General features: G+C 30.5%; 246 protein-coding genes, 1 tRNA gene, 1 other RNA gene and 2 pseudogenes (2 of these 250 only partly in view). 179 read left to right on the top strand and 71 right to left on the bottom strand.

All coding sequences use genetic code 11. From position 1 onward, the window contains the following. From AC5YGC_RS05535 to ligA, 4 genes are all read left to right on the top strand, one after another. Positions 1-257 carry the 3' portion of a cell division FtsA domain-containing protein gene (locus tag AC5YGC_RS05535; protein WP_496139234.1) on the top strand. 853 nt of this gene lie to the left of the window's left edge, so 257 of the gene's 1,110 nt are visible here — the last part of the coding sequence; its start codon lies off the left edge, out of view; the stop codon is at positions 255-257. A 65-nt stretch (positions 258-322) separates the two neighbouring features. Beyond that, the gene (gene lpxC, locus AC5YGC_RS05530) at positions 323-1,243 is read left to right on the top strand and encodes a UDP-3-O-acyl-N-acetylglucosamine deacetylase (RefSeq protein ID WP_496139233.1); all 921 of its coding nucleotides are present in this window, start codon (positions 323-325) and stop codon (positions 1,241-1,243) included. A 38-nt stretch (positions 1,244-1,281) separates the two neighbouring features. After that, positions 1,282-2,130, top strand: coding sequence for an outer membrane protein assembly factor BamD (locus AC5YGC_RS05525; RefSeq protein ID WP_496139232.1), 849 nt, complete (start codon positions 1,282-1,284; stop codon positions 2,128-2,130). 1 nt (position 2,131) lies between these two features. Further along, positions 2,132-4,162, top strand: coding sequence for an NAD-dependent DNA ligase LigA (gene ligA / locus AC5YGC_RS05520; protein WP_496139231.1), 2,031 nt, complete (start codon positions 2,132-2,134; stop codon positions 4,160-4,162). Here the strand turns inward: ligA and AC5YGC_RS05515 are convergent. Together AC5YGC_RS05515 and AC5YGC_RS05510 are read right to left on the bottom strand one after the other, a co-directional pair. Continuing rightward, complete coding sequence (locus AC5YGC_RS05515; RefSeq protein WP_496139230.1) at positions 4,145-5,839, bottom strand: M24 family metallopeptidase; 1,695 nt, start codon at positions 5,837-5,839, stop codon at positions 4,145-4,147. The two genes, ligA and AC5YGC_RS05515, sit on opposite strands and share 18 nt — an antisense overlap. Beyond that, complete coding sequence (locus AC5YGC_RS05510) at positions 5,836-7,872, bottom strand: UvrD-helicase domain-containing protein (RefSeq protein WP_496139229.1); 2,037 nt, start codon at positions 7,870-7,872, stop codon at positions 5,836-5,838. The genes AC5YGC_RS05515 and AC5YGC_RS05510 overlap by 4 nt, the downstream gene beginning before the upstream one ends. Before the next feature lie 44 nt (positions 7,873-7,916). On the opposite strand from AC5YGC_RS05510, the gene AC5YGC_RS05505 reads away from it, so the two are divergent. Next, the gene (locus AC5YGC_RS05505) at positions 7,917-9,377 is read left to right on the top strand and encodes a hypothetical protein (RefSeq protein ID WP_496139228.1); all 1,461 of its coding nucleotides are present in this window, start codon (positions 7,917-7,919) and stop codon (positions 9,375-9,377) included. Here the strand turns inward: AC5YGC_RS05505 and fumC are convergent. Continuing rightward, on the bottom strand, positions 9,365-10,753 hold the full coding sequence (gene fumC, locus AC5YGC_RS05500) for a class II fumarate hydratase (RefSeq protein WP_496139227.1): 1,389 nt from the start codon (positions 10,751-10,753) through the stop codon (positions 9,365-9,367). The genes AC5YGC_RS05505 and fumC overlap by 13 nt on opposite strands. A 67-nt stretch (positions 10,754-10,820) precedes the next feature. Between fumC and AC5YGC_RS05495 the strand changes: the two genes are divergently transcribed. Next, positions 10,821-11,192: a pyrophosphohydrolase domain-containing protein gene (locus AC5YGC_RS05495; protein ID WP_496139226.1), complete on the top strand. Its 372-nt coding sequence runs from the start codon at positions 10,821-10,823 to the stop codon at positions 11,190-11,192. On the opposite strand, the gene ssrA is transcribed toward AC5YGC_RS05495, so the two are convergent. Further along, positions 11,191-11,491: a transfer-messenger RNA gene (ssrA, locus tag AC5YGC_RS05490) on the bottom strand. The two genes, AC5YGC_RS05495 and ssrA, sit on opposite strands and share 2 nt — an antisense overlap. A 21-nt stretch (positions 11,492-11,512) precedes the next feature. Here ssrA and thyX point away from each other — a divergent pair. Beyond that, entirely contained in the window at positions 11,513-12,460 is a 948-nt protein-coding gene (gene thyX / locus AC5YGC_RS05485) for an FAD-dependent thymidylate synthase (RefSeq protein WP_496139225.1), read from the top strand. On the opposite strand, the gene AC5YGC_RS05480 is transcribed toward thyX, so the two are convergent. Then, positions 12,441-13,265, bottom strand: a complete 825-nt coding sequence (locus tag AC5YGC_RS05480) for a P-loop NTPase (protein ID WP_496139224.1) — start codon at positions 13,263-13,265, stop codon at positions 12,441-12,443. The genes thyX and AC5YGC_RS05480 overlap by 20 nt on opposite strands. 51 nt (positions 13,266-13,316) lie before the next feature. Between AC5YGC_RS05480 and hflK the strand changes: the two genes are divergently transcribed. The 20 genes from hflK to AC5YGC_RS05380 all read left to right on the top strand — a co-directional run bounded on the left by hflK (position 13,317) and on the right by AC5YGC_RS05380 (position 33,735). After that, entirely contained in the window at positions 13,317-14,417 is a 1,101-nt protein-coding gene (hflK, locus tag AC5YGC_RS05475) for an FtsH protease activity modulator HflK (RefSeq protein ID WP_415286042.1), read from the top strand. Beyond that, positions 14,417-15,283: an SPFH domain-containing protein gene (hflC, locus tag AC5YGC_RS05470; RefSeq protein ID WP_496139223.1), complete on the top strand. Its 867-nt coding sequence runs from the start codon at positions 14,417-14,419 to the stop codon at positions 15,281-15,283. The genes hflK and hflC overlap by 1 nt, the downstream gene beginning before the upstream one ends. 9 nt (positions 15,284-15,292) lie before the next feature. Further along, positions 15,293-15,478: a DUF2065 domain-containing protein gene (locus AC5YGC_RS05465; protein WP_415277966.1), complete on the top strand. Its 186-nt coding sequence runs from the start codon at positions 15,293-15,295 to the stop codon at positions 15,476-15,478. Position 15,479: 1 nt separating this feature from the next. Beyond that, entirely contained in the window at positions 15,480-16,895 is a 1,416-nt protein-coding gene (locus tag AC5YGC_RS05460) for a Do family serine endopeptidase (protein WP_496139222.1), read from the top strand. Positions 16,896-16,897: 2 nt separating this feature from the next. Continuing rightward, the gene (gene miaA, locus AC5YGC_RS05455; RefSeq protein ID WP_496139221.1) at positions 16,898-17,839 is read left to right on the top strand and encodes a tRNA (adenosine(37)-N6)-dimethylallyltransferase MiaA; all 942 of its coding nucleotides are present in this window, start codon (positions 16,898-16,900) and stop codon (positions 17,837-17,839) included. 19 nt (positions 17,840-17,858) lie between these two features. Then, on the top strand, positions 17,859-19,625 hold the full coding sequence (locus tag AC5YGC_RS05450; RefSeq protein ID WP_496139220.1) for an acetolactate synthase 3 large subunit: 1,767 nt from the start codon (positions 17,859-17,861) through the stop codon (positions 19,623-19,625). A gap of 1 nt (position 19,626) precedes the next feature. Then, entirely contained in the window at positions 19,627-20,175 is a 549-nt protein-coding gene (gene ilvN, locus AC5YGC_RS05445) for an acetolactate synthase small subunit (RefSeq protein WP_496139219.1), read from the top strand. Positions 20,176-20,192: 17 nt separating this feature from the next. Continuing rightward, positions 20,193-21,212, top strand: a complete 1,020-nt coding sequence (gene ilvC / locus AC5YGC_RS05440) for a ketol-acid reductoisomerase (RefSeq protein ID WP_168607261.1) — start codon at positions 20,193-20,195, stop codon at positions 21,210-21,212. A 105-nt stretch (positions 21,213-21,317) separates the two neighbouring features. Then, on the top strand, positions 21,318-22,880 hold the full coding sequence (locus AC5YGC_RS05435; protein ID WP_496139218.1) for a 2-isopropylmalate synthase: 1,563 nt from the start codon (positions 21,318-21,320) through the stop codon (positions 22,878-22,880). 5 nt (positions 22,881-22,885) lie between these two features. Beyond that, positions 22,886-23,923, top strand: coding sequence for a rod shape-determining protein MreB (locus tag AC5YGC_RS05430; protein ID WP_496139217.1), 1,038 nt, complete (start codon positions 22,886-22,888; stop codon positions 23,921-23,923). A 5-nt stretch (positions 23,924-23,928) separates the two neighbouring features. Further along, positions 23,929-24,780, top strand: a complete 852-nt coding sequence (mreC, locus tag AC5YGC_RS05425; protein ID WP_496139216.1) for a rod shape-determining protein MreC — start codon at positions 23,929-23,931, stop codon at positions 24,778-24,780. Continuing rightward, complete coding sequence (gene mreD / locus AC5YGC_RS05420) at positions 24,777-25,298, top strand: rod shape-determining protein MreD (RefSeq protein ID WP_496139215.1); 522 nt, start codon at positions 24,777-24,779, stop codon at positions 25,296-25,298. The genes mreC and mreD overlap by 4 nt, the downstream gene beginning before the upstream one ends. Then, the gene (gene mrdA, locus AC5YGC_RS05415; RefSeq protein WP_496139214.1) at positions 25,288-27,255 is read left to right on the top strand and encodes a penicillin-binding protein 2; all 1,968 of its coding nucleotides are present in this window, start codon (positions 25,288-25,290) and stop codon (positions 27,253-27,255) included. Before mreD ends, mrdA begins: the two co-directional genes overlap by 11 nt. Continuing rightward, positions 27,256-28,377, top strand: coding sequence for a rod shape-determining protein RodA (gene rodA, locus AC5YGC_RS05410; RefSeq protein ID WP_496139213.1), 1,122 nt, complete (start codon positions 27,256-27,258; stop codon positions 28,375-28,377). A 68-nt stretch (positions 28,378-28,445) separates the two neighbouring features. Then, entirely contained in the window at positions 28,446-29,687 is a 1,242-nt protein-coding gene (locus tag AC5YGC_RS05405; RefSeq protein ID WP_496139212.1) for an FAD-dependent oxidoreductase, read from the top strand. Further along, positions 29,688-30,587, top strand: coding sequence for a DMT family transporter (locus AC5YGC_RS05400; protein ID WP_502314002.1), 900 nt, complete (start codon positions 29,688-29,690; stop codon positions 30,585-30,587). Continuing rightward, complete coding sequence (locus AC5YGC_RS05395; protein WP_496139209.1) at positions 30,580-31,530, top strand: NAD(P)-dependent oxidoreductase; 951 nt, start codon at positions 30,580-30,582, stop codon at positions 31,528-31,530. The genes AC5YGC_RS05400 and AC5YGC_RS05395 overlap by 8 nt, the downstream gene beginning before the upstream one ends. A 4-nt stretch (positions 31,531-31,534) precedes the next feature. Continuing rightward, positions 31,535-31,909 (top strand): peptide-methionine (R)-S-oxide reductase MsrB, encoded by a 375-nt coding sequence (gene msrB, locus AC5YGC_RS05390; protein WP_496139208.1) that lies wholly within the window; start codon positions 31,535-31,537, stop codon positions 31,907-31,909. A gap of 109 nt (positions 31,910-32,018) precedes the next feature. After that, a complete protein-coding gene (locus tag AC5YGC_RS05385) occupies positions 32,019-32,873 on the top strand; it encodes an inverse autotransporter beta domain-containing protein (protein ID WP_496139207.1) in 855 nt (284 codons plus the stop codon). 1 nt (position 32,874) lies between these two features. Continuing rightward, positions 32,875-33,735: a hypothetical protein gene (locus AC5YGC_RS05380; RefSeq protein WP_496139206.1), complete on the top strand. Its 861-nt coding sequence runs from the start codon at positions 32,875-32,877 to the stop codon at positions 33,733-33,735. An 8-nt stretch (positions 33,736-33,743) separates the two neighbouring features. Here the strand turns inward: AC5YGC_RS05380 and grxC are convergent, their stop codons facing one another. Both grxC and AC5YGC_RS05370 read right to left on the bottom strand, forming a co-directional pair. After that, on the bottom strand, positions 33,744-33,998 hold the full coding sequence (gene grxC, locus AC5YGC_RS05375) for a glutaredoxin 3 (protein ID WP_496139205.1): 255 nt from the start codon (positions 33,996-33,998) through the stop codon (positions 33,744-33,746). A 3-nt stretch (positions 33,999-34,001) separates the two neighbouring features. Beyond that, complete coding sequence (locus AC5YGC_RS05370) at positions 34,002-34,298, bottom strand: TIGR03643 family protein (RefSeq protein WP_496139204.1); 297 nt, start codon at positions 34,296-34,298, stop codon at positions 34,002-34,004. A gap of 134 nt (positions 34,299-34,432) precedes the next feature. On the opposite strand from AC5YGC_RS05370, the gene AC5YGC_RS05365 reads away from it, so the two are divergent. The 16 genes from AC5YGC_RS05365 to AC5YGC_RS05290 all read left to right on the top strand — a co-directional run bounded on the left by AC5YGC_RS05365 (position 34,433) and on the right by AC5YGC_RS05290 (position 48,554). Beyond that, positions 34,433-35,047 carry a LysE family translocator gene (locus AC5YGC_RS05365; protein WP_415286017.1) on the top strand — a complete coding sequence of 205 codons (615 nt, stop codon included), beginning with the start codon at positions 34,433-34,435 and terminating at the stop codon, positions 35,045-35,047. Between the two features lie 113 nt (positions 35,048-35,160). Then, entirely contained in the window at positions 35,161-36,402 is a 1,242-nt protein-coding gene (locus AC5YGC_RS05360) for an amino acid ABC transporter substrate-binding protein (RefSeq protein WP_415290115.1), read from the top strand. Between the two features lie 64 nt (positions 36,403-36,466). Further along, a complete protein-coding gene (locus AC5YGC_RS05355; protein WP_415286014.1) occupies positions 36,467-37,360 on the top strand; it encodes a branched-chain amino acid ABC transporter permease in 894 nt (297 codons plus the stop codon). Further along, positions 37,360-38,412 (top strand): branched-chain amino acid ABC transporter permease, encoded by a 1,053-nt coding sequence (locus AC5YGC_RS05350; RefSeq protein ID WP_415277946.1) that lies wholly within the window; start codon positions 37,360-37,362, stop codon positions 38,410-38,412. The genes AC5YGC_RS05355 and AC5YGC_RS05350 overlap by 1 nt, the downstream gene beginning before the upstream one ends. Next, positions 38,412-39,152, top strand: a complete 741-nt coding sequence (locus tag AC5YGC_RS05345; protein WP_496139203.1) for an ATP-binding cassette domain-containing protein — start codon at positions 38,412-38,414, stop codon at positions 39,150-39,152. Before AC5YGC_RS05350 ends, AC5YGC_RS05345 begins: the two co-directional genes overlap by 1 nt. Beyond that, positions 39,152-39,937 carry an ABC transporter ATP-binding protein gene (locus AC5YGC_RS05340; protein WP_415277944.1) on the top strand — a complete coding sequence of 262 codons (786 nt, stop codon included), beginning with the start codon at positions 39,152-39,154 and terminating at the stop codon, positions 39,935-39,937. Before AC5YGC_RS05345 ends, AC5YGC_RS05340 begins: the two co-directional genes overlap by 1 nt. Next, a complete protein-coding gene (locus tag AC5YGC_RS05335; RefSeq protein ID WP_415277943.1) occupies positions 39,937-40,641 on the top strand; it encodes an AzlC family ABC transporter permease in 705 nt (234 codons plus the stop codon). The genes AC5YGC_RS05340 and AC5YGC_RS05335 overlap by 1 nt, the downstream gene beginning before the upstream one ends. Then, positions 40,631-40,954, top strand: a complete 324-nt coding sequence (locus AC5YGC_RS05330) for an AzlD domain-containing protein (RefSeq protein ID WP_415286010.1) — start codon at positions 40,631-40,633, stop codon at positions 40,952-40,954. Before AC5YGC_RS05335 ends, AC5YGC_RS05330 begins: the two co-directional genes overlap by 11 nt. Beyond that, positions 40,954-41,865 (top strand): glutarate dioxygenase GlaH, encoded by a 912-nt coding sequence (gene glaH, locus AC5YGC_RS05325; protein WP_496139202.1) that lies wholly within the window; start codon positions 40,954-40,956, stop codon positions 41,863-41,865. Before AC5YGC_RS05330 ends, glaH begins: the two co-directional genes overlap by 1 nt. A 32-nt stretch (positions 41,866-41,897) precedes the next feature. Next, positions 41,898-42,665 carry a pyrroline-5-carboxylate reductase gene (locus tag AC5YGC_RS05320; RefSeq protein WP_496139201.1) on the top strand — a complete coding sequence of 256 codons (768 nt, stop codon included), beginning with the start codon at positions 41,898-41,900 and terminating at the stop codon, positions 42,663-42,665. Between the two features lie 6 nt (positions 42,666-42,671). Beyond that, positions 42,672-43,466 carry an ABC transporter ATP-binding protein gene (locus tag AC5YGC_RS05315; RefSeq protein ID WP_415277939.1) on the top strand — a complete coding sequence of 265 codons (795 nt, stop codon included), beginning with the start codon at positions 42,672-42,674 and terminating at the stop codon, positions 43,464-43,466. After that, a complete protein-coding gene (locus AC5YGC_RS05310) occupies positions 43,466-44,173 on the top strand; it encodes an ABC transporter ATP-binding protein (protein WP_415286006.1) in 708 nt (235 codons plus the stop codon). The genes AC5YGC_RS05315 and AC5YGC_RS05310 overlap by 1 nt, the downstream gene beginning before the upstream one ends. A 1-nt stretch (position 44,174) precedes the next feature. Further along, a complete protein-coding gene (locus AC5YGC_RS05305) occupies positions 44,175-45,185 on the top strand; it encodes a branched-chain amino acid ABC transporter permease (RefSeq protein ID WP_415286005.1) in 1,011 nt (336 codons plus the stop codon). A gap of 35 nt (positions 45,186-45,220) precedes the next feature. Beyond that, on the top strand, positions 45,221-46,552 hold the full coding sequence (locus AC5YGC_RS05300; RefSeq protein WP_496140314.1) for an ABC transporter permease subunit: 1,332 nt from the start codon (positions 45,221-45,223) through the stop codon (positions 46,550-46,552). A gap of 75 nt (positions 46,553-46,627) precedes the next feature. Beyond that, the gene (locus AC5YGC_RS05295; RefSeq protein ID WP_496139200.1) at positions 46,628-47,791 is read left to right on the top strand and encodes an MFS transporter; all 1,164 of its coding nucleotides are present in this window, start codon (positions 46,628-46,630) and stop codon (positions 47,789-47,791) included. A 1-nt stretch (position 47,792) separates the two neighbouring features. Beyond that, positions 47,793-48,554 (top strand): TSUP family transporter, encoded by a 762-nt coding sequence (locus AC5YGC_RS05290; protein ID WP_496139199.1) that lies wholly within the window; start codon positions 47,793-47,795, stop codon positions 48,552-48,554. A gap of 56 nt (positions 48,555-48,610) precedes the next feature. On the opposite strand, the gene AC5YGC_RS05285 is transcribed toward AC5YGC_RS05290, so the two are convergent. From AC5YGC_RS05285 to AC5YGC_RS05250, 8 genes are all read right to left on the bottom strand, one after another. Next, positions 48,611-49,795 (bottom strand): ABC transporter substrate-binding protein, encoded by a 1,185-nt coding sequence (locus AC5YGC_RS05285; RefSeq protein WP_496139198.1) that lies wholly within the window; start codon positions 49,793-49,795, stop codon positions 48,611-48,613. Between the two features lie 81 nt (positions 49,796-49,876). Further along, a complete protein-coding gene (locus AC5YGC_RS05280) occupies positions 49,877-50,728 on the bottom strand; it encodes an EamA family transporter (protein ID WP_496139197.1) in 852 nt (283 codons plus the stop codon). 4 nt (positions 50,729-50,732) lie between these two features. Next, on the bottom strand, positions 50,733-52,214 hold the full coding sequence (locus tag AC5YGC_RS05275) for an aldehyde dehydrogenase family protein (RefSeq protein ID WP_496139196.1): 1,482 nt from the start codon (positions 52,212-52,214) through the stop codon (positions 50,733-50,735). Continuing rightward, a complete protein-coding gene (locus AC5YGC_RS05270) occupies positions 52,215-52,997 on the bottom strand; it encodes an alpha/beta fold hydrolase (RefSeq protein WP_496139195.1) in 783 nt (260 codons plus the stop codon). It abuts the gene before it with no gap. A 4-nt stretch (positions 52,998-53,001) separates the two neighbouring features. After that, on the bottom strand, positions 53,002-53,589 hold the full coding sequence (locus AC5YGC_RS05265; RefSeq protein ID WP_168607293.1) for an amino acid synthesis family protein: 588 nt from the start codon (positions 53,587-53,589) through the stop codon (positions 53,002-53,004). Further along, positions 53,589-54,755 (bottom strand): LLM class flavin-dependent oxidoreductase, encoded by a 1,167-nt coding sequence (locus AC5YGC_RS05260; protein WP_496139194.1) that lies wholly within the window; start codon positions 54,753-54,755, stop codon positions 53,589-53,591. The genes AC5YGC_RS05265 and AC5YGC_RS05260 overlap by 1 nt, the downstream gene beginning before the upstream one ends. 328 nt (positions 54,756-55,083) lie before the next feature. Next, positions 55,084-55,314, bottom strand: a complete 231-nt coding sequence (locus AC5YGC_RS05255) for a hypothetical protein (RefSeq protein ID WP_496139193.1) — start codon at positions 55,312-55,314, stop codon at positions 55,084-55,086. Between the two features lie 10 nt (positions 55,315-55,324). Further along, entirely contained in the window at positions 55,325-55,879 is a 555-nt protein-coding gene (locus tag AC5YGC_RS05250) for a NifU N-terminal domain-containing protein (protein ID WP_496139192.1), read from the bottom strand. A gap of 522 nt (positions 55,880-56,401) precedes the next feature. Between AC5YGC_RS05250 and AC5YGC_RS05245 the strand changes: the two genes are divergently transcribed. The 3 genes from AC5YGC_RS05245 to AC5YGC_RS05235 all read left to right on the top strand — a co-directional run bounded on the left by AC5YGC_RS05245 (position 56,402) and on the right by AC5YGC_RS05235 (position 57,387). Then, positions 56,402-56,617, top strand: coding sequence for a hypothetical protein (locus AC5YGC_RS05245; protein ID WP_496139191.1), 216 nt, complete (start codon positions 56,402-56,404; stop codon positions 56,615-56,617). Positions 56,618-56,665: 48 nt separating this feature from the next. Further along, positions 56,666-56,818 (top strand): hypothetical protein, encoded by a 153-nt coding sequence (locus tag AC5YGC_RS05240; protein ID WP_496139190.1) that lies wholly within the window; start codon positions 56,666-56,668, stop codon positions 56,816-56,818. Between the two features lie 140 nt (positions 56,819-56,958). Continuing rightward, positions 56,959-57,387 (top strand): CBS domain-containing protein, encoded by a 429-nt coding sequence (locus tag AC5YGC_RS05235; protein WP_496139189.1) that lies wholly within the window; start codon positions 56,959-56,961, stop codon positions 57,385-57,387. A gap of 208 nt (positions 57,388-57,595) precedes the next feature. On the opposite strand, the gene AC5YGC_RS05230 is transcribed toward AC5YGC_RS05235, so the two are convergent. Next, positions 57,596-58,075 carry a hypothetical protein gene (locus AC5YGC_RS05230; protein WP_502314001.1) on the bottom strand — a complete coding sequence of 160 codons (480 nt, stop codon included), beginning with the start codon at positions 58,073-58,075 and terminating at the stop codon, positions 57,596-57,598. Between the two features lie 696 nt (positions 58,076-58,771). Here AC5YGC_RS05230 and AC5YGC_RS05225 point away from each other — a divergent pair. The 9 genes from AC5YGC_RS05225 to AC5YGC_RS05185 all read left to right on the top strand — a co-directional run bounded on the left by AC5YGC_RS05225 (position 58,772) and on the right by AC5YGC_RS05185 (position 69,895). After that, complete coding sequence (locus AC5YGC_RS05225) at positions 58,772-59,434, top strand: redoxin domain-containing protein (protein ID WP_496140313.1); 663 nt, start codon at positions 58,772-58,774, stop codon at positions 59,432-59,434. Between the two features lie 545 nt (positions 59,435-59,979). Continuing rightward, positions 59,980-60,798: an alpha/beta fold hydrolase gene (locus AC5YGC_RS05220; protein ID WP_496139187.1), complete on the top strand. Its 819-nt coding sequence runs from the start codon at positions 59,980-59,982 to the stop codon at positions 60,796-60,798. 308 nt (positions 60,799-61,106) lie between these two features. Continuing rightward, positions 61,107-61,850: an aspartate racemase/maleate isomerase family protein gene (locus AC5YGC_RS05215; RefSeq protein WP_496139186.1), complete on the top strand. Its 744-nt coding sequence runs from the start codon at positions 61,107-61,109 to the stop codon at positions 61,848-61,850. 5 nt (positions 61,851-61,855) lie between these two features. Then, positions 61,856-63,022 (top strand): M24 family metallopeptidase, encoded by a 1,167-nt coding sequence (locus tag AC5YGC_RS05210; protein WP_496139185.1) that lies wholly within the window; start codon positions 61,856-61,858, stop codon positions 63,020-63,022. 59 nt (positions 63,023-63,081) lie between these two features. Next, the gene (locus tag AC5YGC_RS05205; protein WP_415313020.1) at positions 63,082-64,170 is read left to right on the top strand and encodes an ABC transporter ATP-binding protein; all 1,089 of its coding nucleotides are present in this window, start codon (positions 63,082-63,084) and stop codon (positions 64,168-64,170) included. 134 nt (positions 64,171-64,304) lie between these two features. Further along, positions 64,305-65,426, top strand: a complete 1,122-nt coding sequence (locus AC5YGC_RS05200) for an extracellular solute-binding protein (protein WP_496139184.1) — start codon at positions 64,305-64,307, stop codon at positions 65,424-65,426. Positions 65,427-65,510: 84 nt separating this feature from the next. Then, the gene (locus AC5YGC_RS05195; protein WP_496139183.1) at positions 65,511-66,758 is read left to right on the top strand and encodes an ABC transporter permease subunit; all 1,248 of its coding nucleotides are present in this window, start codon (positions 65,511-65,513) and stop codon (positions 66,756-66,758) included. A 3-nt stretch (positions 66,759-66,761) separates the two neighbouring features. Beyond that, a complete protein-coding gene (locus AC5YGC_RS05190; protein ID WP_496139182.1) occupies positions 66,762-67,616 on the top strand; it encodes an ABC transporter permease subunit in 855 nt (284 codons plus the stop codon). A gap of 56 nt (positions 67,617-67,672) precedes the next feature. After that, positions 67,673-69,895 carry a 3-hydroxyacyl-CoA dehydrogenase NAD-binding domain-containing protein gene (locus AC5YGC_RS05185; RefSeq protein ID WP_496139181.1) on the top strand — a complete coding sequence of 741 codons (2,223 nt, stop codon included), beginning with the start codon at positions 67,673-67,675 and terminating at the stop codon, positions 69,893-69,895. Here AC5YGC_RS05185 and AC5YGC_RS05180 read toward each other — a convergent pair. From AC5YGC_RS05180 to AC5YGC_RS05170, 3 genes are all read right to left on the bottom strand, one after another. Beyond that, positions 69,892-71,100, bottom strand: coding sequence for a primosomal protein (locus tag AC5YGC_RS05180; protein WP_496139180.1), 1,209 nt, complete (start codon positions 71,098-71,100; stop codon positions 69,892-69,894). The genes AC5YGC_RS05185 and AC5YGC_RS05180 overlap by 4 nt on opposite strands. 81 nt (positions 71,101-71,181) lie before the next feature. Next, complete coding sequence (locus AC5YGC_RS05175; protein WP_496139179.1) at positions 71,182-71,826, bottom strand: peptidylprolyl isomerase; 645 nt, start codon at positions 71,824-71,826, stop codon at positions 71,182-71,184. Beyond that, positions 71,826-72,563 (bottom strand): putative zinc-binding metallopeptidase, encoded by a 738-nt coding sequence (locus tag AC5YGC_RS05170; protein WP_496139178.1) that lies wholly within the window; start codon positions 72,561-72,563, stop codon positions 71,826-71,828. Before AC5YGC_RS05170 ends, AC5YGC_RS05175 begins: the two co-directional genes overlap by 1 nt. A 57-nt stretch (positions 72,564-72,620) precedes the next feature. Here AC5YGC_RS05170 and speB point away from each other — a divergent pair, with 57 nt between their 5' ends. After that, positions 72,621-73,580, top strand: coding sequence for an agmatinase (gene speB / locus AC5YGC_RS05165; protein WP_415285968.1), 960 nt, complete (start codon positions 72,621-72,623; stop codon positions 73,578-73,580). A 20-nt stretch (positions 73,581-73,600) separates the two neighbouring features. Beyond that, positions 73,601-75,037, top strand: a complete 1,437-nt coding sequence (locus AC5YGC_RS05160) for an aldehyde dehydrogenase family protein (RefSeq protein WP_496139177.1) — start codon at positions 73,601-73,603, stop codon at positions 75,035-75,037. Here the strand turns inward: AC5YGC_RS05160 and argE are convergent. Continuing rightward, a complete protein-coding gene (argE, locus tag AC5YGC_RS05155) occupies positions 75,034-76,224 on the bottom strand; it encodes an acetylornithine deacetylase (protein WP_496139176.1) in 1,191 nt (396 codons plus the stop codon). The two genes, AC5YGC_RS05160 and argE, sit on opposite strands and share 4 nt — an antisense overlap. A 27-nt stretch (positions 76,225-76,251) precedes the next feature. Here argE and AC5YGC_RS05150 point away from each other — a divergent pair, with 27 nt between their 5' ends. Genes AC5YGC_RS05150 through AC5YGC_RS05115 form a run of 8 tightly spaced genes read left to right on the top strand, consistent with a single transcriptional unit; the run spans position 76,252 to position 83,697 of the window. Continuing rightward, complete coding sequence (locus AC5YGC_RS05150) at positions 76,252-76,593, top strand: tRNA-binding protein (RefSeq protein WP_496139175.1); 342 nt, start codon at positions 76,252-76,254, stop codon at positions 76,591-76,593. Between the two features lie 2 nt (positions 76,594-76,595). Beyond that, on the top strand, positions 76,596-77,186 hold the full coding sequence (locus tag AC5YGC_RS05145; protein WP_496139174.1) for a LysE family transporter: 591 nt from the start codon (positions 76,596-76,598) through the stop codon (positions 77,184-77,186). A gap of 1 nt (position 77,187) precedes the next feature. Then, positions 77,188-79,857 (top strand): aconitate hydratase AcnA, encoded by a 2,670-nt coding sequence (acnA, locus tag AC5YGC_RS05140; RefSeq protein ID WP_496139173.1) that lies wholly within the window; start codon positions 77,188-77,190, stop codon positions 79,855-79,857. Between the two features lie 2 nt (positions 79,858-79,859). Then, positions 79,860-80,504 (top strand): hypothetical protein, encoded by a 645-nt coding sequence (locus AC5YGC_RS05135; protein ID WP_496139172.1) that lies wholly within the window; start codon positions 79,860-79,862, stop codon positions 80,502-80,504. Beyond that, complete coding sequence (locus AC5YGC_RS05130; protein ID WP_496139171.1) at positions 80,497-81,795, top strand: outer membrane protein assembly factor BamB family protein; 1,299 nt, start codon at positions 80,497-80,499, stop codon at positions 81,793-81,795. Before AC5YGC_RS05135 ends, AC5YGC_RS05130 begins: the two co-directional genes overlap by 8 nt. Before the next feature lie 2 nt (positions 81,796-81,797). Next, positions 81,798-82,226, top strand: coding sequence for a hypothetical protein (locus AC5YGC_RS05125; protein WP_496139170.1), 429 nt, complete (start codon positions 81,798-81,800; stop codon positions 82,224-82,226). Beyond that, positions 82,223-83,281 (top strand): cell division protein ZapE, encoded by a 1,059-nt coding sequence (zapE, locus tag AC5YGC_RS05120; RefSeq protein ID WP_496139169.1) that lies wholly within the window; start codon positions 82,223-82,225, stop codon positions 83,279-83,281. The genes AC5YGC_RS05125 and zapE overlap by 4 nt, the downstream gene beginning before the upstream one ends. Beyond that, a complete protein-coding gene (locus AC5YGC_RS05115; protein WP_496139168.1) occupies positions 83,278-83,697 on the top strand; it encodes a secondary thiamine-phosphate synthase enzyme YjbQ in 420 nt (139 codons plus the stop codon). Before zapE ends, AC5YGC_RS05115 begins: the two co-directional genes overlap by 4 nt. Here the strand turns inward: AC5YGC_RS05115 and AC5YGC_RS05110 are convergent. The 14 genes from AC5YGC_RS05110 to AC5YGC_RS05045 form a co-directional block, all read right to left on the bottom strand. Next, on the bottom strand, positions 83,694-85,115 hold the full coding sequence (locus AC5YGC_RS05110) for a cryptochrome/photolyase family protein (RefSeq protein ID WP_502313999.1): 1,422 nt from the start codon (positions 85,113-85,115) through the stop codon (positions 83,694-83,696). The two genes, AC5YGC_RS05115 and AC5YGC_RS05110, sit on opposite strands and share 4 nt — an antisense overlap. Before the next feature lie 6 nt (positions 85,116-85,121). Then, the gene (locus AC5YGC_RS05105) at positions 85,122-86,264 is read right to left on the bottom strand and encodes a diaminopropionate ammonia-lyase (protein ID WP_496139165.1); all 1,143 of its coding nucleotides are present in this window, start codon (positions 86,262-86,264) and stop codon (positions 85,122-85,124) included. Positions 86,265-86,269: 5 nt separating this feature from the next. Next, positions 86,270-87,595, bottom strand: coding sequence for a type III glutamate--ammonia ligase (gene glnT, locus AC5YGC_RS05100; RefSeq protein ID WP_496139164.1), 1,326 nt, complete (start codon positions 87,593-87,595; stop codon positions 86,270-86,272). Then, positions 87,595-87,747 carry a hypothetical protein gene (locus AC5YGC_RS05095; protein ID WP_496139163.1) on the bottom strand — a complete coding sequence of 51 codons (153 nt, stop codon included), beginning with the start codon at positions 87,745-87,747 and terminating at the stop codon, positions 87,595-87,597. Before AC5YGC_RS05095 ends, glnT begins: the two co-directional genes overlap by 1 nt. Positions 87,748-87,807: 60 nt before the next feature. Next, positions 87,808-88,032 (bottom strand): hypothetical protein, encoded by a 225-nt coding sequence (locus AC5YGC_RS05090; protein WP_415277903.1) that lies wholly within the window; start codon positions 88,030-88,032, stop codon positions 87,808-87,810. Positions 88,033-88,043: 11 nt separating this feature from the next. Further along, the gene (locus tag AC5YGC_RS05085; protein WP_496139162.1) at positions 88,044-89,444 is read right to left on the bottom strand and encodes an ammonium transporter; all 1,401 of its coding nucleotides are present in this window, start codon (positions 89,442-89,444) and stop codon (positions 88,044-88,046) included. 127 nt (positions 89,445-89,571) lie between these two features. Beyond that, on the bottom strand, positions 89,572-89,973 hold the full coding sequence (locus AC5YGC_RS05080) for a hypothetical protein (protein ID WP_271482723.1): 402 nt from the start codon (positions 89,971-89,973) through the stop codon (positions 89,572-89,574). Between the two features lie 9 nt (positions 89,974-89,982). Beyond that, positions 89,983-91,407, bottom strand: a complete 1,425-nt coding sequence (locus AC5YGC_RS05075; RefSeq protein ID WP_496139161.1) for a glutamate synthase-related protein — start codon at positions 91,405-91,407, stop codon at positions 89,983-89,985. Continuing rightward, a complete protein-coding gene (locus AC5YGC_RS05070; RefSeq protein ID WP_496139160.1) occupies positions 91,407-92,261 on the bottom strand; it encodes a GltB/FmdC/FwdC-like GXGXG domain-containing protein in 855 nt (284 codons plus the stop codon). The genes AC5YGC_RS05075 and AC5YGC_RS05070 overlap by 1 nt, the downstream gene beginning before the upstream one ends. Then, positions 92,249-93,193, bottom strand: coding sequence for a class II glutamine amidotransferase domain-containing protein (locus AC5YGC_RS05065; protein ID WP_415285951.1), 945 nt, complete (start codon positions 93,191-93,193; stop codon positions 92,249-92,251). Before AC5YGC_RS05065 ends, AC5YGC_RS05070 begins: the two co-directional genes overlap by 13 nt. Positions 93,194-93,218: 25 nt before the next feature. After that, positions 93,219-94,688, bottom strand: coding sequence for a glutamine synthetase family protein (locus AC5YGC_RS05060; protein WP_415312996.1), 1,470 nt, complete (start codon positions 94,686-94,688; stop codon positions 93,219-93,221). Between the two features lie 72 nt (positions 94,689-94,760). Continuing rightward, entirely contained in the window at positions 94,761-96,089 is a 1,329-nt protein-coding gene (locus AC5YGC_RS05055; protein WP_496139159.1) for an FAD-dependent oxidoreductase, read from the bottom strand. A gap of 99 nt (positions 96,090-96,188) precedes the next feature. Further along, positions 96,189-96,575: a hypothetical protein gene (locus tag AC5YGC_RS05050; RefSeq protein WP_496139158.1), complete on the bottom strand. Its 387-nt coding sequence runs from the start codon at positions 96,573-96,575 to the stop codon at positions 96,189-96,191. Further along, complete coding sequence (locus AC5YGC_RS05045; protein ID WP_496139157.1) at positions 96,544-98,871, bottom strand: trimethylamine N-oxide demethylase; 2,328 nt, start codon at positions 98,869-98,871, stop codon at positions 96,544-96,546. Before AC5YGC_RS05045 ends, AC5YGC_RS05050 begins: the two co-directional genes overlap by 32 nt. 169 nt (positions 98,872-99,040) lie before the next feature. Here AC5YGC_RS05045 and tmoX point away from each other — a divergent pair, with 169 nt between their 5' ends. The 6 genes from tmoX (at position 99,041) to tmoV (ending at position 104,703) form a co-directional block, all read left to right on the top strand. Beyond that, a complete protein-coding gene (gene tmoX, locus AC5YGC_RS05040) occupies positions 99,041-99,955 on the top strand; it encodes a trimethylamine N-oxide ABC transporter substrate-binding protein TmoX (RefSeq protein ID WP_496140312.1) in 915 nt (304 codons plus the stop codon). A gap of 102 nt (positions 99,956-100,057) precedes the next feature. Beyond that, positions 100,058-100,501, top strand: coding sequence for a hypothetical protein (locus AC5YGC_RS05035; RefSeq protein WP_496139156.1), 444 nt, complete (start codon positions 100,058-100,060; stop codon positions 100,499-100,501). A gap of 8 nt (positions 100,502-100,509) precedes the next feature. Further along, positions 100,510-100,884, top strand: a complete 375-nt coding sequence (locus tag AC5YGC_RS05030; RefSeq protein WP_496139155.1) for an MORN repeat-containing protein — start codon at positions 100,510-100,512, stop codon at positions 100,882-100,884. Positions 100,885-100,886: 2 nt separating this feature from the next. Further along, the gene (locus AC5YGC_RS05025) at positions 100,887-101,441 is read left to right on the top strand and encodes a hypothetical protein (protein ID WP_496139154.1); all 555 of its coding nucleotides are present in this window, start codon (positions 100,887-100,889) and stop codon (positions 101,439-101,441) included. 73 nt (positions 101,442-101,514) lie between these two features. Then, complete coding sequence (gene tmoW, locus AC5YGC_RS05020) at positions 101,515-102,546, top strand: trimethylamine N-oxide ABC transporter ATP-binding protein TmoW (protein WP_496139153.1); 1,032 nt, start codon at positions 101,515-101,517, stop codon at positions 102,544-102,546. 3 nt (positions 102,547-102,549) lie between these two features. After that, positions 102,550-104,703, top strand: coding sequence for a trimethylamine N-oxide ABC transporter permease protein TmoV (gene tmoV / locus AC5YGC_RS05015; protein ID WP_496139152.1), 2,154 nt, complete (start codon positions 102,550-102,552; stop codon positions 104,701-104,703). Between the two features lie 32 nt (positions 104,704-104,735). On the opposite strand, the gene AC5YGC_RS05010 is transcribed toward tmoV, so the two are convergent. Next, a complete protein-coding gene (locus AC5YGC_RS05010; protein ID WP_496139151.1) occupies positions 104,736-106,067 on the bottom strand; it encodes a trimethylamine monooxygenase in 1,332 nt (443 codons plus the stop codon). Positions 106,068-106,147: 80 nt separating this feature from the next. On the opposite strand from AC5YGC_RS05010, the gene AC5YGC_RS05005 reads away from it, so the two are divergent. The 4 genes from AC5YGC_RS05005 to AC5YGC_RS04990 are packed head-to-tail and all read left to right on the top strand — an operon-like array spanning position 106,148 to position 109,330. Then, positions 106,148-107,176, top strand: coding sequence for a 2-dehydropantoate 2-reductase N-terminal domain-containing protein (locus tag AC5YGC_RS05005; RefSeq protein ID WP_496139150.1), 1,029 nt, complete (start codon positions 106,148-106,150; stop codon positions 107,174-107,176). Then, a complete protein-coding gene (locus AC5YGC_RS05000; protein WP_496139149.1) occupies positions 107,170-107,364 on the top strand; it encodes a hypothetical protein in 195 nt (64 codons plus the stop codon). Before AC5YGC_RS05005 ends, AC5YGC_RS05000 begins: the two co-directional genes overlap by 7 nt. A gap of 14 nt (positions 107,365-107,378) precedes the next feature. After that, complete coding sequence (locus AC5YGC_RS04995; protein ID WP_496139148.1) at positions 107,379-108,542, top strand: iron-containing alcohol dehydrogenase; 1,164 nt, start codon at positions 107,379-107,381, stop codon at positions 108,540-108,542. Further along, positions 108,539-109,330 (top strand): glutamine amidotransferase-related protein, encoded by a 792-nt coding sequence (locus AC5YGC_RS04990; RefSeq protein WP_496139147.1) that lies wholly within the window; start codon positions 108,539-108,541, stop codon positions 109,328-109,330. Before AC5YGC_RS04995 ends, AC5YGC_RS04990 begins: the two co-directional genes overlap by 4 nt. Positions 109,331-109,333: 3 nt before the next feature. Here the strand turns inward: AC5YGC_RS04990 and AC5YGC_RS04985 are convergent, their stop codons facing one another. Further along, the gene (locus AC5YGC_RS04985; protein ID WP_496139146.1) at positions 109,334-111,019 is read right to left on the bottom strand and encodes a formate--tetrahydrofolate ligase; all 1,686 of its coding nucleotides are present in this window, start codon (positions 111,017-111,019) and stop codon (positions 109,334-109,336) included. 127 nt (positions 111,020-111,146) lie between these two features. On the opposite strand from AC5YGC_RS04985, the gene AC5YGC_RS04980 reads away from it, so the two are divergent. The 4 genes from AC5YGC_RS04980 to AC5YGC_RS04965 are packed head-to-tail and all read left to right on the top strand — an operon-like array spanning position 111,147 to position 116,252. Beyond that, positions 111,147-112,403 carry a sarcosine oxidase subunit beta family protein gene (locus tag AC5YGC_RS04980; RefSeq protein WP_496139145.1) on the top strand — a complete coding sequence of 419 codons (1,257 nt, stop codon included), beginning with the start codon at positions 111,147-111,149 and terminating at the stop codon, positions 112,401-112,403. Continuing rightward, the gene (locus AC5YGC_RS04975) at positions 112,404-112,670 is read left to right on the top strand and encodes a sarcosine oxidase subunit delta (RefSeq protein ID WP_168607344.1); all 267 of its coding nucleotides are present in this window, start codon (positions 112,404-112,406) and stop codon (positions 112,668-112,670) included. It begins immediately after the preceding gene. A 1-nt stretch (position 112,671) separates the two neighbouring features. Then, positions 112,672-115,668 carry a sarcosine oxidase subunit alpha family protein gene (locus tag AC5YGC_RS04970; RefSeq protein WP_496139144.1) on the top strand — a complete coding sequence of 999 codons (2,997 nt, stop codon included), beginning with the start codon at positions 112,672-112,674 and terminating at the stop codon, positions 115,666-115,668. Further along, on the top strand, positions 115,665-116,252 hold the full coding sequence (locus AC5YGC_RS04965; protein WP_496139143.1) for a sarcosine oxidase: 588 nt from the start codon (positions 115,665-115,667) through the stop codon (positions 116,250-116,252). Before AC5YGC_RS04970 ends, AC5YGC_RS04965 begins: the two co-directional genes overlap by 4 nt. A gap of 3 nt (positions 116,253-116,255) precedes the next feature. Here the strand turns inward: AC5YGC_RS04965 and AC5YGC_RS04960 are convergent, their stop codons facing one another. Further along, positions 116,256-117,107: an EamA family transporter gene (locus AC5YGC_RS04960; RefSeq protein WP_496139142.1), complete on the bottom strand. Its 852-nt coding sequence runs from the start codon at positions 117,105-117,107 to the stop codon at positions 116,256-116,258. A gap of 109 nt (positions 117,108-117,216) precedes the next feature. On the opposite strand from AC5YGC_RS04960, the gene AC5YGC_RS04955 reads away from it, so the two are divergent. Continuing rightward, the gene (locus tag AC5YGC_RS04955) at positions 117,217-117,528 is read left to right on the top strand and encodes a hypothetical protein (RefSeq protein WP_415290002.1); all 312 of its coding nucleotides are present in this window, start codon (positions 117,217-117,219) and stop codon (positions 117,526-117,528) included. Here AC5YGC_RS04955 and AC5YGC_RS04950 read toward each other — a convergent pair. The 3 genes and pseudogenes from AC5YGC_RS04950 to AC5YGC_RS04940 all read right to left on the bottom strand — a co-directional run bounded on the left by AC5YGC_RS04950 (position 117,518) and on the right by AC5YGC_RS04940 (position 119,093). After that, a complete protein-coding gene (locus tag AC5YGC_RS04950) occupies positions 117,518-117,958 on the bottom strand; it encodes a hypothetical protein (protein ID WP_496139141.1) in 441 nt (146 codons plus the stop codon). The genes AC5YGC_RS04955 and AC5YGC_RS04950 overlap by 11 nt on opposite strands. 3 nt (positions 117,959-117,961) lie before the next feature. Further along, positions 117,962-118,644 (bottom strand): annotated as a pseudogene (locus AC5YGC_RS04945) (aspartate/glutamate racemase family protein). A 101-nt stretch (positions 118,645-118,745) separates the two neighbouring features. After that, positions 118,746-119,093, bottom strand: a complete 348-nt coding sequence (locus tag AC5YGC_RS04940; protein WP_496139140.1) for a cupin domain-containing protein — start codon at positions 119,091-119,093, stop codon at positions 118,746-118,748. A 40-nt stretch (positions 119,094-119,133) separates the two neighbouring features. On the opposite strand from AC5YGC_RS04940, the gene AC5YGC_RS04935 reads away from it, so the two are divergent. Continuing rightward, positions 119,134-119,922 (top strand): alpha/beta fold hydrolase, encoded by a 789-nt coding sequence (locus tag AC5YGC_RS04935; protein WP_496139139.1) that lies wholly within the window; start codon positions 119,134-119,136, stop codon positions 119,920-119,922. 50 nt (positions 119,923-119,972) lie between these two features. Here AC5YGC_RS04935 and AC5YGC_RS04930 read toward each other — a convergent pair whose 3' ends face one another. The 4 genes from AC5YGC_RS04930 to purE form a co-directional block, all read right to left on the bottom strand. Further along, positions 119,973-120,179 carry a cold-shock protein gene (locus tag AC5YGC_RS04930; protein WP_006998008.1) on the bottom strand — a complete coding sequence of 69 codons (207 nt, stop codon included), beginning with the start codon at positions 120,177-120,179 and terminating at the stop codon, positions 119,973-119,975. 118 nt (positions 120,180-120,297) lie between these two features. Further along, the gene (locus AC5YGC_RS04925; RefSeq protein ID WP_496139138.1) at positions 120,298-120,765 is read right to left on the bottom strand and encodes a GNAT family N-acetyltransferase; all 468 of its coding nucleotides are present in this window, start codon (positions 120,763-120,765) and stop codon (positions 120,298-120,300) included. A gap of 11 nt (positions 120,766-120,776) precedes the next feature. After that, entirely contained in the window at positions 120,777-121,823 is a 1,047-nt protein-coding gene (locus AC5YGC_RS04920) for a 5-(carboxyamino)imidazole ribonucleotide synthase (protein WP_496139137.1), read from the bottom strand. Between the two features lie 9 nt (positions 121,824-121,832). Then, on the bottom strand, positions 121,833-122,324 hold the full coding sequence (purE, locus tag AC5YGC_RS04915; protein WP_496139136.1) for a 5-(carboxyamino)imidazole ribonucleotide mutase: 492 nt from the start codon (positions 122,322-122,324) through the stop codon (positions 121,833-121,835). A 114-nt stretch (positions 122,325-122,438) separates the two neighbouring features. Between purE and AC5YGC_RS04910 the strand changes: the two genes are divergently transcribed. The 4 genes from AC5YGC_RS04910 to AC5YGC_RS04895 are packed head-to-tail and all read left to right on the top strand — an operon-like array spanning position 122,439 to position 125,839. Further along, complete coding sequence (locus AC5YGC_RS04910; protein ID WP_496139135.1) at positions 122,439-123,410, top strand: membrane dipeptidase; 972 nt, start codon at positions 122,439-122,441, stop codon at positions 123,408-123,410. Further along, positions 123,407-125,059, top strand: coding sequence for a hypothetical protein (locus AC5YGC_RS04905; RefSeq protein ID WP_496139134.1), 1,653 nt, complete (start codon positions 123,407-123,409; stop codon positions 125,057-125,059). Before AC5YGC_RS04910 ends, AC5YGC_RS04905 begins: the two co-directional genes overlap by 4 nt. 5 nt (positions 125,060-125,064) lie before the next feature. Beyond that, entirely contained in the window at positions 125,065-125,676 is a 612-nt protein-coding gene (locus AC5YGC_RS04900) for a DUF3726 domain-containing protein (protein ID WP_496139133.1), read from the top strand. Continuing rightward, positions 125,669-125,839 carry a hypothetical protein gene (locus AC5YGC_RS04895; RefSeq protein ID WP_496139132.1) on the top strand — a complete coding sequence of 57 codons (171 nt, stop codon included), beginning with the start codon at positions 125,669-125,671 and terminating at the stop codon, positions 125,837-125,839. Before AC5YGC_RS04900 ends, AC5YGC_RS04895 begins: the two co-directional genes overlap by 8 nt. Here AC5YGC_RS04895 and AC5YGC_RS04890 read toward each other — a convergent pair. The 3 genes from AC5YGC_RS04890 to AC5YGC_RS04880 form a co-directional block, all read right to left on the bottom strand. Next, positions 125,836-126,381, bottom strand: coding sequence for a hypothetical protein (locus AC5YGC_RS04890; RefSeq protein ID WP_496139131.1), 546 nt, complete (start codon positions 126,379-126,381; stop codon positions 125,836-125,838). The two genes, AC5YGC_RS04895 and AC5YGC_RS04890, sit on opposite strands and share 4 nt — an antisense overlap. A 147-nt stretch (positions 126,382-126,528) precedes the next feature. Continuing rightward, positions 126,529-127,887, bottom strand: coding sequence for a glycine cleavage T C-terminal barrel domain-containing protein (locus tag AC5YGC_RS04885; protein ID WP_496139130.1), 1,359 nt, complete (start codon positions 127,885-127,887; stop codon positions 126,529-126,531). Continuing rightward, positions 127,880-128,608, bottom strand: coding sequence for a methylenetetrahydrofolate reductase (locus tag AC5YGC_RS04880; RefSeq protein ID WP_496139129.1), 729 nt, complete (start codon positions 128,606-128,608; stop codon positions 127,880-127,882). Before AC5YGC_RS04880 ends, AC5YGC_RS04885 begins: the two co-directional genes overlap by 8 nt. A gap of 101 nt (positions 128,609-128,709) precedes the next feature. Between AC5YGC_RS04880 and AC5YGC_RS04875 the strand changes: the two genes are divergently transcribed. From AC5YGC_RS04875 to AC5YGC_RS04850, 6 genes and pseudogenes are all read left to right on the top strand, one after another. Next, entirely contained in the window at positions 128,710-129,903 is a 1,194-nt protein-coding gene (locus AC5YGC_RS04875; protein ID WP_496139128.1) for an SRPBCC family protein, read from the top strand. A 73-nt stretch (positions 129,904-129,976) separates the two neighbouring features. Continuing rightward, positions 129,977-130,351 (top strand): cytidyltransferase, encoded by a 375-nt coding sequence (locus AC5YGC_RS04870; RefSeq protein WP_496139127.1) that lies wholly within the window; start codon positions 129,977-129,979, stop codon positions 130,349-130,351. 79 nt (positions 130,352-130,430) lie between these two features. Then, positions 130,431-131,119 (top strand): annotated as a pseudogene (locus AC5YGC_RS04865) (enoyl-CoA hydratase-related protein); the annotation flags it as partial. Continuing rightward, a complete protein-coding gene (locus tag AC5YGC_RS04860; protein ID WP_496139126.1) occupies positions 131,119-131,556 on the top strand; it encodes a CoA-binding protein in 438 nt (145 codons plus the stop codon). The pseudogene AC5YGC_RS04865 and the gene AC5YGC_RS04860, both read left to right, overlap by 1 nt. After that, positions 131,557-131,976, top strand: a complete 420-nt coding sequence (locus AC5YGC_RS04855) for a YeeE/YedE family protein (protein WP_496139125.1) — start codon at positions 131,557-131,559, stop codon at positions 131,974-131,976. Beyond that, complete coding sequence (locus tag AC5YGC_RS04850) at positions 131,973-132,395, top strand: DUF6691 family protein (protein ID WP_496139124.1); 423 nt, start codon at positions 131,973-131,975, stop codon at positions 132,393-132,395. Before AC5YGC_RS04855 ends, AC5YGC_RS04850 begins: the two co-directional genes overlap by 4 nt. Here AC5YGC_RS04850 and AC5YGC_RS04845 read toward each other — a convergent pair. Beyond that, on the bottom strand, positions 132,353-132,550 hold the full coding sequence (locus AC5YGC_RS04845; RefSeq protein ID WP_496139123.1) for a hypothetical protein: 198 nt from the start codon (positions 132,548-132,550) through the stop codon (positions 132,353-132,355). The two genes, AC5YGC_RS04850 and AC5YGC_RS04845, sit on opposite strands and share 43 nt — an antisense overlap. A gap of 34 nt (positions 132,551-132,584) precedes the next feature. Here AC5YGC_RS04845 and AC5YGC_RS04840 point away from each other — a divergent pair, with 34 nt between their 5' ends. The 6 genes from AC5YGC_RS04840 to AC5YGC_RS04815 are packed head-to-tail and all read left to right on the top strand — an operon-like array spanning position 132,585 to position 139,436. Further along, on the top strand, positions 132,585-133,154 hold the full coding sequence (locus AC5YGC_RS04840; protein ID WP_496139122.1) for an NAD(P)H-dependent oxidoreductase: 570 nt from the start codon (positions 132,585-132,587) through the stop codon (positions 133,152-133,154). Continuing rightward, positions 133,096-133,599: a DUF4864 domain-containing protein gene (locus tag AC5YGC_RS04835; RefSeq protein WP_496139121.1), complete on the top strand. Its 504-nt coding sequence runs from the start codon at positions 133,096-133,098 to the stop codon at positions 133,597-133,599. The genes AC5YGC_RS04840 and AC5YGC_RS04835 overlap by 59 nt, the downstream gene beginning before the upstream one ends. 59 nt (positions 133,600-133,658) lie before the next feature. Continuing rightward, positions 133,659-136,091 (top strand): FAD-dependent oxidoreductase, encoded by a 2,433-nt coding sequence (locus AC5YGC_RS04830; RefSeq protein WP_496139120.1) that lies wholly within the window; start codon positions 133,659-133,661, stop codon positions 136,089-136,091. Then, entirely contained in the window at positions 136,091-136,840 is a 750-nt protein-coding gene (locus tag AC5YGC_RS04825; RefSeq protein ID WP_496139119.1) for an electron transfer flavoprotein subunit beta/FixA family protein, read from the top strand. The genes AC5YGC_RS04830 and AC5YGC_RS04825 overlap by 1 nt, the downstream gene beginning before the upstream one ends. Continuing rightward, positions 136,840-137,793 (top strand): FAD-binding protein, encoded by a 954-nt coding sequence (locus tag AC5YGC_RS04820; RefSeq protein WP_496139118.1) that lies wholly within the window; start codon positions 136,840-136,842, stop codon positions 137,791-137,793. The genes AC5YGC_RS04825 and AC5YGC_RS04820 overlap by 1 nt, the downstream gene beginning before the upstream one ends. Positions 137,794-137,816: 23 nt before the next feature. Then, the gene (locus tag AC5YGC_RS04815; protein WP_496139117.1) at positions 137,817-139,436 is read left to right on the top strand and encodes a 4Fe-4S dicluster domain-containing protein; all 1,620 of its coding nucleotides are present in this window, start codon (positions 137,817-137,819) and stop codon (positions 139,434-139,436) included. 55 nt (positions 139,437-139,491) lie between these two features. On the opposite strand, the gene AC5YGC_RS04810 is transcribed toward AC5YGC_RS04815, so the two are convergent. Then, positions 139,492-139,710, bottom strand: a complete 219-nt coding sequence (locus AC5YGC_RS04810) for a hypothetical protein (protein ID WP_496139116.1) — start codon at positions 139,708-139,710, stop codon at positions 139,492-139,494. Positions 139,711-139,818: 108 nt separating this feature from the next. On the opposite strand from AC5YGC_RS04810, the gene AC5YGC_RS04805 reads away from it, so the two are divergent. After that, positions 139,819-140,796 carry a hypothetical protein gene (locus AC5YGC_RS04805; RefSeq protein WP_496139115.1) on the top strand — a complete coding sequence of 326 codons (978 nt, stop codon included), beginning with the start codon at positions 139,819-139,821 and terminating at the stop codon, positions 140,794-140,796. Positions 140,797-140,799: 3 nt separating this feature from the next. Here AC5YGC_RS04805 and AC5YGC_RS04800 read toward each other — a convergent pair whose 3' ends face one another. From AC5YGC_RS04800 to hisI, 3 genes are all read right to left on the bottom strand, one after another. Continuing rightward, entirely contained in the window at positions 140,800-141,651 is an 852-nt protein-coding gene (locus AC5YGC_RS04800) for a bile acid:sodium symporter (protein WP_496139114.1), read from the bottom strand. Between the two features lie 61 nt (positions 141,652-141,712). Next, on the bottom strand, positions 141,713-142,087 hold the full coding sequence (locus AC5YGC_RS04795) for a DUF2237 family protein (protein ID WP_011282250.1): 375 nt from the start codon (positions 142,085-142,087) through the stop codon (positions 141,713-141,715). Next, entirely contained in the window at positions 142,087-142,554 is a 468-nt protein-coding gene (hisI, locus tag AC5YGC_RS04790) for a phosphoribosyl-AMP cyclohydrolase (RefSeq protein ID WP_415277843.1), read from the bottom strand. The genes AC5YGC_RS04795 and hisI overlap by 1 nt, the downstream gene beginning before the upstream one ends. Before the next feature lie 77 nt (positions 142,555-142,631). Between hisI and folE the strand changes: the two genes are divergently transcribed. Genes folE through AC5YGC_RS04775 form a run of 3 tightly spaced genes read left to right on the top strand, consistent with a single transcriptional unit; the run spans position 142,632 to position 145,154 of the window. Beyond that, positions 142,632-143,240 carry a GTP cyclohydrolase I FolE gene (gene folE / locus AC5YGC_RS04785; protein WP_415304405.1) on the top strand — a complete coding sequence of 203 codons (609 nt, stop codon included), beginning with the start codon at positions 142,632-142,634 and terminating at the stop codon, positions 143,238-143,240. 21 nt (positions 143,241-143,261) lie between these two features. Further along, a complete protein-coding gene (locus AC5YGC_RS04780) occupies positions 143,262-144,263 on the top strand; it encodes an acrylyl-CoA reductase family protein (protein WP_496139113.1) in 1,002 nt (333 codons plus the stop codon). After that, positions 144,264-145,154, top strand: a complete 891-nt coding sequence (locus AC5YGC_RS04775) for a LysR family transcriptional regulator (RefSeq protein WP_415277840.1) — start codon at positions 144,264-144,266, stop codon at positions 145,152-145,154. Here AC5YGC_RS04775 and AC5YGC_RS04770 read toward each other — a convergent pair whose 3' ends face one another. Next, on the bottom strand, positions 145,155-146,588 hold the full coding sequence (locus tag AC5YGC_RS04770) for a helix-turn-helix domain-containing protein (RefSeq protein WP_415277839.1): 1,434 nt from the start codon (positions 146,586-146,588) through the stop codon (positions 145,155-145,157). It lies immediately after the preceding gene. Between the two features lie 111 nt (positions 146,589-146,699). Between AC5YGC_RS04770 and AC5YGC_RS04765 the strand changes: the two genes are divergently transcribed. From AC5YGC_RS04765 to AC5YGC_RS04710, 12 genes are all read left to right on the top strand, one after another. Further along, positions 146,700-146,867, top strand: coding sequence for a hypothetical protein (locus AC5YGC_RS04765; protein ID WP_496139112.1), 168 nt, complete (start codon positions 146,700-146,702; stop codon positions 146,865-146,867). A 65-nt stretch (positions 146,868-146,932) separates the two neighbouring features. After that, positions 146,933-148,210: an isocitrate lyase gene (aceA, locus tag AC5YGC_RS04760; protein ID WP_496139111.1), complete on the top strand. Its 1,278-nt coding sequence runs from the start codon at positions 146,933-146,935 to the stop codon at positions 148,208-148,210. Between the two features lie 40 nt (positions 148,211-148,250). After that, a complete protein-coding gene (locus AC5YGC_RS04755) occupies positions 148,251-148,544 on the top strand; it encodes a hypothetical protein (protein WP_496139110.1) in 294 nt (97 codons plus the stop codon). 101 nt (positions 148,545-148,645) lie between these two features. Then, positions 148,646-149,665, top strand: a complete 1,020-nt coding sequence (locus AC5YGC_RS04750; protein ID WP_496139109.1) for an extracellular solute-binding protein — start codon at positions 148,646-148,648, stop codon at positions 149,663-149,665. A 7-nt stretch (positions 149,666-149,672) separates the two neighbouring features. After that, positions 149,673-149,858 carry a hypothetical protein gene (locus tag AC5YGC_RS04745; protein ID WP_496139108.1) on the top strand — a complete coding sequence of 62 codons (186 nt, stop codon included), beginning with the start codon at positions 149,673-149,675 and terminating at the stop codon, positions 149,856-149,858. A gap of 130 nt (positions 149,859-149,988) precedes the next feature. Then, entirely contained in the window at positions 149,989-150,495 is a 507-nt protein-coding gene (locus tag AC5YGC_RS04740) for a redoxin family protein (RefSeq protein ID WP_496139107.1), read from the top strand. A 141-nt stretch (positions 150,496-150,636) separates the two neighbouring features. Continuing rightward, positions 150,637-152,256, top strand: coding sequence for an ABC transporter permease subunit (locus AC5YGC_RS04735; RefSeq protein WP_496139106.1), 1,620 nt, complete (start codon positions 150,637-150,639; stop codon positions 152,254-152,256). 4 nt (positions 152,257-152,260) lie between these two features. Continuing rightward, on the top strand, positions 152,261-153,319 hold the full coding sequence (locus AC5YGC_RS04730) for an ATP-binding cassette domain-containing protein (protein WP_496139105.1): 1,059 nt from the start codon (positions 152,261-152,263) through the stop codon (positions 153,317-153,319). Between the two features lie 18 nt (positions 153,320-153,337). After that, the gene (locus AC5YGC_RS04725) at positions 153,338-154,036 is read left to right on the top strand and encodes an AzlC family ABC transporter permease (RefSeq protein ID WP_496139104.1); all 699 of its coding nucleotides are present in this window, start codon (positions 153,338-153,340) and stop codon (positions 154,034-154,036) included. Then, complete coding sequence (locus AC5YGC_RS04720; RefSeq protein ID WP_271492942.1) at positions 154,036-154,353, top strand: AzlD domain-containing protein; 318 nt, start codon at positions 154,036-154,038, stop codon at positions 154,351-154,353. Before AC5YGC_RS04725 ends, AC5YGC_RS04720 begins: the two co-directional genes overlap by 1 nt. Positions 154,354-154,376: 23 nt before the next feature. Beyond that, a complete protein-coding gene (locus tag AC5YGC_RS04715) occupies positions 154,377-155,270 on the top strand; it encodes an EamA family transporter (RefSeq protein ID WP_496139103.1) in 894 nt (297 codons plus the stop codon). A 45-nt stretch (positions 155,271-155,315) separates the two neighbouring features. Then, complete coding sequence (locus AC5YGC_RS04710) at positions 155,316-155,681, top strand: TlpA family protein disulfide reductase (protein ID WP_415285873.1); 366 nt, start codon at positions 155,316-155,318, stop codon at positions 155,679-155,681. Between the two features lie 220 nt (positions 155,682-155,901). On the opposite strand, the gene AC5YGC_RS04705 is transcribed toward AC5YGC_RS04710, so the two are convergent. From AC5YGC_RS04705 to AC5YGC_RS04695, 3 genes are read right to left on the bottom strand one after another with little or no spacing between them, the layout of a single operon-like run. After that, entirely contained in the window at positions 155,902-156,921 is a 1,020-nt protein-coding gene (locus AC5YGC_RS04705) for an MBL fold metallo-hydrolase (protein ID WP_496139102.1), read from the bottom strand. 36 nt (positions 156,922-156,957) lie between these two features. After that, positions 156,958-158,277 carry an MATE family efflux transporter gene (locus AC5YGC_RS04700; RefSeq protein WP_496139101.1) on the bottom strand — a complete coding sequence of 440 codons (1,320 nt, stop codon included), beginning with the start codon at positions 158,275-158,277 and terminating at the stop codon, positions 156,958-156,960. Next, on the bottom strand, positions 158,278-159,231 hold the full coding sequence (locus AC5YGC_RS04695) for an ADP-ribosylglycohydrolase family protein (RefSeq protein ID WP_496139100.1): 954 nt from the start codon (positions 159,229-159,231) through the stop codon (positions 158,278-158,280). Positions 159,232-159,282: 51 nt separating this feature from the next. On the opposite strand from AC5YGC_RS04695, the gene AC5YGC_RS04690 reads away from it, so the two are divergent. After that, positions 159,283-159,996 (top strand): class I SAM-dependent methyltransferase, encoded by a 714-nt coding sequence (locus AC5YGC_RS04690; RefSeq protein ID WP_496139099.1) that lies wholly within the window; start codon positions 159,283-159,285, stop codon positions 159,994-159,996. Here the strand turns inward: AC5YGC_RS04690 and AC5YGC_RS04685 are convergent. Then, complete coding sequence (locus tag AC5YGC_RS04685; RefSeq protein WP_496139098.1) at positions 159,993-160,520, bottom strand: cytochrome b/b6 domain-containing protein; 528 nt, start codon at positions 160,518-160,520, stop codon at positions 159,993-159,995. The two genes, AC5YGC_RS04690 and AC5YGC_RS04685, sit on opposite strands and share 4 nt — an antisense overlap. A gap of 18 nt (positions 160,521-160,538) precedes the next feature. Here AC5YGC_RS04685 and AC5YGC_RS04680 point away from each other — a divergent pair, with 18 nt between their 5' ends. Genes AC5YGC_RS04680 through AC5YGC_RS04670 form a run of 3 tightly spaced genes read left to right on the top strand, consistent with a single transcriptional unit; the run spans position 160,539 to position 163,743 of the window. After that, positions 160,539-160,982: a cytochrome c gene (locus tag AC5YGC_RS04680; protein ID WP_496139097.1), complete on the top strand. Its 444-nt coding sequence runs from the start codon at positions 160,539-160,541 to the stop codon at positions 160,980-160,982. 46 nt (positions 160,983-161,028) lie between these two features. Next, positions 161,029-163,473: an FAD-dependent oxidoreductase gene (locus AC5YGC_RS04675; RefSeq protein WP_496139096.1), complete on the top strand. Its 2,445-nt coding sequence runs from the start codon at positions 161,029-161,031 to the stop codon at positions 163,471-163,473. Between the two features lie 42 nt (positions 163,474-163,515). Next, a complete protein-coding gene (locus tag AC5YGC_RS04670) occupies positions 163,516-163,743 on the top strand; it encodes a hypothetical protein (RefSeq protein WP_496139095.1) in 228 nt (75 codons plus the stop codon). Between the two features lie 60 nt (positions 163,744-163,803). On the opposite strand, the gene AC5YGC_RS04665 is transcribed toward AC5YGC_RS04670, so the two are convergent. After that, on the bottom strand, positions 163,804-165,096 hold the full coding sequence (locus tag AC5YGC_RS04665) for a tetratricopeptide repeat protein (protein WP_496139094.1): 1,293 nt from the start codon (positions 165,094-165,096) through the stop codon (positions 163,804-163,806). Positions 165,097-165,280: 184 nt separating this feature from the next. Here AC5YGC_RS04665 and AC5YGC_RS04660 point away from each other — a divergent pair, with 184 nt between their 5' ends. Both AC5YGC_RS04660 and AC5YGC_RS04655 read left to right on the top strand, forming a co-directional pair. Next, entirely contained in the window at positions 165,281-165,535 is a 255-nt protein-coding gene (locus AC5YGC_RS04660) for a hypothetical protein (protein ID WP_496139093.1), read from the top strand. 6 nt (positions 165,536-165,541) lie between these two features. Beyond that, positions 165,542-165,618, top strand: a tRNA-Met gene (locus AC5YGC_RS04655). 395 nt (positions 165,619-166,013) lie between these two features. Here the strand turns inward: AC5YGC_RS04655 and AC5YGC_RS04650 are convergent. Next, the gene (locus AC5YGC_RS04650; RefSeq protein WP_496139092.1) at positions 166,014-168,413 is read right to left on the bottom strand and encodes a spermine/spermidine synthase domain-containing protein; all 2,400 of its coding nucleotides are present in this window, start codon (positions 168,411-168,413) and stop codon (positions 166,014-166,016) included. A gap of 11 nt (positions 168,414-168,424) precedes the next feature. Next, complete coding sequence (locus AC5YGC_RS04645) at positions 168,425-168,952, bottom strand: adenine phosphoribosyltransferase (protein WP_496139091.1); 528 nt, start codon at positions 168,950-168,952, stop codon at positions 168,425-168,427. A gap of 41 nt (positions 168,953-168,993) precedes the next feature. On the opposite strand from AC5YGC_RS04645, the gene AC5YGC_RS04640 reads away from it, so the two are divergent. Genes AC5YGC_RS04640 through AC5YGC_RS04605 form a run of 8 tightly spaced genes read left to right on the top strand, consistent with a single transcriptional unit; the run spans position 168,994 to position 175,731 of the window. Beyond that, the gene (locus AC5YGC_RS04640; protein ID WP_496139090.1) at positions 168,994-169,866 is read left to right on the top strand and encodes an S-methyl-5'-thioadenosine phosphorylase; all 873 of its coding nucleotides are present in this window, start codon (positions 168,994-168,996) and stop codon (positions 169,864-169,866) included. Further along, the gene (gene mtnA / locus AC5YGC_RS04635; RefSeq protein ID WP_496139089.1) at positions 169,863-170,933 is read left to right on the top strand and encodes an S-methyl-5-thioribose-1-phosphate isomerase; all 1,071 of its coding nucleotides are present in this window, start codon (positions 169,863-169,865) and stop codon (positions 170,931-170,933) included. Before AC5YGC_RS04640 ends, mtnA begins: the two co-directional genes overlap by 4 nt. Next, the gene (locus tag AC5YGC_RS04630; protein WP_496139088.1) at positions 170,933-171,565 is read left to right on the top strand and encodes a class II aldolase/adducin family protein; all 633 of its coding nucleotides are present in this window, start codon (positions 170,933-170,935) and stop codon (positions 171,563-171,565) included. Before mtnA ends, AC5YGC_RS04630 begins: the two co-directional genes overlap by 1 nt. A gap of 6 nt (positions 171,566-171,571) precedes the next feature. Next, the gene (gene speD, locus AC5YGC_RS04625; RefSeq protein ID WP_496139087.1) at positions 171,572-172,612 is read left to right on the top strand and encodes an adenosylmethionine decarboxylase; all 1,041 of its coding nucleotides are present in this window, start codon (positions 171,572-171,574) and stop codon (positions 172,610-172,612) included. Between the two features lie 59 nt (positions 172,613-172,671). Next, positions 172,672-173,523: a transporter substrate-binding domain-containing protein gene (locus AC5YGC_RS04620; protein WP_496139086.1), complete on the top strand. Its 852-nt coding sequence runs from the start codon at positions 172,672-172,674 to the stop codon at positions 173,521-173,523. A gap of 45 nt (positions 173,524-173,568) precedes the next feature. Next, positions 173,569-174,261: an ABC transporter permease gene (locus AC5YGC_RS04615; protein WP_271523062.1), complete on the top strand. Its 693-nt coding sequence runs from the start codon at positions 173,569-173,571 to the stop codon at positions 174,259-174,261. Beyond that, complete coding sequence (locus tag AC5YGC_RS04610) at positions 174,261-174,935, top strand: ABC transporter permease (RefSeq protein ID WP_496139085.1); 675 nt, start codon at positions 174,261-174,263, stop codon at positions 174,933-174,935. The genes AC5YGC_RS04615 and AC5YGC_RS04610 overlap by 1 nt, the downstream gene beginning before the upstream one ends. Positions 174,936-174,942: 7 nt before the next feature. Then, a complete protein-coding gene (locus AC5YGC_RS04605; protein WP_496139084.1) occupies positions 174,943-175,731 on the top strand; it encodes a phytanoyl-CoA dioxygenase family protein in 789 nt (262 codons plus the stop codon). On the opposite strand, the gene AC5YGC_RS04600 is transcribed toward AC5YGC_RS04605, so the two are convergent. Beyond that, positions 175,721-176,110 (bottom strand): DUF6165 family protein, encoded by a 390-nt coding sequence (locus AC5YGC_RS04600; protein WP_496139083.1) that lies wholly within the window; start codon positions 176,108-176,110, stop codon positions 175,721-175,723. The two genes, AC5YGC_RS04605 and AC5YGC_RS04600, sit on opposite strands and share 11 nt — an antisense overlap. Positions 176,111-176,142: 32 nt before the next feature. Here AC5YGC_RS04600 and AC5YGC_RS04595 point away from each other — a divergent pair, with 32 nt between their 5' ends. Continuing rightward, a complete protein-coding gene (locus tag AC5YGC_RS04595) occupies positions 176,143-177,075 on the top strand; it encodes a glycosyltransferase family 9 protein (protein ID WP_496139082.1) in 933 nt (310 codons plus the stop codon). On the opposite strand, the gene AC5YGC_RS04590 is transcribed toward AC5YGC_RS04595, so the two are convergent. Continuing rightward, the gene (locus AC5YGC_RS04590; protein WP_496139081.1) at positions 177,067-178,140 is read right to left on the bottom strand and encodes an AbrB family transcriptional regulator; all 1,074 of its coding nucleotides are present in this window, start codon (positions 178,138-178,140) and stop codon (positions 177,067-177,069) included. The genes AC5YGC_RS04595 and AC5YGC_RS04590 overlap by 9 nt on opposite strands. A 1-nt stretch (position 178,141) precedes the next feature. After that, positions 178,142-178,822, bottom strand: a complete 681-nt coding sequence (locus tag AC5YGC_RS04585) for an IclR family transcriptional regulator (RefSeq protein WP_502314040.1) — start codon at positions 178,820-178,822, stop codon at positions 178,142-178,144. 134 nt (positions 178,823-178,956) lie between these two features. Here AC5YGC_RS04585 and AC5YGC_RS04580 point away from each other — a divergent pair, with 134 nt between their 5' ends. The 4 genes from AC5YGC_RS04580 (at position 178,957) to AC5YGC_RS04565 (ending at position 182,860) form a co-directional block, all read left to right on the top strand. Further along, a complete protein-coding gene (locus AC5YGC_RS04580) occupies positions 178,957-179,937 on the top strand; it encodes a tripartite tricarboxylate transporter substrate-binding protein (RefSeq protein ID WP_496139079.1) in 981 nt (326 codons plus the stop codon). A 29-nt stretch (positions 179,938-179,966) separates the two neighbouring features. After that, entirely contained in the window at positions 179,967-180,437 is a 471-nt protein-coding gene (locus AC5YGC_RS04575; RefSeq protein ID WP_496139078.1) for a tripartite tricarboxylate transporter TctB family protein, read from the top strand. Beyond that, positions 180,434-181,936 (top strand): tripartite tricarboxylate transporter permease, encoded by a 1,503-nt coding sequence (locus AC5YGC_RS04570; protein WP_415277807.1) that lies wholly within the window; start codon positions 180,434-180,436, stop codon positions 181,934-181,936. The genes AC5YGC_RS04575 and AC5YGC_RS04570 overlap by 4 nt, the downstream gene beginning before the upstream one ends. Positions 181,937-182,083: 147 nt before the next feature. Beyond that, the gene (locus tag AC5YGC_RS04565) at positions 182,084-182,860 is read left to right on the top strand and encodes a maleate cis-trans isomerase family protein (protein WP_415289888.1); all 777 of its coding nucleotides are present in this window, start codon (positions 182,084-182,086) and stop codon (positions 182,858-182,860) included. 6 nt (positions 182,861-182,866) lie between these two features. Here AC5YGC_RS04565 and AC5YGC_RS04560 read toward each other — a convergent pair whose 3' ends face one another. After that, positions 182,867-183,949: a glycosyltransferase gene (locus AC5YGC_RS04560; protein WP_496139077.1), complete on the bottom strand. Its 1,083-nt coding sequence runs from the start codon at positions 183,947-183,949 to the stop codon at positions 182,867-182,869. Beyond that, positions 183,949-184,503, bottom strand: a complete 555-nt coding sequence (locus tag AC5YGC_RS04555) for a redoxin domain-containing protein (protein ID WP_496139076.1) — start codon at positions 184,501-184,503, stop codon at positions 183,949-183,951. Before AC5YGC_RS04555 ends, AC5YGC_RS04560 begins: the two co-directional genes overlap by 1 nt. Positions 184,504-184,523: 20 nt before the next feature. Here AC5YGC_RS04555 and AC5YGC_RS04550 point away from each other — a divergent pair, with 20 nt between their 5' ends. Next, entirely contained in the window at positions 184,524-185,036 is a 513-nt protein-coding gene (locus AC5YGC_RS04550) for a DapH/DapD/GlmU-related protein (protein ID WP_496139075.1), read from the top strand. Here AC5YGC_RS04550 and AC5YGC_RS04545 read toward each other — a convergent pair. Further along, the gene (locus AC5YGC_RS04545) at positions 185,033-185,632 is read right to left on the bottom strand and encodes a flavin-binding protein (protein ID WP_496139074.1); all 600 of its coding nucleotides are present in this window, start codon (positions 185,630-185,632) and stop codon (positions 185,033-185,035) included. The genes AC5YGC_RS04550 and AC5YGC_RS04545 overlap by 4 nt on opposite strands. A 6-nt stretch (positions 185,633-185,638) precedes the next feature. Further along, the gene (locus AC5YGC_RS04540) at positions 185,639-186,505 is read right to left on the bottom strand and encodes an NAD(P)-binding domain-containing protein (RefSeq protein ID WP_496139073.1); all 867 of its coding nucleotides are present in this window, start codon (positions 186,503-186,505) and stop codon (positions 185,639-185,641) included. 14 nt (positions 186,506-186,519) lie between these two features. On the opposite strand from AC5YGC_RS04540, the gene AC5YGC_RS04535 reads away from it, so the two are divergent. Continuing rightward, positions 186,520-187,728 carry an MFS transporter gene (locus AC5YGC_RS04535; RefSeq protein WP_496139072.1) on the top strand — a complete coding sequence of 403 codons (1,209 nt, stop codon included), beginning with the start codon at positions 186,520-186,522 and terminating at the stop codon, positions 187,726-187,728. 43 nt (positions 187,729-187,771) lie between these two features. Then, positions 187,772-188,383, top strand: a complete 612-nt coding sequence (gene rpoZ / locus AC5YGC_RS04530) for a DNA-directed RNA polymerase subunit omega (RefSeq protein WP_496139071.1) — start codon at positions 187,772-187,774, stop codon at positions 188,381-188,383. On the opposite strand, the gene AC5YGC_RS04525 is transcribed toward rpoZ, so the two are convergent. Further along, the gene (locus AC5YGC_RS04525; protein WP_496139070.1) at positions 188,380-189,525 is read right to left on the bottom strand and encodes a CoA transferase; all 1,146 of its coding nucleotides are present in this window, start codon (positions 189,523-189,525) and stop codon (positions 188,380-188,382) included. The two genes, rpoZ and AC5YGC_RS04525, sit on opposite strands and share 4 nt — an antisense overlap. 91 nt (positions 189,526-189,616) lie before the next feature. On the opposite strand from AC5YGC_RS04525, the gene dctP reads away from it, so the two are divergent. The 10 genes from dctP to AC5YGC_RS04475 all read left to right on the top strand — a co-directional run bounded on the left by dctP (position 189,617) and on the right by AC5YGC_RS04475 (position 199,268). Continuing rightward, a complete protein-coding gene (gene dctP / locus AC5YGC_RS04520; RefSeq protein WP_496139069.1) occupies positions 189,617-190,627 on the top strand; it encodes a TRAP transporter substrate-binding protein DctP in 1,011 nt (336 codons plus the stop codon). Between the two features lie 50 nt (positions 190,628-190,677). Further along, complete coding sequence (locus AC5YGC_RS04515; protein WP_415289873.1) at positions 190,678-191,172, top strand: TRAP transporter small permease subunit; 495 nt, start codon at positions 190,678-190,680, stop codon at positions 191,170-191,172. After that, entirely contained in the window at positions 191,172-192,503 is a 1,332-nt protein-coding gene (locus AC5YGC_RS04510) for a TRAP transporter large permease subunit (RefSeq protein WP_496139068.1), read from the top strand. The genes AC5YGC_RS04515 and AC5YGC_RS04510 overlap by 1 nt, the downstream gene beginning before the upstream one ends. Next, the gene (gene dusA / locus AC5YGC_RS04505; RefSeq protein ID WP_496139067.1) at positions 192,493-193,497 is read left to right on the top strand and encodes a tRNA dihydrouridine(20/20a) synthase DusA; all 1,005 of its coding nucleotides are present in this window, start codon (positions 192,493-192,495) and stop codon (positions 193,495-193,497) included. Before AC5YGC_RS04510 ends, dusA begins: the two co-directional genes overlap by 11 nt. Then, the gene (locus AC5YGC_RS04500) at positions 193,497-194,333 is read left to right on the top strand and encodes a TSUP family transporter (RefSeq protein WP_496139066.1); all 837 of its coding nucleotides are present in this window, start codon (positions 193,497-193,499) and stop codon (positions 194,331-194,333) included. The genes dusA and AC5YGC_RS04500 overlap by 1 nt, the downstream gene beginning before the upstream one ends. A gap of 143 nt (positions 194,334-194,476) precedes the next feature. Further along, positions 194,477-195,451 (top strand): DctP family TRAP transporter solute-binding subunit, encoded by a 975-nt coding sequence (locus AC5YGC_RS04495; protein ID WP_496139065.1) that lies wholly within the window; start codon positions 194,477-194,479, stop codon positions 195,449-195,451. Positions 195,452-195,495: 44 nt separating this feature from the next. After that, positions 195,496-196,005, top strand: a complete 510-nt coding sequence (locus tag AC5YGC_RS04490) for a TRAP transporter small permease subunit (RefSeq protein WP_496139064.1) — start codon at positions 195,496-195,498, stop codon at positions 196,003-196,005. Further along, a complete protein-coding gene (locus AC5YGC_RS04485; RefSeq protein ID WP_496139063.1) occupies positions 196,005-197,288 on the top strand; it encodes a TRAP transporter large permease subunit in 1,284 nt (427 codons plus the stop codon). The genes AC5YGC_RS04490 and AC5YGC_RS04485 overlap by 1 nt, the downstream gene beginning before the upstream one ends. Further along, entirely contained in the window at positions 197,289-198,071 is a 783-nt protein-coding gene (locus AC5YGC_RS04480) for an enoyl-CoA hydratase-related protein (protein WP_496139062.1), read from the top strand. Between the two features lie 3 nt (positions 198,072-198,074). Beyond that, complete coding sequence (locus AC5YGC_RS04475) at positions 198,075-199,268, top strand: CoA transferase (protein WP_496139061.1); 1,194 nt, start codon at positions 198,075-198,077, stop codon at positions 199,266-199,268. Here the strand turns inward: AC5YGC_RS04475 and AC5YGC_RS04470 are convergent. After that, a complete protein-coding gene (locus tag AC5YGC_RS04470; protein WP_496139060.1) occupies positions 199,265-202,168 on the bottom strand; it encodes an FAD-linked oxidase C-terminal domain-containing protein in 2,904 nt (967 codons plus the stop codon). The genes AC5YGC_RS04475 and AC5YGC_RS04470 overlap by 4 nt on opposite strands. A 343-nt stretch (positions 202,169-202,511) precedes the next feature. Between AC5YGC_RS04470 and AC5YGC_RS04465 the strand changes: the two genes are divergently transcribed. After that, on the top strand, positions 202,512-203,684 hold the full coding sequence (locus AC5YGC_RS04465; protein WP_496139059.1) for an aminotransferase class V-fold PLP-dependent enzyme: 1,173 nt from the start codon (positions 202,512-202,514) through the stop codon (positions 203,682-203,684). 132 nt (positions 203,685-203,816) lie between these two features. Then, on the top strand, positions 203,817-205,121 hold the full coding sequence (locus AC5YGC_RS04460) for a malonyl-CoA decarboxylase domain-containing protein (protein ID WP_496139058.1): 1,305 nt from the start codon (positions 203,817-203,819) through the stop codon (positions 205,119-205,121). 16 nt (positions 205,122-205,137) lie between these two features. Here AC5YGC_RS04460 and AC5YGC_RS04455 read toward each other — a convergent pair whose 3' ends face one another. Beyond that, the gene (locus AC5YGC_RS04455; RefSeq protein ID WP_415289854.1) at positions 205,138-205,338 is read right to left on the bottom strand and encodes a DUF2061 domain-containing protein; all 201 of its coding nucleotides are present in this window, start codon (positions 205,336-205,338) and stop codon (positions 205,138-205,140) included. Between the two features lie 59 nt (positions 205,339-205,397). Here AC5YGC_RS04455 and AC5YGC_RS04450 point away from each other — a divergent pair, with 59 nt between their 5' ends. The 7 genes from AC5YGC_RS04450 to AC5YGC_RS04420 all read left to right on the top strand — a co-directional run bounded on the left by AC5YGC_RS04450 (position 205,398) and on the right by AC5YGC_RS04420 (position 211,630). Then, the gene (locus AC5YGC_RS04450; protein ID WP_496139057.1) at positions 205,398-205,802 is read left to right on the top strand and encodes an HIT domain-containing protein; all 405 of its coding nucleotides are present in this window, start codon (positions 205,398-205,400) and stop codon (positions 205,800-205,802) included. Between the two features lie 168 nt (positions 205,803-205,970). Next, positions 205,971-207,581 (top strand): SulP family inorganic anion transporter, encoded by a 1,611-nt coding sequence (locus AC5YGC_RS04445; protein WP_496139056.1) that lies wholly within the window; start codon positions 205,971-205,973, stop codon positions 207,579-207,581. A 1-nt stretch (position 207,582) separates the two neighbouring features. Then, positions 207,583-207,876: a hypothetical protein gene (locus tag AC5YGC_RS04440; RefSeq protein ID WP_496139055.1), complete on the top strand. Its 294-nt coding sequence runs from the start codon at positions 207,583-207,585 to the stop codon at positions 207,874-207,876. Then, positions 207,873-208,361, top strand: coding sequence for a hypothetical protein (locus tag AC5YGC_RS04435; protein ID WP_496139054.1), 489 nt, complete (start codon positions 207,873-207,875; stop codon positions 208,359-208,361). The genes AC5YGC_RS04440 and AC5YGC_RS04435 overlap by 4 nt, the downstream gene beginning before the upstream one ends. Before the next feature lie 49 nt (positions 208,362-208,410). Next, positions 208,411-209,811: a Glu/Leu/Phe/Val dehydrogenase dimerization domain-containing protein gene (locus AC5YGC_RS04430; protein WP_496139053.1), complete on the top strand. Its 1,401-nt coding sequence runs from the start codon at positions 208,411-208,413 to the stop codon at positions 209,809-209,811. Positions 209,812-209,907: 96 nt separating this feature from the next. Further along, complete coding sequence (locus tag AC5YGC_RS04425) at positions 209,908-210,417, top strand: pentapeptide repeat-containing protein (protein WP_496139052.1); 510 nt, start codon at positions 209,908-209,910, stop codon at positions 210,415-210,417. 25 nt (positions 210,418-210,442) lie between these two features. After that, the gene (locus AC5YGC_RS04420) at positions 210,443-211,630 is read left to right on the top strand and encodes an alginate lyase family protein (protein WP_496139051.1); all 1,188 of its coding nucleotides are present in this window, start codon (positions 210,443-210,445) and stop codon (positions 211,628-211,630) included. A 16-nt stretch (positions 211,631-211,646) separates the two neighbouring features. On the opposite strand, the gene AC5YGC_RS04415 is transcribed toward AC5YGC_RS04420, so the two are convergent. Further along, the gene (locus AC5YGC_RS04415; protein WP_496139050.1) at positions 211,647-212,531 is read right to left on the bottom strand and encodes an EamA family transporter; all 885 of its coding nucleotides are present in this window, start codon (positions 212,529-212,531) and stop codon (positions 211,647-211,649) included. Positions 212,532-212,609: 78 nt separating this feature from the next. Here AC5YGC_RS04415 and AC5YGC_RS04410 point away from each other — a divergent pair, with 78 nt between their 5' ends. From AC5YGC_RS04410 to AC5YGC_RS04290, 25 genes are all read left to right on the top strand, one after another. Further along, positions 212,610-213,038 carry a c-type cytochrome gene (locus tag AC5YGC_RS04410; protein ID WP_496139049.1) on the top strand — a complete coding sequence of 143 codons (429 nt, stop codon included), beginning with the start codon at positions 212,610-212,612 and terminating at the stop codon, positions 213,036-213,038. 5 nt (positions 213,039-213,043) lie between these two features. Further along, the gene (locus tag AC5YGC_RS04405; RefSeq protein WP_496139048.1) at positions 213,044-213,481 is read left to right on the top strand and encodes a DUF4396 domain-containing protein; all 438 of its coding nucleotides are present in this window, start codon (positions 213,044-213,046) and stop codon (positions 213,479-213,481) included. Continuing rightward, complete coding sequence (locus tag AC5YGC_RS04400) at positions 213,472-213,672, top strand: hypothetical protein (protein ID WP_496139047.1); 201 nt, start codon at positions 213,472-213,474, stop codon at positions 213,670-213,672. The genes AC5YGC_RS04405 and AC5YGC_RS04400 overlap by 10 nt, the downstream gene beginning before the upstream one ends. A gap of 260 nt (positions 213,673-213,932) precedes the next feature. After that, a complete protein-coding gene (locus AC5YGC_RS04395; protein ID WP_496139046.1) occupies positions 213,933-214,886 on the top strand; it encodes an EamA family transporter in 954 nt (317 codons plus the stop codon). Between the two features lie 60 nt (positions 214,887-214,946). Then, a complete protein-coding gene (locus AC5YGC_RS04390) occupies positions 214,947-215,294 on the top strand; it encodes a hypothetical protein (RefSeq protein WP_496139045.1) in 348 nt (115 codons plus the stop codon). 12 nt (positions 215,295-215,306) lie between these two features. After that, positions 215,307-215,513, top strand: coding sequence for a DUF1737 domain-containing protein (locus AC5YGC_RS04385; RefSeq protein ID WP_496139044.1), 207 nt, complete (start codon positions 215,307-215,309; stop codon positions 215,511-215,513). Between the two features lie 198 nt (positions 215,514-215,711). Then, positions 215,712-215,942, top strand: a complete 231-nt coding sequence (locus AC5YGC_RS04380) for a hypothetical protein (protein WP_496139043.1) — start codon at positions 215,712-215,714, stop codon at positions 215,940-215,942. A gap of 165 nt (positions 215,943-216,107) precedes the next feature. Next, positions 216,108-216,359, top strand: a complete 252-nt coding sequence (locus tag AC5YGC_RS04375; protein WP_415323883.1) for a hypothetical protein — start codon at positions 216,108-216,110, stop codon at positions 216,357-216,359. Positions 216,360-216,468: 109 nt separating this feature from the next. Then, entirely contained in the window at positions 216,469-216,993 is a 525-nt protein-coding gene (locus AC5YGC_RS04370; RefSeq protein WP_496139042.1) for a hypothetical protein, read from the top strand. 276 nt (positions 216,994-217,269) lie between these two features. Continuing rightward, positions 217,270-217,707, top strand: coding sequence for a hypothetical protein (locus tag AC5YGC_RS04365; protein WP_496139041.1), 438 nt, complete (start codon positions 217,270-217,272; stop codon positions 217,705-217,707). Then, positions 217,707-218,345, top strand: coding sequence for a hypothetical protein (locus AC5YGC_RS04360; RefSeq protein WP_415285813.1), 639 nt, complete (start codon positions 217,707-217,709; stop codon positions 218,343-218,345). The genes AC5YGC_RS04365 and AC5YGC_RS04360 overlap by 1 nt, the downstream gene beginning before the upstream one ends. Beyond that, a complete protein-coding gene (locus AC5YGC_RS04355) occupies positions 218,342-218,740 on the top strand; it encodes a hypothetical protein (protein ID WP_415285812.1) in 399 nt (132 codons plus the stop codon). The genes AC5YGC_RS04360 and AC5YGC_RS04355 overlap by 4 nt, the downstream gene beginning before the upstream one ends. 55 nt (positions 218,741-218,795) lie before the next feature. After that, positions 218,796-220,391, top strand: coding sequence for an AAA family ATPase (locus tag AC5YGC_RS04350; RefSeq protein WP_496139040.1), 1,596 nt, complete (start codon positions 218,796-218,798; stop codon positions 220,389-220,391). Between the two features lie 70 nt (positions 220,392-220,461). Next, complete coding sequence (locus AC5YGC_RS04345) at positions 220,462-221,058, top strand: HD domain-containing protein (protein WP_496139039.1); 597 nt, start codon at positions 220,462-220,464, stop codon at positions 221,056-221,058. After that, positions 221,055-221,771: a hypothetical protein gene (locus AC5YGC_RS04340; RefSeq protein WP_502313998.1), complete on the top strand. Its 717-nt coding sequence runs from the start codon at positions 221,055-221,057 to the stop codon at positions 221,769-221,771. The genes AC5YGC_RS04345 and AC5YGC_RS04340 overlap by 4 nt, the downstream gene beginning before the upstream one ends. Positions 221,772-221,836: 65 nt before the next feature. Beyond that, the gene (locus tag AC5YGC_RS04335; protein ID WP_496139036.1) at positions 221,837-222,436 is read left to right on the top strand and encodes a hypothetical protein; all 600 of its coding nucleotides are present in this window, start codon (positions 221,837-221,839) and stop codon (positions 222,434-222,436) included. Between the two features lie 21 nt (positions 222,437-222,457). Then, positions 222,458-223,222 carry a hypothetical protein gene (locus AC5YGC_RS04330; protein ID WP_496139035.1) on the top strand — a complete coding sequence of 255 codons (765 nt, stop codon included), beginning with the start codon at positions 222,458-222,460 and terminating at the stop codon, positions 223,220-223,222. Further along, positions 223,198-224,016 carry a hypothetical protein gene (locus tag AC5YGC_RS04325; protein ID WP_502313997.1) on the top strand — a complete coding sequence of 273 codons (819 nt, stop codon included), beginning with the start codon at positions 223,198-223,200 and terminating at the stop codon, positions 224,014-224,016. The genes AC5YGC_RS04330 and AC5YGC_RS04325 overlap by 25 nt, the downstream gene beginning before the upstream one ends. Continuing rightward, positions 224,013-224,648, top strand: coding sequence for an MORN repeat-containing protein (locus AC5YGC_RS04320; protein WP_496139033.1), 636 nt, complete (start codon positions 224,013-224,015; stop codon positions 224,646-224,648). Before AC5YGC_RS04325 ends, AC5YGC_RS04320 begins: the two co-directional genes overlap by 4 nt. Further along, positions 224,648-225,652: a DUF4116 domain-containing protein gene (locus AC5YGC_RS04315; RefSeq protein WP_496139032.1), complete on the top strand. Its 1,005-nt coding sequence runs from the start codon at positions 224,648-224,650 to the stop codon at positions 225,650-225,652. Before AC5YGC_RS04320 ends, AC5YGC_RS04315 begins: the two co-directional genes overlap by 1 nt. Continuing rightward, positions 225,649-226,377 (top strand): DUF4116 domain-containing protein, encoded by a 729-nt coding sequence (locus AC5YGC_RS04310; protein ID WP_496139031.1) that lies wholly within the window; start codon positions 225,649-225,651, stop codon positions 226,375-226,377. Before AC5YGC_RS04315 ends, AC5YGC_RS04310 begins: the two co-directional genes overlap by 4 nt. A 5-nt stretch (positions 226,378-226,382) precedes the next feature. Continuing rightward, positions 226,383-226,949, top strand: a complete 567-nt coding sequence (locus AC5YGC_RS04305) for a hypothetical protein (protein WP_496139030.1) — start codon at positions 226,383-226,385, stop codon at positions 226,947-226,949. A 22-nt stretch (positions 226,950-226,971) separates the two neighbouring features. Continuing rightward, positions 226,972-227,304, top strand: a complete 333-nt coding sequence (locus tag AC5YGC_RS04300; RefSeq protein ID WP_496139029.1) for a hypothetical protein — start codon at positions 226,972-226,974, stop codon at positions 227,302-227,304. A 9-nt stretch (positions 227,305-227,313) separates the two neighbouring features. Next, entirely contained in the window at positions 227,314-228,621 is a 1,308-nt protein-coding gene (locus AC5YGC_RS04295; protein ID WP_496139028.1) for a DUF2130 domain-containing protein, read from the top strand. Then, positions 228,602-230,686: the 5' portion of a TM0106 family RecB-like putative nuclease gene (locus AC5YGC_RS04290; RefSeq protein WP_496139027.1), read on the top strand. It continues 1,305 nt past the right edge of the window; only the first 2,085 of its 3,390 coding nucleotides appear in the window; the start codon lies at positions 228,602-228,604; its stop codon lies beyond the right edge, outside the window. The genes AC5YGC_RS04295 and AC5YGC_RS04290 overlap by 20 nt, the downstream gene beginning before the upstream one ends.

Below are 230,686 nucleotides of genomic sequence, written 5' to 3'. Positions count from 1 at the left end.
CTCTTGCCTCAAATACCAAGATAAAGACTCAATCTAAGATGATATTGATGGGAGAAGGATCAAAAATTTTAGATAATAAATTTAAAGATAAAATTTCATTTTCTAAGGATATTGATTTTTTAGAGGAAACCCTAGGAGATGTTTGTCAATCTGGTTACAAACTAAGAAAAATATATGACAAACAAGAGGTTGTAGTTGTGCCAAAAAAACAAATAAAACAAGGTTTTTTTGAAAAACTTTTTCATTTTTTCAAATAGACTAGTATTTTCTTGTAACATTTGTTGTTTTTCTAAATTTAAATCAATTATTTATAAGAATAATAATGTCTATTCTTAATCAAAAAACTATCAATAGAGATATTACCTTTAAAGGTGTTGGGCTTCATAGTGGAGCAAATGTAACTATGACGGTAAAGCCAGCAAAACCAAATTCAGGAATTCTTTTTAAAAGAGTTGATTTAAAAGAAAATAATATAATAGTTCCTAATATTTTTAATGTTAGTAGCGCAGTATTTTGTACAACCATAGCAAATGAAAGTGGAGTTAGCATATCAACAATAGAACATTTAATGGGAGCATTATATGGTTTAGGAATTGATAACGCGTTAGTAGAGATTGATAATCAAGAAGTGCCAATTCTTGATGGATCAGCAAAACTTTTTATTGAAGAAATATCAAAAGCTGGAATAAAAAATAGTGAAGCGCCAATAAAAATAATTAAAATTGAAAAAAGAATCGAATTTACAGATGGAAAAAAAACAATCTCTATAGAGCCAAGCAAAGTTAGTTTGGATATAGATTTTGAGCTAAAATATGAAAACGATTTAATTGGAACGCAAAGAAATTTGGTAAGTGTATTTGAGTCAGATTTGACTGATATTTATAATTCAAGAACATTCTGTCTTTTTGAGGATATTAAAAAGCTAAAAGAAATGGGATTAGCTCAAGGAGGTAGCCTTGAGAATGCAATAGTTGTTAAGGACAATGAAATTTTAAATAAAGAAGGCCTTAGAAATAAAAAAGAATTTGTAAACCATAAGATTTTAGATTGTATGGGGGATTTATATCTAACTGGTTATAAGATAATTGGAAAGATTGTTTGTTCTCGAGGAGGACATAAATTAACTAACCAATTATTGAGAAAAGTTTTTCAACAAAACGAAAATTTTTCATTAATAGAGATTACGGAAAAACATTTGCCAAATACCTTCATAAATAAGAGTCACCTAAGATCTATAGCTTAAAAAATAGAGTTTTATTCATAATCTGTTAGAATAAGACAATGCTTTCAAAATTAAAAATTATACTTCTTTTAATCACCTTTATCTTTATTGGGTCTTGTGGAGATAAAACAAAAAAAATATCTGAAATTGTAGAAGTAGATATGGAATTGCAAATGTCTAATGCATACAAAGAGGGCTATTTTGAACTTCAAAGAGGAGATGTTTTATTAGCAGCTAAAAAATTTAATGAAGCTGAGTTGTTATTTCCACAGTCACCCTGGGCAGCAAAATCTGCAATTATGGCAGCTTACGCATATTATACTCAAGATTATTACAGTGATGCAATTTATGAGTTAGAAAGATATCTGGTAACTTATCCAAACCATAAAGATAAAGTTTACGCACATTTTCTTTTGGCTATGAGTTTTTATGAGCAAATAGTTGATGAAAAAAAAGATTTAAAATCAATACTAGATTCTAAGGAGCAATTCGAAACTATAATTAGAGATTACCCTAGTACAGAATTTGCCATGGATGCTAAATTTAAAATAAATTTAATTAATGAAATTTTGGCTGCAAAGGAGATGTACATAGCTAGATATTATTTAAAAAAAACTAAGTGGATCCCAGCATTAAATCGATTTAAGACAGTTGTTAAAGATTACAATACAACCATTTATACAGAAGAAGCCCTTCATAGATTGGTTGAGATTAATTATAGACTTGGGTTGATTGATGAGTCAAAAAAATATGCAAACACTTTAGGATATAATTATCAATCTTCTGATTGGTATAAAAATTCTTACAAAGTGTTTAATAAAGATTATAGAGATAGCGTAAAAGAGTTACAAAAAGATAAAAAGAAAAAGACAGGTCTAATAAAAAGATTTAAGGGATTATTCGAGTAAAATGAATGATAAAGATCTTGAAATTGAATACCTAAAAAAAATTGATTTATTTCAAAGATATAATAAACATTATTATGATAAAGACAAACCCATTGTATCAGATCAGAAATTTGATCTTTTAAAAAAAGATATAATAGATTTAGAGAACAAATATAAATTTTTAAAAAGTGAATATTCTCCAACTAAATCTATAGGATTTAAACCATCAAAAAATTTTCAAAAAGTAAAACATAAAGTTCCAATGTTGTCACTTGGAAATGCTTTTAATGAAGAAGACTTAAAAAATTTTGAAAAAAAAATAGTTAATTTCCTAAGTTTAAAAAATACAAATTCAATTGAATATAGTGCTGAACCAAAAATTGATGGAATATCTGCATCCTTAATTTATATCAAAGGAAAACTAACTAAAGGACTTTCTAGAGGAGATGGTAATGAGGGAGAGGATATTACGCAAAATTTAAAAACAATTAAGGATATACCTTTAGAAATTACCAAGAGCAATTTCCCTAATGAAATAGATATTAGGGGTGAAGTTTTTATAGAAAATAATGATTTTAAAAAAATTAATGACAAGTTTGCAAACCCTAGAAATGCCGCTTCTGGATCACTAAGACAAAAAAATTCATTAATAACAGCAAAAATTCCACTAAAATTTATTGCGTATACATATGGCTATGAAAAAAAAATGAATATTGATAATCAAACAATTTTTTTAGAAAACTTAAAATTATGGGGCTTTAAAACAAACCCATTTAACAAAAAGATTATTGGAGTTAAAAATTTAATATTAAATCATAAAGAATTAGAGGAAAAAAGAAAAGAGTTGGCATTTGATATAGATGGAATTGTTTATAAAGTTAATGATTTTGACTTACAAAAAAGATTGGGTTTTGCAGCTAATGCACCCAGATGGGCGATAGCACATAAGTTTTCAGCCAATAGCTCAATTTCAGAAATTATGAATATTGAAATACAAATTGGTAGAACAGGTGCACTTACCCCAGTTGCAAAAATTAAACCAGTTAATATAGGGGGAGTAATAGTTTCAAATGCAACACTTCATAACGAAGATGAAATTGTTAGAAAAGATATAAGAGTAGGAGACACAGTGACCGTTGAAAGAGCTGGAGATGTAATTCCACATGTAGTTTTAGTGGATTTAAAAAAAAGAAAACAAAACTCAAAAAAATTTATTTTTCCTCTAAAGTGCCCATCTTGTGGAAGCAAAACAATTAAAGATTATAATGAGATAACTAAAAGACAAGATGCTGTAAGAAGGTGTGCTAGTGAGGGGTTTGAATGTGAAAAAATTGCCATAGAAAGAATTAAACACTTTGTTTCTAAGGATGCATTTAATATAGACGGATTTGGGAAGAAAATTGTTGAAAATTTTTGGAACTTAAAATTAGTTAGACTTCCACAGGATATATTTAAGCTTAATTATGATAAAATAGAAGAACTTGAAGGATGGGGAAAATTATCAGTTGCTAATTTAAAATTTTCAATTGAAGAAAAAAAAAATGTTTCTCTAGAGCGATTTATTTATTCATTAGGTATAAGGCATATAGGACAAGAAAATGCGAAGCTTATCGCAAGACACCTCAAAACATCATCTAATTTCTTTCAGTTATCAGAAGAAAATAATATTGAAAATTTATCTAATATTGATGGAATTGGGATTACACAAATTCAGTCAATCAAAAAATTTTTCTTAAATAAAACTAATCTTAAAATGCTATCTGAACTAGAAAAAAATTTATTAATCAAAGATGTAATTTTAATAAATAATAATGGACTATTAAAAAATAAAACTTTTATGTTAACTGGAAAGTTAAATGGAATTAGCAGGGCAGAAGCAAAATCATTGATAGAACAAAATTCAGGAAAAATAATTAGTAACGTTAATAAAAAACTTGATTATTTAATTGCTGGAGAAAAACCAACTCTAAAAAAAATGAATACAGCTAAAGATTGGAATATAAAAGTTATAAATCAAACAGAATGGTTAAAAATGTTAAATAAGAGTAGCTAACCATTTTCTTTCTTTTTTATTAAGCAAACTAGAAAATTCTGAATAAATATTTAAATGATATTTAAATAAATAGTTTTTTTCTATTTTATTTAATAGTTCATAGTTAATTAGGTCTTTTTCTAAAGGAGCAAGTGTAAGGTTTTCAAAATTAAAGTTACTTTTGGTTTCTTTAGCATAAATTAAGTTTTCAATCCTAATACCAAAGTAGTTTTTTTTATAAAAACCAGGTTCATTGCTTAGGATCATTCCATTTTTTATTTTTATAGAATTATGTTTTGAAATTGATTGAGGTCCCTCATGAACATTTAAAAAAAAACCAACTCCATGTCCTGTTCCGTGGGCATAATCTTGACCTTCTTTTTTTAAAAATTTTCTAGCTTTTATGTCTATTTTTTTTCCCGTATTATCATTATTCAAGTTTGTTAAGGCAACGGCAATATGACCTTTTAATACGTTTGTATAAGCATTTTTGATAAATTTGTTTTGTTTTGAGAATGAAATAGTTCTGGTAACATCTGTAGTTCCATAATGATATTGCCCACCAGAATCTACTAATAAAATGTCTCTTTGTTCAATTTTTTTAGTTGTATTTTTATTAGCTCTATAATGAACAATTGCACCATTTGAACCAGCACCAGCAATAGTATCAAAACTTGGAAATAAATAATCTTTATTTAGTTTTCGAAATTTTTCTAATTTATTTTGCGCATATACTTCTGTTATTTTTTTTTTGTTAATATTTTTAATCCAATAAATAAATCTTGTTAATGCTAGGCCATCTTTTTTATGAGCTTCAATCATATGTTTTATTTCACTAGAATTTTTGATTGATTTTAGTTCATAAATTGGATCATCAAATTTAAGTATATTAAATTTTGATTTAATTATTTTTTCATAAAAAATTGAGCAGGTTTTATTATCAATAATAAAATTCTTACCTTTTAAATTATTTAAAAATTGTGGAAGTGACTTGATTGATAAAATTTGTTTCTTTTTAATTTTCTTATCTAAGAGGAGATTTTTTAAATTATTTTCATTTGCTATTAAAAAAAATTCCTTTTTTTTATCTAATATTAATCTAGCATTTGCAATTGGGCTATTTGGATTGTCATATCCACGTATATTTAAAAGCCAAGCTACATTTTCTGGCGCAGAAATAAAACAATAATCTGCTTTGTTGTTTTTAAGAAATCGTGCAACTTTAGAAATTTTAGACCTATAAGCCTCACCTACAATTTTCTTATCCAGAGAATAAAATGGCTTTGTATGTTTTTCTTTAAATCCAAATATTGGGTCAATTAAGTTTTGATCAATAGAAATTAAGTTATTATTTATAAAGTATTTACTAATTAATTTTGATGTAAATAGTTTTGGGTCGTAACCTAAATTAAAATTTCTAATAATTGTATGAGGTAGTTTTTTATGAATTTCAATTATCTTAAAATTTTTAGATGATTGTTGATGTGCTTGAATAGTATATCTTCCATCAACAAATAAATAATTTTGTTTTTTTAAAATTACTGCAAAACCTGCTGAACCTGAAAAGCCTGTAATATTTTTTAACCTGTCATTTTTTGCATATTCAGAAAAATACTCATCATTTTTTGGAATAATGTAACCATCAATGTTATGATGTTTAAATTTGCTTTTTAAGATTTTTATTTTTTTTATAATCATTTAATTCTTTTTTGATATCTTATCCATCCGGGACTTCTTGTTCCTTCTTCGATCTCAAAATCTTGATTAAACTCAAAGTCATCCTCGTTGTCTTTAGAATCATCAAAAAAAGAATTTTTTTCTAAAAATTTTTCTGGTAGCTCTTCAATAAACCTTGAAGCCATACTGTCTATCCAATTTCCCTGATAGAACCTATTCATAGCAAAAGATATAAGTGCTTTTTTTTTTGCTCTCGTTATCCCCACATAAGCCAATCGTCTTTCTTCTTCAAGCCCATTTTGACCCTTTTCTTCAATAGATTTTTGGTGTGGAAAAAGACCCTCTTCCCAGCCTGGTAAGAAAACCACGTCAAATTCAAGTCCTTTAGATCCATGCATTGTCATCATGTTAACTTTTTCACCGTCCCAATCTTGATCCACCGAGGTAGCAAGAGCGACATGTTCTAGAAAATTTTCCAAATTATCAAAATCTTTCATTGCACTCAAAAGCTCTTTAATATTTTCAAGTTTATTTTCATTTTCTAGATCTTTTTTATTTTTTAACATACTTGAATAACCTGATTCATCTAAAACTAATTGTAATAATTTAACATGGTTAATCTTTTTAATATTGATGTCATTTCTCCACTTATCCATGAGAAATAAAATAGAGCTAAGACCAATTTTAGTCTTGGGTTTAATTAAATTTTCTTCAATTAATTTTTTTGAAGCAATTTCTAAACTAACAGAGTTCTCTTTTGAAAATTCATGTATTAATTTTATGGTACTTTCACCAATTGCTCTTTTAGGATTATTCACTATTCGACCAAATGCCAAATCATCTTTTGGCTGGTGAATTAATCTTAAATAGGCAACGCAATCTTTAATTTCTGCTCTTTCATAAAATTTAGTACCACCAAGAATTCTATATGGTAAACCAATTTTTAAAAATCGTTCTTCAAACTCTCTTGTTTGAAAAATAGCCCTAACTAAAATAGCAATATTATTAAAAGAATATTTTTTTTTAAGTTTTTTTTCAATTTCATCAGAAACTCCTATTGCTTCGTCTTTTCCATTTTTAAAACAATTAAGTTTTACAAGATCTCCTTCCTCCATGGTTGTCTTTAAAGTTTTCCCAACTCTGTTTTGATTGTTAGCTATAAGATTTGAAGCAACAGATAATATATTTTGTGAGGAACGATAATTTTCTTCTAATCTTATTACTTTTGAATTTTTATACACTTGATCAAATTCTAAGAAATTTTTTATTTCTGCTCCACGCCAACTATAAATGGATTGATCATCATCTCCAACACAACACAGATTTTTATGTTTTTCTGAGAGTAGATTAAGCCACTTACTTTGAATATAATTAGTATCTTGGTATTCATCCACAAGTATATATTTAAAATTATTTGAATAAATATTTCTTATGTCCTGATTTTTTTCTAAGATTTTAACCACATGTAAAATTAAATCTCCAAAGTCACATGCATTTAAATCTAATAATTTTTGTTGATAAATTTTATAAAGAGGTAGTATAGTTCTCTCAAAAATATCATTTTTATTGATAACGACTTCAGCTGGATAGAACCCTTTATTTTTCCATCTATCAATTATTGAAAGAGTAAACTTTGGGGCTAATTGCTTTATGTCTATATTTTCAGCTTTACATATATTCTTGATTAATCTTACCTGGTCATCTGTATCAATAATTGTAAAATTAGAAGTTAATCCAGCTGCAGTTGCATGTTTTCTGAGAAGCTTTGCACATATAGAGTGAAAGGTCCCAAGCCACGAAAGCCCTATAGCCTCAGAATTTAATATAGAGCTTACTCTGTTTTGCATTTCTTTTGCAGCCTTATTAGTAAAAGTCACTGATAAGATTTGGTTTGGAAAGGCTTTTTTTTCATTGATTATATGAGCAATTCTTGAGGTGAGAACCTTTGTTTTTCCAGATCCGGCTCCTGCAACAATTAGTAATGGTCCATCAAGATATAAAACGGCTTCTTTTTGAGCATTATTTAGATTGTTTAAATATTCAGAGTTTATCATTTTTTAAATTTCATTATAAGATATTTAACATTTCAACAAGATTTATGAAAAAAATTGTTAAAAACTTTAATAACTTTGTTAAAAAGACAATATTCAAAGTTGAGAATAAAACAAATGATAAGTTTCATGTCAGCAACTTTAGTAAATATATAATAGCTATTATTACTGTATTATTTATTTACATTTTTTATTTATCAATACCTCTTTTATATGACAAAAATTGGGTACAAAATAAAATTGTAACCAAATTAAGTAATGAATTTAATATAAATATAAGCAATTCATTTGATATTTCGTATCGTATTTTACCAAAGCCTCATTATTTAATTAAAGACAGTAAAACTCCTTTAGCAGAAATTAAAATATTAAATGTTTTTATTAGTCAAAATAATTTTTTTAATAAAGATAGCACTAGAATAAACGAAGTAGTTATTGAAAAAGCAAATTTTTCTTTATTAAAAGATAATTTTAAAATGCTTTATAAAAAAAGTGAAAATAAATTTTCTAAAAAAAAAATTAAAATTAATAATAGCAATATTTTTTTCAAGAACAATTTAAATGAAGTAATTTCAATTATTAAAATCTCAAATGCATTTTTATTTTTTGATGAGAAAAATTTACTTAATCTATTTAATTTAAAAGGTGAGGTCTTCAATATACCTTTTAAATTAGAATATAAAGATCTATTTAATTTAAAAAAAAAAATTGAGATAAGGTCTCCTGATCTTAAACTGAAAATTATAAATAAAACTTTTAAAATAGATGAAAATTTAAGTAGTGGAATAAATAATATTTCTATTTTAAGTACATCTATCAATACAAAATACAATATTAACGATCAAATAGTAATATTTGAATCAGATAGTTCCAAAGTTTATAATTATAAAATAGATTATAATGGACAGCTAGCAATAAATCCATTTGATCTAAATCTAAAAATTAATCTAAATAATTATAAAATTTCTAATTTATTTGCATCAAATTCTATCATGAATGAATTTATTACATCAGGTTTATTATTTAATGAAAATATTAGTGTACACACTTTAGTAAATATTAAATCTACAAAAAAAGATGAAATTTTTAATGAAGCTAAACTAGAGTTAAGGATTTTAAATGGTAAAATAAGTTTTGACAACTCGATATTTATCAACAACAATATTGGTTTAATGGAAGTCTCTAATAGCAATTTATTTTTAGAAAATGATAAATTAATTTTAGCTGCTAATTTATCAATAGATATTAAAAATACTGATAGATTATTTTCTTTTTTAAACACAAGTAAGAAATTAAGAAAAAATATTAAAAATATTAAAAATATTAAACTAAATATAATTTATGATTTTTTGAGTAATGAAATTACATTTAAAAATATTAAAATAGATGATGATGAAGTGAGTGATCAGTTCCTAAATATAGTTGAAGGTTTCAATAATAATAATTCTAATAATTTAACTAAAAGCAGAAGATTATTAAACGAACTAATAGGTCTTTATGAGGGGTAGATCATTTTTTTAGGGTCTACAATTTTCTCATAGTTTTTCTCATCTACAAGACCTGTTTTAAGAGTTTCGTGTTTAAGTGTCGTGCCATTTTTTAAAGCCATCTTTGCAATTTTTGCCGCATTATCATATCCGATATGCGGTGCTAGCGCTGTTACTAGCATTAAGGAGTTATCTAGATGCTCCTTAATTTTTTTCTTGTTAGCTTTTATTCCATTAACACAATAAATTGCAAAATTTTTAGTACTATCTGAAATAAGATCTATTGACTGAAGTATATTATGAGCAATCATTGGTTTAAATACATTCAATTCAAAATGTCCATGGGATCCAGCAACTGTAATTCCAGTATGATTGCCTATTACTTTAGCACAAACCATTGTTACTGCCTCACATTGTGTAGGATTAACTTTTCCTGGCATAATAGATGAACCAGGTTCATTTTCTGGTAATATTAATTCACCATATCCAGCACGAGGTCCTGAACCAAAAAACCTTATATCATTTGATATTTTCATTAATGCAACAGCACAAGTATTTAGTGTACCTGAAAAATTCACAATAGAATCGTGAGCCGCAAGTTCTGCAAATTTGTTTGGAGCTGGTTTAAAAGGAATCTTAGTATATTTGGCAATCTCTTTAACAATTTTTTTATCAAAACCTTTCTTAGAGTTAATACCAGTCCCAACAGCTGTTCCACCTTGTGCTAGAAAATATATTTCTTTAAGTGCAAGCTCTATTCTCTCAATGCATTTTTTTAGCTGTACTTGGTAACCTGAAAACTCTTGCCCAAGAGATAGTGGTGTTGCATCTTGTAAATGGGTTCTACCAATTTTAATAATATTTTTAAACTCTTTAGATTTTTTTGCCAATTCTTTTTCTAAAATTTTTAAACTTGGTAATAGTTTTGATATAGTTTCTTGAGCAACAGATATATGCATAGCTGTTGGAAAAACATCGTTTGTTGATTGAGATTTATTTACATGATCATTTGGATGAACAGGTTTTTTTGAACCCTTTTTTCCACCCAATATCTCAATTGCTCTATTTGCAATCACCTCATTAGCATTCATATTAGTTTGCGTGCCAGAGCCGGTTTGCCAAACTTTTAAAGGAAAATTTTCATCTAACTTTCCGTTAATAACTTCATCTGAAGCTTTAATTATTGAATTGGTAATTTTTTTATTGATCTGTTTTTCTTTAAAGTGAACTAATGCTGCTGATCTTTTTATAATTGCAATAGATCTTATTATGGAAATATTAACTAAAATTTTTCCAATATTGAAAAATTTTTTAGATCTTTGAGTTGATGCACCCCAATATTTATTACTAGGTACGTTGATACTTCCTATGCTATCAAATTCTTTTCTTAATTTCATTGATTAATATATAATTAATAATTTAATATACTTATATATTAATTTTTAGAAAACTTACAGGAGCTAAATGACAAATTTTAACAAAGTAAAAACTTTCATGGAAATCTTTGGTCAAGAAGTCAAAACTAAGCCATCTTTTAGTGCTGATAAGATCAATAGTCTTAGATATGATTTAATAAAAGAAGAACTAGAAGAGCTTAAAGAAGCAATGGAAAATAAAGATCTGTTGGAAGTTGCAGATGCTTTAACAGATATATTATATGTAACTTATGGGGCTGGACATGCGTTTGGCATTGATCTCGATAAGTGTTTTGAAGAAGTGCAAAGTTCAAATATGAGTAAATTAGGTGAGGATGGTAAGCCTATCTATAACGAATCTGGAAAAGTTATGAAGGGCCCTAAATATTTTAAACCTGATTTAACTAAATTTGTAAATTAGTAGGGGCGTTCTGTTACCCGGTGCCCCAGACCGTGCTTCTATAATTAACCTAAGTTAATTATGCAGCAATAGCGTAACTTTCGTTAGCATTTAAAGTTTAGCCCGTTACGGTGGAACAATCCCGAACGAAAGAATAGCCTTTAGTCACCCGTCGATCCTGTTTCACCCCCATAAGTTGTAATGGTGGAGGTGGTGGGTACTGCCCCCACGTCCGTAATGGTTATTACGAAATTCGTTTATCGTCGTAGTTGGCAAGCCAACACTATTAATATAAAAGCATTTGAAAGAGATTCAATAAAAAAAGAAATTCAATAAAAACAATGAAATTAACTACAGAACAAGCACAAGAAATTAAAGATCAACAGTCTCAACAAAATCAAACGAAAAGAGTTACAGCACCGGCACTTGAAAATATCCTCTATGAGGCAATGCCTGCTTTGGACCATGGCTTTGTAAGAGTTGTTGATTATATGGGTGATGATACTTCAATTGTTCAATCAGCTAGGGTTTCCTATGGAAAAGGTACTAAAAAAGTTTCAACAGATGCAGGCCTAATTAAATATTTAATGAGACATTGGCATAGCACTCCATTTGAAATGTGTGAAATTAAATATCACGTAAAGCTTCCAATTTTTATTGCACGTCAATGGATTAGACATAGAACTGCAAATGTTAATGAGTACTCAGCGAGGTATTCAATTTTAGATAAAGAATTTTATTTACCATCAGCAGAAAATTTAGCGGCACAATCTTCAAGCAACAGACAAGGTAGAGGTGATGTTATTGAAGGTGAACAGGCAAAAGAAGTTTTAGAACTTTTAAAAAATGATGCTGAACAAACTTATGATAATTATGAGATGATGTTGAATGAGAGATTTGATGGATCAACTATTGATGAAAATAAAAAAGGATTAGCGAGAGAACTTGCAAGAATGAATTTAACTTTAAACACTTATACGCAGTGGTATTGGAAAACTGATTTATTAAACTTAATGAATTTTTTAAGATTAAGAGCGGATAGCCACGCTCAATATGAAATAAGAGTTTATGCCGACATCATGTTAGACACTGTTAAGAAATGGGTGCCTATAACTTATGATGCGTTTATGGATTATAGAGTTGGTGGCACAGAAGTTTCAGCTAAAGGAAAAATTATAATTCAAAAACTTATTAAAGGCGAAGATGTTAATCCAGATAGTTCAGGCTTATCAAAAAGAGAATGGAATGAACTAATGGTTTCTTTTGATCTTAAAGATAAGTTGATTTAATTTTTCTAGCAAAGTCTAAATATATTTTAGAAATTTCGTGCTCAGGATTAGCTTCTACAATTGGCTTTCCTTCATCTCCACATTTTCCAACCTCAGGGTTTAATGGAATTTCTCCTAAAAACTCTTTTTCAAATTCTTCAGCAGTTCGCTTAACTCCACCTTCGCCAAAAATTTTATATTTTTTCCCATCATCACCTGTGAAATAACTCATGTTATCAACTAAACCTAAAATTTTAACTCCAAGTTTATCAAACATTTTAATACCCCTTTTAACATCAAGAAGGGCTACTTCTTGAGGAGTTGAAACAATGATTGCCCCATCCATTTTAATTTCTTGAGAAAAAGTTAATTGAGTATCTCCAGTCCCTGGAGGCATATCAACAATAATGAAATCTAAATCTTTCCACCCAACTTTTTGTGTAAAAGTTTTAATTGCACTAGTGACCATAGGTCCACGCCAAATCATTGGTGTTTGTTGGTCAGCAAGAAAACCAATGGACATGCATTGAATATCATATTTTGTAATTGGAGTTAATGTTTGGCCATCACTTTTTGGTTTTTCATTAATATCAAACATTTTTGGAATTGAAGGACCATAAATATCTGCATCAAGTAATCCAACTTTGCAGCCAATTTGTTTTAAAGCTAAAGCAAGGTTAGTTGCAAAAGTTGATTTTCCAACACCACCTTTCGCACTTGATACAGCTATTGTAAATTTTGTTCCCAAAATAGGATTTTTAGTGAACTTTCTAGGCTCTAATTTTTTCTTCATTGCGTCACTTAGTTCTGGCTTTTTATCAGTCATAATCTCATCATTACTTGTTTTTTATTAGAAAGACATTATATACTTTGTCATATGTCAGATGATTTTCAAGGTAGAGGAGGAAGCCCATGGGGAACACCTCCAGGAGGAGGAAACGGTTCTGGAAAAGGACCTACACCACCAGACATCGATGCATTAATTAGAGATATTCAAAGTAAAATAAAAGGATTTTTACCTGGTGGAAGTTCATCAGGAGGTAAACCAATTGGTTTAATTTTAATTATCATAGCGTTTGTATGGTTAGCAAGCGGACTTTATAGAGTGGGACCCGATGAACAAGGTGTTGTGCTTAGATTTGGTAAGTTTGTAAAAACTACTCAACCAGGATTGCATTATCATATTCCACTTCCAGTAGAGACAGTTGAGACACCAAAAGTTACAAAAGTAAATAGAATTGATATTGGATTTAGATCTGAAAGAGATAGTGGTTTTTCACAAGGTGGAGGAGTTGCTGATGTTCCTCAAGAAAGTTTAATGTTAACAGGTGATGAAAACATAGTTAATATAGATTTTTCAGTTTTCTGGGTAATTAAAGATGCGGGTAAATTTTTATTTGAAATACAAGATCCAGAAGGAACAGTAAAAGCTGCAGCAGAGACAGCAATGAGAGAAGTAATTGCAAAAAGTAAAATTCAACCAGTTTTAACTGAGGGAAGAGCTCAAATTGAAATTGAAACTCAGGAAATTATTCAATCAATTCTAGATGAATACAATAGTGGTATTCAAATTACACAAGTTCAAACACAAAAAGCGGATCCACCTGATCAAGTAATTGATGCGTTTAGAGATGTTCAAGCAGCAAGAGCAGATATGGAAAGATCTAAAAATGAAGCTGAAGCTTATGCTAACGATGTTATTCCGAGAGCAAGAGGGGAAGCTGCAAAAATTATGCAAGCAGCAGAAGCTTATAAACAAAAGGTTGTTGCTCAAGCAGAAGGTGAAGCTAGCAGATTTATATCTATTTATAATGAGTATGCGAAAGCTAAAGAAGTAACTCAAGAAAGAATGTACTTAGAGACTATGGAAAAAGTTTTAGCAGATATTGATAAAGTAATAATTGAAAAAAATGCAGGCTCAGGTGTGGTGCCATATTTGCCATTACCAGAACTAGGTAAGAAGAAAGCAAAAAATTAATGAAAGCACAAAAAATTTTATTACCAATAGTTATTTTAATAGGAGCATTAGCGTTCTTTTCTATATTTATTGTTAAAGAGGTTAATCAAGCAATTGTACTCCAGTTTGGTGATCCTAAAAAAATCATACTAAAACCAGGTTTAAACTTTAAAATACCTTTTATTCAAAATGTTGTCTTTTTAGATAGCAGAATTTTAAATCTTGATACACCACCAGCAGAAGTCATTGCATCTGATCAAAAAAGATTAATTGTTGATGCTTTTGCAAGATTTCAAATTGTAGATCCTTTAAAATTCTATATTTCAGTTGGAAATGAAAGAGTTGCAAGATCAAGATTGGCAACAATTATTAACTCAAGAATTAGAAATGTTTTAGGACAACAAGAATTACAAACATTACTATCAAAAGATAGATCTAAGCAAATGTCTTTAATTCAAGAAGGTGTAAACGCAGAAGCTAAAAAATTTGGAATTAAAATTGTAGATGTTAGAATTAAAAGAGCTGATTTACCTCAAGCAAATAGTGAAGCAATCTATAGAAGAATGCAAACTGAAAGAGAAAGAGAAGCCAAAGAATTTAGAGCAAGAGGCGCAGAAATGGCGGTAACCATTACATCAACTGCTGATAAAGATGTTTCTGTATTACTAGCCAACGCAAACAAAGATTCTGAGATCATGAAAGGTCAAGGAGATGGTGAGAGAAATAAAATTTTTGCAGATGCATTCGGTAGAGACCCAGAATTTTTTGCTTTCTATAGAGCAATGCAAGCTTATGAGACTGCTTTAATAGGTGGAGAAACTTCGGTAATTTTATCTCCTGATAGTGAATTCTTTAAATTTTTCGGTAACATAAAACCTAAAAATTAATCCAAAACAATGAAAGAGCTAATTATAGCTTTTGGTCTTTTCCTCTTCTTAGAGGGAATTTTATATGCCTTATTTCCATCCAAAATGAAAAGTATATTACTAAAATTAAATGATGTGACTAATAGTCAATTAAGAACAGGTGGATTGATATTTGCAGTCATAGGATTTATTATTATTTGGTATATTAAAAATTAAAATGAATAAAATTAAAAAATTACTAATAGTATTTTTTACATTAACTTTTGTAATGCAAGTAAATGCTAAAGATGCACCAGCATCATTTGCTGATTTGGCAGAAAGATTAATGCCATCTGTTGTAAATATTTCAACAACAACAACAGTTGTTACTAATTCAAATCCATTTCCTGGTTTTGAGTTTCCTCCAGGATCACCCTTTGAGGATATGTTTAAAGAATTTGGAACACCTCAAACAAGGAAGTCTGCTGCATTAGGCTCAGGATTTATAATTGATGAAAAAGGAATCGTAATAACTAATAACCATGTTATTCAAGATGCTGAGGATATCGTAGTGAGAGTTGGTGGAGATAAAGAGTATAAGGCTACAATAATTGGGCAAGACCCATTATCTGATATTGCAGTCCTTCAAATAGATTCTAAAGAAAAGTTTATACCAGTTAGTTTTGGAGATTCTGATAAAGCAAGAATTGGTGATTGGGTTATTGCAATTGGTAATCCTTTTGGCTTGGGAGGAACAGTAACAGCAGGAATTATTTCAGCTAGAAATAGATCAATTGGCCTGTCTCGATATGAAGACTATATTCAAACGGATGCCTCAATAAATTCAGGGAATTCGGGTGGACCATTATTTGATATGAATGGTGATGTAATTGGAATTAATACAGCAATTTTAGGTAAAGGTGGGTCGATAGGTATAGGCTTTTCAATACCATCTAATAGTGCAAAAAAAGTTGTTAGTCAGTTAATAGAATTTGGTGAAACTAAGAGAGGTTGGTTAGGAGTTAGAATTCAAGTAGTTTCTGAAGAAATAGCTGAAGTTGAAAAATTAGATGAGCCTAGAGGAGCGTTAGTTGCTAGTGTTGCAGAAAAAAGCCCATCTGACAAAGCAGGGATTAAAGCAGGAGATATCATTTTAGAATTTAATGGAACAAAGATTAATGAAATGAAAGAACTACCAATAATTGTTGCACAAACAGAAGTAGGTAAAACAATCGAAGTTAAAGTTTGGAGAAATAAAAAAGAGATTACTAAAAAAATTAAATTAGGAAGATTAGAAACTTCAAGTGACTTTAAAAAAGAAGAACCAAAAGATACAAAAACAGAAACTCCAGAAATTTCAGAAATTAAATTATTAAAAATTATTGTAAGACCACTAAATGATAAAGATATTAAGGAAAGAAAACTACCCAATCAAACAACAGGTTTAGTTATAACCAATATTGGAAAAAACAGTCCAGTAAATTACTTAAATGTTGGAGATATAATTATTGAAGCACAAAAGAAAAAAATTAAATCCACTAAAGATCTTGAAGATATTGTAGGTACTGTTTTAAAATCTAATCAAAAAACAATTTTGATTGTAATTTATAACAATCAAAACCAAAGAAGGTATATTGGCGTTAAGCTAGATTAGTAATGGACAAACAGTCCAAAATTATCCTAATTTCAGGTCCAACAGCTTCAGGCAAATCAAATTTTGCTGTAAAGATCGCAAAAAAAATTGAAGGAGAAATAATTAATGCTGACAGCATGCAGGTTTATAAAAAGTTAAAAATTTTAACTGCAAGACCAAATAAAATAGAACAAAAAAATATTAAACATCATCTTTATGGAATTGTTGATCTAAATAAAAAATTTTCAACAGGTCAATGGTTGGAACTCGCAATTAAAAAAATTAAAAACATTCAAAAAAATAAAAAAATTCCGATTTTAGTTGGTGGTACTGGTTTATATTTTCAATCATTGATTAATGGTCTTGTTAAAATTCCAGAGATCCCTCTTAAGTTAAGAAACAAAGTTAGGCTAATGTCTAAAAAAGAAGGTCAAAAAAAATTTTATAAAAAAATTTTAAAACTTGATCCTAAAATTAAAGATAAATTTGATCCAAATGATACTCAAAGATCCATAAGAGCTTATGAGATTAAATCTTATACTGGTATTTCCATGTATGATTGGTTAACTAAAACTGAATCTGAATTTAAAGACAGTGATTTTTTAAAACTTCATATTGAAACAAAAAGAGAAAAACTCATTGAAAGAATTAACTTAAGGACTTCTAATATGATAAATAGTAAAGCCATTAATGAAGTTAAAAAATTTATTAAACTAAAAATTAAAAAAGATCAGAGTGTAAATAAGGTAATTGGGATTGCCGAATTGACACAGTATCTAAATAGTGAAAGCACTTTAGAAGAAGCAAAAGAATTAATATTAATTAAAACAAGACAATACGCTAAAAGACAAGCTACTTGGGCAAGAACTAGGATGATGTCATGGATTAAAATTGATCCAAGCAAAATAGATAGCTATATAGAAAAATTGAAAAAATCTTCTCTTAAACTTGACCAATTAACATAAAGTCCGATAGATTGCCTGAATGCCAAAATTATATTCAGGAGCAGAGATAGTATTTAAATGTCTTGAAGACCAAAATGTTGAGCATATTTTTGGATATCCTGGTGGAGCAGTGCTTCCAATTTATGATGAATTAAAAAATCACCCAACTATAAAGCATATTTTAGTTAGACACGAACAAGGTGCAGGCCATGCTGCAGAAGGTTATGCAAGATCAACTGGCAAACCAGGTGTTGTATTAGTTACTTCAGGACCAGGTGCAACAAATGTTGTTACAGCATTAACGGATGCTTATATGGACTCAGTTCCTCTGGTTTGTATTTCAGGCCAAGTACCAACACATTTAATTGGAACAGATGCTTTTCAGGAATGTGATACTACAGGAATTACTAGACCTTGCACGAAACACAATTGGTTGGTTAAAAATATTAATGATCTTCCAAGAATAATGCATGAGGCATTTGAAGTTGCAACAACTGGAAGACCAGGACCAGTACTAGTTGATATTCCAAAAGATATCCAGTTCGCAAAAGCAAAATATTCAAAACCAAATAAAGAAAAAAAAGCTGTTACTAAAAATTTAAATAGGTTTAATCAAAAAGAAATTGACCAATTAGTAGACTTAATGAAAAAAGCCTTAAAACCAGTTTTTTATACTGGAGGTGGAGTAATTAACTCAGGTCCAAAGGCAAGTGAACTTTTAAGAGAATTAGTAGCCTTAACTGGATTTCCTATTACATCAACTTTGCAAGGATTAGGTGCTTACCCTGGAGATGATAATCAATTTTTAGGAATGCTTGGTATGCATGGAACTTATGAAGCTAATAATGCAATGCATGATTGTGATTTATTAATTAATATAGGGGCAAGATTTGATGATCGTATCACAGGAAAGATAAATGAGTTTTCTCCAAAATCTAAAAAAGTTCATATTGATATTGACCCATCATCGATAAATAAAATTATAAAAGTTGACCTTTCTATTGTTGGTGATGTTAGTGATGTAATAAAATCAACTACTAAAACTTTAAAAAAGAAAAACTTAAATTTAGAAAAATCAAATAAACAAAAAATATCAAAATGGTGGCAACAAATTCAAAAATGGAGAACAAAACAATCTCTAAATTTTATAAATAGTGATAATATTATTAAGCCTCAGCATGCAGTTCAAAGACTCTATGAATTAACTAAAAATCAAGACACATATATTACCACTGAGGTTGGGCAGCATCAGATGTGGGCAGCACAACATTATAAATTTAATAAGCCTAATAGATGGATGACATCTGGAGGACTTGGAACTATGGGTTACGGGTTACCAGCGGCAATAGGGGTACAAGTTGCACATCCTAAAAAATTAGTTGTAGATATTGCTGGAGAAGCATCAATTTTAATGACTATGCAGGAGATTTCAACTGCAGTTCAATATAATTTGCCAGTAAAAATATTTATTTTAAATAATCAATATATGGGAATGGTTAGGCAATGGCAGGAACTGCTTCATGAAAAGAATTACTCCGAAAGTTACTCGGAGGCATTACCAGATTTTGTAAAATTAGCTGAGGCTTATGGTTGTGTTGGTATTAGAGCAGAAAATCCAGATGAATTAGATGAAAAAATTAAAGAAATGATTAATATAGACAGACCAGTAATTTTTGATTGTCATGTAGATCAAGCTGAGAACTGCTATCCAATGATACCTTCAGGGAAACCACACAATCAAATGCTGTTAGGACCCAAGGATCAGGAGGAAAATAAGATTACAGGTAAAGGAAAATCTTTAGTTTAAAATGGCAAAATCTAAATCAGCATATAGCACACCTAGCAAATTAGGTAAAATTGATACGCATATAATTGTTGTTTGGGTTGATAACGAAGCAAGCGTATTATCAAGAGTGGTGGGTTTATTTTCTGGAAGAGGTTACAATATTGAGTCGTTAGCAGTTGCTGAAGTGGATCAAAAAAAAAACCTTTCAAGAATTACAATTGTAACCACTGGAACTCCTCAAGTTATTGAGCAAATTGTATTACAATTAAAAAAGCTAGTTCCAGTCCATAAAGTTGGAAATTTTAAAAGAGAAGATAAAAACGTCATATTTAAAGAGATGGCACTATTAAAAATTGTTGCAAATACTAGTAAAATTAAGAAAGCTTTAAATGCTTGTAAAAAATACAATCCAGTTATATTAGATCAAACAAATAAATCTGCTGTAATTCAAATAACAGCATTAAGAAGAGAGATAGATACTGTGACAAAAAATTTAAAACCATTTGGTCTTGTTAGTGCCTCAAGAACTGGAGCGGTAGCAATGACAAGAGGTGCAGAGATTTTTAATTAATTATAAAGGAGAAAAAAATGAAAATGTTTTATGAAAAAGATGCAGATGTAGATTTAATAAAAAGTAAAAAAATTGCTATTTTTGGATATGGAAGCCAAGGGCATGCACACGCATTAAATTTAAAAGATAGTGGAGCTAAAGAAGTTGTTGTAGCGCTTAGAGATGGATCTGCAAGTAAAGCTAAAGCAGAATCAAAAGGTTTAAAAGTAATGGGTTTATCTGATGCTGCAGAGTGGGCAGAAGTTGCAATGATACTTACACCAGATGAATTACAAGCAGCAATTTATAAAAATCATATTGATCAAAGAATTAAACCGGGAACAAGTATAGCATTTGCTCACGGATTAAATATTCACTACAAATTAATCGAAGCAAGAAAAGATTTAGATGTATTTATGGTTGCACCAAAAGGACCTGGTCACTTAGTTAGAAGTGAGTTTGAAAGAGGTGGTGGTGTACCGTGTTTGTTTGCTGTTCATCAAGATGGAACAGGTAAAGCGAGAGACCTTGCATTATCATATGCCTCAGCAATTGGTGGTGGAAAATCAGGAATTATTGAAACAACATTTAAAGATGAATGTGAAACTGATTTATTTGGTGAACAATCAGTTTTATGTGGTGGATTAGTTGAATTAATTAAGAATGGTTTTGAAACTTTAACTGAAGCTGGTTACGAACCAGAGATGGCATACTTTGAATGTTTACATGAAGTAAAGCTGATAGTAGATTTAATTTATGAAGGTGGAATTGCTAATATGAATTACTCAATATCTAATACAGCAGAATATGGTGAATATGTTTCGGGTAAAAAAGTTGTAGATAGTGAAAGTAAAAAAAGAATGAAAGAGGTTCTAGCTGATATTCAATCTGGTAAATTTACTAAAGACTGGATGAAAGAATGTGAAGGTGGTCAAAAGAACTTTTTAAAAATGAGAAAAGATCTTGCGGATCATCCAATTGAAAAAGTTGGTGCAGAACTTAGAGCAATGATGCCTTGGATTGGTAAGAAAAAATTAATAGATAGTGATAAGAGTTAATTTTTACTAAAAACCTAATTCGATCATAAATTATAGCCAAAATATAACAATTATTTTGCAATCTCTATTATAGATTGTATTATAGTTTTTCTAAAATTATTGGCTATGAGCGACAAAGATAAAGTTATTATATTTGATACTACGATGCGAGATGGTGAGCAATCACCTGGTGCATCGATGAGTCTTGAAGAAAAAATTCAAATAGCAAGAATTTTTGATGAATTAGGCATAGATGTAATTGAAGCTGGTTTTCCAATAGCCTCTCCAGGTGATTTTGAGGCCGTAACAGCAATTAGTAAAATCTTAAAAAATTCAATTCCATGTGGATTATCTAGAGCCAGCAAAAAGGATATAGATGCATGCCATGAAGCATTAAAATCTGCTCCAAGATTTAGAATCCACACTTTCATTTCAACAAGCCCACTTCATATGAAATTTAAGTTGAATAAATCTCCTGAGCAAATTGTGGATGCAATAAAAGAAAGTGTAACTTACGCAAGAAATCTTACAGATGATGTTGAATGGTCATGTGAAGATGGAACACGAACTGACATGGATTTTATGTGTAAAATAGTTGAAACAGCAATTAGCAGTGGTGCTACAACAATAAATATTCCAGATACTGTTGGTTATACTATCCCTTCAGAATTTACTAAAATTATAACAACATTAAAAAATAAAGTTCCAAACATTGAAAAAGCTATTTTATCTGTTCATTGTCATAATGACTTAGGACTAGCTGTAGCAAATTCTTTAGCTGGTGTTTCAGCTGGAGCAAGACAAGTTGAATGTACAATTAATGGAATAGGTGAAAGAGCAGGAAATGCTGCACTTGAAGAAATTGTTATGGCAATAAGAACAAGAAACGATTTAATGCCTTATACAACTGGAATTAAAACTGAATTATTAAGCAAAGCTTCAAAAATTGTTTCTAATGCAACGTTCCCAGTTCAATTTAATAAGGCAATTGTTGGAAAAAATGCTTTTGCTCATGAAGCGGGAATTCATCAAGATGGAATGCTTAAAAATAGAGAAACTTATGAAATTATGACACCAGAAAGTGTTGGAGTTAAAAAAACCTCATTAGTAATGGGTAAACATTCGGGACGTCATGCTTTTAAAGAAAAATTGAATGATCTTGGTTATGCAGATGTAACAGATGATGTAATTCAAACAGCATTTGGGAAATTTAAAATTCTAGCTGACAAGAAAAAACATGTTTATGATGATGATATTGCAGCTTTAGTTGATGATAGTATGATCTTAGATAAGTATGTAATCAATTTAAAGTCATTAAAAGTTTTTGCAGGAACAGGTGAGCCTCAAAAAGCAGAAATGACTCTTGATGTTTACGGTGAAGTTAAATCAACCTCAGAAACTGGAGATGGACCTGTGGATGCTATTTTTAAATGTATAAAAGTTTTATATCCACACGATGTGAAACTACAATTATATCAAGTTCATGCTGTTACGGAAGGAACTGATGCACAAGCTACAGTGAGTGTTAGAATTGAAGAAGAAGGAAAAACTACAGTTGGACAAGCTGCTGATACTGACACATTAGTAGCGTCAGCTAATGCTTATTTAAGTGCTTTAAATAAGATGATTATTAAAAGAAAAAAAACTGCTCCACTGGAGCATGAAACTCAAAAAGTGAAAGGTATATAATTAAGATGGCTAATTGGTTTAAAAATTTAAGTAGTATTTGGAGTCAAGATATGGCGATTGACCTTGGAACCGCTAACACACTTGTTGTTTTAAAAGGACAAGGAGTAGTTTTAAATGAACCATCTGTTGTTGCTATAGCTGAGAACATGGGGAAAAAAACTGTTTTAGCTGTAGGTGATGAAGCAAAAACTATGCTTGGAAGAACGCCTGGTAACATTAGCGCTATTAGACCTTTAAGAGATGGAGTGATTGCAGACTTTATAGTTACTGAAGAAATGATTAAACATTTTATAAAAAAAGTTCATAAAAATAAAACTTTTGCAAACCCAAGAATTTTAATCTGTGTTCCAACAGGATCAACACCTGTTGAGAGAAAAGCCATTCAAGATAGTGCCTTAGCTGCAGGAGCTAGAAGAGTTCAATTAATTGAAGAACCTATCGCTGCAGCAATTGGTGCAGGTCTTCCAATCTCAGAAGCAACAGGATCAATGGTTGTTGATATTGGTGGGGGTACTACGGAGATAGCTGTTATGTCACTAGGAGGTCTTGTTTATTCTAAATCATTAAGAGTTGCTGGAGATGCAATGGATACAGCTTTAGTTAATTATATGAGAAAAGAATATAACTTAATGATTGGAGACAGCACTGCTGAAAAAATAAAAAAAGAAATTGGTACAGCTATACCATCGAACAGCAATACCTATGCGGTTAAAGGTAGAGATTTAAGATCAGGAACACCTAAAGAAGTAAATATTACTGAAGAAGATACAGCTGAAGCTTTAAATGATATTTTAAAAGAAATGGTGAATGGGATAAAAGATGCACTTGAAAACACTCCTCCTGAATTATCAGCTGATTTAGTAGATATGGGTCTAACATTAACAGGTGGTGGAGCTTTATTAAAAAATATTGATAAAAGGTTTTCTAAAGAAACTGGATTGCCAGTTTTTATAGCAGACGATCCATTAGCATGCGTTGCAATTGGGACTGGAAAAGCTCTAGATCAAGAAGAAACATTCTCTACTATGCTATCTGAGTATTAGAAATAATGGAAAAAAGCAGAGATGATTTTGTAATTGCATTAAGGTCTGCTTTTTTAAAAAAAGGAACACAGCAAAGGTTCTCATTATTAAGTTTAATATTTTTTTCTATAATTTTATTAATTTTAGGTAGTTTTAACTTTAAAATTATAAACTATATAAAAATAGGTATTACAGAGATAGTTTATAGATCTTCTTTTATAGTTTCTATACCAGAGAATTTATTAAAAGATAGTTATCTTACAATTCAAAATCACAACAAACTTTATAAAGAAAATGAAAAAATTAAATCTGAACTAGAAATTTTAAAAGCTAAAGATTTATTAAATGAATTTATAATTTTAGAAAACCAAAGATTAAAAAATATAGTTGATGATTATCTGGTTAAATCAGACATTATAATTGCTAAAGTTTTAAGTGATAAAGGCAGTCCATATTTAAGATCAATCATCATTAACAAAGGTAGTAAGCATAAAATTAACCTTGGAATGGTTGTAATGGATAGAGCATATCTTGTTGGAAAAGTTGTTGAAGTTAATTATTTGTCATCAAGGATATTATTACTTTCAGACTTGAACAGTAAAGTTCCAGTTATAGTAGAACCAAACGAAGTATTCTCTATACTTTCAGGCACAGGTAAAGATTATGGAATTATTAAATATAGTAAAAATTTTGAGGACATTAAAAATGAGTCTGTTATTTACACTTCTGGAGTAGGCAGTTTATTTAAGGCCGGAATACCTATAGGAAAAATGAATATGAATAGCTTGAGTGATGAAAAAAAAGTAGATTTTTTTTCCAATTTTTCTCAATTAAAATTTGTAAAAGTTATTTCATTTAAAAAAAGTGAGACTGAATGATAGGGTTAAAAAATAAAAATTTTATTAAAATAATACTATCAAAAACACCCATAATTCTACTTTTTGCATCTGTTTTAAATGATTATGATTTTAATCATTTAAGTTTGAAATATTTTTCATTTAATTTTTCATACATTTTAGTTTTTTACTACTGTTTAAAAAAAAGTGAAAGGTTGGGATACACTTATATTTTTATAGCAGGCTTATTTAATGATGTTGTGATAGGAACTCCAATTGGACTAAGCAGTTTAATGTATCTAATACTTTGTGTAGCAGCATCCTATCTTAGAAATATCACTTTAAGACCGAGTTTATTAAAAGATTGTATATTTTTTCTTTTAACAATTTTAATTATAAATTCATTATTATTTTTATTTTTAAAGTTCATTTTTAATTATCAGTTAAATTATTTTGACCAAATAATAAATATTACATTCACTTTTTTATTTTATTTTTTATTTTCAAATTTATTTGATTTTTTTGAAAACTATTTCGTGAGAAGTAATAATGCTAGGTGAAAATTTTGGTGTAAAAAAAGTTCAAACCATTAATAGAAGAATATTTATTATTGGTGCTGCTAAGTTGATTGTATTTACTGGAATAATTGCTCGATTATTTTCATTACAAATTACAGAGAACAAGAAATACTTAACTCTATCTGATAAAAACAGATTACGTGAGTGGAGATTACCTCCAATTAGAGGTAAGTTTTTAGATTATTTTGAAAATGTTATTGCCGGTAATTTAAAAGTATACCAGTTACATGTAATCCCCGAGGAAGTAGAAGATTTTAAATATCTAATGGTGAGATTAAAAGATATCTTATCAATCAGTAATAGTGATTTTAAGAAAATAATAATACAGAAAAATAACCAAAAACCTTGGGAAACTATAATTATTTCTAAAAATTTAACTTGGGAGCAGTTTACAAAAGTCAATTATTACTTACACGATTTAGTAGGAGCCAAACCAGTTCTGTCTATATCACGCAACTATCCGTTCAATGAAAATTATACTCATGTTTTGGGTTATGTTAGTGAAGCCAGTGAAAAAGATATTTTAAATAACAAAATTATAAAAGATACACATGTACCAGGTCTTAAAGTTGGAAAAACTGGTTTAGAAAAAACTTTTGAAAATGAATTAATCGGAACTAATGGAGTGCAAAGATATGAGGTTAATGCTTATGGTAAAAGAATTAGACAAGTCGATCATACAAATGGATTAAATGGTAAGACAATAAAGCTCACAATAGATACGGAAATTCAAAAGTTTTGCAATGAGCTTTTAAAAGATGTGGCTGGCTCAATAAGTGTAATGGATATTTATACGGGTGAAATAATTGCCATGCAATCATCACCATCGTTTGACCCTAACTTATTTCTTTTTGGAATTAATCAAGATGATTGGCAGTTAATTAGAAACCATCCATTAAAGCCATTGGTTAATAAAACTTTATCAGGCCTATACTCACCAGGCTCAACATTTAAACCAATAGTAGCTTTATCGGCACTAGAAAATGGAATTATTGATGAAAATTTTAAAGTTAACTGCACGGGAAAAATTGAAATGTATGGACAAACTTATCATTGCTGGAAAAAAAGAGGACATGGTATTGTAGATTTAAAAAGTGCGATGAAGCAGTCTTGTGACACATATTTTTATGAGATAGCAAGAAAGCTTGGTGTAGACCGATTAAAAGAAACATCTACAAAATTTGGCCTTGGTGAAAAAGTTTTAAATGAAACATTTGATATTGAGAAAAAAGGATTAATTCCTGATACTAAATGGAAAAAAAATAATTTAGGAAAAGGTTGGGTTATAGGCGAAACATTAATTACAGGTATTGGACAAGGCTATACTCAAACAACACCACTACAATTATGCCTCATGACAGCTCAGCTGGCAAATGGAGGATTTAAGATTTATTCAAAAATAATAGTAGAAGAGGACAGCAAAACTGCAGAGGAAATTAGAATTATAATGAATGAAAATAGAGAACAATTAAATAAAAAAGGGAGTGGATTGAAAGATACAACAGAAGAACTTTTAGAGTTTTTAGATAAAAAAGAACATGAAACTTTATTTAAAAGTTCCAAAAATATAAACTTAGTTCGTGAAGCAATGTTTGCATCTACAAATGAAATTAGAGGAACTTCTTATAAGTCAAGAATTGATAATCCTAAATATCAATTTGCTGGAAAAACAGGAACATCGCAAGTTAGAAGAATAACTGAGGCTGCAAGAGAACTTGATTTAAGTACCTCTGAAATTCCATATAATGAGAGGGATCACGCTTTATATATAGCTTTTGGTCCATATAAGAATCCAAGATATGCATTAAGTATCGTTATAGAGCATGGAGGATCAGGTAGCTCTGCTGCTGCCCCGATTGCAAAAAGACTTTTTAAATTAATTATAGATAGACACGAGCAAAGGGAAAAACAAACTAAACAAAATAATTTAAAAATATAAATGCAATACAATTCATTTAATACACAACCTACATTTTTTCAAAAATTAAGAAATTTTGATTATATTTTGCTAATTTGTATTTTGTTACTTGGGTTGATTAGTGCTTTATCTATGTACTCAACAGACGGAGGCGAAATTTTATTTCATAGCAAAAGTCATATTTCAAAATTTTTAATATTTTTTACAATGATGATTTTTTTGTCATTTTTGAATATTAAATTTTGGCATTATTTTGCTTACTTATTTTATATCGTAGTTTTATTTCTTCTAGTCTGGGCTTCTTTATATGGTGTTAAAGCCTCAGGGTCACAAAGATGGATTAATCTATATTTTATTAATTTACAGCCATCTGAATTAATGAAAATTGCAATAATAGTATGTCTTGCTAAATATTATCACCGCATACAACTGAATAAAGTTAATACCTTCCAAGTTATGTTTGTTGCTTTTATAATTTTAATTTTACCTATTATGCTCGTGATTACTCAACCTGACTTGGGAACTTCAATTTTAATTGCACTAAGTGGATTGGTAGTTATTTGGCTTGCAGGAATTAATATTAAATATTTTATATATTCATTTATAGTTTTATTAATTTCAACACCTTTTGCTATTGCTTTTTTACAGCCTTATCAAAAACTTAGAATTTTAACATTCCTTAATCCAGATAGGGATCCTTTAGGTGCAGGCTATCAGATTATTCAATCTAAAATAGCAGTTGGATCAGGAGGCTTAACTGGTAAAGGATTTTTAAAAGGAACTCAAAGTTATTTAGAATTTTTACCAGAAAAGCATACAGATTTTATTTTTACTTTATTTGCTGAAGAACATGGTTTTTTAGGGTCTCTAGGTTTATTGATAATCTATATAATTACTATTTACAGAGTATTAAGAATTGGTGCAATCTCGAGGAGTTATTTTGCTAAACTTTTTTGTTATGGTTATGGGTCCGCAATATTTTTTTATGTATCAGTAAATATGTCTATGGTTTTGGGTTTATTGCCTATAGTAGGATCACCACTACCAATTATGTCATATGGAGGATCTGCAATGCTAGCAACAATGATTGGATTTGCAATCGTTATGAGTGCAAAAATTAACCATAAACAACTAATAGCTTAATTATTTTAACACTTTACTTGTCGAATTTGTCGCGAGAATATTTAAATTTAAGAATTATATAAAGTGTTATGAAAAAAATTCTAAAAATTGGAATTGTAGGTGCTGGTATTCAAGGTATTTCCAATGCTTTATTTTTACAAAAAAAAGGTTTTAGTGTAACAATTTTCGATAGAGACGAGCCTGGTAGTCCTGCTGCTTCTTATGGCAATGCAGGTCACTTTTCTCCTTATGCATCTGTCCCAATAAATAGACCTGATGTTTTAACTGATGTTCCAGCAATGCTTTTAAGCTCTACAGGTCCACTTGCCCTTAAATGGAACTATGTTCCAAAAATGATACCCTGGTTTTTAAAATTTATAAGAAACTGCACAACAAAAAAAATGATGCACACTGCTAAAAATATGCATCAAATTTTAGATTTAGCGCTACCTGCTTATGATGAATTATTTGATGAAATTGAACTTGGAGGATTGGTTGAAAAAAAAGGTATTTTATATATTTGGAATGATCAAAGTTTAAAAAGTAGAGAACTAGAGATTAAAGTTAGAAATGAGTTGGGTGTTGATCAACAAGTAGTAACTCCAAAAGAAATTCATGATTTAGAACCAAATATAAAACCGATCTATCATGGAGGTGTTTATTATCAGCATGGCAGACATGCCAGAAATCCTAAGAAAATTCTTTTAAAGCTTTATGATCTGTTTTTGAAAAAGGGTGGCAAGTTTCTAAAAATGAATATCAAAGACATAAGTTTTAATGATGAAAAGCCAGTTATAAAAGCTGAAACACAAAGCTTTCTATTTGATAAAATTGTTATTGCCTGTGGTTCATTTTCAAAAAAACTAACAGATAATTTAGATGAAAAAATACCTCTTGATACTGAAAGAGGGTACCATGTTCATTTTAAAGATTGCGATCATCTCTTAAGTAGACCAGTAATTTTCCAAAATAGAGGATTTGGTATTACACCTATGGAACAGGGACTTAGAGTTGTAGGCACTGTCGAATTTGGCGGATTAGATAATCCATTATCAAAATCAAGAGTTAAAAATTTAATTAATAATGCAAAGTACATGATGGGTGATTTACCCGAACATGAAGATGAGTGGCTTGGTTTTAGACCAACATTACCAGATTACTTACCTGTAATAGGACCCTCAAAAAAACATAAAAATGTTTTTTATTGTTTTGGACATCATCATTTAGGATGGACTTTAGGACCTATTTCAGGGAAAATAATCTCTGGAATGATTGCTCAAGAAAACACAAACTTAGATTTAAAGCCATATAGTTCTCTTAGGTTTAACTAAGTGATAAATAAAAATAATGTTGCTTATGTTTTTTTATTTTTTGCAACTTTATTTTGGTCAGGAAATTTCTTAGTTGGAAAATTTGCAAGCCAACACGAAGTACCCCCATTTTCATTAAATTTTTATAGATGGTTTTTTGCTTGGTTGATCTTAGCACCATTTACGATTCAAGAAATATTGAAAAAAAGAAATTATATTTTAGAGAATTATAAATATTATATGATACTTGGAATAACGAGTGTCACTATATTTAACTCAATTGTCTATTACTCTTTAAATTTTACTCAAGTGATCAGTGGAGTATTGATGATATCAACAATACCTGTAATGATTATATTTATTTCCTCCATTTTAAAAATCGAAAAAACTAACACTTTCCAAATATTGGGAGTTGCATGTTCTTTTATTGGAGTAGTTTTAATTATAACTAAAGCAAATCTTGGAATATTATTAAGTTTAGATTTTAATAAAGGTGACATTACAATGGTTTTTGGAATGTTGTCATGGGCCACTTATTCAGCATTATTGAAGAAAAAAAAACATGAACTATCTCAACTAGGGTTACTAGAGGTGGTAATTTCATTTGGTTTTATTTTTTTAATACCAATTTATTTTATAGAGTATCAAATGGGTTATAGAATTATTTTAAATCAAAACTTTTACATGATTTTGTTTTATGTAGTTCTGTTTCCGGGTCTTATTTCTTTTATTTTTTGGATAAAAGGAGTTGCTTTAATTGGTGCCAATAGAGCAGGTGTTTTTTTACATATGATGCCTATTTTAAGTGCAATTATGGCAATGATTATTTTTAATGAAAAATTTATGTTTTATCATATGTTGGGCGCAATATTTATTTTAACTGGAATTCTTTTATCAAATAGGAAGATTAAAAATGCTTAAAGTTGCTATCTTAGACGATTACCAAAACGTATCTCATGAGTTTGTTGATTTAAAAAAATTATCAGGAGAGTATGAATTTAAAATATTTAGTGAACCATTTGAAGATGAAGCAGACGCCATAGAGCAATTATCAGATTTTGGAGCATTATTAATAATGAGAGAACGAACTCCTATTACAAAAAATTTAATCGATAATTTAAATGATCTTAAATACATCATAACAAGTGGCTCAAGAAATAAAGCTATCGACCTAGCTGCTGCAAAAAAAAGAAAAATTATTGTATGTGGAACTGAGATTGGTTTTTCAGGTACATCTGAATTAACTTGGGGTTTAATCTTAGGTTTAGCTAGAAATTTTAAAGAAGAAATTGATAATATGTACCAAGGTTATTGGCAATCAACTATTGGCTTTGAGTTAAAAGGAAAAATTTTAGGTTTAGTAGGTCTTGGAAGAGTTGGTTCACAAGTTGCTAAAATTGGTAAAGCTTTTGGCATGGAGGTTATGGCTTGGAGTGAAAATTTAAACTTAGATACTTGCAAAGAATTAGGTGTACTTCCTTGTAGTAAAGAAGATTTGTTTCAAAATTCTGATTTTTTATCAATCCACGTTCAAGGTGGAGAAAGATATAAAGAATTAATAAAACTAAAAGAACTAGACACGATGAAGAAAACTGCTTTTCTAATTAATACATCAAGAGGGTCAATTATTAACGAAGATGATTTGATTATTGCATTATCAACTAATGTTATTGCTGGTGCAGGTCTTGATGTTTATGAAAAAGAACCTTTACCAGAAGGCAATAAACTAAGATTTTTACCAAATGCATTATTAATGCCCCATGTTGGTTACGTAACTGCTGAAAATTATAGTGTATTTTATACACAGATGATTGAAGGATTAGAGGCATGTGTTGCGGGTAAACCATTAAGAGTATTAGAATAAATTTATGACAAAAAAAATTAATCAAGACCTGACTGCTGAACAAAAATTAGTTTTATTTGAAGATGGAACAGAAGCACCAGGTACGAGCGAATTAAATCATGAAAAGAGAGAGGGTAGTTACCACTGTACTAATTGTGATGAAAAATTATTTGATTCAAATGCTAAATATGAAAGTGGTTCAGGCTGGCCTTCATTTTATCAATCATTACCAGACGCTTTTGAAACTAAAACAGACACTCTATTAGGCTATGAAAGAGTAGAATATCATTGTAAAAAATGTGGCGGCCATCATGGGCACATTTTTGAAGACGGACCAAAACCAACAGGAAAAAGATATTGTAATAACGGTGTTTGCTTAATCTTTAAGCCAAAAGTTTAAAATTACTATATATACAGTATTCTTTATCTTTTTTTTACTATTGTAAAAACATCTCTTTTTAAGTACTTTTTAATACATTAAGTCTGTCACTACTGCAAAAAAGCACATTATGAAAAAATATATTATCTTATTAATTTCAACTCTAATTTTTGCATCATCAACATCTATTGCCGATACATCAAAAATAAAAAATGATTTCTTTAGTTCAATAGAAAGTTTTCTAGATGGTAACTTTGAAGATACTGATTTTTCTATTAAGTCAACAGAGGGCCTAAAACCACAAATTGGAATTTTAACTTTTAAACCTTTAAATGACACTGATGAAGGATTAACTTTTTTTCAAGGTTCATTCTTTACTCATGATGGTGATAGAGAAACTTTAAACTTAGGTTTAGGTAAAAGGATGTTTAATGAGGATGATAGTGCTATGTTTGGTCTAAATGTTTTTTACGACCATGAATTAGATTATAATCATCAAAGAATAAGTATAGGTGGTGAAATAAAGTCGTCAATACTTGAATTATCCACTAACCATTATTTTGGAACATCTGGAGAGCAAACAGGAAAAAATAATATTAAAGAAGAAGTTGCTGACGGTTATGATTTAGAATTTGGAGCACATGTTCCATATATACCAACTGCAAAAATGTATGCTAAAATATTTGAATATGATATTCCAGGTGCATCAGACTATGAAGGAGTAGAGTATTCTTCAAATATTGGGATACCAAACTCAGGAGTGAATTTTGAAGTTGGTTATAAGGAATACGGAAATAATGCTTATGAGGATCAATGGTTTTTTAACTTAACCTTTAGTTTGAGCAAAATGAACCCTAATACTAGCTTTGTGTCAGACAAAGCCTTTGAAAGAGTTTCTATGAAAGATAAAAAATATGAAAAAGTTAGAAGAGAAAATTTAATTGTTAAATCAAAAGCTTTCTCTGTAAAAGCAGGAGGTTTTTAATATGAAGCATTTTAGAAATTTGATTTTAATAATTACGACACTTTTTATATTTGAGTTAACTTTTACAAAAATTGCTAATTCAGCTGCTTGCACTGTAACAGATGGGGTTTATTCAGAAAGTGAAATTAAGAACGGATGTGAAGCAACACCGGATACTTATGAGATAGTCATTTATAAAATGTATTTATGTACGGCTGCTCCTACTATTCCAACTACTTCAGCAACTGTTGTTTTAACAAATTGTAGTGAAGTTTTTAATAATGCTTCTGGAGCAACAGCATCAGTTGCCTCAAATGCTGCTATTGACTTAACGGGTACTTATATAAAACCTCCAGTTGGTACGTACACGCATGGTTATGCGATGATGAACAACACGTTTGGACTTACAGTGTCAATTCAAATTGATGGATCAATGGATGGAATGTCATCACAAGGATCAGGAGTGTATTGTGGAACCAGATCAGGATCTGGTAATCATACAAAAGCATCTGGATCACATAGTAATAACTCAGTTTGTTCTTCAAGTGTAATTACTGCAAGTAAATTTACAGAAACACTCACACACTTTGGTGGATCAGGTGATAACTGGACAAGGATTGCAGATGCAGCAAATATCAATGGAACGACAGCTGCTGTAAAAGGAATATTAGTCGATAGCAATGGACATTTAGCTGCAAACGAAGGTGAAGTAGACAAGTTAGAGGGACTAGTTTCATTTGCTAATGCAATTATAGTAACTGCTGATACTACATCTTTAACGATGAGTTTTAACTTAGGCGAAGGAATGTCTTTAAATTCTGGTGGGTCAGATGCAATTCACATAGGAAGTGGACCTTTCCAAGCAATAATGACTGCAAATTAAATAAAAAATTACTTTAAAAGGTCTTGTAATTTATTTTCTTTTTCTAAAGCTCTAGTTTCATCGTAACCACCAATGTGTTGATCATCAAAGAAAATTTGAGGAATTGTTCTTTTGCCATTAGCTTTTTTAATCATTTCATCCATTGCACCATCAACTGTTGAAATATCTATCTCTTTATATTCAACTTTGTTTCTAGTTAATAATTTTTTTGCTGCATCACAAAAAGCACAAAGTGGTCCTGTATAAATAGTTACTGATTTCATGGATTATAAATAATCATTCTTTTTAATTTTACTAGTAATTTCTTTTCTTGAATACTCAAATTTTTTTTTGTGCTTAATACTTTTTTGATTAACTCTTTTTCTCCACAATCTAAAAGATACAGGCTTTATAGATCGTCTCATAATCTTAATAACTTCACCTTCTGTTTTTCCAGTCTTTTTCTCAATTTCCTCAAAAGTGATTCGATCTGCCCAAGCTGCCCAAATGATCCAGTCAGGATCTGATATATCAGGTTCTGGGTTTTTAACTCTAGTTATAGGGGTGTGACCTTTTTTTTTCATAAATCCTCTATTTTCATTATATTTGAAAAAATTGATTAATGCATTTTATTTAGGGTCGTGGTATCTTTAAAACTAGATAGTCCATCTTAGCCATCTTTAGCTCCGGTTTTTTTGGACTATCCTTAAACCTTAAAATGTTCCCTTTAAATTATTTCCTTTTTTTACAGATAATTTTATTTTTATTTATTACTCCTGGCACACCTAGAATTGTAATTATTTCATATTCCATGAATTATGGAGTTCAAAAATGTATCTGGACAGCTCTTGGAGATGTTACAGCAAATATTATTCAAGCCACTTTAGTAATTTTTGTTTTAGGATCTTTTTTTGTCGATAATCCAAATTTTTTAAATATTTTTAAGTGGATAGGAATTGCATACTTACTTTATCTTGCTTACGATATTTATAATTCAAGACTTAAAGATGTAAGCTCAGATAATATTTCATCAAAAAGTTTTTTTTCTTTTTTTAAAGATGGGTTTTTAGTTGCAGGAACAAGTCCGAAAGCTTGGATGTTCTTTCCATTAATATTTCCACAGTTTATTGACTTTAATTCAAATTATATCGTTCAATTTTTTATTTTAATCACGACGTATGTTGTTTTGGATTTTTTATCTCTAATTGCTTATGCAGTACTTGCTAGAAAGTTAATTATTTGGATAAAAGCAAATCCAAAAGTTATAAATACAATTTCAGCGTGCGTATTAATTATAATTGCAATTATAATTGCATTTATTCAAAAGTATTAAAAACCTACAAATAAAATTGCGGCAATTTAGTCTGTATGACGTTAGTTGTATTTTTTATCATTTAGATGTTTAATTGTTTTTTTAAATTTAAAACTAATAGAGGAAGAAATAAAATGAAAATCAGAAATATACTAATTACATTAGTTTCTGCAATTGCTCTTTTAATTTCAGCTTCAACTATATCTTTCGCGAAGGTAGTTGGAGATAAAATTATTTTAGGTGCAGCTGTTTCATTAACTGGAAAATATTCATCTAATGGTGTTCATACTCAAAACGGCTATAACTTAGCAGTTGAGAGAATTAACAGCATGGGTGGTGTTAAGGTTGGTGGAAAAACTTACAAGTTTGATATTATTTATTACGATGATGAATCAAATTCTGGAAGAGCAGCACAACTTGCAGAAAGATTAATCCAACAAGATGGTGTTAAGTTTATGCTTGGACCCTATAGCTCAGGACTTACAAAAGCTATGGCTCCTGTAACTGAAAAATATGAAGTTCCTATGGTTGAAGCAAACGGTGCGTCTAGATCGTTATTCACTAAAGGCTACAAATATTTATTTGCAGTACTTGCTCCAGCGAACTTATATCTTGATGTAGCAATTGACCTTGCGGTTGAAAAAAATGGTGGAAAGCCAGTTAAGATTGCAATGGCATTTGAGCAAGACGCTTTCTCACAAGATGTGAGATTGGGTATTGTTGAAGCTGCTAAAAGAACAGGTTCTAAAATCATTATAGATGACAAGTTACCAAAAGAGCTTAACGATATGGCTGCTACTTTATCTAAAGTAAAAGCTACTAATCCAGACGTTCTTGTAGTTTCAGGTCATACTAAAGGTGCTTTGACAGCTGTTAGACAAATCTCAGAGATGAAAGTTGATGTGAAAATGTTAGCAATGACTCACTGTGATGCTGCTAAATTATCTAAGCAACATGGTAAAGCTTCTGAGTACGCACTTTGTGCTTCTCAGTGGCATAAATCTCTATCATACAAAGATAAGTTCTTTGGTGGTGGTATGAAATATGATGCTGACTTTACTAAAGCGTTTGGATATGCACCGCCATACCAAGCTGCTGAATCTTCTGCTGCTTTATTAGTTTTTAAAGATGCGTTCGAAAGAGCACAATCATTTGATACTAAAAAAGTTAGAGATGCTTTAGCCGCAACTGATATGCAAACTTTTTATGGAAACATAAAATTTGCTGCAGGTGGTCAAAACGTATCTAAGCCAATGGTACTTTTCCAAGTATCATGTAACGATGATGGTAGTGTGTGTGAAAACAAAGTTGTAGCTCCGACAAAATGGGCATCAGCTGAGTTGGTGCACCCAATTCCATCTTGGTCAGAAAGATAATACCTAATATGTAAAATGCTCCCTAGTAATAGGGGGCATTTTTTTATAAACATCTAAAGAATTTATGGATTTATTAATTTTCCAAGCTCCTATTTTAATGGTTCAAGCGTCAATGGATGGAATACTTCTTGGTATTTTGTTTGCATTAATCGCTTACGGAATGGCATTACAGTGGGGAGTAATGAATATAATAAACATTGCTCAAGGTGAATTAGTAATCATGGGTGGATACATTGCTTACTTTATGTATCTGTCTGGAATTCACCCAGCCTTTGGAGTAATTGTATCACCAATCATTATGTATTGTGTGGGTTGGGGAATGTACAAGCTTGTTATTAATAAAGTAGTAGACAAAGATTTGTTCACTTCAATACTTGCTACATTTGGAATTAGTATTTTAGCTCAACAACTAATGAATTTTGCATTTGGTGCAGATGTTGTAGTTGCTCAATCAAATTTTGGAACAACAATGTTATTTAATAACTCAGTTACCCTTCCTAATGCAAAAATATTTTCAGGAGCAGTTTGTGTAATATCTGCAATTATTCTTGTTATTTACATGAAGAAATCAAAATTAGGTAGAGCAATTAGAGCAACCGCTCAAAACGCGAGAGCAGCAAAAATTTTAGGTGTTGATACTGAGAAAGTTTATGCAGCAACCTTTGGTATTAATGCAGCATTATGTGGAATAGCAGGAGCATGTATTGCAATCACATTCACACTTCATCCTTACACGGGACTACCTTACACGGTTAGATCTTTCATGATTGTAATTATTGCAGGACTTGGAAATTTACCAGCTGTCGCAATATCAGGAATGGGACTTGGTGTATTTGAAGAATGGGCAGATTATCTGCTTGGAACAGAATTTAGAATTGCAGCAGTATTCTCGTTACTAGTTATTATATTGGTTTATAGAAGGTTTAAATTAGCTCGAAAAAGAGAGTATTTAAAATAATGAATAAAAATACACTCCTATACGCAGGCTTAATAATTTTTGGTTTGGCTGGAGCATTCATATTTCCAGCTTATAAACTACAACTATCATTTTTATATATTCTAATTGTTTTGGCTATGACTTGGGATGTTCAAGGTGGACAGATGGGTTACAACACATTTGGAAACATTTTATTTTTTGGTGTTGGAATGTATGTTGCTTCAAGCACACAAATAGCAATGTTCTTTTCACTTGCTGAGTGGACAGATGCAGGAGGAGAAAAAACTTTTGTTCATACTATCCCTCAATTTTTTCAAGGTTTTGGTGTTGGTATATTACTAGCAGGAATTATTCCGACAATAATTGCAGGAGTAATTGGTTATGGGATTTTAGGTTTAAGAGGACACTACTTTGCAATTTGTACTTTAGCATTAGGAATTGCTGCAGGCGAACTTGCGGGTGGAATTGAGATTATTGGTGCAGGTCAAGGTATGACAGTTCCAGTTTGGCCAAAAGGATTTGGATCTAATGCATCATCATCTCAGTTTTTATATTATTTGTGTTTTGCTCTTGCAGTTGTAACTTTTATTACTTTGAAGTGGGCCTACAGCACAAGATTTGGTTTAGTTTTAAATGCAATAAGAGACAATGAAGATAAAGCGGAGGCAATGGGAATTCACACCATGAGATATAAAATTATTGGCTGGATGGTATCAGCTTTCTTTGTTGGAATTGCTGGAGGATTAATGGGTCATATAAATGGATATATTGAACCAACTGAAATTGCATTTGCTGGACCAACGTTTGGTGTGTTCATGGTTTTAATGGCAATCCTTGGTGGTAAAGGAACTTTATGGGGGCCACTTGTTGGTGCAACTATATTTCACTTATTTAAAGAAGGTTTTTGGACTTACTTCTTGGGCTGGCAGTATGTTGCTCTTGGAGTTTTAATTATTGTAATCGTTGTTTATTTTCCTGAAGGGGTAATGGGATGGTTAAGAGAAAAGTATCCTGAAAGATTTGGTGAAGTTGTCGATGAAGCTGACTTAAAAGCACAGGTGGAATTAAAGTAATGACTATATTAGACATATCAAATGTAAGTAAGTCTTTTGGTGGCGTTAAAGCTAATGTTGATATTTCAATGTCAGTTGAACAAGGTTCAATTGTTGGATTAATTGGTCCAAATGGATCTGGTAAAACTACTTTATTTAATTCTATTGTAGGAACCTATCCAATCGACAATGGTTCAATTAAATTTGATGGTACAGAAGTTTCAGAACTGCCAGTGCCTGTTGTTGCAAAACTTGGATTACTTAGAACTTTTCAACAAACTAGAATTTATGGAAAATTAAACTGTATTCAAAATATGTTAATCAGTAATAAACCTGAGAATGATGGAATATTATCAGTATTTCAAAAGATACCTTCTGATTTAACAGATAAAGCTGAGACATTATTAAAATTTGTAGGGCTTCATCAAAAAAGAAAGCTCAGAGCAGGAGATCTTTCATTTGGACAGCAAAAACTATTGGAACTTGCAATGGCACTAATGAATGAACCTAAAATGCTTTTATTAGATGAACCAACAGCTGGAATAAACCCTACTTTAATTAATGGAATAATTGACCGTTTAATCAGTGTTAATAAAGATTATGGAATTACCTTGTTAGTTATAGAACATAATATGAAAGTAATAATGAATTTAGCACAAAGAGTTTTTTGTTTAGCACACGGTCAAATGTTAGCAAACGGAACTCCAGATGAAATTAAAAATGATAAGCGTGTGCTAGATGCTTACTTGGGAGCACAATAATGTCAAATCAATATGATGTATTAGGTAAAGCACCAGGGCCAGAAGATTTACAAAAACTATCACCAGATAATAACCACCTAACTATAAAAAAATTATCAGCGGGTTATGGTAAAATGGAAATACTTCATGATTTTAATTTAAATGTAAGTAAGGCTCAGTCACTATGTTTGATTGGACCAAATGGTGCAGGAAAATCTACAATACTTCATTCTATTTATGGATTTACAAATATTTTTTCAGGACAAATAGAAATTGATGGAAAAGAAATTACCAACTTAACTCCAGCTCAAAAACTTACATCATGTGGAATTGCTTATATACTTCAAGATAATTCTGTTTTTCCAGATATGACTGTTGAAGAAAATTTATTGATGGGTGGTTATTCCAAAGAAAATACTGATGAGTCCTATGAAGAAGCAGAAAGAATTTTTGAAAAATATGAAAGATTAAGAAATAGAAGAAATCAACCTGCTAAAGTTTTATCAGGTGGAGAAAGAAGATTATTAGAAATTTCTAGAGCACTAGTTATGAAACCATCGGTATTACTAGTTGATGAACCATCTATTGGATTAGAGCCAAGATATATTGATATGGTTTTTGAAATTTTAAGGGATCTTCAACAAACAGAGAAGAAAACAATTATTTTAGTAGAACAAAATGCTAAAAAGGGATTAGAGTTTGCAGATATAGGTTACGTTTTAGTATCTGGACAAACTGCGATTGCTGGCAAAGGGGATGATTTGTTAAAAAATCCTGATGTTGGTAGATTATTCCTTGGAGGTTAATGATTAATAAAGAATTTTTCTTTAAAGGTTTTAGATCAATTCTAGCTCCTGATAGTCCTGCTCTTGCACTCGGTTGTTGTTTTATAGCAATAGGTGCACTTCTTAAAAATTTGGGTTTTAATATTCAAGAAAGTATTTTTTCAACAATGCTTACTTATGCGCTACCTGGATCGCTAGTAATGGCGGAGTCGTTATTAGTTGGAGCATCTTTACTTAATATATTTTTGGCTGTTTGGTTTGTTAATGCAAGATTGTATCCAATGGCAGTTTCTTTATTCCCTTTAATGATGCATAAAAGCCAACCTAAGTGGAAATATTATTTTTCTTGTCACTTCATAGCTGTGTCTGCATGGCTGATAATGAAGAGTAATTATAAAAGTATTGAAAAAAAATACAGAATTGATTTTTGGATTGGAATTGGTTGTGCAACCTGGACTACAGCAGTAATAGGCACTTTTATTGGTTTTTATGCTTCAGATTATTTAGATAAAAATATGATGATGGGTTTAGCAATTTTAAACCCAATTTATTTCTTATGTATGATGGTGGGTGCAATGAAGACCATTCAAATTACAGCTGCAGTAATTTTGGGTCTATTATTGGGACCAATATTTTATTTTCTATCACCTGAGTGGTCAATTTTACTAGGTGGGTTAGTTGGTGGAACCATTGCTTATTTTATAGGAGAACTAAATGTCAACTAGTGTAGTTCTTGCAATTTTAGTTACATCATTAGCAACTTTTTCATCTAGATTATTGGGTGTAATTTCATCAGAAGGAATAAAAGAAACTTCAAAGTTATTTAGATGGTTTAATTGTCTTGCTTATTCAACACTAGCTGCATTAATAGCCAGAACAATTATATTTCCGGTAGGTGTTTTATCTGATGCTAGCTATCTAAGTAGAATTGTCGTGGTTTTATTTTGTTTATTCATATTTTTTATTTCAAAAAGAAATTTTGTTTATCCAACTGTGATTTCTGCTATCATGATGACAGTACTAAGTAATTATCTCTAATGGAAAATATCTCTGGAATAACAATAACCGAACATCAAGATTCAAAAAGAATAATTGATATTAGAATTGAAGATGAAATTTTAGATAAATTGATATTTCCATTCAACAAATTTGATATCACTGCTTTAGAATATAAACCATTTACTAGATTTACTATTGCTAAAAGTTTAGACGATTTAACTTCTAATAAATTAAGCAAATTACTTAATTCAATAGTAAGAGACAGAGACACAGGCTGTTTTATAATTGGTCCAAAAAATATAAGTCCAAAAATTAATGATACGTTTTTAGTTAAACTATCAACAGCAATTGCTTATTTGATTGGCAATCCAAACCATGATGCAATGGCTGGAAAATATTATGCAAGATTTTTTGTAAAGCACGAAGATAAAAGTGATTCGTATTTGAGAAAAGCCTACACAAATATGGATCTTCATACAGACGGAACATATGTTAAGGAGACCACAGATTGGCTACTTATGACTAAAATTGAAGAACAAAATGTGCAGGGTGGAGAAACAGCAATGCTTCATCTTGACGACTGGGAACATTGTGAAGATTTATTTAATGATCCAATCGGAAGAAAAGATTTTGTTTGGGGTTCCCCTAAAAGTAAAAATATAGAATATAAAGTTGAACATCCAGTTTTCACAACAGATGATAAGGGTAAGCCAAAAATTTCTTATATTGATCAATTCCCTGAGCCAAAAAATATGGATCAAGGAATTTTCTTACAAAAGTTATCAGATGGTTTGGAGGAGAGTAAGAATAAAGTAATCACTAAACTAGCACCTGGGTCAAGTATTGTAGCTAATAATTATTTTTGGCTACATGGAAGAAAACCTTTCAAAGAGAATAAAGATTTAAGTAGAGAACTGTTGAGAATTAGAGGCTCTTTTTTTATTAATTAATTCACCAATATCACTATAAAGTAACTATATTTATGAAATTAGGCTTTATAGGAACAGGTAAAATTACATCTGCAGTAGTTACTGGTATTTGTAGCTCTAGTATTCCATATAATAAAATAATCATCTCGCAGAGAAATAAATCCATATCTAGCACCTTAAAAAAAAAGTTTAAAAAGATAACTATTAGCAAAGATAATCAGGAAATAGTTAATTCATGTGATTGGATATTTTTATCAGTAACTCCAACTGTGGGTGAAAAAATTATTAAAAATTTAAAGTTTAGATCAAATCAAACTATAATCAGCTTCATATCAACAATTACTTTAGCTCAACTTAAAATAGCAATTAAAGTTAAGGCAAAAATTATAAGAGCAATACCGTTACCTCCAATATCATTAAAAAAAGGACCAGTACCAATTTGCCCACCCAATAAAAAGGTAAAAGATTTCTTTAATAAAATTGGCACAACAGTTGAAATTAAAAATGAAAAATCTTCAATTAATTTCTGGTCAACATCTGGAATGATGGCTCCATTTTATGAATTGTTAAGAGTGATGACTGACTGGTTGGTTAAAAGAGGAGTTAAGCGAAATGATGCACAAAAATATATAACTTCTTTATTTTTAGCGTTATCTGAAGATGCGGTTGTGAATTCTAAAAAAGATTTAAAACACTTAGTAAAAGAATCTCAAACACCAAAAGGATTAAATGAACAAGGTGTTAAAGAGTTAATAAAAGCTGGTTTTTATAAATCTTTAGAGAAGACACTCAGTAGTATACATAAAAGATTAAATAAATAAAATTCCATGGATCAAGAACAAAATATCTTACAAATTGAAAACCTATCTAAATATTTTGGAGGGTTAGCTGCAGTTTCAGATTGTTCTTTAAAAATTAAAGAAGGATCTATTACAGGAATTATAGGACCTAATGGTTCTGGTAAAACTACTTTATTTAATTTAATTGCTGGAAACCTTAAAGCATCAAGTGGAAAAGTTTTATTTTATGATGAAGACGTAACAGATGTTCCTTCATATGAATTATTTTCAAAAGGAATATTAAGAACTTTTCAAATAGCTCATGAGTTTACCAATCTTTCTGTTTTAGAAAATTTAATGATGGTTCCAGCAAACCAATCAGGTGAAAAATTAATGACAGCCTTACTAAAACCAAGTTTAGTTAGAACTGAAGAACTTGCTGTAAAACAAAAGGCTCAGGATGTAGTTGATTTTTTAAATCTGACACATCTATCAAATGAATTAGCTGGAAATTTATCAGGTGGGCAGAAAAAATTATTAGAACTTGGACGAACTATGATGGTTGATGCAAAATTAGTATTACTAGATGAAGTAGGGGCTGGTGTTAATAGAACACTACTTAAGGATCTAGGTACTGCAATTCTTAAGTTAAATAAGGAAGAGGGGTACACATTTTGTATGATCGAACATGATATGGAGTTTATAAGTAGATTGTGTAACCCTGTTATTGTTATGGCAGAAGGGTCAGTTTTATTTGAGGGTACTGCTGAAGAAGCTAAGAAAGATGAAAAGGTTATAGAAAGTTATTTAGGCAGAGGATCAAAAATAAAGGATGAAAATTAATGGCTTTTTTTGAAGGCTTAAAAATGACAGGTGGTTATGGTAATGGACCTGATATCATCAATTCTTGTTCTGTTGATGTGAATAGAGGTGAAATAGTTTCAATTCTTGGGCCTAATGGTGCTGGTAAATCAACAGCCATGAAGGCATTACTAGGTCTCTTAAGTTTAAAATCAGGCTCAGTTATAATTGATGGCAAAGATATTTCAAAACTTTCACCACAAGATAGGGTGAGAGAAGGTATTTCATTTGTACCGCAGACAAAAAATGTATTCTCAGGAATGAGCGTTGAAGAAAATTTAGAGATGGGGGCTTACTTAAGAGATGATAATTATCAAAATATAATAGAAGAAATTTATGAACTGTTTCCAATACTTAGAGAAAAAAGAAATCAATTAGTTGGAGAATTATCAGGAGGTCAAAGACAACAAGTAGCTCTTGGTAGGGCATTAATGATAAAACCATCTGTGTTAATGTTAGATGAACCAACTGCTGGAGTTTCTCCAATAGTAATGGATGAATTATTCGATCATATAATTAAAGTTAAAAGAACTAATGTTGCAATTTTAATGGTCGAGCAAAATGCTAAGCAAGCTCTTAATATTTCTGATCGAGGATATGTGTTAGTTACAGGTGAAAATAAATATTCAGGAACAGGAAAAGAATTATTAAACGACCCAAGAGTAAGAAGCTCTTTTTTAGGTGGATAGTATGGAATTTTTAAACGCAATTATATTACTATTAAATTACATTTTTATGCCAGCACTTACGTATGGCTCGCAACTAGCATTAGGTGCAATATTTGTAACTTTAATTTATGGAATTCTGAGATTTGCTAATTTTGCAACTGGAGACATGATGGCTTTTGGTACAATGGTTACAATATTGTTCACTTGGTATTTCCAATCACTTGGAATTTCTTTAGGAGTTTTACCAACAGCATTACTTGCCATCCCTTTTGCAATTGTTTTAACAATTGGGTACATGCTCTTAGTCGATAAATTTGTTTTCAGATATTATAGAGTAAGTAAAAGTCCTCCTGTTCAGCTTGCAATGGTTAGTATTGGTGTGATGTTTGTAACACAAGCAGTAGTTAGAATAATAATTGGACCATCAGATCAAAGATTTTTTGATGGAGAAAAATTTATTATCAAAGCAGGTGAGTTCAAAGAAATGACTGGACTTAATGAAGGTTTAGCAATTAAATCTAGCCAGGTATTAACAATATTTGTAACAATTGTATTAGTTTCTATTTTATTTTGGTTTTTAAATAAAACTAAGACAGGAAAAAGCATGCGTGCTTACTCTGATAATGAGGATTTAGCTTTATTATCTGGGATTGACCCTAAAAGAGTGGTTATGATTACTTGGATTATTGCAGGTATTTTGGCGACAATTGGTGGGGCTTTATATGGTTTAGACAAAAGTTTTAAGCCATTTACCTACTTTAATAACATGTTACCAATTTTTGCTGCAGCAATTGTTGGGGGTATTGGAAACCCGTTTGGAGCATTTTTAGGAGGGTATGTCATAGCATTTTCGGAAATATTCTTAACCTATGCTTATAAAAAATTCTTTATGTATGTTTTACCAGCAAGCATGGAGCCAGAAACTTTAGTTCAACTATTATCAACAGATTATAAATTCGCTGTATCATTTTCTATACTGGTGATCGTTTTACTTTATAGACCTAACGGAATATTCAAAGGGAAGGTACTGTGAGAAAGCACTTAAACGTGATTACAGCCTACACAATAATGATGGGTTTAATTATCTTAGTTGGAATATTTCAATCATGGAATGTAGCTCTATCAATTTTTAACATGTGTTTGATTTCTGCGGTAATGACTATGGGTGCAAATATTCAATGGGGGTATGCAGGTTTAATTAATTTTGGTCTTATGGGTTACGCAGCATTAGGTGGATTAGCTGCAGTTTTGATATCTGTTGAACCCGTACAAGAGGCATGGGTTGCAGGTGGTTTTAGTATTTTAATGTCTTTGTGGTTAATAGTCGTGATGGTCTTTGCAATACGTTTTGTATTAAAAAATTTTGAAAAATCTAAAATTAGAACTTATGGTATTGCTACAATTATTATTGCTGGAATTATCATTATAAGAGTTACATCAGAGACAAGTATTGAGGCTATTGAAAATGTTAACCCTGCAACAACAGGATTTCTTGGCGGATTAGGATTGCCAATTATGTTTTCTTGGATCGTAGGTGCATTTTTTGCAGCAGGTCTAGCATTTATAGTTGGTAAAATTGCGTTAGGTTTGCGAGCAGATTATCTAGCTATTGCAACATTACTAATTTCAGAAATAGTTATAGCCATCATTAAACATGAAGATTGGTTAACAAGAGGAGTTAAGAATGTAATTGGACTGGATCGACCAGTACCTTATGAAATTGAACTCCAAACTAAAGAATGGTTTATAAATCTAGTTGCAAAATTTAATTCTGGAAAATTAGATTTAATCTCAAGTATTAACGATAAACAGATAGCTCTTAATCAATTAGTAATTGAGGGATCATCAGTTTTTGTAAAACTTTGTTATTCAGGTTTATTTTTAATTGTTGTTATAGCTTTATTAATAGTTACTCAAAAAGCTCTTTACTCCCCATGGGGAAGAATGATGCGTGCGATAAGAGATAATGAAGAAGCTGCTAACGCAATGGGAAAAAATGTTGTTAAACAACACTTATTAATTTTTATTTTAGGCTCAGCTATAGTTGGAATTGCTGGTGCCATGTTAGTTACTCAAGATGGTTTATTTACACCAGGTAGTTACCAGCCTATGAGGTATACTTTTTTAATTTGGGTTATGGTTATTGTTGGAGGAAGTGGAAACAATTTTGGAGCAATTTTAGGTGGTTTTGCAGTCTGGTTTCTATGGATTGAGGCAGCGCCAATAGCATTATTCTTAATTAATCTATTTACTGCAGGTTTAGCAGACACACATTCACTGAAAATTCACTTAATTGAAAGTGTTCCATACTTTAGATATTTAATGATGGGTATGGGTCTTTTACTGATCATGAGGTATCGACCTAAAGGTATACTTCCTGAGAAAATCGAAATAAAATAAATTTATTATGAAATATATTATACTCGGAGCTGCAGTAGCATGGGCTATGTACATCGGTGATAAATATTTTTTTTAATGAATAAAAATTTATGGCTACTAATTTTAAGTCAAATTTTTGCTTTTACAGCAGCACCAGTGACAGTTTTTTTAAGTGGAATAATTGGTTCCCAGTTTAGTCCAGTAAAATCTTTAGCAACTCTACCGATGGCTTTATCAATTGTAGGTATAGCAATTTTTGCAATCTTTGCAGCAAAGGTTATGAGTGTAATTGGTCGAAGAGCAGGCTTTATATTTGCATCAATCATTAGTTCATTGTCATCATTACTTGCTGCTTATTCTATAATTATTGAAAGTTTTATATTATTTAATTTTGCATGTTTTTTACTTGGAGCAGGAGTAGCTTTTAGCCATCAATATCGTTTTGCAGCCGTTGAAACAGTAAAAAAGGATATGGCACCAAAAGCTATTTCAATAATATTATTAGCAGGAATAGGTTCAGCTTTTATAGGGCCAAATGTTGCTAATATAACAAAAGATATTATTGCTGAACATTTATATGCCGGTTCTTACATCGCACTTGCAGCTCTAACACTCACCTCAATAATTTTCTTATTATTCTATAAAGACGGACATAAACCAAATCGTATTAATAAAAAAACTTCACGTAGCTATCTAGAGTTAATTTCTCAACCAAGATTTCTACAGGCTTTAGTAGCATCTGCATTTGCATATGCGGTGATGTCATTTTTAATGACAGCTACACCAATAAGTATGCATGTAATGGAAAAAATAAGCTTAACTAAAACAGGAGTGGTAATCCAACTACATATTGCAGCTATGTTCTTACCTTCACTGGTTACGGGTAATTTGATTAGAAAATTTGGACATAGTAAAATAATGTACGCTGGTGCCCTCTTATTTTTAATAACAGTTTTAACTAGTTTCTTTGATCAAAATTTTACTAATTATTTAATGGCATTAATATTTTTAGGATTTGGTTGGAACTTTTTATTTATATCTGGAACAAGCCTATTAGTTTTATCTTATAGGGAAAACGAAAAATTTAAAGCACAAGGATTTAATGATCTAATAGTTTATTCAATTCAAGCAACTGCAAGTTTATCTGCAGGAGTTTTCTTAACCTTAACAAGTTGGAAAACAATGAATTTAGTTTGTATAATATTTTTAGTTTTAATTATTTTGTCAACATTAAGAGCTGATTTTAAAGAGAGAAAGTAAGATGGATTTACTAGCTTATTTTCAACTAAGCTTAGTTGAAATTTATTTTGTAATATTTACCGTATTTATTGCATCTATTATAAGAGGATTTAATGGCTTTGGCTTTTCAGCAATATGCATCTCAGGTTTTTCTTTTATTCTTCCAGCGATAGAAATAGTTCCAATTATTCTAATACTTGAGGTCATTATTAGTATTTTTATGGTTCCATATATATGGAACAAAATAGATTGGAATTTTGTTGTAAAACTATTATTTGGAATAATTATTGGCTCTCCTGTTGGTATTTATCTATTGAAATATTTAACTCCTGACGTCACACATCTATCTGTTTGTGTACTAATCATATTTTTTTCATTTTTATTAATGAGAGGCTACATAAATCAAAAGATTAATAACAATTATGGAAAATTCTTTACAGGAATAATTTCCGGAACATTAAATGGATTAACTACTTTAGGAGGAATGCCTGTTGCACTATTCTTATTAGTTACAAGTATTCAACCTGCGATAATCAGAGGTTCATTAGCAGCATTATTTTTCTTAACAGATATTTATGCTTTTGCTCTTAGTTTTTTTGCTGGAATTGTAGATGCCACAACTATTTATAGGACCGTTCCATTGATTATTATTTTACCAATAGGTGTTTATATTGGTGATAAATTTTTTATTAAAAGTAAAGAGGAGACATATAGAAAAGTTGTTTTTTACTTTCTTATATTCATCTCAATATTTGGGTTTTTTAGGATTATCAGCAATTTTTAGATAAAAAAAACCCCCAGCAATTTTCACTGCTGAGGGTTTTAAAACTAAAATTTTAATTATCTTTGTTTTTTATTTTTAAATTTTCCACCTTTGATTTCTTTCTCTAAGAAAGAACCTTCAGCTTCACCAACGCTAGTAAAAGAAACTCCAGTTGCACCTTCGTAGTCAACTTTTTTACCTTTAGCTAATAAATCTAAACCTTTTTTAAGTTCACCTGGATAAATTTTAGTTCCAGGACCGTTAGCAACATCCATTACATTCTTAGCAATAGAAGCTCTATCAGCTGATCCACCTGCTTGCATCGCTAGAACGATTAAAGCTGCTGCATCATAAGATTCACCAGTATAAGGTCCAGACGAGTCGATACCGGCTGCTTTAGCAACAGACGCAAAAGTACCTGCTGTTTTTTCATTCATTGAACCAGGCATTGAACCAAAAGATTTATTCAAATCTTTTCCAAAAGCATCAGTTAACGAGTCACCAATCATACCATCAGATAAAATAAATTTATCAAATGCACCAGAGTCTAAAGAACCTTGAATAATTCCTTTTCCACCTTGGTCTAGGTAACCAATTACTGCTACTGCATCACCACCTGCTGACGCTAAAGTAGCTACTTCAGATGAGTAATCAGCTTTTCCATCTTCATGAGCAGATACAATTGTTACTTTAATACCATGAGCTTTTACAGCTGCTGCATAAACATCAGCTAAACCTTTTCCATAGTCATTGTTAGTGTAAGTAATTGCTACACTTTTGATTCTTCTGTCTTTAGTAATATCAGCTAAAATCTGTCCACCTCTAGCATCAGATGGGGCTGTTCTAAAAAAGAAACCCTTATCATCTAAAGTTGTAAGTCCTGGTGAAGTTGCTGATGGTGAAATCATTACTACACCATTTGGTACAGCAACATTTGATGCGATAGCACCAGTTACACCTGAACAGTCAGCACCCATAATTGCTGCAACACCTTGTGCAATAACACCTTCTGCTGCTGCTGTTGCTGCTGCTGAATCAACACAAGTTGAGTCTGCTCTTACTACTGAAATAGTTTCTCCACCTAATAGTGAACCTGAATCAGAAGCTTCTTTAAATGCAAGCTCTGCAGATGCAGCCATAGCTGGTGTTAGAGATTCAATAGGACCAGTAAATCCTAGGATGATTCCCATCTTAACTTCTGCGAATGTATTCGTTGTAAAAGTAGAAACGAATATAAATGCAGCAATAAATAGTTTTTTCATTATTTTCCTCTTTGATTGTTAACAATTTATAAAAAACCAATTAAATTACGATTAATCTAATAATTCAATGGATAAATTATCTTATTTTTGAAGCTGATAGACTGAAATAATCACAATAGCCCCACCAATAGTACTTAATATCGTAGGAATTTCTCCAAAAATTAAGAAAGTTAGAATTAAACCAAATATTGGAAATAGAGAATAGAAGGGCATAACTTTATTAACTGAATAAAATTTATAGAGATAAAATAAAGAAGTATGAGCAATAACGGAGACAGTTACTCCATTATGAAGCAAAAGAAACCACGTTTTTATATCAATATCTTTTAAATGATTAATTGTATTTCCTTCAGTAAAAATTGAAAATATTAAGATGGTAATAAAGCCTGTAAGTCCCATGACCATATTTGAAAACTTTACATCAACCTCTTTGATGTACCTTGATAACACATTTGCAATCCCATAAAAAAAAGCAGAAATGCCACATAAAAAAAGTGCATAAATTTCTTCTTTTAAATTTGGGTCATAACCAATTAGAAAAATCCCAAAAAAAGAAATAAGTATTAGTATCCACTGTTTCGTACTAACTTTTTCACTAAGAAAAATTGAGCTTACAAGAATAGCAAAGGGTATTGCTAGTTGAGCTCCAATAATAATAGGAGCAACTAAAGTAGCCTTACCTAATGATAAATTTAAAAAAAATATAACTCCAAAGCCCATAGTTAATGAAAAACCTATTAAAGGAAAAAAATATTTTTTATCTGGGATTTTAAATTTACAAAATGGAATTAGAAAAATAAAAAGTATAAACATTCTTAAGGATCCTGCTAACATGGGTGGTAAGGATGTATTTAAAGCAAGCTTGTTTACCGGATATGAACTTCCAAAAATAAACATAATAAATAAAACTAAAAAATAATGTCGTGTAGTCAAAAAATTAACCCATTGTGAATGGATCTGTCATCGGCTTTTCCGAAGAATTATACCATGTTGTCTTTATTCTTGTATATTCTTTGATCGATTCAATTCCAGCTTCCTTACCGTAGCCACTATCTTTAATTCCTCCAAAGGGAGCCATAGGTGAAATTAATCTATATGTGTTTACAAATACTATTCCAGCTCTCACCGCCTTTGATACTCTCATACCTCTCCCAAGGTTTGATGAATAAACCCCAGAGGATAATCCATATTTATTATCATTCATCAATTTAATAGCTTCTTCCTCTGTATCAAATTTCATAACAGATAATACTGGACCAAATAATTCATTTTCAGCAGTAGGTAGGGTATGATTTTTACATTCAATTATTGTAGCTGGAAAATAATAGCCTTTATTAGATATATCAGATCTTTTTCCTCCACATCTAATTTTTCCACCTTGTTCAATGGTAGCTTTAATGTTTCTTTCAATATTTTCTAATTGTTTGAGACTATTTAAAGGACCCATTTGAGTGTTTTTATCCATCGGGGCTCCTAGTTTTATCTTTTCAGCTTTTGTGACTAACTTATCTAAAAATTCATCATAAATTTTTGATTGAATATAAAGTCTTGATCCAGCAATACAACTTTGACCACTTGCACCAAAAATGCCAGCAGTAATTCCATTAAGTGCATTCTCTTGTTCAGCATCATTAAATACTACAACAGGACTTTTTCCACCTAGCTCTAAGCTTACTTGTGATAAATTTTCAGCTGAATTTTTTACGATATGTTTGGCAGTTTCTGGACCACCAGTGAATGCAATTCTCTCCACAAGGTTATGTGTAGTTAGAGCTTTACCACAAGGGTCACCTAAACCAGTGATTATGTTAACCACTCCTTTTGGTATTCCTGATTTTTCAACTAATTTTGCAAATTCCAATAAAGTTACAGGCGCAAGTTCGGATGCTTTTATTACAACGGTATTTCCCATGGCTAATGCGGGGGCAAGTTTAACAGCTGTTAATAACATTTGGGAGTTCCATGGAATGATTGCAGCAACCACGCCAATAGGTATTCGAGTAGTTGTTACTTGCATGTCTGGTTTGTCAATTGGTACGACTGTTCCTTCAACTTTATCAGCAAGACCTGCAAAGTAATCATAGTATTCAGCAATATAATTAGCTTGTGTTTTAGTTTCTCTAAAAATTTTTCCTGTATCAATAGTTTCTATAGTTCCAAGATGTTCAGCATTCTCTCTCAGTAAGTTTGCTAGAGACCTTAAATATTTAGCTCTATCTCTTGGATGTAAATTAGACCAGGAATTATCAAAAGCTTTTTGTGCAGCCTTAACTGCTTTATCTACATCTTTTGCATCTGCCTCAGGTACAGTTGCCCAAACTTCATTATTCTCTGGGTTTAAAGTTTCAATAGTTTTACCAGACTCAGACTCAACCCATTGACCGTCTATGTACATTTTAAAGTTTTGAATTTTTGTCATTTAATTATCAATAAAATTTTTAAGATTTATATTAACATCATCTGCGCACTCTATACTACAAAGATGTTTTCCATTTTTTATCTCGATAAAATTTGAATTTGTTAAATCATCGGATAAGGATTTTGACATTTGAACTGTGGAACCTGTATCACCTGACCCTGTCATGATAAGAGTTTTAGTTTTAATATCTTTAATTATATCAATATCATCTTGGTGGTTTGCAAATAGCTTGTAAGCTTTTAAAAAGTTTAAATGATCTTCATCTTCTTTTGTTAAAATTTCAATAAATTGATCATAAATTTCTGGATGGTCTTTTAAGTATTGATCTGTGAACCATCTTTTTAGTGCTTGTTTTGAAATAGGTTTGTTCAATTTAGCCTGTTCAAATCTTTCTATGACTAAAGCTCTTTGTTCTTCAGTTCTTTTATATGTTGTTCCTATTAATGTAAGGCTTTTTAATTTATCTTGAAATTTTGACGCAAAGTCTAATGCAATTAATGATCCTAAAGAGAAACCTACAAGATTAATTTTATCAATTTTTAAAAACTTTAATAAATAGTCTAGTTGATCTGAAAAATCATTTAATGTGATCTCTTCTTTATTGTAAGGAGTTTTTCCGTGCCCTAATAAATCATAGGTAATTATTGAATGATCACTTAAGGAAGTAACTTGAGAGTCCCACATTTTTTGATCTAGACCAACGCCATGAACGAAAACTAATGGCTCAGTTTTATTATCAATGAATGAATGATAATTTTGATTAGGATCAAAATTGTGAGGCATTAATTTATTTAGGATCCAGTCCCATTTCTTTCATATCTTGATATCTATCGCCAGTTCTAGCATGAGCTCTACCACTTGATGCTCCACCTATTGCTATGACTATTTCATCATCAAAAGGGGCATCGTGTATAGTAAATTCATGTGTAAGATAATAGGGCCTTAGACCTGAATCTGTTTTATGCATCATCGGAATTGACATTTTAGAACCAGCGGGACTTCTTGTGTTCGTGAAACTTAAATAAGATGTTCCACCAACAGCATCTCTAAATTTATTACCAAACCTTAAAGTGTGGATAAATGCAGATGCATGTTCAATTTCACCATTAAGTCCGACAGTTCCAGCCTTACCATAAGCTAAAATTTTTTCAGGAGAGCCCATTTCTTTTATTAATTCAGAGACTAGAATAGTACCTAATTTGGGAGCTAAATCTAAAATGATTGGTTTTAAGTCTTCAACAAAACCTTTTCCATGCCATGGATTTTTAAATACAGCAGCAACAGAAACTAGTAAAACAGGTTCTTTGGCTTCCTTACCACCTTCAATAAAAGTTTTATCAACAAATTTTGCAAATTTTCTTAATTCAAGTTTCATTAACTAGCCATTTCTATATTTGAATTATCTAAATTAATTTTTGGTATTACTTCATCATTAAACAGTTTTATACTTCTCATGCAAGCATCATGCTCTATACCAGGAAAGTTAGACCATACTTGCAAGTTTTGTAAATTTAATTCAGATTTTAATTCATTTATTTTATTAACCACATATTCAGGTGTTCCAAATAATAAATTTCTTTTATGTAAGAAGTCATAGTTCAATAGATCTAATTTATGTTTTGTTTCTGGTAACTCCTCATCTGGATTCATATGATTTCCCAACCCTCTCCAATGACAAACCCATTTCATATAATTAATAATATGTTCACCAGCCATTTTTTCTGCTTCTTCCATAGTTTCTGCTACAAACATATCTCTAACTAAAGATACACCTTCTCCTAATAGTACATCTCTATTTTCTGCTTTAGATTTTGCATCTCTATAAATCTCAAATCTTTTCTTTAAAGCTTTAACAGTAGGTATCCACATTATAGTGTTTAATCCATTTTGTGCTGCCCATTCAATCGATCTTGCTCCATCAACTACTTGCCATATAGGAGGGTGTGGTTGTTGCATTGGTTTTGGAACAACACTAATTTTTTTTATTTCACTTGTTTTTGTATCTAAAAATTTATCACTAGGTGGACTCATATCATGTTGCCAAGTAAAACCAGGAGTAGGGTAGGTATAAAACTCACCTTGATAACTAAAAAATTCTTCAGTCCATGCTTTTTTCATCACAGTTAAAGTTTCATCAAATAATCTAAAATTTTTTGCTTGATCTTTTAAGTCAGCTTCTTTGTTCATGTTGATAGCTTCTCTGCCATATATTCCTCTTCCAATACCAACGTCAACTCTCCCACCTGATAGTTGGTCCAGTAAAGCTATGTCTTCTGCAAGACGTATAGGGTTATGAAAAGTAATTACATTACAGGCTTGACCTATTCTAATTTGTTTAGTTCTTGCAGCAGCGTCTACTCCCATCATTAAAGGGTTCGTACACGATTCCATTCCTTCATGATTAAAGTGATGCTCTGTATACCAAATGGAGTCCCAATTATTTTCATCACAGTAAGTAGTGATTTCTTGGGTTTCATTTAATAATTGATTGTATGGTTTATGATTCCAATTAGTAGTGTTACAAAAATATCCAAATTTCATTCAAACCTCCTTAAATAATTAAATTTAAAGACGACTGATCCCACTTTCGTAAACCTCTAAGTACCTTTTAAACCCAAGTAAAACGACGAGTTATGTATCTATCTTCTATTGCCTTATGGAAACATTATCACAGAATCCGGAAAATTCACTAGTAATTCATTAGTTTAATAACCCAATATCTAAGGGAATAATTAAGTAGGACCCTAAACAGATTGGTTTTTTGATTGTTTTTTAGACCCCAATACCCCAGTTAGTAGAAAGGATTCCTTATATCTACTCTTATATAGTCTGTTCCATAGAGCTAGACAGGTCATTTTTCATTTTAAGATTATTTTCTTTTAGATTTTTTAAAAAATAATACCGAAACATCTCCGCTGACTTGTCTAATAAAAACTGCCATCACAATCCAAATTAAAAAATATTCTCCGTGAGTTATGGCATAAGTTTGGCTTGCAAAATAACTAGCAATAAAAATTAAGCAGTAAATTGCTATAAGCGATAAGATTAAATAAACAAAGAAATTAATTACTGATGGAATTATACATTTTAATAGTTTCATAATTTTTATTTTAGGTTACTTGTTGGACCTCGAGCACTTCGGGAATATAATGTTTAAGTGTTTTTTCAATACCCGCTTTTAAAGTTAGGGCTGAACTTGGACAACCTGAACAAGCACCCTTCATCTGAAGATAGACAATACCGTTATCAAAACTTTGAAAAGTAATATCTCCACCGTCTCTTGCAACAGCTGGTCTTACTTGAGTATCTATTATTTTTTTTATTTTAATTACCGCTTCCGTATCTTCGGTAGTACTTGTATCACCTGCATTATCTTGACCAGCAAGTATGAAAGCAGTCTCTGATTTATAACTCTCTCTAATAGTTTCAATAATTGAAGATTCGAGGTATTGCCAATCATGATTGTCAGCTTTTGTTATTGAAATAAAATCTGAACCAAAAAAAACTCCCTCAACACCATCAATTTTAAATAAATTTAAGGCGAATGGAGAGAATTTTGCTTCTTCCACATTACGAAAATCAGCCGTTTCCTTTTCCATTACGGTTTTACCTGGCAAAAATTTCAGGCTGGAAGGATTTGGAGTGGCTTCTGTTTGTATATTCATTAGATCGATATTTTTAATTAATTACTTATAAAAATTCTATATTCTTTATAAAATTACTTCAATAAAATTGAGACGGTTTAAAGTATTTTTTATACGGGAAAAAGCATGGGAAGAAGGTTTGTTTAAATTTTCGAAATTATATTATTCTGCTAAACCATATTCAATAAATATATTTAACATAAAAGAAAATAAATGTTTTGAATAGGGTATTTGGAGAGGGTATGATTTAGACAATCAATAAAGGAGGTCGATTATGAGCCTATCACCACCTGAAATTTAGCTGGTTGTGACTAAATAATAAAAGACTAACTAAGATCAAGAAAACATAAATCCATTATTATGGATTTTGGCGTAGACCGCCACTTATAGGGGAACTCTTTTGGAGTTTACCGAAAGGGTGACCCCCTTAAAATTAGAAAATATAATTTTAAAATAATTATGTCTACTATGATTTTAAAAAGTCTTAACATTAATTTGCATTATAAATTTAGTAAAATTACACAATACGTAGAGATTGTTTAATTGGAGTATCCAAAAGTTAAGCAAGATAATAAATTTATGGAGATTGTTCGAGGAATAAGATTTAAAAAATACTTAGAAGAAGAAGCTGAAAAAAAAAGAAATCAATTAGCAGAAAGTTCTGAGAAATCTAAAAGAAATAAAAAAGAACGAACTACATCAGAAAAACTCCAAGAGAAATTAGAACCATTATCACCTTGTCCAATGTCAGATGAATAAAAATTAATATGATAAATTGTTTTGTTCAGAGTGATTATGATCAAATAAATGAAAATAAAAGAACAACACAAAGATCTTAAAAAAAAAGTAACTGTTGCTGAACAACAAAGAAGCTCAAAAAGAGGAACTAAAAGTTGGTACGATTTAAGAACCTTAAAGAAGCTTAAATTGGTTATGAAAGATAAGCTGTCAAAAAAATAAGTGGGGTTATTCTATAATTCTTAGTTAGCAACAAGTTGATAGAGCAAAAATTAGAAGTTTGAACGAAATTAAAACCTATCTACGAGTAACATTTTTGTGCTAGGATCTTGATGGCAATAAAATAAACATATAAAATAAAAATGACGAGAAAACTAGTTACAAAACTTTCTAATAGAGAATGTTTTACATTAACTGAAAAAGATACATTAAAGACAGCAAGCAACAAACTTCAAACACATAACGTTGGTGTTATGCCAGTATTAAGTGAACACGATAAAAGTGTAATTGGAATTATTTCTGAGCGAGATCTTGCTCGATATATTTATAAAGATGAATTCAGCAGTAAATTATTGGTTACTAAAATAATGACTACAAATATAATATCTTGTAATCTAAATACTTCCGTCACAGAATTAATGGAAATAATTTCTAATCATAAAATTAGACATATACCTATAATAGAAGAAAAAAAACTATTAGGCATTGTGTCAATTGGAGATGTGGTAAATCATATTATTGAACAGTATAAAGATGAAAATCAACATTTAACAGATTTTATAAATAAATAATAAAATTTTAATAATAAAAAATATACTTCTTAGGCTATTTCAAAAACATATTATCAATTATAGTTTTAAGGCTGTTATGGTTTAATATTGTATTGTTTATAACTCTAACTGTAACAATTGAAAATTGATAAAACATTCAACCTTATTTGCTTATTCTGATCGCAGTTATTCTAAATTTATTTTGAAATTCTTAATGGTAGATCTAATGTTACATCAAATCTTTTTTTTTTGTTACATCCTCGACTTGTTTAGATTTTTTTTCTAAACACCAGCTTTCATATATTTTACAATAATTCAATACAGCATTATATCTATTTATAAACTTAACTGTGTTTAATTCATCTTTTATCAAAAACTTGATATCGTATAATTCTTTAATATTAATTTTACTTAATATTTCTCTTGAGTCTGAGTCATAATAACCAGAACCATCGTCGCATGGTGTTTCCAAAATCTCATCTATATATTTTTGAAAAATTATTCCTTTTATGAAATTTTCTTCATAAGTATCAGAATTAATAATTTCATATATTAATCTATGCAAAGGTGGCTTATTCATTTCAAGCCACTTAAAAAGTAATTCAAAGTAAATTAATTCATATAACCTTATATGGATTGGTTTATCCCTAACTATTTTTGACCAATCGATATATCTTCTTATCGTTATATCATTTCTAATATTTTTCATTTTACAAAATTTTAATCTCCAGCTTTAACTTTACTGTGGCCACATATTTTGCATTGAAGGGTAGTCACTCTATCTGTTGGACCAAAACCAAACTCTATATTTACCACTTTGTATCTATGAATACACAAATAACAGAGTATATGCGCCAATTTCAAAATCATAATTTAGACACTTTAAATTGTTAAATTTATTTTTTGATGATCGGCTTATAGCTGAAATAGATGCGGAGATTTTAAAAATAATTATACCGTAGAATTATATAAAGATCTAGAAGTACTCAGCTATTTTTTAACTTATTGATTTAAGTAGTCGTTTTTTTTATTCTTTTTTTAACTTCATTCATATTTAAACTATTAAAGACAATTCAATTAAACACACGATGTAGAATGATATTTAATATTTAGTGGAAATATAATTATTTAAATAGATTTTAATATTAATTTTTGGTTAAATAATCATATGGCTATGAAAATAAAGATGGCTGACAAAAGAAAAAAAACAGTCAAAAAGTTAAAACCTAAAGTTAAGAAAAGATCTAAAAATATAAAAAAGATTAAAATAAATAAAGTCGAAGCACAAAGACAAGATGCGGAAATACAAGAAATACAAAAAGAACAAAGACTAGAAGTACAAATACAAGAAATACTAAAAGAACAAAGACTAGAAGAAGATGAAAAAATAAAAAAAAAGGAAAAAATGACATTAAAAATAAATAGCTTAGCGCCAGACTTTATGGCTGAAACCTCTGAAGGAAAATTATCATTACATGCGTGGTTAGGGGATAGTTGGGGAATTTTATTTTCACATCCAAAAGATTTTACACCAGTTTGCACCACAGAATTAGGTGCACTAGCTAAAATGAAACCAGAATTTGAAAAAAGAAATGTTAAAGTAATGGGCTTAAGTGTTGATCCGGTATCAGACCATGTTAAATGGCTAGAAGATATTAATGATGTTTGTGGTTTAAAACCTAATTATCCAATTATTGCAGATGAAAAATTAGAAATTGCAAAACTTTATAATATGCTTGAAGGAGATGCGGGAGCCACATCTATGGGGCGTACAGCTGTAGACAATCAAACAGTTAGAACGGTTTATGTTATTAGACCCGATAAAAGAATTGGTCTTTTCTTAACTTACCCAATGACAACAGGGCGTAACTTTCACGAAATTTTGAGAGCTATTGATTCTATGCAACTAACAGCAAAACATAAAGTTGCAACACCTGCGAATTGGAAAAAAGGTGAAGATGTAATTATTGTCCCTAGCGTTACAAATGAAGAGGCAAAAAAAATATATCCTAACGGATGGAAAACGGTAAAACCTTATCTGCGTAAAGTTCCTGATCCAAGTAAATAAATTTGAACTAAGAATCAGGTAAAAACAAAACCTTTATCTTTTATGGTACTTTTGTTTATAGAATAAATATCATTTTTTGGATTATCAAATAAGTAGCTATGTCTCCTCAGCCCGGCGCCATGAACTACGCTACCCCCACAAGCAACAGGCAACAGGCAATGGGAATTAAAGACAATCAACCTTCTTTCCATCTCCTAGACACCTGATTTGGAATTTGTTAGTCTTAAATTATGTCTGGACTTGAAATACTATTAGTCATTGAACTTGCTTATTTAGCTTAAACAATACTTATAGATTAATGATCAAATATATTCTGCCAGCTATAATTGTTCTCTTTATTGTGGTATTCTGGGAAAAAATTACTGAAATAGTATTCAAAAAATTTAATATTAGGCTGAATTATATTATTGTGAGTGCTGTGTTAATAACTATCGCTATAATAATTTTATTAATCAATTATGGATAAATTTAATTAATGAAAAAGTTTTTGGGGATCATAGTTCTGGGTTTGTTGTTAGTTTCTTGTTCTAAAAACAAAGAAGAAGATGAAAAAAAATTTTAAAGATTATTTGTTGAAAATAATTTTAATTATACCAATAGTTTACTTTTCTTTACTTTTTATTATATTTATATTTCAACGAAATTTATTATACGAGCCAAAAGAAAATAATTACTTTGGCGATGAATTGAAAGTTAAAATAGAAAAAGTAAAAATTATGACAAGTGATAATTTTGAATTACTTGGATGGTTTCACGAAAAAGATCTTAGCAACTTTAAAACTATAATTTTCTTTCATGGTAATGCAGGAACATTAGAAAATAGAATACATAAAATTAATCATTTTAAAGACATGAATATAAATTTTTTAATTATTTCTTGGAGAGGATTTAGTGGAAACTTAGGCAAACCATCAGAAAAAGGTTTATATGAAGATGGTGAGAGTGCAATTAATTGGTTAAAAGAAAAAGGACTTAAAGATAATGACATTATCCTGTACGGTGAGTCTTTAGGTACTGGGATTGCAACTCATGTTGCCCAAAACCATAAATTTGCAGGCGTTATACTGGAATCCCCATTTACATCTATGGTTGATGCAGCAAAAAATGTGTATCCATATTTTCCAATTAGATTTTTACTTAAAGATAAATACGAAAGTGATAAAAAAATTAAAAATCTTAAGTCTCCAATTTTAATTATGCATGGAGAAGCAGATAAAATTGTGCCATTTTGGATGGGTAAAAAAATGTATAAATTAGCTAATGAACCAAAATATTTTTATTTTACTGAAAAAGATAATCATATGATGGAATACAACGAAAAGATGATAGTGGTTTTGAAGGAATATTTAGACAGATTAGATTAAATAAAAAAAACTTATAGAAATTATCGTTTGGGGATTATTATGACTCAGATTTTTGATCTGTTTTTTGCTATGTTGTTTCATCAATAGTCCTTAATTTTTAGAGCATTTGTTTGATGAATAGGAAAATTAGATAGGAATAAGTAGTGTAAAGGTAGGTTTTACAATTTAAAGCCGACTGATCTCACTTTCTTATTCTTTAGTACCGTTTAAACCTTAAGCAACGACGAGTTATTTACACTTTTACCAAACTCTATTTTAACTAGACTCCTTATTTAATATATATTTAATTAAAATATTACAGGTAATTTATGAAATTAAACAAAGTTGAGCCAAAATACATTTCAAAATCCAATCCAAGAATTGGTCTTATAACGTTAGGTAGCGATTTTAGAATTGAAAAGGATTTTAATAATGTGATCTATGGAAGAGACATTGATCTCTATGTAAATAGAATTCATTGCTACAATCCATTAACCAATGAAACGTTGGCTAAAATGTCAGATGACATTACCGATGTTACAAAAGATATTTTGCCAGATCAAAAAATAGATTGTGTAGCGTATGGTTGCACGTCTGGAACAGTTGCAGCTGGGTATGATGTGATAAAAGAAAAAGTAAATTTAGCTAAACCAGAAGCAAAGGTAACAACGCCAATAACTGCAGCTATTAAAGCATTAAATAAATTAGGCATTAATAAGATATCTATTTTTACACCTTATACAAAAACAATAAATGATTCTGTAGTTAATTACTTTGAAAAAGAAAACATTAGTATTAGTTCTTTAACTTATTTTGATATTGATTCTGATTTAGATATTGGAAAAGTTGATGAGGATCATTTATTTGAAGTCTTGTCAAAAATAGATCTTGTAGATAGTGAGGCGTTATTTGTTTCGTGTACGGCCTTACCAGTATTATCTATAATTGATAAGTTAGAAAAAAAACTAAATAAAATTGTTCTATCAAGCAATCAATCTTTAATCTGGGATTCTCTTAATGTAATTAATTATAAAGAAAAGATTGAAGGTTTTGGAAAATTATTTAATAGTTAAGCTATATGAATTTTAGTAAAGAAGAATACAAAGCAAGATTAAAAAAAGTTCAAAGCTCAATGCAAGAAAAAGGCATAGAACTATTAATCTCTAGCGATACAGCAAATATGAACTATTTAACTGGTTATGATGCCTGGTCATTTTATTATGCTCAAGCTGTAATTGTTCATGTGAATGCTGATGAGCCATTATGCTGGGTTAGAAAGCAAGACTCAGGTGGAGCTTATATAAAAACTTATTTAAAAAATGAAAATATTTTAGTTTATGACGAAAAATACATTCATACATGGCCAGTTCATCCTTACGATAATTTAGTAGAAATTATAAAAGAAAGAAAGTGGGATAAACTTACAATAGGTTTAGAAATGGATAGTCATTATTTTACAGCTTATTGTTATGAAAAAATGAAACAAGGGCTACCAAATGTTAAGTTAAAAGATTCTGAAAGATTGGTTAATTGGGTTCGTGTTGTTAAATCTAATGCAGAGATAGAACTTATGAAATCTGCAGCAATAATTTCTCAAAAAGGAATGCAAACAGCAATTGATGTAATAAATCCTGGTGTCAGGCAGTGCGATGCTGTAGGTGAAATTCAAAGAGCATTGTTTTATGGAACCCCAGAATTTGGAGGTGAGTATTCAAGTATTGCAACACTACTTCCAACAGGAAAAGGTACTTCAGCATCACATTTAACAGCAACTCAAGATAAGTTTGTCGAAGGTGAGGCTACAATTATTGAACTTTCAGGGGTATATCAAAGGTACCATTGTCCAATAGCTAGAACAGTTTTACTTGGAAAACCTGATCAAATGAAAATTGATACTATGAATAAAACAAATGAGGCACTTCAATCTGGAATAGATGCTGCAAAACCTGGACAAACAGCAGATGATGTTGCGCAAGCTTTTTGGAAAATTCTAGATAAATATGGAATAGAAAAAACCTCTAGAACTGGTTATTCAATAGGAATTGGCTATCCACCTGATTGGGGAGAGCATACTCTTAATATATCTAAAGGCGATATGACTATCCTAGAACCAAATGTTACTTTTCATATGATTGCTGTAATGCAATTTGGAGGGTGGGGCGTTGAAGCATCAGAGGCAATACGAATAACTGACAAAGGGTGTGAGTTATTTTGTAACTTTTCAAAAGATCTTCACATTAAGTAGTTGAAATAAAAAAACTTGATAAATAAGCTAACAAATGTTTTAAATCCTTTGGAAAAAATATGGCAAAAAATAAAGAATTTGTAAAATTTGATAATGTAGACAAAAGCTACGACGGTAAAATATTAGTCGTTAAAGGATTGAATCTAGACATTGAAGAGGGTGAGTTTGTAACTATGTTGGGACCCTCAGGTTCTGGTAAAACAACTTGTTTAATGATGCTTGCTGGTTTTGAAACTCCAACTCATGGAGAAATTTATTTAGATGGTAAGGTGATTTCAAACATTCCACCTCACAAAAGAGGAATAGGAATGGTATTCCAAAATTATGCTTTATTTCCACATATGACAGTTTATGAAAATTTAGCTTTTCCATTAAGAGTGAGAAAAATTCCAAAAGACGAAGCAGATAAAAAAATTGATAAGGCCTTATCAATGGTTTCACTACACGGTTTTGAAGCAAGAATGCCGATGCAATTATCTGGTGGACAACAACAACGTGTTGCTGTTGCAAGATCATTAGTTTTTGACCCACAAGTAGTACTTATGGATGAGCCACTTGGTGCATTAGATAAAAATCTAAGAGAGAGTATGCAGTATGAAATTAAACATATTCATGAAAGCATAGGTGTAACAGTTGTTTATGTAACACACGATCAAACTGAAGCGTTAACAATGTCAAACCGTATTGCAGTTTTTAATGATGGTAAAGTTCAACAGTTATCAAGCCCAGATGAATTATATGAGAAACCAGTTAATTCTTTTGTTGCTGAATTTATTGGAGAGAATAATAAATTTTTAGGTCAAGTTGCAGATATTTCAGGTGACAAATGTAAAGTAAAATTAGAAGATGGTACTGAAATTTTAGCAAATCCAGTTGCTGTAAAAGCAAAAGGAGATAAAACTAAAGTTTCATTAAGACCTGAAAGAGCAATTATAGATCCTACAGATAAAATGGATAATAATCATAAAGGTAAAATTGAAGAAATAATTTATCATGGTGATCACACAAGACTTAGAGTTGATTTACTTGGAAATAAAGATTTTATTCTTAAAGTACCAAATAGTACTGCAAGACTAGACCTTAAAAAAGGTAATGTACTTAATATAGGCTGGAACAGTGTTGACTGTAGAGCTTTAGACCCAAAATAAGATTTAAAAATTTCCTAAATAAAGCTAAATAAATAAAGGCAAATTAGACATAATTGGCTGTTGACTAAACGTACCTATATTGTTTTACTTTCACTTTATAAAATAACAAACGTTAACGTTAAATAGGAGAGAAAATGAAAAAACTAAGTAAATTATTACTTGCTCTATCTTTTGTACTTTCTATCACAACTTCGGCATTTGCAGTTACTGTAGTGTCTTGGGGTGGTGCTTACACTGAAAGTCAAAAATTAGGGTACGGTGATCCTACGGCTGCTAAATTAGGTATAGCTGTAAACTGGGTAGATTACACAGGTGGATTATCAGAGATTAAAGCTCAAAAAGAAGCTGGAAAAATCACTTGGGACATCATTGATGTATACGCAAAAGATACTATCATTGGTTGTGACGAAGGAATTTTTGTTGAATTCGATTTCGATAAAGACTTCGCACCTGCTCCAGATGGAACTCCTGCAAGTGAAGATTACTTCACTAGTATGCCTTCTAAATGTGCAGTTGGAAACATCTTGTACTCTTGGAACTATGCTTATAATGATGCAACAATTGGTGACAAAAAACCTACTACATTAAAAGACTTTTTTAACACTAAAAAGTTTCCTGGTAAAAGATCAATTTACAAAGGTGCAATGTCTAACTTAGAAATTGCTATCACTGCAGACGGTGTAAACCCTGGTAAAGGTTCTGACTTAACTTACAGAAAACTTGAAGCTGAAGGTGGAGTTGACAGAGCAATGAAAATGATCACAGATCTTTGTAACGATCCTAATGGTGGATGTGTGTTCTGGAGTGCTGGAGCTCAACCGCCTGAATTACTTGCTAATGGTGAAGTAGTAATGGCAACTGGTTGGAATGGTAGATTCTTTAATGCGCAAATGGAAGGAACTCCTCTTGTACAAGTATGGGATGGACAAATCCTTGACTATGAATACTTTGCAATGGTTAAAGGTGGACCTAACGATGCTAACGGTGAAGCTATGAAAGTACTTAGAGAAATGACAAGTACCGAAGGTTTAGCTGGAAGTGCTAAGTATATTGCTTACGCTCCTTGGAGAAAATCTTCAATTGCTATTATAGATGCTGGAGAGCCATGGTATAAAGATGGTAAAACAAGCATGGTACAACACATGCCTACAGCACCTGTTAACACTAAAAAATATATCCTAATGAATCCTGATTTCTGGGCAGATAACCAAGATGAAATCAACGAGAAATGGGAAGCAATGAAAGCTGGACTATAATTTAGTATTATAGATTAAGTTTTTATTATAAAATATTAGGGCGGTTACATAATAACCGCCCTTTTTTTTTAAGAATTTTAAAATATGAGTTCAGAACAAATATTATCATCAGATGGACTACCTCTAGAAGTAAGTTTAAGGAAAGCTGAGCGAAAAAATAAGTTAAAAGCACTATTTCTTGTAGGGCCATTATTTCTGTTTCTTTTAATTACATATGTTTTTCCAATAGGTGACATGTTATTTAGAAGTGTTGACGATCGAATGATCACTAAAATGCTACCAAATACCTTTACAGCGATTGAAAAATGGGATGGTAAAGATTTACCTGATGAACCAGTATATGCAGCACTTTATGAAGATTTAGCATATTTAAAAAAGACAAAAACTTATGGTAAGATTATAGCAAGACTGAATTATGAAAAAGGTGGATTTAGTAGCTTAATTAAAAAAACAGTTAGAAAACTTGGAAAATTTGAAGAAGGTAATTATAAAGAGCAATTTATAAGTGTTCACAAGAGATGGGGCCAACCTGAATATTTGATTGCTTTAAAGAATGCTGCACCAAATTGGACTTATGCTAAATATCTAAAAGGTGTGGATCTAAAGTTTAATCAAGATGGAAAAATAATTCAACAAGATGAAGATAGAAGAATTCATAAGATACTATGGTTAAGAACTCTCAAAGTTGCTTTTTGGGTAACTATATTTTGTTTTATACTTGCTTATCCAATTTCATACTTATTAGCTACATTACCTATGAAATATAGTAATTTACTGATGATATGCGTACTTCTTCCATTCTGGACATCACTATTAGTTAGAACCTCAAGTTGGATGGTTTTGCTTCAGCAGCAAGGCCCAATTAATGATTTAATTGTATTTCTTGGACTTGCAGCAAACGATAATAGGCCTGAGTTAATGTATAATGTAATTGGAACTTTTGTTGCAATGACTCAAATTTTATTACCTTTTATGGTTTTACCGCTTTACAGTGTTATGAAAACAATATCTCCAAGCTTAATGAGAGCTGGAAAATCTTTAGGTGGAACACCATTTGTAGCATTTAGAAAAATTTACTTTCCATTAACAGTTCCTGGAATTGGTGCTGGATCCTTGTTAGTTTTTATTTTAGCAATAGGTTATTATATAACTCCTGCATTAGTTGGAGGAGCAAGTGGATCTTTAATTAGTAATACGATCGCTTATCACATGAAAAGTTCTTTAGATTGGTCATTTGCAGCTGCATTAGGCACAATGCTGTTGGTTGGTGTCTTAACTATTTACTGGATTTATAATAAATTAGTAGGAATAGATAATATTAAACTAGGATAAATTATGTCATTACCAACTTATACAGCATGGAATTATAGAATTTGGCACTACACATATTTAACTGTTTGTGGATTAGTATTTTTCTTTTTAATTGCACCATTGTTTATAATCTTACCACTTTCATTTAATGCCGAGCAATACATTCACTTTTCAGCAAAAATGTTAGCACTTGATCCAGATGGTTTTTCTTTAAGATGGTATGAGGACATGATTTATGGAACTAAAAATCCATGGGGACTTGCTGCAAAAAATAGTATTATTATTGCTTTCTTTGCAACAATTGGCTCAACAATTCTTGGAACGGTTGCAGCATTAGGTCTAAGTAGTAGACATATGCCATATAAAGCAGCATTCATGGCTTTATTGATATCACCAATGATTGTTCCTTTAATTATCTCAGGAACAGCAATATTTTTCTTCATGGCAAAAGTAGGTTTAGCTGCAACACATACAGGAATAATTTTAGCACACATTATTTTAGGAACACCATTTGTAGTTATTACAGTAACAGCAACATTAACAGGTTTTGATCATAGTGTTACAAGAGCTGCTGCAAGTTTGGGAAGTAATCCAGTAAATACTTTTATGAAAATAACATTACCATTAATTTTACCAGGTGTTATTTCTGGTGCACTATTTGCATTTGTAACTTCATTTGATGAAGTCGTAGTTGTATTATTCTTAGCAGGACTAGAAAACACTACTATTCCAATTCAAATGTGGGTTGGTTTAAGGGAGCAGTTAAGTCCAACAATAATGGCTGTGGCAACTTGTTTGATTATAATGTCTACATTAATTCTAGTTAGTGCAGAACTTTTAAGAAGAAGGTCTGAAAGACTAAGAGGAATTAACAGGTAATTTATTTACTAAGTTCATTTTTTTTATTATAAATAGTTCTTCAATTTTTAAATCTTATGGAAATTAAAAAAGTAGTAGTTATTGGGTCAGGTACTATGGGTAGCGGTATTGCTGCACATTTATGTAATGCAAATATTCCAGTAACTTTATTAGATTTAAAAACTGAAATAAGTGAGCAAGCACGAGACAAAATTCACAAATCAAGACCTCCACTTTTATTAGATAAATCAAAAATAAATAACATAAAAGTAGGAAATATTTTAGATAATTTTGATGAAGTAAAAGAAGCTGACTGGGTAGTCGAAGCTGTTGTTGAAAGAATAGATATCAAACATAATATTTATGAAAAAATATTTAAGGAAAGAAAAAAAGGTGCAATAGTATCCTCAAACACTTCATCTATACCTATTAAAGTCTTATCTGAACATTTATCAGAAGAAGAAAAAAAAGATTTCTGCATTACCCACTTTTTTAATCCAGTTAGATACATGGGATTATTAGAGATAGTTAAAAATGAAAATAATGATTTAGATAAAATAAACTCTTTAAAAAATTTTTGTGAAACAGAACTTGGAAAAGGTGCGATTATTTGTAATGACACTCCAGGTTTTTTAGGAAATAGAATAGGTGTTTTTGCAATGCAAGTTGCAATGACGGAGGCTTTTAAAATGAAACTAACGATAGAAGAAGCTGATGCAATTTTTGGAAGACCAATGGGTATACCAAAAACAGGTGTGTTTGGTCTTTATGATTTAATTGGTATTGATTTAATGGCCGATGTTTTAAAAAGTTTTATTAAAGAATTACCAGAAAATGATCCTTTTCAAACAGTTGCAAAAGAAATTCCTTTAGTAAAGACGTTAATTGAAACTGGGTACACAGGTCGAAAAGGCAAGGGTGGGTTTTACAGGGTTAATAAAACTGGTGAAGTTAAAGTTATGGAAGCAATTAATCTTGAAACTGGTGAATATTCAGCAAGTAAAAAGATTAATATTAAATCAGATAAAGTAGATCTTAGAAAATTGATCTCAAAAGAAGATAAGTACGGTGAGTATGCTTGGTCAGTTATTTCTAAGATTATTAAATATGCCTCTTCTTTAGTTCCGTCAATTACAAAAGATTTTAATGATATTGATGAAGCAATGAGGTTGGGTTTTAACTGGACTAAAGGTCCGTTTGAAATGTTGGAAGAAATTGGAGTTGAAACTTTTTTTGATAAGATTGATGACATTAAAGGAAATATTTTTTTAGAAAATTTATCTCAAAACAGAAATCAAAATTTTTATGGATCTAGACAAAAATATACTGACATTGAAACATTTGGAAAAGCTAAAAAGAAAGCAATAAGTGTGGATGGAAATAGCTCAGCTCAAATATATAGATTTAATGATTATAATATTGTTGAGTTTACCACTAAAGCAAATGCTCTAGATTATGACTCAATGGATGCTTTAAAAAAAGCTACAGATAAACCGTTGATTATAATAAATGAAAGTATGCAATTTTCTGCTGGAGTAAACTTGAGTTATATGATGGATTTTGCAAATAAGAATGATTTTCAATCCATAGAAAAATTTATTAGATATTTTCAAGAAACCTGCAAACATCTTAAGTACTCTAATCATCCGGTTGTATCTGCACCATCAGGGTTAACACTTGGTGGCGGATTTGAAGTTATGGTTCAAAGTAATTTTGTAGCCGCACATACAAATATTGTAGTTGGATTAGTGGAAACGATAGTTGGATTAATTCCAGCTGGTGGGGGATGTAAGGAAATGTTGGCAAGATGGCTTGATACCGATGAGGCTAAAAAAGATCCTCATTACGCACCTCTTAAAGTGTTTGATATTATTGGTTATGGAAAAACTGCAACTTCACCAGTTGAAGCAGAGCCATTGAAATATTTAAAACCTGAAGATAAAAAGATAATGAATAGAAATAGTTTACTAGAAGTTTCAAAAAAAATATTAGATGACAATAAAGAATTTAAAGCTCCATTAGAAACAGAATTTAACCTACCAGGAAAAGAAGTTTTTATAGAAATGAATAAAATTGTAGAAAAACTTTATAATGAAAAAATAATTCGTGATCATGGTGTGACGGTTGCAAAAGAATTGGCCCATGTTTTGAGTGGTGGAGACACAACTATTGATAAAATTTTATCGGAAGATGATTTATTTAAATTAGAATTAGACGCATTTATGAGATTAGTCGAAACAAAAGAAACACGAGATAGAATTAAACACACACTAGCAACAGGAAAACCTTTAATTAACTAATATCTTTCGTCTTCTTCTTTCTTTACCTCATTTTCTGATATTTCTTCTTTCTTTTCTTCTATTACTGCTTCTTTTTTAAATTCTATTATCTTTTCACTTTCTGCTTTTTCTCTAATTAATTGGTCATTAAACTTTTTAATCAATTCTTCTTCTTTTACTATTTGCTCCTTATCAAATTTTCTTTCCCATTCTTTTATTCTCTCTTCTTCATCTTTGACTCTTTTCTCTTCAAGAATTCTGGCTTGAATTATTTTTTGTTCCCTTAGATTTTCTAATTTTATCTCTTCTTCTTTTAATTGTAATTCTTCCTCAGCCTTTCTTTGATTGAGATCATTTAGTCTCAATTCCTTAAGTTCTTCTATTTCTAATTGTTCTTTTAGTCTAAGATTTTTTTCTTTTTCTCTTAACTCATCAGCTTCTTTTAATATTTTTATTTCTTTTTCTCTTAATCTTTCAACCTCAATCTTTTTGATATTTTGTTCAATTTCTTCCAGTTTTTGTTTTTGATAATTTAATTTATGTTCCTCTTCATTTAATCTTTGCTCATCTTTTTTTTGTTTATCAATCTCAATATTTTTTAATCTTTCTTCCTCATCTTTTATTTTTTGTTTAGCTTCACGGGCATTCTGTCTCTCAAGAGCCATTATTTTATCATTTTCAATTTTAGCTTTTTGTTGCTCTTGCCTTATTCTTTGCTTTTCAAAAAATTCTAATCTTAGTTTTTCTTCTTTTAATTTTAAATCATCTTGTCTTATTTTTTCCTCTTCTTCATCTCTTAGTTTTTGCTCTTCAGCTTTAATCCTTTGAGCCTCAAGTTTAATTTTTTTTCTTTCAATTTGCTGTTGTTGTTTTATAATTTTTAATTTTAGTTTTTCTTGGTTCTCTATTTTTTGTTTTTCTTCTTTTATTAGATTTAATTCATTTTGTTTAATTAATCTTATTTCTTCATTTTTTTGTTTTTCCTGTTCTAACTTTTCTTTTTTTAATTCCTTAATTTTTTCTTCTTCTAATAATTTGATTCTATGAAGTTCTTTTTGTTTAGCTCTTTCTTTGAAGTTCTTATATTTTTCCGCTAGCGATGATGATGCGAACTTTGTTAATTTTTCTATATTAATTTTTTTTAAGATTTTTAATGGTTGTCCAATTAATTTTTTTCTACTTAAATTAATTTTTTTCCTAATTGTATTTTTTAGGACATTTTTCACAATCTCACTTCATCAAATTTTAACTAATAATAATAGTAATAGACTGACTAAAATGGGTTCAACTTGAAATTTTACGCCTTATTAATTAAGCATTTTAAACGAATTAATGAAGTCTGGTCTCAATATATACTCCGAGCGTCTTCCATGTTTGATTTTTTTTAGGACTTCTAGTCCAAAAAGGACCTTACCAACAGGGGTATACTCACCTTCAAATAATGGTTCATCTTGTAGGATTATAAAAAACTGACTGTCTTCAGTATCGTTCTTAAATGTTCGAGCTAATCCGACACTACCTTTGGTATAATTAAAATTATTATCGATTTCTGATTTAATCGTTCCTAAACCAGATTTTCCAGTACCAATTTTCCCATAATCTAAATTTCCTTTTTTTCCAAACTCTAGGTCACCAGCCTGAATAAGTTTATTTTCAATCACTCTATGAAAAGCAATATTTTCATAAGCATTAGATCTAATTAAAGCAATAAATCTTTGAACAGCATTAGGTGAAATATTTGGGTAAAGTTCTATAATTACATTTCCACAAGCTACATTTAAAATTGCAATATTATTTGGTTTTTTAAAATCAATATTCTTTGGATCAATATTTTTGACAAATAAACATTTATTTTTGACTATAAAATATGTACAGAAAGTTGTGATACTTAATAAAATTAAAAAAACAAAAATAAATTTTTCTGATTTAGAAGCTCTAATTTTTTTTATCATTAAAATGTAAAAGAATTATCTATTTCTTTTATTCTATTTTCAATATATGAAATTTTATTATTTAAAATAGGGTCTGATTTACGAATTTGGTTAATTTCCTTTTCCTTTAAAAAGATCATATGTGAATAAACTTCTGCCATATCTTCTGAAGCTGTTGACTTAGAATATTCTGTGAAAAAACCTTTTGTTTCTTGGTATTGCTCTAAGCTTATTTTTTTTGTGCATGTGGAACATTCAGCATATTTAAAGTTAGAATTATTAAATTTAATCCACTCTTCTTCTTTAAAAATACTTTTATGTTGAAGATGTATTATATGAAAAACCTCATGATGAATTACTCTTTCAAAGTAATTTTCATTAAATTTAATATCTAGTATTAATGTTTTCATTATATTATCTGGAATGCCAGCTGTATATAATTCTGAGATAGATAAATTTTCACACATAACAATATATTTGAGATTAATTTTTTTTAAATAATCATAGGAATATCTACTAAGATTTTTATGGATAATTTTATATTTTGCATCTAAATTTTTTTTATTTGAATCTGAACAAACAACATTTTTTTGAGTACCTAACCTAAAAGGTCTGACAGCATAAAAATATTTAAGCTTATTTTTAGTATTTATTTCATAAATCTCTAAGTTGGGTATTTTGATGAGATTATAAATAGTATTGGCTTTTAGTGGGGTAATAAAAATAATTAATAGTAAAATAGCTCTTATTAAGTTCATAATTATAAAGATAGAAGATATTCCATTATCAAAGAATGTGGTACATTTTATTTATAAATGAAAAAAGAAAGAAATAAAAACCCAATTCAACCTGTTAGTGGAACTAAAGTCCCAAGATTTGCTGGACCATCTACTTTTGCAAGATTACCAGAATTAAGAGATGTTGAAAGTTGTGATGTAGCAATTGTTGGAATTCCATTTGATGCTGGCACTAGTTACAGACCAGGAGCTAGATTTGGCCCCATGAGTATTAGACAAGCTTCAAGACATTTAAGAACTAATTATCATCCAAGTTATGATGTTGAACCTTTTAAGGTGCAACAAGTTGCAGATGCTGGAGATATAACCTGTAATCCTTTTAGTATTGATGAATCGATAAAACAGATTGAAGCTGGAGCAACAGACTTATTAAATAAAGTTGGTGGTATAATTAGTTTAGGTGGTGACCATACAATTGCTGTACCATTATTAAGAGCAATTAATAAAAAATGTAATGGCCCAGTTGCTTTAGTGCATTTTGATGCGCATTTAGATACTTGGGATACATATTTTGGTGCTCCTTATACACATGGAACTCCTTTTAGAAGAGCAAGAGAAGAGGGTTTATTTTTAGATGATGCTTCAATGCATGTTGGTATTAGAGGTCCTCTTTACAGTAGAGATGACATTAAAAATGATGAAGAATTTGGTTTTAAAATTATTCACTGTGATGAGTTTCAAACACAAGGCACAGATAAAATTGCCGAAAGAATTAGAAAAAGAGTTGGTAACAATCCACTTTATTTGTCTATTGATATAGATGTTTTAGATCCAGCTTTTGCCCCAGGTACAGGTACGCCTGAAATTGCTGGTATGACCACAAGAGAGATGGTCAATGTTCTAAGAGGTTTGTCTGGTTTAAATCTTGTTTCTGCTGATGTGGTTGAAGTCTCCCCAGCATATGATCATGCTGAAGTTACTTCATTAGCTGCAGCAACAATTGTTTATGAATTAACAAATTTATTTGCAAAATCATAAAGAAAGGATAGTTTCTGCAAATGCTAGATAAGAAAAATTTTTATATCAATGGTGAATGGGTTTCTCCAAAAAAACCATATGATTTTAACGTAACAGATCCGTCAACCGAAGAGGACTGTGCGGTTATATCTTTAGGTGGAGTAGAAGATGTAAATGATGCAGTAAGTGCTGCTACTAAAGCTTTTGAAACATGGGCATTTTCTTCTAAAGAAGAGAGATTAAAATATTTAGAAGCTTTGTATGATGTTTATAAAAAAAGATGGGCTGATATGGCTAATGCTATAACTCTTGAAATGGGAGCGCCAATTGACTTTTCAACTCAACTACAAGCTGGAACTGGAGCTAGTCATATAAAATCTTATATAAAAGTTTTAAAAGAATATACATTTGAGGCAAAATTAGGAGAACATGCTCTTAATAACAATATTTTACATGAGCCAAAAGGAGTTTGTGCATTAATTACTCCATGGAATTGGCCGATGAATCAAACTTGTTTAAAAGTAATACCAGCTATAGCTGCGGGTTGTACAATGGTACTTAAGCCATCTGAAATAGCTCCATTATCATCGATGATTTTAGCAGAAATGATTGACGAAATTAAATTACCAAAAGGTGTTTTCAATTTAGTAAATGGAAATGGTGCGGTTACTGGAAATGCATTAACAAGTCACCCTGATGTAAACATGGTTTCATTTACAGGTTCAACTAGAGCAGGTGCTTTAATCTCTCAAAATGCAGCAAGTGATTTTAAAAGAGTTAGCCTTGAACTTGGTGGAAAAGGAGCAAACATTATATTCAAAGATGCAGATGCAGAAGCTGTTGAAAGAGGTGCTCTTAGATGTTTTAGAAATTCTGGACAATCTTGTAATGCTCCAACAAGAATGTTGGTTGAAAAATCAATTTATGATGAGACAGTTGAAAGAGTAAAGAATTTTGCTAACTCAATGAAGGTTGATGTTGCAACAAAAGAAGGTGATCATATTGGACCTGTTGTTTCAAAAGCTCAATTTGATAAAATCCAAGCGTTAATTCAAGTTGGTATAGACGAAGGTGCCAAATTAGTTGCTGGTGGAATGGGCAAACCAGAAGGGTTAGACAAAGGTTATTTTGTTAAACCTACTGCATTTGCAGATGTTAATAACAAAATGCAAATTGCAAGAACAGAAATATTTGGACCAGTTTTATCAATTATACCTTTTGAAACAGAGGAAGAAGCAATCGAAATTGCAAACGATACTCCTTATGGATTATTAAATTTTATTCAAACTCAAGATCAAGAAAAAGCTAATCGTGTTGCTAGAAAATTAAGATCAGGAATGGTTGATATTAATGGTGCCGGTTTAGCTCCAGACGCTCCTTTTGGTGGATACAAACATTCAGGTATTGGCCGTGAAGCTGGAAAATTGGGTCTAGAAGAATATTTGGAAGTTAAAGTAGTAAGTGGCTGGAACGACTAATTTACAATAGAGTTATCTTTAATTCCCTCAAGTAGATTTAAACATTTTTTTAGTTCATCAAGAATTATGAATTCATCAATTTTATGTGCTTGATCAATTGAACCTGGGCCACAGACCACTGTACTAATCCCAATTTCTTGAAATAAGCCCGCTTCAGTTCCAAATGAAACAACTTGTCTAGAATTATCACCTGTCAAACTTGAAATTAATTCACAAGCATCTGACTTATCTTCTCTATCAAACCCAACTATCTCACCAATAATATCTTTTTCAATTGAGGCATTAGGAAAAACTTTTTTCATTTCAGGTAATAACACTTCATTTGCATACTTATCAATTTCTTGATTTAAAAATACACCATCTTCTTTAACAACTGGTCGTGTTTCCCAATTAACATGACATTTGTCTGCTATTACATTGTGAGCAATGCCACCAAACACACCACCAATAGAAAGGGTAGAGTGAGGCGGGTCAAAAATAGAGTTTTTAGGTGCTCTACTTTTAAGTTTCTCTCTAAGTTCAATTAATTTATTTACATATCGTGATGCATATTCAACAGCGCTTACGCCTTTATGAGGTGCCGAACTATGCCCCGCTAAACCTTTAAAATAAGTTGTGTATTCATAACATCCCTTATGAGCATCAATAATTTTCATATTAGTTGGTTCACCAATAATGCAAATACCATCCTTAATACCTCTTTTTTTTAATTCCTCTATTAGTATAGGCGCACCTTGACATGCCGTTTCTTCATCGAATGTAAATGAAAAATGAATGTCTCTATCTAAATTTGATTTAGAATAAACAGGTGCATAAGCTAAAGCACAAGCAATAAAACCTTTCATGTCACATGAACCTCTCCCATATAATTTATCATCTTTAATAGTTGCAATAAAAGGATCAGAACTCCAACCCTTTGACACAGGAACAACATCAGTGTGGCCTGATAAAATAATTGGCTTCTTATTATTTGAATTTTTAGCTTTTAGTGTAGCAAATAAATTTACTCTTTTTTTTTCATCATCATAAGTTCTAAAAGAAGTAGCACTTAACTTTTTTAAGATATCATCACAATAATCAATTAATGAGCTATTATCTTCTCCTGAAATAGTTTTAAAAGCTATCAAGTCAGTTAAAATTTGAACTGAATTATCATACAATAGCTCTGAATTATTTTCTGTACTCATATTTACCAACTATTATATATTAAATATATGAAAGAACAAATTACCTATGATGACTTTGATAAAATAGATATTAGAGTTGGAACTGTAATATCGGTTAAAAAAAATGAAAAAGCTAGAAAACCATCACTAGTAATTGAAGTGGATTTTGGAAAAGATATAGGTGTTAAGCAATCATCTGCGCAAATTACCCATTATTACAACGAAGAAAATTTAAAAGACAAACAAGTTGTGGGTATTTGTAATTTTCCTGAGAAAAATATTGCTGGTGTAGTTTCACAAGTTCTTATTTTAGGTTCGATTGATAAAGAAGGTAAAGTTATATTAGTTCACCCTTCTCAAGAATCTGAAAACGGATTACCTATTGCATAAAAATGCATCCTGAAATTTTGTCACTTTCTTTGTTTATGTTTGTAACCAGTTGTTCGCCTGGACCAAATAATATTGTTGCTTCACACTCAGGTTTTAACCATGGAATAAAAAAAACTATACCACTTATGTTAGGGGTCATTTTTGGATTCACTACAATGATTGCTATTGTGAATTTTGGATTAATAAATATATTTAAGCTTTATCCAATAATTCAAAAAACATTAATATTCACAGGAACTGTATTTTTAATTTATTTAGCTTACAGGATATCATTTTCTAAAACTAGCACTCAAGAAAAGAGTCTCAACCCTGTAAGTTTTGCTGAAACTTTTATTTATCAATTTTTAAATCCAAAAGGAGTAATCGTTGCAATAATATCTGTATCGACTTATGTTGAGGTAGGAAATAATTTTTTAAACTATTCTTTATGGGTAATTGGTGTTGCTTTCGTTTTTGCAATAATTAGTATCATCTTTTGGGTGCTTATAGGTAAATTTATGAGGAAATTTGCGACAAATGATAAATTTATTAAGTTGTTTAATTATGCTATGTCACTGCTTCTATTAAGCTGTATTACAACTTTTTATTTATAATATGAAACCAGGAAATAAAAATTCATATAACTCATTAAAATCTATCAGTATAAATGATACTGAGTACAAATATTATTCCTTATCAGAAGCAGAAAAAAATGGTTTAGATGGAATTTCAAAACTTCCAAAATCTCTTAAAGTTTTATTAGAAAATTTATTAAGATACGAAGATGATCTATCAGTTACTAAAAATCAAATAGAAGCAATTAAAGAATGGTTGAAGACAAAAAAATCATCTACTGAAATAGCTTATAGACCAGCTAGAGTTTTGTTACAGGATTACACAGGAATACCAGCAGTTGCTGATCTTGCAGCTATGAGAGAAGCGGTTAAAGAGAAAAATAAAGATCCAAATACTATCAATCCACTTTCTGCAGTTGATCTGGTTATTGATCATTCAGTTCAAGTAGATAAATCAGCAAATAAAGACTCATTTGAAAAAAATGTTGATATTGAATTTAAAAGAAATGGTGAGAGATATTCATTTCTAAAATGGGGTCAACAAGCATTTAATAACTTTAGAATTGTTCCTCCTGGAACAGGAATTTGTCACCAGGTTAATTTAGAATATTTATCAAAAGTAGTCTGGTCTGAAAAATTTCAAGATGAGGAGTATTTATTTCCTGATACGTTAGTTGGGACTGATAGTCATACTACCATGGTTAATGGCTTATCTGTTCTTGGATGGGGTGTTGGTGGAATAGAAGCTGAAGCTGGAATGTTAGGACAGCCAATTTCTATGTTAATTCCTGAAGTAATTGGATTTGAAGTTAAAAATAAAATGCCAGAAGGCACTACTGCAACAGATTTAGTTTTAACAGTTGTAAAAATGTTAAGAGATAAAGGAGTTGTTGGAAAATTTGTTGAATTTTATGGAGAAGGTTTAAAGAATTTAACTCTTGCTGATAGAGCAACAATTGCGAATATGGCACCAGAGTATGGCGCAACATGTGGTTTCTTCCCAATTGATGAAGAGACATTAAAATATTTAAAATTCTCAGGAAGAGATGAGAATACAGTTAATATAGTTGAGAAATATGCAAAAGAGCAAGGTTTATGGGCTAATGATCAAGTTGAATTTACAGACACTTTATCACTAGACATGTCTACAGTTGTTCCAACTATTTCAGGTCCTAAGAGACCTCAGGACAAAGTTTTATTAACAGATGCATCTACTGGATTTAAAAAAGTTTTTGAGGATGCAACTAGAAGAAAAGAACAACATATTTCAAAAGTATCAGGAACAGATTATGAAATTAAAGATGGTTCAATATTAATTGCAGCTATCACCTCATGTACTAATACCTCTAATCCCAATGTATTAATTGGAGCTGGGTTGTTAGCAAAAAAAGCAGTTGAATTTGGTTTAGAAACTAAACCTTGGGTAAAAACTTCGTTAGCGCCAGGCTCACAAGTGGTTACTGACTATTTAGCAAAAGCAGGACTAAATGTATTTTTAGACAAACTTGGGTTTAATCTGGTTGGATATGGTTGCACAACTTGTATAGGAAACTCAGGTCCCTTACAGGAAGAAATTGTTCAAGCCATAGACAAGGAAAACATCTACGCTGTATCAGTTTTATCAGGAAATAGAAATTTTGAAGGAAGAATATCTCCACATATAAAAGCTAATTATTTAGCTTCACCGCCACTTGTAGTAGCTTATGCACTTGCTGGTCATATGGAATTTGATTTATACAAGGAACCTTTAGGAAAAAGCAAAGATGGTAAGGATATATTTTTAAGAGATATTTGGCCATCAAATAAAGAAATTGAAGACACATTAAAAGAGTCTCTTAACGCAGAGATGTTTGTTAAAAGGTATTCAAATATTTCAGATGGCCCTAAGCAGTGGCAAGAAATTAAAACTGAAAATACAAGTATTTACAATTGGGATTCTGGCTCAACTTATGTAAAGAAACCACCATTCTTTGAAAATTTACCAGATCAACCAGAGGGATTTAAGCCCATTAAAGATGCAAGACCACTTTTAATTTTAGGAGACATGGTTACAACTGATCATATTTCTCCAGCAGGAAATATACAAAAAGAAAGCCCAACAGGTGAGTATTTTATGGAACATCAAATACTTCCAGCAGATTATAACTCCTATGGATCAAGAAGAGGCAATCATGAAGTAATGATGAGGGGAACTTTTGCAAATATTAGAATAAGAAATGAAATGGCGCCTGGAACAGAGGGTGGGTTTACAAAACTTTATCCAGAAGAAAAAGTGATGCCAGTTTATAATGCTGTAGAGGAATATAAAAAAAGAGGAACAGACCTTGCTGTTATAGGTGGAAAAGAATATGGAACAGGATCGTCAAGAGATTGGGCTGCCAAAGGAACAAAGTTATTAGGTGTAAAAGTTGTAATAGCAGAAAGCTTTGAAAGAATTCATAGATCTAATTTAATTGGAATGGGCGTTTTACCACTTCAATTTACTGAAGGAAACGATAGGGTAAACTTAAAATTAATTGGATCAGAGTTAATAACTGTTCTTCAAATAGAAGAGGGTATAAATGCATCAGATCATGTTCAGGTTGAAATAAAATATGCCTCTGGAGATATTAAAAAAATTAAAACTCTATGTAGAATAGACACTAAAAACGAATTAGAGTATTATAAAAATGGTGGAATACTTCAATATGTATTAAGGAATATGATATAAAAATGGACGAAGAAATTACAATCATCGATTCTAACACAAGAAATGAAAGAATAAGGAATTTTTTTATAAATAATAAAAAAAAACTTATAATAACTGTCTCAATAATATTAGTAATTATAATTGGGTATCTTTCATTTGAAAAATCTAAAGAAAGAACCAAAATTAAATTAGCAAATCAATATAACTTAGCTTTAATAGGTCTTAATTCAGATAATAAACAAAAAACAATTAACGAAATGGTCAACGTTGTAAAAAGTAATGATGCAACATATTCTCCACTAGCCTTATACCATTTGTTAGACAATAATTTATTGGAGAATAATGAAGAGATAAATACCCTATTTAATGAATTGATTGAAAAAACAAACCTTGAAAATGAAATCAAGAATTTAATTATATATAAAAAAGCATTGTTTAATTCAGACTTTGTAAGTGAAAATGAATTATTAAAAATACTTAATCCAGTGATTAATTCCGAAAGTATTTGGAAATCGCACGCATTATATTTACTGGCAGAATTTTTTTACTCAAAAGGTGAAAAACAAAAAGCTAAAGAGTTTTTTAACCAGATTTTAGTTTTACCTAATGCTAATGGGACAATTAAAACTGAGTCACAAAAGAGATTAAATAGAGATCTGGGTGAATAAAGTATTATTATCAGTCTTAATCTTTCTTATTTTAAATAACTGTTCAGCAAGTAAAAAAGTAGGTTTTTGGGATAAAGACAACAAAGACCCTTCTAAAATTGAAAATACTAAAACTATTTTAACTAAACAAGCAAGATTGGAAGAAGAGTTTAATTCAAATCTTTACGTTAAAATATCTAATGGAAAGTTTAATCAAAATAGCTTGAATAATCAAAATGACATGGGTGAGCTAGCTTATGAAGGTGTCTTAGAAAAAATTGGAAAATATAATTTCTCTAAATTTAATGATTTTGATTTCATAAATCCTAATCCTTTATTTTATAATAAAAATTTAGTTTTTTATGACAATAAGGGTGCAATAATTTTTTATGATGAAAACCAACAAATAGTATGGGAAAATAATTTTTACAATAAGAGTGAAAAGAAAATTAAACCAAGATTAAATTTTGCAGTAAAAAAAAATATATTAATCGTAACAGATGATGTGGCGAAATATTATGCGATTAATATTGATACAGGCGAACTATTATGGACAAAAACAAATATAGTTCCTTTCAACTCTAACATTAAAATTAAAGATGATGTTTTTTATGTGGTTGATTATAAAAATATTCTAAGATCAATATCAATACAAGATGGATCAGAAATATGGAATTTAAAGACTGAAGAGTCTTTAACAAAATCAAATACAAAGATATCCATTGTTCTTGATAAAAAGAATATCTATTTTAATAATTCTATTGGTGATGTCACAGCTGTAGACATAAAATCTGGCCAACTTGTTTGGCAGCTACCCACACAAAATAATAATATTAGTCAAAATGCATTTCAATTATCAAGCTCAGAATTGGTGATTAATGAAAATACAATATTCTTTTCTAATAATAAAAATGAATTTTACTCAATTGATACTGCAATAGGATTAATTAATTGGAAAACTGAAATTAGTTCAGACCTTAAACCTGTCATTATTGGTAACCTTGTAATAACTATATCTGAAAAAGGATATTTATATGTAGTTGATAAAAAATTAGGAAATATAATTAGAATTAATGATTTATTTAAAGATTATAAAGATAAAAAAAGAAAACAGATAAAACCAACAGGTTTTTTTATAGCTTTGAATAAAATATACTTAACTAATAGTGATGGAAAATTAATTATTGTAAATAGTAATGAAGGTAATATCTTGAATGTAGTAAAAATCTCAGGAGGCAAAATTTTACAGCCCTTTATAAATGAAAATAATCTTTTTTTAATAAGTAATGGTTCTATTATTAAATTTAATTAATAATGTTTCTTAAGTTACTTGATAAATTAGGAAGAAAAAAAATTGTTTTAGATCGAGGACCTTCTCACCCCAAATTTAACGAAGCCAAACCTTGGATGAATAGATATTATGTCTTATTAAGACATAGACCAAAATGGTTTCCATTTAATATTCTATTACATGAAATGTTAGCTGATGATCATGGGGAAGGTGTCCATAACCACACATTTCCATATATAACTATCATATTAAGGGAAGGTTATTGGGAAACATCAAGTTCTGGAAGATTTTGGCGATCAGTTGGATATATTGGTTTTAGGTCAGCAAATAATTTGCATAGAGTTGATCTTAAACCAGGAACAAAACCTCTTACACTGTTTATATCTGGACCCTTTGGATTAAGAAAAGGGCCTAGGTCAGAGTATGGTATAGATTTTAAAACAAAAAAATGAATTTAAATAAATTATTTCTAAATTATTGTAAAAAAAATAATTTAGAAATTAATCCTGATCAACAAGATCTAATAGAAGAGCTAAATTTATTTTACAATCAGAACTTCAGGAAATCACTTTTAAAAAAAATATTTACTAAGCAGAATTCTAAAACAGGATTTTATTTACAAGGTGATGTAGGTGTGGGTAAAACCATGATATCGAATTTTTTTTATAATAATTTTGATAAAACTAAACAAAGATTTCACTTTAATGAATTTATGATTAATTTTCATGATTTTGTTTTTAAAAATAAAGAAAATAACCAAGAAAATATTATAGATAGATTTGTTAAAAAACTAAAAAGTAAATCCAAGTTAATTTATTTTGATGAGTTTCAGGTTACCAACATTGTGGATGCTATGATTTTGGGCAGCTTATTCAAAAAAATATTTGATGAAAATATAAAAGTTTTATTTACATCAAATGCTAAATTAAATGATCTTTACAAAGATGGATTGCAACGAGATCAATTTCTTCCCTTTATTAAGATAATGAAAGAAAGATGTTTTCAAGCAAAGTTAATTATTGAAGAAGATTATAGAAAATCCTCGAAAAATAAAAATGAAAGATATTTTTTTCCATTAAATGAAACAATAAATTTTAAACTTAATAAGTTTTTTAGAAAAATAACAAAAAATCTTCCCCACAAAGAAATGACCTTAATTATTAAAGGTAGAAAGTTTAATATTAAGAATTATTTTAATGGAATAGCACGTTTTGACTTTAAAGAATTATGTTTTAAAAATATTGGAGCAGAGGATTATATAAAAATAGCTGAAGTGTGTAGTTTTATTGTTATAGAAAATATTCCTATCTTTAATATTGATAATTCTAATCAACAACAAAGATTTATTACACTAATTGATATTCTTTATGAAAAAAATATACCTTTAATGATATCATCTCAATTGCAATTAGATTTATTAAGTTCCTCAGAGGATTTAAAAAAAATATTTAAAAGAACTATTAGTCGATTATATGAATTAACATCTATCAAATATAACAAGCTATGAGACAAGAATTTTTTAATTTAGAATTAGATACAAATGGACAGAAGCTCTACGAATTTACCAACCAAACTAATCAATGGGTTAATGATAATGAGTTTAATAATGGAATTATCAATATAAGCATTCAACACACTAGTGCTTCATTAATAATACAAGAAAATGCTGACCCAGATGTTCAAACTGACTTAATGAATTTTTTTAATAAGCTCGTGCCAATGGATGATTCCCTTTATATCCATACAACTGAAGGAAAAGATGACATGCCTGCACACATTAAGTCCTCGTTAACCAATAATCAAATTTCTTTAAGTGTTAAAAACAATGAGTTAATACTTGGAACTTGGCAGGGGTTATATCTTTTTGAACACAGAATTGAGAAACAAAAAAGATTGATTGTTCTTCATTATTTAGGTGATTAGCTTTTCTTAATTGTTTTAAAAGCGTCTAATGCAGCATTTCTTGCCTCGGCGTGGTCTACAATTGGTTTTGGATAATCTGTACCTACAACTACTTTAATCTGCTCTTGGTATTTACTTTCTAGTTCCCATGGCTTATATAAAAATTTATTAGGCATGTTTTTAAGTTCTGGAACCCATTTCTTTGTATAAATTCCATCTTTGTCAAATTTTTCACCCTGAAGAATAGGGTTAAATATTCTAAAATAAGGAGCTGCATCAGCACCACAACCTGCAACCCATTGCCATTGGGCAACGTTACTAGCTTCATTATAATCAACCAAACAATTTTTAAAATGTTTTTCACCTTCGTTCCAATGAATTCTTAAATGTTTTACAAGAAATGAAGCAACAATCATTCGTACCCTATTGTGCATCCATCCTGTTTCGTACAGTTCCCTCATCCCAGCGTCAACAATGGGATATCCTGTCATACCTTTTTTCCAAGCTTTAAGAAACTTCTCATTTTTAACCCAAGGAAAATTATCAAAATCTTTTCTAAGATTGCCTTTCAGCATTTGGGGAAAGTAATTAATTAAACTATGAGAAAACTCTCTCCATCCTAATTCATTAATATACTTTCTATATCCCATTTTTTTAATTTTAATGTCTTGGCATTTCTTCCAAATTGTTTCTACATGTATTTGGCCAAATTTTAAGAAAGGAGATAACTTTGAGGTTCCATTAACACCTGGAATATCTCGTGCCTCTCCATACCCCTCAATTCTATTATTTATTAATTCTTGTAAATATTTTTTAGCTTCTTGTTCAGATGGTATCCAGTATTTCTCAAACTTCTTATACCAATCTTTTTTAGGTAAAATTTCTTTTATAGGAATTGATTTTTTAAATATATTTATTTTTTTTCCCTTTGATTTAACTTTTATAAGTTTAGAAGGTATTTTTGAGATGTAAAGTTGTTCAGTTTTTTTCCAAAAAGGAGTGAATACTTTATAAGGTGTACCATCATCTTTAGTCATTTCCTGAAACTCTACAAGAATATTTCCTTTAAAATATTTATATTGAATTTCATTTTTAATGAATTGATCTCTTATTTTTTTACCTTTATTAATTACATCAGGTTCATACACTTTACTCCAATAAACAGTAACATCATCTTTTTTTTTCAAATTTGACAATATCTCTAGTTCATCACCTAATTGAACTTCCAATGTAATATTTAACTTTTTTAGATCTAGTTCAAAATTTTCTAAAGCTTTAGAGACCCACCATTTTTGAGCTTCTCTTTTTTTATCAAAATTTTTTGGGTTATAAATATAAAGAGCACTTACAAACTCATGATTTTGAGATGCAATAGCTAAGGCTTCATTATCTTCAATTCTAAAATCTTCTCTTATCCAAACAATGGCTTTTTTTGTCATATTTACTTAGATTTTTTGCAATCCATCGCTTAGTATTTTTTGGTACATTGCATTATCAGTTAAACCCTCACAACCAAATAAAAGTACATTTGATTGTTCATTTAACTCTAACTTATCTAAGTATTCTTTATTGTTAAATGAGCCTATTAACGCAATTATACCTGGCACAGCACATTCACCAGCTATTATTTTTTCATCAGATAAATGTTTTTCTGCTAGTAGTGCAACAGTAGTTGAGATTGCTTCATCCGGTATGGTTAAGCAGTAGTCAGTAGAATTTTTTAAAATTTCCCAGGCAATACTTGAAACATCTCCACAAGACATTCCACCCATTATTGTTTCTTTTTTTATATCAACAGTTGTAGGTTTATTATTCTTAATGCTTTGAAATACACAATCTGCATTTTCTGGCTCAACAGTAATAAACTTTGGGATATTTTTAGATAATTTTGCAAAGCCAGCAATCATTGCCGCTGCCATTCCTCCAACACCTGCTTGAAGAAATACGTGTGTTATCAAATTTGAGTTTATTTCATCTAAAATTTCTTTAACCATTATTGTGTACCCAGCCATAATCAATTTTGGTACTTCTTTGTAACCCTCCCAAGACACATCTTGTACAATTTCCCAATTATTTGCATTAGATTGTTTGATGCATTCCTTTAATGAATTGTCGTAATTCCCTTTAACTCTAATAACCTCAGCATCCAGATTGCGCATGGCTTCAGCTCTAGACTCGCTAACAAATTCACTTATAAATATTTTACATTTTAAACCTAATCTTTGAGCACCCCATGCAACTGATCTTCCATGATTTCCTGCTGTAGCTGTCGAAACTGTTATGTTCTTTTTTTCACTTGCAATTTTGTAAACAGCAAAAGCTCCACCTAATGCCTTAAATGATTTAAGTTCAAATCTTTTATCTTCATCCTTGTAGTAAATATTTTTGACTTTTAGTTCATCATTTAATTTGTTTAATTTAATTAGTGGAGTAGGAGCGTAGTTATCCCAACTAGATATGGCCAATATTGCTTCATCTATAAATTTTTCTGGTAATTGAGTGAGTATATTTTCTTTATTAAAGTTATACTCTTTATTTTCTAAAAAAGATGTAATGGACCAAAGGTCTTTCTGAAGGATTGATTTCATTTTTATTAACAATCAAGAGTGCTATTTTTTTCCCAGTGAGTTACTGAGCTTTTCTTATCAAATTTTTCTTCTTTATTAAAATCTTTAATTTCTATATTTTTTAATTTTATGTAACTTGTTATAACATCATCTCCAAATGCTTCCTTAAGTTCTTTGCTATTTTGAAGAAAATTTAAAGCATCCTCAATTTCATTGGGTAATTTTTTTAAATTTGGGTAATTTTTGTAATCAGTGTACATATTACAATTTAATGCTTCACCAGGGTTAATCTTATTATTTAAACCGTGAAGTCCTGCAGCAATAATACCAGCTTGAAGTAAGTAGGGGTTAGATGAACCGTCCATCAATCTTAACTCAAATCGACCTGCATCTGGCACTCTAATCATATGTGTTCTGTTATTTCCTGTATAAGAAATACTACTTGGTGACCATGTTGCACCAGATTTTGTTGGTGGTGCATTTATTCTCCTATAGCTATTAACTGTTGGGTTAAAAAATGCAGAAAGTGGTTGGGCTAAATTCATTACACCCCCTAAGAAATTATAAGCAAGTTTACTTATGCCAAGTTTATCACTGGTATCTAAAAATTTATTCTTGTCATTATTCCAAAGAGAAACATGAGCATGACAACCATTCCCAGTTAAATTACTAAAAGGTTTTGGCATAAATGTTGCTCTAAGCCCATGTTTTTCTGCTAAAGATTTTACCATATATTTAAAGAAGACATGTCTATCTGCTGTAATTAAACAATCATCATAATCCCAATTCATTTCAAACTGTCCATTAGCATCCTCATGATCATTTTGATATGGATGCCACCCCATTTGAATCATAGCATCACAAATTTCTTTAATTAAATCATACCTTCGCATTAATGCTGATTGATCATAACAAGGTTTTGATTGAGTATCTCGTAGATCTGCAATACTTGAACCATCTTGGGAAATCAAAAAATATTCACACTCTACCCCAGATTTCATTTGTAATTCTTTTTTATTCAATTTAGCTATTTGCTCTTTAAGCATAACCCTTGGGGATGCTTTTACAGGTTTCCCACCCATCCATAAATCTGATGCAAGCCAACCAACTTCTTTATTCCAAGGTAATTGAATTAAACTATCTGGATCTGGAATAGCAAACATGTCTGTATCGGCAGGTGACATATCTAGCCATGTTGCAAAGCCAGCAAAGCCTGCACCATTTTTTTGCATTTCTCCAATTGCTTCAGTTGGGACTAATTTTGATCTCAAAATACCAAATAAATCTACAAAGCTAATTAAAAAGTATTTAATCTTTTTTACTTTAGCAATTTTAGATAAATTTTTTGCCATTATCTTAAAAAATAAAAAATAGCTTCCTTGTAATAAATTAAATTTCCACCAATAATAATTATTATAGCTGCAATAACCCCATACTTTGCTTTTGGAAAAACTACACCAATCATTTTGCTTGGTCTTTGATCCTCGTTATTATTTTCAGTCATATTGAATTTCTATATAAAAAAGGGCACCACAATTATGTAGTGCCCAAAGTTTATTTTTTATTACCAGTCGGTAATATTGCTTTTATGATCATTAGCACCATGTCTTTTTCTAGCCAATCTTGAGAGTTTTTCACTCTCAGATCTAGCAGTCAAAACATGCCAGCCAATCCAAAAAACTACACCAAGAATAACCAGTAAAGTTTCAGTGGATCCAGCTCCCGGATAAACTGCTCCGACAACTTCTTTTGCACTTAAATGATCTATCCAGTTTGTAACTGTAGCCATATTTTTCTCCTTTACCTAGTTGAAGAGGCGACCGCTTTTTCAGCTTCTCTATCGTCCTCCATTATTTCATAGTCTAGTCCTGCTATTTCAACTTCACGCGGTATCCTTAATTTACCAAAAGCGCTTAGTATTCTAGCAATAACGTAGCCTGGTAGCATTCCAAGAACTCCGAACATTATAATTGCTCCAAGGAATTGTCCCAGTGGATTGATTGATGCATAAGTTGATCCGTCCCACATAGCTCCAACATTATATCCAGATGCTGGGTAACCATTTAAAACAAATCCACAAATTATAAGACCAACAACACCTGCATAACCATGTACTGCTACTGCACCAACTGCATCATCAATTTTGAACTTACGTTCAACCCAGTAATGCATTTTGTATGCTATAATAACACCGATCGCACCAATAAGCATTGCTTGTATTGGGTGATACAAATCATTACCTGCAGATGCACAGATGATCCCAGCTAGTCCACTTGAGTAAGTCCAGAATGGATCACCTTTAGCGACCACGTATCCAGCCAATAATCCACCTGATAATGACATCAGAAAGTTATAGGTTATTCCGCTCAGTGTGGTTGGGGTTACATATATATTTGTTGCTGTCCAGTACGTTACACCTTCCATTCCATACTCAGGTCCAAGATCAAATATCGGTATATTACATGCCGCATAAAATCCCCAGAAACCAGTATAGATTAAAAATAATCCAACTGTAACTAGCCACGGGTTTCTTGGTCCTATATTTCTTGGTTCACCACTTGATGAGAACTTTCCAATTCTAGGTCCTAAAACGATTAGAACACCTAAAGCAAACCCACCCGCAATTGCGTGAATCACTCCTGATGCGTAAGCGTCATGATATCCTAAAATTTTAAGCATCCATCCATCAAAGTGCCATCCCCAAGCAGCATCAATTACCCAGAAGCACGAACCAATTGCAATTGCTAAAATACCAAATGCAAAAGTTGTAATTCTTTCAATGATTGCTCCAGAAACAATTGAAGCAGCTGTCCATGAAAATAGTAAGAATGCAGCCCAGAATACTCCACTTATACGGTCACCTAAATTAACTGCCATAAATTCAGTATTTGCTACATACCATTTCGCACTAAAAGTACTTTCGTCAGTAATTAATGCTGAACTCTCATTCATTATTGATGGAGCTATCCCCGGTCCTGTTGGGAATGCCCAGTAAATCCACCAACCAAAGAAAAACCAGGTTACCGTTACTAGCGGTATTACCATGGTATTTTTCATTAAAGTGTGTTGGTGATGTTTATAACGCGAGGCTCCAACTTCATACATACAAAACCCGACGTGAATCAGGAACATTAATACTACTGTTACCCAGTAGTAAAATTCTGTAAATATTACTGTAAGAGCACCTAATTGATCATCCATAATCTTTCTCTCCTTGTTAATTTAGGAAAGCTTATGAGATTTTAATAGGTGTGACAAACTATACAGCGCTTAAATAGATAAGCAATGACGGTATATTTAAAAAAATAATCAACCTTTGATTGACGGACTAAAACTTAAGGTAAGCTTTTTTCAAATCAACAAGAGGGTGCTTTTTAGACATTTGAAACTTAACTAAAAGCTCTCTTGCAATCATGTCTCTGTCTTGTTGGTTATTTGGTAATTTGATTGATTTTGGAATTGTAACCCAACCATTTGCATTTCTACAAAATACAGCAGGTCTATCCTCTTCATAACCCATATGAATATCTTCTAACCAGTTAAGATCATCCCATCCCATAGCTTCTACATATTTTTTTAAGAATGGAGTCATCTTCTTATAATCAGGTAATAGGTTAACGTCATATCTATAACCGATATGTTGCCCAATCATTTTTTCTCTAGCTGTCTCTTTAGATTTTCCACCTAGATTTTCTTTTTTTACTTTTGTTTTTGTTTTTTTCTTAACCATAAATATTCCTTATATTTTGTGATAGTTATCAACACCAACAGTGAAGTTAGTTCCTGTTAACGGAACTTTAGCTAATGCAGATGATTCCATTGTTAGAGCAGCTAAATCTTCAGGCTCTAATGAGTGAATATTAGTTTTACCACAAGCTCTTGCTAAAAGTTGAGCCTCTAATGTCATTGCATGAAGGTAATTATAAACTCTTAATGCAGCATCATCAGGATTTAATCTAGCTCTTAATTTAGGATCTTGTGTTGCAACACCAACTGGACAACGACCAGTATGACAGTGATAGCATTCACCAGCTTTTACACCCATTTCTTTTTCAAAATTTGCTTCTGGTATATCTTTATTGCAGTTTAAAGCCATTAAAGCACCAGTCCCAATTGCTATTGCATCAGCACCTAAGGCTAAAGCCTTCGCCATATCAGCACCATCTCTAACACCACCTGCATAAATTAAAGTTACTTGTCCAGTTTTACCAACATCATCAATAGCTCTTCTTGCTTCTCTGATTGCAGCAATTCCTGGGATACCAGTATTCGCAGCAGCTATGTGAGGACCAGCTCCTGTTGAACCTTCCATACCATCTAAAAATATTGAGTCAGGATTACATTTTGCAGCCATACGAACATCATCATAAACTTTTGATGCACCTAGTTTTAACTGAATTGGCACTTTGTTTTTTGTAAGTTGTCTTAATTCTTCAACTTTTAAAGCTAGATCATCTGGACCTAACCAGTCTGGGTGTCTTGCTGGAGATCTTTGATCAATACCAGATGGTAGAGATCTCATTTCTGCAACTTGATCAGTAACTTTTTGACCCATTAAATGTCCACCCATTCCAACTTTTTGTCCTTGACCAATAAATACTTCAATTGCATCAGCTAGTTGAGCGTGATGAGGGTTAAAACCATATCTTGATTGAATACATTGGTAATACCATTTTTCAGAATATCTTCTCTCATCTGGAATCATTCCACCTTCACCAGAACATGTTGCGCTTCCAGCCATAGTTGCTCCTCTTGCTAGAGCAGTTTTTGCCTCATAAGAAAGTGCACCAAAACTCATACCTGTAATATATACTGGTATATCTAGTTCAATTGGGTTTTCACAATTTGGGCCGATTATAGTTTTTGTTTCACATTTTTCTCTATAACCTTCAATTACAAATCTTGTAAGAGTTCCTGGTAAAAAAACTAAATCATCAAATGTAGGAATTTTTTTCATTAACGCCATTCCACGCATTCTGTATCTTCCAAGTTGAGCTTTAATATGAATATCGTCTATAACTTCAGGAGTAAAAATAGCGTTGTGACCTAATAGACTTTTGTTTCTTTTGCCTTCTTCGTGTGCATGAACATCAGCTTTTCCACCAACACTTCCATTATTTTTTTTTAATTTTTTAATATTTTTTTTAACTTTCTTTTTAGCCATTAGATAGCTCCTTTCTTTTCATGAGGTTCTAGATTATCATAGTTCCAAAGTTTTTTCCCTGCGACTATTTTTGTCATTTTACTGACATCAAATTTTTCACCTATCTCTGCAACTTTTAATTTTCTTTTTAACCAGTCTTGGTCACTGTCTGTAAGATCAGATGGAACAGCATCACTTCCAAAAGAACCAATTTTACCACCAATAAAAATAGTACCATCATACATTGAGTCACCTAAATTTATTCCAACATTACCAAGAATAATTATTCTTCCTCTTTGCATCATAAAACCTGTAAAAGCTCCAGCATCACCACCAACAATGATAGTTCCACCCTTCATATCAATTCCAGTTCTTGCACCAACACTTCCTTTACAAATTAAATCTCCACCTCTAATAGCTGCACCAAAACAAGAGCCAGCATTTTTTTCTATAACAACTTTTCCTGCCATTAAGTTTTCAGCACAAGACCAACCAACTCTGCCATTTATTCTAACAGTAGGTCCATCACAAGAACCCATACCAAAATAACCTAAACTTCCTTCAAAAATTAAGTTTAACTTATTTAAAATACCAACACCTAAACTATGTTTACCTTGAGGGTTTTTAATAACAATTGTTCCAAAACCTTGGCTCATTAAGTTATCAATTTCTTTATTAGCTTCTGGAGCTGTCATTTCTTTAACATCTAGATCTGTTCTTTTATTAAAATCTACATCGTAAGCGCCAAAGTAGTAAAAGTTTTCAGCTTCCGAAGGATTAAAAAACTTTTGTTGAGTTCTTCCTGTAAGAACTTCAGTGTGCATACCCATTGATTGGGATTTTGATTTTTTGTCTGTTGTTTTTAGATTTGCCATACTTTTACCTCTCCATCATATGGATCATATGTATCAATTTCTTGAGGAAGAATTGCTCTAATCGCAATTTCTTCAGATCCCATTGCTATTAAATTATCAGATTCGTAAAGAACTAATGGTTTTGCTGCCATAGTATCCTTTGCCATTCCTAATGAGTCTTTTGTTGCAACAAAGTAAGTAAATACCCCATCAAGACCCGTTAAAGAATCTTTCATACCTTCTTCAAGGGTTGCACCATCTCTCAATTTTTTTGCTAGATATACTGCAATTAATTCTGAATCACATTCAGACATAAATCTCATACCTTCGTTTTCTAGCATTCTTCTATTATTCCAATAATTTGTTAACTGACCATTGTGAACTACAGACACATCGCTAAATGGATATCCCCAAAAAGGGTGGGCTGATTTAATATCTACGCCAGATTCTGTAGCCATTCTTGCATGACCAATTGCATGTGTCCCCACAACTTTATCTAAATTATATCTATCACAAACGTCTTTTGCATTACCCAAATCTTTAATAACCTCTAAAGACTTACCCATAGAAAGAATTTCAACACCAGGAACGCTCTCGATTTTTCTAGAAAACTCTCTTAAGTCTTTTTCATCATAATTAACCTCATATCTTAAAGAGTAGGGAAGTATTCTTTCTTCTTTAATAATTTTTGCACCCATACCTAAAATATATGACTTAACTATTTTAATTCTTTCATCATAAACAGAAGTCTCTTCACTTACTGATGAACTACCTTCACCAACATTTTCCCCAACCTTAAACCGCATAATGAAATTTTTCCCATCCGTATCTCCATAAAGTGCATAGCCAGTAGAATCTTCTCCTCTATGCTTTAATGCTTGGAGCATTCCTTGCAATTGAGTTCCAATATTCACTGATTTATCTTTATAAATTAATCCCGCTATTCCACACATATATTTCCCCTATTTTTATTAAAGACTATGGTAGGCAGTCCAGATACGTATCTAGATCCCACTGCGTTGTTGCACCTAAAAATTTTTCCCACTCATCATTTTTATACCAATGGAAAACTTTATACATTTCATCTGGCATAGCTGATTTTATAACCTCATCCTCTGCTAAACGATTTAAAGCCTCACCAAGACTCATTGGTAGTTTTTTAACTATTTTTCCAGCTGCTTGAGCTTCATACATACTTCTAGACTCAGGTTTTCCTGGATCAATATTATTTGTTATTCCATCATCAAAACATTTTAACAATCCAGAACCCATTAAATATGGATTATGCATTGAATCAACTGATCTATATTCAAACCTACCTGGGGCAGAAACTCTTAAACCACAAGTTCTATTTTGAAATCCCCAGTCAGCATAAACAGGAGCCCAAAATCCTGTATCCCATAATCTTCTGTATGAGTTCACAGTAGAAGAACCAATTGCAGTTAGCGCACCCAAATGTTTCATCACACCACCAATAGCTTTTAAACCAATTTTACCTGGTAGCTGAATATCATCAGTATCAGGCATAAAGGTATTTGTTCCACCTTCAACGTAAGTGAATACCTCATCCATCCCTGGCAAAGATTTATGAGATAGTTTATTAATCACATCTTTTCCACCCGTCCATAAAGACATATTTGTGTGACAACCACTTGCAGAAACACCCATAAATGGTTTTGTCATAAAACAAGCTATCAAATTAAACTCTCTAGCAACCTGTGCACAAATTTGTCTATAAGTTGAAAGTCTATCTGCATTTCTTAAAACATCATCATACATCCAGTTTAATTCTAATTGTCCTGGTGCATCTTCATGATCTCCCTGAATCATGTCAAAACCCATTGCTCTTGCGTATTTAAAAACTTGCATGAAAACTGGTCTTAACGATTCAAATTGATCAATATGATAACAATAAGGTTTAGAAAAACCTTTACCAGTTGGTGAACCATCCTCATTTTTAGTTAACCACATCATTTCTGGCTCTGTTCCAACTCTTAATTGGTAACCATGTTTCTTTTTAAATTCTTGAGCGTGTATTCTTAAATTTCCACGACAATCTGATGTTAAATGTGCACCTGGATTGTCTCTTTCTTCTCTATTTCTAAAGCAAGTAACAAATACTCTTGCGACTTTTTTATCCCAAGGAAGCTGACAAAAAGTTTCAGGATCAGGTATACCAACTAGTTCTTTTGCTTCTGGTCCATAACCAATATAATCTCCATGACGATCAACAAACAAGTTCGCTGTAGCACCATAAACTAATTGAAACCCTTTTTCACAAGTTCTTTCCCAATGATCAGTGGGAATACCTTTTCCAACAACTCTTCCAGTTACAGAAATAAATTGAAAATAAATATATTCAATACCTAGCTCGTTAATTTTAGCTCTAACTTGTTTTACTAACTTATCTCTACCAGGTTGTGCAACGTGCTTATCTAAATCAGTCATTATCTCTCCCTCTAATGAATTTTTATTTAACGAACCGTAACTGAAAAAATTATTAGTGTCTAGACTTGAAGTTTAACTCCAAGGAAACGGACTGTTAGAAGTTGGATGAAGTTCACCCTTCTCGTAACGGTTGAATCTAAACGGTTTTAATAAATCACTTTCAGTTCCAAGAATTTCTCTTGCAACGAGCTCACCCACACCAATCATTTTGTAACCATGATTAGCATCTGCTATTACATAAACATTTTCTAAAAATTTATCAAAGATTGGAAAAGAGTCTGGTGTCATACATCCAAGTCCGCCCGATGGTCCTTTTCTATAGAGGTTAGATTTTCCTTCAAATCTTTTTTGGCAATGAGCTAAAGCAGAGCACCACATATCATTGAATGCTTCTGTAGTTTGATAATCTGGAGATTCAATTCCATAAGGATCAACGTTCACTTTGTCAAAATGCTCATCAACTATGTAAGGAGATGTCCCACCTTGAACACCTAACCCTTCAATATCAGGCTTGTAATAAATTCCCCAAATTTTATCAGTAATTAATTTTTTATCTTTATCCGAATATAGTGGGGCAGTAGAATCTACATGGATGACGGGTGGTTGATTGCCATTATCCATTTTTAAGAAATCTTTATCAACTCCAATTACACCTTCTTGCAGCATCCAATATTTCCACATTTCTGTTTCATGAAATTTACCGTCATTACCTTTAATATTTACAGTTTTTGGAAGCTCCAACATGTTCCAAAAATCTCTTACCCAAGGACCAGCACCTACAACAACCTGATCACATTCAATTATACCCATGTCAGTTTCAACTCCTGTAACAGCTTTACTAGCGCTACCTTTTTTGAAACCTGTAACTGTTACCCCTTTAACAACCTTGACCCCATTTGATGTCGATTTTTCTTCAAGAGCTTTAATAGAGTCTTTGTTAAATGCATAACCACCTTTTTTTTCATGAAGAACTGAAGTTATCCCTTGAGCTTGCCAATCACTAAACATATTTTTCATATACTTCATGCAGTCTGCTTCACCTTCTATAAATTCTGAATCGTATCCTATTGCTTTTTGTTGTTCAGCTATTGAGGCAACATCTTCATGCATTACTTCTGGTGAAATTTGTAAATAACCAACAGAATTATATCTAAAAGCTTTAGGGTCACTCTCCCAAACTGACACTGAGTGAGCCATTAATTCTCTCATAGCAGGTTGAAAATAATTGTTTCTAACAACACCACAAGCAATCCCACTTGCACCTGCTGCAATGTCTTTTTTTTCCAAAACAACTATATCATTTTCGTTTTTATAAGTTTCAGAAAGTTTCCATGCTGTACTCAAGCCATGAATTCCACCACCTATAATTACAACTTTTGCTTTTTTTGGTAGTGTTGACATAACTAAACATTATTTTTTTGGATAAAAAAAAATACAATTTTTTTTAGAACTATAAATTATATATATAAATTATATATTTTAGATTTTTTTGAAAAGTGACTAATAGCTTATCTTTTTGAGTGTATTTAAATACTCTTTAAACTCATTAATAAAAGACTCACTAGGCATTATATTTTTTATTCGCTGATCAGTCGAAGTTTTTTCTAAACGAAAGAATCCTTTTTCGCAGGCTTCATTAATAATTAAAGCTGACTTCGGTCTAGAGGTTTTAAATAATTTTGTTTTTAGTCCTTCAACAGAAAGTTTTTCATTAAGTTTATGTGCTGACATTACAAGTAACATCATATGATAATGTGAAGGAGATTTTCTAAAAAAATAGTTACTAGATGTATGTGATTGCCTCATCTGGTCTTCCCAAAAATTTAAAAGATCTTTGCTGTTATCATACATTTTATTATGCTCTAACTCTTGATTTTGTTGGATCATAGAAAGGGAAGGGAACAACTTTTGCACCAATTCTCTTTTGATGACCGTCAAGTTTACCAATCTCAACTTCCGTTCCTATTTCAACATATTTTACATCGATTTTACAAAGTGCAATATTTTTTCCAAGTTTAGGTGATAGCATTCCACTTGTTATTACACCCACTTGACCACGACCAATATGAACACAATCTCCATTTACTGCTGGTTCATGACCAACCAATTCTAAACCAACTAATTTTTTTTGTGGATTTGCTTTTCTTTTAATTAATTCTTCCTTACCTATAAAATCATCTTCTTTAGTTTTAAGTGGAACTGTAAAACCAATACCTGCTTCAAATGGATCTGTTTGATCATCGAACTCGTAACCATAAAAAATTAGTCCAGCTTCAATACGAACCATGTCTAAAGCTTCTAAGCCTAATGGAGTAATATCAAACTCTTTACCAGCTTCCCAAACTTTATCCCAAACCTCTGCAGCATCTTTTGGATTACACCAAATTTCATAGCCAAGTTCACCCGTGTAACCTGTTCTTGAAATAACAATTGGCGTACCTGTTTCATGATCTATTCTTGCAATATTAAATCTGAACCATTCAAGTTCAGTGATGGATGGTTGTATAGGAGGCGTCCATACAAATTTTTCTAAAATTTTTCTACTATTTGGTCCCTGAACTGCAATGTTGTGAATATGATCCGTTGCAGATTTAATCCAAACTTTATAATTTTTCTTTTTAGCTTGTTCTTTTAACCATTCACCACTGTATTCATCTCCACCAATCCATCTAAAATTATCTTGTCCTAATTTAAATAAAGTACCATCATCTAACATGCACCCATTTTCATAACACATGGCTGTATAAACAACTTGTCCTACTGATAATTTTTTTACATTTCTGGTAAGTGTATATTGCATTAAATTTTCTGCATCAGGTCCAAGAATTTCAAATTTTCTAAGAGGTGATAAGTCCGTTGCAATCGCACTTTCTCTACAAGCTGTATATTCTTTTATAGTTCCTGAATTTGTAAAATTATTAGCAAGCCAAAAACCTTTATACTCAACAAAGTTTCTTGTTAGCTCTGAAGTTTTTTTATGAAAACCTGTTTCTTGAGTTAGTTTAGGTTCTGAGTCTGTTTTCATTCTAAATGCTATTGCTTTTGAGTACTTTTTTTCTTTTGAATAAGTCCTAACAAAAATATCAGTTGGATTCCAGCCATTTGCACCATCAACATCACAAGGGCAAGCTGATGATATGCATGTTATATCTTTTAAAGCTCTAAATAAAACATAATCTCCAGGTCTTGACCAAGGTTCATCAAAAGATGCAACATTATTAGCATCAATAGCAGTGTTAAAAAAAAGATTTATCGCAGACCAACTTTTTCTAGAATTGATGTCATACTTATCCAGTCTATTATTAAAATTGTCAGTACAATTAATATGACCCATATAACCCATATCCTCATAATATTTTGATGTGCAAGCAAGATTAAAAGTATCATGCCTTCCAACTGTATCTCTTACAACTTCAATCATCGCTTTATGATCACTATCATAAAATTTTGAAAACAAACCAGGCCCAGGGTAAGCGCCACCCATAAAAGTTCGTGTTGCTTTATCATCAATAATACTTTCAATACCGTCATTTAATTTTTGTGTATCAAAAGCTAGAAAATCAGAACATTGTCTTCCACCTGGATCAATTATCTGAATATATTCACCAGCTTTTACCTCATAAGTTTCAGCAGTTCTTCTTTTTACAAGTTGTTCAATAATTGGATCACTAAGCGGATCTGGCAAAATAAATTGTTCATCGCTTTCAATAAATTTAGCTTTATTCAAAAAAATAGTTAAATCTGTAGGTGGATTTTGTTCATGGACATTCATAATATCACCAGGTGCTGCAATCATAACCACACATTTATCTTTTGAGGTTAATGTTATTTTTTCACCCATCATACAATCATCGTTAAAAACAATGGATGATTTAGCATTATTTAAATAAAGGTTTTTTTTCTTTAGCAGCTTTGAAATTTTTTCATCATTAGCAATAGTTTTTTTTGAAAAATCTGCATTAGCATTTTCTTTCAAATTTAAAATAGATAAATCAGATTTACCTTTTGAATTAAAAACAATTATTTCACAAATTTGTCTTCCTTCTTCATTAATGATTTCTATTTTATCTTCTGGCAAAACTTCTATTATAGAAAGTCCACCACCTCTTACAAAATATCTTTCAACTCCTGGTGGTAAAGTTCTTAAGCCAGGATTTCTTATATCGTTACTAGTATGTAGCATTGCCAGTATAAATTTTAATAATTAAGCCTTAGCTTAATATACTCAAAGGCCATTGACTATAAATTTAATAAATGAGAACATACTTTATTAACTTAATATTAAGGGAGAAAGAAATATGAAAAATAAATTACCGTTAATTATTGGTGCGGTGGCGGTTATTGCTATCGCAATGTTCTTCATGCAAGGAGGGGATAAAACTGCCAAAAAAGGTGGTGATAGTGCTCAGCCTATAACTATTGCTACTCATAACTGGTCAAGCCAAATCGTAATGGCTCATGTTATTGGTGGAATTTTTGAAAGCATGGGAAACAATGTAAGCTATGTAAACACTGACTCACAGGCTGTGTACGAATCTATTCGTATTGGAGATGTAACCCTAGCTCATGAAGTATGGGAATCTGCTTTTGGTAAATCATTCACTACGGCACTTGATAAAGGTGGCATAGTTGACTGGGGTGATCACGAAGCAAGAACTCTTGAGGATATGGGATATCCAAACTGGGTTACTGATAAAGGATTATGTCCAGGTCTTCCAGATTGGACTGCACTAAAAAATCCTGAATGTGCTGCAAACTTTGCAACACCTGATTCAGATGGAAAAGGAAGAATGTTAGAGGGTCCACAAAGTTGGCATGGAGATCTAATACCTCAGAGAGTTGATGCTCTTGGGTTAGGAGATCTTTGGACAGTTAAATTTGCTGGAAGTGCAGACGCACTTTGGGCGGAACTTAAAGCTGCTGAGAAAGAAGGAAGAGGAACTATAATATTCAACTGGACTCCAAACTTTACGGATGGAAAAGGTTTCACATTTATAGACTTCCCTCCATACTCTGCTGGTTGTAGACCAGAAGATGGTGGTGATGGAAAATGTGGATCTCCAGATGGTTATTTGAAAAAAGCTGTTAATGCAGACTTTCCAACAACTCATCCAGCTGCAGCTGCAGTCTTCAAAAAGATGTCATTCTCAACAAGTCACATTGGAGCAATGGCTGCTTTAGTAGACGAAGATAAGTTGACTCATGAAGATGCTGCAAAAAAATGGTTAGCAGACAATAAGAGTGTTTGGGAACCTTTTACCAAGTAAGGGTAAAAAATAAATTATAATCCCCCCCTAACTTTAAGTTGGGGGAGGTTTTCTTAAACATAACACCCTATCAAATATTCATACTACGAATTTATTATTTAAATGATTAAGTATTTTTTATACCTCTCTCTTGGCTTACTAGCTTTTAATTCATCCTTTGGGCAAAATATAGATATACAAGAAGATATTAAAATTGGTTTTGTATGTGAGCTAGAAAAAAAAATTCTTAAGAATTCAGAATACAATTATCAAACTTTTTTAGCTAAAGATTTAAATGAAAAAATTTTGGACAAATTTGAAATTGATGCAAAACAACCAGAAAAACTTTTGATTAATGGATTATCAATGTTCCTTTCAAAAAATACAGAACTAGATGTAAAAGTTGTAAACAAAGACATAGTTTTATTTAAAGCTTTTGATGAGGAAAAGAATTATTCAGAATCAGGTATAATCAATAGAAAATCGGGTGAATTAGTTCATGAAGTTACAAAAGATATAAAAAGTGATAACTTTGAAAAAGATATTTCTTTTTATAAATGCAGTTAAAATAAAAAATGAAAAAATATATTTTTTACATCGTTTTAAGTTTCTTAATTGCAACTTCAGTATCAGCTAGAAAGACGGGTTGTGAAGGAAACTGTGAAAATGGCTTTGGTAAATGGACTTATACCGACAAGACCACCTATGAAGGGAATTGGGTAGGTACACAAAAACAAGGACAAGGAACTGAAACTTGGCCAAATGGATACATTTACAGAGGTGAATTTAACAAAAGTAACTGGAGTGGACAAGGAATTTTAACCTTCCCAGATGGCTCTACCTATGAAGGTGAATGGGCCAATGGTTTTATGAATGGAAAAGGAAAGTTTACTTGGTCTGATGGAAAAGAAAAAATAGGAATTTGGAAAAATGGCAAATTACAAGAATAATTATGAATATAAGATATTTTAATAAATTAACAAAATTATTGCCTGAGCCAGTTAGACAATTTGGTGGTCTTGTTTCTTTAACGTTTGTTGTAATTTTTTCTTTTGCTGTTTTAAATGCTTTTTTTGGTCAGGGTGATGAGCTTGTGGAAAAAATGAAAAAAGAAGAAGCAAGAATTGCAGAAGCTAATAAATTAAGTAAAATAATTTCTACACTTCCGTCAGGTATTTTAACTTTTTATGAAGCAAGCGATCATTACAAGCTGTCTAAAGAACAATACGAAACAGTCTGTAAAATAACAAAAATTATTCCTCAACGTGCGGTTATGGGTGCAAATCTAATAAATTTTAAAGCTACACAAATATATACTACTAATGGAAATCAAATTGCTGAAACATTTGTTAATTGGGATAAAGAAAAAAACAAGTGTATTGCTGGCTTTGTTTTAAATGGAAGTATTGATGGTGCAAAAAAAGAAAAGATTACCGTTAGTGGCGAAGTTTTAAATTTTTTAAGTACTGGAATTGATACAAGAGTTTATTTTATTAAAAATTTTTAAGGAGGAAAGTAATAAGTATTAATAATATAAAAAGTGTATTTTTATTTTTATTTCGTGTAACTTGTTAAGCGTTATGACTAACACTGTAATTAAATGTGATTCTGTTTATAAAATTTTTGGAGCAAACGCCAAAAAGATGCTCCAAGAAGCCAATGGAAATGTAGATGCAAAAACATTTCAAGAAAACGGATGCATAGTAGGTGTGAACAATGCTTCTTTTGAAGTTACAAAAGGAGAAATGTTAGTTGTGATGGGCTTATCTGGCTCAGGAAAATCAACATTGTTAAGGTGTATTTCTAGATTAACAGATGCAACGGGTGGAAAAATTTTCATAGAAGGTCAAGATTTGCTTTCATTAAACAATAAAGAACTAATTGATCTTAGAAGAAATAAAATGGGAATGGTATTTCAGAGTTTTGCTCTACTGCCACACAAAACAGTTTTAGAAAATATTGCTTTTCCACTTCAAATTAAAGGGGTTGAAGATCAAGAAAGCATTAATAAAGCTATGGATATGGTCAAACTTGTTGGTCTTGATGGAAGAGAAAACTATTTTCCAAGAGAACTTTCTGGTGGACAACAACAAAGAGTGGGTATTGCCCGTTCATTAGCTGTCGAACCTGATATTTGGTTTTTAGACGAACCTTTTTCTGCATTAGACCCATTAATTAGAAAAGAAATGCAGGATGAATTTTTGAGACTTCAAGGAAAATTACAAAAAACAATTATGTTTATTACACATGATTTTGATGAAGCGCTAAAGCTTGCTGATCGTATTGCAATTATGAAAGATGGAATAATTGAACAGCTAGATACACCAGCCAACATTGTTTTGAATCCAGCAACAGAGTATGTCAGAAAATTTACCGAAGAAGTTCCTAGAGAAAAAGTACTAAAAATAGAAGATATTATGGAAAAACCACATAATGAAAACTTAAGTGATTTAAAAGTACTAAAAAGTGAAATAATTGAAAATGTAGCTGAAAAGATTTTAACTCAAGAAAAATCTGTAGGAGTATTTGATGAAAACAATCAAATTGTTGGAACTGTTCACCCTTCAAAAATAATTGATACTGTTTTTGGTGGAAAAAAAAGCAGTGATTAAAATATGGAATTATTAAAAAAATATCCAAAATTATTTCAATGGTTATTTTTATTAATTGTTTTTTTCTTTTTATGCTTTGCAATAGATGTTCCTGAAACCTATAAATTTATAAGAGGCCAGGCTGAATTTATTAAAGACCCAAATCAAAGTACCTATACACTATTTGGTGCAGAAGTAAGATATTATGCATTTGATGTTTTTTGGAGGCTACCGCCTCTACTTGGATGGCTACCTATTTGGATAAACGATTCCTTGTTTTTTTTAATGAATGAGTGGATGCCAATGGAGTTTTGGAATGAAAACACTCAATCCTACAAAACTCGACCCTTGGTTTTACAATTAACAAGAAACATGACTGCGTTTATGACATTTCTTATTGAGTTAATTCGAGAGATTATGCTAGGGGGAGTTCAAACGGTTGTAGCATTTACCAGTTGGGATTGGATAGGTGCAAATCCATGGGCAAAGTTACCAGGGTTACCTTGGACAATTGTTGCAGCAGGTGCTGTGATACTTGGGTATAATTTAAGTGGTAAAGGTCTAGCTTTATTTGCTGGTATAGTTATGGTTTATATTTCTATTTTTGGCCAATGGAAACCTTCGATGCAAACACTTTCTTTTATATTGGTTGCGGCTCCACTTTCTTTTCTTTTTGGTTTGGGCCTAGGTATTGCGGCATTTAAAAGTAAACGTGTAGAAAAATTTTTGTATCCAATACTATTGGTTATGCAGACAATGCCACAGTACGCTGTATTAGTTCCTGCAATAGTTCTTTTTGGTGTTGGTGATCATGCTGCAGTTATTATAACTATGGTTGTAGCTGTTCCGCCAATGATATTGTTAACTCTATTAGGTCTTAGAGGAATACCCCCTGAGATTATTGAAGCCGGTAGAATGAGTGGATGTAATAATTGGCAACTAATGTTTAAAGTTTTGATTCCAACCGCAAGAAGAGATATCTTAATCGGAGTAAACCAGGTTATTATGGTTTGTTTTTCTATGGCAGTTATTTCAGCTTTTATAGGTGCTAAAGGATTGGGGTTTAATTTATTACTAGCATTAAATCAGTTGAATATTGGATTGGCATTAGAAGCGGGTTTGTGTATTAGCTTGATTGCAATATTATTAGATAAAATGTCCTTAGCTTGGGCAAACAAACAAATAGATTATTTTGGTAACTTGACTTTTTTTGAGCGTCATAAAAGTGGATTGTTTTTTGCTAGCGCAGTATTAATTGGAATTATACTTGCCTATGCTGGATCATTTTATTTTAAAGAAGGCTTCAATTATTTATTTGAAGTTCCACACAATAAAGGAATATCAACAGCAGATTTTTGGAATAGAGGTGTTGATTGGATTTGGGATACCTTCTTTTATACTTTAAAAATTTTTAACACATGGTTGATAGTAGATGTACTACAGCCCATGCGTGCTGCCTATTTACGGATGCCTATTGTTGCAACATTCGTTCTAGTCATGGGTGCTGGATATATAATTGGAGGAATACGTTCTGCTCTTGTAGTGGGTTCATTAACACTATTTATAGCATTAAGCCCATGGTGGGATAGGGCTTTAGTCACATTATACATGGCAACTTTTGGAGTTTTTATATCGACTATAATTGGATTTACTGTTGGAGCATTATGTTTTCAAAATAAGTACACCACAAATTTTATGTTGGGAGTTTGTGATATTTTTCAAACGTTTCCTTCATTTGTATACTTAATTCCAGTAATGATGCTTTTTGGAGTTACAGATACATCGGTATTAATTGCGGTAGTAGTTTATGCAACTATACCTGCCACAAGATATACCATTGAAGGATTAAGAAGTGTTCCAGCTGCCTTACATGATGCAGCTACAATGTCAGGTGTTACAAAATTACAAAGATTATCAAAAATAGAATTTCCTTTAGCATTTCCTCACATGATGCTTGGTTTAAATCAAACAATTGTATTTGCTTTGTTCATGGTAATTATTGGAGCATTTATTGGAACAGAAGATTTGGGACAGTATATTCTAAAAGCTCTATCTGATAAAAAAGGTGCAGGTATTGGATTAACACTGGGTCTTTGTGTTGCCTTTATAGGCCTGATATTTGACCATTTAATTCGAACTTGGGTAGAAATAAGAAAAAAACACCTTGGTATAAGATAATTAATATCTTTTTAAATTAGATAGTGAATTTTCTATTTATTTAAAAATGTTTTTAAAGAGTCGTCCATTGCTTCTTCCCATGGCGTATGATGAATTGGTCCAACTGAACCAGTCACTGGTGAAGCAAATGATTTATTTCTATAGGTCATTATATTTTCCACCTTATGATGCTCCCATTCTTTAAAAGTTTTTCTAATTAATTCAAAATCAATTTTTGGATAATCAGATAAATCGTGAAGCTCTTTAGTATACTCAGTTTGAAAATCTATCATCTGATCTGCATTTTCTAATTTTTCTTCAAGAGATACCCATTTATTGATATCTTTTTCAATCTCCGAATCACTTGGAACTTTAATTTTCTCCATTATAACATCTCTTGCAAACCAAGCCTGACAATCAAACATATTGAAAGTATGAAATTGATCTTGCATACCCAAATACATTAATTTGTGATTATTTTGCCAAACCACACCTTTATATAATTTTGGTGGATATAATCTGTTTCCTGTTTTTAATTTAAGATCTTCAGATATAAAAGGAAAATGATGGAGATATCCTGTGCATAAAATTACAGCATCTGCTTCTTGTACATGACCGTCTTTAAATATTGCCTTATTACCTTCAAGTCTATCTAGGTGAAAAACTTCTTTCATTCCATCGGGCCATTTAAATCCCATAGGATTATGTCTATAGGCTATGGTTACACTTTTTGCTCCATACTTATGACACTGAAGAGCTACATCTTCAGCAGAATAGCTACTTCCTAAAACAACAACATTTTTATCTCGAAATTCTTCTGCATCTCTAAAATCATGAGAGTGCATTATTCTTCCAGGAAAAGCTTTCATACCTGAATATTCTGGAATAAACGGAACTGAGAAATGACCAGTTGATACTATTACATAATCAAAAAAATCTTTTGAAATTTTATCATTTTTTTTATCACGGTAAGTAACTTCAAAATTTTTACCATCATGAGACACATTGCTAACAGAGGTGTTAAATCTAATTTTAGACTTTAAATTTCCCTTTTTAACTCTACCTAAAATATAATCGTATAAAACCTCTCTAGGTGGAAAAGATGGAATTGGTTTTCCAAAATGTTCATCAAATGAATAGTCTGCAAACTCTAGACATTCTTTAGGGCCGTTTGACCAAAGGTATCTATACATGCTGTTAGGTACAGGGTCGCCGTATTGGTCAGAACCTGTTCTCCAACTGTAATTCCATAAGCCTCCCCAATCTTCTTGTTTATCAAAACAAACTATTTCAGGTATTTTTTCACCTTTTTTTTCAGCTTGCTCAAAAGATCTCAAAGCAGATAAACCACAAGGCCCAGCACCAATAATTGCTACTTTTGTCATAAAATCACGTCTCCCTAATAAATTTATAAGTGTACTTTACCAACAAAATGCTAAAAATTAATATAAAAAAATACGGTATTATGAAAAAAATTATTATTATTGGTGCTGGAGCAATGGGGTCAGCATTTGCTGTACCATGTTTAGAAAATAAAAATGACGTAACGCTCATCGGTACTCATCTTGAGGATGATTTAATAAATAAGATTCAATTAAATAATAATTTCCATCCAGCCTTAAATATTGAATTACCATCAAAATTAAAGGTAGAAAAATTTGAAAAATTACAATCCATACTTGAAGGTGAGGTAGATATAATTGTTGCTGGAGTTAGCTCAGTAGGAATTGAATGGTTTGTTAATCAAATATCAAAAAATTATAAGAAAAATACTCCCATTATTTTATTAACAAAAGGTTTAGCCATAGAGGGTAATGAATTAATAACACTTTCAGATAAAATTAAAAAACTTCTCAAGGAAAAAGGTCATGGAGAAGTAAACATTTCAGCAATCAAAGGACCTTGTTTAGCGGTAGGTCTTGCATATAAAATGAGAACAGGAACAGTTATTGCAAACCCAGATATTAAAGAAACAGAAAAATTAAAAAAAATTATATCAACAAATTATTATTCAACAGAAGTATCAGATGATTTAACTGGCATCGAATTATCAGGTGCAATTAAAAATATTTATTCAATGTTAATTGGAGCTTCTGAAGGATTAAGTAATTCAAAAGCACCTAAGGAAATTCAATCTAAATATTATTTAAATACATCAGCCTCATTAATTCATAGATCAATTTCTGAAATGGTTGAATTTGTTTCTTTCTATGGAGGAAGAGCAGAAACTGTTTATGGCTTAGCTGGTTTAGGTGATTTATATGTAAGTGCAATAGGGGGAAGAAATAGCTTGATGGGAAAATATTTAGGTGAAGGATATTTATATAAAGAAGCTAAAGAAAAATTTATGAAAAATATTACAGTAGAGGGTGCGCAACTTGCATTAGAAATTGGACCTAAAATTTTACAAGATCTTAATTCTAAACATTTTCCATTAATGTTTAGTATGCTAAACACTATATGTGAAAATAAGAAATTAGAAATTCAATGGTAAAAAATATATTAATATTTGTTTTTATAGTGCTTGGAATGTTGGTTATTCTAAATTTTAGTGATTATAATTTAAAAAGAGCTGTTGATGCCTGCCTAGCTGGAAGTCAAAAATTATCCAAATCAAAAATTACAGACCTTGAAGAAGCTAAAAAATTTTGTGAAGAAGAAATTAAAAAAAATAAAAATTAAAAAGAGACCCTTAAATGAAGTCAAATTGGAATTATCCGACAACTATGTGGGTTGGAAAAGATAGAATTAAAGATCTAAGTATTGCTTGCAAAACTTTAAACATTAATAAACCACTGTTAGTAACCGATAGTGGTCTTGCTAAATCAAAAATTGTAATCAATGTTTTAAACGATCTAAAAGAAAGTGGTATTTCAGCTAAATTATATTCAGATGTTGTGGGTAATCCAACTGGCACCAATGTAATAGAGGGTGCTGATTGTTATAATAAAAATAATTGTGATGGAGTAATAGCTTTTGGAGGTGGTAGTAGCCTAGATGTTGGTAAAGCTATTGCATTTATGTCAGGTCAAACCTTACCTATTTGGGATTTTGAAGATGTTGGTGATAATTGGACTAAAGCAAACTCTGACAAAATTGCACCAATAATTGCTGTACCAACAACTGCTGGAACAGGATCAGAAACAGGACGAGCATCTGTAATTTTAAATGAAGAAACCGGTGTAAAAAATATAATTTTTCATCCTAAATTTTTACCTTCAATAGTTATTTTAGATCCGGTATTAACACTTAGTTTACCTGCAAAGATTACAGCTGCAACTGGTATGGATGCACTAGCTCATAACCTAGAAGCATATTGTGCTCCAGGATATCACCCAATGGCTGATGGAATTGCTTTAGAGGGCATGAGATTAATTAATGAATGGTTATTGGAAGCAGTTAACAATGGATCAAATATTGAAGCACGACAAAATATGTTAACAGCAGCCAGTATGGGGTCAACAGCATTTCAAAAAGGCTTGGGGGCAATTCATTCATTAAGTCATCCAGTAAATGCTTTAAATAATATTCATCATGGTTTATCCAATGCAATATTCATGCCTTACGTATTAACTTTTAATAAAGATGTAATTGAAAAAAAAACAATAAAGATTTGTGATTATTTAGAGCTTAAAGATAGATCTTTTGATGGTTTTGTTAACTGGGTTTTAGATTTAAGAAAAAAACTAGATATGCCTCACAAATTATCAGAAGTGATTGATGAAAAGGATTTTGATATTGATAGATTGTCAAAAATGGCCTTAGCAGATCCATCTACTGGAGGAAATCCAAAAAAATTAACAGAAAATGATATGAAGATAATGTATCAGCATAGTATGTGTGGAGAATTGTTTAAATGAGTAATTTGAATATTTTAATTATTGAGGGAAATATTAGAGAAGATAGTGAGTTTTTTATTAAAGCAGCTGGAAGCTCTGCAGCAGATAATCTAAAAAATTTAATTTTAAAGATAGAACCATTAATAAATACAGAAATCATAAATCCTGGTCATGATGATGAGACAACGAATGCTCTAAAAAATATGAGTAAATATAATGGCATTGTGTTTACTGGTGGTGCAATGAGAATAAATGATATGACGGATGTCATTAAGAAACATATCAATTTTGCATCTAATTGCTTTAATCATAAAAATAAGATTTTAGCAATTTGTTGGGGATTACAAGTCTGCTCAACAGCAGCTGGGGGTAAAGTAAATCCTGGAAAAAATGGCGCTCATATTGGAATTGCATCAGATGTAATTATTAACAATGAAGGTGAAAAACACTTCATATACAAAGATAAAAAAAAAGTTTTTACCTCACCAGCATTCAATTTTGATGAAGTAAGTGAATTACCAAAAAATACTACTCTTTTATCAAGTGACAAAGTTAACAATGTAATGGGTGTTAGCTTTAATGCAGGAAGCTCAGAAATTATCGGCTTACAATATCATCCTGATTATGAATATTTTCAGATGCTTAATCTTATTAATGGTCGTAAAGAGCGATTATTTGTAAATAAAAATTTTTTAACTGAAGAAGAGTATGAAAACCATGTCTCATATATAAAATCTGAAAATGAATTATTGAATTTCAATGATAGAACATGTGAAGTTAGAAATTGGCTAAATTATATAAAGAACTAATTTTTAAAATAGACCTTCAATTTCACCATCTTTATTTAGCTTAATAGAGTCTGCTGCAGGAATTCTTGGTAGTCCAGGCATAGTCATAACAGCACCACATATCACAACAATAAACTCTGCTCCTGAAGAGAGTTTAATTTCTCTAATTGGCAAAGCATGATCTGTTGGTGCGCCTTTTAAGCTTGGGTCTGTTGAAAAGCTGTATTGTGTTTTTGCAATACAAATTGGGAAATCTCCATAACCCTCATTTTCAAAGCTTTTTAATTGATCTCTAATTTTAGTATCAGCAATAACCTCATCTGCTCTATAAATTTCTTTTGCAATTGTTTCTATTTTTTTAAATAGAGGAGTTTTGCTCTCATATAAAAATTTGAATTTATCTTCGTTTTTCTCACATAATTCAGCAACATGGTTTGCAAGCTCTTTCGTACCTTCACCACCATTTGCCCAGTGGGTACAGAGACTTGCTTTAACACCAATAGTGTCACAAAATTCTATTAAAGCCTTTACTTCACTATCTGTATCTTTAATAAAATGATTAACAGCTACTGCAACCGGTAAACCAAATTTTTTAACATTTTCCACATGTCTTTGAAGATTAACTAAACCTTTTTTTAAAGCTTCTACATTTTCTGTTTTAAGATCATCTTTTGCTACACCACCGTGCATTTTTAAAGCTCTAATAGTTGCAACAATTACAACGCAGCTAGGTTTTAAATCTGATTTTCTACATTTAATATCAAGAAATTTTTCTGCACCAAGGTCTGCACCGAATCCTGCTTCTGTTACAACATAGTCAGCAAGTTTTAGCCCAGTCTTTGTTGCAATTACAGAATTACAACCATGTGCAATATTAGCAAAAGGTCCACCATGAATAATTGCAGGATTGTTTTCTAAAGTTTGAGTAACATTAGGTCTAATTGCATCTTTTAATAATACAGTCATTGGACCGTGTGCTTTTAAGTCTTTAGCGTAAACTGGTTTTTTATCTCTAGTATAGGCAATTGTAATATTTCCTATTCTCTTTTCTAAATCTTCTAAATCATTTGATAAGCAAAAGATTGCCATGATTTCAGATGCAACAGTTATATCAAAACCATCTTCTCTTGGAAAACCATTTGCAACTCCACCTAAGTTTATATTTATAGATCTTAAAGAACGATCGTTCATATCCATCACTCTTTTCCAAACAATTCTTCTAACATCAATATCTAATTTATTTCCCCAATAGATATGATTATCGATTAATGCTGACAACAAATTATGAGCTGATGTTATTGCGTGAAAATCTCCAGTAAAATGTAAATTAATTTGTTCCATTGGAACTACCTGAGCATAACCACCACCTGCTGCTCCACCTTTCATTCCAAAAGAAGGCCCAAGGCTTGGTTCTCTTAAACAAACAATCGATTTTTTTCCAATTTTATTTAATCCGTCATTTAAACCAACTGAAGTTGTAGTTTTACCCTCACCAGCTGGAGTAGGAGTGATCGCTGTAACTAGTATAAGTTTTCCATTTGGTTTATCTTTTAAAGTATCTAAATATTCTAAATTAATCTTTGCAATGTGTCTTCCCATTGGACTAAAAGCTGAGCTTTCATCTGGTACATTTATCTTGGCTAAAATATCATTTATAGGTTGCATTTTAGCTTCTCTAGCTATTTGAATGTCTGACTTAACTTCGCTCATTTGAAACTCCTATAAGATTTATTTTTTAAAGCTCAATTGATATCCTATTTTAATTTTTTGGAAACTTCTAAAAAATATATATAAAAAAAATAAGAACTATTTATATTTGTTTGTATAAAATTAATTTATGCAAAAATATTCTATATTTAATTTGATCAAAAATGCTTTCTCCGGTCATCAAAAATGGGATTTAGCCTGGAAAGATGCTACTCCAAAAAAAGAGTATGATGTTGTCATAATTGGTGGTGGAGGCCATGGCCTAGCTACTGCATATTATCTCGCAAAAGAACATAATATTACGAATGTAGCTATCATTGAAAAAGGATGGCTTGGAGGTGGAAATATGGGAAGAAATACTACAATCATAAGATCAAATTATATGCACGATGATAATGCATTGTTTAGTGAGTTTGGAATGGATCTTTGGAGAAAGATGAGTCAGGACTTAAATTATAACGTGATGTTTTCTCCAAGAGGAATAATTAACCTTGCACACTCAGACGCTCAAATGAATATTTTTGCAAGAAGAGGAAACTCAATGCGCTTAAATGGTATTGATGCAGTTCTTTTAAAAAGAGAAGAGGTAAAAGAAATTATTCCAATGGCAGATTTTTCAGACAATGTAAGATTTCCTATATTTGGTGGATTAATGCAGCCAAGTGCAGGAACAGCAAGACATGATGCTGTGGCTTGGGGCTATGCACGTCAAGCAGACTCAATGGGGGTGGATATAATACAAAATTGTGAAGTAACAGGCTTTGATGTTGTAGGTGGAAAAATTCAAGGAGTGAGAACTTCACGAGGAGACATAAAAGTTAAAAAAATTGGTTTATGTGTTGCAGGTAGCACAAATATTTTAGCTGAAAAACTAAATATGACAATACCAATAGAAACCCATCTTCTTCAGGCGTGTGTTACAGAACCTGTAAAGCCCGTATTAGATAGTGTGGTTACTTTTGGGGCAGGACATTTTTATATTAGTCAATCTGATAAAGGTGAAATGGTAATGGGAGGTGATCTAGATGGATACAATAGTTATGCTCAAAGAGGAAACCTACCTACACTCCAGCATGTACTAACAGAAGGAATTGCAATGATGCCATTTCTCAGTAAATTAAAAATGCTTAGAACTTGGGGTGGGATTATGGATATGTCTATGGATGGTTCACCCATAATAGATAAAACTCATATTGAAGGATTATATTTAAACTGTGGATGGTGTTATGGTGGGTTCAAAGCAACTCCAGCTTCAGGCTGGACATTTGCACATACAATTGCTCAAGATAGAGTTCATAAATTAAATGAAGGTTATAGCCTAAGTAGATTTAATACAGGTCACTTACTAGATGAAAAAGGACTTGGAACCAAAACATGGATCTCATAAATGTTGCATATTAAATGCCCTCATTGTGGAATGAGATCTCAAAATGAATTTTCATATGGTGGTGATGCAACCGTTAAAAGACCAGAACTTAATAAGGAAGTTTCTGATCAAGATTGGGATAACTTTGTCTATAATAGAAAAAGCTTAAGAGGAAAACACAAAGAGTTATGGCAACATATATCAGGATGCAGACAGTGGATTAAAGTAGAAAGAGATACTGCTACTCACGAAATATTTAAAACAGCTAAAGCTAACGAAGATATTTAAAATGACTCAAAATTATAGACTAGATAATATTGGATTAATAAATAGAGATAAGAAAATCTCGTTTAAATTTAATGGAGTAACTTACTTTGGTTATGAGGGTGACACCTTAGCATCAGCATTACTTGCTAATGGAGTTCATTTAATTGGAAGAAGCTTTAAATATCATAGACCTAGAGGCTTTTTTGGTGCAGGAGTGGACGAACCATACGCAATTGTTCAATTATACAGAAATAATGAAACTGAGCCAAATGTAAAAACTACAGAACAAGAACTCTTTGAAGGCTTGGAAGCAACAAGCGTTAATTGTTGGCCTAGTGTAAATTTTGATATTGGAGCAATTAACAATTTTTTAAAGATATTTCTTCCAGCAGGATTTTATTACAAGACTTTTATGTGGCCAAAAAGTTTTTGGTACAAAGTTTATGAACCATTTATAAGAAAAGCTGCTGGACTTGGAGTTGCATCAACTAAACATGATAAAGAAAGATATGAGCACAAATATGAGTATTGTGATTTATTAATTGCAGGTTCAGGACCTTCTGGTTTAGCAAGCGCATATGCTGCTGCTAAAAATGGTGCAAGAGTAATTTTAGCAGAAGACAAACCTAGATTTGGTGGAACTTTATTAACGAGTGAAGTTAATATTGGAAATCAAACAGGAAAAGAATGGGCAGAAAATATTATTTCTAAACTTAAAGAAATGCCCAATGTTATTGTTAAGAATAGATCTCAAGTATTTGGTTACTACGATCATAATATGTTAGTGATGTCAGAAAAATTAAGTGATCACCTACCTAAAACTAAAAAATATAATCCAAAACAAAGACTTTGGTATATTAGAGCTAAAGAAGTTTTAATCTCATCAGGATCAATTGAAAGACCTTTAGTATTTGGGAACAATGACACACCAGGTGTGATGTTGTCTTCTGCAGCAAAAGAATATTTAAAAGTCTATGGAGTTTTAGTTGGTAAAAAACCTTTAATATTTACAAATAATGATAGTGGATATGAAACGGCTATAGAATTTAAAAAAAATGGTGTTGATCCTATTATTTTAGATACAAGAAAAGAACCTAAGTCAGAAATCATAGATGAAGCAAAAAAATTAGATATTCAAATTAAATTTTCTTACGTAGTTGTTGCAGCTAAAGGTTATAAAAAAGTTAAATCTGCAGAAGTTGCCAAAATTTCAGATGATAAAAAAGAATTAGGAACTTTAGAAACTATTAATTGTGATTGTATTTGTGTTTCAGGCTTTTGGACGCCAACAATTCACTTAGCTTCTCAATCAGGAAATAAAACTACCTTTAATAAAGATATAGATGCATTTGTGCCAGGACTATCAAAACAAAATGAAACAACTTTGGGTGCAGCAAATGGAACTTTTACGTTAGAAGAAACTTTAAAAAATTCATTTGATAGTGGATATGAACTTTCAAAAAAAATAACCAATAATTACAATAAAACATCATCGCCAATAGTTATGGAAAAAAAATCAACTACTCACGATAAATTTTGGTGTGTACCTTTGCCTAAAGGAAAAACATATAAAAGATTTTTAGATTTTCAAAATGATGTAGCAGTTTCTGATATAGAAATTGCACTAAAAGAAGGCTATCGATCTATTGAACACGTAAAAAGATACACGACACTAGGAATGGCTACTGACCAAGGAAAAACAAGTAATCTCAATGGTTTGCAACTAGTATCCAATATAGAAAACAAAATAGTACCAGAAGTAGGTCACACAACTTTTAGACCTCCTTATACGCCAGTTACTATTGGTGCGATTGTTGGAAGAGAAATTGGAAAACATTCTAAACCAACAAGAAAATCACCGATGCACAATTGGCATAAAAAAAACAATGCAATGTTTGTAGATGCGGGTGTTTGGTTAAGACCAAGATATTACAAAATTGGAGAAGAAACTTTATTTGAAGGTTCAAAAAGAGAAGCTAAAAATGTTAGAACAAATGTAGGAGTTTGTGATGTAACTACTTTGGGCAAAATTGATATTAAAGGACCTGATGCTGCAGAACTACTAAATCGTGTTTACACTAATGCTTGGTTAAAGTTGCCAATTGGTAAAGCAAGATACGGTGTAATGTTAAGAGAAGATGGAATTGTTATGGATGATGGAACAACAACAAGAATTTCTGAAAACCATTACCATATGACAACAACAACGGCTCAAGCAGCAAATGTTTTATCTCATCTAGAATATTATTTACAACTTGTATGGCCAGAGCTAAATGTAAATGTAGTATCAACAACAGAGCAATGGGCTGGAGCAGCAATCGCAGGTCCAAAATCTAGAGATTTATTACAAAAGCTATTTCCAAATATTGACGCTTCTAACGAAGGCTTACCTTTTATGGGATATAAAGAAGCTGACTTATTTGGAGTACATGCACGAATTTTTAGAATTTCATTTTCAGGAGAACTTGCTTATGAAGTGAATGTTGAATCTGACAATGGACACTTTATGTGGGAGAAAATAATGGAAGTAGGGCAAGAATTTAAAATTCAGCCCTACGGCACTGAAGCATTATCAACTCTAAGAATTGAAATGGGTCACATAGCAGGATCAGAACTAGATGGCAGAACCATTCCATATGATAATTCTTTAGAAGGATTGGTTAGTAAAAAGAAAGACTTTATAGGAAAACGTTCTTTAGATAGAGAAGCATTCATAGCAGAAGATAGACAAAAAGTAGTAGGTGTTGTTCCAATTGATAAGAAAACAAGTATTCCTGAAGGATCACATTTAGTTAAAGACTCAAATGCTCCGATACCAAACCCTAAATTAGGATATATATCTGCATCTTGTTGGAGTGTTGAATATGATAATCCATTTTCATTAGCAATTCTTAAGGATGGAAAAAATATGATAGGGCAAAAACTATTTGCAATGTCACCTCTAAAAAACAAAACAATACCTGTAGAGATAGTTTCATCACACTACGTAGATCCAAAGGGTGAAAGGGTGAGATCATGAGTTCAATTTCTGCTTTAAATGTCACCCATAACAAAGGGTTATTTGGTGACCATGAGGGAAAAAATGATGACGAGCTGCTAAAAGTAAGTGAACTAAAAAATTTTTTAATCATTCAAATAGTTAAATATAAGAGTTCCTTAACAGCCATTGAAAGTATCAAGATAGATAATCTGAGCTTAAAAAATGAACCCCTAAACATAAACTGCAACACTAATACAAGAATTTTATGGAATGGCCCAAATAACTGGCTTTTATTTTCTTCAAAAAAAAAAATTTTAAAAGAAATTAATGAAAAACTAGTAGAAGCAGATTTTGCCATAACAAATGTATCTCATAGTAGGGTGATAATTCAAATAGAGGGAAAAAATACAAAAGAGATATTAAAAAAGGGATGTCCCTTTAATTTTAACGAATTAAAAAAAGATATTTGTCTAAATTCAACTTATAACGGAATGTCGGTCACAATTGACATGCTTGATGATAATCCAGACAAAGTTAGAATATTCACTTTAAGAAGTTTTGGAGAATCTTTTTATCATTCTATTACTGATGCATGCTTAGAGTTTGGCTACAAAGGTATTTAAAATTTATTGTTTTCTAGTTGCAATATAAACTCCAAGAGTTGCTACAGCGAAACCTATTAGGTCTAGATTGTTTAATTTTTCATTTAAAAACAACCAAGCCATTATAGCTGTAGTTGGTGGTATTAAAAAAAATATAGAAACAGTTTTACTTGCAGAGTTATTTTTTATTAAATACATCAAGATTGTGAATGCTCCAAAAGATACAAGAAATATCTGATGACTCATTGCTATTAAGAATGTGGATGTAAAATTAATATAAGGTTCACTAAAAATAAAAATAACTACTATATGAAAAAAACAGCCACCCATTGCTTGATACATATTGCTAACTGATAAAGGTAAATTATTACTTATCTTTTTTTGCCACAAGGTAGAAGTTGTAATAGCTAACAGAGCAATAAAAGAAGCTATCACTCCAAGCACAGGAAGGCTTGATCCAATATCAAAACCCAAAACTAAAGCAGCACCAATAAATCCAAGGACCACCCCAATCCATTGTTTGAAAGTAACTTTTTCACCCAAGAATTTTCCTGCTAAAGCATTAGTTAAAATTGGCTGCAAGGTTACAATTAATGCAGCAATACCTGTTGGCATTCCTATTGAAACTGAATAAAAAACACCTCCCAAATAAACACCATGAAAAAGCACGCCACTAAAAAGTGATTGAAAAAGATTTCTAGTATTGGTTAAAATTTTTTGTTTTGCATAAATTGAAAAAATAAAGAAACCAAAAGCTACAATAAAAAATCTAAAGGCTAATGCAGCAAAAGGATCACTATTGTCTATTATTGGTTTTGTAGTCACAAAGGCTGAAGACCACAAAATAATAAAAATGAATGGAAAAATTTTAACCATATCGAGGTTATAGGTCATATTTTATATCAATATTAGAGATTAATATCCAAAATGAACACTTTCTCTCTTGAGTTGTACTTATAAATACTTAGGATTAAGAAGGAGTATAATGATTTTAAAAAAGATAATTGCTGGATTGTTTTTGCTATTTTTTCTTAATGGTTGTGTGCAAAGTGCAGCTTTATTAGGACCTGCATACACATTAACTAGTACTGGCAACGTCTTTCAAGCTGGTCTCTCATATGGATCTAATCAAGCAGTTAAAAAAATTACAGGAAAGTCAACTACTGAAAATATTAAAAGCTTTATAGATGATAACAAAATAAAAGTTGAGGAAGAAGAAAACCATGAAGAGTTTTTTGCATTAGTAAAAAGTAGAATAGAAAAAACAAGTAAAATTATTCAATTAGCTAATCAGTAATGCCCAATAAAAGTTGTTCTGATTGCCCAGTTTCTTTACACCACAGCTCATAACTTTCGCACATTCTCCATAAAAAATCAAAAGCACGCTGAGATATTTCAAGTGGAAAAGAACTTTTAGCATAATATAGCTCTGGATACTTTATTAGCTGTTTTACTGTGGCATCCTTTTGTACGTTTAAAAGTTTAATAGTTTCATCTGGTATCTTCTCTCCACTATCCTTATCAATAAATTTGTTATTTTTTAAATATTCAAACCAATCATCATGAAACTTACCACTGCTTATTTCTTCATATTTTTTTGTGCCTATAAAACCCTCAATGGCATCTATGTTAGAAATATCTAGATTATTTTTTCTAATATCAGCTATATCTTTATAAATAACTTCAGCTAAATAAATAACATAAGGTTTTTTGACTTTAGGAAGCATCTTTTATTTTTTATATTTTGCCATAGCTGCATTGGCTAATATTAAATTTGGGTCTAAATATAGTTTTGACATTTTTACATTTTTCAATGATTTAAAGGCAAAGATAGCTATAGGTAGCTCTGTACAACCCAATATAATTTTCTTACAATTATTTTTAATTAAATAATTAATAGCTGGTTTAATAGATTTTTCAGCTAGTTTTATGTTCCCCATTTTGACATGCTTGATTGTTTTATTGACTGATTTAATTTGTAAATCATGGATAGGTGTAATTAATTTATAGTTATTTTTAAATAGTTTTTCATATATCTTTGTTTTTAACGTTCCTTCTGTAGCAAGAAGTCCAATCTTTGAATTCTTTTTATAAATTTTTTTAGTATGTAAAAAAACTTCTTTAGGCATATTTATGATGGGAATTCTTATTTTTTTTTTAAATCTTCATACCAATAATGAGCCGTATTACAGGGTATGACAATAAATTTACAACCACTTTTCTCGAGTGATCTGCAACCTTCAAGTAAGCTTTTAAGAACTTTATTATATTTTAAATTATTTTTTAAATTTCTAGGAAGGTCTGTAAACCTTTTAGTTTGAACACCAATTGACTCTGGTCTTCCAGGTATATTGGACTTATTGTAAAGCATGAAAAGAGGGTATTCTTGATCAATCTTGCCTCTATTAAGCATGGCAAGTTTGTTGCAAAAATCAAGCCCAGCTTGTGTTCCCATTCCACCTAAAATTCCGATCATAATATTTGTAATTATTAAAGATTTATTTTTTTGAGTTTTTAAATTGCTTTATTTATACCTCTCATAAAAACTAATACCAAACAACCATTTTTACTAAAAGAAGAGTGTTTAGATCCAGGTTCGAAAGTTACAAAATCACCTTTTTTAAAAATTTTACCATCTGGATCAGTTAATTCACCCTCCATCATTAAAAACTCTTCATAACCCGTATGAATATGAGGGATACCTTTTGCACCAGGCTCATATTTTAAAATAAAGGTTCCACCTCCACCATTTTTTTTATCAAAACTAATGTTGTGCCAACTTAATCCTGGGATAACTTTTCCATAATTATCAAAAGGTTTAAAATCGACATTTTTTAAATCAGTTATTTTTCTTTCAGCCATAAGTATATATATTGATTATTTAAATATTAATTATAAAATTATGCAAGATATATATGTTGATGATATTGGTAAGGGCTTCCCTTTAGTACTGGTCCATGGATTTTTAGGCTCATCGGACATGTGGAAATTACAAATAGAACATTTCAAAAATGATTTTAGGGTTATTGCTCCAGCGCTACCAGGTTTTGGAAAAAGTAATTATGTAAATTCCTGTGAATCAATTAATTGTATGGCCAAGTCAATTCTTGAGTCCCTAAAGAAATTGGAAATTAAAAGATTTCATTTATTAGGCCATTCTATGGGAGGAATGATAGTACAGGAAATTTCAAGATTAGCAGAAAATCAAATTGATAAATTGATTTGTTATGGCACTGGACCAAGAGGAAATATTCCTGGTCGATTTGAAACTATTGATCAATCCAGAGAAAAATTAAAAATTAATGGATTAAAGGATACAGCATACAGGATAGCAAAAACTTGGTTTGTAGAAGAGGACAAATCTAAATACTTTTATCTTTGTGAAGAAGCTGGAAAACAAACTTCTATAGAGGCTGCAGACAATGGATTAGTTGCTATGAAAAATTGGGATGGAGTTAAAAATTTACAAAATATTAAGAATGAAACATTAATAGTTTGGGGAGATCAAGATAAGGCTTATAATTTTAATCAAGTAGAAACCCTGAATGATAATATTCCTAATAGTAATTTAAAAATAATTAAGGGATGCTCTCACAATGTTCATTTAGAGAAGCCGGATGAATTTAATATAATAGTGAGTGAATTTCTTAAAAAAACTGACTGGTATTGGCTGAAATATTTAGCTAAATAATTAAAAAATTAACTTAATTAAAAAATCGCAGCCAATAGAAAGTGTGAATATTATGCAGTTTTTAAATTTACCGCTGAAGGACCTTTTGGACCATCTTCAACTTCAAAAGTCAAAGCTTGACCTTCATCTAAACCGTTCATACCAGCATCTCTTACAGCTGAAACGTGAACGAATACATCTTTTTCTTTATCTTCTCTTTCAATAAAACCAAAACCTTTAGTTGGATTGAACCATTTTACTTTTCCTTGTAGACTCATATTTATCTTCTTACTTTTTATTGTGTTACTTTTATTACTTATAATTAAGTAATTGACGCTTTGTTTAGATTTATTGAGGTTTTGTCAACTAAATTTAAAAATTTGAATAATTAAAGACTTATTTGTTGCTAATTAGCATGGTCATATAAATAGAGTTGATATCTTTTTTATAGTGTGAAAAGGGCTCACAGGGCTCAAAACCGCACTTAGTAAATAGCTTTCTAGCAGTTAAAAAGAAATTACCAGCACCAGTTTCTAAACTTAATCTTTTAATATTAAGTTTTTTTGCCTCATTAATTAGATGATTTATGACTTTTGTGCCATTTCCATTGCCTCTAAAGTTGTCACTAACCCTTATAGATTTGAATTCACCGTGCTCTTTATCAAGGAATTTTAATGCACCACTACCCATTAAGTCATTTTCTTCCCATAGGCTCCAAAATTTAATAGATGGATCTTTTAATCCAGCTATATCAAGTACGTGAGCACTCCCTTCAGGAGATACAGATCTTAACTCAATGAAATGCTTGATGAGAAACTCATGAACTTCTGGATTATCAAAATTTCCTTCTATTGATTTTAACATTTGGTCAACATCTACTTAAGAAGGGTTGTTAAGTGTCCCATTTTTCTTTTTTGTTTAATTTCTTTTTTAAGATAATCAAAGAAAAATTCATTTTCATCGTGTTCTTTATTTCTGTAATTATTAATTTGATCACCAATTATATTTGTCATCATTGCATTCGATATTTTTTTAAGAGGTATCTGATCTAGCTTACAAACTGCTCTTACATGATTTTCAAATTGGCTTACATTAAATGCGTTAATTGTTAAGTGTCCTGAGTTATGAACTCTTGGTGCAATTTCATTTACATAAAGGTTATCATTTCTATCAATGAAAAACTCAACACACAAAGTTCCAACATATTTTAATTCTTCAGAAATTTGAGTTGCCCATAGTTTTGATTGTTCTAATATTTTATCACTAATCTCTGCTGGAATTTTAGAGTTTTTCAAAATTTGATCTTCATGTACATTCTCAATGGGTTCATAAATTTCATATTTTTGATTATTAAAACGAGTAATAATTATTGAGATTTCTTTTTTAAGTTTAACAAGCTTTTCTAAAATATAACCTTTTGAATAATCAACATCAATTGAATCTAAATTCTCCAAACTACTAATGGGGTGTTGTCCTTTACCATCATATCCTAATGTTGTAGTTTTAAGTATACCTGGCAGTAAATCTTCAACTGATTCCATGTCAGATTTTTTTTCAATAGATACATATCTTGTAGTTCTTATATTTAAATTATTGATAAAATCTTTTTCTGCTAATCTATGTTGAATTATTCTATTTACAGAAGGTTTTGGTAAAACAGGTTTTATTTTATTAATTTCATTTAATGTTTCATATGGAATATTTTCAAATTCATAGGTTACAACGTCAACTTTATTCAAAAACTCTTTAATCTTATTTTGATCATTATATTCACCGTGTACAAAATCATTAGAAAAATTTTGGGCAGGGGCATCAATATCATCACAAAAAATAACGGTTTTAATTTCTAGTTTATTTGCAGCAATAGCAAGCATACTACCTAACTGACCTCCACCTATAATTCCAAGAATTGGTTTAGACATATTTTAAAACTATTTTGGTTTTTTTTTAACAGACTTGCTTTGACTTAAACGGAACTGGTTTAATTTTTTTTTGACAGTCAAATCACTAAGACCCATAATAGATGCAGCTAACAAAGCAGCATTAATTGCCCCATCTTCTCCAATTGCTAATGTTCCAACTGGTATTCCTTTTGGCATTTGCGCAATAGATAAAAGGCTATCAAGACCCTTTAGCTTTTTACTTTCAATTGGAACCCCTAGTACAGGTAGAGATGTAAGGGCTGAAATCATTCCTGGTAAATGCGCAGATCCTCCTGCACCAGCAATAATTACTGCGATACCATTTTTTTCAGCATTAACAGCAAATTCATACATTCTATTAGGGGTTCTATGAGCTGATATAATTTTTAATTCAAATTTTATATTCAATTTTTTAAGAATATTTTGGCAAAATATCATGGTTTTGTAGTCAGATTGACTACCCATAACAATCGATACTTTCTTTAATTTATTTTTAGTCATTTGTTGTAATTTTATTCTAACGTAAATTGTTATTTCAAATTAAGTCTAAAATTTCAATAAAATTAATAGAATTTATCTATCTTATTGATATTCTTTAAAGCAAATAAGATCACAATGAATTTTAAAATTGATAATTTACAATATTGTAACTGGTCTAGAGAAATCTTTCAGATCAATAAACAAGCAGGACTGGATGCAATCCACGTAACCATTGTTTATCACGAAGATTTTGTTGAGCTAAAAACAGTATTAAAAAATTGGGAAAACTACTTTTCAGAAAATTCTGACTTAATTTTTCATGGCAAAAGTTTTAAGGATATAGAGAAAGCTAAATCTGAAAATAAAACTGCAGTTTTTTTTGGTTTTCAAAATTGCTCACCCATAGAAGATGACATTGGATTAGTTGAAAAAGTTTATGATTTAGGATGTAGGTTTATGCAGCTTACTTATAACAATCAGTCTTTACTAGCGACAGGATGTTATGAGGCAATAGATAGTGGTGTTACTAATTTTGGCAAAGAGGTAATTAAAGAAATGAATAGACTAGGTCTTGTAATAGACATGTCTCATTCAGCAGAAAAAAGTACAATTGATGCAATTGAGATAAGTGAAAAACCAATTGCAATAACTCATGCAAACCCTTCATTTTGGCATCCAGCTAAAAGAAACAAATCAAACGAACTACTAAAAATTTTATCCAAACATAAAGGAATGTTGGGTCTATCTTTATACCCTCATCATTTAAAAGATGGAACTGATTGTTCTTTAAAAAGTTTTTGTGAAATGACAGCTAAGACAGCTGAGATTATGGGAGTTGAAAAAATTGGAATAGGTTCAGATCTTTGTCTAAACCAACCAGATACTATTGTTGAGTGGATGAGAAATGGTACTTGGACTAAAAGCAAAAATTATGGAGAAGGATCAAAAAACAAACCTGGTTTTCCAAAACAACCTGATTGGTTTTTAGATGCAAGAGGTTTTGAAAACCTAGAAGCAGGACTTAAAAAAGTTGGTTTTTCAGAAAGTGAAGTTAATGGAATTCTTGGAAACAACTGGTACAATTTTTACAAAGAAATGAACCAATGAATATCTCCTTAAGAGACCCCAATGTAGTAATGAAGCTATCAAGACTAGGGTCTTTTCATCAATCTAAACTTTCATTTTTAAGAAGTTTTTTAAAAGAGTTTAAGGATTGGGATTATAAAAGAGATTTATTTGAATTAAATGAACATGGTTATGGCACAGCAGTTTATTCATTTAAGAAAAAAAATAGAGTTTATTCATTAATTTGTTTTGCAAACGAATTGGATGAAAATGAAAGATCAGATAGAGTTATAGCTACTAAATGGGATGCAGCCTTTACACTTTTTGATGGTGTTCCTTTAAAACAAGATATTGAAAGATTGCAAAACGAAGTACCAAGACAAGAGTTTGGCAGACTTTCTTATAAAGAATTAACCCTTTCAAGAGCTAATAAATCAGTTAGAGTTTTCAATCATGTGGTTGAATGTTTAAGCGAAGGTAAGCAGCCTGATAATGACTTAATAACTAGTGTTGGTTATTTATACAGAACAACAGCAGTTTATGGGTCAGGTAAATTTGGCTTAGCTGATAGGTTTAGAATTAAAGATAGAGAAGAAATATACGGCCCTTTTAGATTAGAAATGATGTTGGTTTATTTAGTTAGACAATTTACTTTTGATCAAGTTAATCACGTTGCAAAAAGCAAGAACCCAAAAAAAGCTGTAAGTCTTGATATTAATATTTGTAAAAGTTTAGGAATAGGAAACTCTACGGGTCTAGGAATGGCTCCATTTATTGTTAATCATCCAACTCTTTTAAATAATTGGATTTCTGCAAGAGAGATTTCTTTAAAAAAAATAAGAGAGATAAAAACAATATCAGAGAAAGATAAAAACTTATTTTTAGAATGTTTAAAAAAATCAATAAAGAATATCACTTCTTGGAATACTGAAAGCGAATATCAAATAAACAAGATTAAATCTTTATTAAAAGATCTTAATAAATTTATTATCTACTTAGATAACGATTTTAGTTTTGAGCAAGATTATGCTTTTAATGAATTATATCTTTATTTAGAAAAAGAATATTGTGAAGAATGTATTGAATATGTTGTCTCAATGATGATGGAGCCTTATGATGATATAACGTCTCCGTTAATTAAAGAAATGAGTTCTGAAGAAGAAAAATATTTTAATATTCCAACTGAAAGAACGGTAGAAGACTTAAAGCTGATTTTAGAAAAAAAATATCCAGATATCCTAACTATAGATTTTACTAAAGATGAAAATAATTTAAATTTTTGGTTTATCTCAAAAAATAAAGAAGAGCCTAGACTAGCAAATAGATTTGATGAAGTGGGTGCTGAATTAGAGCAACCTTTAGCAATAGCAAGAGACATTAAAAAACTTTATGAATTGTTATCAGTTACTAAAAATAGTTGGACCATTGCTAAATTTTTATCAACTAATAATGAATTAAGACACGTTGTTAGAAGAGCATTTATAGTAGAGAAATTTCCTTATTCTGAAATACAAGACAATACTATTGGCCAAAAAATAATGCCTATTGATATGCTGAGATTAAAGTTATCTTTTTTTGGAGCATTAAAATTTGATCCACGTTCTGATAAATGGCTAAGAATATGTATGTTTCAAGGAGCACCCTTACCAGAGCAATTAAAAAACTATGATGAACACTGGGTTTATAATTAATCAACATGAGATCATTAAGTGAAATAGATACAGTTTCTAAAAGATCGAGCAAGGCTGCTGGATATTCATGGGGGATTGCAGAAGAGATTGGAAAAAATATAAGATTGCTTGAAATTTTTAGTCTACCTGGAATTAAAAACTTAAATAGTTTTTTTAAGAAAAAAAAAGAATTAAGGTTAGAGAATATCAGCATCATAAAGCAAGACAATGAGGCCAATAAAAATGAATATTGTCCAATAATTGCAGGGGTAAATTTTTTAGATCAGATTAAAACTTTAGAAACTTTAAACGAGATAACGTTTAAAAAAGTCTCATATCCATTACTTTTCCTACCATTTGTAAGTAGGGCAGCCGAGGTGATTGGTAAAAGAATATTCTTAAAAATAGATGACAGGGAATTTTTATTAAACTTTAATAACAATATTTATTCTAATTACACTAAAAACAAAATCATTGAATCTGCTGAAAATATTTATTTAAAAGTTTTAGAAAATAGAGACTCCTTTGAAGAAAAAGAATGGAATGAGCTTTATAAGCTTTCAGAAGAAACGTTTGTTGAAGAAAATGAAAGCCTAAAACAAGGTGGAGCGGGCGCTGGTCTTACTGATAATGACTAAAGACTTTGATGATCAAACTAATAATGATGAAGAAGTTCTAGAATTAGATAATTTTTGTGAAGAGTGTAAAAAAGAAGACCCAAGTGTTTCTCAAAATTTAATTTTAACAGGATTTAAAACCTGCAATTCTTGTAAACTTTCAAAAACTATATTTCCGATTTAACTAATATTGCTAATGGGTAGAGCATTCATTTTGCTCATTACAAAAGATATTGAAAGAAAAGCAATTATTAAAAAAGCTAAAAAGACTATTCCAAATGATTTAAAATTAGACTTTAGATTTAAAACTTGTTTTGTTGAAATGATTAATCCTGCAAATATCCAAAACTGAGTTAAAAATATTATTGGGATCATTAAATCTGGTGTTACAGCAAAAAATCTTAAAAGCCCTGGTGCATGGGCAAATCCCACAGCTGTTAATACTTTTTTAAATGGTACTTTTGTTTCTTTATCTGGAAATAATTTTACACCAATCACATAAATAAATAGTCCCCACACAAACCAAGTAAGAATGGCAGTTAAACCAGACATTGCAACAGCTGTTTTAATAACAGTATTTGCTGCAACAGCCCCAGCTAACCCGTCTAATATCATGATAAGTCCTGCAAAATATATTGCAGCTTCACCAAAGTTCTTATTATCTTTGTAGAGAGATTTATCTAATTTAATAGACCGAACAATTATATTTAAAAACTGACCAAACATTATTTATTTTTTTCTATTCTTCTGTGCTTTGTAAGAAACAAATAGTGGAAAGAGTATTAAAGCAATTACTATTATTATGCAAACAGCTATTAGGAATGATTTTGTCATTATTAGTGGGGGAGAATTAATCTCCCCCAAATAATTAATTTAACCTTTAACGACTTCTCTTGTGTTTGCGTTATAAGATTCTGTAAATGGCATATCTACTACCACCGCATCAACAGGTGTTCCTGGAGTGTCAGAATATTCTGCAGGTAAGTGAACTTTGTATTTAGTTCCAGCTTTTCCTTTAGGGAATCCGTTTGCATTTAATGTTCCATCAAATGGTACATATCCCATTGCAATATTTTGACCTTTTTCAGGATGATACCAAGGTGACGTGATAAATCCTACAGGATCTCCACCACTCTCTGGTGACACTAACCAAAAATCAGGAGCATATTCTTCAATTGGTTTTCCACCCAATTCAAGACCTACTAACTGAAGTTTGTAAGGTTTTTTTCCATCCTTAAGCTCTGCGCCCATTTTCTCTAGTGCAGCTTTACCAATGTAGTCAGCTTTCTTGTTCCATTCGCCTTTGCCGGCTAATGAAACTTGATAACCAAGGTTACACTGAAAAGGATTATGTTGATGATCCATATCTTGTCCCCAAGAAAGAATTCCAGCTTGAATTCTTCTGTGGTGAGCAGGAGCGATAACCATTAGGCTATGTTTTTTACCTGCAGCAAGAACAGCATTCCACATATCGTCAGCATATTTAGTTGCTTCTCTTAAGTAGATTTCATATCCAGCTTCACCTGAGAAACCTGATTGTGAAATAACACAACTTTTTCCACCAACTTTTGCTTCAGCTAAACCATAGAAAGGCATGTTATCTAGATCAACTTGATCACCAATAAGGTCTTTCATTAAAGCTTTTGATTTAGGTCCTTGAATTTGCACTGGGCAAACATCAATTTCCTCAATTGTACAATCAAATCTTCCATCAGCGTTAACACCTTGAAGATACATTCCAATATCAGAGTCTGATAGTGAGAACCAAAATTCATCTTTTGAAATTCTAAGAAGAATAGGATCATTTAAAACACCACCATAAGCATTACATAGAATTACATATCTTGCTCTCATAGGTGAGATTTTAGTTGCATCTCTAGTTATAACGTAGTCAGTAAACTTTTCTGCATCAGGACCTTTAACTCTAATTTGTCTTTCAACAGCAACGTTCCACATCGTAACGTGATTTTTAATTGCTTCATATTCAACCATAGCTCCACCATCTTCAGGTTTTACATAACCTCTTGGGTGATAAATACGATTGTAAACAGTTGCTCTCCAACAGCCAGCTTCCATTGATAGATGCCAGTATGGAGATTTTCTTACTCTTGTTGAAATTAACATTTCAACTTTTGTAGGCCCACTTTGTCTTAAGTTGTATGGTACTTCACGATCTGATTGATCAACTGAAGTCACATGATTTAGTTTAGTATAGTCAAATTCATTAGACATAACCGTTCTCCTTCAACCACTTGTTAGTTTCCTTCAAGCCGCCGAATGTATAAATGTGGAAGTTGCCAGTAAACTCTTTCACTTTCCCAATTAATTCATTAGGGTCTTTAGGTTTCAATAAATCTAATGCCTTACTAAAATTAGACTTAAGAAAGTTTATAGAATTTTTCGCCCCGACAATATTAGCAAATTTAATCAAGCTAGTTATTTTCATTGGCCCAGTAATTCCTACATGTACTGGTACTGACTGCTTAGAAATGAAATCTACGATAGGTTGACTCTCTAATAACCACTGGGTTACTATATAGTCGGCGTAAGGTTTTTTATCTATCATAGCCTTTTCTAATTCTTTATCAGAAATATCCTGACTTCCCTCTGGATGTCCTGCTATTCCTATTTTAATTCCATCAAAAAATCCTGTTTCTAAAATTTGAATTGAACTATCAAATTTTCCAACTGGTTCTCTACTTCCTCCAATAACTAAAGCTTGTTTAGCGCCCACATCTTTACATCTTGCAATGTAATCTTTAAGTTGAGCATCATCAGTAATTGATCTTGCTGGAAAATGTGGAACTGGATTAAATCCCTTTTTAACTAATTCACCTGATTGTTTAGCTGTCTCTTTATAGTCTCCTCCTGGAAGCATGGTTACATAAACATCCTTAACTAGAGGCAATGTATCAAGATCTGTTTGAGGTCCAATCTCAAGTGAAAAATTCATTTTTCCCGATGATTATCTTTTTTGTAAATGCTGTCAAAGAAATTCATCCTGTGGATAAAAATATTTGTTGCCAAAAATTATGCTGGTGATAATTTTTTTTAATGCCTGAAAATCCTAAAAATCTTGAACTTTCAAAGATCTTGGATTTGGAGAAGATTAGAGTGGTTGGGAACCCCATCGAGAAAGCTCATGGATTACCAAACGAGTGCTACACCAGCTCTGACTATCTAATAATCGAAAGAGAGAGAATTTTCAAGGATAAATGGACAGTGATTGGTGTTGGAAGTTCTGTGCCAAATATAGGAGATGCTCAACCTTATAATTTACTGGGCATCCCTCTTATTATTCTCAGAGACAAAGAGAAAAAAATAAGAGTATTTCATAATGTCTGTAGCCATAGAGGCTTCAAGCTTTTAAATGAGCCTTGTGCTTTAAAAAAGGTCTTAAGATGTCCATATCACTCCTGGTCCTACGATTTTGATGGAAGATTAGTTGCAACACCTCATATAGGGGGCCTGAATGTTCATGAGACAGAAAAATTTGATAAATCATCAAGTAATTTAAAGGAAGTTAGAACTAAAGTTTGGATGGATATAATATTTATAAATATAAATGGTAATGAATTAGAGTTTGACGAATATATCAAGCCTCTTGAAGAAAGATGGTCAAAATTTATATCTAAAGAAGATCAAAAATTACTTAAATACTCAAAAGATCATGGGTATTTCAGTCTCGATGTTAAATGTAATTGGAAGTTTGCAATAGAGAATTATTGTGAAAGTTATCATTTGCCCTGGATTCATCCAGAATTAAATAAAGTTTCAAATATTAGTAACCATTACCACATCCAAGGTTTACCAAATAGATTTGCTGGCCAAGGTACAAATAAATATGACCAACCCATTAAAGGAAGTCAAACTTTTAATAATTTTCTAAATTGGCCTAAGGACTTATACAAAAAAGCTGAGTATATTGCTTTATTTCCAAACGTAATGATTGGTCTTCATATAGATCACTTTTATGTTTTTTGGTTAGAACCTAAGTCTATTAGTGAAACTAAAGAGCATTTAATGATGTATTATGTTGGTGATGATAGTGCGAATGGATCTAAGTTTACCGAGATGAGAAAAAAAAATGCAGAATTTTGGAAAGAAGTTATGTCAGAAGATATAAAAGCTATTGAAGGAATGCAGGAAGGTAGAAATTCACCAGCATATAACGGTGGAAATTTTTCACCAATAATGGATAATCCAACTCATCAATTTCATAAATGGATAGCGGAAAACTTGATTTAAAATATTATGATTGTCAGATCATAAGACAAGGTGTTAAAAGCTAATATTAACAAAAATTAAAGGAGTTTTACACATGGCTTACGAATGGGATAATAAAAAACCGACAGCACAAATGCTTGGCAGATGGCAACCATTTCACGATGGTCACTATGCTTTATTTCAAGAAATTATAAAAAAAACTGGTCAAGTTTGTGTCCAAATAAGAGATGTTCAGGGTGTTGATGATAATCCATTTGATTTTGACACAGTTAAAAAAAATATTGAAGAAAAATTAAACCCAGAATTTGAAGGAAGATTTAAAGTAATGATGGTTCCTAATATTACTAATATTTGTTATGGAAGAGGAGTTGGTTACAAAATAGAAGAAGTTGTTCTATCGGAAGAAATTCAGCAAATCTCAGCAACAAAAATTAGAGCCAAAATGAGAGAAGATGGCAAACTTAAGTAATATTAAAGTTAAACTTTTAAATAAAAATATTGCTTCAATCATAATTAGTGAGCCAAAAACATATAATGCTCTTTCATTAAAAAATTTAAGAGACTTAATTAAAGCTTTTAAAAAATTAGATGAAGACAAAAATATTAAGGTAATAGTTATTGAAGGGTCTGGAAAAGGTTTTAGTGCGGGTCACAATTTAAAAGAAGTAAGTGGATTAAAAAAAGAGAAAAATATCAAAAACTTTTCAATCTTTGCTCAAAGTTGATGCTTCATATAGTTGAAGGAAAAAAACCAGTTATTGCAAAAGTTCATGGAGCGGCATTTGCTGCAGGATGTCAATTAGTTGCAAGTTGTGATCTTGCTTACAGTACTAATGATGCAATTTTTGCAACACCAGGAGTAAATATAGGCTTATTTTGTAGTACACCGATGGTTGCAATTAGTAGAAAAGTTAATGGAAAAAGAATGATGCAAATGCTTTTAACCGGTGAACCCATTAAAGCAAATTATGCAAAAGAAATTGGACTAATTAATAATCATTTTTCTAAATCAAAATTAAACAATGAAGTATTAAATGTTGCCAAAACTATTGCTTCAAAATCAAGTCTTACAATTAAAATTGGAAAGCAAACTTTTTATAATCAATTAGAAATGCCATTAAGAAAAGCTTATGCATATACGAGTAAAATGATGACTAAAAATATGATGGCAATGGATGCTAAAGAAGGAATATCTGCATTTTTAGAAAAAAGAAAACCTAAGTGGAAACATAAGTAGTGAACGACAAAATAAAAGAAATTCTTTCAAAATATAAAACAATTGCAATGGTGGGTGTTAGTAAGGACGATAAAAAACCTTCAACTATTGTTATGAAATATATGCAGAAGTATGGCTTTAAAGTTATTCCAGTTAATCCAAGTGCAAAAGGACAAAAGATATTAGGAGAAGAAGTTTATGAAAAACTTGAAGATATCGAAATACCAATAGATATTGTGGATGTGTTTAGACCTTCAGCAGAAGCACTTAAGTTTGCGGAGGGTAGTATTAAAATTGATGCTAAAGTTCTTTGGCTACAACTAGGAATAAGAAGTGTAGAAGCTAAAAAGTTAGTAGAAAGTAAGAGTATTGAATACATAGAAAATAGATGCACTAAAATGGAATATCAAAAGCTTTTTTTAAATATAAATCCAGCTTTTCCTGTCTTACAAAATTAAATGAATATAATAAATTTTACTCCTGTGCCTGCGTTTCTAGGGGGTACATTAATTGGATTGGCTGTAGTTCTATTCTTTGTCTTTAACGGTCGATTAATTGGAATAAGTGGAATTGCTAGTAATTTTTTAACTTCTAAAAATAATAGATTTGATAATTTTTTATTTATAGCGGGGTTAATAATTGGCCCTATTTTATATAAATTTTTTACATCTCAAGAAATTAATATTTCAATTTCAAATTCATTTTTTTTATTATCAGTAGCAGGTTTGTTGGTTGGTGTTGGCACGAGAATTGGTGGGGGGTGTACTAGTGGTCATGGAATTAGTGGAATGGGCAGATTTTCTTTAAGGTCGATTATTGCAACAATAACCTTCATGATTGTTGGAATTTTAACTGTTTTGGTAAAAAACTTAGTATGAGTAAAATTATATCTTTAGTTTGTGGGATAATATTTGGAATTGGTCTTACTATTTCAGAAATGATTGATCCAGCTAAAGTTTTAGGTTTCTTAAATATTTTTGGAGATTGGGACCCATCTTTAGTATTTGTGATGATCGGAGCCCTAATTATATCTTCTCCATTTTTTCACTTATTTAAAAATAATAAAAAGCCTATTTTTGCTAAAAGCTTTAATTACACAACTAATAAAGAGATAAATAAAAAGTTAATTATTGGCTCTTCACTTTTTGGGGCAGGATGGGGTTTGGCAGGCTTATGTCCTGGACCTGCGATAGCATCTTTAGCTTTATTAAATATTAATTCAGCTGTCTTTGTAGTTGCAATGTTTGTTGGGTTTTATTTAGCTAAATTGTCAGAACCGACTACCCATGCTCGATGATAAAAATCATCTATATTTTTTTGAATTAACCCTTGGGCAATTTGAGTAGCTTCTTGCTCTTCAAAAGGGCCATGTTTTTTTTCAGTATTCTTTAATATTGTTTCAATCTCGTTAGGGTTGGTATGCTCACCTTCAATTACATAAAAATTTTTCATGGCTTTCTTATAGAACTAGTTTAAAAATACACAAATGAAAAAAATATTTCTTTTATATGGTCATTATAACGAAAAATCTTTTAACGCTGCTATTAGAGATACATTTATAAAAACAGTTGAAGCAAATGGTCATTCAGTTGATTGTGTAGACCTATATAAGGAAAAATTTAACCCTGTTTTTGCAGGTGAACAAGCTGGTGAAGATGTTCTAGATCATCGTAGACGTATTGAGAAGTGTAATACCATTGTTCTAATTGCACCTATTTGGAACTTTAGAATGCCAGCAATTGTGGAGGGATGGATAGATAAAGTTTTGTCACCACCATGGGCATTTACATTTAAAAAATTAGTTGGAAATTATGGTTATCCAATGGGAAATTTAAAAGATAAAAAAGCTATAATTTTTTGTACTTATGGATCACCAAGGCTCGCTATTACAACCTTCTTTTTAAACCTACCTATAAGAAGATTAAAAAGAGGGGTATTTCACATGTGTGGCATTTATAATATTGTTTACAGAAGATATTTTGCTGTACCGTTTGTTAGTGATAAAAAAAGAGAACAATTTTTGGAAGACGTCAGAACAACTGCACAAAATATATAGAGTAATTTTAATTACTTTATTTTTAGCATCTCCATCATTTGCTGAATTAGTTAAGCCTAATAACGGGATTGAACCTTATCAAGTTGTCAAAATCCAATTAAGAAGTTTAAAACAGAATGATAATCCAAAAAAAGATAATGGAATTGAGCAGACTTGGGAATTTGCACACCCAAATAATCAAAAAAATACAGGTCCTTTAGATCGATTTAAAACGATGATAAAAGGAAAATCTTATGTGATGCTTCTTAATCACTTGGACCATAAGGTTGTTAAGATAAAATCTACTGATTTAACTGCTCTTTTTGAAGTAACAGTTCTTGATAGAGATAAGGTCTATTATAAATTCAACTGGTCAGTTGAAAAATATACAAAAAATGGTCCCCTTAAGGACTGCTGGCTGACTACAATGGTATCCGCACCAATGCCTCTTGGATCTTCAGTTTAAGCTAATAACTAAACGAATTTTGTTTCGTTAATAATAAAAAAATAGTAGGAATCGGATTAATGAAATCTAAAGCTAAAGTTGTTGTAGTTGGTGGTGGCGTAGTTGGAGTTAGTGCTCTTTATCACCTGGCAAAAAAAGGTTTGTCAGATGTTGTTCTTGTCGAAAGAAAAGAATTAACTTCAGGATCAACTTGGCACGCAGCAGGTCTGCTTCCACTATTTAATATGAGTTATTCAGTTGGACAGCTTCATAAGTATGCAGTTGATCTTTATAAAAAACTAGAAGAAGAGACAGGACAAAATGTTGGCTTCAGTGTTGTCTCAAATATTCGTTTAGCAAGCACTAAAGATAGGATGGATGAGTATCATCAATATGCAGGAGTGGCACAAACTATAGGCGTTGATGTAAAATTTTTAACTCCAGATCAGGTAAAAGAAATTTGGCCTTTATGTCGTACAGATGATTTACTTGGAGCAATCCAACACCCAGAGGATGGATATATTCAACCTGCTGATTTAACTCAAGCAATGGCTACGGGTGCAAGAAATATGGGTGCAGAGATTTATAGAAACACGGCTGTAGTTGGAATTAAACAAACTAAAGATGGATGGACTGTTGAAACTGACAAAGGGGCTATTGAATGTGAACATGTAATTTCTTGCTCAGGAAACTTTGCAAGACAAACTGGAAAAATGGTTGGTTTAGATATTCCCGCCATACCTGTTGAGCATCAATATATTGTTACAGAAGCACACCCAGATATTTTAAAAAGAAAAAAAGAAGGCTTACCAGAGATGGGAGTTTTAAGAGATAGTGATAGTAGATGGTACATGAGAGAAGAAGCAGGTGGTTTAATTTTAGGTCCCTATGAGGATGGTGCTCCAGCTTGTTATGTTGATGGACCATCAAAAGATTCTGAGTATGAATTATTTCAAGAAGATTTAGATAGACTTGCTCCACACATAGAAGGTGCAATTCATCGAGTTCCGGCTTTTGGAGAAGTTGGTGTAAAAAAAGTTTATAATGGTGCAATTTGTTACACACCTGATGGAAACCCTATTGTTGGTCCAGCTTGGGGACTTAAAAATTTCTGGATTAATGAAGGACATAGTTTTGGTATTACTGCTGCAGGCGGTGCTGGATGGCAACTTGCAGAATGGATTGTAGATGGAGAACCAACGGTTGATATGCTTGGTGTTGACCCAAGAAGATTTGGTGATTATGCAACAAAATCTTACTTAAAAGAAAAAAATGAAGAAGCTTATAACCATGTATTTAAAGTTCATTACCCAGATGAAGAAAGAGGTGCCGCTAGAGAATTAAGAACATCACCTTGTTATGACAGAATGAAAGCATTAGGTGCTGTTTTTGGGCAAAAATTTGGTTGGGAGAGACCAAATTTTTTTGCAGTAGATGGAATGGAACAAAAAGATGATTGGTCTTTTAGAAGATCCAAGTGGTTCGAAGCAATAAAAAAAGAATGTAAAAATGTAAAAGAAAATGTGGGTCTTTTAGACATGACTGCATTTGCAAAATGTAGAATTAAAGGTCCTGGGGCTGAAGAGTTTTTAGATTATTTAGTAGCAAACAAACTTCCAAAAAAAATAGGAAGAATTGGTTTATGTCATGCTCTTAATACTAAAGGAGGAGTGCATTCTGAATTTACAATAATGAGAGAAGCTCCAGATAGTTTCTATTTAGTTTCTGCAGGAGCGAACCAAAGATTAGACCATGACTGGATTCAAAAATGGATGCCAAATGATGGAACAGTTCAATTTGAAAATCTAACTAATAGTATGGGTGTACTTGTTGTGTCTGGTCCAAAGGCTAGAGAATTAATGACAAGAGTTTCTAGTGATGATTTTTCTAGTGAAAACTTTAAATGGTTGAGTGCTAAAAATGTAAATGTTGGAAATGCACCAGTGAATGCTATGAGAGTAAACTTTGTTGGTGAATTAGGTTGGGAGCTTCATCATCCAATTGAATATCAAAACCATATATTTGACAAATTGATGAAAGCTGGCAAAGATTTAGGTCTTAAGCCTTATGGGATTAGAGCAATGAATAGTTTAAGACTTGAAAAATCTTATAAACTTGTTGGGACAGAATTATCAATTGAATATTCACCTTACGAATCAGGACTAGATAGATTTATACATCCTAATAAAGGAAACTTTATTGGTTTAGAAGCGCTTAATAAATGGAGAGAAAAAGGTTTTAAAAATAAACTGGTTACTATGGAAATTCACAATGTTGAAGATGCGGATGTTCTAGGAAACAATCCAATTTATGAAAATGACAAAGTTGTTGGACGTGCAACAGGAGGAGATTTTGGATTTAGACTAGGTAAATCGATTGCATTAGGAATGGTGAACCCTGATGTTGCGACAACTGGACAAAAATTGAAAATTGATATTTTAGGAAAAATGTACGATGCTACTATATTGGATGAGAGCCCTTACGATCCAGAAAATGATTTATTGAGAGCATAATGAAAATATTAGTCGCTGTTAAAAGAGTAATTGATTACAACGTTCAAGTCAGGGTTAAAGAGGATGGAACTGGTGTTGTTACTGATAATGTAAAAATGTCGAGCAATCCACCCGATGATAATGCGATTGAGGAAGCTGTAAAAATTAAAGAAGCAGGTAAGGCGACAGAGATTATTGCAATTACAGTGGGTGAGGAAAAATCACAAGAAACTGTTAGAAAAGCTTTAGCTGTTGGTGCTGATAGAGGAATTTTAATCAAAACAGATGGAATTGTTGAGCCATTAGCTGTAGCAAAAGTGCTGCAAAAAATTGTTGAAAAAGAAAAACCAGATCTAGTTTTTATGGGTAAACAAGCAATTGATGATGACTGTAATCAAACAGGTCAAATGTTAAGTGCTTTATTGAATTGGCCTCAAGCAACATTTGCATCAAAAATTAAAATAAAAGACAGAACTATAGAAGTAACTAGAGAAATTGATGAAGGATTAGAAACAATCGAAGTTAATCTACCAGCTATTGTGACATGTGATTTAAGATTAAATGAGCCACGTTATGCCTCACTACCAAATATTATGAAAGCTAAAAAAAAACCCATAGAGGTATTTATAGCTGCAGATCTAGGAGTTGATATAACACCTAGAGTTCAACAAATTAAAGTAGAAGAACCACCAAAAAGAAAAGCAGGAATTAAAGTTGCAAGTGTTGCTGAATTAGTTAGCAAACTTAAAAATGAGGCAAAGGTAATATAATGTCAGTTTTATTAATAGCAGAGCATAATAATAAAGAAGTAAGACCTTTTACATTAAACGCAATTACTGCAGCATCACAAATAGATGAAGATGTACATGTCCTATTAATTGGAAATAATTGTGGTGATATTGCCAAATCTTTATCTGAAATACCAGCTGTTAAAAAAGTATTACATGCTGAAGCTGCCCATTATGAAAACTACTTAGCAGAAAACTTTGCACCGCTAGCTGTTAAAGTTTCAGAAAATTATTCCCATATTGTTAGTTCCGCAAATACATTTGGTAAAAATTTGATGCCAAGAATAGCAGCAAATTTAGATATATCTCAAGTAAGTGATATTACTAAAGTGATATCAGCTGATACATTCATAAGACCTATTTATGCGGGTAATGCATTCGCTACAGTAAAAAGTACAGACACAAAAAAATGTATAACAATTAGACCAACATCTTTTGAGCCTTGTGAAACTTCTGGTGGGTCTGCTCCAATAGAAAAAATTGAAGCTACTGAAGAGTTTACGTTATCAAAATTTATTAAAAGAGAAGAGGTTAAGTCAGACAGACCTGAGCTTGGAACTGCTAGAATTGTAGTTTCTGGTGGAAGAGGAATGCAAAATGGAGAAAATTTTAAATTAATAACTGATATTGCAGATAAATTAAATGCAGCAATTGGAGCATCACGTGCAGCAGTTGATGCGGGATACATTAGTAACGAACATCAAGTTGGTCAAACTGGTAAAGTTGTTGTGCCTGATTTGTATATTGCAGTTGGAATTTCAGGAGCAATTCAGCATTTAGCTGGAATGAAAGAAAGTAAAATTATTGTTGCTATAAATAAAGATGGTGAAGCGCCAATATTTAGTGTCGCAGATTATGGTCTGGAAGCAGACTTATTTGAGGCGTTACCTCAATTCTTAGAAGAATTGAATAAATTAAATAGTATACAAAAATAATCAGTACTGTAAAAATTCAAGATATGCCTAGAGAAGCAATGGATTATGATGTGGTAATCGTTGGGGGTGGTCCTTCAGGACTATCTACGGCAATTAAACTTAAGCAATTAGATCCAGAATTAAATGTATGTTTACTTGAAAAAGCCTCTGAGATTGGTGCGCATATTTTAAGTGGTAATGTGTTTGAAACTAGAGCTTTAGATGAGTTATTACCAAACTGGAAAGAACTTAATTCACCTATAAAAACTAAGGTTTCTAAAGAAAAATTCTTATTTTTAGGAAAATCAAAATCATTAAGTTGGCCGACATGGCTACTTCCATCAGTTCAACAAAATCATAATAATTACATAATCAGTTTAGCAAACTTATGTAGATGGCTAGCAGAACAAGCCGAAGCTTTAGGTGTTGAAATATTTCCAGGCTTTCCTGCAAGTGAAATTTTATACAATGAAGATGGATCAGTTAAAGGAGTTGCAACTCAAGACATGGGTGTTGATAAAAATGGAAATAAAAAAGATGTTTTTGAGCCAGGCATAGAGCTTTTAGGAAAAGTTACTGTTTTTGCAGAAGGATGTAGGGGACATCTTGGAAAACAATTAATAGAAAAATATAATCTATCAGAAGGTAAAGATCCTCAGCAATACGGAATTGGATTTAAAGAAATTTGGGAAATCAGCGAACAAAATCATGAAGAAGGAATGGTAATGCATACTGCAGGTTGGCCACTTGATAACAATACTTATGGTGGAAGCTTTATCTATCACGCAGAAAACAAACAAGTTTTTTTAGGTTACGTAATTGGCCTTGATTATAAAAACCCACATCTTTCACCGTTTGATGAGTTTCAAAGATTTAAAACTCATCCTGCGATTAAAAAAATAATTGAAGGTGGAAAACGTATTTCATATGGAGCAAGGGCTTTAATTGAAGGTGGACTTCAGAGTTTACCAAAAATGTTTATGCCTGGTGCTTTATTAATCGGTTGTGATGCAGGAACATTAAATATGCCTAAGATTAAAGGATCACACACTGCAATGAAAAGTGGAATGATTGGTGCTGAAACTATAAATGAACATTTAAAAGAAAAACAAGATTTATCAATTTATGAAGATAAATTTAAAAAAAGTTGGGTTTATGAAGAACTGCATACTGCACGAAATGTTAAACCAAGTTTTAGCTGGGGTTTAATTCTTGGAATAATATTTACTGGAATTGATCAAATATTATTTAGAGGAAAATTACCTTTTACACTAAGACATAATCATGCTGATCATGAAACTTTAAAACCAGCAAATGAAATGCCAAAAATTGATTACCCTAAACCAGATAATGTAATTACATTTGATAAAACAAGCTCTGTTTATTTAACTGGAACTAATCATACCGACAATCAACCAGTACACTTACAACTAAAAGATCCAAATCTGCCAATTAGTTATACTTTAGAAAAATTTGACGAACCTGCACAAAGATATTGTCCTGCAGGCGTTTATGAAGTTCAAAATGAAAATGGTGTAAATAAATTTGTCATAAATTCACAAAACTGTATTCATTGCAAAACTTGTGATATTAAAGAACCTTCTCAAAATATTACGTGGGTTACCCCTGAAGGAAGTGGCGGACCTAAGTACGGAAATATGTAATTTTCGTTGTGCTCTTACTTACGATTTTAGAAGAGCACAACGAAAAATATCTTTTTTAAAAAGATAAAATTAATCCAACAACAAAAATAAGAGAGAGTGTTAGTCCTACAAAAACTAGGTTTGTCAGAGTTTCTTTTTCTTTAACTTTTCTAGCTCTATTTAAGAGAATATTTATATCAACTCGACCTGTTGATGAAACTTCCTCACTCTTTTCAAGGGTCCCCGAAGAAGGAAGATTATTAACCTGTGTATTAATTATTTTTTCTGCACTCATGTATGCAATTAATCATTATGAATCATATTAAACAATTAAAGAACAGTTCATTATGGGCTAAGCTGTTTACTTTGATGTTCATTTTGGGTTATTATCATAGAAAATTATATGCCTATAACCTTACCCAAACTATCAAATCAAATTTTTAGTAAGGATATTCTTTATACAATAAATAAAAATTACACTAACGTTCAGCCTATTTGGATACCAATACAAATGGAATGGATGAATAATCTTTATAGAACTTTTTATGATTATGAAAAGTTTATGATTGTCATGTATTTAATGACCAAAACATTTGATTATTATTCAAAAAATTTTGTGAAATTAAATTATGATGAGTTTTTTATCCAAAATGAAGTTGAAGTAGAAACACTTAATATAATGGAAATATCTAAAAAACTTAACATACCAAAAGAGACAACTAGAAGAAAAATTAATGAATTAGGAGAATTAGGAGCAATTAAAAAAATAAATAAAAAAATTATAATTGATAGAAGTACTTGGCCAAATATAAAACCTGAAGTAACAATGAAAAACATGTCATTTTTTTTATCAGCTCTGTCAAAGATGATAGCTAGTGAGGGATTATTGATAGAACCAATTAGCTCAGAGCAGTTAATAAGAGTGGTTAAAAATAATTTTTCATTCGTTTGGAAACTTTACTACGATATGCAATTGCCAATGCTATTAACATTTAAAAAAATCCATGGTGATTTAGAAACCTTTCATATTCACGGCACTTGCTTAACTAATCATGTATTAAATGCAAAAAAAAATGATAATAGTCAGATGAGCAAAGAATTATATTTAGACAGGTATTTTTTTGGTGATAAACAAGAATTTTCAGGCATTAATGCAATGTCAATTTCAGATATAACAGGCATACCAAGAGCTACAGTTATTAGAAAATTAAATAAACTGATTAAAGAAAAATTTTTGACGATAGATAGTAAAAAACATTATTCAACTAATAGAGCGGTTCATCAAAAAAAAATATTAGCAGCTCAAAAAAATACTTTTATTAATCTATCTAAATTTGCTGAACGTATTTATAATTTGAGTTTAATAGAAAAAAATAATTAAAATCTAAGTATTTTTTTTAACAACAAATACAAAAACTATCGAAGTTATCATCATTATTAAAGCATAAGCAGCTGTTGGTAAAATGAAAACAGTTATACTTTCTCCAAATATCTGTGTTCCAACAAAAAGTGCTAAAGTTCCATTTTGAAGCCCACACTCTATTGAAATACTTCTTTGTTGTGCAACTCCGGATGCAAAGTATTTTGCAATAAAAAATCCTAAAATCATCATTGTTAAGTTTAAGATTAAAACAGCCAAACCTGCATTCACAATATAAGAAATAATATTATCCCACTCCTCTATATAGATAGCAGCAAATACCAACGCAAATAACATTACTGAAATTTTTTGAATTAAAGAAGCTTGATTATCAACAAAATTTTTAGCAAAATGCCTAATTATCATTCCAATTATTACTGGAACTGTAACAACAAGAAACATTTTTAAAGCAATGCCAGTCATTGATATTTCTTTAATAACACTTATTTCAAAAAAATTAATAGACGTAAACATTATAAATGGAACAGAAACAATACTAATCAAACTAACAACTGCAGTCAGTGATATTGAAAGTGCAACGTCACCATCAGCAAATTTAGTAATTACATTTGATGTAACACCACCAGGCGCACATGCAATTAGCATCAACCCAACAGCAAGTTCTGCTGACAGGTTTAATAGTAATGCTAAAGAAAGAGCAACGACTGGTAGCAAAACTAACTGAGAAATAAAACCAACTAAAAAATCTTTTGGAATTTTAACTACTCTTATAAAATCTTGAATAGTCAAACTCAATCCAAGCCCCAACATTATAAGAGCCAAAGCTAATGGGGCTATTTTCGTGGCTATTTCCATTGCTAAAACTTATTAGTTCATTTTAGGTTTTTCAAGTAAATGATTTAAAGTTTATAATTAACTAAGATAAATCAATAGCATTCTTCTTTAAAACTTCCATAGAAACAAGCTTTAAAGTTTTTTCATGTGTTCTTTTTAAATAAACAGGACAAGGTTTCCCAGCATCAGCAGCTCTTGCATACCAACTAGCACAAACACACCAACCATCTCCAGCTTTTAGTCCTGGAAACCCAAACTCAGGATGAGGGGTTATTAAATCGTTGCCAGCTTCTTTACACCATTCTAAGAATTCTGTTGTAACTTTTGCACAAACTGTGTGAACACCATGATCATTTTCATCAGTGCTGCAACAACCATCACGATGCCATCCCGTTAAAGGATCGTTAGAACATTCCTCTAGATCTTCACCTAGAACATTTTTTTGATTATCACTCATTATATTTTTGTAGGATTTGGTTGGCCTTTGTAAACAACTTCAGGGTCAAAAGATTTTTCTTTTTCTTCAAACTTCATTTCAACTTCTCTACCATTTTCAATTGGACCAAGTGGAATGGATCTATAAAAACATGATCGATAACCTACGTGACAGCTTGAACCATCACCAATATCTACAGTTAACCAGATTGAGTCTTGATCGTCATCAATTCTAATTTCTTTTACTTTTTGAGTGAAGCCACTAGTTTTACCTTTGTGCCAGATTTGCTGTCTAGATCTACTAAAGTAATGAGCTTCTTTAGTTTCAATAGTTTTTTTAAAAGCCTCAACATTCATGTATCCATGCATTAAAACATCTTTAGTTTTTGAGCACATAGTGATGACTGGAATTAACCCGTCATTATCAAATTTTGGTGAAAGGAGTTTTCCCTCTTCAATTTCGACTATATTTTCTCTTTTTTTAAACATATCTAGGTGATTATGTAGCATATTGAACAATATATTAAATATTTTAAAAACAACGATTTACTGTATAAACTTGCCTTATGAAATTAGTAGAAGAGACAGATAGCAAAATTTTAGACACCAAAAAAGTTTCTGACAAAGAAGCTGAAGAGGCTTTTAAAACTATTTTAACTTGGATGGGTGAAGATCCTAGCAGAGAAGGATTATTAGAAACCCCTAAAAGAGTTGTTAAAGCATATAAAGAATATTTTAATGGATACTCAGAAGACCCTAATAAAATTTTAGATAAGACTTTTGGGGATGTTGAAGGTTATGATGATATGGTTGTGCAAAAAAATGTTTCTGTACAAAGTCATTGTGAACATCATATGGCTCCAATTATTGGAATTGCACATGTTGCATACATTCCAAACGAAAGAGTTGTGGGTCTAAGTAAGCTTGCAAGAGTAGTAGAAGTCTTTTCAAAAAGGTTACAAACTCAAGAGAGACTTACGATGCAAATTGCTAAAACAATAATGGAGTCTTTAGATGCAAAAGGTGTAGCAGTCACAATAGACTCAACTCATCAATGTATGACTATGAGGGGTATTAAGAAAGAAACTGCAACAACAGTTACAAATTATTTCTTAGGACAATTTAAAGAAGACCTTGGTGTTCAAAATAGATACTTAAGATTTATTAGTAAGTAATTCTCGCAAGGAGGAAATAACATGTCAGATAATTTTAAAGCACTAATTATTAATCAAGAAGGTGAAAATTTTACCCGAGAAGTAAAGTCAATAGATAAATCATTTTTAAAGCATGGTGATGTTACTGTAAAAGTAGATTATTCAGATTTAAACTATAAAGATGGAATGATTCTGAAAAATGGTGGTCGTCTTGTTAAAGAATTTCCACATATTCCAGGCATAGATTTTTCTGGTACCGTTCTTGAAAGTGAAAATCAAAAATTTAAAACTGGTGATGAAATAATTTTAACTGGATGGAGAGTTGGAGAAGCTTTTTTTGGTGGATACTCTCAGATAGCAAAAGTTAATGCTGATTTTTTAGTTAAGAGACCTTCAAACCTAACTAGCAAACAGGCTATGATGTTGGGAACAGCTGGTTTTACATCTTTAATGAGTGCTTTTGCTATTCAAGCTAGAGAAGAAATTTTATTAGGCGATAAAGTAAATGATGTATTAGTTACTGGAGCTACTGGTGGGGTAGGAAGTGTAGCGGTAATGGCTCTTACTAAATTAGGATACAATGTAACAGCTGTTACAGGAAAAGATTCTAAAACAGATTATTTAAAATCGTTAGGAGCAAAAAATGTTGTTAATAGAGCTGATTTTGACAAAGATCCAAGACCTATTGATAAAGGATTGTGGGATGGTGTTGTTGATACCGTAGGAGGTAAAATTTTAGCTAATGCAATAGCTCAAACTAGATCAAATGGAATTATAGCTGTTTGTGGTAATGCAAATAGTAATGAACTAAATACAAATTTATTACCATTCATGCTAAGGGGAATTAAAGTTTGGGGAATGGATTCAGCAAATTGTAGTATTAAAAGAAGAGAATTTATTTGGGCAGAAGCAGCAAAGCTTGTTGATTTTGAAGTTCTTGAAAAATCAATCTTAACAGTAAGTTTAGACGAATTATTAGAAACATATCCAAAAATTTTAAAGGGTGAAATTTCAGGAAGAGTTTTGGTAGATTTAAATAAATAGATGGATTGGGATAAATTAAAAATATTCCATGCAGTTGCAGAAGCAGGCAGCTTTACTAATGCAACAATAAACTTAAACTTAAGTCAGTCTGCAATAAGCAGACAAATTCAATCATTAGAACTGGATCTTAAAGTACAACTCTTCGAGAGACACGCAAGAGGTCTTACTTTAACTGAAAATGGTGAATATTTATTTAAGACAGCTCACGATGTAATCAGCAAACTAAAAGAGGTTGAATCTACACTGGGAGATCAAAAAAATAAACCAACTGGTAAACTAACAATTACAACTGTTAGAAGTTTTGGTACTCACTGGCTAACACCTCGTATTCAAGAGTTTATGACTTTAAATCCAGAAATTGAAATTGAATTAATTTTTGATGATAAGGAATTAGACTTAAGTACTAGACAGGCAGATATAGGTATTTTTATGAGAAGACCTAAGCAGCTTAACTATATTCAAAAAAAATTAGTAGATATTAAATACTATATTTATGGATCTAATAAATATTTAGAAAAATATGGGATGCCAAAAACAATCACAGACCTAAATAAACATAAATTCATTTCATTTGGTAAAGGAGCACCATCTCCTGTCTACGATCCAGATTGGGCTTTAAAACTTGGAATTAAAGATGCTAAAAAAAGAAAACCAGTAATGAAAGTTAATAGTGTTATGGGTTTACTTTTAGCCGTTGAAGCTGGTGTAGGTCTAGCAGCACTTCCTGAATATTTAGTTTCAAATTCAAACAATGTAATAAAAGTACTTCCTAATTCAGAAGGGCCCATAACAGAGGCTCACTTTGTCTACCCTCAATCACTTAAGAACACTGCAAGAATTACTGCTTTTAGGAACTTTTTGTTTAGTAAAATTGGTGATTGGAAGTCTTAGTTAATTAGAATTATCATTTACATAAACTGAAACACCTCTAGAATTAATATCCACATCAAATTTTTTATGTAAAGGTGGAAAAGCTCTTTGTGGACAATCTAATCTATCACAAGTTCTGCAAGATACACCGATAGGTATTTCAGTCGTTTTGTCACTAACATTAATATTTTCAGTGTACACAAAGTCTTTTGCGTATTTTGCATCACAACCAAGACCAATTGATAATATACTTTTTGATTGACCAAAACGTCCTACACCTTTTTCAACTGTTCTTGCAATACAAACATATTTTTCACCATTGGTCATTTTACTAACAGCTGCTTGAATTACACCAGGTCGCGTGAATGCTGAATAAACATTCCATCTAGGACATGCACCGCCATATCTTGGTATATCAATTCCTGATAATGAAAATCTTTTTGAGATATTTCCTGCCATGTCAACTCTTAGCATGTGAAAAGGAATTCCAGGTAATTTTGGATCTTGTAAGCATGTTACACGGTGAGCAACTTGTTCAAAGGAAGTTGCAAATGTATTTTGTAATAACTCTAAGTCATATTTTAATTTTTTACATTCAGCATGAAAAGGTTTGTAGGGCATTAAAATTGCTGCACCACAATAATTTAATAAAGCAACCTTAGTTAACTTTTCAGACTCTTCTGAAGGAAAAGAAAATTTAGATAGATAATTATCAATATCTTTCATTGCACCTTCTTGTGCAATCTGAGCTGCTGCATGAAGCTTCTTTGTTTCCAAAGAACTATAATCGCTTAATAGAAGTTCTTTTTTATTTTTATTATAAATCTTAGAAAAAGGTTTTCCTTCTTCTGGTAAAATATCTTTAACTGTAATTGAATATTCTTTATTTAAATATTCACATAAGGCAATATATCGAGTTCTATTATTTTTTTGAATTTTATCAAAAACTTTATTTGCAAACTCTTCTAATTTTGGAAAATAGTTTTTATGTTCTTGAAGGAAGTCAGATATTACCTCTCCTGGAAAAGAGTTTTTTCTATTATCAACTATCTTACCTGATATTTTTTCTATTTTATTAATTAGTTCGTGATCTTTCTTTTTAAGAATATCTCCCAACCTAACAAGGGCCCTACCTATCTTTGGGTTTGTTCCGACAAGGTCTTTAACTTCAGGACCAAGAATATCCAGGTCTTCAAATAATTTATCATCTAGAATTTCTGAAATAGTATTTTCTAAATTAACATCTGATTTTGATGTTAAGTCTGAGAGTTGGATATTTAATTTTTCACAAACCTTAAGTAATAAATCTCCATCTATTTTTCTTTTTCCACTTTCAATTAAGTTTAAATAGCTTGGAGAAATACCCAGTTCTTCTGAAAGTTTGTTAGCTTGCAGTCCTAACTGTCTTCTAAAAGCCTTTATTTTTGGACCAATTTTTAAATCAATTTGACTCATAAGCTCTATTTGTAAATTTTGTAAATTTAAATTTACAATAAGTTTCTTTGTTTTACAAGGTTTTTAACGATTTTATTAGATTTTGTAAATTTTGTAAATTATAAAGTTTACATGAATGATAAAAACATAAATAAAAACCAAAAAAATCAAAGAGAAATTAACGATAACAACAATCAGAATCAATTCAGTCAATCAGGTATTTACCTAAGAGACGATCATTGTGATTGGGGTTCTAGTGGGATGAATGAATTCACTCAAGAATTTAGTGAAAAAAAATAAGTCCTCTTACTGTTAATTTATACACGATTTAATTTTCTTAATACATAATGTAGAAAGACCTACCTATGAGCTCAGAAGCTAAAGTTTCATACGATTTAAAAAGATTCTTAGGAATTAAAAAAGATTACACTCCAGAAGAAGTAGAACGATTAAGAGGTTCTATCAAAATTGAATATTCGATGTGTAAACATCAATCTAAAAAATTATGGGATCTGTTAAATTCAGAAAATTATATTAATACATTGGGTTCACTTTCTGGAAATCACGCTATTCAACATGCTAAAGCTGGATTAAAAGCAATTTATTTAAGTGGATGGCAAGTAGCAGCTGATGCAAACACTGCTGGTGAAATGTATCCCGATCAATCTCTATACCCATATGATAGTGCTCCAAAATTAGTTGAGTCGATGAACAATGCTTTAATAAGAGCAGATCAAATTCAACATATGGAATTACAAGATGGTGATATGCAATCAAAAGATAGAACAGATTATATGCTACCAATTATTGCAGATGGTGAAGCAGGATTTGGTGGTCCGTTAAATGTTTTTGAATTAACAAAAAAATTTATTAAAGCAGGAGCTGCTGGAGTTCACTTTGAAGATCAATTAGCTAGTGAAAAAAAATGTGGTCACATGGGTGGAAAAGTTTTAGTTCCAACTGGTACTATGATTAAAAATTTAAAAGCTGCAAGACTTGCTGCCGATATTGCAGATGTACCTTTGATAATTTTAGCAAGAACTGATGCTAATGCTGCAAAACTGATTACCAATGACTTTGATGAAAATGATAAACCTTTTTTAACAGGTGAAAGATCTCCAGAGGGTTTTTATTATGTTAAGCATGGAATTGAGCAGGCTATCTCAAGAGGTTTAGCCTACGCACCTTATTCAGATTTAATCTGGTGTGAAACTGCAACACCAAATCTTGAGGAAGCAAAAAAGTTTGCAGATGCAATTCATGAAAAGTTTCCTGGAAAATTATTAGCTTACAACTGTTCTCCCTCGTTCAATTGGAAAAAGCATTTATCAGATGCTGAGATTGCAACATTCCAACAAAAGATTAGTGAGATGGGTTATAAGTTTCAATTTATTACACTTGCAGGATTTCACACTCAAAATATTGCAATTTTTGAACTTGCGGAAAAATATAAAACAGAAGGTATGACTGCTTATTCTAAAATCCAAGAGCTTGAGTTTGCTAGAGAGAAGGATGGTTACACAAGTGTTAAACACCAAAGAGAAGTTGGGACATCTTACTTTGATGCAGTTTCAAACACTATAAGTAGTGGAAAAAGCTCTACAACTGCTATGGCAGGCTCTACAGAATCTGAACAATTTTAATTAGTCTTTACTTAAACTTTAAATGTGTTCTAATATTTAAATGATCTTAAGTGGAATACTTTTAATCATTTTCTACATTTCTCATCGATATATTGTTGCCTGGATTATTTATTACAATAATAGTGATAAAAGATTTGGTAATTCTATTTGGCGTTGGACTTATGATTATAAAGTTGTTGGTGAAAGAGATATTTCAGATCTTGATGATAAGCCCTTTGTAAGAAAAAGAAGGACTAGAAATCGCACAGTTACTTTAATGTATTGTAATTTTTTTACAGCTTTTGTTATATCTCTGTCTTTTTTAAGTAATTTGCTTATTCAGATATTATCCTAATTAAGCTTTACAAACTGCGACAATTGATGCGATTGATAATCATTCGCAATGCTAATAATAAGCATTCCAAACTAAATAACCAATAAAAACGGGAAATAATGATGAAAAAACTTACAATTATTGCATTTTTTATGGCTTTATTTGCAAACATGACGTTTGCTGCTGAAGTTAATGTATTCAGTGCAAGACATTACGATTCAGATATTCAACTTTACGAAAAATTTACAGCTAAAACTGGAATTAAAGTAAACGTTGTATCTGGTAAAGATAAAGCTCTTCAAAAAAGAATAACTGAAGAAGGTGCTGATTCAAAGGCTGACCTTTATATTACTGCTGACGCAGGAAGATTAGGAGCTTTCGCTGCAAAAGGAATGTTCCAAAATTCTATGACTGCTGCAATCAAAGCTGCTGTACCGGCAAACTTTAGAACTGCTAAATGGACTGGAATAGCTAAGAGAGCAAGAATTATGTATTACTCACCTGAAAGAGTAAATGCAAATGAGCTTAACGGTATGACTTACGAAGGTCTTGCTGATCCAAAATGGAAAGGTAGAGTTGTTATAAGAAAATCTAACAATATCTACAACCAATCTCTTGTTGCATCATTAGTAAAAAACAATGGTAAAGCAGCAACTTGTTCTTGGGCAAAAGGTGTTGTGGCTAACATGGCTAGAGACTCTAAAGGAAATGATAGAGCTCAAATTTTAGCTGTAGCTGCAGGTGAAGCTGATCTAGCAGTAGCTAACACATACTACTATGCTTTGATGCTATCTGGAAAGAAAGGTGCTGAACAACAAGCAGCTGCTAAAAAAGTTTTACCATTTTTTCCTAACCAAGGAGATAGAGGAACTCACATGAATATTAGTGGGGGCGGTGTTTTAAAAAGTGCTCCTAACGCTGATAATGCAAAAAAATTACTTGAGTTTTTATTAACTAAAGAAGCGCAAGAACACATAGTTAATAATACATTTGAATATCCAATGATTGATGGTGTTGAACCTCATGCATTAGTTAAACAAATGGGTCTTGGATACAATCAAGATTTAGAAACTAAAGTTGCTAATTATGGAAAACAACAAGCTACAGCACTAGAGTGTATGTTGGCTGCAAGTTGGAAATAACAAGTTAGTGAAAAAGAATTTATTTAATATTGATTTAGATAAATCTACTGACATATATGGGTCTCAATCTCTGAAGGCTTGTGATCCATGTGCAGCAGAGTGTGAAAAAATCAATAGAAAAATAAATAATAGAAAATTATCAGATATTAAAGATAAAGAGGTTGCACATATCCTCTCTTCTTTTAATACATAATTTTCTTTTTAATGATTGTGCTCATAGCTCTACAAAAGGTATTTACCCTACCTAATTTAACTATGAGCACTAAAAAATTCAAATGCAAGTAGTTCAATTAAACAAACACTTAAAAAATAATAGGAATAGAATGATAGAAGGAAAAAAATGTTCAAACATAGTTTTGAAAACAAGAAAAATTGGAAAGTGGGTTGATGTTAGTACTGAAGATATATTCAAAGATAAAAAGGTAATACTATTTTCATTACCAGGCGCATTTACACCGGTATGTTCTGAAAAACAATTACCAGGATTTGAAGAAAATTATGATAAATTATTAAGTTTAGGTATTAATGAAGTTTATTGCATTAGTGTTAATGATGGCTTTGTTATGAATGCTTGGGCTGATCAACACAAATTGAGAAAAGTTAAGGTATTACCAGATGGAAATGCTGATTTTACAAGGGCAATGGGCATGTTAGTTGACAAAAAGCATGTTGGTTTTGGCCAAAGAAGCTGGAGATATTGTACGATTATTAATGATGGAATAGTTGAAAAATGGTGGCAAGAAGACGGTATGAATAATGATGGAAGTGATCCTGATCCATATGAACAAACAACACCTGAAAACTGCATAGAATATCTATCTAAACAATAAAAGCTGAAAACTTAAAGCGTATAAGAAATTTTTAAGAATTAGCTCTATAATCTCTCTCTCAAATTGGTTTTAGAGTTGGTATTGACTTCCCTTGTTAACAAGGGAAGTTTCTTAAAAATAATTATTAAGGTAATATAAAATATGGGATTTGGAAAAATAAATATTTGGTATGCAGCATCTCTACTTATTTCTTTAGTAGTGGCAGCTCCAATTCTAACAGTATTCAGTAGTTTTTTTGAAACCACCGGAAACTATAGTTTAATTTTAAAGAATACTTTTCTTTACGATTACATTTATAATTCCTTAGTACTTTTAATAGGTGTTTTATTTTTAACATTTATAATTGGTGTTGGATGTGCTTACTTAGTTTCATTTTATAATTTTCCAGGTGTAAATTTCTTTAAATGGTCTTTGATCTTATCTTTTGCTGTTCCAGCGTATATTTATGCGTATTCCTTAACTGCTTTTTTTGAAAATTATGGAACAGCTTTTTCAATTTTAAAAAATTTATTTGGAGAAGGGAATTATAATTCTCATATTCCTAAATTTGATGGAATGACTGGTGCTATAATTTCAATATCATTTTCATTATTTGGTTATGTTTATGTTTTAACCAGAACATCATTTCACTATCAGTCACAAAATTTAATAGAACTTGGAAAAAATCTTGGCTTTTCTAAAAAAAAATCTTTTTTTAAAATAATACTCCCTTCCGCAAGACCTGCTATCGTTGCTGGTCTGTCGTTAGTTGCAATGGAAACTTTATCAGATTTCGGATCTGTATCTTTTTTTGGCATATCTACTTTTACTACAGGAATTTATAATGCTTGGATTTCTTTTGATGATCTTACTCTTGCTAACAGATTATCATTTTACCTATTAATTTTTATTCTTGGATTGTTTATTTTGGAAAATTTTTCAAGAAAAAAAGCCCAGTATCACACATCTTCTAAGGGTGGATTTAAATCTAAATCAGTTATCAATTTAAGTGGATATAAATCATTTTTAGCATTTTCTTTTTGCATGTTAGTTTTTTCTATAAGTTTTTTATTTCCTGTTCTGCAAATGCTTTATTGGACAATTATTTTTCCAAAACATTTGGCTGATTTGGATTTAATTAACTTATTTTCAAATACTATAATTTTAGTAATTTTATCTAGCTGTTTGTTAATTGCCTTAGCTTTTATTTCAAATTATGGGAATAGAGTTTCTAAAAGTAAATTTTTAGAAGCACTAACTACATTTTCAATATCAGGATATGCAATACCAGGGATTATTTTAGCGGTAGCATTCATTACCTTTATCTCATGGTTTGACAGCAGTATTCTAGGTCAATTTGAAATGAAAAGTATAAAGCCAATTTTTATAGGCTCTATTCTTGGCCTAGTTTTGGTATATTTTATTAGATTTTATTCATTAGCAAGCAATGGAATTAAATCAGGATATTTAAAAATTAATTATTCCATTGATGAAGGCGCATATCTGCTTGGATATTCTAAATTCAAGACTTTCAAAAATATACATGTCCCATATCTAAAAAACTCAATTTTACTGATAGGAATTTTGTTAGCCATTGAAATCATTAAAGAGTTACCAATTACGCTAATTATGAGACCATTTAATTTTGAAACTTTTGCAACAAAGGCATATATCTATGCTTCTCAGGATTTATTAGAGGCCGCAGCAGCCCCATCATTATTTCTTATAATTATTGCAAGTTTCTTTATATTAATTACATCTAAATATATTCTTAAAGACTAAAATTATGACAAAAAATTTTCTAGAAATTGATAATGTAACATTTGCTGCTAGTGCACAAAACAAAGTAAGCAATGTCTCATTAACTATTGAAAATCAGGGAGACATTATCTGTTTATTGGGTCCATCTGGAATTGGTAAAACTACAATTCTTAGAACGATTGCTGGTTTAGAGAAAATTAATTCTGGAAAAATTAAATTAAAGAATAAATTACTTTCCTCTAAAGATGTCCATGTGGAACCTGAAGATAGAAACATATCAATGGCCTTTCAAGATAACTCACTTTTCCCTCATTATAATGTTTTAGAAAATATAAAATTTGGTGCAGAGAGAAATAAAAAGAAGAAAAAAGGATTAAATATAAATGAGATAATTAAATTTCTACATATTGATCATGTAGTTGATAAATTTCCACATCAAATAAGTTCTGGTGAAGCGCAAAGAGCTTCTTTAGCCAGATCTTTATTATCTAACCCAGACTTATTATTATTAGATGAACCTTTATCAAATGTAGATCAAAGTTTTAAAGAAGAAATTCAAGTTAAGTTGAAACAAATTTTAACTGAACAAAAAATAACAACAATCATCGTTACACATGACTCGTATGAAGCTTTTTACTTGGGTACAAAATGTGGGATAATTCTTGATGAACAATTAAAACAATTTGATGATCCGTATAATGTTTATCATTTTCCAAATTCTGTAGAGGTGGTTAACTTTTTGAATAGAGGAATTTTAATTCCAGCAAAAGTTACCGGTGAAAACAGTTTAGAGAGTGCTGACTTAGGTACAATAACTGGTGATTTTATAAAACATTACCCAAAAGGATCTGAAGTTCAACTTTTATTACAACCAGAAGATCTGGAACATGACGATCAGAGTAATTTAAAATTAGAAGTAGTTGATAGAAAATTTAGAGGAACAAATTTTATCTATACTCTTAAAACTATGAGTAATAAATTAATTCCTGTATTTGTACACTCTCACCATATTCATCAGCACCAAGTAGATGAAAAATTTGGCATCAAGAGACCAATTAATATTGATCATATAGTTTGTTTCTAATACAAAACTTAACTTAAAATGAATGATAGATTAAAAACCTTATCTAGAGGAATAATTGACGTAAGTCCTTTAATGATACCTGTGGTTCCATTTGGAATTATTTATGGTGTTATTGGTATGGAATTAGGTTTGGGAGCGTACATGACATTTGGAATGTCTATTATAATTTTTGGTGGAGCCTCTCAAATAGTTTTACTTCAGTTATTTTTAGGCGGAGCTTCATCTTTAGTTGCAATAACTTCTGTTGGTGCGGTAAATTCTAGACACTTATTATATGGGGCAGTTTTTTCAGAATATTTATCTCATTTAAAATTAACGTGGAAAATAATTTTGTCTTACGTATTAATTGATCAAGCATTTGCTGTCTCAAATACTTATTTTAAGAAGAATAAAGAAAATGAATTTAAACATTACCACTTATTAGGTGCTGGCTTTACCTGTTGGATAGTTTGGCAAATATCAACAGTGTTAGGTATTGTTCTAGGATCAGTTATACCTGAAGAGTTAGGTTTAAGTTTTACTATTTCTTTAACCTTTTTGGCCTTGTTAATTAATGATTTTAGAAAATTTAAAAATATTATTGTGATGTTGGTATCAGGCATTGTTGCAACTATTGGCTACAATACAATACCATTTCAAGCATATATTATCGTTGCAGCCATAGCTGCTTTACTAGTGGCTACATTATTAACCTTGATAACTTTAAAGAAAAATTAATGCATTGGTCGACAATTATTTATTGTGGAATTATTACTTATCTAACAAGGTTTTCTATGATTTTTTTATTAAAAGAGGACATATTAAACGATAAGACAAAAAAAATACTTTCTTATGTACCTTCTGCAATTTTTCCTGCAATAATCTTTCCACCAATATTTCTAGATAGTGCAGGCGCAATAGATATTGAAAATAATCCAAAAATATTAGCTTCTATATTTGCAATAATTATTGGTTATTTTAGTCGAAGTATTATTGCCACAATATTTGTGGGACTTATTTCTTATTGGTTTTTGATTTTTGTATATTACCAATAGAAAAACTTATAATTAAACCCCTCATGTTTAATAAATTTAAAGTTAGCAACGATTTACTTGGCATATTTTACATGCTTTTATGTCAATTCTCATTTGCAACAAATGATGCTTTTGTAAAAGTTATTTACGAAAACTATGATGAGATATTTGTTTTAAACCAGATCATTTTTATTAGGGGTATTTTTACATTACTTTTCATTTTATTATTTCTTTATATTAAGAAAGAACTTAATTTTAAATTAATCTTTACTTCGAATGAATTGAGAGTGAGAGGCATTTTAGAATCCTTAGCAGCTTTATTTTTTTTCATTGGTATTGCTCTATTACCCTTTGCAAATGTTTATATTTTATTAAGCATGGCACCAATTTTATTAACTGCATTTAGTGCAATATTTTTAAGAGAAAAAGTTAGATGGAGAAGATGGAGTGCAGTGTTATTGGGTTTTGTTGGTGTGGTGGTGGTAATTAATCCTGGAAAATTAGAGACTAGTTATTATTTTATCTTTCCTATAATTGCAGCAATTATGCTTTCGATTAGAGACATGTATACAAAAAATTTTAAAAAAGATTATCCCAGTCTACAAATTGCATTTATGACCTGTTTTGTTGTTACAGCTCTTTTTGGCTTGTTAAGTATTTATAAATTTTATGATTTTAGTTTAAAGGATATATTTATTTTATTTATTGCTGCTTTTTTTCTATCCCTAGGCTACATTTTTTCAATAGCAACAATCAAAATCGCACTAGTTTCTGTCACATCAACATTTAGATATTCAGTTATTTTATGGGGAATATTATATGGATATTTTTTATTTGATGAGGTGCCATTAACTAATACTTATATAGGAGCTTTAATAATTGTTATTAGTGGATTAATTATTATTTCAAGACAAAAAAAGATTGGGGTTATAAAATAAAATCATATTCTTGTTAATCGAACTTTTAAGACATATGATTAAAACATGAAAAAAATATTAATTATAATTTTTGCATTATTTACAATTAAAGCTTTTGCGGTCGATAAAAGCACAACTTTTAATAATGAAATTTTTCAAAAAGCTCAACTTGAAGGAAAAACAGTTGTTATTAATTCTTGGAATGAAACTTGTACAACTTGTAAAGCACAGATAAAAATTCTAGATCAAGCTGAAAAAGAATTTAAAAATGTTCTTTTTTTGAGTTTTGAGCAAACCAAAGATAAAGATATAGCAAAACAATTAGGTATTGATTATTGGACTACTATTGTTGTTTATAAAAATAATAAAGAAGTACAGAGAAGCATTGGCCAAATGGATAAAGCTAAAATTTACGAATTAATAAAATCTTAATCTCGAATAATAAAGCCTATTAATAATTATTTGAAGATCCAAAAAATTATATTTATTATATAAACCAAAATACCATAAAACAAGAACATGAGGATTTTGTCTTTTCCTGTTTTTTCTTTCCAGTTTAATTTAAATAATACTGATGGAGAAGCCACTAATAGGATAATCCCAATTACAATTACAAGTAATGATAAAATTATAAATACATTCATAATTAAATTTATTTAATCAATTCTAAACCAGCTTGTTTCCAGTTTTTTAGACCACCAATTAAATGTAAGCATTTATTATATTGATAAGACTTTGATATTTGTACTGCCAGAGTAGATCTTTGACCAATAGCACAATAAAACAAAATTTTCTTATTCTGTAATTTAGTTTTATTTTTATTTAAGTAATCATTAATTTCTGGGAAAGAAACTCTTGTACTATTTTTAATCTTTCCAATTTTATCTAGTTCATTTTGCTCTCTAAGATCTATTAAAATTATATCTTTTTCTAATAAACAATTTTTAAACTCATTAGGTTCAATTCCGTTATTAACTTTTTGTTTATCAAGATCTATTCCAAGTTTTAAATTATTAGGAACTGCTACATCCATTAATTTAGGGTCAGGTAAATTAAGATTATTCATAATTTTCATATATTCATTAACTGACTTTACTTGCAGCCGTGGGTTAAATTTTTTTTCTTCTAAAATGGTACTTACAGTATCTCCTTTATAATCATGAGCTGGATACACCAAGGTTTCATCAGGTAATTTTAATAATTTATTAAAAATAGAATTATAAGAATCTCGTGGATCACCATTTTGAAAATCAGTTCTTCCAGTTCCTCTAATCAATAGTGTATCACCAGTAAAAACCCTATCATTCATTAAGAAACTAAAACTTTCTGATGTATGACCTGGTGTGAATAAAGCTCTAAATTCTAGACCATCAATTTTGATTAATTCTTCATCTGATACTTGCATAGATACAACATCTGCTGGTGTTTTATCACCCATAATTGTTACACAATTTGTTTGATCTCTTAGTTCTGCAATCCCCGAGATATGATCTGCATGTATGTGTGTATCTATTACTTTTACTAATTTTAAATCTAACTCTTTTAATAGCTGTATATATCTTTCAACATTTTCTAATACAGGATCAATGATTAAAGCCTCCCTACCTTTAGCGGAAGCAATTAAATAAGTGTAGGTACTTGAACTCTTGTCAAATAATTGACGAAATAACATTTGAATACATTATCATTATATTGAGAATAGTAGAATCTATTTAATAGTACCAAATCTTAAATAAATTTTGTCTAAATAATAAAATAGAGATAATGCTCTTAACACCATGAACAAACACAAGGAAATCCATATTCCAGTATTGCCCATTATTTTTGTTAAATATAAAGATATTAATAAATAAGAAAATACTGAGAAAATCATCGCATTTCTAAGTTCTTTTGTTTGTGATGCACCAATAAATATTCCATCAAATTGATAACAAAATGATGAAATGAAGGGCATAAGTATAAGCCATACAGCATAAGACGAACTTAGATTTCTAATACTTTCAATATCAGACATTAATGTAATGACGTATTTGTTAATAAAAAAATAAATTATTGAAATAATTAATCCAGTAAGTGCGCTTAAAATAAAAGAGTTTTTAACAATCTTTTTAAATAAATTTATATCTTTTTTACCCAAGGAATAACCAACCATACCCTCAGTTGAAAATGCATAAGCATCAAGAATGAAAGCAGACAAAAAAACTAAGTTAATCAAGATGGCATTTGCCGCAATATAGTCTTCCCCAATCTGACTGCCAAGATAAGTAAACCAAAAAAATGAAAAGGTTAATAATATAGTTCTAATAAATATGTTTAGATTAATATTAAAAATGTTTTTAAGTTTATTAAGATCTATTAATTTACTAATATTGATATTGATTTTAGACATCTTATTTAAATACCAAAATGTATAAATTAGAAAAGTTGTGGATATTAAAAGTGCTGAGAATAAAGTCCCATAGGCAACCCCTTTAATATTTAAATTAAATTTTGAAACTAAAATAATACTTAAAATTATATTTAGAATTGAAAAAAGACCAACGGCTAAACTTGAGATTTTGGTCTTTTGTAATCCAACAAATAAACCAGTTATAATGTAAAGTGTTAACTCACCAGGCGCTGAATAAATTCTTATTTGAAAGTAATCCTGATAAAATTGCTTAGTAGTGTCTGATAAATTAAAGATACCCACACTTAGATTGAATATATAACTTTGTAATAAAATTAAGATCAATGAAATTAGCAAAACAAAAACTAAATTTCGAACAACAATATTAAATATTTCTGTGTAATCTTCTTTACCATAAGCTTGTGAAACTAAACCAACAGTTCCCATTCTTAAAAAACCAAAGCTCCAAAAAATCATAGAAAATAAATTAGCAGCAACGGAAGTTGCTGATAAGTATGATAAATTGCCAAGATTACCCATTAAACCAGTATCAATAATGCCAACCATTGGAATGGCTAAATTTGCAAAAAAAATAGGAATAGATAATTTTAAAATGTATTTAATTGAGGGGTTTTGCATTTAAGCAATAAACTTCAGTATAGATTTAGCAGGATTTGTTTTTTTAATCCAATCTTGAGGGATACCTTTTATGCCTTTGTAAGCTGCAAAATAAGCACCAACAAAATTAGCACGAGAACAATTACATCCACCAGCTTTAATTGTTTTAATAACTGCAGTTTTAAAATTTTTAGAGGTGATGATTGCATGTATTGCACCATTAAAAGTACCTGGATAACTACATGCTTTACCAAATTTCTTTACAACAAAATTGTGTGGTTTTGACTTTATTTTTTTAACTTTTTTGATGTTTTCAATAACATTTTTAAAATATTTGTTTTTAATATTTTTTCTTAAAAAACTATTAATTGGATCTTTGTCTCCTTTATCGGCTAAATCAATAATCTTAAGTTTTGCCAAAGCAAATTGTTCGCTAATCTTGCCATTAGCAACAGTTCTTATAATTTGTTTTGTTTTATGGTCAGAATTATTTGAAAAATAAAAGGGTAGGCTCGCACAATACCCATCAGACTCGTTAACCTTAGTACCACCTGTAATAGTTTTTTTTAATTTAATATTTTTGATAGTTTCTAAAATATTTTGATGAATCCATGGACCTTTCATAGCTATTTTCCATTTAATCTTTTTATATTTTTTTCTTAAAGATAAGTTTTTCCAGTACCTTGAACCTGGTCCAAAATTTTTGATGATATTCTTTTTAAAAAGTTTAATGATTTCTTTATGATTAGTTGTCTTGGTTAATGTTTTAAACATCACCTGACCTACATCGTTGTATCCAGAAACTTCGCCTGTTTTAATAGAATAGAATGGAGATCTATTTTTCCTAAAGAAAGCAATATTCTTTTTTCCTTTAATATAAGATTTAAGTTTTTTTTCGTCATAGACCCAATGTAAAGGTCTTGCTGCTGCATCCGCAACAGTTGCGCCAAGAAATATATGTAATTTATCAAACATCAATAACTAATACTTTATTTGAATATAAGTTAAAATGTTTTAAATTAAGAAATGTTAAGTATTAAAAATTGGGATAATAAAACTTGGATTTCATCTACAAAATATATTAAGTCCTTCAATAATTTTTTGGTAAAACAAAAAAAATTAACTAAACACTCAAAAATTTTAGATATTGGATGTGGTCGTGGTAAAATAATTGGCTCATTATCCTCTAAGCTCAAATTAATAAATAAGCCTATTGGACTTGATATTGAAAATCATAAAGATTTTGACAAAAGAATTATATTTAAAAAAACAAATGCAATTAAATACCTTAGAAATAATCAAAAGAAATTTAATTTAATATTGATTAAACAAACTATTCATTTTTTTAATTTAACAGATATTAAAAAGATATTAAGCTATTCATACGCCAGTTTAGAAGTGGGAGGGGTCATTTTAATTTTAACTTTAGATACAAAAAATAATGAAATTCCTACATTTTCGTTAATGAAACAAAAACTTAACCAGTCGTTTAAAAGAGATACCCTTATTTGGAAAAAACTACTTCAACTTAATATAAAAAAAAGCATCACTAAATTTAATTTTAAAGTGAATGTTAAAAAAAGCATATATTTAAAGATGATAAAACAGCGTTATATATCCACTTTATTAAAATTTAGCTCACTTCAAATTTCTAATGGAATTAATGAGATTAATCTTAAATATAAAAAAAATATTTTATTTAATGATAAACTCAAATGTATAATATTTACAAAAGTTTAAAGAATTCTCTTTAAAATATTTTCTCTTAATAAAAATTTATGAAACAGTGCAGCTAAAATATGCAATGCAATTAATCCAATCAATGCATAATTTGCTAATATATGAATTGAATAAAATTGCTCAGAAAGTTCATAATTATAAGTTAAATTAATTTTTTTAAAAAAAATAACTAAGTTTTCACCATTAAATAGTTTTTTTAGGATACCTGAGACTGTGACCGTCAACAAAGCCAAATATAATATCAAGTGATTTAATTTTGCTATAAATTTTTGCCCTAGAAAAGTACTACCTTTAAAATTGGGTGTTGGTGTAAATAATTTAAAAATTAACCTTATTAGGGTTGCATAAAACACGATTAATCCAAATAATATATGATAATTTTCTATATCAACCCTAGATTGATCAAAGTCTAAATCTACTAAATAAAACCCCAAAGGTATTTGAACTATTAATCCTGCGGCAGTTAGCCAATGGAATAATTTACTAAGTAATCCATATTTTGTTTTGTTATTTAATATAGACATATTTAAATTAAACACATTATGACAACAATTAAAAATACTTTATTTTTTATATTTATATTATTTTATAGTTTTAGTGCTTTTTCTGAACAAACTGTGGAAGAGATTATTAAAGAAAGAAAATCTATTTTTAGTAAAAATTATAAAACTGCAAAAAGAGTTAATAGTCTTGCTTCTAATGGAGATATAGATGAAGCAAAAAAACTAATGATAGAAATGAGTGGCAATTATAAAAGATTAATAGATCTTTTTCCTGAAAATTCAAAAGTAGGATTTAAAACAGAAGCTTTGCCTTCTATTTGGGAAAATAAAGATGAATTTAATTTATTAATGACAAAAGCTTCAAGCAATATGATTGAACTAACAACAGCTATAGATGAAGCAGAAGATATGAGAGCAACTCTTGGAAAGTATATGTGGAGTAGCTGTAAATCTTGTCACTCAAAGTTTAGAGCTGAACATTGAGATTTAGTTGTTTGTAATTAAAAATTTTAATACTGTTAAATTATAAATGCCAGCCGTATTACCAAAATCAGCAAAAGTAGTAGTTATAGGAGGCGGTATTGCTGGCTGTTCTGTTGCTTATCACCTCGCAAAATATGGATGGAAAGATACGGTATTATTAGAAAGAGATCAGTTAACTTCAGGAACAACTTGGCATGCAGCAGGTCTTGTTGGTCAATTAGGAGCATCGTCCACCATTACACGTCTTAGAAAGTATTCTTTAAATCTTTATAAAGAATTAGAAAAAAAAACTGGATTATCAACTGGATTAAAACAAAATGGAGCAATCACAGTTGCAAGTACACCTGAAAGATTACAAGAATTGTTAAGACAGGCAACAGCTGCACAATTATTTGATGTTAATGTTGAGAGTGTTAATAAACAAAGAATAAAAGAACTCTATCCTGTTATAAATGATGATGACATTTTAGGTGGAGTTTATATGCCAGAAGATGGTCAGGCAGATCCTATAGGGGTTACTAATGTATTAGCTAAAGCTGCAAAGATGGAAGGGGCCCAGATATTTGAGAAAACTCCGGTAGAAAAAATATTAGTTAAAGACAAAAAAATTGTTGGTGTTCAAACGAAATTTGGCAAAATTGATTGTGAATACGTTGTAATTGCAACTGGAATGTGGTCGAGGCAAATTGGAGAAGATATTGGCGTAAGTGTTCCGTTATATCCAAATGAGCACTTTTATATAATCACAGAACCATTAGATAAATTACCTAAAAACTTACCAGTTTTAAGAGACTATAATTCCTGTCTTTATTTAAAAGAAGATGCAGGGAAAATGTTAGTTGGAATATTTGAACCCAATGCAAAACCTGCCTTTAAAGACAAAGGGGTGGTGCCACAGGACTTTTCATTTGGAGAATTTCCAGATGATTTTGATCATTTTGAACCTTATTTGGAAAAATCATTTCAAAGATTACCTATGTTAGAAACTGCTGGAATTAGGAAGTTTTTTTCAGGACCTGAATCTTTTACACCAGATACTCAATATCTTTTAGGAGAAACTCCAGAAATTAATAATCTTTTTGCGTGTTGTGGATTTAATAGTATTGGTATTGCAAGTTCTGGGGGTGCTGGAAGAGTTACTGCTGAATGGATGATTAACGGTTATATGAATGAAGACTTATTTTCACTTGATATTAAAAGGTTTCAAAAATTTCATTCATCTAAAAAATTTATTATGGAAAGGGTAACAGAAACTCTTGGTGATTTATATGGAATGCACTGGCCTTATAAACAGCATAACACGTCAAGAAATCAAAGGCTATTACCCTATCACGAAGAATTAAAAAAAGAAGGAGCATGCTTTGGTGTATCCGGTGAATACGAAAGACCTATGTGGTATGCAAAAAATAATGAAAAAGCAGAATACAAATACAGTTTTGATTATCAAAACTGGTATCCTTCAGTTGAATTTGAAACAAAAAATACAATTACAAATGTTGGCTTGTATGAGCTCTCTCCCTTTTCAAAATATGAAATAAAAGGAGAGCAAGCACATAGTGAATTACAAAAAATATGCACAGCTAACATTAAAAATGAAATAGGTAGATCAACATATACACAAATGTTGAATAAGGCCGGAGGAATTGAAACAGACTTAACAGTTATTTGTATTGATAAAAATCATTTTAGAATAATAAGTTCTGCTGCAACAAGAACTCACGATAAAGCGCATATTTTAAAACATTTATTATCTAATTTAGAATTTAAGGATATTACTGATGATCTAGTTTGTTTAGGAATTTTTGGACCAAAAAGTAGAAATTTAATTTCAAAAATTTCAAATGATGATTTTAGCAATGAAACATTTAAATTTGGTTATGGAAAATTTGTAACCCTTGGTTCAAAAAAAGTTTGGGCCCAAAGATTATCTTATGTTGGTGAATTAGGATTTGAACTTTATGTAGAGAATAAAGATGCTAAAGAAATTTATCAATTAATTGTTAAAGAAGGAAAAAATCATGATTTATCTCATTGTGGGTCACATGCTATGGATACCATGCGAATGGAAAGTGGATTTTTACATTGGGGTCACGATATCTCTCCAGAAGAAAATCAATACGAGGCAGGGTTAAATTTTGCAATAAGCTATAAAAAAGAAACCAACTTTATTGGTAAAGAAAGTTTATTAAAAATAAAAGATCAAAAACAGAATAGAAGATTTATTATGCTGTCACTTAAGGATAGTAAGGCAGGCACACCTCTATTATTACATGAAGAGCCAATTTATCTTGGTGATAAGATTATAGGAAGAACGACATCTGGGAATTATTCCTTCAATTATAAAAAGAACCTGTCTTTTGGATATGTAAGTTCATCACATTCAAATGAAGAACTTTCAAAAATGGACCTATATATTGAAGTGGCTAAACAAAAATTCCCAGTACTATTAGAAATCACTCCTCTAAAAGGAAAAAAAGCTAGATTTTTATAATTTTTAGTTGCCGAGTTAAATAATTGGTGGTTAAATAATATTATGCAAAAAACTTATTTTCACGATAGAAAACATAGCAGTAAAAAAAAAGTTCAAAAAAAAACTATTCCATTACAATATATTGATCAAAAGAGAATTGTAGACATCAATAAATTGTTGAACCGAGTACGAATGGATAAAAAAAATGAAAATAAAAAAAAAATCTTTTTTTATAGCTTAGTTATTACGGGATTAGTTTTATTGGGAGCTTTTGTAACTTTCTTAAAATAAGTATCACTTTCAACAGGTTATTTTGAATAAATTTTCAAAAGATTGAGAATAAATAATTTACTACGTGTTAAGTTTAGTTAATTTTACAGCTACTTGTTTAGAGCTAAATGAAATTGCTAAGACTTCATATGTAAAGCCGAAATTTTTACAAAAATCATTTAATGCTTTATATTCATCTTCTTCCCATTTTGAATTCATCATAAATTCATCAAAAACTAAAACTGTCTTATCATCAATAACCCTCCTTGAATGACTTAAAGCACAAAAAGTTGATGAGTATAAATCTGCATCAAAATTTATTAAGGATGCTAAGGGTCTTTCTTTAGAAAAAAACTCTGGAAGTGTGTCTTCGAATTTGCCAGTAATAAAAAACCCACCTTCAATATTTGGGATTGCTCCAAAGCTACTATATGTATCTTTTTTTATATCACCCCAAGATTCTGGAAGTCCACTAAATGTGTCAAAACCAAAACCTTTTTTAAAAGTTTTGATTAAGTGTTTAAAAGAAACACCATTCCAAACACCAAATTCATAAAAAGGCCTTGTGCTTTCGGTTAGCTTGATAATTTCGTTAAAAAAATCCCATCGATTAAAAAAAATTTTTGGCAATTTTGGTAATGAAAAAACCCATTTTACTGATCTTACATAAGCATGATTTGAGTCTTCCGAAGCTAGTAAATGATTAAAGTTATCAAAATTTCCTTTATAAGCTTGTAATGCACTTGTCATGATTTTAGATTGAATAAAATTATTTTGGATTTTATCAAACTTACTTAATGCCATTAGCGCCTCATCTATATTTTTAGATAATGTGTATAAATTCCAATATGCGGGTGCATAATTTGAATTTATTTCAATTATTTTTTCAAATTTTTTTTTTGCATGTTGATCCTCACCCAATAAAAGAAGTGTAGCTCCAAGATTATGATGAGCATTGGTATTATTTGGCTCTAATTCAATTACTTTTTCAAAACAATTTTTTGCTTTTTGAAGTTCATTTAAGGTTTTATGTACATTGCCAAGATTGCTATAAGCACCTACATAACCTGGATTGAGCTCAATTACTTTTTCAAAACAATTTTTTGCTTGTTGATGATCATCTAATTGATGTAAGACAATGCCAAGATTAAAATGTGCATCTGTATAATTTGGATCAATTCGAATTGCTTTTTGAAAACAGTTTTTTGCTTTTGGATATTTGCCCAGACTTTGAAATATAGATCCAAGATTATTGTGTGTTTTTTCATGAAATGGGTCTATTTTTAATACATCGTTATAAAAATTTTTTGCTATGTCTAGTTTACCATCTTTATGTTTTTCAATAGCTAATGTAAAAATTTTCTCTTTATTCATATTTAATTTTTAGGATTTTATAAATTAAGCTTTAATCATAAATTTTTATCTTTTTACTTAGTTATTAGTATAAATTCTATTCTAATAAAAACATATAATTTTAAATACACAAGATATACTTAAAACAGGTTTAGCTCCCATAACATCTTGACAGATTAAAAATACCCTAAATATAATCATTGTTATGAGTGATATAAATCATACATCGCATAAATATAAAGATAACGAATATCTTAGCAAGAACAGTGATTGGCATGCTAAAGATTCACCCTGGAAAGCAAAACAAATATTAAAAATAATTAATAAGAATAATTTGAAGTTATCAAATATTTGTGAAGTAGGGTGTTGTGCAGGTGAAATTCTAAGACAGCTGTCTGCAGGAAAAATAGAGAAAAACTTGATTGCACAAAAAAATAAAACTATTATAAATCAACAATAATTAAGTGGCGGGGTAGCTCAGTCGGTTAGAGCGCAGGACTCATAAGCCTGAGGTCAGTGGTTCGATTCCACTTCCCGCTACCATTTAATGCCCTGGAAAATCCATTAAGTTTTCAACCTTATAACCTTTTTTAACTAACACACACTTTTCTTAGTTGTCATAACCTGTATTTTTTTTTGTTATTAATATTAAACATACATTTTAATTCAACTGTGTGACACCAGTGTGACAAGCATGAGTCGATATGACTCTGCTTAACACAGTATTCCTCAAAAGAATTTTTTAATAATTAAATTTACAGGAAGATATATTTGTTCCATAAACGCATTAATGAAATTGGTTCTTGAATAATATTCTTTAATTTGCTTCAATATCACTAGAAAGGAAAGAGAGCATTAACAGGAGCAATTATTCTAGAGTGAGAGGGCAAGGTCCATGGAGATAGACTCATAAGTCTGAGGTCAGTGGTTTGATCCACTTAAAATAATTTAAATTTATTTTCTTTTGAAAAAAAATATCCCATCAAGTACATAATTATTGCCAACAAGTATAGTGATTTAAAACCAAAATACATTGAATTATATTCAATTAATCCACCAAAAATTGCTCCTAAAATATTTGATGATAGAGCGACGCCCACATGTCTTTCATTTGATAATTCTTTTGAAAAAGCTAAACCAGAAAAGAATATTGGAATAGTTAAAATTGTTGGAATCATAATCTTCAAAATAATTGAGCTAAAACTGCTAGTGTCTAAAAAAGTAAAATAATATCCAAATAACAAAGAAACAATTAGAAAAAAATATACTATTGAGGATTTAATCTGACCATTTTTAATAATTATTAAATTTGCAAGAAATGCCATTAATAAAACAAAACCTATAACAATAGTTATTACAAACCATGTGCTTCCATAAATCAATGCCATTTCTGTAATTCCCTTTGTTTCTATAAGCATAAAACCAGCTCCTAAGAAAAAACATGTTATAGAAAAATTTTTTCTATTGAGCGTTGCAGTTTTTTTAATGAATAAAAATGAACAAACAAATATTATGATTAAAATAATCACATATGATTTAGGCCATACTTTAGTAGGCATGTAAAAGAAAGGCCAATCATCAGTTGAAATAGTTATTTTTTCTTGATCATTATCAAAAAAATTTACTTTTACCAAATCAACTGTGTCATTAAATTTAAAAACTTTATTTGGATTTTTTGAAATTAAAAAAGTATATTTTCCTTCCAAAAAATCTTCTTCTAATATTTCACCATCAATTAAATTTTTATCATTTTGTTTTGAAATATGTGATCCTGACTTTTTCATGTAGACTATTGGATTTTGACCATCAAATGCTTTTTTTAACATTTTAAATATCTTAACCCCAAGTGCTTTCTTTTGAACGTAGAAAGATAAGCTTATGTAACCATTATCTTTTAATTTTTTTTTTGCTTCCTCAAAAGCCTCAACTGTATAAACATAACTATCTAGTCTAATACCTCCGTTAGATGACAAGGACGTATGAGAGTCTAAAAGAGCATATAAAATTAAGTCATAACTTTCATTTGTATGTCTTATGAAATTTCTTGCATCGTTCTTTATTACGTTCACTTTTTGATTTTGATAAGGTTTATCAGGATGATATTTTCCCAAATCAATTATTACAGGATCTATTTCAACTGCATCAATAGATTGAGCTCCAGATTTAATAGCAGCCGCTGTGTCATTTCCAGTTCCACTACCTACTATTAATACTTTATTTGGTATTTCATTTGTTGCTTTAAACGGAAGAAAATAAGAAGAATTCATTACATCTAAGCTTAAGGGTGTTTGAAAAAATAAATTACTAGCTTTTATTTTTTTAACTATTTTTCCATCGAATGTGACTGAAATTATTTGATATGGTGAATAGATATCTTTTTCGCTAGATTCTTTTGGAATTAAAAAAATTAGCAAGACAACTACTATAGATATACTGCTAAAAATAATATTTATGTAGTCTTTTTTTTGAAAAAAAAGCATAATTAAAAATCCTAATAGAAACCAAACAGACGGTCCGGTCCAATATAAAGACATTAAAGCAAAAACAATAATCCCAGCAACGCTTCCTATTAAATTATAGCTATAACTTAATAGTTTTTTTTGTGAGTGCATTAAACGTGAAACTAAATGACCTAAAGGCACAAAAGCCATTGCATTAAAAATAAAAATTAAGACAATAAAAGAATAAACAATAAAAAATTGAAAAAACCCTTGAACAAATCCTTGACCCATTGCAATTTGCTCTGTTACAGGATTTTGTATAAAGAATGATATTGGTGTATTTTTTAAAAAATACATTAACAAAATTTGAATAGTTAAAAATGGAAATACCCATTTTAAAGAAAATATTTTTTTGTTTCCAAATAAATATCCAACGCCTAATCCAAGCAAGCAAGAAAGAAGACTAAAATTTTTAAAAAATGCAAACATTTGAAAAAATGAAGAATGCATTCTAATAATAGCTAATTCCAAATATAATCCCAATCCAGCTGCACCTGCAATTAAGTAATTTATATTGTATTTCTTAAGATGATCAGTGTCTGTGCCAGTAAAAAAAAATGAACTTTTATTAGGTAAAATTATTTTATTAAAATTGAATATGATATACAAAGAATAAATTATTAGTGGCAGAATAGGTATAAAAAATAAAAAATCTTTATCTAGTGATGGTATATAGTTTTCAATTTTTAAATTTGAATTTTTTGGTAAAAAATTTATTGATCCATCAAAAATATTGTAAAATAAAAAATTAAAAAATTGATAATCAGTATATTTGTAAGCTAATAAAATAAATATTATGTAAGAAATTAGAAAAATATTTAAATATTTTAATCTCATAAATGTATCAACTAATGTCCAGGAAAATTAATTAGATTTTCAACTTTATAATTTTTTTTAATTAAACTATCAGACCCACCTAAGTCAAATAAGTTTATTACAAAAACAAAAGCTGATACTTTACTTTTTGATATTTCAACAAGTTTAGCCGCTGCTTCTGCTGTACCTCCAGTGGCTATTAAGTCATCAATAATTAAAACACTGTCATTTTCATTTAAGGAGTCTTTATGAACCTCAATTGTAGCTGTTCCATACTCAAGTTTAAAATCAATTGAATGTACATCTGCTGGTAATTTATTTTTTTTTCTAAGCATTATAAATGGCTTCTTTAAAATATAAGAAACAGCAGAGGCAAATACAAAACCACGTGATTCAATTGCTGCAATTTTTGTAAAATTATACTTTTTAGATCTTTCAACAATTTGGTTAATAGTTGTTGCAAATGCATTTTCATCTTTAATTAATGTAGTGATATCTCTAAATAAAATACCTTTTTTAGGATAATCTGGAATTGATCTAATATAATCTTTTAAATTCATAATAGTTAATTATAAAAGTATAGATAAATAAATTTTTGATTATGACAACAAATAAATTAGCAATAATTGGTGGAAGTGGTCTTTATGATGTAGAGGAATTTAAAGACCGTGAATTACTTGATATAAGTACTCCTTGGGGAAAACCATCAGATCAAATTTTAAAGACAAATTATAACAATAAGGAAGTTTATTTTTTACCAAGACATGGAAGAGGTCATTTTATTTCTCCATCTAATATAAATTTTAGAGCAAACGTAGATGTACTTAAACAACTGGGTGTTACAGATATAGTTTCAGTTTCAGCTGTAGGTTCTCTTAAAGAAGATTTACCACCAGGAAAATTTGTTATTGTAGACCAATTTATTGATAGAACATTTTCAAGAACCAAAACTTTTTTTGATGATGAAATCGTAGCTCATGTTTCAATGGCACACCCAACATCAAATGGTTTAATGAATGCTTGTGAAGCTGCGATTAAAAAATCAAAAATAGATTATCAAAGAAACGGGACTTATGTTGTGATGGAAGGACCTCAATTTTCAACATTAGCAGAATCTAATTTATATAGATCATGGAAGGCTGATGTTATTGGAATGACTAATATGCCTGAAGCAAAACTCGCAAGAGAAGCTGAGATCAGGTATGCATCTGTATCAATGGTTACAGATTTTGATTGCTGGCATCCTGATCATGAAAATGTAGATGTCCAGCAAGTTATTAAAGTTTTATTAGGTAATGCTGAGAAAGCAAAAAAAATGATAAAAAATATCATTGATAATTTTGAAAGTCATATTGATCCAAAAGACCCTACTAATAATTGTTTAGATGTAGCAATTATTACAGCACCTGAAAAAAGAAGCAAAAAAACAATAGATAAACTCAAGACAGTAGCTGGTAGAGTTCTATCTAAATGAAAATTCAAAATAAAGAATACAGAACTATTTGGTACGAAGAAAATGTTGTCAAAATAATTGATCAAACAAAACTTCCACATCAGTTTATTATTAAAGATTTAAAAACAGTTAAAGATGCAATTAATGCCATTAAAGTAATGGAAGTAAGAGGAGCACCATTGATTGGTGGTACAGCAGCTTATGGAATGGCACTGGCAATCCAGGAAAATAACGATCCTGATTTTATAAAAAAAAGTTCTGAAGAGTTAATTGAATCAAGACCTACTGCTATAAACTTAAAATGGGCTGTAGATCGTATGATGAAAAAATTATCAGGAATTAATAGTGATCAAATTTTAAATATAGCTTTAAAAGAAGCAAAAAAAATATGTGATGAGGATGAAAAGTTCTGTGAAAACATAGGTATTAATGGACTAAAAATAATTGAGGAAATTTATAATAAAAAGAAAGACAAAGTTAATATTTTAACACATTGTAATGCTGGTTGGCTTGCAACTATCAATTGGGGGACAGCAACTTCTCCCATTTATCATGCACATAAAAAAGGTATACCCGTTCATGTTTGGGTTGATGAAACAAGACCTAGAAACCAAGGTGCAAATTTAACTTCATATGAATTAAATGAAGAAAATATTCCAAATACAATTATTGCAGATAATACAGGTGGAATTTTAATGCAAAGAGGTGATGTTGATATGTGTATCGTTGGAACAGATAGAACTTTATCTAATGGAGATGTTTGTAATAAGATAGGCACTTACCTTAAAGCTTTGGCTGCTCATGATAATAATGTACCATTTTATGTGGCGTTACCAAGCTCAACCATTGATTGGGAAATTAAGGAGGGAAAAGATATTCCCATAGAAGAAAGAAATTCAGAAGAATTATCTCATATTGAAGGTATGGATGAAAATGATGAAATTAAAAAAATTTTAATTTATCCTAAAAAAAGCAAAGCAATGAACCTTGCTTTTGATGTTACACCAGCAAAATATGTAACAGGATTAATAACTGAAAAAGGAATTTGTGAAGCATCAAATGATGCATTAAAGAAGATGTTTAAATAATGAAAAATTTAAAGTCTGAAGTTATTAAATACGCTAAAATGTTGAATAGTAGAAAACTTTCAGCATTAAGATCGGGAAATATATCTGCAAGATTTCAAGATGGTTTTTTAATAACACCTTCAGGAGCTAAATATTCTTCATTGAAAAGTAAAGATATAGTTTTTGTTTCCATTAAAGGTAAATTTGATGAAAAAAAAGGAATACCATCCTCTGAATGGAGATTTCACCAAGATATTTACTTGAATAAAAAAGAAGCTAAAGCAATAGTGCATGCACACTCTAACTACGCAACAGCAATCTCTACTCATGGAAAAGGAATACCAGCATTTCATTATATGGTGGCAATGGCAGGTGGTAAGGATATTAAATGTGCAAAATATGCAACCTATGGAACAAGAGAGTTATCTAAAAATATTCTTAAAGCATTAAAACAAAGAAATGCTTGCTTAATAGGCAATCACGGGCAGATTGCATTTTCTGAGAATTTATCAAAGGCATTTGAGTTAGCTGAAGAGGTTGAAAATCTTTCGAACCAGTATATAAAAGCCCTAAAAATTGGTAAGCCTAAAATTTTATCATCAAAAGAAATGAGTAAAGTTTTAAGTAAAGCAAAAAATTATAAGAGGGGATAATTTTTTATGACTAAAGTAGGTGAGCATATAACTCTAGACATTATTGGTACTACAAGAGAATACGATCCCTCTGTATTTGAAAAAGTAATACACGATATTGCAAAATCTTCAGAAGTTACAATTCTAAATATTTCAAAATATAAATTTGAACCACAAGGTTTCACTATACTTGCCTTATTAGCCGAAAGTCATATTAGTTTTCACACATTTCCTGAAAAAGGAATTATTAGTTTTGATTTTTTCACATGTGGAAAAGTAAATCCATCAATAGCAATCGATATAATAAAAAAAGAATTTACTCATAAAAGAATTGTTAAAAAAGAGTTCAATAGAGATACAAAATCTCTTTATCATGATATTTATAGTTCATCTGGTTTGCAAAAATCATATGTAGTAAATGATGTGATTGAAGATTTTAAATCAAAAGTTGGTCAGCATATTGAAATTTTAGAATTAGAACAATTTGGTAAATCTTTATTTATTGATGGCGAAATTCAAGTTGCATCAACTGATGAGCATTTATATAGCTCAACATTTGTTGGTGCAGGTCTTAATTTAAATAAAGACAATGAAAAAGCAGCTATTATTGGTGGAGGTGATGGCGGTGTTGCTAGAGAATGTATTTCTAAAAATTTTAGTTTTGTTGATTGGTATGAACTTGATCCCGAGGTTGTAGATGTTTGTAATAAACACCTCGGTGATATTGGAAAAAAATCTACAGAAAAAAATTCAGTAAAATGTGTATGGGGAGATGCTTTTGAAAGTATAAAATCAGTACAAGATGACACTTATGATCACATATTTGTTGATCTTAATGATGATCAGTTTTGTATAGATCTTGCTGCAAAAAACATGGATTCTATGATTAGAATTTTAAAACCAAAAGGAGTGATTACAGCTCAAGTTGGTAGCCAAGATAAAAAACCCAAACAAGTTGATAGCTGGTTAAATGTATTTAACCATCATTTTGGAAATACTAAAATATCTAGAGTTTACATACCTAGTTTTGATTGTTCTTGGAATTTTTCTTCTTCAATAAATCATTAATTTTTCTTTTTTAATTATTAAATTTGTGAAATAATTGTCATAAATTAAAGGAGAAAATAATGAATATATTTAAAAAAACTATTCTAACAGTTCTTGCTTCTTTATTATTAATCGGAAATGTTTATGCCGATAAAATAAAGATTGGAACGGAAGGCGCTTACCCACCATGGAACTCTAAGGATGCATCAGGTGCTCTTATTGGTTTTGAGGTTGAATTAGCTAAAGAACTTTGTGCAATTATGAAACATGAATGTACTATTGTTGAACAAGATTGGGATGGAATGATTCCAGCTTTGTTAATGAGAAAGTTTGATGCGATCATGGCAGGAATGTCAATTACTGCTGAAAGACAAAAAACAATTACTTTTTCACAAGGTTATGCAGATGAAGTTGCAGCCCTTGCAGTAATGAAAGGTTCAAGTTTAGAGAGCATGGATACGCCAGAAGGTATTAATTTAACTTTAGGTGGAAGTGCTGTTAAGAAAACTCTTAAGACTTTAACTGCTGCACTTGCTGGAAAAACTGTTTGTACACAAACTGGAACTATTCACCAAAATTTTTTAGAGTCTGGTGATGTAGGTAAAGTGAATGTTAGAACTTACAAAACTCAAGATGAAGTAAACTTAGACTTAACTTCTGGTAGATGTGATGTGGCATTAGCTGCAGCAGTTGCATTCACTGATTATGCAGATAAATCAGGAAAACCAGTAGTATTAGTTGGACCTACTTTTTCAGGAGGTGCTTTTGGTAATGGTGTTGGAGTTGGAGTAAGACAAGGCGGAACTGATACGATTGGTAAAAGAGATGCAAAACTTCTTAAAGATTTCAACAAAGCAATTAACACTGCTAGAAAACAAGGAATCATCAGCAAATTAGCGATCAAGCATTTTGGCTTTGACGCTTCTATGTAAATAATATTTTGAAAAGGCGACTATTTATTTAGTCGCCCTTTCGATATGGATCTTTTATCATTCGGAAAAACAGGCTGGGGAGACGAGTTGTTTTATGCAACTCTAATGACAATTGCAGTGGCAGTTACTGCAATGTTAATTGGTTTTTTATTTTCATTAATCTTTACACCACTAAAATTATCAAACAATAAATTTTTAAATTTCATTGGAAACACTTACACGACAGTAATCAGAGGGGTTCCTGAATTATTAGTAATCTACCTTTTCTTTTTTGGAGGCAGTGGAGCGATTATGTATGTGGCTTCAATTTTTGGATACTTTGAATACATAGAGATTAATGCATTTATTACTGGTTCAGTTGCAATCGGCATAATATCAGGAGCTTATTCAACGGAAGTATTTAGAGGTGCTATTCAATCAATAGATAAAGGTCAATTTGAAGCTGCCAAAGTTTTAGGTGTTAGTAAATTTGTACAATTTTATAAAATAATTTTACCTCAAATGTTAAGACTTGCCATTCCAAACTTAAGTAATGTTTGGCAAATCACTTTAAAAGACACATCATTAATATCAGTTACAGGTTTAGTTGAAATTATGAGGCAATCTTATATTGCAGCGGGTTCTACTAGAGATCCTTTATTCTTTTATTGTTTTGCGGCAGTTTTATATTTGATGCTAACATTTTTAAGTATGAAATTGATTAACAGACTTGAAATAAAATATAGTAGAGGCTTTTAATGGATTTAGATTTAATGATAACAAGTTTGCCAAAACTTCTAAGTGCAGCAGTTATAACTTTAAAATTATTATCAGCATCTTTAATCATTGGTTTATTTATTGGATTTTTATTTGCAGTTTTAAGATTAAATAAAAACCCATTTATTAATAAATTTGCTTATGGGTATTCTTATTTATTTAGAGGAACTCCTTTATTGGTTCAAATATTTATAATTTATTATGGTCTTGGACAAATCGAGTGGTTAAGATCCACTTTTCTTTGGGTAATATTAAAAGAACCTTATTGGTGCGCAATTATTGCATTTGCTTTAAATACAGGAGCTTATACTTCAGAAATTTTAAGATCAGCTTTTCAAACTATAAAACCTGGAATTATAGAGGCTGGTAAAAGCCTTGGGATATCAAGTAAAATTATTTTATATAAAATTCAAATTCCAGTAGCAATTAGACAATCTTTACCAGCCTATGGTAATGAAATTATATTAATGATGAAAGGTACATCTCTTGCTAGCACTGTAACTTTAATGGATATTACAGGTGTTGCTAAACACATTGTATCAACGACTTATAAACCTTTAGAGGTGTTTCTCTTAGCAGGTGGAATTTATCTGTTTATGACTTTTATCATTCATAACCTGATAAAATATTTAGAAAAAAAATATAGTTTTCAATAAGATTAAAATGCACCTTACAGATAAACAAATTGAAGATTATAAAAATCTTGGAGTAATAATCATTAAGGATATTTTTAAAGATTGGATAGAACCCTTGAGAGCAGGCTTTCAAAAGGTTTTAAATAACCCTAGTAAACATGGAAGAGAAAATGTTACTGATAACAATGGTAGATTCTTTGAAGACTATTGTAATTGGCAAAGAATAAGTGAATTCAAAGACTGTATATTTAATTCACAAGCTGCTCAAATAGTTGCAGAAGCTACTTCATCAAAATCATCTCAAATTTTTCATGAACATATTTTTATTAAGGAAGCAGGAACACATAAAGAAACTCCATGGCATCAAGATATGCCATATTATTGTACTGATGGAAATAAAACTGGAAGTTTTTGGATACCATTAGACAATGTTGATAAAGACAATAATCTTCAACTTATTTTAAGATCACATAAATGGCCAAAGTTAGTAAGACCAACAAAATGGTCTACTGACAAATCTTGGTATAGTGATGATAGTTCTTTTATGAATTTACATGAGATTAATGATTATAAAAAAGATATCTTGATACCTGAATTAAATTTAGGAGATGCTGTGCTGTTTAATTTTAAAATTGTTCATGGATCAAGTGGCAACAAAACCTCTAAGTCGCGTAGAGCATTTTCAATGAGATTTATAGGCGATGATGTTAAATATATTGATAGGGGAGGACCAACATCTCCACCATTTGATGGAATTAATTTAAAAAATGGTGATACGTTGCGTGAAGATTGGTTTCCAGTAATTTTTAATAACTAGTGTATTCTTTAATTTCTTTAATTTTAGATCCAGTAAGATTATTCATTTCTAATTTAATTTTTGCTCTATCATCATTTAAAAAGTGAACATCTCTTGAGAGCTTAATAAATTTTTCAGTAAAATCTTTTTCTTTTTCACACTGTCTTTTGTCATCTTCAATAACCCAAAGTTTTGCATTTATTTCTTTTAGAGATTGAAATAATTTTTCAATTTTTTCATCTGATTTTACATTGTTATCTAATTGGTCTTTTAAAATATGGTGCTCAGTATTAATAAATTTTAGCTTTTCAGGATCTTTAATTTTTTCTTGTTTAATCTCTAAAATAGAAATTTTATCTAAAAGTTCACCAACAGATACTTCAACTAGAATTTTATTCATAAAATTTTATACTATGTTAAGTTGTTAGAAATATGTCTAATATTTTGATTATCAAACATGGTTCTCTAGGAGATATAGCGCAAGCTTGTGGTGCAATTCAAGACATTTCTGAAACCCACCCTGAAGATCAAATAAATATATTAACAACAAAACCCTATTTTGAATTATTTAAAAAAAACCCATATGTACATAATGTTATATTAGACAAACGCTTATCAAGATTTAATTTAATTTATCTATATTTGTTGATGAGAACTTTAAAGAAATTAAATATAAAAAAAGTTTATGATTTACAAAACTCATCTAGAACAAAATTTTATAAAAACATCTTATTTCCAAAAGCAAATTTTAATACTTGGTCTAGTTCAGAAACTACTTTGCCAAGCAATATTTCAAAAGAAGAATTTGATAAAGACCCAGTTTTAAATAGATTTAATCATCAATTAAAAACTTCTGGAATTAAAACAGAACACACTATGAAACCAAATTTTAGTTGGGCTGTGACTAACATTGATAATCTTAAACAAGAATTTAATTTAGATAAATACATTGTTTTATTTCCTTTTTGTTCAGCTCATCTAACTCATAAAAAATGGCCTCATTACAATGAACTAATAGAGTTAATTAAAAATAAATATAGTGACCAAATTAAAGTTATTGTGGCACCTGGACCATCTGAAATTGATGATGCAAAAAACATTAATGCTGTTTCAATTTTAGATAAAGATAAAGCCCTTGATATATCGCAATTAACAAGTTTAATTAAAGAAAGTTCATTTGTTATTGCAAATGACACGGGTCCAGCTCACATGACTGCTCATCTTGGAGTGAAAGGATTGACTTTATTTGGTAAACACACAACTGCTTTTAAAGTTAGTATTGAGAGAGAAAACTTTAAAGCAATTCAAGTTGATGATTTAAATAAATTAAGTGCAGATAAAGTTTTAGAAAAAATATTAATTTAATTTCTTACCAATAATTTTCAATATTACAGGAACAGTGAAGAGTATCATCAGCAATCTAATAATATGATGAAATGCCACAAAGTTAGGGTCTAAATCAAAAGCAATTGCTATAACTGCTACTTCATAAATTCCTCCAGGAGAAAAAGATAAAAGTAGAGTTAAGAAATTGGTATCAACAAAATATGTTGCAACAATTGCAGCTAATAATCCAAGAGCTACAAGTATTACAGTTGCAACCAAACTATGAAAAGAATTACCTGCAACTTCTTTTAATGATTTATCTGCAAAACGACAACCAACGGAGGCACCTAAAATAAGTAAACAAAAATTTATACTTTCATCTGGTAGTTTATAGGAAGCAACTTCAGATATTTGCAAAATTCCACTTGCAACTAATGTCCCAGATAATAATGCAGCTGGCACACCAATTTTATCAAATAAGAAAATTAATAATATTGAACCTATTAAGAGAATTAAAAGATGAAAATGGTTTTGATCAAGATAATTAAATTTTTCAATTGTTAGAGCTTCATTTGTTGAGTAGTTAACAACAAAAAAGGGAATGACGGTTATTATTATAATTAACCTAATTAAATGTGAAGTAGCAACTTGAGATAAGTCAGATTTTTCATGTTCAGCTAATATCATTAACGGACCTAAAGCACCTGGTGCTGCTGAAAAAATAGAAGTTTTGACATTATAACCTGAAAATTTTTGTAAATATTTAGATACAATTAAAATACTTATCAAAATATAGATAAACATTATTATTGAAGTCCATACCCATTCAGTCATTTGATTGATTAAATTCTGATCTATATAATTTCCAATATGAAGCCCAAGAACTATTAATATTGAACTTAAAGCCAGTTTTGGCATTTTGATTTTTATTCCACTTAATGCTGCAACTGAAACTGCAAGCATAGGACCAAGCATCCATGCCAATGGAATATTAAAATAGTCAGCTACAATTGCACTCGGGATAGAAATTAAAATAACTAATAGAAATTTTTTAGAAAATAATTGTTTTAAAGCTTCTTTATTTAAATCGAGAGAAGTATTCATATTATGAAATTTTTTTAAGTTTTTTTTCAATCTTAATTCTTGATAATCTTAAAATATTTAAAAATGATAAACAATTTTTTTTATTAAAATTACTAATGTGTCCTGTAATTGTTAGTGATCCTAAAATTTTGTTTTTAGTTGGTATTACTGGAACAGAAACAGAAGCGATCTCTCTATCTCTTTCACCAAAAGACATCGAATATTGGTTTTTAAGAATAGTTTCTTTATTTTTAATTGGTAAATTATGAAATGCTGAAAGAACATGTCCGCTTGAACCTTTGTCTAGAGGTCTTTTTAAACCAGTTTGGATTGTGTGTTTTATGGGTTTATTGGGTTCACTAGTTATCAAACAAGTTCTGTAATTTTTTTGTTTTACAAAAAAACTAGCTGTTTCATTTGATTTTGTCATTATGAAATCTATTTCATCCTTAATAAGTTTTTTAAAATTAAAACTATCGTCATAAACTTCTATTAGCCTACCAATTGAACTTCCAAGTTTAAATGCACCATTATCAATTCTTCTTAAAAACCCATAATTTTCTAATGATCTTGATATTCTGGAAACTCTACTTTTATAATCACCTGTAATTTTTGAAATTTCAGTTATGCTTAATGTTTCACTTTTTAGAGTGAAACAATTTATAATTTCTAGTGCTTTGTTTACTGCCTCAACGCCATCAATTTTTTTTTTATTTTAATCATATTCTACTAGGTAGAATAACACGTTCTACTTAATAGAACAATATAGTAAGTAGTATTGACTATTGATTAAGATTTCAAGTAAATGTCTTATTAACTAATAATAAAGAGGAAATAATGAAAAACATTAAAAAAATAGTTTCAGTACTATTTTCAGCAATTCTATTATTCTCTGCAACAGCAACAAATTCAATCGCAATGGATAAAATCCATTTCGTAATTGGTGGTGGTGCTGGTGGTGGATGGGATGGAACTGCTAGAGGTACTGGAGAAGCTTTAACAAAATCAGGAATGTTAAAAAGTGCATCATTTGAAAATATGTCAGGTGGTGGTGGTGGAAAAGCTTTAGCTTTCATGATTAATACTCAACCTAAAAATACGGTTTTAGTACAATCTACACCGCTAGTTTTAAGATCTATCACTAGACATGAAGGTTATGTTTCAGGGTCTGGAGTTCTATCTTATAAAGATGTTACACCAATCGCAGGTGTAATCGGTGACTATGGTGCAATTGCAGTTGCAAAAGACTCACCTTACAAAAACTTTAAAGATGTAGTTGATGCATACAAAAAGAACCCAAGCTCTATCAAAATGGCTGGTGGATCAGTAAGAGGAAGTATGGATCATTTAATTGGTGCTTTAGCTTTCCAAGCTGCTGGTGCTAATCCAAATGATGTTGTTTACATACCTTATGACGCTGGTGGAAAAGCGTTAGCCGGACTTTTATCTGGAGAAACTCAAATTATCTCTACAGGTTTAGGTGAACTTATGGGTGCAAGAGACCAAGTAAGAATTATTGGTATAACTGCTCCTTCAAGAGTAGCTGATGCACCGGATGCACCAACTTTAAAAGAACAAGGTTATGATGTTCAGTTCGTAAACTGGAGAGGATTTTTTGGACCTCCTAATATGAGCAACAAAGATAAAAAAGCTTTATCTGCAATGTTAGGTAAAGTTATGAAAACTCCTGAATGGGAAGCTGTTAGAAAAAGAAATGCTTGGGTTAATATCTATAACTCAGATAAGGATTTTGTTAAATTCTTAGAAAAGCAAACTGTAGAAATGACAGCCCTTATGAAGAAATTGGGAGTTATATAATCCTTTAGGGTTATTTAAAAATTAGAGCAGTGAATATAAATACTACTAAAATTATATCACTGCTCTTTTTTATTTTCTCATCATTCTATTTATATATCGCGTATCAAATTCAAGTTTTTTCATTTGATGAAAACGCACCTTTTAATGCCAGAACATTTCCAATTTATTTAGGTTATGCAGGTTTATTTTTTTCTGGTTTAAAAATTATTTTACCAGAGCGTAATACCATTAAAGTTGATCATAATAATTTAGAGTACAAGAAAACGGCTATACTTGTGCTCATAGCAATTATTTATGGAGCAACTATATTAAAAGTAGGTTATTTTTTAACTACCTCTCTATTTTTAGCATCTTCTTATTATGCGTTAGGTGAGAGAAGGTGGAAGTTAATATTTTTACTCTCTTTCCCTTTTGTGGGTGCTTTCATGTACCTTTTACATGGAGTACTTGAAATTTATTTAAGAGATCCATTTTTAAAACTAATTGGAGTTATGGGATGATTGAAGGAATTTTAATCGGTTTAAAAACGGCTCTTACATTTCAAAACATATTTATGGTTATGATTGGTTGTTTTTTTGGAACCATCATTGGAATGTTACCCGGTCTTGGACCAATGACGGCAATTGCATTAATGATACCTATTACTTATGGTTTTGACCCAGCTACTGGATTAATTTTAATGGCAGGTGTTTATTATGGTGCAGTATTTGGTGGATCAACTTCATCAATTTTATTAAATGCTCCAGGCGTTCCTGGAACTGTTGCTACATCTTTTGATGGTTACCCAATGGCACAACAAGGTAAAGCTGGAAAAGCATTAGCTATTGCTGCTTGGAGTTCTTTTGCAGGTGGAACACTTGCTTCAATATATTTATTATTTCTTGCACCAAGTTTATCTAAAGTAAGTTTATCCTTTAGATCACCAGATTATTTTGCTTTAATGATTTTAGGTTTAACAGCAATTGCAGCCTTTTCATCAAAGGGACAATTTTTAAAAGCAATGATGATGGTTGTTTTAGGCTTAATGCTAGCATCAGTTGGTCAAGATTCATTATCTGATATTACAAGATTTACTTTTAATAATATGAATTTATCTGATGGGATAAGTTTCGTTTTAGTTGTAATGGCAACTTTTGCTATGAGTGAAGCTTTAACAATTATTTTAAAACGAAATGATCCATCTGCAGTTGCAAAACAAGTTTCATTAACAGAACTAGGTTCAATTAAGATTAATAAAGAAGAGAGAGGTAAAATGTTAAAAGCTATTCCTCGAAACTCAGTTATTGGTTTTTTAATTGGAGTTTTACCAGGAGCTGGTGCAACTATTGCATCATTTCTAGCTTATGGAATGGAAAGAAATTTTGTTAGTGATGAAGAAAAAGAAAAATTTGGCAAAGGTAGTGTTCATGGTTTAACTGCACCAGAAACCGCAAACAATGCAGCGTGTTCTGGAGCATTTGTTCCTTTACTAACTTTAGGAATACCTGGAAGTGGAACTACTGCAGTAATGCTTGGTGCTTTATTAGGATTTGGAATTCAACCAGGACCTAGACTTTATATAACTAATCCTGAAATTTTTTGGTCGGTAATCATGTCTATGTATATTGGAATGGTAGTGTTGCTTATTCTAAACTTGCCCTTAATACCTTACATAGCAAGAATACTTGCGGTACCTAAAAACTATTTAATTCCTCTTATTCTATTTTTTTCAATTACAGGAATTTATGTAATGTCATTTAATAATTTTGATATTTATCTAATGATTGGGATTGCAGTTGTTGCAACGTTTATGCGCTTATATGATTTTCCAATGCCACCACTCATATTAGCTTTTGTCCTTGGTGGATTAATGGAAGAAAATTTAAGAAGATCTTTATTAATAAGTGATGGTTCATGGACTTTTTTATGGGGCAGACCTCTTACCGCTTCAATAATAGGAATTACAATTTTAATTGTTGGTTGGCAAATATACAAAACAATTAAAAATAAAAAAATTTAGTTTAGAATTTTTTTAAACCTATCTACAATCTTGCATTATTTAAATTAGACAAGTCTCAAAAAGAACTGTCTTAAATTTAAAAAAAATGTAAATATAAATTTAAATAATGCTAATTTAAAATCCAAAAATTTAAATAAAGGAAAAATAATGATTTCTCAAAAAACTGCCAGACGTGTTGGTCTGATTGTACCAAGTTCAAATGTCACTATGGAAACAGAGATACCAGCACTCTTGCGTGCAAGAGAGGATATTTTTCCAGACCATTTCACTTTCCATTCCTCACGTATGAGAATGAAAAATGTAACAAAAGAAGAATTGGAACGGATGGATGATGACAGTCTTCGTTGTGCCGCTGAACTCTCAGATGCTGCAGTGGAGGTTCAGGCTTATGCGTGTCTTGTTGCAATTATGAGTAGAGGTCATGGTTACCATAATGTGAGTGCTAAAAGATTGTTTGAGGCAAGTGCTGCAAATGGATCACCAACACCTACAGTTAGTTCTGCTGGAGCTTTGGTCGATGCACTTCATTCGCTAGGTGCAAAAAAAGTCTCAATTATTTGTCCATACATGAAACCTTTGTCAAAAATGGTTGTTGATTATATTGAAAGTGAAGGAGTAGAGGTAAAAGATTATCTGGCACTGGAAATTCCAAATAACTTAGATGTTGCTTCACAAGACCCAATGGCACCTGCTGAACTTTGGAAAAAACTTGATACAAAAGGAGTAGATGCAATTGTTGCTTCAGCTTGTGTTCAAATGCCATCTTTGCCTGCCATTGAAGCAATAGAAAAACAAACTGGTATCCCTACATTATCTGCTTCAGTTGCTACTACTTGGAGTATTTTACAAGCCTTGGGATTAAAAGCTATCACACCTGGAGGAGGAACTCTTTTGAAGACAGATATAAAAAATACAAAAGTGTAGACAGTTTTAGTTTAAGACTTTTTTATATTCTTCAATAATTGTACTCCACTTAAACTTAGCAGAGCTTTCATTGGCAGCCTTTCCATACTCATGAAATTTATTATTTTCTAACATTAAATTAATAGATGAGTAAACTTCATCTAATTCATTACCATTACAGATTAAACCCGTCTTCTCATGCTCGATTGCATCTGCTGCACCTCCATCTTTTCCTCCAAGAGAAGGCAATCCATATTGAGCTGCTTCAACATAAGCAATACCAAATCCTTCAACAGATTTTTTATGAACAATTGATGGCATTACAAAAACATTAGATTTAGCAACTAGTGCATTTTTTAATTCATTAGAGATATCTTTAAAAAACATCACTTGTGGCTGAAGACCTAATTCAGCTACTAACTTTTTTATGTTTTCCTCTTCGACTCCATAACCCACACAAATATAGACAATACTTGGATAGATTTGTTTTAAATTTCGAAGAGCCATGATGACTTTTTCATGATTTTTTCTTTTATCAAATCTAGAGACAGTAATTAATCTAGGAGATTTGTGTTTTAATAAGTTCTCTACTTTATCTAAAGTTTTTTTATCTAATTCTTCAACAGGATCAACACCAGGATTAATAACTATGATCTTATCTTGCTGAACACCCAATGAAATAGCTAAATTTTTAGTGTATTCAGAATTAGCAACGATAGTTTCAACATTATCTAAAACCTCTAATACTCTTTTATTAAGAGAGGTGCCTTTTTCATGATTAATTTCTTTACCATGGATCAAACATATCTTTTTTTTATTTGTTTTAAGATGTTCTAAACTTTTCCAATGATCAGCGATAATGCCATCAATTTTATTTTCTTTAATAAATTCATTAATCAATTGAGCTTTTCTGTATTTTCTAAGAAGCTTTATGCCACCAACACGCTCTATTGAAAAAGAAACTTGCTCATCAAATAATTTATGATTTTCATGATAATCAGCGAATACTTTTATCATGTAGTGTTTTGAAAGTTCATTTGCTAACCCCCACATTAAATTCTGCATACCTCCCACTTCTGGAGGAAATGTTTTTGTAACTATTAAATACATTAATTATCTAACCATTTAATGGCACATCCAGCACTTGGAATTTGTGTTTCAGGACCTTTACCGGTTTCAGCTATTTGTTTCATTGCACTATATAAATCACTATCACCAGCTCTTACCGGTTTTAAATTGTCTAATTCTCTTATTCGACCCCTGTATTGTAATTCTAAATTGTTATTATACCCAAAAAAATCAGGCGTGCACACTGCATCATAACTTTTTGCAACATTTTGAGTTTCATCAAATAGATAGGGGAAATTAAATTGATGTTTTTTTGCAAATTTAATCATATTTTCAAAACTATCTTCAGGGTAATTAATTGCGTCATTAGAGCATATGGCCACTGCTGTAATACCTAATTCTTTTAAATTTTTACAATCTTCGACAATATCTTTAATAACAGCTTTTACGTAAGGGCAGTGGTTACAAATAAACATAACCAAGGTTCCATTTATTCCTTTAACGTCATTTAATTTAATAATTTCGTTATTAGTAGACTTTAATTCAAAGCTTTTAGCAGCTTGTCCGAAATCACATATTGGAGTTTTTAACGGCATGTTATAATAATATATAAGTTATGTTTTATGATTTGGAAGATAAAAAAGTTAAAAATTTAGGTAATAATTGGTCTGCATCTAATGCATCCATCATTGGCGATGTCACGCTAGAAAAAAATACCAGCATTTGGTTTAATGTTACCTTAAGAGGGGATGTTGAAAATATTTATGTTGGTGAAGGCTCCAATGTTCAAGATGGCAGTGTATTGCACACTGATCCAGGTTACCCATTAAAAATTGGTAAAGATGTAACTATTGGACATTTAGTTATGCTTCATGGCTGCACGATTGAAGACAATTCTTTAATTGGAATTGGTGCTGTCATTTTAAATGGAGCAAAGATTGGGAAAAATTGCATCATAGGAGCTAATGCACTGATCACTGAAAATAAAGTCATTCCAGATAACTCTCTAGTAGTTGGTTCACCTGGTAAAATTGTAAGACAAGTATCAACTGAAGAGGTAAAGTTAATTACTGAAAATGCTGTTCATTATCAAGATAACTGGAAAAAATATTCTAAATCAGTATTTTAAGGAATTAACCAGGTATCTTTATTAGTTTCCAAATCAAATCTAGCTCTACGATGGCCTTTGGCTGCTAAATAAAGCCATTCCATACTTTTAATTTTACATTGAATAACAGTAAAGTTTTTATATCCAACTTCACTTTGCTCCATAGTAAATTCAAAATTATCCAGTTCAGGTTTTAGTCCCGAAGTTGGGGTTTCAGAAAATTTTCCTGGTCCGTTATCTACTAAATAACACTTTCTACTCATATGTCCTGTTTTTAACCAAGATTGTTTTGTAATATCATTTTCATGATTAACAATGCATTCAACCTTAAGTCTAACTTGGATCTTCTCATCTTTGTCATAAAATAGCATTGCTGCATTTTTATTTGCTTTTAATTTAGCGATTTTATTAGATCTAATATCGCTATGGTATTGAACTAGATTATTTTCTCGATCTGATTTTCTAAGAACTACAATTCTGCCATCAAAGTCATCTTGGCCACCACAAATAAATACAGGAATTCTAAAAGGAGACCCTCTATCTTTGATAGCATTATCCAACATTGACCAGATCTTATTTTTGATCTCTTCAAAATTTTCGTAGTATGCTGGTTGCATTATGGATTATTTACTAAGTCTTCTAATTAAACTAGAAGTATCCCAACGGTTTCCACCCATCTCTTGAACTTCACCGTAATACTTATCAACAATTTCAGTTACCGGTAGTTGAGAGCCATTATTTTTAGCTTCATCCATTGCGATTTTTAAATCTTTTCTCATCCAATCTACTGCAAAACCAAATTCAAACTGATCATCAATCATCGTTTTGTATCTGTTTTCCATTTGCCAAGATTGAGCAGCACCTTTGGATATAACTTCAATTACATCTTCCATATTTAAACCAGCTTTTTTCCCAAAGTTAATCGCTTCTGACAAACCCTGAACTAAACCTGCAATACAGATTTGGTTAACCATTTTTGCTAGTTGACCATTTCCAGCCCCACCTAATAATTTCATTTTTTTGCTGTAGCAATCAATAATGTCTTTAGCTTTGTCAAAGTTTGCTTGATCTCCACCAATCATTACGGTTAGTGCACCATTTTCAGCACCAGCTTGACCGCCAGATACAGGCGCATCTAAGAAACCAAATTCACTTTTTAATGAATGAGCATAAATCTCTCTAGCAATTGTTGCAGATGCCGTAGTGTTATCAATGTAAACTGAACCTTTTTTAATTGCTTTAAAGATACCGTTGTCACCAAAAGTAACTTCTTTTAGATCGTTATCATTACCAACACAGGTAAATATAAAGTCAGCTCCATCAGCAGCTTTTGCAGGTGTATCTGCTTTAGATCCTTTAAATTCAGCAACCCATTTGTCAGCTTTTGCAGCTGTTCTATTATAAACAGTTACATTGTGGCCTGCTTTTGATATATATCCTGCCATTGGATAACCCATGACACCTAAACCTATAAATGCAACATTGCTCATAATTTCTATTTCCTATGTTTAAAAGTTTGAATTTTAAAGTAATTTTATTTGGTTTTATATTTACATTTTTTTCAAGTTTTGGACAGAGTTTTTTTTTAGGATTGTTTAATTCAAGCATAAGAGATGCACTTTCTATCAGTCATGGTCAATTTGGATCAATATATGCATCCGCAACTTTATTAAGTAGTTTTATACTAGTTTGGGTTGGTAAAAAGATAGATGATTTTAATATTTTAAAATTTGCATCTTATGTCATTGCTTTACTAGCAATCTCTTGTTTTTTATTTTCTAAAATTTCATCAGTAGTTTTTTTATTTTTCTCAATTTTTTTAATGAGATTATCAGGTCAGGGACTAATGTCTCACACTGCAACTACAACAATTTCAAGATTTTTTGAAAAGACTAGGGGACGTGCATTAAGTACAACTTGGCTTGGTTTATCATTAGCTGAATTTATTTTACCATTATTAATTATTTTTTTATTAACTTTTGTCGATTGGAGAAATATTTGGATAGTTATTTCAATATTTGTCATCGTAGTATTACCAATAATTACTTTTTCATTAGTAAAAAATATTAAATTAGATTCAAGAGAAACTATAAATCTTAATGATGTTAAGACAAAAGAAATCAAACAATGGAAAAGAAGTGAAGTATTAAAAGATTACAGATTTTATATTATTTGCTTAACTATGTTGGCGATGCCTTCAATTGCAACAGGAACATTTGTTTATCAATCTTTTATAGTCTCATCTAAAAATTGGGGACCTTATGTAATAGCCCAATCCTTTATGGTGTATTCAGTTCTATCAGTTATTACTTTATTTTTATCTGGGTTTTTGATTGATAAATTTACAAGTAGAAAATTATTAATCTACATGAACATTCCTTTATTAGTTGCAACGTTTGTGCTTTATTATTTTAATTCACCATTTTCATCTTTTGTCTTTCTTGGTTTAATTGGGGTTTCAAATGGACTATCAAATGTTTTAGGTTCTGCTACATGGGCTGAAATTTATGGTGTTAAATATATTGGTGCCATTAAAGCTCTCACAACAGCCTTCATGGTTTTTTCAACTGCATTTGGAACAGCTTTATTTGGAATATTGATCGATAATAGCTTTTCTATTGAACAAATCGCTTTAGTTTCAGGATCTTATGTTTTAATTGCAATATCGTTGTTATTCTTCATAAAGAATAAGCTTAATCCTCAATATTTGTAAAATTAACCTTGATTTTTTTTAACCACCGTATAGATACTTGCGCATGGCTAGAGTAACAGTAGAAGATTGCATAGATAAAGTAGAAAGCCCTTATGAATTAGTATTGGTTGCAAAAGAAAGAGCAGTTCAATTAAATTCAGGTCTTGAGCCTACTCTTGATAGAGATAATGACAAAAATACAGTTATATCTTTAAGAGAAATTGCAGAAGAAACTATTAAAGTTTCAGACTTAACTGATAGTGCCATTCATAAACTTAGAAAACATGTTGAACAAGTTGATGATGGATCAGATGATGATGAAATTATCGGTGATGATTTTGACAGTATGTACAAAGGTGAAATTTCTAAAAGTGGAACACCTATTCTACCATCTAAAAGAGCTAGAAAAATTCCAGAAAAAATTCAAGTTGCACCAGAAGATTTAGAAGAATTAACTGCAAAATCAGAACCTGAAGTAGAGGTTAATCCAGAACTTGAAACTGTTAGTGAAGAAACTGAAACTGCTAGTGAAGAAACTGAAACTGTTAGTGGAGAAACTGAAACTGCTAGTGAAGAAACTGAAACTGCTAGTGAAGAAACTGAAGTTTCTCTAGATCAAATAGCAGAAACTGAAACTGCAAAAGAAGATGCAGAAGAAACTGAACCTAACAGTTAATTATTAAATTCCTTTAAGATTTTTTCCCTGTGTTCATCTAAGTCTGGAATATCACCACGCGTTGTTTCATCCTTATAATTAGACATTTTAATTGGATTACCCGCTAATTTAAAATCTCCAATTACTTTGTGATGTGCTTTAACAATCATGTTTCTTGCTTCGACTTGAGGGTTTTCAACGGCTTCTTTAATATTAAATATTGGACCACATGGAATTTTTTCTTTTTCCATTTCACTTACCCAGTCATTAGTATTCTTAACAATAAGTTTATCTTCAAGTATTTTTTTAAGATCATCCATATTTTCTGATCGCAATGAATTTGTGTTAAATTTTGGATCTTTAGATATTTCAGGAATATTTAAAACATTACAAAGTTTTTCAAATAATTTTTCATTACCAGCTGCTATAATGATATGACTATCTTTTGTTTTAAAAGCCTCAAAGGGAGCAATAGATGGGTGACGAGATCCCATTGGTTTTGGTATTTCATTTTTAGCAAGATACCTTGCAATAGCATTTTCTAAAATTGCTATTTGACAGTCTAGCATTGAAACATCAATAAAAGTTCCTTTGCCAGTTTTTTCTCTATCATAAAGTGCTGCATTAATTCCAACAGTTGTGAATAATCCTGCAGTAATATCACCGATAGATGTACCAACTCTTGTTGGTTCAGAATTAGGTTGACCGGTAATACTCATTAAGCCACCCATACCTTGAACAACCATATCGTAAGCAGGTAATTCTTTTAATGGACCAGTTTGTCCAAAGCCTGATGCTGATGCATAAATTAATCTAGGATATTTTTTACAAATATCTTTCCAGCCATATCCCCACCTCTCTAACGTACCTGGTTTAAAGTTTTCAACTAAGATATCTGCTTTAGCTAGAATTTTGTCGAATATTTTTTTGTCATCCTCATTTTTTAGATTAAGAGCAATACTTTCTTTGCCTCTATTTAATGACATAAAATATGCTGAATAATCTTCAATAAAGGGTCCAAATTTTCTAGAGTCGTCGCCAACTTCTGGTGCTTCAACCTTTATCACGCGTGCACCTAGATCTGAGAGCATCATAGTGCAATAAGGACCAACTAGCACTCTAGTTAGATCAAGAACTAATAGGTTTTTTAAAGGACCGTCCATATTTTGTACAATAGTGTTTTTGTGTAGTGTTGACTCTTACCAAGAACTTTAATTATATGCATCATTAAAATAACTAATGAGAGGAATAATAATGTTAAAAAAAATATCTTTATATTTTACAGCATTAGTTTTAGTTTTATCAACAGTTGGTTCTGCTTATGCGGTAACGTTAAAAGCAAGTCACCAATGGCCTGGTACTCCTAGAGCTGATGGATCTTTTGATCCACGTCACGAAATGGTTCAAATTATTGCCGATGAAGTAAAAAAAGCTAATGTTGATATTGATATCAGAATTTACCCTGCAAAATCTTTATATAAACCTAAAGAACAGTGGAAGCCAATGACTACTGGTCAGCTAGATATATCTGCTTTTCCATTAGGTTACGCTGGAAAGTTTCATCCAGAATTTGATGCAACATTAATGCCTGGGACAGTTAAAAACCATGAGCATGCATTAAGATTTAATAAATCTCCAATGATGACTGAGATTAAAAAAATTATTAATGATGCAGGTGTAGTTGTTTTATCTGATGCTTGGCTAGGTGGTGGTTTTGTTTCAAAGACACAATGTATTAGAAAACCTAGTGATGCAAAAGGCCAAGTAATGAGAGCAGCTGGAAAAGCATTTAATCAAATGCTTGAAGGTGCAGGAGCGGGTATTCAAAGTATGCCATCTTCAGAAATCTATACTGGTCTACAAACGGGTGTATTAACTGGTGCGAACACTAGTTCAGGAAGTTTTGTAAGTTACAAAATTTATGAACAAGTTAAATGTGCAACACCTCCAGGAAAATTTGGTTTATGGTTTATGTATGAGCCAATCCTTATGTCTAAGAAATCTTTTGATGCATTAAATTCTAAGCAACAAAAAGCTCTTATGAAAGCTGGAAAAGTAGCTGAAAAATATATGACAGCACAAGTATCGAACCTTGATAAGAAATTTGAGGATGCTTATAGAGATGCTGGCGTTGAATTAGCATATATGACAGCTGAAGATCATGCTGAATGGGTAGAAATTGCTAAGAAAACTTCTCATAAAGCATTTGCAGAGAAAGTACCTGGTGGTGCGAAGCTTATGGAAATGGCTTTAGCAGTTAAATAAAACAATATATAAGAAACCCCTATTTGTGAAAATAAATAGGGGTTTTTTTTATGAAAAAAAAATATTTAAAATTTTGTAATTACACTTCCCAAGCTTGTGGAGCTTTTGCTGTGGGTGCTTTGATTGTATCAATTTTAGTAATTGTTGAGCTTGTCTTTGAAAGATATTTTTTTCAAAGGGCTATTACATGGCAAACTGAATTAGTGACAATACTGCTTGTTGCATCTACTTTTATTGGTAGTGCTTATGTTTTAAGTGAAAAAGCCCATGTAAGTATGGAATGGATATATGATTTTATGTCTAAAAAAAATATTGTTAAGCTTAAAATTTTTACTTCATTATTAAGCTTATGTTTTTTCTTAATTCTATTTTATTTTGGTTTTTTGATGGTTGAAGAAGCATTTACTAAGAATTACACAACAGGAACTATTTGGGATCCACCATTATGGGTGCCATATTCTTCAATGCTAATAGGTTCTATTTTAATGATACTTCAATATATTGCTGAAATAATCAAACTTTATGATGAGGGGGATTTTAAGTAATGGACCCACTTACAATTGCTATAATAGTTGCAGTTTTTACTTTAATAGTTTTATTCTCAGGTATTCCAATAGCCTTTGGTTTAAGTTTTGTCTCGATAACATTATTAGTGACTTTTGAAGGACTGCAAATGTTAGACGTTTTTGCGGAAACATTTTATGCAGGCTTAAATTCTTTTGTACTGTTATCAATTCCAATGTTCATACTTATGGGTATGGCTGTTGCTCACTCACCTGCAGGAAAAGATTTGTATACTGGTCTTGATAGATGGTTATGGAGAGTTCCAGGTGGTTTAGTTATTTCTAATATTGGTGCATGCTCAATTTTTGCAGCTTTAAGTGGATCAAGTCCAGCAACATGTGCTGCTATCGGTACTATGGGAATTCCAGAAATGAGAAAAAGAGGGTACTCAGATGAAATTGCGACAGGAACAATTGCTGCTGGAGGAACTTTAGGAGTTTTAATTCCACCTAGTATAGTTTTAATCGTATATGGTATGGCCACAGGAACTTCTATTGGAAGACTATTTCTATCTGGCATTATTCCTGGGTTTATGTTGGCAAGTCTTTTTGCAATTTGGGCATTAATACATAGTTACTTCATTGATAAAGATGCAGCTAAATTATTAAGAAATAGAAAACCACCAACACTAAAAGAAAAACTAGAAGTTCTTCCTAGAATTTTTCCATTTCTAGCAATCATTATGGGTGTTTTGTATGTCTTGTATGGAGGAGTTGCGACACCATCAGAAGCGTCAGGTGTTGGAGCATTTTTAGTTTTTGTAATGATAGCTGTTGTTTATAAAATTTATCAGCCTAAGAAAATTTGGAATATTGTTAAAATTTCAATGAAAGAAAGTGTAATGATAATGTTTATTATTGCAGCATCTTATCTTTTTGCATTCACACTATCTCAACTTTATGTAACCCAGTCACTTGCTCAAAGCATGATTGAATTAAGTAGCAATAAATGGATGATTTTCTTAATGGTAAATGTGTTTTTACTTGTTGCTGGTTTCTTTTTACCACCAGTGGCAGTTATTGTAATGACTTCAGCTATATTGTTGCCTGTTATAACCACATTAGGCTTTGATCCATATTGGTTTGCGATTGTATTTACTATAAATATGGAAATAGGCTTAATCACACCACCCGTTGGATTAAATCTTTATATAATTAAAGGAATAACGCCTGATGTAAGCTTATCTACAATCTTAAAGGGATCATTTCCATTTATGATGATGATGGTTTTATCCATATTGATATTGTGTATTTTTCCTGAGATCGTATCGTGGTTACCTGATAAATTAATGGGTAAACCTCTTGGATATTAAAAAAGACATTAATAGAAAAATTTCTGTAGCACCCATGATGGATTGTACTGATCGTCATGATCGTTACTTTTTAAGATTGATGAGTAAGAATGTTATGCTGTACTCAGAAATGGTTGCAACAAAATCTGCAATTCATGGAGATCGAAAAAAAATCTTATCTTATAGTCCTGAAGAAAAACCCTTAGCATTACAAGTGGGTGGATCTGATAAAGCAGAGTTAGCTGAAGTTGCAAAAATTGCAGAAGATATGGGTTATGATGAAATTAATATTAATCTAGGTTGCCCCAGTAAAAAAGTTCAAAAAAATATGTTTGGTGCTTGCTTGATGAGAGAACCTGATCTTGTTGCAGAATGTATCGATTCAATGGTTAATGCTTGTAAAATTCCAGTTACTGCAAAAACTAGAATTGGTTTTGATGATACTGAAGAATTTGATTATTTAAATAATTTTATACTAAAGATGAAAGGTGTTGGTTGTATCACTTTTATATTACATGCTCGAAAAGCTATTTTAACTGGAATGTCACCTAAACAAAATTTAAATATTCCAAAACTTAATTATGGAATGGTCTATAAAATAAAAGAAGAAAATCCAGACTTAGAAATTATTATTAATGGAGGAATTTCAAAAATTGATGAGATTAAAAATCATTTAACTTTATGTGATGGTGTTATGATTGGTAGATCCATATATCAAAATCCTTATTCGTTAGTTGAAATTGAAAATGAAATTTTTGGAACAAAAGAAAGACCTACAAGAGAAGAGATTGCTGAGAAACTACTAGAGTACCTTGAGAAAGAAGTTAAGCTTGGCACAAAAGTAAATCATATTATGCGACACACAGTTGGATTATATCATGGGCAAATTGGTTCAAAAGATTGGAAGAGATATTTAAGTGATAATATGATGGCAAGAGATTCAGATTTTCAAAAATCAAAACATATAATGACTATTGTGCAAAATAACGAGAAAGCTAATCAAGTTAGCTCATAATGGAAAACTTAAACTACGGTGAGATAATTAATCTACTAGCGGTCCTTGCAATATCTGCGGCTGTTGCAGGTTTTATGGCTGGATTACTTGGCGTTGGTGGTGGAATTATAATGGTTCCAGCTTTGTATTATGCATTTACTGTTCTTGATTTTGATATTGTTACAAGAATGCATCTTTCTGTTGGAACTTCTTTAGCAATAATAGTTCCAACATCAATAATTTCTACCAAAACACACATGGAGCATGATGCAGTTGATTTTAAAATGGTAAAATCGTTTGGTATTTTTATTCTTATTGGGGTAATTTTAGGAACCTTCTTAGTGGTAAATTTAAATACCCCCACTTTAGTTTTATTTTTTTCAATTTTTGCTTTTATGATTGGGTTATTTTTTATTTTTTTAAGAGAGGCATTGGTAGAAAATCCAAAAAAAACACCTGAACTAATAAAAAATATTTCAGGAGTTGTTATTGGTTTTTTTTCTGTACCTCTTGGCATTGGAGGTGGATCTTTAATGGTACCTTTTATGAGAACAATTGGTTATAATATAAGAAAATCAATTGGTACAGCTGCAGCAACAGGTATTTTAATAGCTATTAGCGGAACTATAACAATGATTATTAGTGGAAAAATAATAGATAATATTAATACTCCTTTTAGCTTTGGATACATTAATTTATTAGGTTTTATTGTATTTGTGCCGGTAACAATGGTTATGGCAAGACTTGGTGCTAAAACAGTATATAAAATTGATAAAAAATTATTGAGTAAAATTTTTGGTACTTTTTTAATTATAGTTTCAGTAAGATCTTTTATTGAATATCTATCAATAAATTAAGTTTTTCTAATTAATTTTTTAAAATAACACCTTTTGTATTTATAAAAGCAAGGTATCTGTTGTTAAACAATCATTTTAATTACTAGATATCTTTTCATATTTTATATAGGTTTTGTAGTATAATAAACTTAGAGGGAGATAATATGAGTAAACTTAATAAAATAATTGTTGTTTTATTTTCATCATTTTTTTTAAGTTTGGCAGTTAATTCAACTGAAGTAAAATTTGGACATGTGGGTAAACCTGGTTCATTATTTTCTGCATCAGTTGATCATTTTGCTAAACTTGCAAATGAGAGATTAGGCAGCAAAGGTAAAGTAAGTGTATTTGGTTCTTCGCAACTTGGTAAGGATAAACAAGGTATGCAAAAACTAAAATTAGGTACTGTAAATATGTGGTTGCCATCTTCGGTTATGGCTTCAATTCATGATGAGTTTGGTGTTTTTGATATGCCATTTATCATTAAAGATAGAAAGCACATGAATAAAGTTGAAAGCCAAGTATTACCAGGAATGTTTAAAAATCTTGAGGCTAAAACTGGTTATCAAGTTATAGCAGTATGGGAAAATGGTTTTAGACATATTACAAACAATGTAAGAGCAATAGATAAACCAGATGACTTAAAAGGAATTAAATTAAGAACTCCTAAGTCAAAATGGAGAGTCAAAATGTTCCAATCATATGGCGCAAATCCTACTCCAATGTCATTTTCAGAAGTTTTTACAGCTTTGAAAACTGGAACAATGGATGGTCAAGAAAACCCATATGCTCAAATAGCTAGTGCTAAGTTTCAAGAAGTACAAAAATATCTATCTATTACAGGTCACGTTTATACTCCTGCTTATGTAGCAGTACATAAAGATCATTGGAGTAAACTTCCTGCGGATGTAAGAGCTATCCTAGAACAAGCTGCGCAAGACACGCAAAAGTTTGTTTACGAAGAAGCTGCTAGACTTGAAAAATCTTTACTAGGTGTAATTGAGTCAGCTGGAGTTAAAGTAAACACTGCCGATAAAGGAGCTTTTATCGCAGCAAGTAAAGGAATATATGATCAATTTGCATCAGAAGTATCAACTGGTGGTGCTTTAATTGATAAAGTATCATCTTTAGCAAATTAATCTAATTTGTATTAGGCCCTCTTTCTGAGGGCCTAGAAAAATTTATGACATTAAAAAAATTTATAAATTCATACGAAAATTTTTTAAAATTTATACTGTTCGTAATGATGGTAGCCCTTGCAGCAACAGTATTGCTTGGTGTTTCTTTCCGTTTTGCTGGTAGTGCTTTAGTTTGGTATGATGAAGTTGCAGCGGTTCAACTTGCCTGGATAACGTATTATGGCTCAGCTTATGCATCATTAAAAGGAGCACATATAAGTGTACCTAGTATTTTTAAGGCATTTCCATTAGTTTTAAGAAAAATATTTTTTGTATTATCCAAATTTATTATCTATGCTTTTTTGATATTGTTAGCTTATTATGGGTTCAAAGTTTTAACACTTATTGGTGGAGAAACATTGGTAACTTTAGAGTGGGTTCCTCAAATTTTTGTACAATCAGTGATACCAGTTGCATCATGTCTATTTATTTTATCTGAAACTTTAAGAATTCCAGAGGATTATAAAAATTTAGTTCTTCAAACAACTAACATTGAACAAACAGGAGATATTTGATGTTAATTTTAACAATGTTTTTAGTATTACTATTTATTTTATCTATAAATGTTCCTATTGCTATTGGTCTAGCGGTAACAACAATAATTGCGATGGTATTAAAGTCTGGAACAAGTTTTTTAATCGATACTGCAATTGTTATGTTTGACGGATCAATGAAATTTCCATTGATTGCAATACCTTTATTTATTCTAGCAGGTTCAATAATGAATAGTGCTGGTATTTCTAGAAGATTGATAGCGTTTGCTTCTGCTCTGGTTGGGTTTATTAAGGGTGGTTTAAGCATGATCAACATAGCAACTTCAATGTTTTTTGCAGAAATTTCTGGGTCTGCAGTTGCAGATGTGGCTGCATTAGGTTCAATTTTAATTCCTGCAATGAAGAAAAAAGGATATCCAGGAGCATTTGCTGCTGCAGTCACATCATCTTCAGCATCTTTAGCAATTATTATTCCACCATCCATCCCAATGATTGTTTATGCGGTGATGTCACAAAGTTCAGTAGTACAATTATTTGTTGCTGGAATTGTTCCTGGTGTAATTGGTGGTTTTTTTTTAATGTTAGCAGCATATATCACAGCAAGACGCAGAAATTTTCCAGTTGAAGAAACATTTAATCTTGCAAATGTTAGAAAAACTGCAAGAGAGGCAGCATTAGCATTTTTACTACCTGTAATTATTTTGGGTGGTATTTTTGGTGGTGTCGTAACTGCAACAGAGGGAGCTGGTTTGGCAGTTGTAGCGTCACTTGTTATTGGGTTAGTTTATGGAGAAGTGGATTTTAAAAGACTGTATGAAGCTGCAACTGAAGGAGCAATTCAAACATCATCTGTAATGTTGTTGGTAGCAGCCTCAGTATTACTAGGTGAATTTTTAACAGTCGAACAACTTCCACAAAAAATTGCCGGATCAATTATGGACTTTACAAATAATAAGTATGCTGTTTTGGCCATATTAAATGTTTTTCTTCTAGTTATTGGTTTCTTTTTGCATTCTGTGGCAGCAATAATTCTTACTGTTCCTATTGTTATGCCTCTAGTTTATGCCGTGGGTATAGATCCAGTTCATTTTGGAATTATTGTCACTTTAAATTTAGCAATTGGCCAACAAACACCTCCTGTTGCAAGCGTTTTAGCAACCGCCTGCTCTGTAGCAAAAGAAGATATTTGGGATGTAACACGAGAAAATCTTATCTTTATAAGTGTTTTAGTAATATTATTACTTTTAGTGACCTATGTACCCGCCATACCAATGACACTAGTTGAATACTTTTATAGAAGTTAAATGCATAAATTAATTGAGCTTAATAAGATAAACAGTCATTTAACTGAAGTAATTTTAAATAGACCAGAAAAGCTAAATGCTATGACCAAGCCTATGTGGATAGAGCTTGGAAAAATATTCAAAAAGTTATCTAAAAATAAAAACTTAAGATGCATAATTATAAGAGGCAAAGGCAAAAAATCTTTTTCGCCAGGTAATGATATAGGTGAATTTAAAAAAGAAAGATCATCATCAAAATTAGCAAAATCTTATGGCAAATTTTTACATGGAACTTTAGGTGAAATATTTAATTGTCCAATACCGACTGTAGCCCTAATAGAAGGAATTTGTGTTGGTGGTGGATTAGAAATAGCAGGATGTTGTGATATTAGAATTTGTGGCAAAAGTTCAAGATTTGGAATTCCAATTAAAAGATTAGGTTTAACAATGGCTGCAAAAGAATTAGAAGTTCTTTTAAAAGTAACTAATTATTCAACTGCTATGGAAATTTTATTTGAGGGTAGGGTATTTAGTGCAGAAGAAGCATTTGAGAAAAAACTTGTTAACAGGGTAGTTGATGACAAAAATGTTGAAAAAGAAGCTTATAGGTCAGCAGAATTAATATGTGAAGGAGCACCAAAAGTTGCAAGATGGCACAAGCAATTCTCAAGAAATATTTTAAAGAATGGTAAAGTGACTGAAAAAATAAACAATCTTGGTTATAAATGTTACGATACTGAGGATTTTAAAATTGGGTATAAATCCTTTTTGAATAAAACAAAACCTAAATTCAAAAATAAATAATAGATGACAGCTTCTTTGAAGGGTATTCGTGTTTTAGAAATGGCTCAGATTATGGCCGGCCCAACTTGTGGATTATTATTAGCCGATCTAGGTGCTGAAGTTATCAAAATAGAAAAAACACCTGTTGGAGATGATACTAGAAATTTTCTTCCCCCTGATATTAATGGAGAAGCTGCAGCATTTATGATGATGAATAGAAATAAGAAGGGAATAGCTTTAAATTTAAAAGACAAAGATGGAGTAGAAATTTTCAAAAAAATGGTTAAAGATTCCGATGTTGTTTTAGAAAATTTTAGAAAAGGTACATTAGAAAAATTAGGTATTGGTTATGATGTGATGTCTAAAATTAATCCTAAAATAATTCTCTGTGAAATTTCTGGATATGGTAGAACTGGTCCTTATGCCAACAAAGGAGGCTTTGATTTAGTTGCCCAAGGAATGAGTGGTTTAATGAGTATAACTGGAGAAAGCAAAGATAAGCCTCCAATGAAAGTTGGAGCACCCATCACAGATATTACTGCTGGTTTGCTGGCTTCAAGTGGAATTTTAGCCGCATTAGTTCATAGAGAAAAAACTGGAGAAGGTCAGAAAGTTGATACATCTTTATTTGAAGCGGGTATAGTTCATACTTATTGGCAATCAGCTATAGCTGGTGCTACTGGACAATCTCCTGGACCACTTGGATCTGCACATCCTTTAACTGCTCCTTATCAAGCTTTTAAAACTAAAGATAAATGGATTACAGTGGGAGCTTCTAATCAAAACACATGGTTAATGTTATTAAAGGCTATTAATCGTCAAGATCTTCAAGAAAATAAAAAATTTTCATCAAACCTGAATAGAAAAAAAAATATTAATCAACTTGTAGATATACTTAGTAGTGAGCTTATTAAAAAAACTTCTGACGAATGGTTAAAAATATTTGATAATAATGGTTTACCATGTGGACCTATAAATTCGATTACTGAAATGTTTGAAGATCCACAAACAATTCATAGGGAAATGATAATTGAAGTTGATAATAAAAAAGCAGGTAAAAGCAAGGCTATTGGTATGCCAATCAAGTTTTCAAAAAGTAAAACAGAAAAATCAAAAGGTGCACCTAATTTAGGCGAACACACAAGAGAAATCATGTTGAGTTTTGGATACAAGCACGAAGAGATAGAAGATTTTTATAATAGAAAAGTAATACTTTAATTTACAGTTTCAAAAATTTTAAATAGTAATTCAGAAACATGTTTACCTTTTTTATCAGATAAATCTGAAATTTGATGTCTACAGCTAGTACCATTTGCAATAATAAAATCTTTTTCATCGCTATTGTTTACTGCAGGTATCAAGGATAAATTTGCCATTTTTTTTGATATTTCATAGTGTTTACTGTCATAACCAAATGATCCAGCCATACCACAACAGCTGGATTCTATCATTTTGTTGTTAATCTTTAATTTAGATAAAAGATTTTTAAGACCTTTCATTCTATCTTGAGATTTTTGATGACAATGACCGTGTATTAATACATTTTGGTCAAATTTATTAATCTTAATATTATTATCATTTTCAATATGCTCTAAAATAAATTCTTCCAATAAATAAAATTTATTTTTTATTTTTTCTCTATTTTTTACATCTTTTAATTTTTGATACTCATCACTGAAAGTAAGTAAGCAAGAAGGTTCAATTCCAACAACTGGTAAATTAAAATAATTATTTTTTATGATATAATCATTAAATCGATTTAATTCATTTGCTGCTTTATCTAATTGTCCATAAGAAATATAGGTTCTTCCACAACATAAAGGTCTATCTAAATTATCTTTATCATAACTGGGTATGATTGTTTGAAAACCTAGTTTGTTTAATACTTTTATAGCATATATTAAATTTTGGTTTTCAAAATTTATATTAAAAGTATCTGCAAATAATATTAATTTTTTTTCAGATTTTAATTGCTCTGCGTATATTTTCTTTAAAATATCCTGACTTTGTACCTCTGGCATTTCCCTTTTGGTTGTAAAACCAAATTGTTCAATAATTGTTGAAATTATAGGTAGGTTTTTGACCTTATTGAATATTGGAGCAATGATCTTTAAAAGCCAAATCATTTTTGGCATCTCCGATATAACTTTATCTTTAATTCTCATACTAAATTTATTGTAGTAATGAGAAAGAAATTCGCTCTTCATCTTGGCCATATCTACGGACATTGGACATTCTCTTTGACAAGCTTTACAGCTAACGCACAGCTCCATTGTTTCAAACATGTCTTTAGAGACAAACGATCCCTCAGGTAATTGATTTGATAATGCTAATCTAAGTGTGTTTGCTCTACCTCTAACTAAGTCTTTTTCCTCTTTAGTTACTCGATATGAAGGGCACATTACACCTGAGTCAAGGTTTCTACATGCACCGTTATTATTACACATTTCAACTGCATCTGACAATTGACCCCAATCAGACCAATCATAATGTGTATTAATTTTTTCAGCCTGATAACCAGACTTATATCTCATTAGAGACCTATCGTTTGAAGTGAGTGGTCTTACAATTTTACCAGGATTTAATAGATTTTTTTTGTCAAATGTATCCTTTATTTCCTCAAAAGCTTTTGTAATTTTTTCCCCAAACATCATTTTGTGAAATTCAGATCTCACAATACCATCTCCATGCTCACCAGAGTGTGATCCTTTATAATTTTTTACTATTGCAAATGCCTCCTCAGATATAGATTTCATATTTTTTATATCATTATCTGATTTCATATTTAAAACAGGTCTTACGTGTAAGGTTCCAACAGATGCATGGGCATAGAACATTCCACTTGTTCCATATTTTTTAAATATTTCATTTAAACTTGCCGTGTAATCTGCCAAATGTTCAAGCGAAACAGCACAATCTTCAATAAAGGCAACTGGCTTTCTATCACCTTTCATAGACATTAGAATATTTAGTCCAGCTTTTCTTATATCAAAAACTTCTTTTTGTTCATTAAGATCAGAATAATATTTAAACTGATTTTTATTATTTTGATTTAAAACAATGTACTCCAGATCATTTATTTTTTTTTCATAAACTTTTTGATCTGTATCTATAAATTCTACCATCAATACAGCAGCAGGGTTCCCCTTAATATATTTTTTTATTCCCTCTGCGTACATAGGAATATCTTTCGCTAAATTCAATAGATTTCGATCCATTAACTCAACACATGTTGGGTTTAATTTTACGATTTCTTGTGATATTTCCATAGCTTGATGAAAATTATCAAAATAACAAACACCCAGTATCTTATTTTTTGGCAATTCAGATAGCTTTAATTTAATTTTGTTAAATAAAGATAACGTCCCTTCTGATCCAACTAGTAGATGCGAGGAATTAAATCCATTTGGATCAATTAAATCTATGTTATATCCACCAACTCTTCTTTGTGTTGTAGGCCAATGTTCATTTAATTCAGAACTTACATTTTTTCTTACATCAAAAAACTTGTTTATTATTTTATATAATTTGTCTTGATCATTTTTTGTAGATAAAAATTTTTTATCAATGTGATCAAATGTAGATATAGAGCCATCATCTAAAATTGTTTCTATTGCCAAAACATTATGTACCATATTCCCATAATATAAGGATCTTGAGCCACAGGAATTGTTTGCAGACATTCCACCAATTGTAGCTCTACTGCTAGTAGATACATCAACCGGAAACCACAATCCATGAGGTTTTAGTTGTGCATTTAAGTGATCTAATACAACACCTGGTTCTACCCAAACATATTTTTCCTCTAAATTTACTTCTAAAATTTTGTTCTGATGCCTTGAATAATCTAAAACAATACTTTCACCAACGGTCTGTCCACATTGAGAACTTCCACCACCTCTAGCTAACAATGGAATTGAATTTTTTTGAGAATATTCCATCAGATTTAGCACATCATTGGTGTCTTTTGGTAAAACTACACCTATAGGCTTTATCTGATAAACAGATGCATCAGTACTATATCTTCCTCTAGAAAATTCATCGAATAAAGTTTTTCCTTCAACTTTACTACTAATTTCTTTACCAATTTTTTGAATTTGACTTGTGCTTATACCCATTAAACTTAAATAGAGGTTTATTTATTTTTTGTAAACTAATTTACCAAACTTTTTTAACGCGGCTTCATAAATTTCTAGTCTTAAATTAGACTTTTCATTTGAATATATCTATCTATTACTCATTTTACCTTGGTTTTCAAATATTTGAGCTTATAAAGAATCTCTTTCATCATTAAATGACTCAAAAATTATTCCTTCTGGAGTAGATGTAGCTAATGGCGCGTTTATGTAGCAATTGTGGTTTACTTAAATCTTTCAAACTCTCCAAAACCCTTAATTATAACTTTAAGATTCTAAGGTTTGTTGACCTTGATTATATAATATCTTTAGCATATACAGCATTATGGCAATTTCAAACATTATTAGACCAGGTAAACATTTTTTACAGATACCTGGACCAACAAACGTGCCGGATAGAGTTCTGAGAGCAATGGATTATCCTACCATTGATCATCGAGGACCTGATTTTGCAGAGTTAGGGTTAAGAGTATTGGATAGAATTAAATTAATTTTTAAAACTTCTGAACCTGTAATAATTTTTCCAGCCTCAGGTACAGGAGCCTGGGAAGCAGCAATGGTTAACACCTTAAGTGTTGGAGATAAAATTTTAATGTTTGAAACAGGTCATTTCTCAACTCTTTGGTACGATATTGCAGAAAAATTTAAATTAGAAATAGATTTTATTAAAGGTGACTGGAGAACAGGTATAGATCCAAATATTGTTGAGCAGAAATTAAAAGAGGATAAAGAAAATAAAATTAAAGCAGTTTGTGCTGTACACAATGAAACTTCTACAGGTGTAACTAGCAGAATTGGTGAAATAAGAAAAGCAATGGATAATGCAAATCACCCAGCCTTATTATTTGTAGATACAATATCTTCTTTAGGATCAATTGATTACAAACATGAAGAATGGAAAGTAGATGTTACAGTTGGTGGATCTCAAAAAGGTTTATTATTACCTCCAGGACTTTCTTTTAATGCCATAAGCTCAAAAGCTTTAGAGGCTTATAAAAAATCAGACTTACCTAAATCTTACTGGGATTGGGAGCCAATGATAGAGAGTAATAAAAAAGGTCATTTTCCATATACGCCAGCTACAAACTTATTATATGGATTGGATGAAGCAATTAATATGCTTATGGAAGAGGGTTTAGAAAATGTATTTAATAGACATAAAAGATTTGCTGAAGCAACCAGGATAGCTGTGAATGCTTGGGGGTTAGAAGTGCTTTGTAAAAACCCAGAAGAATATTCTAGCACATTAACTGCAGTTCTTGTTCCAGAAGGTCATGACGCAGACGCACTAAGAAAAATAATCTTGGATGATTACAATATGTCTTTAGGGGCAGGATTAGCAAAAGTTGCTGGAAAAATATTTAGAATTGGCCATTTAGGTGATTTTAATGAACTAATGCTCGCTGGAACGTTAGCAGGAGTTGAGATGGGTTTAATGAAATCTAAAATACCTTATAAAAAAGGTGGGATACTTAAAGCCCTCGAATATCTTTCTTAAAAAATTAAGTAAAAAATTACTTTTTTAAATTTTAATAGTATAAATTTTTAAAAGAGTACAATTTTTGGAACTTTTTCACTAAATGTTTCTATTAGATCTTTAGTTGAATATTTAAATATTATATAATTAATTATGTTTAATTTTAAAGAGATAATTTCATCTATTGCTGATGCAGGTCAAAAACTTTTTAGTATAAAAAATATTAAAAAAAATGACTTAGAATCTATTATATCTTTATGTGATGATTTAATTTCACACAAAGGCGCAGCATTCGGTATTACTGTAGCTAGAGATATTACTGAACTATATCAATCACTATCTCCAGAAAATAAATTATTATTTTTTAAAAAAATTAACGATAAATATAAGCCCAGCTTTACAAAAGTTAACGAAGCAATTGAAAATTATACGAAATCTCAAAATGAAAAAACTTTGTCTGATTTATTTAAAGTTTCTGAAGGTAAGAGAAGAGAACTTTTTAGAAGAATGAATATGGCACCCAATGGAACTGCGATTATAGTTGCGTTAAGAGAAGATTTAATAAGAATATTAAAAGACAATAAAGAACTTTCAGAATTAGATAATGATCTTAGGCATTTATTTAGAGCTTGGTTTAATCCAGGATTTCTTAAACTTGCTAAAATCACATGGGATACAAAGGCTGCAGTTTTAGAAAAAATAATTAAATACGAAAGAGTTCATCAAATAAAAGATATGAACGAACTTAAAAGAAGGTTAGGTGAAGATAGAAGGTTTTTTTCTTACTTTCATCCAGCCCTTGAGGATGAGCCTATTATTTTTGTTCAAGTAGCCCTTACAAAAGGTCTCGGTAAATCTATTCAAGAATTAATGAAGCCTACAGATAATGAAGAAAAATCTTATGATACAGCTACTTTTTATTCAATTAGTAACTGTCAAGAAGGTCTATCAAGAGTAACCTTGGGTAATTTTTTAATAAAGAGAGTGGTTTATGAAATACAAGAAGAGCTACCTCACATAAAAAACTTTGGTACCTTATCACCTATACCAGGGTTTGCTGATTGGTTTACCTATTTAGAGGAAACTAAGATTAAAAATATTTTAGGTGATCTAAAAGATCAAGATGCTATCTTTTTAAAATCTCAAGACTTAAAATTAGGTGATAGTAGAATTGTAAGAAATAAAGAAGCTATAATAAAATTAGTAGCTCATTATATTGTTAATGAAAAAAATGAAAAAGGACTACCAGTGAATGATGTTAGTAGATTTCATTTAGGTAATGGAGCAATTGTTGATGATATAGTTGTTAATGCAAATATTTCAGAAACTGGTTTTAAAAGATCTTATGGTGTGATGGTTAATTATCTTTATGAACTTAAAAATATAGAAAAAAATCATGAAGAATATATGAATAATAATAAAGTAATCGTCTCTGATAAAATAAAGAAATATTTATAAATATATTCTTTATTTTTTAATTAAGACCCCACTTAACTTTATTCCAGATTCTTTCATGAAAATAATAAAAAAAGAGAGGAATTATAGAACCTAGCCCTAGTATCCCAGCTCCCTTAAAACTACCAGTAAAAATATATCCAAATATTACCCAGTAGATAAAAATAAAAAGTCTCCATGAAAATGTTTTAGCAACGGAACGTATTTGTTTATCAGCCATAATAAAATTAGCGTATAATATTTTTTGCTTATACAACACATTTATATTAATATTTAACTATGGCCAATAAAGTAAGTAAAAGTTTTCTAAAAGATTCTCATTTAATAGATGATTTAAAACTATGTAGCATTCGTTTAATCGATAATGCTAAATTTCCTTGGATAATTTTAATTCCAAAACGAAAAAATATTAATGATATCTCAGAACTTAACTCAAAAGATCAAATGTTATTAATGAAAGAAATTGTTCATTGCAGCAAGTTAATGAAAAAAATATTTAAAACAAAAAAACTTAATGTTGAAAAGATTGGTAACATTGTTCCTCAATTACATATTCACATTATCGCAAGATCTACTAAAGACAGTACGTGGCCTTTGTCAGTTTGGGTGGTTAAAGGGAGGCCTTATACAAAAGTACTATTAATGAAAACTATCGCTAAGATTAAAAAGTATTTTAAGGATTAAAGGGTAAGGACAGAGGTAGTTTTAGTCTCCCGCCACTACCTCTTAATCATTATGTATCTGATTCGTCCCAAATTTGTTAACACGTATTAATTGAAAGTAGACTTTATCAACTGCTTGCTTTACTAAATAGATAACACCTCGATTCACAAATAATTAAATTAAAATATATTGATTAAAACCACACTCTCATCATTTGCAAAATCTTTTGGTTTTAACTCACAAAATTATATTCCAAAGGAAGGGGCATCCTTTTCTTTATTTAGAATTGAAGTTTTATCAGGTTTAACAGTTGCTTTAGCCTTAGTTCCTGAAGCTATTGCCTTTGCTTTTGTTGCAGGAGTTGCACCTTTATCAGGGCTTTATGCTGCTTTTATCGTTGGGTTGATTACAGCTGTATTTGGAGGAAGACCTGGAATGATTTCAGGAGCAACAGGTGCTTTAGCGGTTGTCATGGTTTCACTTGTTATGGATCACGGTGCTCAATATTTGTTTGCAACTGTAGTGTTAATGGGAATTTTACAATTACTAGCGGGTGTCTTTAAGCTTGGAAAATTTATTAGAATGGTGCCACAACCGGTAATGCTTGGTTTTGTTAATGGCCTTGCAATCGTTATTGGTATTTCACAACTTAGTCAGTTTAAAACCCTTAATGTAATGGGTGAATCAGTGTGGATTTCAGGAAACACTTTATATTATTCAATTGGGTTTGTTGCTTTAACTATGTTAATTATTTGGTTACTACCAAAGATTACTAAAGCAGTTCCAGCTACACTTGCTGCTATTTTAGCAACATCTGTATTAGTTTTAGCATTAAAAATTGATATCCCAAGTGTTGGAGATCTTGCAAGTGTCAAAGGAGGATTACCTATATTTTTAATCCCAAGTGTTCCATTAAACTTTGAAACTTTAAAAATTATTTTCCCTTATGCATTTATTTTGTCAGCGATTGGCTTAATTGAAAGCTTATTAACACTTAACTTAGTTGGTGAAATTACCAATAAAAGAGGTGGGGCTAGTCAAGAATGTTTAGCTCAAGGTTTTGCAAATACAGTTACTGGTTTTTTTGGTGGTATGGGTGGATGTGCGATGATCGGTCAATCCATGATTAATGTAAAGTCAGGGGGTAGAACAAGAATTGCAGGAATAGCTGCTGCATTATTTTTGTTAATTTTTATTTTATATACATCAAGCTATATTGAGATGATCCCAATTGCAGCACTTGTAGGTGTAATGTTTATGGTGGTGATTGGAACTTTTGCTTGGAACTCATTAAAAATATTATTTTTTGTACCGAAAAGTGATGCGTTAGTTATTGTTCTTGTAACTGTTGTAACTGTTTTAGAAGATTTAGCTGTTGCTGTAATTGTTGGGGTGATTGTATCTGCATTAGTATTTGCTTGGAAATCTGCATCTAGAATTAGAGCGGTTGAGAGACCCTCCGTTAGAGAAAAGGGTGCTAAAGTGTATGAAATAGAAGGACCACTTTTCTTTAGCTCAACAGATAGTTTTTTAGAATTATTTAAACCAGAAGAAGATCCTGAAGTAGTTATTATCGATTTTGCAGGATCAAAAGTAATTGATCAATCAGCTTTAAAAGCAATTGAAGACATTGCTGATAAATATAATAGTTTTGGGAAAAAAGTTAAATTAAGACATTTAACTCGTGATTGTCATAGATTATTAAGTAGAGCAGGTCAGCTTGTTGTTGATAGTGATGACGATCCTGATTATGGAATTGCAGTTGATTATGATGTTAAATTAGGTATTTTTGGAAATTAACATGAGCAAAGAGATAAAAGCTGATGATGTTATTTTCAATTTCTTTAAACAAATTTGTGATGAGAAAGATGATGTTAAATGTGTTGAGCTTGGCAATAGTTGGATTAATGCAATGAAGACTAACCTTACTAACATGGAAAAAGATTTAGAAGAAGCTGATAAAGTCAAACATCAAGAAAATATAGATAGTAATATGAACCACCTTAATAATCTTAAGGATAAATCAGCTGAAGAATGGCGTGAATACGCAACTCAGTGTATGGTTGAGATCCTTGATCACAAAAGTAAATCTTGAATTTTTTTAAGAGATTATTTTCAAGTAGCAATTTAGAATTAGAAATTAATGATGGGGGCAGAGCAGTTGCTGGATATAAAGGCAAAGCTGGAGACTGTGTAGTTAGATCAATTGCAATTGTATCAGGTCTTCCTTATCAAAAAATTTATGATGATCTTTATAAGGCAAATGAGGAATTTAGAACTACATCAAGAACAAGACTTGCTAGAAGTTTAAAACAAAAAAATGACAGTCCTAGATCAGGCACTCATAGAGTGGTCGTTAAAAAATATCTTGAAAAACTTGGATGGCAGTGGACGCCAACAATGTTTATAGGCCAAGGTTGTAAAGTTCACTTAAAAAAAAATGAACTTCCAAGTGGTACTTTAATAGTTTCATGCTCAAAACATATAACAGTTGTTAAAGATGGTGTCTTGCACGACACTTATGATTGTTCAAGACGTGGAACACGATGTGTTTATGGATATTGGACTAAGCCTCATTAGATAAAGATAAAAGTGGTTAATAAATTTCATTAATATATGATTTTTAAAAATGAGCTTTAAAGATAACGTCAATTTACATGTAGACAAATCAGCTAAATTACTTAATTTTAGTGATGATTTACTTGAGCATTTAAAATCTACCCATTCACTAATTAAAGTAAATGTAGGTGTTGTCTTAGATGGTAAAATTAATAATTTTACTGGATGGAGAGCCGTTCACTCAGAGCACATACTTCCAACTAAAGGTGGACTAAGATATTCTGAAACCGTTGATCAAGATGATACAGAAGCTTTGGCATCTTTAATGACTTACAAATGTGCAATAGTTAATATTCCTTTTGGAGGTGCAAAAGGGGGTTTAAAAATTAATCCTAAGAATTACACAATGCCCCAACTTAGAGAAATTACTAAAGCTTTTGCAAGTAAACTAATTAATAAAGGTTTTATTTCTCCAGCATTAAATGTTCCAGCTCCAGATGTCGGAACGTCTGAAAGAGAAATGGAATGGATTTTAGAGACTTATAAAACATTAAAACCAGATGATATAAATTATAGAGGTTGTGTAACGGGCAAACCCTTACATCGTGGTGGTATTGCTGGAAGAACAGAAGCAACTGGTAGAGGTATTGAAGAAGTAGTTAGAGAAATATTTAGACACGAAGACGTCGTTAAAGAAGCTGGTTTAAAAAATGAATTAAAAGATAATGAAATTATAGTTCAAGGCTTTGGTAATGTAGGAAGTAATTTAGCTAAACATTTATATAATAGAGATAGTGCAAAGATTATAGCTATTGGAGAGTTTGATGGTTATTTATACAATAAAAAAGGCATTGATATAAATGCACTAATTGAATTTTTTCAAAAAAATAAAAGTATTAATAATCCTAAACTTGGAGAATTTAAAAATAACCCAAGTGAACTCTTAGAGTTAGATTGTGATATTTTAATTCCAGCTGCGTTAGAAAATGCAATTACTGTTGATAATGTAGATAAAATTAAAACAAAATTAATAATTGAAGCTGCTAATGGACCCATTTCATTTGAAGCAGATCAAAAATTATTTGAAAAAGGAGTTGTTATTATTCCTGATATTTATGTCAATGCAGGCGGAGTAGTAGTTTCTTATTTCGAGTGGGTTAAAGATATTTCTCATATACGTTTTGGTAGAGTTGAAAAAAGATTTCAAGAACAAAAAATATTAGACATTATTGATTTGATAGATAAAAAAACTAATACCAAAACAGACTTTGACACCATTAAAAAAATTATCCATGGAGCGGATGAAGAGGATTTAGCTTTTTCAGGTCTAGAAGACAGTATGAGAAATGCATTTATTGAAATTTATAATGCTAAAAAACAAATAAAAAGATCATTTAGAGACAGTGCTTATTATGTATCTCTAAAGAAGATAAGAAACTTCTATACAGTAGAAGGGTTCCCTAAACGATAAATAGTCGTTTAATTTTAATTATATTTAAATTAACTGAAGACTTCTTGGTAATGATTTGTTAGCATTTAATATGATAAAATTAATAAGAGCAGCTTTATGAGCAAGCTTTTTGCTATTTTAGTCTTAAGCTTATTATTAACTAGTGGTGCTAAAGCTGGTTGTGATGATGCTCCAACTGATGGAGTTGACTATTCTAATTGTCAATTCTCAGAAGGCCAAGATTTAAGTAGAGCTTATATACCAAACTCTAATCTTTCTTTTATTAGCTTTATTAAAGTTACTTTTGATAAAGGGGTAATGATGAATGCAACATTATCTAATGGTAATTTTGTAGAATCTTCTTTTATTAGAACGAATTTATATGAAGCAAATCTTGAAGGTGGTATTTTTGAAAAAGCTAACTTTACAAGTGCCAATTTAACAAGAGTAAATTTCAAAGGTTCATCATTAATTGAGACAAACTTTAGTAATAGCAACCTTTTTGAAGCAGATTTAACGGGTGCTAATATTTTAAATGCCACCTTTGAAGGTGCCAATCTAAACAATGCAACTTGGATTGATGGAACTAAATGTTCTTTAGGTTCTATTGGCAAGTGTGCTAAATAGTTAGAAATTAATTTACATAATATTTATGAAAAAACATTTAATAATTTTAGTTTTATTTTTAATAGTTCCAAATTTATCTTTTGCAAAACAGCTAAGCAAATCTCCATTTATTCCAGATAGTGTTCAAGAAGAATTTAATAAATTATCTACCGAACATAAGAGCAAGTTCTGCGGTTTTGAAAACTATAAAATTAGAAAAGGTATTATTAACAAAGATTTAGCAATAAGAATACTTGGTTATAATTCAAGAATGGATAATTGGAAAATAGTAGAAGGTGTTCATAGTCGGGATGTTTTTAAAGAATATGCTGATGTTGTAACTTATGCAAGTGTATCTGAAAATGACCGGATAAAAGAACTTCTCTTTGATAAACTTTATATATGGGCAAAAAATAAAGCTCTCACTCAAACTAAACAATGTTATAGAAATACACTAAAAAATTCAGTTTTAAAAGATTGTGAAGGTGAGTGGAGCGATCCAGAAGGTCAAGACTTAGCACCAATAAAAGATGCAACTGTAACTCTAGAGATAATTATGGGTTTAAACTATATCTACAATCTTAATTTTGCTAATTATAAAATTGAAGATCCAAGACATAAAACTATTAATGAATGGTTCAAACCTTTTTATAAACAAATCATGCCTGCCAAAAAATTCTTTATGGGAAATTCTGCTGGTTGGTATTTTCCAAATATATCCTTAAGACATAGTAATAATAAAGATTATTCTAAATTAGTTAAGAAACTTGTTAAAGGAGCTGACAAATGGATACTCGAAGATGGAAGCATTAAAGATAGAACTACACGTGGAAATCGATCATTATGGTATCATCATACTGGATTAGGTGAGGCTTTCATGATTTTAGAAATTGCAAATGCTGCAGATGTTAAATTACCAAAAAATTATGAAAAAAATTTATTAAAAGCTGCTGAATTATTTCAAGATGGTTTTTTAGATAATTCTATTTTAGAACCTTGGGCAAAAAAAGGTCATAACTCACAAGCTAGCAAGGGTGTGCAAAAATTTAATAAAAATTTAGATGGTGTAAGCTTTAATGGACCTTGGTTTCATATAATACAATATAGATATCCAAATCATAGAACGTCAAAATTCTTAAAATCTAAAATGACCAATAGAGCAAGATCTTTAAAAAGTGATGAGGTTATGGGTATTGGAGTGGGTTGTATCTATAACGCTTTAGCAAATAAATAAAAAAGTTTTAATTTGCTTATTTTACAGGTTTAATTTTTTGATTAATAACAAGTACAGCACCAATAATTAAAATAGGTAAGCCAATAATTAAATCTTGTTGCCATTCTAAGTTTTCAAACACTGTTGATATTAATAAAGCAAGTACTGGCATTACCACTCCTACATAACCGGCTCGTCCAGCTCCAACTTTCTCTAATAATCTTAGATAAAAAATAAAAGCGAATATTGAGCCAACGATAGATAAATAAGCAAGGGATGCAATGTAACTGAAGCTATATTCAAATAGTAATTCAGTACCTTTTATTTGAGTGATTAACAAAGTAACTAATGATCCATAAAGCATTGCATACGCAAGTGTTGGTATTAATGAAAAGTTATTATTTAAGTTTCTTTGGTGAACCATGTTACCTGTTGATGCACTAAATGTACCAAGTAATGCTAAAAATAATCCAACATGAGTTCCATTTGCTAAGCTGAAATTGAAAATTTCATCACTGAAAATGATTATAATTCCAATCATCCCAATGGTTGCACCAAGTAAAGTTTTTAAAGAAGGTTTCTTTTTAAAATAAAATCCTTCTCCTAAAATATTCATAATAACTACCGTTGAAAAGACAACTGCTGGAAATGCACTTATTAGATAAGTATTTGATAAATAAAAGAAAACGTAATTAAGAGAATAAAGACAAATACCGAAGAGCAAAAACCACGCATGTTGATTTAAAGAAAACTTAAGATTTTTCTTCTTATAAATTAGATAAACAAAAATAATTATTGCAGCAATTAAAAACCTATAAAACACTGATACTAATGGATCAACGTAGCCTAACTGAAATTTGATGACATACCAAGTAGGGGACCAGCAAAAGAGTGTGACAATAAATAAGATAAAATTGTTCATTAACAAACACTTATAATCAATCAATCTTAAAAAAATATAAGATTAATCTAACAATTTTAATATATAAATTTAATAGTTATGAAAAAAATACTTCTAATTTTAACTCTGTTTATATTATTAAGTAACCTTTCTTATTCAGACAATCACTATCCAATTACAAGAGATTCTGTATTAATGATCGCTAGAGGTAAAATTGCATACCAAAATAATTGTGCAAGCTGTCATCAAGTTAATTTGTCAGGTGCTGAAAACTGGAAGGGCGTTGATGAAGATGGTCACCGTAAAGCACCCCCTTTAAATGGTACGGGTCACACTTGGCACCATGATGATGAAACTCTACATAAAATTATTAAATATGGGTTAGTTGGAATTATCAGTGATTATGAAGGAAAAATGGGTGGGTTTAAAGATAACCTTAATGACAAAGATATAGATTCAGTTTTAGCCTACATTAAAAGTTTTTGGCCAGATGATTATTATCAACATCAAATAAATTTAAGTAAATAAATTATATGGCAACAGATATTTTTCATTGGGGATGCAAAGATAGCTGGAGAACTAGTGCGAAGAATACGATGTGGTGTGTTATCGGTTGTTCTATTGGTGATTTTGGAACCATATTATTTTTTCAGTTAAGTAAAATTCCTTTTCCAGTTTTAGGTATTATGACTTTAGCAATCATTAATGGTTTACTCACTAGCATTATGCTTGAGACATATATTTTAATGAAACAAAAATTTGATTTTATCAGCGCGTTAAAGACCGCCTGTGGCATGAGTTTTATCTCAATGATTAGTATGGAAATTTCTATGAACGCTACAGATTATTTTTTAACCGGTGGAGCAATGCTAACTTGGTGGGTAGTGCCCATTATGTTAATAGTTGGCTTTTTAACACCTTGGCCTTATAATTACTGGAGACTTAAAAAATTCAATCAAGCGTGTCATTAAATATTCAAATGGTTACAACTTCTGAAATTATACTAGCAATTATTATCGTTTCTTTATCAGTTGTGATGCCTATCTATTATTATTATCAAAGAAAGAAAAACCCCAAGCAAGACAGTAAACCTGCAGATAACCCCGAGATAAAAAATTATATTGATAGAATTAATGAAATTACCCGTAAAAAATATAAATGAAAAAACGTTTATCAGGGTGCAGTGAGTGTGGAGATGATACAGCTATCTTAACACAAGTGAGTTCAGGTCCTGAGGTGATCTTACTTTGTACGGATTGTTATAATCTTAAGCATTCAAATGAAACACAAAACTATATCGGCCATGAAGAAGAAAAAAGCTAAAAAATTAAAGACTAAAAAACCTGCACCTAATTTTTACGGTCTTGGTAAATTTAACTATATTATCTTTAAGTTTCTGTGTTCAAGATTTAAGCTTAGATAATGAGTGGGGACAATAATTCAAAAGGGATAGTTTTAATACTGATTGCAATGAGCTTGTTTGCAATCCAAGACTCGTTAATTAAATTTATATTTGAAAAATCTGCTCTTTATGAGATCTTCTTTGGAAGGTATTTGATTGCAGCAACAGTGCTTATTATTTATTTAAGTTTTAAAAGACAGAAAGTATCGCTTAAAACATATTATCCAGTATTAACTTTTGTAAGAGTGTTGTTGCACTTTGTTGCTTTTTCAACCTTTTTTATCTCTATCACTTATATGCAACTAGCAACTGCTAATGCTTTATTCTTTTCTTGTCCTTTTTTCGTATCTATCTTTGCTAAATTTTTCTTAAAAGAATTTATTGGTATTAGAAGATGGTCTGCTATTGCCTTTGGTTTTTTTGGTGTATTAATCGTCTTAAATCCTGATTTTGAAAGTTTTGATTATAGAAATTTGTTACCAGTGTTAAGTGCTTTATTTTATGCAGCATCAATGACTATTACTAAATACACATCTGATAAGGATGATGTTAATACTCAGTTATATTACTTCTATTTAATTGCTCTTATTTTATGTGGCATTATTTATGTCTTTATGGGCAATGGTCAATTCAACAACACTGATTTTGATCCAACTACACAGTTTATATTTAGAGAGTGGTTTACAAATTTTGATTATACTTGGAAGTTTATATTATTCTTTGGAGTTGCAGCATCTATTGGGTTCTTATGTATCTTTTCAGCTTATATCATTGCATCTCCATCAGTTGTCTCATTATTTGAATACTCTTTAATCATTATGTCGATGATCCCAGGTTATTTTCTATTTAATGAAATTCCATCTCTTAGAACTTTGTTAGGGGTCATTTGTATAATTTCAGCTGGGGTTTATATTTACTTTAGAGAAGGTGTTCGAAAACAGTACGTTGCATCTAAAATTCCAACTAGAAGATAAACTAATTAATTATCATTCCATCATCTAGACACCTGATTTAAGATTCGGTAGTATACCTTTATGTATTGGGTAATCTTAATATCTTTTCTAAGTCTTCTTGCTATTAGCTTTGTTGTATCAAGACCTGGAAATAAACTTATAAAAAATAGAAAAAATAAAATCCATCTTTTAGATATTTTATCCTCTTATATGAGTGGTTTTTTACTTGTAATAATTGTCTATCTTTTTGTTTCAGCCTCCAATTGCAAGGAAACATTTGATATTGGTATTGATTTTTTTAATTCTAATAGATGGAAATTTACAAGTGGTATGGGTAATCATAGATCAATTTTAGATGAATTTGTCTTTGGTTTTGTCTTCACTTACATAATAATCTTCATAAGAAGACAATATAAAAAACAAAATTAAAAAGGACAATAGATGAAAGGTTATAGATTTATTACAAACGATGACACCTCAGAATTTTGTCATCGTGTTACTGAGGCCATATCTAATGGATGGAAATTGCACGGTGAGCCCAAAATGACTTTTGATAATAAAAGAGGGGTAATGCGTTGTGCTCAAGCAGTTATAAAAAATGCTCCTAAGAAAAAGTATTCAAAAAAAATGAAGTTATCATCGATATAAGAATATAAATAAAGAGAAGTAGGAGAGTTGTAAGGGGCGTTCTGTTACCCGGTGCCCCGGACTACCTACTTACATTCTGTCACATGAAAAGTTTACTGTAATAATTTTTGTTAAATAATTTCATCTTGGGTATAAAAAAAAACTCAAAATGAACATAAAAATACTTTGTATAATTATTTAATATATTAAAACCCTATTATGTCTTTCATAAAAAACACCTATCAAGTTAAAAAACTAGAAGAAATGGATAAAAAAATAAAAAAAATTTTTTCCGTACCTACTAGTATTGTTTATGAAATTAAACAAAATTTAGAAAATCATAATAAAAGATTAAAAAAAAATTTTTTATATTCAATATTTATTGTATTTTTTCTTTCTATTACTTTAATTTGGCAAGTATTTTTCCCTTATTCAGTTTTTGCATCATAAGTTAAGTAAAGTGAGGGAGTAAGTGGGGGCGTTCTATTACCTGCTGCCCAGACCATGCTTTTATAGTTATTATAGTTGATTAACCCTCATTTCATCACTTAAATACCTGATTGGCGGTTGTGGCGTATATGCTGCCATGTTATTGTTTTTTAATAAGGAGGTCATATGACCAATTTGTATAAAGTTAAAGTCGACGTAGTTGAAAAATCAACATCGTCTAGAGAAGAAATCATCAACGCAGAATCTGCTGATGATGCTAAGGAAAAGGTTATTAGTTATTGTAAAGAGCAATTAGTTGATAACGACCGCCTTAAAGAAATAACAGAGGTAAAAATCAGTACCGCAAAAGACGCTGTCACTGAAATCAAAAACAAAGATTTACCTAACGGCAGACCAGGAAACCCTGTCAGCTTGTAAAATCAATAACTGAGTAAATATGGTCTCGGTTTTGTAGCCGTGGCCATGTTGATTAAATATTCACCAATCGTTAATTGAGTAAGGTCCTTAATCTGTGTATTGTCTATTAATGGCTAAAGTTGCAAAAGATAAATGGGATAAGGTAATTGAACATTTAACACATTCAGACAGTGATCTTGAAAAAGTATTAAGCCTATTGAAGGGGTGTGACCAAGGGAATGCATCTGATTATGATGTTAATAGAGCGTCTTACTCGTTAAATATTATTGCTATAGTTACACAAAAGCAACTTGATCCAGAAAATAAAGATAAAACACTTACCCATATAATTAGACAGTGGGTTAAATCAAAAGACTTCATTCAATTTTATAATTTGATGAGAAAACAAGAAAATATTACTTGGGATAAGAGTAAACTTGAAGATTACACCAAACAATTAAAAGACCTTTGGTACAGTAAATCACAATCTAAAAACAAAGAATATTTTAAAAAAATAGACGGATTTAATAAAACAGCTGGGGCAAATCTTTTAGAAAAAGATAATAAAGAAGAGCTAAGACCAAAAGCTAAAATAATTGAGAAAACCTTTGATAAAATAAAGCAGAATGAACGACGATCTCGTACAAACGTTTAATAACACAAACTAGATATAATGATGGATCAGATATTACCCTTTGTTTATATGCTAGGGATACTCTTATTAGTACTCCCAGCTTTTCTACAATCTAATTCTAAATTAAAACAATTCTTAACCAATCTTACTATTTGGATTGTCATTATCCTTATAATTCTAACAATCATCTATTTCATTAAGTAGCAATCATTCCAATATCTAGACACCTGATTAGAGGTTTGCTAGGATTTGGATTGTGAAAAAGATTTTAATAATCATAATTCTGCAAATTTTGAAATGAAATACTCAGATATTAAAAAACATATCCACATTAAAAATAAGAATCTATTAAAATTCTTGAATAAACAAGAAATTGTATGGCTTGAAAAACATTTTAAATTTATAAATGGATTGCTAATGGATCGTATTAAGATTGAAAAGTTAAATACACCTTCTTCCAATTTTAAAAGGTATAAAGATTTTGTAGCCGTTATTAGAAAAGAGAAAGAACCAACTACCGATGAGGAAAAGATTTATTTGAAATTTACTGAATATTTTCAAGATGAAATAAATAAAAAGAACATCAAACCTAAAGATCCTAACATATTATTTAATGGTGTTCAGATAAATCCAACAGGCTCAATTCCATATTCACAAGAAATGAGTGAAAAATTAGATGCAGAATATGAAGTTGAGAGTTATAATGAATGGGTTGATGATTGGAAATATAGATAATGATTAGTTGGGTTATAAAGAAACTTGCTAAAATTACAATTTTAGGAAAAATCTTTGAAAAATTAGGGCCTAAATTTCCAACAATTTTATTATTCCTCTTTTTAATATTTATCGCTTTTTATGGTCCGTACGAATATGAAAATTATCTAGAGTTTAATAAAAACTATCCTGGAAATAATGTTGGGCTAATATTAAATTTATTAAGACCTTTTGTTATCATATTAATATTTTTATTTTTTATTCTTTCTGCTTTTGGAGCTGAAAGAGAAAGAAAAAAACGTATAGCTAACGAAGTAGAAGAACTAAGACAAAGAGAAGCAGAATTTACTGTAAAAAAAGAAGCTGCCTTGAAAAGACTTGATGATTTAAAAAACTCATCAGTAGGAAAAATTACCAGTACTGTAGCTACTAAAGAAAGTATAGGCGCACTTGGTGGTGGTACAATAGGTGCTGCGCTTGGTGGATCTTTGGGTGTTGCTGGAAAAATAGTGGGGATAGGTGTTGCTCTTAATGGAGGAATAGTTTTAGCCGGTATTGGTGCGGTTATAGGCTATCTTGGTGTTAAGGCTTTTAAAAAAAATAAAAATACAAAAGATGTGAATCAAAAAATTAAAGAATACGATGAATTGGATAAATGAGTAAGGTTCATTACTTAAATAGCCACATAGAAAAATTTAGAGAAGATAATAAAATCATCATTGATGTGGAAAATATTGGGGATTTAACTCATTATTGTAATTTACATGTAGAAAACAAAAAAGTGACTAAGGTATTTACTAAATGTTTCCACAATAAAGAAACTTACAAAGATTTAATAAAAAAACTACCTGATACTATTGAACGTTTAGGGCTCTTTTATTTAACGACTGTTTATTGGATTGCTTATACTTGCCACTATCATAATGATAAATTTAATGAAGCTATGGGTCATTGTTTAGATAGTATTGATATGGATGTTCCCGTTTTAAATAGCCCTCACTTTTGTAAAAAAGTATATTATTATCTAAACCCAATTGATGACGTTAAATGTTAGAAGCACTTATAATCATTGAACTAACATTCTTAATATACAATTTTTTTATCGAATAATGAATGATGTAACACAATTTGATTTAGGAACTGTTCTTCCAAAAAATTTCTATGAGTCAAAACAGTTTAAAGAATTAAGGGTTAACTTAGAAACATCAAAAAAATCTTATTTTCTTACTGGTAAAGCAGGAACAGGCAAGTCAACTTTTGTTGAATACTTTAGATTAAATACAAAAAAAAATGTGATGATACTTGCTTATACAGGAATAGTTTCAATAAAATGTAGAGGTAGAACAATTCATTCTTTTTTCGGTTATCCACATCACATACTAAAAAGAAAAGATTGCAAAATATCACGTAATCAAGATTTTTTAAAATCTTTAAATACGCTCATTATAGATGAGGTATCTATGGTAAATCCTAATTTAATGGACGCAATTGACAGGTCTTTAAAAGTAAATAGAGAAAATGATTTGCCATTCGGTGGTGTCCAAATGCTATTTGTTGGAGATGTCTTTCAATTAGCTCCAGTAGCAATAGAAACTGAAAAAGAAGTGTTAGATAAGATGTATCCAGAAGGAAATTTTTTTTATAATTCTAAATGGTTTAAAATATTAGATCCAAAAAGAATGGAGTTTGAAAAAATTTTTAGGCAAAAAGACGAAAATTTTATCCAAAAATTAGAAAATATAAGAAGAAACGAAATAACGAATGAAGTTTTAGATTTTTTTAATCAAAGGGTAATTGATAAAATGGATAAAGATTCTAGTGGTTATCAGGAAAGATTAAGTAAAATTAAACAAAAATATCCAATAACTTTTAGAAATTGGAAAGAAACCGATAACAGCAGCAATCATGAGGCAAAGAATGAAATTAAAATTATATACCCAAATACAGGTAAAAAATGGTCAAAAGATGAAGATGACAAACTAAAAGATTTTTTAAAAAATCAAATATGTGTCAATGAAATATCTGTGACGTTTCAAAGAAAACCATCTGCAATTTCTTCTAGAATAATCAAACTTGAAGATGAAGTTTTTAATTTTTTTTCTAATGGATTAATTTTATTAGCACCCACTAATAAAAGAACTTATCAAGTAAATCATGCACAATTAAAAAATTTAGAATCTCCAGAATTTTCTTATTTGGGAAAAGTGACGGGATCTTTTAAATCAAATGAAATGATGTCAGAAAAAGATTTAAAACTTAAAGTTGGTGCTCAAATAATGCTAACAAAGAATGACCCTAATGGAAGATGGGTTAATGGCACAATAGGTTTTATTGATAAATTAGAAAAGGATAAAATTTATGTAAAACTTGGAAAAAAAATTCTTCAAGTTGAAAAAGTAGTGTGGGAAAAATTTGATTATTTCATTAAGAATAAAAAATTTGAACCTAAAGTAATTGGCACATTTGAACAATACCCAATTAGATTAGCTTGGGCTGCAACCATACATAAATGCCAAGGTCAAACCTTCGATAAAGCTATTATAGATTTTGACTCAGGATCATTTGCTCATGGTATGACCTATGTAGCTTTAAGTAGAGTTAAATCGATAGATGGTCTGTACTTAGTTAGACCTATTAGATTTAGTGATATTAGATTTGACGAAAGGATTTATAAATTCCAAAAGACTATAGAACTATTTGTATAATTTAATAATTGATTTTAATAATATTTACTATTATTTTTTTATTAAAAAAGTATGATTGATAATTATAATAATGAGCAATTTGTTAAGTAAAAAAATAGACAAAAAAAAATACAAAAAAGCTTTAGATTTTACATACAAAATACACTTTAAACAAAATCGTAAAGGCACAGGAATTCCTTACTTCACTCACTTAGTATCGGTTAGCAACAATATCATTGAAGATGGTGGGACTACTGATGAAGCTATAGGAGGTTTATTACATGACGCTGTTGAAGATCAGGGTGGATTAAGAGTTTTAAAAGAAATTAAAAAGCAGTTTGGTAGTAAAGTTGCTAAAATAGTTGATGAATGTAGTGATACTGTAGTAGTTCCAAAACCACCTTGGCAGGAACGAAAAAAGAAATACATCTCTGATATTAAGAAAAAAGGTCAATCTTCCATGTTTGTATCCCTTTGTGATAAATTACATAACGGTACCTGTATTGTTAATGATTATAAAAGAGTGGGTAAGAAAATATGGAACAGGTTTACAGCATCTCCTAAGCAAGTTGCCTGGTACTATGAGGGCTTATACAAAGAGTTTTCAAAACATCTAAAGGGCCATAAAGTTCTTAAAGATAATTACTTAATGGTGGTTAAAGAGATTAAGAGAGCCTCTTCTAAATGAAAAACTCTGTTACGATTGATAAGGGTCAAAAGCAATATAAAGACGGCAAAGTAGTTTTTAAATGGGAGTATACTTTAAGTGAAGAAGGCGAATATGAAACTGGTACAATAAAATATCACGAGCTCCTTTATGACATTGATAAAACTTCAGCAATTATTGGTGAAGAAGAAAGTGAAAAATGGATAATTATTAATAAACGAGACTGTAAAGATATTCCAACATTTGATTTTTTTAAGTATTTTCAAAAATTTCTATTAGATCATAAAAAAAAAGAAGCAAACTTACTTGAAGAAATAAAAAAATATTTAAATTTAGTTTATATAAAATTTGAAGAAGGGGATTGGCAAAGTTTCCCTGATAACTTTAATGAGCCTTCTGAAAAGAAATCTAAACCCTTGAAAAAGCCTAAATCAAATAAGTTTCTTGAGCCTATTTTATCAAGTCGTCCAGTATTAAAACTGTTCAATCTTATCGATGAGTATAAATTTTTGATAATTATTTATGGTCTTGCTCTTATATTTTACTTTGAAATATCAGCGGTAATTTTTGGTTTTATATTTTTTAGCTTATTCGGACTTGCCTGTTTATATCTATCCTTTGTAATATTTAGTGAAAATAAAACCTTTAAATCAATCATACCTTCGATGGGCTATGTAGTTGTAGGATTATACTGTTGGTATTTATCTTATGGAGCAATCATTGGACTTATTTAATCCTGTTTATTATTAGCTCATTCCTTCACGTAGACACTTAGATTTTGTTTTGTTAGAGTTGGATTGTGGAAACTAAACCTTTTCAATTAGGTAGAACCAATTCTAAGCCAGAAGATTGGATTAATTCAACTGTAGATATAGCGGTTAATATTTTGTCTCATAGATTGAAAACTATCAATGACTATTCAGAAGAAAGCATGCGAGTTAATGATTTAATTACAAAGGAGATATTAGGTAGAACTATATGGAAGTATAGTGAAGCTTTTGGAAAATTTAAAGGTTGCCCGTTTTGGAGCGTGAAGGCCTATGATTTTTACACCTCTCAAAAATCTAAGCCTACGATTTTAATTGCAAAAAATTTAAGACACGAACATACTTTTCCTCAAAAATTGTTAGTTAAAAAAATGTGGAATTTAAAAACCCCAAGCAAAAAAATAATTAGAGAGCTTTATGATAAATATGCAATTGCTACAGTAGTCACCAAAGAAGAAAATCTTAAACTTAACAGTACAGCCGTTGGACTAAGAAGCAATACAATCGACGAAAGTAATATTTGGTTGAGGTATAATAACGATCGAATAAAGATTAAAGTGATGAAAAACCCATTAGATAATATATTTTATAAGTATCATTATAAAAATATGGAAATAGCTAAAGTTATTTAATGAAAAAAATTGAAAAATTAGATGAAAGAATATAAGGGAAAAAAAATCAAACCAGTAAAGATTAAAGATATTGAGTTAGATAATTCTCCTCATTACTTTTATAAAGGAAAATATATGGGATTTTGTAACTCAGATGGTTTACCACATGGTTTTGGTGAACTGGTTTCTACAGTATCAAATGTTCATACTGATGAGCCAAACCCTTGGTCATGTAATGGAGAATGGGAAGATGGAGTATTTGTAAAAGGCAGTTATAATATGCCACCTTTTAGTAGACACCAGGGTGAATTTATTTTTAACGATGGAGACTGGCAACTAATAGGTGAAGGTATTCAATTGCATTATCGATCAGAAGATAATTATAATACTGATAATGTTATAGGTCATATTAAAGGTATTTTTGATGTTGGGAGTTTGGTTAAAGGTGAAATATTAAATTCTACATTGATAGAGTACTCAACATATAAAACTATTAAGAAAATAATCTTAAATGGTGAAATTCGAACAGAAAAAAGAAAAAATGGAGATCCAGTACACATAAATAGTGGAGAAATATTTTATGAAATTGATCAAGAATATTCAAACGGTAGTGATGAAGGACAATATAAAAAATACAAGGGTGAAATTGATTTTGATGCACCCCATGGTAAAGGCACAATGATTTTTGAAGATGGCTCAAAATATATTGGACAATGGGATAATGGACAAAGGGATGGTCAAGGTACTCATACATGGCTTAATGGAACAAAAACCATTGGTGAATGGAAGGATGGAGACCTTCTATAATAATGAAGAAGTGTACTTTAAAATTTACCAATGGAGACAAATACGAAGGAGAGCTAAAGGGTAAGAAAAAACATGGTTATGGAGTTTTTACTTGGGCAGATGGTTCAACCTTTAGAGGTGACTGGAAAGATGACAAGAAGCATGGACATGCAACTTTTATAGATGCCAAAGGAAAGGAGTTGTCTGGTTATTGGAAAAATGGTGAGTTTGATCAATTAGCTGGAAAACGAACAAGTGAAAAAATTGATCTAAAATATCTAAAGAAGAATTTAGATTTAAAAAAATTAATTAAGCATTTAGATACAGATACTGGTAATAAAGGCGGTGATTCAATATTTTATAATCTTTTAGAGGCATGCAGTAATAAGATTAATAATGAGGATGTATTATTTAACGAGATTGCTTCGCACGAAGAAAAGTTAACTAAAAGATTAGAGGACGCACTTTATTCAGGAACTTTCTTACCATTAGTTTGTGATAATTTTAAATTAGAAAATGCATTTACTACTAACGGGCCAGTACTAAATGACTACAGACAACACGCTTATAGCCATCAAATTATTAGCTCTAAAATCAACAAAACGTACTATGTTTTAGTTTATAAGGGGCTTGATTGGACTAACGATAGTCATTATTCAGATAAAAAATTTAAGGATAAAAAAGCAGCACTGAATTATATTAAGAAAGAACAAGAAAAATTATTAATAATGATTGCTAAAGATACAGAAGACAACACAGTTCTAAGTGAAGATAAAATTAAGAAACACCTTAGGATAAAAAAGAAGAAGAAATGAAGAAAAAAATTATTCCAAATTTTTTATTAATAGAGGGATCAAAATATAAGGGTGAGTTGAAGGATGGTAAACCACATGGCCAAGGAACTCATACTTTAGTTAATGGAGATAAATTTGTTGGTCAATGGATAAATGGACAGCATAAAGAAGGCACTATGACTTCGAAAGGGCAAATATACGTAGGTCAATTAAAAAATACTTATCACCATGGTCAAGGCACTATGACTTTTAAGAATGATGGGAGTAAATATGCTGGTCAATGGAAAGAAGATCTACGACACGGTCATGGCACTATGTCATTTTTAGATGGAGAAAAATATGTTGGTGAATGGAAAAATGATTTTCGCCATGGTCAAGGTACTTTAACACGTCCTGATGGCTTCAAGTATATCGGGCAATGGAAATTTGATTTAAAACATGGTCAAGGTACTTACACAAACTCTGATGGAGATGAATATGTTGGTCAATGGAAAAATGACAGCAAGCATGGTCAAGGCACTTACACTTGGCCCGATGGAGAGAAATATGTTGGTAAATGGAAAAATAACCTAAAACATGGTCTTGGCACTGTGACTCCAGCAAATGGTAAGTGGTATTTTGGCAAATGGAAAGATGGAGACTTTGTAGAATAATGAATAAAATAAAATTTGATAAAAAGTTAGAAAAAGTTCTAAAAAACGAAGCTTTAATAACATTCCCTGATGGCTGTAAATACACAGGCATGACCAAGAAAGATCCTAAAGATAATAAAAAATTAATGCCACATGGATTAGGTTTTGCAATGTGGCCTGATAAACAAAGTTATAAAGGCCAATTTAAAAATGGTACATTTGATGGTTGGGGTCATTACACAACACCAGATTCTCATGAATTTATTGGTTTATGGAAAACGGGTTTTATTGCAAAAGGAGAATGGAAAAAAGTAGATGGTCAACATTATGTTGGTGATTTTAAAAAAAGTAAATTTCATGGAACTGGCACAATGAACTATTCAAGTAATTATAAACATGAAGGTCAGTGGAAAGACAACGTTCCAAACGGTAAAGGGAAAATAACTTATTTAAAAGATTTTGAGGAAAATGAAAAGGGTACAGTATGGAGAGGCAATTTTAAAGATGGTCAAATGCATGGAAAGTTTGAAATAACTTTCTCTGATGGTGATATAATAGACTCTGTATTTGTAAATGGAGTTAGAACTATTGCTGAATACAGAGATGAAAGAAAAATTCTTCTTAAAAATATTAAATATCTTGATGCTGATTTTTTAGAAAAGGCTAGTGATCATCTAAAAAAAGATAAAAAATTTATCCTTAAAGCAGTAAAGATAAATGGTCTTGCCCTTGAATATGCTGATGATAGCTTGAAGAAAGACAAAGAAGTCGTTCTTGCGGCAATGAAAGAGAATCCTAGGGCAATGATGGATGCTGATGATAGCTTGATGACAGATAAAGAAGTGGTTTTAATGGGATTTAACTACGATGTTGAATTGTTAGATTTTGCTGCTGATAGTTTAAAGAAAGATAGAAAATTTATTCTACAATTGGTCAAGAAAGATGGTGACGCTCTTGAATTTGCTGATGAAAGTTTAAAGAAAGATCCTGATATTCTAGCAATACTTAATAAAAAGAAGAAATGAATAAAAAAGAGGCATTAAGACTAGTTAAAAAAGATGGTTTTGAATTAGAAAACCTTCCAGCCCATTTTAAAAAAGATAAAGAAATCGTTCTTGTGGCCGTGAAACATAGTCAATACGGTCACCCTCTAGAATATGCAGATGAAAGATTAAGAAAAGATAAAAAATTTATTTCAGAGTTAGTGAGGCTAAACCCTAGCGTTATAGTGTACATACATGACAGTTTAACAAAAGATAAAAAATTTCTCTTAGATCTATTAAAAATAGATTCTTTCTTTTTATTGTTTCATGTCGAAATAGATAAAAGATTTAATTATTTATTAAAAGATAAGGAATTTATGCTTAAGATAATAAAGCATAACATAGATGCTCTTGGTTACGCTGATAATACTTTAAGAAAAGACAAAAATTTTTTGCTTGAAGTGTTAAAACAAAATAGGGATGCAATCATGCATTTTGATAACAGCCTAGTAGCAGACAAAAAATTTGTCTTAAGTGCAGTAAAACAAGGCTCTGATATTTTACCATACTGCACCCAAGCATGTTATGAAAATGAAGAGATTAACTTAGCAGCACAGAAAATAACTAAAAAAGCAATAGCAACTCTGTCCAAAAAAAAAACTGATAATAAGGTTAATAAGTATGGAATGACAGAATTAGAAGGAGCTAAAGAAGAAATGTTTAAATTAAAATATTTCTTATCAGAAATAAAAAAGAAAAAGAATTGAAAAAAATGAAAAAAATTAAGTATGAGTATGGTGATAAAAAAAAATTAACAGAAGTTAAAAAAAAATTTAAGATAGATCAATTCATTAAGATTTTAAACTCCAAAGAAAACCCAAGTATATTTGATGCCTTAGAAGAAATCACAAAAGTTGAGATATCAGTTAATGATGAATTTACCAGTAGAATGGGATTAATAGATTTTTCTAAAAAAATTAGCAATCAACTTACATATGTTCCTTTAATAACTTTTGCAGCCTATAATGAATCAATTTCCAGTCTTTTAGACTTTGGATTATTAAGGTGTATTTTAAATAAAAAAAAAGATTTTCAAATTTATTTGATTAAAAGCGATATTGTAACAAAAGGTATTCCATACGGAGATATAGTGAGCATAAATTATTTTGAGTTAAATAAAGAACCTGAAGAAGATGAACTTCTTAAAATTTTATATAAAAAAATAAAACAAAATGAACCATATACTGAAGATATTCATTTATACTCTGAATTAAATTGGTCAAAGGTTAAGCTCAAAAAATTTATCAAAACCACAGATAAAAAATTATTATTTTTCTAGTATTAGTCAATAAGAAGAAGAAATGAATAAAACAAAAAAGCACTTTAGGATAAAAAAAGAAAGAATTGCATTAATTCAATTATTTGAAAACTTAACATTTGATGAGAAGAAAAAGTTACTAAGGAAGGTAAACCAATCCATGGTAGATTCAGCTAATAAGCTATTAGTGGAAGACTATCCCCCAAGTGAACTACTAACAAAATTCCCCAATAGATTTACGAGTGAGGTTCAGGCCAAAGTTTTATATATGGGAAGAAACCTCCTTATTAGGGGTGCTAAAAATGAGCTATTTAAAGAAAAAAGAAAAAAAAATATTAAACCAGTTAAGTATTTTTTTGGCAAAGGATATGGTTAAATCATAAATATGAATAATACTTTTAAAATTACCTGTCCAAGCTGTAAGAAGGAATTTGATGCTGATAGTGCATTTAATTTACATTTTGAAACAGCTAAAAAAGAAGCTGGAAAGAAAGCAGAGATGGATGCTGCTAAAAAATATAAATCACAAATAGAAAGTGCTGCAAAAGAAATTGAAATAGCTAAAAAAGAAGCTGGAAAGAAAGCAGAGATGGATGCTGCTAAAAAATATAAATCACAAATAGAAAGTGCTGCAAAAGAAATTGAAATAGCTAAAAAAGAAGCTGGAAAGAAAGCAGAGATTGATGCTGCTAAAAAATATAAATCACAAATAGAAAGTGCCGCAAAAGAAATTGAAATAGCTAAAAAAGAAGCTGGAAAGAAAGCAGAGATTGATGCTGCTAAAAAATATAAATCACAAATAGAAAGTGCTGCAAAAGAAATTGAAATAGCTAAAAAAGAAGAACAAATAAAAACAAAAAAAATAGCCGCCGAAGAATTAAAAGAATTAGAAAGAAAAAAAGATGCAGAAATTTTACAAATAAAAAAAAGAGAAGAGATAACAAACGATAGGCTTAAGAAGCGTACTGAAGAAATGACTTCTTTGATGAAAAATAAAAATGTTGAATTACAAGGAGAGGTTCAAGAAGAAAACCTTCAAGACTTCTTACAAAGAAAATTCCCTGAGGATCATTTAGAGCCAATTAAAAAAGGAGAAAAAGGTGGAGACTGTATTTTAACAATAAATTATAAAGAAAAGAAGAATATTGCAAAAATATATTTTGAAAGCAAAGACACAAAAGGTTTTAATGAAAAATGGGCAGATAAATTATTGAATGATATGAAAGAGAAGGGTATTGCAAATGGAATTATTGTTGCATCCCATACCTGTCTCCCTGCTGATATCGATAAATATACCAGTTATGTGGAGCGACACGGAAATTCAATAACAATTATTCCTATGGAATTTAAAATTATTCATGTTGTAGTTAATAGAATTCGTTCAATTTTAATCCTTAAAGCTAGAGAGAATAACGATCATGAAATTCCTGAGATCATGAAAAAATGCTGGGCTAATTTAAATAGTCCTAATTTTCAATTGCCTATTAAAAGTATGATTTCTGAGATAAGAACAATGGAGAAGATTTTCAAACAAGAACGTACAGCATTTGAAAGATCGTCAGCAAATAAAGAAAAAACTATTAATGGTGTTAAAACTAATTTAGTTAAAATAGTGACCTCTTTTACACGTTCTGTAGGTGATATATTTCCTGATGATTTACTAGAACACAAAGATGATCAGTTCATTGAGTAAAAAAGTGGATAAATCAAATTATTCCCCAACAGATTTGAATAATTTTGTATCTTGTAAATATCATATTAAAAATGACCGCCTAAAAGATGAGTTAAAGCTCAAAAAAAAAGAAAAAAACGCAAATTTAAAGCTTAGAATTGAATATGGAATAAAACATGAAGCTAACCATTTTGAACTACTTAAAAAAAAACATAAAAAACACATCACAATAAATCCCAATCAATCAGCTGAAAAAAAGTGTGCTGAAACTATTAAGGCCCTAAAAGATGGCCATGATTTAATTTATAAAGCATATTTTATTGATAATAACTTTAGAGGTGAAGTAGATTTTTTATTAAAAATAAAAAGTAAATCTAAGTTAGGAGATTATAGTTATGAAGTTTACGATACCAAAATTACTAAAAATCTTAGACCTAAACATGTTTTGCAAATCACAGGTTATTCATATCTGTTAAGTAAAATACAAGGATTTACTCCTATTAAGATGTATTTAATAGATGGAGCAAATATAACACATGATTTTAAAGTAAGTGAATTTTTAGATTATTTTTTATATACAAAAGATAATTTTGAGAAATTTTTACCAAAAGTTGAGAAAATAAATTTATATCCAGAAAAATGTTCATTTTGTAATATTTGTCCATGGCTTGATGAGTGTGAAAAAATTTGGGTAGGAGACAATTATATTAACCAGATATGTGGAATAAATGTTTCACAAATTACAAAATTAAAAAAAGAAAATATTAGAACAGTAGAAGCTTTAGCTACAACAGAAATTAATGATATTAAATCAAAGATAAACCCTTCTACTAAAATTAAGTTATATGAACAAGCCAAGCTTCAAGAAGAGAAAAGAATAACTGGAAAAAGCAGATTTGTAATTAATGAAACAGAAAATGACAAAGGGCTTTATAAAATGCCCGAACCTAATGCAGGTGATTTATTTTATGATATAGAAGGGTTCCCTCAAGCTGATGCAAGAAATTTTGAATATTTACATGGTATATATTTTGATAATAATAAAAATAAAGAATTCAAATACTTTGGTGTAAAAAAGTATAACAAAGAAGAAGAAAAAAATATATTTATAGAATTAATTATTTTTTTAGAAAAACATTTTAATAAATACCCTGATGCCTACATTTATCATTATAATGATTACGAAAAAAGAGCTTTAAGGGAACTTGCATCAGAATATTCATCATCTTTTCCCAAGGGAAATAATTTTGTAGATCGTTTACTTAGACAAGAAAAATTTGTCGATTTATATCGCGTCGTATCTCAATGCATGCAAACAACTGAAAAAGATCTTTCATTAAAAACAATTGAAAAATTTTATCGTGACGAAAGAAGTGCTAACATTAAAACCGCTGATGATAGTATAAGATTATTTGATGATTGGTGCTCTACTGGTGATAAAACAGCAATGAGTGACATTATTAATTATAATGAGGAAGATTGTATATCAACACATGATTTAAGAAATTTTCTACTGGAAAATAGACCTAAAGATTATTCATGGTTTTCTCAAACAGAAGATGAGAAAGATAAAAATATAGAAGTTAAAGATTTTGAAGTTAAAGAAACTTCAACTCTTTTAAAATTAGAAGCTAAAAAAAAGACTGGTAATCCTACAATTATCGAGGAATTAATTAATCTCGTAGGCTTTCACAGAAGAGAGGATAAATCAAAATATTGGGCTAAATTTGATCGACTTGAAAAAACACCTGAGGAGCTTGAAGATGACCCCGAATGTATTGCTAGTGCTTTGTTTGAAAAAAAGATTTCAATAAAAGATTCAGATAAAATTACGTTTGTTTATAAATTTAAGGAACAAAATTTCAAATTAAAAGAAGGGGATACTGCATTTGACATTATCTCTGATACCTCTTTTGGTACCATAACTAAAATTACTGAAATTAAAGATGATGAAAACTATATTGAATGCACTTTAGGACAAAAACGTTTAGATAAAGTTGGCGAGCCTCCTAAAAATTTTGACTTTGGACCTAGTGCAATTGTTAACTCTGCTACAATTGCTTCTGCATTAAACAAATTTATTATC

This window comes from Candidatus Pelagibacter sp. uisw_138 (assembly GCF_059512485.2).
This window is presented reverse-complemented; position numbering and strand designations above follow the sequence as displayed.

What these genes read in the sequence shown, in the direction of transcription:
- lpxC (WP_496139233.1), top strand. Translation starts at nt 323, where the DNA reads ATGTCTATTCTTAATCAAAAAACTATCAATAGAGATATTACCTTTAAA.
- AC5YGC_RS05525 (WP_496139232.1), top strand. Translation starts at nt 1,282, where the DNA reads ATGCTTTCAAAATTAAAAATTATACTTCTTTTAATCACCTTTATCTTT.
- ligA (WP_496139231.1), top strand. Translation starts at nt 2,132, where the DNA reads ATGAATGATAAAGATCTTGAAATTGAATACCTAAAAAAAATTGATTTA.
- AC5YGC_RS05515 (WP_496139230.1), bottom strand. Translation starts at nt 5,839, where the DNA reads ATGATTATAAAAAAAATAAAAATCTTAAAAAGCAAATTTAAACATCAT.
- AC5YGC_RS05510 (WP_496139229.1), bottom strand. Translation starts at nt 7,872, where the DNA reads ATGATAAACTCTGAATATTTAAACAATCTAAATAATGCTCAAAAAGAA.
- AC5YGC_RS05505 (WP_496139228.1), top strand. Translation starts at nt 7,917, where the DNA reads ATGAAAAAAATTGTTAAAAACTTTAATAACTTTGTTAAAAAGACAATA.
- fumC (WP_496139227.1), bottom strand. Translation starts at nt 10,753, where the DNA reads ATGAAATTAAGAAAAGAATTTGATAGCATAGGAAGTATCAACGTACCT.
- AC5YGC_RS05495 (WP_496139226.1), top strand. Translation starts at nt 10,821, where the DNA reads ATGACAAATTTTAACAAAGTAAAAACTTTCATGGAAATCTTTGGTCAA.
- thyX (WP_496139225.1), top strand. Translation starts at nt 11,513, where the DNA reads ATGAAATTAACTACAGAACAAGCACAAGAAATTAAAGATCAACAGTCT.
- AC5YGC_RS05480 (WP_496139224.1), bottom strand. Translation starts at nt 13,265, where the DNA reads ATGACTGATAAAAAGCCAGAACTAAGTGACGCAATGAAGAAAAAATTA.
- hflK (WP_415286042.1), top strand. Translation starts at nt 13,317, where the DNA reads ATGTCAGATGATTTTCAAGGTAGAGGAGGAAGCCCATGGGGAACACCT.
- hflC (WP_496139223.1), top strand. Translation starts at nt 14,417, where the DNA reads ATGAAAGCACAAAAAATTTTATTACCAATAGTTATTTTAATAGGAGCA.
- AC5YGC_RS05465 (WP_415277966.1), top strand. Translation starts at nt 15,293, where the DNA reads ATGAAAGAGCTAATTATAGCTTTTGGTCTTTTCCTCTTCTTAGAGGGA.
- AC5YGC_RS05460 (WP_496139222.1), top strand. Translation starts at nt 15,480, where the DNA reads ATGAATAAAATTAAAAAATTACTAATAGTATTTTTTACATTAACTTTT.
- miaA (WP_496139221.1), top strand. Translation starts at nt 16,898, where the DNA reads ATGGACAAACAGTCCAAAATTATCCTAATTTCAGGTCCAACAGCTTCA.
- AC5YGC_RS05450 (WP_496139220.1), top strand. Translation starts at nt 17,859, where the DNA reads ATGCCAAAATTATATTCAGGAGCAGAGATAGTATTTAAATGTCTTGAA.
- ilvN (WP_496139219.1), top strand. Translation starts at nt 19,627, where the DNA reads ATGGCAAAATCTAAATCAGCATATAGCACACCTAGCAAATTAGGTAAA.
- ilvC (WP_168607261.1), top strand. Translation starts at nt 20,193, where the DNA reads ATGAAAATGTTTTATGAAAAAGATGCAGATGTAGATTTAATAAAAAGT.
- AC5YGC_RS05435 (WP_496139218.1), top strand. Translation starts at nt 21,318, where the DNA reads ATGAGCGACAAAGATAAAGTTATTATATTTGATACTACGATGCGAGAT.
- AC5YGC_RS05430 (WP_496139217.1), top strand. Translation starts at nt 22,886, where the DNA reads ATGGCTAATTGGTTTAAAAATTTAAGTAGTATTTGGAGTCAAGATATG.
- mreC (WP_496139216.1), top strand. Translation starts at nt 23,929, where the DNA reads ATGGAAAAAAGCAGAGATGATTTTGTAATTGCATTAAGGTCTGCTTTT.
- mreD (WP_496139215.1), top strand. Translation starts at nt 24,777, where the DNA reads ATGATAGGGTTAAAAAATAAAAATTTTATTAAAATAATACTATCAAAA.
- mrdA (WP_496139214.1), top strand. Translation starts at nt 25,288, where the DNA reads ATGCTAGGTGAAAATTTTGGTGTAAAAAAAGTTCAAACCATTAATAGA.
- rodA (WP_496139213.1), top strand. Translation starts at nt 27,256, where the DNA reads ATGCAATACAATTCATTTAATACACAACCTACATTTTTTCAAAAATTA.
- AC5YGC_RS05405 (WP_496139212.1), top strand. Translation starts at nt 28,446, where the DNA reads ATGAAAAAAATTCTAAAAATTGGAATTGTAGGTGCTGGTATTCAAGGT.
- AC5YGC_RS05395 (WP_496139209.1), top strand. Translation starts at nt 30,580, where the DNA reads ATGCTTAAAGTTGCTATCTTAGACGATTACCAAAACGTATCTCATGAG.
- msrB (WP_496139208.1), top strand. Translation starts at nt 31,535, where the DNA reads ATGACAAAAAAAATTAATCAAGACCTGACTGCTGAACAAAAATTAGTT.
- AC5YGC_RS05385 (WP_496139207.1), top strand. Translation starts at nt 32,019, where the DNA reads ATGAAAAAATATATTATCTTATTAATTTCAACTCTAATTTTTGCATCA.
- AC5YGC_RS05380 (WP_496139206.1), top strand. Translation starts at nt 32,875, where the DNA reads ATGAAGCATTTTAGAAATTTGATTTTAATAATTACGACACTTTTTATA.
- grxC (WP_496139205.1), bottom strand. Translation starts at nt 33,998, where the DNA reads ATGAAATCAGTAACTATTTATACAGGACCACTTTGTGCTTTTTGTGAT.
- AC5YGC_RS05370 (WP_496139204.1), bottom strand. Translation starts at nt 34,298, where the DNA reads ATGAAAAAAAAAGGTCACACCCCTATAACTAGAGTTAAAAACCCAGAA.
- AC5YGC_RS05365 (WP_415286017.1), top strand. Translation starts at nt 34,433, where the DNA reads ATGTTCCCTTTAAATTATTTCCTTTTTTTACAGATAATTTTATTTTTA.
- AC5YGC_RS05360 (WP_415290115.1), top strand. Translation starts at nt 35,161, where the DNA reads ATGAAAATCAGAAATATACTAATTACATTAGTTTCTGCAATTGCTCTT.
- AC5YGC_RS05355 (WP_415286014.1), top strand. Translation starts at nt 36,467, where the DNA reads ATGGATTTATTAATTTTCCAAGCTCCTATTTTAATGGTTCAAGCGTCA.
- AC5YGC_RS05350 (WP_415277946.1), top strand. Translation starts at nt 37,360, where the DNA reads ATGAATAAAAATACACTCCTATACGCAGGCTTAATAATTTTTGGTTTG.
- AC5YGC_RS05345 (WP_496139203.1), top strand. Translation starts at nt 38,412, where the DNA reads ATGACTATATTAGACATATCAAATGTAAGTAAGTCTTTTGGTGGCGTT.
- AC5YGC_RS05340 (WP_415277944.1), top strand. Translation starts at nt 39,152, where the DNA reads ATGTCAAATCAATATGATGTATTAGGTAAAGCACCAGGGCCAGAAGAT.
- AC5YGC_RS05335 (WP_415277943.1), top strand. Translation starts at nt 39,937, where the DNA reads ATGATTAATAAAGAATTTTTCTTTAAAGGTTTTAGATCAATTCTAGCT.
- AC5YGC_RS05330 (WP_415286010.1), top strand. Translation starts at nt 40,631, where the DNA reads ATGTCAACTAGTGTAGTTCTTGCAATTTTAGTTACATCATTAGCAACT.
- glaH (WP_496139202.1), top strand. Translation starts at nt 40,954, where the DNA reads ATGGAAAATATCTCTGGAATAACAATAACCGAACATCAAGATTCAAAA.
- AC5YGC_RS05320 (WP_496139201.1), top strand. Translation starts at nt 41,898, where the DNA reads ATGAAATTAGGCTTTATAGGAACAGGTAAAATTACATCTGCAGTAGTT.
- AC5YGC_RS05315 (WP_415277939.1), top strand. Translation starts at nt 42,672, where the DNA reads ATGGATCAAGAACAAAATATCTTACAAATTGAAAACCTATCTAAATAT.
- AC5YGC_RS05310 (WP_415286006.1), top strand. Translation starts at nt 43,466, where the DNA reads ATGGCTTTTTTTGAAGGCTTAAAAATGACAGGTGGTTATGGTAATGGA.
- AC5YGC_RS05305 (WP_415286005.1), top strand. Translation starts at nt 44,175, where the DNA reads ATGGAATTTTTAAACGCAATTATATTACTATTAAATTACATTTTTATG.
- AC5YGC_RS05300 (WP_496140314.1), top strand. Translation starts at nt 45,221, where the DNA reads ATGATGGGTTTAATTATCTTAGTTGGAATATTTCAATCATGGAATGTA.
- AC5YGC_RS05295 (WP_496139200.1), top strand. Translation starts at nt 46,628, where the DNA reads ATGAATAAAAATTTATGGCTACTAATTTTAAGTCAAATTTTTGCTTTT.
- AC5YGC_RS05290 (WP_496139199.1), top strand. Translation starts at nt 47,793, where the DNA reads ATGGATTTACTAGCTTATTTTCAACTAAGCTTAGTTGAAATTTATTTT.
- AC5YGC_RS05285 (WP_496139198.1), bottom strand. Translation starts at nt 49,795, where the DNA reads ATGAAAAAACTATTTATTGCTGCATTTATATTCGTTTCTACTTTTACA.
- AC5YGC_RS05275 (WP_496139196.1), bottom strand. Translation starts at nt 52,214, where the DNA reads ATGACAAAAATTCAAAACTTTAAAATGTACATAGACGGTCAATGGGTT.
- AC5YGC_RS05270 (WP_496139195.1), bottom strand. Translation starts at nt 52,997, where the DNA reads ATGCCTCACAATTTTGATCCTAATCAAAATTATCATTCATTCATTGAT.
- AC5YGC_RS05265 (WP_168607293.1), bottom strand. Translation starts at nt 53,589, where the DNA reads ATGAAACTTGAATTAAGAAAATTTGCAAAATTTGTTGATAAAACTTTT.
- AC5YGC_RS05260 (WP_496139194.1), bottom strand. Translation starts at nt 54,755, where the DNA reads ATGAAATTTGGATATTTTTGTAACACTACTAATTGGAATCATAAACCA.
- AC5YGC_RS05255 (WP_496139193.1), bottom strand. Translation starts at nt 55,314, where the DNA reads ATGAAACTATTAAAATGTATAATTCCATCAGTAATTAATTTCTTTGTT.
- AC5YGC_RS05250 (WP_496139192.1), bottom strand. Translation starts at nt 55,879, where the DNA reads ATGAATATACAAACAGAAGCCACTCCAAATCCTTCCAGCCTGAAATTT.
- AC5YGC_RS05240 (WP_496139190.1), top strand. Translation starts at nt 56,666, where the DNA reads ATGAAAATAAAAGAACAACACAAAGATCTTAAAAAAAAAGTAACTGTT.
- AC5YGC_RS05235 (WP_496139189.1), top strand. Translation starts at nt 56,959, where the DNA reads ATGACGAGAAAACTAGTTACAAAACTTTCTAATAGAGAATGTTTTACA.
- AC5YGC_RS05230 (WP_502314001.1), bottom strand. Translation starts at nt 58,075, where the DNA reads ATGAAAAATATTAGAAATGATATAACGATAAGAAGATATATCGATTGG.
- AC5YGC_RS05225 (WP_496140313.1), top strand. Translation starts at nt 58,772, where the DNA reads ATGACATTAAAAATAAATAGCTTAGCGCCAGACTTTATGGCTGAAACC.
- AC5YGC_RS05220 (WP_496139187.1), top strand. Translation starts at nt 59,980, where the DNA reads ATGAAAAAAAATTTTAAAGATTATTTGTTGAAAATAATTTTAATTATA.
- AC5YGC_RS05215 (WP_496139186.1), top strand. Translation starts at nt 61,107, where the DNA reads ATGAAATTAAACAAAGTTGAGCCAAAATACATTTCAAAATCCAATCCA.
- AC5YGC_RS05210 (WP_496139185.1), top strand. Translation starts at nt 61,856, where the DNA reads ATGAATTTTAGTAAAGAAGAATACAAAGCAAGATTAAAAAAAGTTCAA.
- AC5YGC_RS05205 (WP_415313020.1), top strand. Translation starts at nt 63,082, where the DNA reads ATGGCAAAAAATAAAGAATTTGTAAAATTTGATAATGTAGACAAAAGC.
- AC5YGC_RS05200 (WP_496139184.1), top strand. Translation starts at nt 64,305, where the DNA reads ATGAAAAAACTAAGTAAATTATTACTTGCTCTATCTTTTGTACTTTCT.
- AC5YGC_RS05195 (WP_496139183.1), top strand. Translation starts at nt 65,511, where the DNA reads ATGAGTTCAGAACAAATATTATCATCAGATGGACTACCTCTAGAAGTA.
- AC5YGC_RS05190 (WP_496139182.1), top strand. Translation starts at nt 66,762, where the DNA reads ATGTCATTACCAACTTATACAGCATGGAATTATAGAATTTGGCACTAC.
- AC5YGC_RS05185 (WP_496139181.1), top strand. Translation starts at nt 67,673, where the DNA reads ATGGAAATTAAAAAAGTAGTAGTTATTGGGTCAGGTACTATGGGTAGC.
- AC5YGC_RS05175 (WP_496139179.1), bottom strand. Translation starts at nt 71,826, where the DNA reads ATGATAAAAAAAATTAGAGCTTCTAAATCAGAAAAATTTATTTTTGTT.
- AC5YGC_RS05170 (WP_496139178.1), bottom strand. Translation starts at nt 72,563, where the DNA reads ATGAACTTAATAAGAGCTATTTTACTATTAATTATTTTTATTACCCCA.
- speB (WP_415285968.1), top strand. Translation starts at nt 72,621, where the DNA reads ATGAAAAAAGAAAGAAATAAAAACCCAATTCAACCTGTTAGTGGAACT.
- AC5YGC_RS05160 (WP_496139177.1), top strand. Translation starts at nt 73,601, where the DNA reads ATGCTAGATAAGAAAAATTTTTATATCAATGGTGAATGGGTTTCTCCA.
- argE (WP_496139176.1), bottom strand. Translation starts at nt 76,224, where the DNA reads ATGAGTACAGAAAATAATTCAGAGCTATTGTATGATAATTCAGTTCAA.
- AC5YGC_RS05150 (WP_496139175.1), top strand. Translation starts at nt 76,252, where the DNA reads ATGAAAGAACAAATTACCTATGATGACTTTGATAAAATAGATATTAGA.
- AC5YGC_RS05145 (WP_496139174.1), top strand. Translation starts at nt 76,596, where the DNA reads ATGCATCCTGAAATTTTGTCACTTTCTTTGTTTATGTTTGTAACCAGT.
- acnA (WP_496139173.1), top strand. Translation starts at nt 77,188, where the DNA reads ATGAAACCAGGAAATAAAAATTCATATAACTCATTAAAATCTATCAGT.
- AC5YGC_RS05135 (WP_496139172.1), top strand. Translation starts at nt 79,860, where the DNA reads ATGGACGAAGAAATTACAATCATCGATTCTAACACAAGAAATGAAAGA.
- AC5YGC_RS05125 (WP_496139170.1), top strand. Translation starts at nt 81,798, where the DNA reads ATGTTTCTTAAGTTACTTGATAAATTAGGAAGAAAAAAAATTGTTTTA.
- zapE (WP_496139169.1), top strand. Translation starts at nt 82,223, where the DNA reads ATGAATTTAAATAAATTATTTCTAAATTATTGTAAAAAAAATAATTTA.
- AC5YGC_RS05115 (WP_496139168.1), top strand. Translation starts at nt 83,278, where the DNA reads ATGAGACAAGAATTTTTTAATTTAGAATTAGATACAAATGGACAGAAG.
- AC5YGC_RS05110 (WP_502313999.1), bottom strand. Translation starts at nt 85,115, where the DNA reads ATGACAAAAAAAGCCATTGTTTGGATAAGAGAAGATTTTAGAATTGAA.
- AC5YGC_RS05105 (WP_496139165.1), bottom strand. Translation starts at nt 86,264, where the DNA reads ATGAAATCAATCCTTCAGAAAGACCTTTGGTCCATTACATCTTTTTTA.
- glnT (WP_496139164.1), bottom strand. Translation starts at nt 87,595, where the DNA reads ATGGCAAAAAATTTATCTAAAATTGCTAAAGTAAAAAAGATTAAATAC.
- AC5YGC_RS05095 (WP_496139163.1), bottom strand. Translation starts at nt 87,747, where the DNA reads ATGACTGAAAATAATAACGAGGATCAAAGACCAAGCAAAATGATTGGT.
- AC5YGC_RS05090 (WP_415277903.1), bottom strand. Translation starts at nt 88,032, where the DNA reads ATGGCTACAGTTACAAACTGGATAGATCATTTAAGTGCAAAAGAAGTT.
- AC5YGC_RS05085 (WP_496139162.1), bottom strand. Translation starts at nt 89,444, where the DNA reads ATGGATGATCAATTAGGTGCTCTTACAGTAATATTTACAGAATTTTAC.
- AC5YGC_RS05080 (WP_271482723.1), bottom strand. Translation starts at nt 89,973, where the DNA reads ATGGTTAAGAAAAAAACAAAAACAAAAGTAAAAAAAGAAAATCTAGGT.
- AC5YGC_RS05075 (WP_496139161.1), bottom strand. Translation starts at nt 91,407, where the DNA reads ATGGCTAAAAAGAAAGTTAAAAAAAATATTAAAAAATTAAAAAAAAAT.
- AC5YGC_RS05070 (WP_496139160.1), bottom strand. Translation starts at nt 92,261, where the DNA reads ATGGCAAATCTAAAAACAACAGACAAAAAATCAAAATCCCAATCAATG.
- AC5YGC_RS05065 (WP_415285951.1), bottom strand. Translation starts at nt 93,193, where the DNA reads ATGTGTGGAATAGCGGGATTAATTTATAAAGATAAATCAGTGAATATT.
- AC5YGC_RS05060 (WP_415312996.1), bottom strand. Translation starts at nt 94,688, where the DNA reads ATGACTGATTTAGATAAGCACGTTGCACAACCTGGTAGAGATAAGTTA.
- AC5YGC_RS05055 (WP_496139159.1), bottom strand. Translation starts at nt 96,089, where the DNA reads ATGTCAACACTACCAAAAAAAGCAAAAGTTGTAATTATAGGTGGTGGA.
- AC5YGC_RS05050 (WP_496139158.1), bottom strand. Translation starts at nt 96,575, where the DNA reads ATGATCCAACAAAATCAAGAGTTAGAGCATAATAAAATGTATGATAAC.
- AC5YGC_RS05045 (WP_496139157.1), bottom strand. Translation starts at nt 98,871, where the DNA reads ATGCTACATACTAGTAACGATATAAGAAATCCTGGCTTAAGAACTTTA.
- tmoX (WP_496140312.1), top strand. Translation starts at nt 99,041, where the DNA reads ATGTTCTTCATGCAAGGAGGGGATAAAACTGCCAAAAAAGGTGGTGAT.
- AC5YGC_RS05035 (WP_496139156.1), top strand. Translation starts at nt 100,058, where the DNA reads ATGATTAAGTATTTTTTATACCTCTCTCTTGGCTTACTAGCTTTTAAT.
- AC5YGC_RS05030 (WP_496139155.1), top strand. Translation starts at nt 100,510, where the DNA reads ATGAAAAAATATATTTTTTACATCGTTTTAAGTTTCTTAATTGCAACT.
- AC5YGC_RS05025 (WP_496139154.1), top strand. Translation starts at nt 100,887, where the DNA reads ATGAATATAAGATATTTTAATAAATTAACAAAATTATTGCCTGAGCCA.
- tmoW (WP_496139153.1), top strand. Translation starts at nt 101,515, where the DNA reads ATGACTAACACTGTAATTAAATGTGATTCTGTTTATAAAATTTTTGGA.
- tmoV (WP_496139152.1), top strand. Translation starts at nt 102,550, where the DNA reads ATGGAATTATTAAAAAAATATCCAAAATTATTTCAATGGTTATTTTTA.
- AC5YGC_RS05010 (WP_496139151.1), bottom strand. Translation starts at nt 106,067, where the DNA reads ATGACAAAAGTAGCAATTATTGGTGCTGGGCCTTGTGGTTTATCTGCT.
- AC5YGC_RS05005 (WP_496139150.1), top strand. Translation starts at nt 106,148, where the DNA reads ATGAAAAAAATTATTATTATTGGTGCTGGAGCAATGGGGTCAGCATTT.
- AC5YGC_RS05000 (WP_496139149.1), top strand. Translation starts at nt 107,170, where the DNA reads ATGGTAAAAAATATATTAATATTTGTTTTTATAGTGCTTGGAATGTTG.
- AC5YGC_RS04995 (WP_496139148.1), top strand. Translation starts at nt 107,379, where the DNA reads ATGAAGTCAAATTGGAATTATCCGACAACTATGTGGGTTGGAAAAGAT.
- AC5YGC_RS04990 (WP_496139147.1), top strand. Translation starts at nt 108,539, where the DNA reads ATGAGTAATTTGAATATTTTAATTATTGAGGGAAATATTAGAGAAGAT.
- AC5YGC_RS04985 (WP_496139146.1), bottom strand. Translation starts at nt 111,019, where the DNA reads ATGAGCGAAGTTAAGTCAGACATTCAAATAGCTAGAGAAGCTAAAATG.
- AC5YGC_RS04980 (WP_496139145.1), top strand. Translation starts at nt 111,147, where the DNA reads ATGCAAAAATATTCTATATTTAATTTGATCAAAAATGCTTTCTCCGGT.
- AC5YGC_RS04975 (WP_168607344.1), top strand. Translation starts at nt 112,404, where the DNA reads ATGTTGCATATTAAATGCCCTCATTGTGGAATGAGATCTCAAAATGAA.
- AC5YGC_RS04970 (WP_496139144.1), top strand. Translation starts at nt 112,672, where the DNA reads ATGACTCAAAATTATAGACTAGATAATATTGGATTAATAAATAGAGAT.
- AC5YGC_RS04965 (WP_496139143.1), top strand. Translation starts at nt 115,665, where the DNA reads ATGAGTTCAATTTCTGCTTTAAATGTCACCCATAACAAAGGGTTATTT.
- AC5YGC_RS04960 (WP_496139142.1), bottom strand. Translation starts at nt 117,107, where the DNA reads ATGGTTAAAATTTTTCCATTCATTTTTATTATTTTGTGGTCTTCAGCC.
- AC5YGC_RS04955 (WP_415290002.1), top strand. Translation starts at nt 117,217, where the DNA reads ATGATTTTAAAAAAGATAATTGCTGGATTGTTTTTGCTATTTTTTCTT.
- AC5YGC_RS04950 (WP_496139141.1), bottom strand. Translation starts at nt 117,958, where the DNA reads ATGCTTCCTAAAGTCAAAAAACCTTATGTTATTTATTTAGCTGAAGTT.
- AC5YGC_RS04940 (WP_496139140.1), bottom strand. Translation starts at nt 119,093, where the DNA reads ATGGCTGAAAGAAAAATAACTGATTTAAAAAATGTCGATTTTAAACCT.
- AC5YGC_RS04935 (WP_496139139.1), top strand. Translation starts at nt 119,134, where the DNA reads ATGCAAGATATATATGTTGATGATATTGGTAAGGGCTTCCCTTTAGTA.
- AC5YGC_RS04930 (WP_006998008.1), bottom strand. Translation starts at nt 120,179, where the DNA reads ATGAGTCTACAAGGAAAAGTAAAATGGTTCAATCCAACTAAAGGTTTT.
- AC5YGC_RS04925 (WP_496139138.1), bottom strand. Translation starts at nt 120,765, where the DNA reads ATGTTAAAATCAATAGAAGGAAATTTTGATAATCCAGAAGTTCATGAG.
- AC5YGC_RS04920 (WP_496139137.1), bottom strand. Translation starts at nt 121,823, where the DNA reads ATGTCTAAACCAATTCTTGGAATTATAGGTGGAGGTCAGTTAGGTAGT.
- purE (WP_496139136.1), bottom strand. Translation starts at nt 122,324, where the DNA reads ATGACTAAAAATAAATTAAAGAAAGTATCGATTGTTATGGGTAGTCAA.
- AC5YGC_RS04910 (WP_496139135.1), top strand. Translation starts at nt 122,439, where the DNA reads ATGAATTTTAAAATTGATAATTTACAATATTGTAACTGGTCTAGAGAA.
- AC5YGC_RS04905 (WP_496139134.1), top strand. Translation starts at nt 123,407, where the DNA reads ATGAATATCTCCTTAAGAGACCCCAATGTAGTAATGAAGCTATCAAGA.
- AC5YGC_RS04900 (WP_496139133.1), top strand. Translation starts at nt 125,065, where the DNA reads ATGAGATCATTAAGTGAAATAGATACAGTTTCTAAAAGATCGAGCAAG.
- AC5YGC_RS04895 (WP_496139132.1), top strand. Translation starts at nt 125,669, where the DNA reads ATGACTAAAGACTTTGATGATCAAACTAATAATGATGAAGAAGTTCTA.
- AC5YGC_RS04890 (WP_496139131.1), bottom strand. Translation starts at nt 126,381, where the DNA reads ATGTTTGGTCAGTTTTTAAATATAATTGTTCGGTCTATTAAATTAGAT.
- AC5YGC_RS04885 (WP_496139130.1), bottom strand. Translation starts at nt 127,887, where the DNA reads ATGTCTAATGAATTTGACTATACTAAACTAAATCATGTGACTTCAGTT.
- AC5YGC_RS04880 (WP_496139129.1), bottom strand. Translation starts at nt 128,608, where the DNA reads ATGAATTTTTCACTTGAGATTGGACCTCAAACAGATCTTGATACATTG.
- AC5YGC_RS04875 (WP_496139128.1), top strand. Translation starts at nt 128,710, where the DNA reads ATGCCTGAAAATCCTAAAAATCTTGAACTTTCAAAGATCTTGGATTTG.
- AC5YGC_RS04870 (WP_496139127.1), top strand. Translation starts at nt 129,977, where the DNA reads ATGGCTTACGAATGGGATAATAAAAAACCGACAGCACAAATGCTTGGC.
- AC5YGC_RS04855 (WP_496139125.1), top strand. Translation starts at nt 131,557, where the DNA reads ATGAATATAATAAATTTTACTCCTGTGCCTGCGTTTCTAGGGGGTACA.
- AC5YGC_RS04850 (WP_496139124.1), top strand. Translation starts at nt 131,973, where the DNA reads ATGAGTAAAATTATATCTTTAGTTTGTGGGATAATATTTGGAATTGGT.
- AC5YGC_RS04845 (WP_496139123.1), bottom strand. Translation starts at nt 132,550, where the DNA reads ATGAAAAATTTTTATGTAATTGAAGGTGAGCATACCAACCCTAACGAG.
- AC5YGC_RS04840 (WP_496139122.1), top strand. Translation starts at nt 132,585, where the DNA reads ATGAAAAAAATATTTCTTTTATATGGTCATTATAACGAAAAATCTTTT.
- AC5YGC_RS04830 (WP_496139120.1), top strand. Translation starts at nt 133,659, where the DNA reads ATGAAATCTAAAGCTAAAGTTGTTGTAGTTGGTGGTGGCGTAGTTGGA.
- AC5YGC_RS04825 (WP_496139119.1), top strand. Translation starts at nt 136,091, where the DNA reads ATGAAAATATTAGTCGCTGTTAAAAGAGTAATTGATTACAACGTTCAA.
- AC5YGC_RS04820 (WP_496139118.1), top strand. Translation starts at nt 136,840, where the DNA reads ATGTCAGTTTTATTAATAGCAGAGCATAATAATAAAGAAGTAAGACCT.
- AC5YGC_RS04815 (WP_496139117.1), top strand. Translation starts at nt 137,817, where the DNA reads ATGCCTAGAGAAGCAATGGATTATGATGTGGTAATCGTTGGGGGTGGT.
- AC5YGC_RS04810 (WP_496139116.1), bottom strand. Translation starts at nt 139,710, where the DNA reads ATGAGTGCAGAAAAAATAATTAATACACAGGTTAATAATCTTCCTTCT.
- AC5YGC_RS04805 (WP_496139115.1), top strand. Translation starts at nt 139,819, where the DNA reads ATGCCTATAACCTTACCCAAACTATCAAATCAAATTTTTAGTAAGGAT.
- AC5YGC_RS04800 (WP_496139114.1), bottom strand. Translation starts at nt 141,651, where the DNA reads ATGGAAATAGCCACGAAAATAGCCCCATTAGCTTTGGCTCTTATAATG.
- AC5YGC_RS04795 (WP_011282250.1), bottom strand. Translation starts at nt 142,087, where the DNA reads ATGAGTGATAATCAAAAAAATGTTCTAGGTGAAGATCTAGAGGAATGT.
- hisI (WP_415277843.1), bottom strand. Translation starts at nt 142,554, where the DNA reads ATGTTTAAAAAAAGAGAAAATATAGTCGAAATTGAAGAGGGAAAACTC.
- folE (WP_415304405.1), top strand. Translation starts at nt 142,632, where the DNA reads ATGAAATTAGTAGAAGAGACAGATAGCAAAATTTTAGACACCAAAAAA.
- AC5YGC_RS04780 (WP_496139113.1), top strand. Translation starts at nt 143,262, where the DNA reads ATGTCAGATAATTTTAAAGCACTAATTATTAATCAAGAAGGTGAAAAT.
- AC5YGC_RS04775 (WP_415277840.1), top strand. Translation starts at nt 144,264, where the DNA reads ATGGATTGGGATAAATTAAAAATATTCCATGCAGTTGCAGAAGCAGGC.
- AC5YGC_RS04770 (WP_415277839.1), bottom strand. Translation starts at nt 146,588, where the DNA reads ATGAGTCAAATTGATTTAAAAATTGGTCCAAAAATAAAGGCTTTTAGA.
- AC5YGC_RS04765 (WP_496139112.1), top strand. Translation starts at nt 146,700, where the DNA reads ATGAATGATAAAAACATAAATAAAAACCAAAAAAATCAAAGAGAAATT.
- aceA (WP_496139111.1), top strand. Translation starts at nt 146,933, where the DNA reads ATGAGCTCAGAAGCTAAAGTTTCATACGATTTAAAAAGATTCTTAGGA.
- AC5YGC_RS04755 (WP_496139110.1), top strand. Translation starts at nt 148,251, where the DNA reads ATGATCTTAAGTGGAATACTTTTAATCATTTTCTACATTTCTCATCGA.
- AC5YGC_RS04750 (WP_496139109.1), top strand. Translation starts at nt 148,646, where the DNA reads ATGAAAAAACTTACAATTATTGCATTTTTTATGGCTTTATTTGCAAAC.
- AC5YGC_RS04740 (WP_496139107.1), top strand. Translation starts at nt 149,989, where the DNA reads ATGATAGAAGGAAAAAAATGTTCAAACATAGTTTTGAAAACAAGAAAA.
- AC5YGC_RS04735 (WP_496139106.1), top strand. Translation starts at nt 150,637, where the DNA reads ATGGGATTTGGAAAAATAAATATTTGGTATGCAGCATCTCTACTTATT.
- AC5YGC_RS04730 (WP_496139105.1), top strand. Translation starts at nt 152,261, where the DNA reads ATGACAAAAAATTTTCTAGAAATTGATAATGTAACATTTGCTGCTAGT.
- AC5YGC_RS04725 (WP_496139104.1), top strand. Translation starts at nt 153,338, where the DNA reads ATGAATGATAGATTAAAAACCTTATCTAGAGGAATAATTGACGTAAGT.
- AC5YGC_RS04720 (WP_271492942.1), top strand. Translation starts at nt 154,036, where the DNA reads ATGCATTGGTCGACAATTATTTATTGTGGAATTATTACTTATCTAACA.
- AC5YGC_RS04715 (WP_496139103.1), top strand. Translation starts at nt 154,377, where the DNA reads ATGTTTAATAAATTTAAAGTTAGCAACGATTTACTTGGCATATTTTAC.
- AC5YGC_RS04710 (WP_415285873.1), top strand. Translation starts at nt 155,316, where the DNA reads ATGAAAAAAATATTAATTATAATTTTTGCATTATTTACAATTAAAGCT.
- AC5YGC_RS04705 (WP_496139102.1), bottom strand. Translation starts at nt 156,921, where the DNA reads ATGTTATTTCGTCAATTATTTGACAAGAGTTCAAGTACCTACACTTAT.
- AC5YGC_RS04700 (WP_496139101.1), bottom strand. Translation starts at nt 158,277, where the DNA reads ATGCAAAACCCCTCAATTAAATACATTTTAAAATTATCTATTCCTATT.
- AC5YGC_RS04695 (WP_496139100.1), bottom strand. Translation starts at nt 159,231, where the DNA reads ATGTTTGATAAATTACATATATTTCTTGGCGCAACTGTTGCGGATGCA.
- AC5YGC_RS04690 (WP_496139099.1), top strand. Translation starts at nt 159,283, where the DNA reads ATGTTAAGTATTAAAAATTGGGATAATAAAACTTGGATTTCATCTACA.
- AC5YGC_RS04685 (WP_496139098.1), bottom strand. Translation starts at nt 160,520, where the DNA reads ATGTCTATATTAAATAACAAAACAAAATATGGATTACTTAGTAAATTA.
- AC5YGC_RS04680 (WP_496139097.1), top strand. Translation starts at nt 160,539, where the DNA reads ATGACAACAATTAAAAATACTTTATTTTTTATATTTATATTATTTTAT.
- AC5YGC_RS04675 (WP_496139096.1), top strand. Translation starts at nt 161,029, where the DNA reads ATGCCAGCCGTATTACCAAAATCAGCAAAAGTAGTAGTTATAGGAGGC.
- AC5YGC_RS04670 (WP_496139095.1), top strand. Translation starts at nt 163,516, where the DNA reads ATGCAAAAAACTTATTTTCACGATAGAAAACATAGCAGTAAAAAAAAA.
- AC5YGC_RS04665 (WP_496139094.1), bottom strand. Translation starts at nt 165,096, where the DNA reads ATGAATAAAGAGAAAATTTTTACATTAGCTATTGAAAAACATAAAGAT.
- AC5YGC_RS04660 (WP_496139093.1), top strand. Translation starts at nt 165,281, where the DNA reads ATGAGTGATATAAATCATACATCGCATAAATATAAAGATAACGAATAT.
- AC5YGC_RS04650 (WP_496139092.1), bottom strand. Translation starts at nt 168,413, where the DNA reads ATGAGATTAAAATATTTAAATATTTTTCTAATTTCTTACATAATATTT.
- AC5YGC_RS04645 (WP_496139091.1), bottom strand. Translation starts at nt 168,952, where the DNA reads ATGAATTTAAAAGATTATATTAGATCAATTCCAGATTATCCTAAAAAA.
- AC5YGC_RS04640 (WP_496139090.1), top strand. Translation starts at nt 168,994, where the DNA reads ATGACAACAAATAAATTAGCAATAATTGGTGGAAGTGGTCTTTATGAT.
- mtnA (WP_496139089.1), top strand. Translation starts at nt 169,863, where the DNA reads ATGAAAATTCAAAATAAAGAATACAGAACTATTTGGTACGAAGAAAAT.
- AC5YGC_RS04630 (WP_496139088.1), top strand. Translation starts at nt 170,933, where the DNA reads ATGAAAAATTTAAAGTCTGAAGTTATTAAATACGCTAAAATGTTGAAT.
- speD (WP_496139087.1), top strand. Translation starts at nt 171,572, where the DNA reads ATGACTAAAGTAGGTGAGCATATAACTCTAGACATTATTGGTACTACA.
- AC5YGC_RS04620 (WP_496139086.1), top strand. Translation starts at nt 172,672, where the DNA reads ATGAATATATTTAAAAAAACTATTCTAACAGTTCTTGCTTCTTTATTA.
- AC5YGC_RS04615 (WP_271523062.1), top strand. Translation starts at nt 173,569, where the DNA reads ATGGATCTTTTATCATTCGGAAAAACAGGCTGGGGAGACGAGTTGTTT.
- AC5YGC_RS04610 (WP_496139085.1), top strand. Translation starts at nt 174,261, where the DNA reads ATGGATTTAGATTTAATGATAACAAGTTTGCCAAAACTTCTAAGTGCA.
- AC5YGC_RS04605 (WP_496139084.1), top strand. Translation starts at nt 174,943, where the DNA reads ATGCACCTTACAGATAAACAAATTGAAGATTATAAAAATCTTGGAGTA.
- AC5YGC_RS04600 (WP_496139083.1), bottom strand. Translation starts at nt 176,110, where the DNA reads ATGAATAAAATTCTAGTTGAAGTATCTGTTGGTGAACTTTTAGATAAA.
- AC5YGC_RS04595 (WP_496139082.1), top strand. Translation starts at nt 176,143, where the DNA reads ATGTCTAATATTTTGATTATCAAACATGGTTCTCTAGGAGATATAGCG.
- AC5YGC_RS04590 (WP_496139081.1), bottom strand. Translation starts at nt 178,140, where the DNA reads ATGAATACTTCTCTCGATTTAAATAAAGAAGCTTTAAAACAATTATTT.
- AC5YGC_RS04580 (WP_496139079.1), top strand. Translation starts at nt 178,957, where the DNA reads ATGAAAAACATTAAAAAAATAGTTTCAGTACTATTTTCAGCAATTCTA.
- AC5YGC_RS04570 (WP_415277807.1), top strand. Translation starts at nt 180,434, where the DNA reads ATGATTGAAGGAATTTTAATCGGTTTAAAAACGGCTCTTACATTTCAA.
- AC5YGC_RS04565 (WP_415289888.1), top strand. Translation starts at nt 182,084, where the DNA reads ATGATTTCTCAAAAAACTGCCAGACGTGTTGGTCTGATTGTACCAAGT.
- AC5YGC_RS04560 (WP_496139077.1), bottom strand. Translation starts at nt 183,949, where the DNA reads ATGTATTTAATAGTTACAAAAACATTTCCTCCAGAAGTGGGAGGTATG.
- AC5YGC_RS04555 (WP_496139076.1), bottom strand. Translation starts at nt 184,503, where the DNA reads ATGCCGTTAAAAACTCCAATATGTGATTTCGGACAAGCTGCTAAAAGC.
- AC5YGC_RS04550 (WP_496139075.1), top strand. Translation starts at nt 184,524, where the DNA reads ATGTTTTATGATTTGGAAGATAAAAAAGTTAAAAATTTAGGTAATAAT.
- AC5YGC_RS04545 (WP_496139074.1), bottom strand. Translation starts at nt 185,632, where the DNA reads ATGCAACCAGCATACTACGAAAATTTTGAAGAGATCAAAAATAAGATC.
- AC5YGC_RS04540 (WP_496139073.1), bottom strand. Translation starts at nt 186,505, where the DNA reads ATGAGCAATGTTGCATTTATAGGTTTAGGTGTCATGGGTTATCCAATG.
- AC5YGC_RS04535 (WP_496139072.1), top strand. Translation starts at nt 186,520, where the DNA reads ATGTTTAAAAGTTTGAATTTTAAAGTAATTTTATTTGGTTTTATATTT.
- rpoZ (WP_496139071.1), top strand. Translation starts at nt 187,772, where the DNA reads ATGGCTAGAGTAACAGTAGAAGATTGCATAGATAAAGTAGAAAGCCCT.
- AC5YGC_RS04525 (WP_496139070.1), bottom strand. Translation starts at nt 189,525, where the DNA reads ATGGACGGTCCTTTAAAAAACCTATTAGTTCTTGATCTAACTAGAGTG.
- dctP (WP_496139069.1), top strand. Translation starts at nt 189,617, where the DNA reads ATGTTAAAAAAAATATCTTTATATTTTACAGCATTAGTTTTAGTTTTA.
- AC5YGC_RS04515 (WP_415289873.1), top strand. Translation starts at nt 190,678, where the DNA reads ATGAAAAAAAAATATTTAAAATTTTGTAATTACACTTCCCAAGCTTGT.
- AC5YGC_RS04510 (WP_496139068.1), top strand. Translation starts at nt 191,172, where the DNA reads ATGGACCCACTTACAATTGCTATAATAGTTGCAGTTTTTACTTTAATA.
- AC5YGC_RS04500 (WP_496139066.1), top strand. Translation starts at nt 193,497, where the DNA reads ATGGAAAACTTAAACTACGGTGAGATAATTAATCTACTAGCGGTCCTT.
- AC5YGC_RS04495 (WP_496139065.1), top strand. Translation starts at nt 194,477, where the DNA reads ATGAGTAAACTTAATAAAATAATTGTTGTTTTATTTTCATCATTTTTT.
- AC5YGC_RS04490 (WP_496139064.1), top strand. Translation starts at nt 195,496, where the DNA reads ATGACATTAAAAAAATTTATAAATTCATACGAAAATTTTTTAAAATTT.
- AC5YGC_RS04485 (WP_496139063.1), top strand. Translation starts at nt 196,005, where the DNA reads ATGTTAATTTTAACAATGTTTTTAGTATTACTATTTATTTTATCTATA.
- AC5YGC_RS04480 (WP_496139062.1), top strand. Translation starts at nt 197,289, where the DNA reads ATGCATAAATTAATTGAGCTTAATAAGATAAACAGTCATTTAACTGAA.
- AC5YGC_RS04475 (WP_496139061.1), top strand. Translation starts at nt 198,075, where the DNA reads ATGACAGCTTCTTTGAAGGGTATTCGTGTTTTAGAAATGGCTCAGATT.
- AC5YGC_RS04470 (WP_496139060.1), bottom strand. Translation starts at nt 202,168, where the DNA reads ATGGGTATAAGCACAAGTCAAATTCAAAAAATTGGTAAAGAAATTAGT.
- AC5YGC_RS04465 (WP_496139059.1), top strand. Translation starts at nt 202,512, where the DNA reads ATGGCAATTTCAAACATTATTAGACCAGGTAAACATTTTTTACAGATA.
- AC5YGC_RS04460 (WP_496139058.1), top strand. Translation starts at nt 203,817, where the DNA reads ATGTTTAATTTTAAAGAGATAATTTCATCTATTGCTGATGCAGGTCAA.
- AC5YGC_RS04455 (WP_415289854.1), bottom strand. Translation starts at nt 205,338, where the DNA reads ATGGCTGATAAACAAATACGTTCCGTTGCTAAAACATTTTCATGGAGA.
- AC5YGC_RS04450 (WP_496139057.1), top strand. Translation starts at nt 205,398, where the DNA reads ATGGCCAATAAAGTAAGTAAAAGTTTTCTAAAAGATTCTCATTTAATA.
- AC5YGC_RS04440 (WP_496139055.1), top strand. Translation starts at nt 207,583, where the DNA reads ATGAGCAAAGAGATAAAAGCTGATGATGTTATTTTCAATTTCTTTAAA.
- AC5YGC_RS04430 (WP_496139053.1), top strand. Translation starts at nt 208,411, where the DNA reads ATGAGCTTTAAAGATAACGTCAATTTACATGTAGACAAATCAGCTAAA.
- AC5YGC_RS04425 (WP_496139052.1), top strand. Translation starts at nt 209,908, where the DNA reads ATGAGCAAGCTTTTTGCTATTTTAGTCTTAAGCTTATTATTAACTAGT.
- AC5YGC_RS04420 (WP_496139051.1), top strand. Translation starts at nt 210,443, where the DNA reads ATGAAAAAACATTTAATAATTTTAGTTTTATTTTTAATAGTTCCAAAT.
- AC5YGC_RS04415 (WP_496139050.1), bottom strand. Translation starts at nt 212,531, where the DNA reads ATGAACAATTTTATCTTATTTATTGTCACACTCTTTTGCTGGTCCCCT.
- AC5YGC_RS04410 (WP_496139049.1), top strand. Translation starts at nt 212,610, where the DNA reads ATGAAAAAAATACTTCTAATTTTAACTCTGTTTATATTATTAAGTAAC.
- AC5YGC_RS04405 (WP_496139048.1), top strand. Translation starts at nt 213,044, where the DNA reads ATGGCAACAGATATTTTTCATTGGGGATGCAAAGATAGCTGGAGAACT.
- AC5YGC_RS04395 (WP_496139046.1), top strand. Translation starts at nt 213,933, where the DNA reads ATGAGTGGGGACAATAATTCAAAAGGGATAGTTTTAATACTGATTGCA.
- AC5YGC_RS04390 (WP_496139045.1), top strand. Translation starts at nt 214,947, where the DNA reads ATGTATTGGGTAATCTTAATATCTTTTCTAAGTCTTCTTGCTATTAGC.
- AC5YGC_RS04385 (WP_496139044.1), top strand. Translation starts at nt 215,307, where the DNA reads ATGAAAGGTTATAGATTTATTACAAACGATGACACCTCAGAATTTTGT.
- AC5YGC_RS04380 (WP_496139043.1), top strand. Translation starts at nt 215,712, where the DNA reads ATGTCTTTCATAAAAAACACCTATCAAGTTAAAAAACTAGAAGAAATG.
- AC5YGC_RS04375 (WP_415323883.1), top strand. Translation starts at nt 216,108, where the DNA reads ATGACCAATTTGTATAAAGTTAAAGTCGACGTAGTTGAAAAATCAACA.
- AC5YGC_RS04370 (WP_496139042.1), top strand. Translation starts at nt 216,469, where the DNA reads ATGGCTAAAGTTGCAAAAGATAAATGGGATAAGGTAATTGAACATTTA.
- AC5YGC_RS04365 (WP_496139041.1), top strand. Translation starts at nt 217,270, where the DNA reads ATGAAATACTCAGATATTAAAAAACATATCCACATTAAAAATAAGAAT.
- AC5YGC_RS04360 (WP_415285813.1), top strand. Translation starts at nt 217,707, where the DNA reads ATGATTAGTTGGGTTATAAAGAAACTTGCTAAAATTACAATTTTAGGA.
- AC5YGC_RS04355 (WP_415285812.1), top strand. Translation starts at nt 218,342, where the DNA reads ATGAGTAAGGTTCATTACTTAAATAGCCACATAGAAAAATTTAGAGAA.
- AC5YGC_RS04350 (WP_496139040.1), top strand. Translation starts at nt 218,796, where the DNA reads ATGAATGATGTAACACAATTTGATTTAGGAACTGTTCTTCCAAAAAAT.
- AC5YGC_RS04345 (WP_496139039.1), top strand. Translation starts at nt 220,462, where the DNA reads ATGAGCAATTTGTTAAGTAAAAAAATAGACAAAAAAAAATACAAAAAA.
- AC5YGC_RS04340 (WP_502313998.1), top strand. Translation starts at nt 221,055, where the DNA reads ATGAAAAACTCTGTTACGATTGATAAGGGTCAAAAGCAATATAAAGAC.
- AC5YGC_RS04330 (WP_496139035.1), top strand. Translation starts at nt 222,458, where the DNA reads ATGAAAGAATATAAGGGAAAAAAAATCAAACCAGTAAAGATTAAAGAT.
- AC5YGC_RS04325 (WP_502313997.1), top strand. Translation starts at nt 223,198, where the DNA reads ATGGAAGGATGGAGACCTTCTATAATAATGAAGAAGTGTACTTTAAAA.
- AC5YGC_RS04320 (WP_496139033.1), top strand. Translation starts at nt 224,013, where the DNA reads ATGAAGAAAAAAATTATTCCAAATTTTTTATTAATAGAGGGATCAAAA.
- AC5YGC_RS04315 (WP_496139032.1), top strand. Translation starts at nt 224,648, where the DNA reads ATGAATAAAATAAAATTTGATAAAAAGTTAGAAAAAGTTCTAAAAAAC.
- AC5YGC_RS04310 (WP_496139031.1), top strand. Translation starts at nt 225,649, where the DNA reads ATGAATAAAAAAGAGGCATTAAGACTAGTTAAAAAAGATGGTTTTGAA.
- AC5YGC_RS04305 (WP_496139030.1), top strand. Translation starts at nt 226,383, where the DNA reads ATGAAAAAAATTAAGTATGAGTATGGTGATAAAAAAAAATTAACAGAA.
- AC5YGC_RS04300 (WP_496139029.1), top strand. Translation starts at nt 226,972, where the DNA reads ATGAATAAAACAAAAAAGCACTTTAGGATAAAAAAAGAAAGAATTGCA.
- AC5YGC_RS04295 (WP_496139028.1), top strand. Translation starts at nt 227,314, where the DNA reads ATGAATAATACTTTTAAAATTACCTGTCCAAGCTGTAAGAAGGAATTT.